We start from the raw sequence: 228,131 nt of genomic DNA, 5'->3' as shown, positions 1-228,131 counted from the left end.
TGCGCTGCGCCAACCGCCAGTGCGGGCAGCGAGATGGAACGACCTGCAGCGAGGCTTTCCATCAGCATGCGCCAGCCATGCCCTGCCTGTTCGACGCCGCCGATGATGGCGTCCATCGGCACGAACACGTCATGGCCTTCGGTGGGGCCGTTGGCGAAAGGCACGCCCATCGGATCGTGATGCTTGCCGATCATCACGCCGGGCAGGCCGCGCTGGATCAGCGCGCAGGTAATGCCACGGTCGACGGGTCCTCCGAGCAGGCCGTTCGGGTCCTTCAAACGGAAGGCCAAACCAATCAGCGTCGCCACGGGTGCCAGAGTGATATAGCGCTTGTTCCAGTTGAGGCGCAGACCGATCACTTCTTCGCCCTGCCAGTGTCCCCATTCCACGATGCCTTCCGATTGAGTGGCGGCGGCATCGGAGCCAGCTTCGGGGCCGGTCAGGGCGAAGCAGGGCACATCTCGGCCGTCGGCCAGGCGAGGCAGGTAACGCTGCTTCTGTTCCTCGGTGCCGTAATGCAGCAGCAGTTCGCCGGGCCCGAGCGAGTTGGGCACCATCACCGTGACGGCTGCGGCCACCGAACGCGTGGCGATGCGGGTGACCACGCGCGAGTGGCCGATCTCGGACATACCCAACCCGCCGAAGCTCTCGGGCAACACCATGCCGAAGAAGCGCTCGCGCTTGATGTAGTCCCACACCTCGGGTGGCAGGTCGCGGTCCTGCTCGATCTGCCAGTCGTCCAGCATCTCGCACAGCTTCGTCACCGGCCCGTCCATGAAGGCCTGCTCGCGTGGGCTTAGCGGCTTGCACTCGAAACGCAGCAACGCATCCCAGTCCGGCGTACCGGAGAAGATCTGCGCGTCCCACCACACGGTGCCGGCTTCCAGCGCGATGCGTTCGGTGTCGCCAAGTCGCGGCATCACCCTGCCCAGTTTCGGCAGCAGCGCGCGGGCGAAGAGCGCGCGACGCAGCGGCGCGAAACCGGTTACGAGTGCAACCAATGCGGTGACAAATAGCAGTCCATATATAAGGAGTGGCGAGGACACCCCTCGGACGGCCCACGTGGCGAAGAGAACCGCAGCGGCGCCCACCCAGGCCAGCCAGCCGCGGCCCATGAAAGCGAAGCCCAGTAGAACGATCAGCGCAACGAGCAAACCGATAAGCAACATGGTGGTCTCCCTCAGGACCAGGCCATGGTGACGGTGAATGCTTCAAGAAAGTGCAAAGAGCCGCCGGACACGAACCGTTTCTGCGCCCACCGTTGCCAAATCCCCGCCTTGCAGCAGGTAAGATGCGCGCACTGATCTGGCATCTTGCCGGCGTGGCGTCGCCGGTAACGCGCAGCGGGACAGCAAACGCTGCGCTGACCCAAGGGGTCTTATGAAGGACAAACAGGAGATCGTCTCCAACTGGCTGCCGCGCTATACCGGTACGTCTCTGGAGCAGTTCGGCCAGCACATCCTGCTGACCAATTTCGGCCACTACGTGGAGTTGTTCGCGGAATGGCACGGTGTGGAAGTGCAGGGGCGCGACAAACCTATGCCCAACGCCACCGCCGACGGCATCACCCTCATCAACTTCGGCATGGGCAGCCCCAACGCTGCCACGGTGATGGACCTGCTCAGCGCCATCAGCCCCAAGGCCGCGCTGTTCCTGGGCAAGTGCGGGGGCCTCAAGAAGAAGAACGCCATCGGCGACCTGGTGTTGCCTATTGCCGCCATCCGCGGCGAGGGCACCTCCAACGACTACCTGCTGCCCGAGGTGCCCGCGCTGCCGGCGTTCCAGCTGCAGCGCGGCGTGTCCACCATGATCCGCGACCTTGGCTACGACTACTGGACCGGCACGGTGTACACCACCAACCGCCGGGTCTGGGAACATGACGAGGCCTTCAAGGAATACCTGCGCCGTACCCGCTGCATGGCGGTGGATATGGAGACGGCCACCATCTTCGCGGCCGGTTTCGCTAACAAAATCCCCTGTGGCGCCCTGCTGCTGGTCTCCGACCAGCCCATGATCCCCGAGGGTGTTAAGACGGAATTAAGCGACCGTACCGTGACGGCGCAGTTTGTTGAGCGCCACATACGCATCGGTATAGAAGCCTTGAAACTGGTGCGGCGCAATGGTCGCAGCGTCAAGCACTTACGCTTCGAAGACGATGGCGGGGCGGATTGATTCTTCGACGAATCAGCGACCTGGCCATGGTTTGCCGGCCTTGGGCCGGGTCGCCTTCACCGTGATTTCACCCCCTTCACACGATGGTCATTGCAGCGCAGCAACGACTTTGGGCGCTAGGGAGCGGCCTGTTTCACCTCGGTAATTCGAAAGTATTTACGTTACCTGTCGTGACAAGGCAAATTCCTGCTGTATAGATTTTATTGACTATCTGTAAGTAAAGCGTGATAAATGCGCAGCGCTGTAGACCTCGGTCTACCCCTATTTTTGGGTGACTCGGGCGCGGGTTTGAGGCGGGGATTCTTTCAAACCCAGTCATAAATAAATAATCGGGAGGGTGTTCTCATGAAGTTCGGGGAAAATAAACTGTGCACGTCGGTCCGCCTGGCTCTGTCGCTGGGCATGCTCACTGCGAGCGCCTACGGCACTACAGCTTTCGCGCAGGACGCGCCGCAGTCCGCTACGCCGCCAGATCAGACCAAGAGCAAGACGCTCGAAACGGTCACCGTGACCGGTTCGCTGATTCGCCGCGTAGACGTCGAGACGGCCAGCCCGGTCGTCACGATTGATCGTGCGCAAATTCAGGCCACCGGCAAGCAGACGCTTGGCGACCTGGTCCAGCAGCTGCCGGCCATGACCGGCGGTAACGTCAACCCGCAGACCAACAACGGTGGCGGTACCGGTGGCTCGTCCATCAACCTGCGCGGTCTGGGTTCGCGTCGTACGTTGATCCTGATCGACGGCCAGCGCCTGCTCAGCAAAGATCCGAACGCCATTCCGGCTGATCTGATCGAGCGCATCGAAGTGCTGCCGACCGGTGCTTCGGCAACCTACGGTTCGGACGCCATCGGCGGCGTGGTGAACTTCATCACGCGCAAGAACTACCAGGGTGCGACCTTCACCGCCAACGTCGGCCAGTCCGACCATCAGGACGGTGACCAGAGCGGCTATACCTTCACTTTCGGACAGACGTCCGACAAGGGAAGCATCATGGCCGGCCTGAACTACAACAAGCAGGACGGCGTGCTGTCGGCCAACCGCGACTTCTCCAAGAACGCGCTGAGCCTTTCGGGTACCCAGGTTGCTGTTGGTGGTTCGTCGTCCACTCCGGTGGGCCGCATCCAGATTTCTCCGGCCCTCGCAGCATCGTCGGGTCTCAATTGCACGCGCATTTCGCTTAGCTCTGGTGGCAACAGCCAGGTTGTCAGCCCGGCCAACTACCATTGCTACGGCAACGCCGACAAGTACAACTACGCGGCGGTCAACCTGATCATGACCCCGCAGGAGCGTACGGGCGGGTTCATCAACGGTGAGTACCACCTTGCCGACCACGTGACGGCCTACGTCGATGCCGTCTACCAGAAGACCTCCGCCAACTTCCAGCTGGCTCCGGCGGTCTATGGTTCGACCTCGACCGGTGCGGTGATCGACCCGAACAACGCGTTCAACCCGTTCGGCAACGGCTACGGCACGGCTAACGGCCTTGCCTTCACCTCCCGTCTGACCTCCAACGGCGTCCGTATGGCGTCCGTGGGTCGCAGCGATGCCCAGATCAACACGGGCTTCAAGGGTGACTTCACCGTTTTCGACAAGAACTGGAACTGGGACGCCGGCTTCAACTACGGTCATCAGAGCGTCGTCACCACGACCAATGGCCTGGTTGACCAGAGCAAGCTCTACACCGGTGCCTCCACCAAGAACCCAGACGGTACGGCATCGTGCCCGGCTGGCGTCGACCCGGTGGCCTGCCAGTTCAATCCGTTCGACATCAATCAGCCGGGCAGTGTGGCGGCGATCAAGGCGGCCAACGTCGCGGCGCCTTCCAACAGCTTCCTGATCGAGAAGACCTGGCACGCTGGCCTCAGCGGTGAGGTGTTCAGCCTGCCCGCAGGTGCCGTGCAGCTGGCTGCTGGCCTCGAGTACCGTAAGGACTACCAGCACACGATCCCGGCCCCGCAGCTGGTCATCGACCCCAGCACCGGCAGCTGTATTCTGGGCAGCCAGTGTCTGAGTGCCGTCCAGGGTGGCTATAACACCAAGGACATCTACGCCGAAACGTTCATCCCGATCCTCTCGGGTGTGCCGTTCGCACAGTCGCTGAACCTGACCATCGGTGACCGTTACTCGCGCATCCAGACCTTCGGCAGCACGAACAACTTCAAGTTCGCGCTGGAGTGGAAGCCGATCGACGACCTGCTGCTGCGCGGAACGATGGAAGACGTGTTCCGTGCACCGAACCTGACCGAGCTGTACTTCTCGGGTTCGGACGCACCGCTGATCCACACCGATCCTTGCACGAACTACGCCGGTGCACCGGCCGGTTCGCCGCTGGCTATCGCCTGCGCCAATGTGCCCCCGACCGGCAACTTCCAGAACAACTATGTGGTCTCGCAGACCCAGGCTGGTGCGGTTGTCCAGGGTTCGCGCGTCGCTGGCTTCCAGGTCAAGCCGGAGCACGGCAAGTCGTATGACTTCGGCTTCGTGTACAGCCCCTCGTATGTGCCGGGTCTGTCCACCACCGTCGACCTGTGGCGTGTCAACCTCAACAACACCATCACCACGGTCGGTCTGCAGAGCTTGCTGAACCTGTGCGCCGCCGGTTCGACGGTGTACTGCCAGTACATCCAGCGCCAGCCCACGGGCCCGAACGCTGGTCAGTTGCTGCAGTCCACGGTTGAGCCGACCGGTAACCTGGGTGCTCTGAACACCTCCGGTCTCGACTTCTCGGCCAACTACAAGCTGCCGCAGTTCTCGTTCGGCCAGTTCAATGTCGGCATCAATGCGACCTACCTGAAGTACTACGATCAGGTAACCGCGCCGGGTGTTGCTGGCAGCGTCACGTACAAGAACGCTGGCCACTTCCTGCCGTACGGTTCGGCTCCTTCGGCCGCATGTCCGGATAACGTGGGCGTCTGCTTGTTCCCGCGCTGGCGTGGTCAGGGCTTCGTCGATTGGCAGGCTGGCGGCTGGAGTGCCCAGTGGCGCATGCGCTACATCGGTCGCTTCCAGAACGGCGGTGCGACGGGTTCGCCGCAGGATAGCTTCCCGAACGGTGAGTCGGGCACGATCCTCAAGTACGGTGCTACGGTCTACAACGATGCGTCGGTGGGCTACAACATCGCACCGATCAACACCCGCGTGGACTTCGGTATCAACAACCTGTTCGACAAGCAGCCGCCTATGCTGTACGCGAACAACACGCTCAACGCCAACACCGACCCGAGCGACTTCGACCTGATGGGCCGCTACTTCTGGGCTCGCGTGACGGTTAAGTTCTAAGTCGTAGATATAAGCGTTAACCTTGAGGGCCGCGTGATTTTCACGCGGCCCTTTTTTTGTGATGCCATGGCCTCCTACGACATTTCGCAAATAGCCGAAGCGATCAACGCCGGCCAACACCTTCGTGCCGAGCAGCTCAGCCGCGCCGCATTGGTCGAGTCTCCTCGCGACGAGAATCTCCTGCTGATGCTGGCCATGAGCCTGCATCTCCAGCAACGCCTGCAGGAAGCCGCACCGGTCTACGCCGAGCTGACCCAGTTGCGGCCGGATAGCAGCGTGAACTGGAACAACTACGCGACGATCCTGGCTGAGCTTGGTGCTCACCAGGAGGCCGTGGCTGCTTATTCGAAGGCCGTCGAACTGGATCCGCACAACACGCTGGCCAAGACCCAGCTTGGGCTATGGCTGATCCAGCTCCGTGACTATCTGGCGGCCCGCGATGTATTGCTGGACGTCGTGACGCTGCAACCGAACTCGGTGCAGGCGCGGATCGATGCCGCGCGTGCCTGCTGTCATTGCCAGGACGTCGAAGGCGCGGCGGAACTGCTCCGCTACTGGCGTCATTGGATGCCATTTGACAGCGACCAGCAGCAGTTGGAGTTGGCCCAGGTCCTGACCCTGAAGCAGGACATCCCCGGTGCTACCGAATTGCTGGAGGATCTACTCGCCCGCTGGCCGGGCCACCATGACGTGAGACTTCTCCTGGCCAGTCTCTACGAGCGTCTCAATCGCCTGGATGATGCCGAAGCCGTGCTGTCGCCGGTGCTTCGCGCAGGCCCGGAAACGTCGGACGTCCAGCGCAACGAAGCCAGCCACATCCTGGCTACCTTGGCCCTGCGCAGAAAGGATCTGCTGGCAGCGAAGGAATTGCTGGAGCGGATTGGTCCGGCGTCCGAGAGCAGCTATAGCCATTATTTCCAGCTGGCAAGCGTGTACGACAAGCTGGGCGAGGCCAGGGCGGCCATGGATACCTTGCGCGTGGCTCACCGACTGGAAGCCAGCGAGCGTCGCTTCGACTCGCCTGAATATTTCACGCCTGACGCTCCGGCCATGCCGGTGGACGCGCCACGTGTGTCGGCGGAACAGTATGCCCGCTGGCCACGATTGACTGCGCCCACCATGCACGACTCACCGGTGTTCGTGGTGGGGTTCCCGCGCTCGGGCACGACCTTGCTGGAGCAGATGCTGGATGCGCATCCCGGCCTGCAGTCGATGGATGAGAATCCTTTCTTCAATCGGCTTGCCGGCATCCTGGGAAACCACGACCGCCGCATCCTGGAAGATCTCAGTGTTCTGCAGCAGTACGATTGCGATGAACTGCGCAAGCGCTATCACGCGATGGTGAGCGAGCGCATCCAGCGCAATGGCGATGCACGGCTGGTCGACAAGAATCCATTGAACATGCAATGGCTGCCGATGATCCATCGGCTGTTTCCCGAGGCAAAAATCATCCTCGCCGTGCGTCATCCATGCGATGTGGTTCTGAGCTGCTACATGCAGAGCTTCCAGTCCGCTGGCCTGGCGGCGGCCTGCAGCACGCTCGAGCGGCTTTCGCGTGCGTATGTCGAGACGATGCATTGCTGGCTGGAAGAAGTGAGCATTCTGCAGCCCGCCGTCATGGTGTCGCGCTATGAGGATTTGGTGGGCGATTTTCCGCAGCAGGTGACAAGCATCGCGCAGTTCCTGGAACTGGAAGACGCGACGCCGATGCTGCAATTCGACCAGCACGCACGCAACAAGACCTTTATCGCCACGCCCAGTTACTCACAGGTGATCGAGCCAGTGAATCGCAAGGGCCTGGGGCGTTGGCAGAACTATCGCGACGAGTTCGAGCCGCTGCTGCCCATCCTGCAGCCGATGCTGCAGCACTGGGGATATTCCACCGACATCGAAGGCTGAAGGTTCCCGATTGCTTTCCGGTAACCCGCGCCTGGCACCGGCCATATCGGCCGTGTGCTCGCGCGATTGCCGCGGTCAGCGCTGGGGGATCTTCAATAGCTCGGGCAGGTAGGGCGCGTGGTCGCGCCAGCGGCCAGCGGAACGGGTGTAGACGGGCTGGCGTGCCTGCCAGGCGCTTGCGGTACTGATGCCGTCGCTCGTGGGCAACGGTTCGGAAACTGCAGGCGCCGACAGTCCCAGCCACGCGGATAACGCCGCGATGCATTCATCGGGCGTGGTCACCAATTCTTCGTAATGCACGGTGCAGATCGATGACGGGTAGCGTGCGCTGAAATGCGTCATCAACCGTCGGCAGCCCTGGATGACGGCGGCAATGTCGTGGAAGTCGTATGCATAATCGTGCGCGCGGTCGTGGAACGACTGCGACCACAGGGAGAGCGCGGTGTCTCGCGCGTCGCGCTGGCAGTGAATGATGCGTGCATGCGGCCACAACGTCATGATCAGGTCGATATGCAACAGGTTCAGCGGTTGCTTGTCGATGAACCATATGGCGTCCGCGTCGTCCTGTCTTAGCTGCGCCGCGTAAAGCGCAGCGGCATCTTCGAAAGCTGCCTGTTCATGCGCCGGCGTCAATGACAGGCGCTGCGCTATCGACTGCAGCCATCCGAGCTCACCGCGATTGCGTACATTCGCGTTTCGGGTGAGTAATTCCGCAAGCAAGGTCGTGCCCGAGCGCGGTACGCCAACGATGAAAACCGGCGTCCAGTCGGCGGCAGGCGACAGCTTCACGGAATGCGGTTTCGCAGTTAGGCGAGCCTCGATCGAGCGTTGCCAGAGTTTGCGCGACCACGTGCTGTGGGCGTGGGCGCGGTCATTGGCCTGACGCCAATACATGGCGGCCTGTGCGTGATCGCCCAGGTCATCATGCGCTTTACCGAGGGCAAACAGCGTCTGCGTATATGCGTTGTCGCTCAATCCAGCGCGCTGCAGTACGTCGCGGAACAGTGCGAAATCAGCGTGATTCGGATCGCGGTAACGCTGAAGGCCAGACAAGCCAATGGGAATATTCCACTCGATCGCCAGCGGCTCCTGCGCCAGCGCAATCTCATAATGCTCGCGTACGCGCTCGAACTGCCCGAGCTGGATGCCGAGCATGCCGGCGTAGGCATGCAGTCGAGGGTCTTGCGATCCGGCAGCGATGGCCGCCTCGCAGATTTGTGAGGCCTCTTTGGGGCGACTGAAGTCGTCGAGCAGCTCCACGGCCTGGATCACGGTATCCACGTCGTGCGGTCCATGATCGAACAAGCGAAGCATGGCTTCGGCGGCAGCGTTCATGCGGCCTTGCTCGCGCAAGAGACGTACCCACAAGAACGTGCCGGCGATATCAGCAGGATGACTATCCAGCCACTCACGCAGGTGCGACTCGGCTTGCGCCGGCTGCTGCATCTGCCAGTAGAGACCGGCCAATCCCAGGTGCAACTCAGACGCGTCGGGATGGCGTGTCGATGCTGCCTCGTAGACAGCGCGCGCGGTGTCGAGATCACCACGAAGTACCAAAGCCCGCCCGCATTCAAGGCACTCTTCCGGGGTCGCCTGCAACAGCGCATCGAGCAGCGTCTCTCTCGCTGGCAACCACGCGCCGCTTGCGCGACGCTGGGCATAGGCAGTCAGGAGATGTTGGGCGCGATCCGCGTCCGGCGAAGATGGACTCATGCCTGCCACGGCGGCAGATCGAGCGCCTTGCGCAACGGGTCGAGCAGGCTGCCGTAGCGTGCGGTGCGCGCGGTGTCACGCCGAAGCGGTTGACGTACCTGCGTGGCGCTGGGTGAACGCACCTCGCGGCGATTTTCATGGAACTGCAAGCAGCCCGCCTCGAATGGCAGGCCACAAAATTCCAGCAGGTCGCGGATACCTGCCTCAGGGTCGGCCAGCATCGCTTCGTAGCTGTGTTCGCGTACGTGCGAGGGATGACGCGCTGCGCCGCGCGTGGCACTGAGATCGAAGTCGCGCCAGAAGCTGGAAAGGTCGTCGAAGGTACGCGTGTAGCCGTTGCTGCTGTCGAGTTGCTGGCGATAGCACGAAAAACAGGTTTCCAGCGGATCGCGGCGGCACAAGACAATGCGCGCGCCTGGCAGCATGGCGCGTATGGCGTCGATATAGAGCCAGTTGTTGGGCAGCTTGTCGGTGAATAACGGTCGCTCGCGCCGCCAGCGCGCGGTGCGTTCGAGATAACGCAGGCCCAATCGCTCCCAGTCGGCCGGTTGCATCTCGCTTGACCACAGTGGAAACGGCTTGCCACGACGGCGTGATTCTTCACCCAGCACGAGCGGCAGGTCGGCCAGTTCACCGGCACCTTCGATGGACGAATGCGAGGCGAGGATCTGCTCCACCAGTGTTGAACCGGAGCGCGGCAGGCTGGCGATGAAGATCACCTCGTGGCCCAGCGACGCGGGTGCCGCTGTGTGCACCTGGTCGAAGGCGGTGTGGATGCCGACGACGCTGGTGGAAAACGCTTGGGCATTCCATGGCTGCAGGCGTTGCCCAATGGCATTGGCCTGCGCCAGCGCGTCGAGTGATTCGGCATAGCGACCGGCGTCGTCCAGTGCCTTGGCTATCGCAAAGCCAATGCTGATGCGATCGCGCTCGTTGGCGTCTGGACGCTGCAGCGCCGCGCGCATCTGCGCGAGATCGGCATCGCTGAAGCGCTGGTTCTTGAGATCGGCGAGCCCCCACCAGGCCATGCCTTCACAGGGGCGCTCCGCGATCAACCTACGGTATTCGGCCGCGGCCTCATCGACCATGCCGCGCGTACGCAGCAGATCAGCCAGCAATGCGCGGGCGCCGGTGTGGTTGGGCGCGAGCGATATGGCGCGTTTCAGGGCCTGAGTGGCCTCTTCGTTGCGCACGCACTTGGTCAGCATGATGCCCAGGTTGTACCAGGCCATGGGCAAGCCCGGCTGGAGTTCGCATGTCCTGTGCAGGGCTTCGATGGCGGCTTCGTATTGTCCCGCCGTGCCTAGCAGCGATCCCAGCGTGTTGTGATACAGCGCGTCCTGTGGGCGCTGCGCCAACGCGCGTTGCATGGTGCGAAGGGCTTCCGGATGCTGGCCGCGCAGGCTGTGGATGCCCGCCTTCATGCGCAGTACCTCCGGATGATCCGGGTAGGCAGAGAGCACGCGCGCCAGTTGCTGATCGGCTTCGTCCACGCGCCCGGCGTCGAGCGCCTGGCCGGCTACCATCACCTGCTGGGTGGCGGTCGGCCCCAGCCCCTGCAATCGCGGATTCATCAATGGCCCAGCTCCGGAGGTCGTTCCCTTCGCGCGTCTTCCTACAGATGCCGAAGACGCGTGCGGCTTGTGCAAACACGTCTATTATGCCCGCACATGCCACGGTGAAGCCGGAGGCATTCCGGGGAGGGGCAACGTGTCATTTGCGGTAGGTCGAAAATGAACAGTGGGATTCACGGGGGAGCCGTAGCCCTGCGCGAGATGGCGCTGAATGGACTGCGCCAAGGCGATGCAATGGTCGCCGAGCAGCATTTTGCGCGGCTGCTGGAGCAGGTGCCCGACGACGTGGAGGCGTTGCAGTTTGTGGCGAGTCGTCACCTGCTTCGCGGCGATGCGTTGCGCGCGGTGGCGATGTTGCAGGTGGCCTCGAAGGCCCAGTCCGGCAATCCCGATATCCTGCATCAACTGGGCGCGGCACAGTCGGTCGCCGGAGACCTTCAGGGCGCCACTCAAAGCTTGCGGCGCTGTCTGACGCTGGCGCCTCAGATGTTCGTGGCTCGCCTGCGCCTGGCCATCGCGCTGGAGCAGCTCGGTGAGACGCATCGCGCGTTGCTGGCCTATTTTGGTGCCGTCAACGCAGCGCAGGCGCAGGGGCGCTGGATGAGCGACGCCACTACGGCGCCGGGCCTGCAGGACGCAGTGAAGCACGCGATCCGATTCATCGACGCCGGTCGGCGCCAGACCTTCGATGCGGTGCTTGAGCCGCTGCGTCAGCGCTATGGCCGTTCCGAGCTGTCGCGGGTTGAGCAATGCCTGTCGATCTATCTGGGCGAGCAGCCGGCGAACCTGCCCGATCCGCGGCAGAAGCCGAAATTCCTCTACTTTCCGGGCGTTCCCAGCCAGCCGTATTACTCCACCAATCGCTTCCCCTGGCAGGCGGACCTGGAAGCGGCTACCGAGATCGTGCGCGAGGAGCTGCTGGCGGTGCTGGCCGAAAACCAGCCGCTACTGCCGTTCCTGGGTGAGCAGTCCGCGGAGGAGTTGAAGGGCCACCTGCAATCGTCCAGCAGCCAGCCCGCGGCCTGGGATGCCTACTTCTTCTATCGCCATGGCGAGCGCTTCGATGAGCATTGCGCGCGTTGCCCGCGCACCTCGGGGTTGCTCGATTCGATGCCGCTGGTGCGCATTCGCGACCACGCGCCGGAGACGTTGTTCTCGGTGCTTCGGCCGGGCACGCATATCCTTCCGCATCGTGGCGTCACCAACACGCGCCTGGTCACGCACCTGCCGTTGATCGTGCCGTCCGATTGCGCCATCAACGTCGGTGGCGAGATCTACGAATGGCAGGAAGGCCGCTGCGTGACGTTCGATGACACCTTCGAGCACGAAGCGTGGAACCGCAGCGATACGACGCGCGTGGTGATGATCCTCGACAGCTGGAATCCTGATCTCACCGACGTCGAGCGCGTCGCCGTGACCGACCTGGTCGAGGCGATCGGTGATTTCAACCAGGCCAGTGAAGTGCCGGTACCGACCGGCTGAGTTCTCGCAGAAGTGACTGGCGTTGCCACGCCGGCTCAGCCGGCCTTGGCGGTCTGCGCCTCGTAAACCACATGCAGCCTTGCGGTTGGTCTGGCGCGGTCGGCGAGGCACTGCGCGTGCAGGTCATCGTACGAAGCCAGGTGGGCGTGCAGCCAGCGCTGCATCTTGGGACCGAACAGGCTGTCCACCTTGTGGTCGGCTTCCTGTACCTGACCGTGGATGGCCGAAAGCTTCCACGGCTCGTAGTCGAGATTGGCGATCGGCTGCTGGCAGGCACTGTCCAGCGGCGCGTCCGGCGGCAGCTCCAGAAAAGCGCACAGTCGCGCCCATTCGGCTTCCGGCTGGCGGACGAGGTCTTCCAGAAACACGAAATGGTGGTTGGCGCGGCCGACATGCTGGCCATGGATTTCCACCGCGCGGTTCCAGCGGCGCGCCCAGTGCACGGTGCCGCCACCGAAGGCTTCTTCGTTCTCGAAGCGCAGGTAGACATCGATCAGCGAGGCCAGCACGTCGGCGCCACGCCGCACCACGTGGACGAAATGCGCGTCGGGTGCCAACGCCTCGATCTCCGGGATGTAGAGCAGGTGGTTGGGCGTCTTTTCCAGCCACATGCTGCGGCCGGCCGCCACGGCCGAGCGGTCCAGCAGGTTCAGGAAACGCCGGGACAGCGTGGCCATGTGCAGTGGAGCGAGTGTGAAGGGAACGAACCCCGCGAGCTGCTGGTGCAGGGCAGCGAAGGACTCGCGCATGTGGCGCCGCGTGAAGCCCAGGCGTTGCCGCCAACGGCGGCGTTTGGGCTGGGCGCGGGCATCGCCCCAGCGCCATTCCAGGTCGCCATGCACCTGCTCGAAGAAGGCAGTTTCCGGCAACGTGTAGATCCCGGGATGTCGTGCCAGCAGGGCTTGCACAATGGTTGTGCCAGAACGTGGGCATCCCACAACAAAGGTTCGCCGCATCGCGCTGTCTCCAGGAACAATGGCCGCGGACGTCACGACCAGTGGACGTGAACAACGCGTGATCTTGCGCGGCGTTGACCAAAAAGTACAGCTTCACGTAAGCAAGGAATTTCGGGTTCGTCACATTTGACAGACCCGTCCGCGGGCGGTGCGGACCGACGGCCCAGGGCGAACCTGTCATGCTTCAGCGATAAGGCCCCGTTTTCCAGGAATGTCTCATGCACGCCCTGATTTTCGACCACTTCGGCCCGGCTGATGTCCTGCACTGGTCCGAGCGCCCCGACCCGGTGCCGGGTCCTGGCCAGGTGTTGGTGCGGATGAAGAGCGTGGGCCTGAATTTCGCTGACGTATACCGCCGGAACGGCAACTATCACCTCAGCGGCTCGGCGCCGTGGATCCTGGGTTACGAGGGTGCCGGTGTGGTTGAGATCCCGGTAGCCGGGGACGGGATGTTCCCGATGGGAACCCGCGTCGGTTTTGCCGACATGCCCCACGCCAATGCCGAGCTGGTTGTAGTAGACCGCGATCGGCTGATTCCGCTGCCGGAAGACATCGACTTCGACACCGCTGCGGCCGTGCTGCTGCAGGGGCTGACGGCTCAGTACCTGGTCACTGACAGTTTCAGCGTCCGACCCGGCGACGTGGCCGTGGTACACGCCGCGGCCGGCGGGGTGGGGTTGCTGCTGGTGCAGATGCTCAAGGAGCTAGGTGCGGTCGTGCTCGGTATCGCCTCCAGCGAACCCAAGCGCGATGCCGTCATCGCCGCAGGCGCCGACGTGGCGGTGGGTTACGACGAGTGGGTATCGGCGACCAAGGCATTAACCGGCGGCCACGGCGCCAGCGTCGTGTACGACTCGGTGGGGCGCACGCTGGCCGACAGCCTGGCGGTCGCGCGCATCGGCGGTACGGTGGTGTTTTATGGCATGGCCGCCGGCGATCCTGCACCGGTCGATCCGCGCCTGCTGATGGATCGCTCGCTGACCCTCACGGGTGGCGACTTGTGGAACGTACTGACCGGCGCCGACGTACGCCGCGAGCGGGCGACGGCACTATTCGGGCAGATTCGTCAGGGCGCGCTGAAGCCACGCATTGCGGCACGCTACCCACTACGCGATGGCGCCAGGGCGCACGCTTTCCTGGAGAGCCGCGCGGCCACTGGCAAGGTGCTGCTGACTCTGTAGCAGCGCGCGCCATGCACGTCTGCAGGGTGCCTGCGTCATCGCTTGGCCGGATTTCCGTGCACCGAGTGCGCTACGACAACAGCAGGCAGTTTCAGAAACGGTCCGAATCCTCGGCCTCATCCACCGGCAGTACATGGTGAAACACGCCATAGTCGATGTGGCTCACGCCGAGCTCGTCGTCGTACACCAGATCGACATAGCGATGATTCCGGCGCCATTCCCGGTAGCTCCATTGCCGCCGCGCCAACATCGATTGCGAGGTGGTTTCGTCGATGCCCTCGATCGACAGCATCAGCGTTGCCTCGGTGGCGGCCAGTGCTTCCTGTGTCAGGTTGTGGAGCGGACTGCTTTCGTCGATCACGTGCATCAGGGTCCAGCTAAGCGTGAACACCGGATGGCGGTCGCGCAGCAGCTTCAGATCGTGGATGCGACGCAGACGAAACCCCTCGGGCGAGGATTCCCGCAGCAGCAGATGCAGCTTGGCTGAGGCCTCGGCGATCACATTCTGGCGAGCGTTCGCCGCGCGGATCATCAGCGTAGGCTGGCCGTGGATGCTCCGGATCACGGGATGGTCGGCAAAAATCATTTTGGCGCGCGGGCGCGAGAAGCGCGCGAACACCAGGCCGGTAACCAGCGCGATGCTCAGCATGCCGAAGAAGATCTCCACTGTCGCCACAACGTGCCCATACACCGTCTGCGGGTGCATGTCGCCGTAGCCCACCGTCGCCAGCGTTTCCACGCTGAAGAAGAACGCGCCGCCGAAGTTGGCGGGAAACTGATTGGCGATGGGGTGGTCGCCCAACTGGTAGAGACCGGCGAACAGCGTGTTGAGCAGCAGGAAGATAGTGGCGATAAGACCGAAGAACGACGGCCAGCGGATGGTCAGCGCGTAGTGGTAGATGTCGTCCCAGATGCGCCGCGTCAGGCCCTGGCTGACAAATGGACGGCCGCCGATGTCGATCGTGCGGGGACGGTTGAATACTTGCTGCAGCCATGGATGCATCGCGAGAAACCGTTCCTGGTTGAGTGCAGGCGCATTCTATATCTGGCGCCCGCGGGTCTACGCGGAACGGGTGGCCAGCACGTCGCGCCAGGTCAGGTGCAGGCGCAGGTCGAGCTCCTGCTGGTGGTAGTCCGGCTGCATGTATTCGCACAGCTGGTAGAACGCCTTGTTGTGCTCGAACTCTTTCAGGTGAGCCAGTTCATGCACCACGATCATCTGCAGGAATTCCGGCGCGGTGTCGCGAAACAGCGAGGCGATGCGGATCTCCTTTCGTGCCTTCAGTCGCCCGCCGTGCACGCGCGAGATGGCCGTGTGCAGGCCCAGCGCGCGCCCGATGACATCCAGCTTGCTGTCGTACCACACGCGATCGATGCCAGGTGCGTTGCGCAGGTGTTCCTGCCGCAGCGCGTTGGTGTACGCGTAGAGCGCCTTGTCGCTCTGAATCTCATGGCGACCCGGGTGGCGGCGCTGCAGATAATCACCCAGTTCGTCGCGCTCGATCAGCAGGTGCACCTTGTCCAGCAGCGCTGGCGGGTAGCCGCCGAGGTACTTCAGGGGTGTCATGCGGTGGGAGGTTCGTCGTCGAAGCCGGTATAGCCTTCCGGGAACACCGGCGTACCGTCGCCTTCGAGCGCAATGATCGCGGCCAGAGCCTTGGCCGCCGCCTCCTCGGCCAGCCCCTCGTCGCGAAAGCTGCGGTTCTCGCAGATGGCGTAATACACCGGGTAACCGTGGCGCTGGCGTGGCGTGACCACAATGCAGGCGCTGAAGCGCGAACCCTCGGCGACCGCCAAGGAACGGGCCGTGTAGTCGTCGAAAAGGCGTTCGGTCATGGTGGTGGTCCAGAGGGCAGGATTGCCTATGTTAGCTGGCTGGCTGTGCCACCATGCGCACCATGCCAGCCAGTACGCCCCGCCTTGTCCTCGACACCAATGTCGCGCTCGATCTCTTCGTGTTTCGGGATCCAGCGGCTGCCCGGCTGATTGAAGCACTGGAGGCTGGCGTGGCGCAGGCGGTGGTGGACGAGCCATGCCGCACCGAATGGCTGGGCGTCCTCGATTACCCGGCGCTGGCTCTGGCCGACGATGTGCGCCGTGATGCGCGCGTGGCCTTTGACCGCTGGACGTTGCTGCTGCCCCCATCAGAGCTGCCGCCACGCAGCGATGTGAAGCTGCCGCGTTGCGCCGATCCGGACGACCAGAAATTTCTTGAGCTGGCGCTGGCCTCCGGCGCGCGATGGCTGCTCAGCAAGGACAAGGCCGTGCTGCACCTGGCCCGACGCACCGCGCGCGAGGGTTGGTTCCAAATCCTGTGGCCGTCGGCGTGGGAACCGCCCGTATCGTGAGCGCCGGATTCACGCGGGATTGATCGCGCATTGGCGATGCTCGTTGTGGTGAATCATCACAGCGGAGTCCGGCGATGAAGGCAATGCAATGGGCCATGAGTGTGGTTGTGACGAGTGCGGTGGCCCTGGCCGGCTGCGGTACGGCGAGCAATCACGACACGGTGATCAGGGACGCGGTGGCCAATCGCGTGTTCCTTTATCAAACGCCCGGTAGCGGCAACGCCACGGTGCAGGTCGTGCGTGCCAACGGCTACTTCGGCGGCGGTTGCTCCAGCCAGATCGTGATCGACGACAAATTCGCCGCTCAGCTGGAAACCGGCGAGCAGGTCGCGTTCTATCTGCCTAGCGGAGCGCACGTGGTGTCGCTGACCAACTCCGGTGCTTGCCACAAGCTCGGCGACAACGCTCGCGTGGACACTACGCTTGCTCCGGGCGAGAGCGTGCTGGTGGAAGTGAACAAGTGGGGCTCGTCGCTGTCGCTGGCCAAGCGCTGAGCGGGCGCAAGCAATTTCCATGCGGCACCGCTTTCATCTGACGAAATGACCAGGTGATCGTCATGCTTGAACCTGTCCTTATCCATTGCCCGTATTGCGGCGAGCCCATCGAGATCCTGGTGGACGGCTCGGTGGACAGTCAGCGCTACATCGAGGATTGCCAGGTGTGTTGCCGTCCCATCCAGGTTGCAGTGGATGTCGAAGAGGACGGTGAGCTGCGTGTGGGCGTTGCCTCCGAAAACGAGGGCTGACTCGCTCAGGGCACATCCGCAGAGTCGATCACGTCCACGCCCAGCTGTTCGTAGCGGAAGCGCGTGGCGATATCGGTATCGGTATCGGGCGATACCGGGCGGGTAAGGTCCCACAGCACGTGCGTGCGATAGCCGAGATCCACGGCGTCCTGCGCCGTCCACAGCACGCAGACGTCACGCGCCAGGCCGCACAGGTAGACCTCGTCCACGCCTTGCGCCTGCAACCAGTCATGCAGTTCGGTGGCCGGTCGCTTGCCTTCAGGGCCGTGGTTTTCGCGAAAACCGCTATAGGAATCCACGCGCGGGTCGTCGCCCTTGCGGATCACCTTGTCCACGCCAGACCAGTCGATGTCTGGATGCAGCGCGGCGCCGGGCGTGTCCTGCACGCAATGTGGCGGCCACAACGTCTGGGCGTGGCCATACATGGGAACGCGGTCGAACGATTCGCGCCCTGGGTGCGAGCTGGCGAAGGACATATGCCCGGCGGGATGCCAGTCCTGCGTGGCTACCACGTGCTGGAAAACATGTCGCTTCAACAAATGGTCGATGCCGGGAACGATGGTGTCGCCTTCGTGGCAGGCCAGGGTGCCACCGGGCATGAAGTCCGGCTGCACATCAACCAGGATCAGGGCGGCGCGATTGCTGATGGAAAGGCTCATGGGCGCGTCGGAACTCGTAAGAGGCTACGTCCGAAAAGTCTAGTAGGCCTGAGCATGAGTGCGGTGTGACGGGTTCGACGAGTGCTTTGTACGCGATATTCGGGGTTCAGGGTAAGAGATTTCTTACGCAGGAATACGGTCGTCGTTCGGCTGCAGGCATAATGCGCGCAAACAACAACAACGGTGGGACAGGGGCATGCCTTACGACCAGTCATGGATGGGATACGGCCTGACCGGCGCATTCGAGGCAGGCGCCATCGCGGCCGTGACAGGCTTTCTGCTGTTCGGGCTGTTGCGCTGGATTGGGCGCAGCCAGGGTTGGGGCGTTGGCATGGAAATCAGCTGGGGCTACCTGGGAGGCATGCTGCTGGCGGGCGGCCAGGACCTGTGGAACCTGTTCTATTTCAACTACGGCCGGCTGCAGTCGCTGCAGCTGCTGCGTGTACGGCTGGCCGAAGTGCATGACGCGGACAACCTGGGCCAGCGCGTGCTGTTTGAGTTCATCGGCGTCGGCGTCGGCGTCTACCTGGGCTGGCTGGCGTTTGGGCGCCGCCAGTCCGCCTGATGATCCGGCGATGTACGCGTGGCCTGCGGTGCCGGCCGCTTGCAAGCACTCCCTAGCCTCTCCAAGTCGTACCCATGCCTACCCACCTTGAAACAGGGGCCGCCGGCGCTCCGCTGACCCTGCGCATCGTCCAGATCGTGTGCTTCACGTTTCTGGCCTATCTGGTGATTGGCATGCAGCTGGCGGTGCTGCCGCCGTTCGTGCACAACGATCTGGGTTTTGGCGCGGTGCTGGCGGGGCTGGTGATCAGCACGCAGTACGTTGCCACGCTGCTGAGCCGCGGTTTTGCCGGGCGTACTTCCGATACGTCCGGGCCCAAGCGAACGGCGCTGATCGGCATGCTGGCCTGTGGTGGCAGTGGAGTGCTGATGATCGTGGCCGCTGTGCTGCGTGCATGGCCCATGGCGTCGCTGGGCACGATGCTGATGGCGCGACTGGCACTGGGCATGGGCGAAAGTTGCGTGGCCACGGGCTGCATCATGTGGGGCATCGGCCGTGTCGGTAGCGAGCACACGGGCAAGGTCATTTCGTGGAACGGCATCGCGACCTATGGCGCATTGGCCGTGGGCGCGCCGCTCGGCGTACTGCTGGTATCGGCCGGCGGCTTCATCATGATTGGTCTCGCTGGCGTGCTGCTGATAGTGCTTGCGCTGCTGCTTGCGTGGCGCCGGCCGGCGGTACACGTCGAAATGGGTGAGCGCTTGCCGATGCGTCACGTGTTCGGTCGCGTGGCGCCATATGGCACGGGGCTGGCGCTGGGCTCGGTGGGTTTTGGCGTGATCGCCACCTTCATCACGCTGTATTACGCCAGCCAGGGTTGGGCCGGTGCTGCGCCCACGCTCAGCGTGTTTGGTGTGTGCTTCGTCGGTGTGCGTCTGGTGCTGGGCTGGACCATCTCGCATTTTGGTGGCTATCGCGTGGCCATGTGCTCGTTGCTGGTCGAGACGGTCGGCTTGGTGGTGCTGGCAACGGCCGGCCATGTCGGTGTGGCGATGCTGGGTGCGGCGCTCAGCGGCATCGGCTTCTCGCTGATCTTCCCTGCGTTGGGTGTGGTTGCGGTGGAGCGGGTGAGTGCGAGCAATCGCGGCGCGGCGCTGGCGGCGTATTCGGTGTTCATCGACGTGGCGCTGGGAGTTACCGGGCCACTGGGCGGCTGGATCGCCTCGGGTGGTCGGTACGGGCCGATGTTCGTGGTGGCCTCAGTGATGTCGCTGGCAGCGGCGTTGCTGACCGGGGCGTTGTATTTGAGCTATGGGAACAAGGTGCGGGGTTGACGCCCGCTCCTTCTCCCCAAAGGGGAGAGGGAGTTCTTCAGAGCACCGGATCAAACAGCCGCGCCACATGCATGGCCAGCCGTCGCAAGTAAGACGCCTTGAGGTATTCCGCCTCGCTCACTTCATGCGCATGCGAGAAATCCTCGCGCAGCATCGTCTCCACTTGCGCTGCGAATTCGCGTCCCACATTCAATGCGCCTATCTCGAAGTTGAGGCGAAATGATCGGTTGTCCAGATTCATGCTGCCCACCAACGCGGTGTCGTCGTCGATCAGCACTACTTTCTCGTGCAGGAAGCCCGGCTGATAGCGGAACACGCGAATGCCAGCACGTACGGCATCATGCGCGTAGAGCCCTGTAGCCAGGAACACCGTGCGGTGATCGGGCCGCGAAGGAATCAGCACGCGCACATCCACGCCGCGAAACACGGCCAGGCGCAGCGCCGACATCACCGCCTGATCGGGCACGAAGTAGGGCGTGGTGATCCACACGCGCCGACGCGCGGCATGGATCAGGGCCACGAACATCAGCGAGCAGGTTTCCTGCCGATCCGCCGGACCCGTAGCGGCAATCAGCGTGTGCGCACTCCCGTCACTGGAATGTGGCGGCAGCAGCGGCGGCAGCGCGCCGGTCACCCAATGCCAGTCTTCGGCAAAGCTGCGCTGCAGGTCGGCCACTGCGGGGCCGTCGATCTGCAGATGCGTGTCGCGCCATGGCGCCAGCGGAGGTTTCAGGCCGAGATACTCATCGCCCACATTAAGCCCGCCGACGAAACCGCGCACACCATCCACCACCACGATCTTGCGGTGGTTGCGAAAGTTGAGCTGGAACCGGTTGCTGCGTCGCTGCGTAGCGAACGGGTGGATGCTCACGCCTGCATTGCGCAGGGTTTCCACATACTGGTGGGGCAGGGCGTGGCTGCCAATGCCGTCGTACAACACGCAGACCTCGACGCCAGCGCGCACGCGATCAAGTAACACCTGTTGCAGTCGTCGCCCCAGCATGTCGTCGTGGATGATGAAGAACTGCACCAGCACGCAGTGCTGCGCTTCGCCGATGGCAGCAAGGATGGCGTTGAACGTCGCTTCACCGTTCACCAGCAGCCGCAACTGCTGCCCCGAGTGGAAGCGCGCGCGCAGCATGTTCGCGATCTCCGCATAACGCGCGCATGCCGAGAGCGGCAATGAGCCGGATTCGAGTGTGATATCGGCTATGGCCTGCATCTGCTCGCGACGCAGACGGTGCAGGTCGATATAGCCGTGGAACCGACTGCGCCCGAGGTACAGGTACGGCACCAGCGTGACATAGGGAAGCAACACCAGCCCCAGCGCCCAGGCAAAGGCGCCCTGCGGTGTGCGGGTGTTCATCACCGCATGCGTGGCTGCCACCACGCCGGCCATGTGCAGCAGGATGACGAATACGCCGATGCCGCTGCTCAGCATGCGCGATGCTCAGCGGCGAAAGAGGGTTGCGCGTAGCTTCGGAGCAACATGCGGTCCTCGTCGGTGGCGAATCAGGTCATGGCCTTGCGTACAGTGTCGAGCACGTCGTGTTCGCGCTTTTGCAATTCCTGCTGCAGGTAGTCCACGAACAGGCGGATGCGCGCGGGCAGGTAACAGCGGCTGGGATAGATCGCGTAGATGTGCGCCTCCGGCAGGATCACGTCGGCCAGCAGCGGCACCAGTCGTCCGGCGCGCACGTCGGCGGCAATGTCCCACGCCGCCTTGAAGGCCAAGCCGTGTCCGGCCACCGCCAGCTCACGCATGATGTCGCCGTTGTCGCAAGTGATGCTTGCATCGATACGCAGCGTACGCGGTCCTTCCGGTGTCTGCAGGATCCACGGCAGGATGCCGTGGCCCGGCCGGTGCAGCATCAGGCAGTCGTGTTGCTCCAGGTCCTCCACGCGGGTGGGCCGGCCGCGACGTTCCAGGTAGGACGGCGCGGCGCAGACCACGCGAAAGTTCGTGGCGAGCAAGCGCGATACCAGTCGCGAATCGGTCAGGGTGCCGCTGCGCACGGCCACGTCCACGTTGTGCTCGAACAGGTCGAGCATGGTGTCGGTGTTGGTCAGCCGCAGCGTGAGGTGCGGGTGCAGCGCGGCAAAGTCCGCCGCGATCGGGCCGATGTGCTGCCGGCCCATATCCACCGGCATGGACACGTGCAGCTGGCCGCGCACTTCCAACTGACGCAGGCTCACGGCGGAGTTGGCGTCGTCCACGTCGGCGATGATGGCCTGGGCGCGCTCGTAGTAGATGGTGCCTTCCTCGGTGAGCGTGAGGCGACGCGAGGTGCGCTGGAGCAGCCGCACCCCGAGCGTCTGCTCGAGGCGGTTGAGCCGCTTGCTGGCGGCAGCCGGCGACAGGCCAAGCTCACGCCCGGCGGCCGAGAGGCTGCCTTCGGTGACCGCGCGGACGAATAGCCGCATGTCCTCAAAATCGACCATCTTCAACTTTTTGGAATAGATGCCTCTCTAGTTTGCTCAATTCACGAGGGGTGCGGCAAGGCGCACAGTGGCGACCGCTTTTCCACGGAACGACCCGTATGAACTCGCTATCCCCCTCGGAAGGCCCGGAAAGCCTTCCTTCGGCCCACGCGGAGGCCGCCAGCGGCGCGTCCTCGCGACTGGCTCTGTTCGCGTTGTCCGTGGCGGCCTTTGCCATCGGCACCACCGAATTCGTGATCATGGGCTTGCTGCCGGAAGTGGCGAGCGACCTGCATGTGAGCATTCCCTCGGCCGGCCTGCTGGTGTCGGGCTACGCGCTGGGTGTGGCGGCCGGTGCGCCGCTGCTGGCGGCCTTTACGGCTCGCATGGAGCGCCGCAACGCGCTGCTGTTGCTCATGGGCCTGTTCATCCTTGGCAATGCGCTCTGTGCGGTGGCGCCAAACTACGGCGTGCTGATGGTGGCGCGCGTCGTGGCTGCGTTCTGCCATGGCTCGTTCTTCGGCATCGGCGCCGTGGTGGCCTCGCACATCGTGCCGCGCGGGCAGGCCGCGCGTGCCATCGCCCTGATGTTCACCGGCCTGACACTTGCCAACGTGCTGGGCGTGCCATTCGGTACGTTCCTGGGCCAGTGGGCTGGCTGGCGCTCCACCTTCGGCGCGGTGACGCTGCTCGGCGTGTTGGCGGCCATCGCCGTGTGGCGACTGGTGCCGGCCTTGCCAGGGTTGCCGTCGCCGCACATGGGGCGCGAGCTGAGGGTGCTGCGTCAGCCGCAGGTGTTGCTGGCGCTGGCGATGACCGTGCTGGGCTTCGGTGGTGTGTTCACCGTATTCACCTATATCGCGCCGATCCTGCAGCAGCAGTCGCACGTGAGCGTAGGCGCTACCGGTTGGGTGCTGGTGTTGTTCGGCGTGGGAACGACTATCGGCAACATGCTTGGCGGTCGTCTGGCTGACTGGCGCTTGATGCCATCGCTGGCCGCCGTGCTGGTCGTGCTGACGCTCGTCATGGTGGCGTTCGCGTGGACCATGCACAGCACCGTGGCCGCCATCGCTACCGTGTTCGTGTGGGGCGTGTTTGCCTTCGCCACCGTGCCACCGCTGCAGATGCGCGTGGTGCAGCAGGCCAGCGATGGCCCGCATCTGGCCTCCACGTTGAACATCGCCGCGTTCAACCTCGGCAACGCCATCGGCGCCTTCATTGGCGGCGCGATGATTGACCTGGGCCTGGGGTTGCCGTCCGTGAGCATCGCCGGCGCGGCGGTGACGCTGCTCGGCCTGCTGGTCACGCTGGTCAGCGCCATGCTGGAACGCCGACGCGGCACATCCCCAGCGGCCTGCGCTGTCGTCGCTTGAGCGCAGCCATCACCGCCAGACTCTTACCCGTACACGAAGGAATGTCATGACAACGCCATCCAAGGTAGCGCTGGTCGTCGGCGCGCAGGGAGTGATCGGACGCAACCTGGTCGATCACCTGTCCACGCTCGACGACTGGCAGGTAGTAGGCCTCTCCCGCCGCGGAGGAGCATCGACCGATCGCGTGCAACACATCGCAGTGGACCTGCTCGACGCGGAAGATGCACGCCAGAAATTGGCGTCACTCACGCACATCACGCATGTCTTCTACGTTGCCTATCAGGACCGTCCGAGCTGGGCCGAACTGGTGCCACCGAATCTGGCGATGCTGGTGAACGTAGTTGACGCGATCGAACCGATAGCATCTCGCCTGCAGCACATCAGCCTGATGCAGGGCTATAAGGTCTACGGCGGCCATCTGGGTCCGTTCAAGACACCCGCCCGCGAAACCGATGCGGCCTTCATGCCGCCAGAATTCATGCACGATCAGCAGCGCTTTCTGGAGCAGCGTCAGCAGGGCAAGGCGTGGAGCTGGTCAGCGATTCGTCCGGCGGTCGTTGGCGGCTTCGCACTGGGCAATCCGATGAATCTCGCGCTGGGCATCGCCGTATACGCTTCGATGAGTAAGGAGCTCGGACTGCCGCTGCGCTTTCCCGGTAAGCCGGGAGCCTACGACCGTCTGCTCGAAATGACCGATGCCGGCCTGCTGGCGCATGCCACCGTCTGGGCTGCTACCGAGCCTCACTGCGCCAACCAGGCCTTCAACATCACCAATGGCGATCTGTTCCGATGGAATGAGATGTGGCCGGCGATCGCCCGCTATTTCGAGCTGGAAGTAGCGCCGCCATTGCCGCTCGCGCTGGGTACGGTCATGGCGGACAAGGAGCCGTTATGGCGTGCGATGATCGAACGCCACGGCTTGGCAGAACATGCGTACGCCGATGTGTCGTCCTGGCGGTTCGCCGATTTCGTGTTTTCGTGGGACCACGACATGTTTGGCGATGGATCCAAGGCGCGTCGCTTCGGCTTCCACGAACATGTCGAAACGCAGGCGATGTTTACTCGACTGTTCGATGACTTTCGTCGGCGCAGAATCATCCCCTGAGCGCCATGTCCAAGGAAAAATCCATGAAAGCCGTTGCCTATCGCCGCAACCTGCCCATCACCGATCCGCAGAGTTTGCTCGACGTCGAGCTGCCCGCACCGGTGGCGCAAGGGCGCGACCTATTGGTGAAAGTCGAGGCGATCTCGGTCAACCCGGTGGACGCCAAGGTGCGCAAGCGCGTCGACCCGCAGGGTGCCGACAAAGTGCTGGGATGGGACGCTGCCGGCACCGTTGTGGCCGTCGGCGCCGACGTGACCTTGTTCAAGCCGGGCGATGCCGTCTACTACGCCGGTGCGATTGATCGTTCCGGCAGCAACGCCGAACTGCAGCTGGTGGATGAACGTATCGTGGGGCGCAAGCCGAGCACGCTGGATTTTGCCCAGGCCGCGGCCATGCCGTTGACCGCCGTCACCGCATGGGAGCTGTTGTTCGATCGACTAGGCGTGCCGCGTGGAAGCACCGCGCGTGGCGGCGTGGTGCTGGTGGTGGGCGGCGCCGGTGGTGTGGGCTCCATGGCCATCCAGCTCGCACGCCGCCTGACCAATTTCACCATCGTCGCCACCGCGTCACGCGACGATAGTCGCGCATGGGCCACCGACATGGGTGCGCATCATGTGGTCGATCACCGCAGCGATCTGGTCGCTGCCGTCAAGGCGGTTGCACCGCAGGGCGTCGACGTTGTGCTCAGCCTCACGCATACCGAGCAACATTTCCCTGCGCTGGTGGAGCTGCTCAAGCCGCAGGGAAAGCTTGGATTGATTGACGATCCCGCGACACCGCTGGACGTCAGTCTGATGAAGTCCAAGAGCATTTCGCTGCATTGGGAATTCATGTACACGCGCTCGCTGTACCACACCGAAGATATGCAGGCCCAGCATCGCTTGCTGGATGAAGTGGCCGATCTCGTCGATGCCGGTGTGTTTCGTTCGACGTTGCGCGAGAACCTTGGCGCGATCAACGCGGCGAACCTGCGCCGCGCGCATGCGCAACTGGAGAGCGCCAGCACCATTGGCAAGCTGGTACTAAGCGGCTTCCAGTGAGTTGGAGCGCCACGAATGCCGAGGCGTTCGTGGCGTTTGCTCAGGCGTTGAGGAGGCGGTCTGCCAGATTACGCGCCTGCTGGCGGATCTCCGGCATGGCCGTGGACTCCCACAGCGTGCCGCGCAACAGGGTGCCGATCGCGTAGAAATGCGGCCAGGTCTGCCCGTCGTGATGCAAGCGGCCTTCAGGCGTGGCGATACAACCCAGCCCCAGCGGGTCGGGCGTGACGTGGCCGTTGGTGGCCAGCTGGCGCATGAGACGGTGCTCCGTGCGGCGCACATCGGTATTGAGGCCCACCGTCTGAATCACCAGGTCGGCGTCCAGCGTTTCGATGGCGCTTCCGTGCGGCGAACGGACGTCCAAACGCAATTTGCCGTCAGCCACCTCCACTGCTTGCAGTCGACCACAGCGGCGATGCAGGCGGCCTGCGCTTTCCAGCTTTCGCAGCGACATCATTACCTGCGGCGGCATGCGATGACGCACGCGTTCCCAGGCCCAGCGCGCATGACGCAGGAAACGAGAGCGCTCCACTTCCGGCAGCAGTGCCCATAGCGAAGGTGTGTGCGGACGCAGGCTGTCGATCACCGTGCGCCAGTCGCTGCTCTGTGCGATTGTTTCGCGCAGCAGGCGGATCCAGGTGCGGATGTCCGGTGCTTCGCGCATCGACTCGATCAGCTCACTGCTGTCATCGGCGGGTGCCGAAGCGGTTTCCAGGTGCGGCTCGGGTAGCAGGCCATGGCGGGAAATCGCTTCGAACGTGGCATTCGGCCACTGGGCCGATAGTTCCAGCAGCACATCGACCGCGGTAAGCCCGAGGCCGATCAGCACGACCTTGCGCCGGCGCGCGTCAGGCTTCAATGCGGCGAGGAAACTCCACGGCTCGGTGACATACATGCCGCTGTCGAGCGCCGCCTCGCTGACACCGCTGAGCGGCAGCGGGGGAAGCGACCCGACCGCGAGCACGGCTGCGTCGACACGGGTGTTGTCTTCGCCCTGAATTATGGTGACGCCGTCGTTCTCCGGTACGACGGCATCCACTGCGAACGGGAGCACTCGCACGTCATGTCCCGCGTTGCGGGCATGTTCGAGTGCACGCGCAATTTCCGCTTCCAGATAGTCGCCGTACAGGCGACGAGGCAGAAAATCCGTGCCGGCGATGCTGTTGTCGCCACGCTGGGCAAAATCCAGAAACCCCTGTGGCTTCGCGGCAAACATGCTCATCGACGCGGCGCGTACATTCAGCAGGTGCTTGTCCGAACGCGTGCCGTAAGCGACGCCGCGCGGCGACGTGCTGCCACCGGTATACCAGTCCAGATGCAACGGCTGCGGCGGCTGGCGTTCCAGCAGCTCGCTTAGCAGCGCTGCCGCTGCAGCACCGCCGCCGATGATGGCGACCCGTCGATACATGCCACTCCCTTAAATGATTGCTTTGTACGGCTCAGGCGTACAGGCGGCCAGCAATGGCGCTGCGCTGCTGTCTTACGAGCCATTGGCCGGGTTCCCCGACTTCTTCGTATGTCAGGTACTGTGCCAGATTGCCACCGTATACGTGAAGCGTCAGCGCCGTTTCGTGCCGTGAAAGGTTGCGGCAGCGGTGTGCGTAGCGGTCATCGGCGTCAAACCAGCTGGCATCGCCAGGGCCCAGCCAGTCGCGGCCCATCCGGCGCAGGATCTTTCCCTGCGCGTCACGATCCCAAGATTCCACCTCAAGGGCGCCGTGCAACGCCATTTCCAGGCCCCACAGGCCTGCATGATCGTGGATGGGCATGGCGTAGTTGGCGGGCCATGCCATCACCAGCACGCTGAGGTCCGGCTTGCCGCGCTGCGCAACCAGCCAGCGTTCGAAACCCTTGTTTCGCGTGCGCAAATCGGCGAGATCGCCGTTCAGCGACAGCCTGTTCTGGTGCACCATCCGGCTCAGTTCCCTTGCCATGGAAGCAAGGTCCGGATGCTCACCCACACCGAAATCAAACGCGATATCACGCAGTGCCTTGAGGTGTTGCATGTGTTTGGCCATGCGATGTAACCCGACGGGAACCGGGCCGCAGTGGATCATGCGCGTCGTTAAAGTCCCGTAAGCCAGAGCAGTGAAAGAGACACGCTGGCGGTATGACTTTCGCGACATGCGCAGCAGGTGGCAAAAGCGCACGATTCTGTGTGAGAAGGCCTTGAAATGCGCGGCCGTCGCCTGCATGACGACGATGCACAATGGTCACCGGATTCCATCTGCCGGGAGGAGAAACGTCATGATCGCAATGAGCGTGCTCTTGATGCTGTTCGTAGGTGTATGGCTGGCAATCGCCTTCATCGGTGTGGTGTTCAAGCTGACCTTCGCGTTGATAGGCGGCTTGTTCCACATCATTGGTGCCGTGCTCGGTCTTCTGTTTGGTGGACTGGCGTTGCTGATCGTCGCGCCGATCGTGGCGGTGGCGTTGTTGCCGCTCTGTTTGCCGGTGATCCTGCTGGCGGTGGTGGTATGGGCGATCGTGCGTGCTTCGCGTCGATCCGCTGCGCCGGCTCCGGTTACGACGCGCTGATGACTTGTTTGCCGCGGAAGGGCCCGGTCTGACACTGGATGCAGGCCGGGCCTTCCCTCGCGGTTTGCATGAAGCAATGACGCGATGCGCTGCGGCTGCTCAGAGCTGATTGACGTTGAAGCTCACCGGCACGCGGGCCCAGGCGCGTACGGCTTGTCCGTTCACCATCGCCGGCTGGAATTTCCAGCCCTGCATCACCTGCTCGCTGGCACTGTGATCAAGCAAGGCATAACCACTGCTCTGTTCGACGGTGACTTGTTGCGGCACACCTTTTTCGTCCACCAGCACCCGGAGCAACACAGTGCCTTGCATACGCGTGCGCAGGGCTTGAGGTGGATATTTCAGCGGGACGGCGCGATAGGCCAGAGTCGCTTCCACTGGCCCAGCAACCGTAGCGGACGCAGGTTCATGGGTAGCGGCCGCCGGACTTGGCGCAACAGCCGGCAGCGCGTTGTTGTTTTCTTCGTTGATGTTGTCGATCGGCGGCGATAGCGGTTGCGGCTGCACGTATGGCTGCGGAACGGGCTTGGGCTGCACGATCGGCTTGAGCTCGATCGGCGGTGGTACCACGGCCTTTGGCGGTGGCGGAATGAAATGGACTTCTGTCTGGGTGAGACGTTGCACTTGCTCGGCCCATTGTGGGGCCATTGGACGCAGGGCGACCAGCAAGGCCACCAGGTTGAGGGCAATGGCCACGCTCAGCGCCGCGATGCGGGTACTGTCGGGATGGGCATGACGGGGTACGGCCAGGCTTGCGGACGACATAAGCGACCTCCTGACGTTTCGATGTTGGATGGGCACCCGTCACGCCGCGTGGGGACGCGGTGGGGATCGTGCGGATGCGAAACCAGCCTATGCCTGTCGAAAGCGCTTGCACAAGTAGCCGTATGGAAGGCTATTCTGTGCGAAGTACCCGCCTTGCCGGAAAACCGGCTTTTTCAGTGCGTCACCAGCATCGGCACGTCGCCGTGCATGAACAGGTGGCGGGTGGTGCCGCCCAGTACCATCTGGGCAAGACGCGAGCGGCTCCAGGCGCCCATCACGATCAGGTCCGCGCCATGGTTGCGCGCGGCATCCAGCACGGCGGGGCCAGCGGCGTGGCTGGGGCCGGCATTGAAGGGTTCGACTCGCGCGCGGACGCCGTGGCGCTGCAGCCAGTCGGTCAAACCGGGTGGCGGCAGCACCGGGAGCATTTCCGCATTCATCTCGCTTCCGTCGATGACCAGCACGTCATCGGCCTTCTGCAGCACCGGCACGGCGGCTGCCAGCGCGAGCGCCGATTCGCGGCTGCCGTTCCACGCGACCAGGACGCTTGTGCCGATGGTGGCGACGGGCGAAACGTCCGGCACCACCAGCACGGGCCGCCCGCTGGCGAACACGCTGCGGGAAACGGAGCCGAAGCCCACCGGCGCGTCGCTGTGCTGCTGGCTGCGTTCCATCACCAGCAGGTCGTAACCCGAGGCTGCCTGGCTGATGGTCTGAACGGTATCGCCCTGGGTTACCCGCCAAGCACCGGTGAGGGACTGGGCAGCCAGTATCTGTTGCCAGGCACCCTCAAGGGCTTGTGCCTCGGCCACTCGTCGTTGGGTTTCCTCCAGCTGAACCGGCACGGCTTCCGGCAGGCTGAATGCCGTAGCGGGCAAGTCCGCCACGTAGAGCGCATCCAGCCGCGCGCCCATACGTCGGGCCAGTGCGATGGCGGCGCGCGGCGCGGCTGCTCCAAAGTCCAGATGGTCCAGATGCAACAGCAGGTCGAAGGCTGACATCACACGATTCTCCCGAGTCCTGGTCCCTGCCCAGCTTAGAGCCTGACGACGATGCCCGTGTAGCCCGGGCGATTCATTGAGAGGGGCTGTCGATCGCTGGATAAAAAAAGCCCCGCACAGGGTGGCGGGGCGGCAAGGCCGGACGTCGGGGGAGAGAGAGGGGACATCCGGTTATGTCATTCTGCGAGCGCCAGGCTTGCTTTGGCGTACATCCAGGGTGAAGGGCGAATTCACGCCGTGGATGGCGCGTGCTTGCCAGAATGGTGCACCCGTCGCGTGGCGGGGCGGTCGGGCCTAACGGGAGAACAGGCATGATGATGTGGAGAAGCTTGGGCGTGACGCTGCTGGCTCTGGCCGGATGGATGGCCACGGCACCGGCGCATGCGGGCGACATCGAGTGCAAGATGAATTTCAACCTGTCCGGCTGGTCGGTGTTCTATCAGACCGCCGAAGGCAGCGGCACCGTCCGTTGCGGCAACGGCCAGACCATGAGCGTGAAGATCCGCGTGAAGGGGGGTGGCCTCACCTTCGGCAAGAACCAGATCGACAACGGCGTGGGCAAGTTCTCCGGTGTGACCAGCATCAGCGAGATCAAGGGTCACTACGCCGACGCCGGTGTGCATGCGGGCGCGGCGAAGTCCGCCGGGGCGCGGGTGATGACCAAGGGCAATGTTTCGTTGGCGCTCAGTGGCACCGGCAAGGGCTGGGACTTGGGTGTGGCCTTTGGCGCTTTCATCATCGAGTAAGAGCCTGGTTCTTATCTCTGCGCGGCCCCGAAAATGGTGGGCGAATCGTGCACGGGTTCTCGCGCGACCGTAGCGCTGTGGCCAGCTTGCTCGCCTCCCGCGGGGTTCCGAACCGCTGCCGCGGTCCGGGTTACTTTTCTCTGCCGGCCAGAGAAAAGTAACCAAAAGAGAGGCCGTTGGGAGCTGGCAGCACGACGTGGGATAGAAGCGTTGGCAGGTTGCCGTGATCGGAGAGGTTGCTGCCCCGGGCGAGACACTGCCGCTACGCCGCAACGCGTCGAAATGGTGAGGACTTAAAACGGGCGCGGCCGAAGGTCTATACGCCTGCCGCAGCCGGACGCGTGGATGACCGCAAAATCCATGCTTTAAGTCCTCAGCGTTGTGGCGCCTCGCGGTGTAGCGGCCATGTCTAACCATGGGCAGCAAGCCATCCGTCCCACAGAATTGTTCAGGCTCGTATCCAGCGGTTCGCTGTGAGCTCTGGAGGCTCTTTCTTTGGGTTACTTTTCTTTGAGCCAGCAAAGAAAAGTGACTCTGCCGCTGGCAGGCGGTCGAAACGCCCGCTGCGTAAGCGGCAGACTGGCGATCAAGCACGATCGTCGCCGTGCGGCCGATCGCCCCGCCACATCTTGGCGTGCACAGCACGGACCGTGAAAGCTATTAAGCAGGCTCCAGATGATGCCAGTGGCGTTTCATGCGACCCATGGCCTTGCATTCAAAGACGAGCCGGCTAATGTGGCAAGGTCCGTACGCATCAGTACGCATCGCTCGATGAGGAATGCCCCATGTCCGCCACCTCCGGCACGGCTCTCCCCCGCTATGCATTCGGCGACGAGCTCGCCAGCTGCGTCATCCACGGTATCGGCATTCTGCTCAGCATCGTAGGGCTGGCCACGTTGGTGGCGTTCTCTGCGCTTCACGGTGATGCGCGCGCGGTGGTGGCCAGTTCGGTATTCGGCGCCACGCTGATCCTCTGTTACACGGCTTCCACGCTTTACCACTCCATTCCAGGCATGCTCGCCAAGCGCGTGCTGCGCACGCTGGATCACATCGCGATTTTCCTGCTGATTGCCGGCACCTATACGCCGTTCACCCTGATCGCGCTGCCGGGCGCCTGGGGCTGGAGCCTGTTTGGCACGATATGGGCGCTGGCGCTGATGGGTAGCGCGCTGGAGCTGGGCTTGCTCAAGAAGTACCGCAAGCTCGCCGTGTTGCTGTACGTGGCGATGGGCTGGGTGGGCATGATCGCGTTCAAGCCGCTCTCGGAACATCTGCAGACGGGTGGCATGGTGCTGCTGATTGCCGGTGGCGTGACCTACACGTTGGGTGTGCCGTTCTATCTGTGGCGCAGGCTGCCTTATCACCATTCGGTGTGGCATTTCTTCGTGCTGGCTGGCAGCGTGCTGCACTATCTGGCCGTGTTGCTTTATGTGATTCCTGACGCGCCGGTGTGAATCCCGAACTCGAGGCTATGCGCCGTGATCTCGAGGATGCCGCCACGCATCTGGGGCGTCCGCACGATCTGCGTTTCAAGCCGATGTTCGGTGGGCTAATGGCCTACTTCGACGAGAAACCCTGCGCCTGGCTCTCGGCGCAAGGACTGGCCTTGAAGGTCGCTGCCACCGACCAGGACGCGCTGCTCGCGTATGAGGGCGCTGTGCGTTTTCGGCACAAGCCAAGTGTTCCGCCAAGCCGCGGCTACATCATCGTGCCGCCCCTGCTTTGTCGCGACACCGCACAGCTGGCCGAGTGGCTGGCACGCAGCGCGCAAGCGATATCGACGTCCAAAAAGAAAGGGCCGCGCCCGAAGACGCGGCCCTGAGATAGCCCGCGGGACATCACTGTCCCGCGGTTTCGATCACTTCTTCTTCTGCGACGGAATGAACTGCGTGCGCACTGCCTCTGCGAGCTGTTCCGGCGGCAGCAGGCCCTGGCCAATCACAAAGTCGTTGAAGGCCTGGCGGTTGAAGTTCTTGCCCAGCGCCAGCTCGGTGTTCAGGCGCGTCTGTTGCAGGCGCATATAGCCGTAGAAATACGCGGTGGCCTGGCCCGGGCTGTTGAACGTATAGCGGTCCAGCTCTTGTTGCGTCATCGCCTCGGACAGACCCACGTCGTCGTGCAGCACGTCGTGAGCACGCTCCTTGGTGATCAGGCCGAGATTGAGCATCGGGTCGAGGTAGGCGCGGGCGGCACGCTGCAGGCGGGCCTGCAAGGCAACGAACTGACCTGACGGCGGCTCATACGGCAGCATTTCCGATTCGGCATACAGTGCCCAGCCTTCCACGTTGACGCTGTTGAAGGCGAACAGGCTGCGAGCTAGCGACACGCCGCGTTCCACCATGGCCGCGAACTGCAGCTCATGGCCTGGGCGACCTTCGTGCGAGGTGAGCGTCCACGCGGCGGCCTTATAGGTGAAGTCGTCGTACGAGTCCGACTTGCCACCAGTCGGATTGCCCATGGTCAGCACGAAGGTGCCCTGTTCACCGTGGTTATTGATGAACGGCGGCGGGTCCATGTGCGGCGCAGGCACGGCCGCGGTTTCGGCCTCGGAGGCCAGTCGCATCTGCATCTTGCGCTGCGGCAACGTGATGATGTGTTCGCGACGGATGGTGTCCTCGATCTTGCCGATGATCTCGTGATACCACGGCACCACGTCGTCCTTGCCCAACTGCTGCTTCTTGAGGGCCTTGAGCACGTCGCGGTAGTCGGTGGCCTGGATGCCTTCTTCCTTGGCCACCACCGGCGCCATCATCTGCATCATCGAACGCAGCTCGACGAATTCCAGCTGCGCCTGCTTGATCAGCTCTTCTGGCGGAATGTCGATGCCGACCTGCTTGAGGTTGTAGGCATACAGCGGCTCGGGCAGGCGGAAGTCGTTGCGCTGGCGCGGCACGATGGTGGAACGGACCCAGCCGTCATAGTCCTTGAGCTGGCTGTCCAGGGCATCGAGTGCGGCTTTGCCGTCAGCATCGTCGAGCTTGTACTTGGCGAACAGCTGGCGGATGCCCTGCGCGTAACGCTGGGTGTTGGACAGCTTCTGCTCGACCTCGTTCTTGTACGGGCCGATCAGTTCCTTCTCGCTGGCGCGTGCCGCGGTCTGCGCCTTGGCCAGCTCGATGATCGGCGTGCAACCCGGCGCCTTGCCGACATAGCACTCCAGGCGCTTGACGGCGGACGGGCGGCGCTTGGCATCGACGTCGTCCTTCAGCAGGGCAAACTCGCCCTGGAAGATGGTCTGGCCCACGTCCACATACGGCAGCATGTACTTGTGGTTGAGATCGATGCCTTCGACCTGCTGGTCGACGGCCTTGATCATGATCTGCAGATCCTGGCGGACGTTCTCGTCCTTCTCGCTGGCCAGCATTTTCTCGAGCTTGGCCTTGGCATCCACCATGGCGGCGCGTGTGCGCGCGTCCACGTCAGGTTTGAGGTCGATCACTTTGTCGTCGTAGCCGGGCACGCCGATCTGCGATGCGAACTCGGGATTGAAACGGGCCAGCACGTCGAGCAGCACCTTGGCGTCGGTGTTGCTGCGCTCGATCCAGGTGGGCGTCTTGGTTTCGGCATGAGCCGACCCGGCGGCGACGAGCGAAACCGCCAGTGCAAGGGCAAGGCGTTTGGACATGGAGTTTTCCCCGATGAGTGGTCCGGCGAGCCTATCGGGCCGGGCGGGGCCGGCGCCATGTGCCGAAGGTCGCGGGGTTCACCCGATCAGCCAGGCAAAGCCGAACAGGCCGATCATCACGAAGGAAAGCACCAGCTTCACCAGCGTGCCGAACAGCAGCCCAAGCCAGGTGGCTGCGCCCACATGCGCCGAGCGCAGGACGCTGGTGCCTGAGGCCAGCTCCCCCAGCAGTGCGCCCACGAATGGCCCCAGCAGCAGGCCGGCAATGCCGAAGAACATGCCAACGACCGTGCCCAAGCCAGCGCCCCACATGGCCTGCCGGCTGGCGCCCAGGTGCTTGGCACCCAATGAGCCGGCAACGAAATCGACGATCACGCCCAGCGCGCCCAGCACGCCAATGAGCACCAGCCACCACAGGCCCACATGCCGGTACTGGTCCACCGCAGCGGCCAGCCATATGCCACCGAAGATCATCGGAATGCCGGGCAGGGCGGGCAGGATGTTGCCGGCCAGGCCCGCCACCATCAGCACGGTAGCGAGCACGTACAGCGCGATCTCCAGCATGAGTCTCTCCCAGGTGGTTCGTGGTTGCTGGTCGGCGTTTGCACGGCGCTTCGATGACGGATCGGCCACAATAGGCATCGACACGACACGACACGACACGGCGGGCGAGTGTACGCCGGCCGACAGAATCCGGATGAACCGTGAACGCTACGCGCGACACCTTGCTCAAGGCCGACGAACTCGGTTGCATCGAAATGACCGAACGCGACGGCGTAACCGTGATACGCCGCGATATCGCTGCCGCTCGCTGGTGGGCACGCTCTTTTGCGCGAAACGCCGCTGCGCGTGAGGCGCGTGCATTGGCCAAGCTCCATGGCATTGATGGCGTGCCGGCCCTGCTCGGCTGGAACGGTCGCGAACTGCTGCGCGGTTACATCGCCGGCGCACCGATGCAGCATGCGCAGCCGCGTGATCGTGCCTACTACCGGGACGCGCTGCGTCTGCTTGCGCGCCTGCATCGCCGCGGCATCGTGCACAACGATCTGGCCAAGGAACCGAACTGGTTGGTGCGCACCGATGGAAGTCCCGCGTTGGTGGATTTCCAGATCGCGTGGACGCGTGGTCGTCGCGGCGCGCTGTTTCGCCTGCTTGCGCGCGAGGACGTGCGTCATCTGCTCAAGCACAAGCGCACCTATTGTCCTGACGCACTGAGTGCGCGCCAACGCGCCATTCTCGACACGCCTGCGCCGCACGCGCGGCTGTGGCGTGCCACCGGCAAGCGCTTGTACAAGTTCATTGCGCGACGCATCTTCGGCTATTGGGACAACGAAGGGCGGGGGCGCATCCGCGACTGAGCAGCTCCTCTGTAGGAGCGCACCCAGTGCGCGACCGCGGAGCGACATCGTCATCGCTCTGTTGGCTTGTCGTGCACTGGGTGCGCTCCTACAAAGAGCGGTCAGGCACGGCCTCCGCGCCGAAACGTTCCAGCAGAAATTCGATCATGCTTCGTAGCTTCGCTGTGGGACGACGATCGGATGCGTAGAGCAGGTTCATCGGCGTTGCCGGCGGTGCCCAGCCCGGCAGCACGTGCACCAGCCGTCCCACGGCCAGGTCGTCCGCCAGCAACACTTCCGGCTGCAGCACGATGCCGGCGTCATGCAATGCGGCAATACGCAGTGCATCGCCATGGTCCACTGCGAGCCGGCCCTGTACAGGCACATCGCATTCATTGCCGTCGGGCCCAAGCAGCCTCCACTGGTCGCGGTGCCGCCAGTTCGACAGGCCGAGGCACACGTGAGCAGCGAGATCCTCCGGCCTTAGCGGCATGCCTCGGCGCGCCAGATACGCCGGCGAGGCGGCAAGCATCATGCGGTAAGGCAGCAATGGTCGCGCCACGAGTTGCGTATCGTTGATGGCACCGATGCGTATGGCTAGCTCGTAACCTTCATCAACGACATCGATCACGCGGTTGTCCAGCGTCAGTTCGACGCTCACCTCGGAATAGCGCTGCAGGTATTCGGTGATGGCCGGGGTAAGACGGCGGCTGCCGAAGCTCATGGGCGCCGTGATTCGCAACCGCCCACGTGGCGTCGCCTGCAGCTCCGATGCGCTGCGCTCGGCCAGTTCCACGTCGGCCAATACCTGCTTGCAGCGCTCGTAGTAGAGCCGGCCAACTTCGGTGAGCTGTTGTCGGCGCGTAGTGCGATGGAGCAGGCGCGCGCCGAGGCGTTGCTCGATCGAACGGATGTGCTTGCCCGCCATGGTCGGCGATACCCCGCTGGCCTCGGCCGCCGCAGCGAAGCTGCCGCTGTCCACCACGCGCACAAACATCGTCATGCTCGCCAGCATATCCATAATTAAAAACCCATAGGTTTCGAATGGGTCAAATCATTGCATGTTTATCGCTGGCGGGTGTCGGCTGGACACTGTGTGTTCGGGCGGCCCGTATCGGGTTGCCTTCCATGAGGCCATGACGATGCGGATCCTTCTTGTAGGTGCCAGCGGCACGGTTGGTCGGTCAGTGGCAGATGCACTGGCACCGCACCATGAGCTCATCCGTGCTGGCCGTCATTCCGGTGACGTGCGCGTCGATCTGACCGACGTGGCCAGCGTGGAGCGCATGTACGAGGCCGCCGGCGAACTTGATGCGGTCATCACGACCGCGGGCCATGTGCATTTCGGCGAGCTGTCCGAAACCACGCCCGCGCAGTTCAACATAGGGCTGCAGGACAAGCTCATGGGGCAGGTCAACGTGGTGCTGGCCGGCATCAGGCGCTTGCGTGATGGTGGTTCGTTCACGCTCACCAGCGGCATCACCGCGGCCGAGCCGATCCGCCTGGGTGCAAACGCCACAACGGTGAATGCTGCGATTGAAGGTTTCGTGCGCTCTGCCGCCACCGAGTTGCCGCGCGGCCTGCGCATCAATGCGGTAAGCGCCACGTTGCTTACCGAATCGCTGGAAGCCTTCGGCCCGTATTTCCCCGGTTTCGAGGCAGTGCCGGGTTCGCGCGTGGGACAGGTGTATCGCCGCAGTGTGGAAGGCGTGGGTACGGGGCGCGTGTACACCATCTGGCAGTAAACCCAGCGATCTCCTGTAGGAGCGCACCCAGTGCGCGACCAGCCGATGGAGCAGTGACGCGGCGGCGTTTGATCGTGCGATGACCGGACACGCGGATACATCTTCGCGCTGCGGTCGCGCACTGGGTGCTCTCCTACAAAGAGAGGATTCGTTACTTCTCGACGAATGCGCGCTCGATGACGTAGTCACCCGGCTCGCGCGTGCGCGGCGATACCTGGAAGCCACGGCCATCCAACAGACCGCAGGTGTCGTCGAGCATCGACGGACTGCCGCACAGCATGACGCGATCGATGGCAGGATCCAGCGGCGGCAACCCGATGGCCTCGCTCATCACGCCATCGACGATGGCGTCGGTGACGCGGCCACGATGGCGGAACGGCTCGCGCGTCACCGTGGGGTAATAGATGAGCTTCTCGCGCACCAGTTCGCCCAGGTATTCGTGCTGCGGCAACTCGTGTTCCAGGTAGTGCGCGTAAGCGAGGTCGTTGACGTTGCGCACGCCATGCGCGAGCACGATCTTCTCGTAGCGCTCATAGGTTTCCGGATCGCGCGCCAGGCTAAGGAAAGGCGCCAGGCCCGTACCCGTGCCCAGCAGATACAGATGCTTGCCGGGCTTGAGGTCGTTGAGCACCAGCGTGCCAGTGGGCTTGCGGCTGACGATCAGCGGATCGCCGGGTTTCAAGTGCTGCAGGCGGGAGGTCAGCGGCCCGTTGGGCACCTTGATGCTGAAAAACTCCAGGTGCTCTTCGTAGTTGGCGCTGGCGATCGAATACGCACGCATCAGCGGACGGCCGTCCACTTCCAGGCCGATCATCACGAACTGCCCGCTATCGAAGCGGAAGCCCGGATCGCGCGTGGTGCGGAAGCTGAAGAGACTGTCGTTCCAGTGGTGCACGTCGATCACGTGCTCCGTCGCCAATGCCACCATTGCCGGTTACCGTTCTAGGGAAAAGGGAGCTGCGGGCAGGGCGCCGGCCGCAAAGCCGATGCTGGACTCGTGTGGGGAAGGCGAAGGCCGCTGCGCCTGACGAGTGCTGCCGTAGGTGCAGCCGAGGCGCGCATTATGCCATTGCCGCGCCAAGCGATCATGGTGCCATGTATGCGGAAGCGATGCCCCGGAGCCAGGGCCAAAGTGATGCCGGACAAGGCCTGGCGCCGGGTGCCGCCCAAGTTGGCACACGAGACTTGCCGCGTGGCACAGGCCACTGCGGCATCGTGACGCGAGCTGCGCCGTAGGCTATGGCAATCCCGGGTTCCGGCCGCCTGGCCGTGCCCTCCGATGCCAGCAAGTACAATAGGCCGCATGCCCGCCCCAGCCTTAGCCACTACTGCGCCGCTCCAGAAGGACGATTGGCGCCTCACCGTCGCGCCCATGATGGATTGGACCGACCGTCATTGCCGGTATTTCCACCGGCTGCTGTCGCCGCATGCGCGCCTGTATACCGAGATGGTGACCAGCGCTGCGCTGGTCCGCGGCAAGCAGCTGCGTCTGCTGGAACACAGCCAGCAGGAACACCCCGTAGCACTGCAGCTGGGTGGCAGCGAGCCCCAAGAGCTGGCGGTGGCGGCGCGCTACGGCATGGACGCGGGCTATGACGAGATCAATCTCAACGTAGGCTGCCCTTCCGATCGCGTGCAATCGGGCCGCTTCGGCGCCTGCCTGATGCGCGAGCCGGCGTTGGTCGGCGATTGCGTGAAGGCCATGCGCGATGCGGTGGACGTACCGGTGACCGTGAAGTGCCGCATCGGTGTGGATGACCAGGATGACTACGCCGATCTGCAGCACTTCACTGAAACCATGCTCGGCGCTGGCGTCGAAATACTGGTGGTGCACGCGCGCAAAGCCTGGCTGCAGGGGCTCAGTCCCAAAGAGAATCGCGAGATCCCGCCACTCGACTACGAACGCGTGTACCGCCTCAAGCGCGAGTTCCCGCAGCTCATCGTGGTGATCAACGGAGGCATCACGACGGTGGGTGAGGTGCAGGCGCACCTCGCACAGGTCGATGGCGTGATGCTGGGTCGCGCGGCCTATCACGACCCGTATGTATTGGCACAGGTCGAAGCCGCGCTCTACGGTGAGCCCCTGCCCATGCGGGAGGACGTCCTGCTGCGCATGCGTCCCTACGTTGAGGCTGAGCTGGCGCGGGGGACTGCGCTCAAGCACATCAGCCGCCACCTGCTGGGTCTCTATCAGGGGGAACCGGGTGCGCGTGGCTTCCGCCGACGCTTGAGCGAGGGTTCGCACCTGCCCGGCGCGGGCTGGGCGCTGCTTGAGCAGGCCATGACCCAGCCGCGTGTCGCGGCGTGACGGCGTTAGCTCGTCCGGTCAATATTCAGCCCCGGTTTCATAGTCTGAACGACGATGCGTTCTGTTCCGCAGGCGGTAAGGGTTTGATTAACGAAATGAAAACAATCCTGCGTCCTCTGGTATGGCTGCTGACATTGTCGGTAGGCATGGCAGCACATGCGGCGCAGACCACCGAACCGGCCATGTCGCTGGAGCAGGCGGTAGCCCAGGTGCAGCAGGAGACTGGCGGCAAGGTGCTGTCGGCCAGTACCGTGCGGCGTGGGCGCAGTTCCTTCGAGCACCGGGTGAAGGTGCTTACGCCCACGGGACATGTGCGTGTGGTGACCGTGACCACGGAGGCCAGCAAGGGGCCGGCTTCCGCCGATTCGACCAAGAACCCGTCTTCGGACGGCGAGAGCAACAAGGAGAAACACTGATGCGCATCCTTTTGGTTGAGGACGAGGCGCCGCTGCGCGAAACGCTCGCCGCCCGCTTGAAGCGCGATGGTTTTGCCGTCGATGCGGCTCAGGACGGTGAGGAAGGCATGTACCTGGGTCGCGAAGTGCCGTTCGACCTGGCCATCATTGACCTTGGTTTGCCCAGGATGTCGGGCATGGACCTGATCAAGTCGCTGCGCGAAGCGGGTCAGCGGTACCCCATCCTGATCCTCACCGCCCGCGGCGGCTGGCAGGACAAGGTCGAAGGCCTCAAGCACGGCGCCGACGACTACCTGGTCAAGCCATTCCACGTGGAAGAACTGCTGGCGCGCATCAACGCGCTGGTGCGCCGTGCCAGTGGCTGGTCCAAGCCGGTATTGGCCTGCGGCCCGATCAAGCTGGACACCACCGCGCAGACAGTCGTGGTGGAAGGCAAGCCGGTGGACCTGACCAGCTACGAGTACAAAGTGCTCGAATACCTGATGCTGCACGCGGGTGAACTGGTCTCCAAGGCCGACCTCACCGAGCACATCTATCAGCAGGATTTCGATCGCGATTCCAATGTGCTGGAGGTCTTCATCGGCCGTCTGCGCAGGAAGCTCGACCCGGAAGGCAACCTCAAGCCCATCGAGACGGTACGTGGACGCGGATACCGCTTTGCCATCCCTCGCAGCGAAAGCGACGACGAATGATCCGCCTCCCCCGCGCCGCCCGTTCTCGCTGGCGGCGCGCGCGGCGCTGGCCACCGGCTTTGTGCTGGCGGCCTTCCTTGGCGTGGTCGGCCTTACCCTAACGCGCACTGCCTCAGACAGCGCGCTGAAGGGGCTGCAGGATCGTCTGCAAAATTTCGTGGTGGCTTATCTGGCCGGCACCGAAGTTGGGCGTTCCGGCAAGGTGCTGTTGCCTGATACTCCGCCCGACCCCAGCTTCTCGCGCCCGGGTTCCGGTCTTTATGCGGTCGCCATTGGCGACAACGGCTTCAAATGGGAGTCGCCTTCCGCCATCGGGCGCGATTTTGCTTTCCTGCATCCGTTACCGCCGGGCGAAGGTCAGTTTGTCGGCCCCGTCGATACGCGCATGGGCCGGCTTTACTACTACATCTATGGCGTGGCGCTGGACACGTCCGAGAAGAAATCGGTGCATCTCACCTTCATGGTGGCGCAGACCGAGGATCAGCTCGAAGGTCGCAATGCGGTGTTCCGGCGCAGCTTGATTTTCTGGCTGGCGTCGCTCGGTGTGATGCTGATCCTGCTGCAGATGTTGTTGCTGCGCTGGAGCCTCACGCCGCTGCGCAAGGTGGCCAATGAGATGTCACGCGTGGAGCGCGGCGATCGCGAGCATCTGGGCGACCAATACCCGGCTGAGCTCACGGGTCTCACCGAGCGCATCAACGCCTTCATCCACAGCGAGCGCGAACAGCGCGTGCGCACGCGCAATACGCTGGCCGATCTCGCGCACAGTCTGAAAACGCCGTTGGCCGTGGTTCGCTCCGGTTTGGAAACCATGAGTGGTGAATCGGGCCTGCGCGACCAAGTGCTGGATCAGGTACGCAAAATGGACGAGCTGGTGGCCTATCAGCTGGCGCGTGCGGCCACGTCGGGCCGGCAGACGTTTGCCACGACAGCCATTCCCATTGCCGGGCACGCCGAAGACCTGGTACAGAGTCTGGAAAAGGTCTATGCCGCCAAGAACGTGTTGTGCGAATTCGATATCGACGACAACGCGGCCTTTTACGGCGAACAGGGCGATTTGCTGGAACTGATGGGCAATCTGCTCGAGAACGCCTTCAAGTGGGCGCGCCATCGCGTGTTGCTGGTGGTGAAGATGCGTCCCGTCGCAGGTCGCCAACGTCCCGGGCTGTGGCTGAGCGTGGAAGACGATGGCCCCGGCATCGACGACGACAAGATCGAGAGCGTGCTGCAGCGTGGTGTACGCGGCGACGAGCGGGTGCAGGGCCACGGCATCGGCTTGTCGATCGTGCAGGACATCATTCGCGCATACGGTGGTGAGCTGACCGTCGATCGTTCGCCGGAATTCAACGGCGCGCGCTTCAGCGTGAAGTTCCCGCCGGGATAACAGCTCGGCGCTTGGTCGTTACATCGGTGCCGACGATGGCCCGTAATAAGCGTCAAGCAAGTCGGCTATCGTTGCGTCGGCGCGTCGCAGCACTGCAGGCTGCGACCAGTGCAGTTCGCTGACCACCGCGAAGAATTCGTCCGCGCTTTCTGCAGCATAGGGATCGATCAGCGTGTCGCGCTCGCGCGCCACGTCGTTGGAAAGATGATCGAACGCGCGTTGGAACGCCACGATCCAGTGGCGCCGAGGGATATGTGGCGGCAACGGCGGTACGCCGTCGGGCGGGCCGTCGAGCATGTCCAACTTGTGCGCGATTTCGTGCACGACCACGTTGAAGCCGTCCCACGGCTGCTCCAGATCGAGCTGCACATCAGCCAGCGACAGCACCAGCGGCCCGTGCTCCCAGGCTTCGCCGATGAGTACATCCTCGCTTTCGGTGATCACGCCACTTCGATCATCGTGATGGCTGCGGCGTACCTTGAACTCGCCTGGATACACCAGAATCTCGCGCCAGCCGCGCAGCGCGCGCGGACCCTGCTGCAGCACGGGCAGGCAGGCCTGCATGGCAATCAGGGTACGCAGATGTTCGGTCAACTCCGCGCCAGCAAGCGCGTGGAAACGCTTGCGCGCCAGGAACACCGCCACCAGTTGCCGTAATTCATTCTGGCGAACAGCATCCAGCCGCCTCGCCAACGGACAGGCAGCCAAGGCGTCACACCAAAGCGGAGCAGAGAGCGGAGGAGGGGTCAGATAGGCGCGAGCGCGCCGCCACCAGGAATCCGGCACGGGCCGATAGCTTTACTGGATAGAGCCGGGCAACAACGACTGCCAGCCAAGATTGGCGTGCCGGCTGCGGGCGCGAGCGGCTGGGGTGGTACCCGGACAGTTATCGCTGCTGGAAGAGCTGGCAGGGTTGGAAGGCGATGCGCCCTCACGCGACAAGCCCAGGGCATCGCCACCGCTGGTGCTGCTGCCGGCGCCGTCGTGGCTGCTCGCGCTGCTGTCCAGCCCATGCTGCATCGAGGTCATATCCTGGCCGTCCGCGTCCATGGCCGATGCAGCACCAATGCCGCCGACACACAGTACACAGCCAATCAAGATCTTCCCGACAGCCATGGCGGCTCAACCCCTTGATCCGCAATCCGAGATCCCGATGCTGGCAGAAATGGACGGTCGATACCAGTGCCCCGCAAGTGATGCGCAAGGCTGCGCGAGTCCCAAAAGTCATGGGACTCACCGGCCTGTGGGGCCGTCGCACGGCAGGCTAGAATCTCTGAATGCTTCGGCCCTTCCTCTCCTTGTCCGACATCTCGACCGGTGACCACAATCGTGGCCTGCCCGGTATGGGCGCGCGGTAATGCAGGCGCAGGAATTGCTCATGGCTCTGGCCGATGGCGGGACGGTTTCCGGCGCCCAACTCGCGGAGCATGCAGGGGTTACCCGGGCGGCCATCTGGAAGCAGGTGGAAGCCCTGCGCGCTCGTGGCGTGCCGGTGCAGTCCCGTGGCACGGCGGGATATCGGTTGCCATGGCCGCTGCAGCTGCTGACCCTGCCAGCGATCAGGGCAGCGCTTCCGGCTACGGTGCACAAACAGGTAGGCGAGCTGGAGCTGCATTGGGAGATCGACTCGACCTCCAGTGAGATCCAGCGCCGGGCGGCCACTCTGCCCGACCTCAGCGTGATCCTTGCCGAGATGCAAAGCGCGGGCAGGGGCCGGCGCGGCCGCAGCTGGCTGTCGCCGCCGGGTCTGAATATCTATCTGTCCTGCCTGAAGCGGTTCGACGCCGGCTTTGCCTCGCTGTCGGGGCTGTCGCTGGCGGTGGGCGTGATCGTGATGCGCACGCTGACGACGCTGGGCATCGGCGGTGCGGGCTTGAAGTGGCCCAACGATGTGCTCAGCGAAAGTGGCAAGTTGGCCGGGATCCTGGTTGAACTCGGCGGCGAGTACCAAGGCCCCTGCGCGGCCATCATCGGTGTGGGGCTCAACGTGCGACTTACGCCGGCCCTGCACGAGCAGGCCGGGCAGCCGGTGAGCGATCTCGCCTCGCTTGTCGGTGGCCAGGCGCCGGATCGCAACCAGGTGGCGGCAGCCCTGATCGTTGCGCTGGCTGAGGGCCTGAATCAGTTCGAGCGCGAAGGTTTCTCCGCGTTCGTCGACGAATATGCCCGTTACGACCTGCTGCGCGGCAAGGCGTTGCACGTACAGGGCGCGCTTGGCTTGATGGATGGCGTGGGCGCTGGTGTGGATGCACGAGGCGCGCTGCTGCTTGAGACCCGCGAAGGCCTGCGCTCCATCGACAGCGCCGATGTCACGGTGCGCCGCGCATGAGGCTGCTGCTGGACCTCGGTAATACGCGTCTGAAATGGGCGCTGCGCGATGGCGTCAGCTGGCACGCGCAGGGCGCGGTGGGCTGGAACGAAGATGTCGTGCTGGCTCTGCACGATGCCTGGCGCAGACTGCCCGTACCGCACGATGTGTTCGGCGCCTCCGTGGTCGATGGCGGACGCGAGACTCAGGTGGCTGCGGTGGTATCGGCCTGTTTCGCCCGCGATACCGAGTGGCTGCGTACGCCGGCTGAGGCCTGTGGCGTGCGCAATGCCTATCCTGAGCCGGCACGACTGGGCGTGGACCGCTTTCTCGCCATGGTGGCCGCGCGCGCCGAAGGGCTCGCGCCGTGCGTACTGGCTGGCGTAGGCACCGCGCTGACCCTCGACGCGTTGACCGCCGATGGCCAACACCTCGGCGGATTGATCGCGCCCGGGCCGCAACTGATGCAGCAGTCGCTGCTGGGTGCCACGACCCGCGTGCAGATGGAACGGCCAGGCAAGGTGCTTGAGGCGGCAGACAACACGCCTGACGCGGTGGCATCGGGCTGCTGGCAGGCCGCGGCGGCATTGATCGAACGCTTCCTGGCACACATGTCGCCCGCGCTGGGTGGCGCCCCCTTGCTGATACTTGGTGGCGGCGATGCCGAGGCGTTGCTGTCGCTGGTCGCGGTGCCGGCACGACTGAACCCGGACAGCGTGCTGCGCGGTTTGGCCGTGTGGTCGGACGCACACTCCCCTCTGGCGCCGGCTCTCTAAAATGCCGGCTCCTGTCGTTTGCATGACGGATCGATGATGTTCCTGCGCCTGCTTTTCGTACTGTTGATTGCACTCAATATCGCTGTGGGCGCATGGCTGCTGCTCGGACAGGACGATGTTCACGGGCGCAGCGCAAGCGATCCTGGCATTCCCGAATTGCGCTTGCTGAGCGAGCGTCCGGTGGTGCCCTCCACCAGCGCGCCCACCCCGGTGCCGTCCGCCTCCGTGGCTTCCGCACCAGCCGCTTCCGCGCCGCCGCCGGCCAGCGCTCCGGCCACGCCGCGCCAAACCACCTATACCTGTATGGCGCTGGGTCCGTTCGCCACGCCGATCGACCTGCGCAACGCACGTAGCGCGCTCAGCAGCCAGGCGGCGCGCATGCGTTCACGTCAGGAGCAGACCACGCAGAGCACCGGCTGGTGGGTCTATCTGCCCGGCGGCGGCACTCGTGACAGGGCGCTGGAACTGGGGCGTCGCCTCAGTGCTGCGAGCGTGGGCGATTACTTCATCGTGAGCGGCGGCGACCAGCCCAACACCATCTCGCTGGGCCTGTTCAAGGATCCGGCCAACGCGCGTCGCCGCCGCGACCAGGTGGCAGCGGCCGGTTTCCAGGCCCAAATGAGCGAGCGCACCGAAAGCGTGCCCGAGTACTGGCTGGACGTGGTGGTAGCTGACAATGGTCATTCCGATTGGCGCAGCCGCGTCCGCGGGGTGGGATCACACAGCACGGGCTGTTTTTGAGCTATCCGCTTTGGCGTCGGCATACGCTGGCCTGCTAGACTTCGGGTCCTTCGCCGGCATAGCTCAGTTGGTAGAGCAACTGATTTGTAATCAGTAGGTCGCGGGTTCGATTCCTGCTGCCGGCACCATAGAGGACATCCCGCATGCGCAACGTGCCTCTGGCCGTTCTTCTGATGCTGGCGGGGGCGAACGCGGCAATGGCAACGGACGCTCCGCTGGATGCCGGGCGGCTGGTGGAGCGCCAGCAGGCCGGACAGGCGCCGTTGCTGCTGGATGTGCGCCACGCCGACGAGTACCGCGACGGGCATATCGCGGGCGCGCTGAACATCCCGATGGAACAACTGGGTAGTCGCGCCAGCGCATTGGGTGTGCCGCGCGATCGCGAGATCGTGGTGTACTGCGTGTCGGGGCGCCGCGCTGCGCATGCGCAGGAGATACTGCAGTCGCTCGGCTACAGCCATGTACGTCTGCTCGATGGCAGCCTCAATGCGTGGCGGCAGCAGGATTTTCCGCTGGTGCAAGAGAGCGCCGGCGCTTCCAGTCATTCACTCTGACAGGTCTTCATGGTCAACAAGTCGCTATCCCTGATCGGCGTTCCCACCGACATCGGTGCGGGTCATCGCGGTGCCTCGATGGGCCCGGAGGCGCTGCGCGTGGCCAATCTCGCCGCCAGGCTGACACGGCGTGGACTGGACGTGCTCGACCGCGGCAACCTGCAAGGGCCGCTCAACCCGTGGTTGCCGCCGCAGGATGGCTATCGCCATCTGCCTGAAGTGATGGCGTGGAACGAGGCGGTGCACGCGGCCATCTATGCGGAGCTGAAGGACGGCCGCCTACCGGTGATGCTGGGTGGCGATCATTGCCTGGCGATCGGTTCCATCAGCGCCGTAGCACGTCACTGCCGCGAACAAGGAAAAAAGCTGCGCGTGCTGTGGCTGGACGCGCATGCCGACTTCAATACGGCCGAGGCCACGCCTTCGGGCAATATCCATGGCATGCCGGTGGCCTGCCTGTGCGGAAAGGGGCCCAAGGTGCTGGTCGAGCTGGGTGGGCACGTGCCCGCCACGACGCCGGACATGTACCGCCAGATCGGCATCCGCTCCGTGGACGAGGGTGAGAAGCGTCTAGTGCGCGAATCGCAGGTGAGCATCTTCGACATGCGCCACATCGACGAAGTCGGTATGAAGCGCACGATGGAAGAAGCGCTGGCCGATGTCGATGAGAACACGCACCTGCACGTCAGCTTCGACGTGGATTTCCTCGACCCGACCATCGCGCCGGGTGTGGGTACCACCGTGCGTGGCGGCCCGAACTATCGCGAAGCGCAGTTGTGCATGGAAATAATTGCCGACACCGGGCGCATCGGCTCGCTTGATATCGTCGAGCTCAACCCGGCTTTCGACAAAAAGAACCAGACCGCAAGGCTTGCCGTGGACCTGGTCGAATCGCTGTTCGGCAAGTCCACCCTGATCCGCTGAACGTCCTTACTACACAAACCTCAAAGAGCGCTCATGAAGACCCGCGTACTCACCGGCATCACCACTACTGGCACGCCGCACCTTGGCAACTACGTCGGTGCAATCCGCCCGGCAGTGGCTGCCAGCCAGCGCGATGACGTCGATGCGTTCTTCTTCATGGCCGACTACCACGCTCTGATCAAGAGCGACGACCCTGCGCGCATCGAGCGTTCGCGCCTGGAAATCGCCGCGACGTGGCTTGCCGCCGGTCTCGATCCGCAAAGAGTCACTTTTTATCGGCAATCGGATATTCCGGAGATTCCGGAACTGACCTGGTTCCTCACCTGCGTCACCGCCAAGGGCCTGCTCAACCGCGCGCATGCGTACAAGGCGGCGGTGGACAAGAACGCCGAGACCGGTGAGGACGCCGATGCTGGCATTACCGCGGGCCTGTACATGTACCCCGTGTTGATGGCGGCCGACATCCTCGCGTTCAACGCGAACAAGGTGCCAGTCGGCCGCGACCAGATCCAGCACATCGAAATGGCGCGCGACATCGCTCAGCGTTTCAACCACATCTATGGCCGCGAGTTTTTCGTGTTGCCCGAAGTCGTGATCGAAGAGCAGGTGGCGACATTGCCGGGCTTGGACGGACGCAAGATGTCCAAGAGCTACGACAACACCATTCCTTTGTTCGCGGGCGGACAGAAGCATCTACGCGAAACGATCATGCGCATCGTGACCGACTCGCGTCTGCCAGGCGAAGCGAAGGATCCGGACAGTTCTTCGCTGTTCACCATCTTCCGCGCGTTTGCCAGCGAGGCGGAGTCCATTGCGTTCCGGCAGGCACTGGTTGACGGCATTGGCTGGGGCGAGGCCAAGCAGGTGTTATTTGAACGTCTCGAAGTGGACGTGGCGCCGATGCGCGAAAGCTATGACGCACTGATGTCGCGGCCTGCGATGATCGAGGAGATTTTGCAGGATGGCGCCAAGAAGGCTCGCGCTCTTGCTGGGCCGAAGGTAGCGGAGCTGCGCGATGCGATCGGCCTGCGTTCGGGCGTGTCGATGGCGCCGCAGGCAAGTGCCGCCAAGGCCGCGCCCAAGGCGGACAAAATGCCGCGCTTCGCCAGTTTCCGCGATACCGATGGTAGCTTCCGTTTCCGCTTGTTCTCCGGCGATGGCGAAGAACTGCTGTTGTCGAAGTCGTTTGCAGACCCCAAGGCTGCCGGTGCCCTGCAGAAACGCATCAAGGAACTGGGCGCCGTGGCCGCCGTCGTGCAGGTGCAGTCGGGTGCGCTCGCCTTGGAGCTGGATGGCGAGCACGTGGCCGCCACGCCCGCTTACGAGGGCGAGCAGGCACGTGACGAAGCGCTGGCTCGTCTGCGTGGGGCACTGGATCAGCTCGCTGCACAGGAATGAATGCGGTGAGCATTAGCGTTAATGGAGTGATCTGATTCATGCGTTACCTCGCCATTCTGTTGCTGGCTCCCTGGCTGCTCATCCTTGGCTGGGCCTACTGGACCTATCCCAAGAGCCTGCCGCGTACGCGCCTGCGCCGCAGTTTCGACGTGGCGGCATTGCTGCTGTCGGCGTTTGCCGCGGTGCAGTGCGCCAACGCTGCGTTCGACACCGCCAGCGTGCCGGCCGTGGGCCAGTACGGCCCGGCTAGCGGCGCAATCTGGCAGCAAGTGCTGCCTGCGCTCTATGGCTATGGCGCCTGCGTGCTGGTGTTGGCGCTGGCGATGATCGTGCGCCACCTCGTGTGGCGTCCTCACGCGCACTAACCGACGGACGACTCCCATGCAGGACGTTGCACTGCAGAAATATCTCTTGCGCTTGTTTGAGCGCCACGACGTCGAGCTTGAGCCTGACGAGGAATGGCTGATGACCGACGGTGATTTCCCCGCCGTGCGAGCCAGCTGGTACGACGGTGCGGCCGGTGAGCCCGGACGTCTGGACGTCGATATCGTGCTGAGCGAAGACCGCCATATCGAGGAGAGCTTTGCGGGCAACGGCAGCGGTGAGGCTGGTTGCCTTGATGCGCTGGATGCGTTCGAGCGAAGCGTGTTCCATGTCCTGCTGGCGGCATGCTGGTACGTCACGGACGAGCGCCGCATGCAACTGCACAGCTGGGACCTCGGCGTGCGCACCTGGGACGTATTCGTCGGCCCTCTGTTGTCCAGTCGCGATGGCGTGATTGCGCTCGATGACCTCGTGCCGGCGCTGCGTTTGGCCATCCAGGGTGAGTCGCTCAGCCCGCAATTGCACTGGATACGACTGTTCTATCGTCGCGGCGACGATGGTCAGGTCAATGCCGAGGCCTTGCTCGACAACGCGCCATGGCCTGCGGGTGATCGCCTGCTCACCTCGGTGGCGTGGCCTGCTACGGACGCGGGCTACCGTGTGCATGGCTTCGTCGCGCTGGATATTCGCGACTATTGAGGTCGCCGCCAAACACCGTCGCGTCGGCGTGATACGCCACGCGACAGCGCAAGGCATGTCATGCGGGCAGTCCCCCTGCACATGAGGCAATGGTGCCTCATTCCCAGCGATTCAGATGCGGTCCGAATTTTTCGCGTTGCGGACGAACCACGCAGAAGCGATGGCCGCTTGGCGCCTGCATGACCCACCAGCGCTCGCGCACGAAAGCGACACGCGTGGCACCCAGTTTCTCCAGGCGCTCAACCTCGGCCTCGAGGTTGTCGGTTTCAATGTCCAGATGCACGCGACCCTCATGCTCCACGCGCTGCAAAAGGATGATCGGTTCGTCATCTTCCGTGGCCAGCTCGGCATAGCGGCCATCGCCATCCTGGTCGAGCGTGACGATGGATTTGCCGAGCGCGCGACTCCAGAAGGTGGCCGCCTCTCCAAGGTCCTTGGTCTGGCAGTCGATGACGACAGTGCATAGCCGACTGTGATGCATGATGCGCTCCTCGTGGTGCGGCAATGCTGTCCGTATAGCGGCGGAAGGGTCGAGACACCGTCAACGGGCAATCGCCAACCTCCCAAGCCGGGACATTGCGACCATGCGCCTCTACGGTGCGGGCGAAAACGCATGCTAGTTTGCCGCGACTTTTGGATAGTCGATGTCTGTGCAGGAGGCCGACATGACCGACACGTTCGATGATCTGCAAACCAGCTACGGTCGATGCCTGCGCCATGGCAGGTTCATTACCCGCTTCTATGAAATCTTCATGGACAGCCACCCGGATATCCCGGGCATGTTCCGCAACACGGACTTCAGCGCTCAGTACCTTGCGCTGCGTCGTGGCATCAGTGCGGCCATCGCGCACGCGGGTGGCAGCACGCTGTCGCGACGCATGATGACGGAGATGGCACAGGTACATAGTCGGCACGGTCGCGCGCCGGTTCCTCCTGCGCTTTATCCGTACTGGGCGGACAGCCTGCTGCGTGCTATTGCCGAGCATGATCCGGAATACGACTTCAAGCTTGAACAACGTTGGCGCGGCGCACTGGACCACACCACGGCGTATTTCATCGAGCGCTACTGAGCTCGTTTGGCTCAAAAAAAAGCCCCGGCATGACCGGGGCTTTTTTCGTCAGGCTAGTTGCCTCAGTTCGGCAAGCCCAGATCGTCCAGCATGGCCTTGAGGAAGCGTGCCGCTTCACCGCCGGTGGCGGCGCGATGATCGAAGGTCAGCGACAGCGGCATGCGGCGATGCACTTCGATACCACCGATCACGGCGACCACGTCATGGCTCAACTTGCCGGCGCCGATGATGGCGACGGTCGGCGGCACCACTACCGGCGTGGCATAGCGACCGGCGAACATGCCGAAGTTCGACAGGCTGATGGTGTAGCCGGACAGTTCCGAGGCCGGAATCGTGCGGTCTTCCACCTGCGTACGCAGGCGCTTGATCGCGGCGCGCACACCGGCGCCATCGAGCACGTCGGCGTTGCGCAGCGCCGGCACGAACAGGCCGTCCTCGGTGTCCACGGCGATGCCGATGTCCACGTGCGGATGCAGTGTGCGGGTGAGGTTCTTGCCGTCGAACCAGGCGTTAAGCGCCGGCACCGTCTTGCAGGCCACCACGATGGCGCGGATCAGTCGGGCGGTGATGTCCTGCTTGCCGATCCAGGCGTGCAGGTCGGCGTCGTCCACCAGGGTGGTCGGTACCACGTTGGCGTGGGCCTCGGCCATCACGCGCGCCATGTTGCGACGCACGCCCTTTAGCTGCTCCGGCTGGCCGCTGGCCTGCACGCTCGGCGGGGCCGTACGCACGGGCTTGCCGGCAAGCGAGGTGGGGCTGCGAGCCGGTTCTGGCTGCGGCAGTTCGGGGGCCAGATGACGGCCAGCGGAGGCGGGTACGGCGCGCGCCGGTGCGGCGCCCAGGGCGGCCGAGCCGTTGGCGGCAGCGGTCTTCACGTCCTGCATGGTGACCACGCCGTCGGCGCCGCTCGGGCGCACGCGGGTGAGGTCGACCTTGAGCTTCTTGGCCAGTGCGCGCACCGCGGGCACGGCCTTCACGCCGCCGATGCTGGCGGCCTGTTCGACGTGCACGTGACTGCCGCTGACCATGGCGCCGACCACGGTGCCTTCGTCTGCACGGTCGCTGGGGCCGTTGCTGTCGATCTCGCCACCCTCGTCGGAGGCGACGACCTTGTGCGCGTCAGCGGTGGCGCTGCCGGCGCCCTTCTTGGGGCCGTGGTGATGACCGGTGGACTCCGCCTCGGCGCGCTGCTTGGCGTTCGGATCGGGCTCGAACTCGGCCAGCGCCGAGCCGGTCTCGATAATGTCGCCGGCTGCCCCGTGCAGCTTGGTGACCTTGCCGGTGTACGGCGACGGCACGTCGACGACAGCCTTGGCGGTCTCCATCGAGCACAGCGGTGCGTCGAGCTTGATGTTGTCGCCTTCCTTCACGTGCCACTCGACGATGGTTGCGTCGGGGAGACCTTCGCCGAGGTCGGGCAGGTAGAACGTCTTGATGTCAGCCATGATGGTTCTCGCGAATTTTGTTTGGTCGTCATCCCGGCCAAAGCCGGGATCCAGTGTCTTGTTCGAGGCGCTGGGCTCCTGCTTTCGCAGGAACGACGAGCGCAGTTTGTGTCTTAGCTGGCCGCCAGCGTGCGCTTGGCGGCTTCCACCACGCGCTCGGTGCTCGGCATGTACTTCATTTCCAGGCGGAACAGCGGAATGTGCGTGTCAAAGCCGGTGACGCGCTCGACCGGCGCGAGCAGGTCGTACAGGCATTCTTCGGCGATGCGTGCGGCGATCTCGGCACCGAAACCAGCCGTCTTGGGCGCCTCGTGCACGATCACGCAACGGCCGGTCTTCTGCACCGACTCGGCGATGGTGTCGAAGTCCAGCGGAGTCAGCGTGGCCACGTCGATCACTTCGGCGCTGATGCCATCAGCAGCAAGCTCATCGGCCGCTTCCAGTGCTTCCTTCACCTGCGCGCCCCAGGTCACGATGGTGACGTCGGTGCCGTCGCGCAGCACGAAGCACACGTCCAGCGGCAGCGCCTCGCCGTCATCGGGCACTTCTTCCTTGTACTGGCGGTAGATGCGCTTGGGCTCGAAGAACATCACCGGATCCGGATCGCGGATGGCGGCGAGCAGCAGGCCATAGGCACGTGCCGGCGACGACGGCATTACTACGCGCAGGCCCGGGATATTGGTGAACAGATGCTCGTTCGCTTCGGAGTGATGCTCCGGCGCGCGGATGCCACCGCCCCACGGCGCACGCCACACGGCCGGCACGGTGATGCGGCCGCGGGTGCGGTTGCGCAGGCGGGCGGCGTGGCAGGCGATCTGCTCCATCATCGGATAGATGAAGCCTTCGAACTGCGCCTCGGCGACCGGCTTCATGCCCTGGGCAGCTAGGCCCACGGTGACGCCAGCGATGGTGGTTTCGTCAAGCGGCGTGTCGAGCACACGCAGCTCACCGAACTTCTCCTGCAGGCCCTGGGTGGCGCGGAACACGCCGCCGTTGACGCCTACGTCCTCACCGAGCACGACGACGCTGTCGTCATGTGCCATTTCATAGGCAAGCGCCTGGGTGACGGCTTCGATAAGAGTGATTTGTGCCATGGCTTAATGGGCCTTCTTGTCGAGCGAGAGGACGTAATCGCGCTGCTTGGCGAGGTCGGCGGGAACTTCGGCGAAGGTGTAGTCGAACATGGCGGTGACTGGCTGGGTCTTGGTCTCGAGGTAGGCATTCACCTCGTTGTCCATCCAGTCGTCGCACTCGACCTTCCAGGCCTCTTCCTTGGCGTCGTCCCACACGCCCTTGGCGACGAGCCAGTTGCGCAGGCGCTTCATCGGCTCCTTCGCCCAGGCGTCCTTCACTTCCTGCTCGCCACGGTAGCGGCGGGCGTCGTCGGCGGTGGTGTGGTCGCTGAGGCGATAGGTCACCAGCTCAAGCACGCTGCCGCCTTCGCCGTTGCGGGCACGGTCCAGGGCGTCGCCCATGGCCTTGCGCACGGCGATGATGTCGTTGCCGTCCACCTGGATGCAGTACAGGCCGGCGGCGATGCCCTTCTGCGCGAGCGTGGGCGCACCAGACTGGATCTTGCGCGGCACCGAGATGGCCCACTGGTTGTTCACGATCACCGCCACCATCGGCAGATTCTGCGCGCCGGCGATGTTGATGGCGCCGTAGAAGTCGCCCTTGGACGAGCCGCCGTCACCGATGGTGCACACGGCCACGCGCTTTTCGTTGCGGATCTTGAACGCCAGCGCGCTGCCTGCGGCGTGCAGGCACTGAGTGGCGATCGGCACCGACCAGGGAAAGTCGTGGCGTGCCGGTTCGTTCTGGTAATCGTTGCCGCGCTCGTCGCCGCCCCAGTACATGTACACCTCGCGCGGCTGCACGCCGCGGTAGAGCTGTGCGCCGTACTCGCGATAGCTGGGGGCGAACACATCTTCGGGCTTCATGGCGCTGCCAATGCCCACGTGCGCTGCTTCGTGACCGAGGCAGCTGGCATATGTGCCGAGCTTGCCGGTACGCTGCAGAGCGACCGACTTGGCGTCGAACACGCGGGTCGACAACATCAGCTTGTATAGCTCGACCATATGGTCGAGGTCCTTGGCGAATTCAGGCAGGTCATCTCTGACTTGCTTGCCTTCGGCATCGAGATACTGCAGGTATTCGATTTCAAACTTGGCGGCGATGGACACGACTCGCTCCCGGAGTGAGTAATGGTGGGGTATGGGGTGACGGGGCGGCGGCGGCCCATCCAGTGGGGCCAGGCGCGCACGTAATGCCCTGAGCAAGACCGCATTTGATAACAGGCGGCCATGTTGCGTCGCAAGGTACAGCGCAGCATGCGGGGTCGTACGGAACCTTCGTCAACACCGGTTAACATGCGCTTTTCCCGTGAGTTAGGAAGGTCATGACCGAGAACCAGCGCGACCTTGAGGCCGGTATCGAACTCGACCTGAATGGGCGACTGACCTATGGCGGCTACCTGAAGCTGGACACGCTGCTTTCCGCGCAACGCCCGCTCAGCGATCCACCGCACCACGACGAAATGCTGTTCATCGTGCAGCACCAGGTGGCCGAGCTGTGGATGAAGCTGATCATCCATGAGCTGAAAGCGGCCCTGGCGCATCTGCGCGATGACGACCTGGACCCCTGCCTGAAGATCCTGGCGCGCGTGAAGCATGTGCAGCGCCAGTTGTTCGAGCAGTGGGCGGTGCTGGAAACGCTGACGCCGTCCGAGTACCTGGAATTTCGTGGCGTGCTGGGTTCCTCGTCGGGGTTCCAGTCGCTGCAGTACCGGCAGATCGAATTTCTGCTGGGCAATAAGAACGCGCAGATGCTGCAGGTGTTCGCGTATGACCCGGCGGCGCAGGCTGAGTTGCGCGCGGTGCTTGAGGCGCCGAGCCTGTACGACGAGTTCCTGTGCTACCTGGCTCGTCGCGGCCACGCGGTGCCGCCGGAGCTGACCCAGCGCGACTGGTCGCAGCCGTATCAGCGGCATGAGGGGTTGCTGCCGGTGCTCAAGCGCATCTACGAGAACCGTGCAACGTATTGGCCGGAATACCACATGTGCGAGCAGCTGGTGGACATGGAGGGCAGTTTCCAGCTCTGGCGTTTCCGCCACATGAAAACCGTCGAGCGGATCATCGGACATCGTCGTGGTACGGGTGGTTCCTCCGGCGTGGCGTTCCTCAAGAAAGCGCTGGACCTGGAGTTCTTCCCGGAACTGCTGGACGTGCGCACCGAACTGGGTACGTGATCCGACTTGCCAGCTGGCCTGCATTTGACCGGGTGCAGGCAGCCGGTTACATCTTCCGGCCCATAACAACAAAGGTCCGCGCACAACGCGCCGGCCCGCTTCCAGGGGACTTTGCATGAGCAACACCGCCGTTACCGCGCCGTCGTCGGTGCCTGAATTTCCGCAAACGCTGGGACATCCGCGGCCGCTGTGGATGCTTTTCATGACGGAGTTCTGGGAGCGCTTCGCGTTCTACAGCGTGAGCTGGGCGTTGGCCTTGTACATCGTTGCCCATTTTTATCACGGCGATGCGTCCGGTGAAGCGTGGGCCAGCAAAATTTACGGAGGCTATACGGCGCTGATCTACGCCAGCAGCATTTTCGGTGGCTACGTGGCGGATAAGTTGATCGGCTATCAGCGGTCGATCCTGCTCGGTGCGCTGGTGATGGCGCTGGGACTGTTCGTGGTGATGCTGCCGAGCAAGGAGTTGTTTCTGTTTGGCCTATCGATGGTGGTCATCGGCAACGGCCTGTTCAAGCCGAATATTTCCTCGATGGTCGGCCAGCTCTACGGTCCGAAGGACGATCGCCGCGACCGCGGCTTCACCCTGTTCTACATGGGCATCAATGGCGGTGCCTTGCTGGCGCCCTTGTTGACCGGCTGGCTGGCCAGCTATTTCACCGATACGCCGATGCAGCAGAACTATCGGCTGGTGTTCGGCGCCGCCGGCGTTGGTATGGTGCTGAGCCTGTTCTGGTTCTGGTTCGGTCGTCGCGGCCTGCATGGTATTGGCCGACCGGCGCCGGAAGCGGCGAGCCGCCTGCGCGTGGTGTGGGTGCTGCTGGGCGTGATAGTGGCGGTGCCGCTGGTCTATCTGTTGTTGGCCTTCGTCGGCGCCAATGGCCTGCAATGGCTGCTGGGCCTGCTGTTCGTCGGCGTGGCGGCGATGCTGATCGTGGAGGCGGTGCGTCACGATCGCGTGCAGCTGCATCGGGTGATCGCGATGCTGATCATCTTCGCCTTCAACATTCTGTTCTGGATGTTCTATTTCCAGCTAGGCACGTCGTTCAACTTCCTTGCCGCCAACATGGTCGACCGAGAGATGTTCGGCGGCTGGATGTTCCCTGTGGGCTGGTTCCAGTCGGTCAGCCCGCTGGCGATTATCGTGCTGGCGCCGTTGGTAACGCAGGCCTGGTCCTTCCTGGCCCGGCGCAACAAGGAGCCTTCGATTCCACGCAAGTTCGGTCTTGGCCTGGTGTTCAACGGTCTGGGCTTCACCGCGTTGATGTTTGCGTTGTCCCGCCTGGTCGACGCCCATGGGCTGATCCCGTTCTGGCCGCTGACGCTTTGCTATGTGTTGCAGACCGTGGGCGAGCTCTGCCTGTCGCCGATCGGCCTGTCGATGGTGACCAAGCTGGCGCCGCCGCGACTGATCGGCGTGGCCATGGGCGGCTGGTTCCTTTCGCTGGCGGTGGGCGGCAACCTGTCGGGCCTGCTGGCCGGTCGCATCAGCGGAGAGAGCGGGATGACGGCCGCCTCCGCACTGAGCGGCTTCACTTTCAGCTTCTGGCTGCTGGCCGGCGCCGGCGTGCTGTTGCTGCTGATTTCGCCCCTGATCAACCGGCTGATGCACGGCGTGCGTTGAGCAGGCGAGATAGGCGAGGGTGGCTTTTGCTGCCGCTCTCGCTGCCTTGTGCGGGGCGTTGGTGGTAGCCACCAAGTTAGCTGTGGTGCTGGGTCTGGGCTGAATCGCAAAATGTTGCGGTGCATTTGACGGGTTGGCAGGCGGCCGGTTACACCTCCCGTCGTCAGTAACCCGGTCCGTACGTGACGTGCCGACCCGCAACCCCAGGAATGGCATGAGCGATACCACCACGACTTTTGTGCCGGCGGTGCCCGACTACCCGCAGACCCTCGGCCATCCGCGGCCGCTGTGGATGCTGTTCATGACCGAGTTCTGGGAGCGCTTCGCGTTCTACGGCATTCGCTGGGCGTTGACCCTGTACATCGTGGCGGAGTTCTTCAATGGCGAAGCCTCGGGCCAGGCCTTCGCCAGCCGCACTTATGGCGCATATCTGGCGCTGGTTTACGCCACTGCGGTATTCGGCGGTTACGTGGCAGACAAGATCATCGGCTACCAGCGTTCGATTCTGCTGGGCGCTTCGGTGATGGCGGTAGGGCTGTTCATGATCATGCTGCCCAACGAGCAGATCTTCCTGCTCGGCCTGGCCACGATCATCGTCGGCAATGGCCTGTTCAAGCCCAACATTTCCTCGATGGTCGGCCGGCTTTACGAGCAGGGCGACTCGCGGCGTGATCGGGGCTTCACCCTGTTCTACATGGGCATCAACGGCGGTGCGCTGATCGCGCCGCTGATCACCGGCTGGCTGGCCAGCGCCCTCACGGACACGCCCATGCAGCAGAACTACAAGCTCGTGTTCGGTGCGGCGGGCGTGGGCATGCTGATCAGCCTGGTGTGGTTTTGGATCGGTCGCCGCCAGCTCAAGGGCGTGGGCCGCCCAGCACCCGATCAGGCCAATCGCATGCGCGTGGTCTATGTGCTGCTGGGCATGCTCGTGGCCATCCCGGTCTTTTACCTGTTGATGGCGAAGGCCGGCGCCGTGGTGCTGCAGTGGCTGCTCACCGCGCTGTTCGTCGGCGTGGGGGCGATGCTCGTGATCGAGGCGGTGCGCAACGGTAAGGTGCAGATCCATCGCGTCATCGCCATGTTGATCATCTTCGCCTTCAACGTGCTGTTCTGGATGTTCTTCGAGCAGGCCGGCAGCTCGTTCAACTTTCTCGCGCAGAACATCGTCGACCGGGAGATGTTTGGCGGCTGGGATTTCCCCGTGGGCTGGTTCCAGTCGGTGAACCCTCTGGCCATCGTGGTGTTGGCGCCGCTGGTATCGGTGGCCTGGGGCTGGCTGGACAAGCGCCGCGCAGAGCCTTCGATTCCCCGCAAGTTCGGCCTGGGCCTGCTGGGCAATGCGCTGGGTTTCCTGGTGCTGATCTATGCGCTGGACAATCTGGCCGGCAGCAATGGCTTGATCCCGTTCTGGCCGCTGGCGCTGTGCTACGTGCTGCAAACCGCGGGCGAGTTGTGTCTGTCGCCGATCGGGCTGTCGATGGTGACCAAGCTGGCGCCGACGCGACTGGTGGGCTTGGCCATGGGTGGTTGGTTCCTTTCCACCGCGATCGGCAACAACCTGTCAGGGTTGTTTGCTGGTCACATCAGTGGCGAGACCGGCATGACCGTGGCCTCGGCACTCAGCGGCTTCACCTTCAGCTTCTGGCTGCTGACTGGCGCGGGCGCGCTGCTGTTCGTGATCGCGCCGCTGATCAATCGCCTGATGCACGGCGTGAAGTAAGGAATACCCCGCTACCGCCGTCATTCCCGCGAAAGCGGGAATCCAGCGACTTTCGATTCAGCGAAAGCCAAGGCACTGGATTCCCGCGTTCGCGGGAATGACGAGCAAAGGCTCGACGTTCACCTCACTTGGGCTCGACCGCCTGCAGCTTGTCGAGGATGCGCACCAGCCAGGTGCGCTCCTCGTGGTCGAGTTTTTCCAGCAGCTCGCGCTCATGCGTCCGCGCCATCGGCGCCACCACCTCGTGCACGGCCCAGCCGGCTTCACTCAGGCCGAGTACGGATCGACGCTTGTCGCCATCATGGATCGCACGGGTCACCCAGCCCGACTCCACCAGTTTCGCCAGTGCGCGGCTCACCGCCACTTTGTCCATCGCGGTGCGCTCCGCCACTTCGCGTGCCGATAGCCCGTCAAAGCGGGCCAGCACGGCCATCACGCGCCACTCCGTCATGCTCAGGTCAAAACGCCGCTGATAATCGTCGGCGATGGCCTGGCTCACCGTGTTGGAAAGGATGGAGAGCCTGTAGGGCAGGAAGTGTTCCAGCTCCAGCGGTGCGTGGTCGGGGTGATGTTCTTCAGGCACTGGTGCGACGCTCCTTGCAAATGGTTTCATATGTAACTATAACGTGGAGATTATGAGGATGGTCGCACGCTTGGCGTAGGGCCATTAAGCATCGATCCGTCAGGAGATTCCCATGAGCGCGCAGCCCAATCTTGGCATGCAGGTCACCACCTTCGAAAACCCCATGGGTATCGACGGCTTCGAGTTCGTTGAATTTGCCGCGCCAGCCGGTCGTGGCAACGAGCTGCACACCCTGTTCAAGCACATGGGTTTCGCCGCTGTGCTCAAGCACAAGTCGCGGCCCATCACGATCTATCGCCAGGGTGGCGTCAATTTCCTGGTGAATGAGGATCCGGATTCCTTCGCGGCCGACTTCGCCAAAGCCCATGGCCCCTGTGCTGCCGGTTTTGCGATCCGTTTCAAGAAGCCGTCTTCGGAAGTGCTCGCCACGGTGCTTGGCAACGGTGGCGAATCGGTCACCGACAAAGCGTCTACCAAGGCGGTGAACGCGCCGGTGGTGAAGGGTATCGGCGACTGCATGCTCTACCTGGTGGACCGCTACGGCAGCGCCGGCAGCATCTACGACGGCGACTACGAGCCGATCCCGGGCGCTGACCAGCACCCGACCGGTTTTGGTCTGACCTTCATCGACCATCTCACGCACAACCTCTACTTCGGCAACATGCAGAAGTGGTCGGACTACTACGAGCGCCTGTTCAATTTCCGCGAGATCCGCTACTTCGACATCAAGGGCGCCAAGACCGGCCTGGTATCCAAGGCCATGACCGCGCCGGACGGCATCGTGCGCATCCCGCTCAACGAATCGAGCGATCCGAAGTCCCAGATCAACGAATACCTCGATGCCTACCACGGCGAAGGCATTCAGCACATCGCCTGCTTCACCGACAACATCTACGACACGGTGGAAGCGATGCGGGCCAGGGGCGTGCAGTTCCTCGATACGCCCGATAGCTATTTCGACGTGATCGACCTGCGCATTCCGAACAACGGTGAGGACGTGCCACGCCTGGCCAAGAACAAGATCCTGATCGACGCCGACCCGGAGACCAAGCAGCGCAAACTGCTGCAGATCTTCACGCAGAACAACATCGGCCCGATCTTCTTCGAGATCATTCAGCGCAAGGGCAACGAAGGTTTCGGTGAAGGCAACTTCCAGGCGCTCTTCGAGTCGATCGAGCGCGACCAGATGAAGCGCGGCTTCCTGTAAGTCATAACGACATGGCCGCCTTTGAAAGGCGGCCATGATGCGGAAGGCTTAGCGCCAGGAACCACCGTTGTGCATATAGGCCACGAACACTGCGCCGTAGAGAATGATGGCGAGTACCCACAGGACGATGCCGACGAGAATCAGCACGCCCTGGATCACGAAGTAAGTGCGTAGCTTGGCGAGCGCTTCCTTCAGCGCCACGACGTCGCCGCTAAGCTGGGCACGTTCGACGGCGCCGGCCGATTGCATCACCAGCACGCCGATCCAGATCGGCAGCCAGGCGATGAGGATGCCGACGATGGTGATGGCGGCGAGGGCACCTTGGATAATGAATACGATGCCCACGAACTTCATCCATCCCTTGCCCGAGGCAAGCGGCTGGCTGAGGTCCTGGATAGAGTGATTCGCGGTGGCTTGCCCCAGTGAAGAGTACGAGTCGGACATGCAGTTTCCTTGTGATGTCGTTTCAGCGAAATGAACAACGCCTCTTCCTGTCACTGAGGCGACCAACAGTCGTACGGCAAGAGTAATAGGATCGCGTGGGTCGTGTTACGACCCCGCCTCTCGGGCAGATCGCGGAGCTTCCATGTCAGCCAGCAAGCAGCAGTACCAGTCCGGTTTCGCCAACGAATTCGCCACCGAGGCCTTGCCCGGCGCGTTGCCTGAAGGGCAGAACTCGCCGCAGAGCGCGCCGCTAGGCCTGTATGCCGAGCAGATTTCCGGCACGGCCTTTACCGCTCCGCGCCACAGTAATCGCCGTAGCTGGCTGTATCGCATTCGTCCTGCGGCCATGCATCACCCGTTCGAAGCCATGCCGGATGGCCCCTTCCACAATCGCTTCAACGAAGTGCCGGCCAACCCCAATCAGTTGCGTTGGAGCCCATTCCCGTTACCCAGCGAGCCGGCCGATTTCATCGATGGCCTGTTCACCGTGGCCGGCAACGGCAGTGCGGCGGATCAGACGGGCGTGGGCATTCATGTCTACGCGGCCAACCGCTCGATGAAGGGCCGCTTTTTCTACAACGCCGATGGCGAACTGCTGATCGTGCCGCAGCAAGGGCGCCTGAAACTGGCGACCGAAATGGGCGTAATCGAGTTGGAGCCGCTGGAAATCGCCGTGATTCCGCGTGGCGTACGTTTTCGTGTGGAACTGCTGGACGACACCGCGCGCGGCTACATTGCCGAGAATTTCGGCGCGATATTGCGACTGCCGGATCTCGGCCCCATCGGCAGCAATGGCCTCGCCAACCCGCGTGATTTCCTCACGCCGGTGGCAGCTTATGAAGACGTGGAAGGCAAGTTCGAACTCGTCACGAAGTTCCAGGGCAACCTGTGGCGCGCGGCCATCGATCATTCGCCGCTGGACGTGGTGGCCTGGCATGGCAACTACGCACCGTACAAATACGATCTGCGTCGCTTCAACACCATTGGCTCGATCAGTTTCGATCACCCTGATCCGAGCATTTTCCTGGTGCTGCACTCCGCCAGCGATACGGAAGGCGTGAGCAACATGGACTTCGTGATTTTCCCGCCGCGCTGGTTGGTGGCGCAGCACACGTTCCGTCCGCCGTGGTTTCATCGCAATATTGCCAGCGAATTCATGGGTCTGATCACCGGTGCCTATGACGCCAAGGCCGAAGGGTTTTCCCCGGGTGGCGCATCGCTGCACAACAGCATGAGCGGCCACGGTCCGGATGCTGCGACCTACGAAAAGGCGTCGACACGCGACTTGTCGCAGCCTGATGTCATCACCGGCACGATGGCTTTCATGTTCGAGACGCGCCGCGTGATCCATCCGACGAAACAGGCGCTGGAATCACCGGAGCTTCAGGGCAACTACTTCGAATGCTGGCAGGGTATCCACAAGCATTTCGCTGGAGGTTGAGGGCATGATGTTGCGTCGGCTCGGGTCGTTGCCGCTCTGCGTGATGCTTGTCGCGTGCCAGCCGCGCGATGAGGCTTCCACGCCGGCATCATCGAAGACCGCACCGACGCCAGCGGCGACAGCCGCGCCCGTCACCGAGGGCCGCGGCGTGAATCAGGCCAGCTATGCAGGTTTTGGCGATATGCGTTTCGGCATGGACGAAACGGCCTTTCGTCAGGCATGGGGTGGCGAGTTGATCGGCGGCGCGGTAGCGGGTTCGGACTGCGCCATGTTCGCGCCCAAGTGGGCCAAGACGCCGCCGGAATTGTCCTTCATGCTCGAACATGGCCGCTTCGTCCGCTACGACGTTCGCGGCGACAAGGAAACAGCGCCGGGTGGTGGCAAGGTGGGCATGGACAAGGCAGCGGTGCTTGCCTTGTATGGCAACGGCGGCATCGAATCGCCGGCAAAATACGAGCCGGGCGCGAGTCAGTTGCGCGTGGAAGGCAGGCAGGGCGGCGTGCTGATCTTCGACATTGGCGCCGACAGCAAAGTCACGGCGTGGCGCGTTGGCGTCCCGCCACACATCGATTACGTGGAAGGTTGCAGCTGACGGCTGCGTTTGGAGCGATAGCATGAAATTGGGTTCATTGAAGGAAGGCGGTCGCGACGGCACGCTGATCGTCGTCAATCGCGGGCTGACCCACGCGGTCAAGGCCACCGGCATCGCGCCGACGCTGCAGGCTGCACTCGACGACTGGTCGAATACCGCGCCGCGCCTCAACGCGCTGTATGAAGAACTGAACACCGGCTCCGCGAAGGACGCCTTCGCGCTTGACATGCCGGCGCTTGCATCGCCCTTGCCGCGTGCGTACGAATTCGTCGATGGCAGCGCCTACCTGCCGCACGTCGAGCGCGTGCGTCGTGCGCGCGGCGCCGAAGTGCCGGAATCTTTCTACACCGACCCGCTGATGTACCAGGCTACGAGTGCTGGCTTCCTTGGTCCGCGCGATCCCGTGGTCGTGCCAAGCGAGGACTACGGCATCGATCTGGAAGCTGAGGTGATAGTGATCACCGACGACGTGCCGATGGCGGTGACGCCGGCACAGGCGGCGGCTCACATTCAGCTCATCGGTATCGTCAACGACGTGTCGCTGCGTGGCCTGATTCCCGGCGAGCTCGCCAAGGGTTTCGGTTTCCTGCAGTCCAAGCCGCGCTCTGCGCTGTCGCCAGTGTTCGTGACGCCGGATGAGTTGGGCGATGCCTGGCAGGACGAAAAACTGCATCTGCCTATGCGTACCTGGCTCAACGACCAGTGGTTTGGCGAAGCCGAGTGCGGCGTCGACATGCAGTTCAATTTCGCGCAGCTCGTGGCGCACGCGGCGAAGACGCGTCCGCTCACGGCAGGCACCATTGTCGGCTCCGGCACCATCGCCAACGAAGACACCGGCAAGGGCGCCTCCTGCCTGGCCGAGCAGCGCACGGTGGAAACCCTGCGTGATGGCAAGCCAGCCACACCATTTCTGAGCTTTGGCGACAGTCTGCGTATCGACGTGACCGACACATCGGGTGCGTCGATCTTCGGTTCCATCGAACAGACCATCGCGCCGCTCAAGCGGTAAGTGGAAAGTGTGGAACACGTAGGGCGTCTTCGACGGACGCTGTGCGGGCTTGAGCAAATTGCCGCAGGGCTCTGATCAACGTCAGGCCTGCGGCTGGGCGGCGCGGTGATACTGCCGCGCATGCGCACGAACACTATCGTCCCGGAATTCGATCCTGCCCTGATAGCCCGGTACGACGTGCAGGGCCCTCGCTATACGAGCTACCCGACCGCCCCGCAATTCCACGGCGGCTTCGATGAAGCGGCTTTCCGCGCGGTAGCCAGGGCGTCCAACGAGGCCGCGTCGCTCCAGCCGTTGTCGCTCTATGTGCACGTGCCTTTCTGCTTCAGCCCATGCTTCTACTGTGGCTGCACCCGTGTCATTACACGCGATGTCGCACGGGCGGATCACTACCTTGATGGGTTGCTGCGCGAAATCGCGCTGACGAGCTCGCTGTTCGACCGCGACCGACCGGTACTGCAGCTTCATCTGGGCGGCGGCACACCCAACTTTCTCGATGCGCCACGCATGGCAAGGCTGGTGGCGGCGTTGGAAGCGAGCTTCTCCTATCGTCGCGACGGCGCGCGTGAATACGGCATCGAGATCGATCCGCGCTATGCCGATGGCCGCTATGTGCGTGACTTGGCGGCGCTTGGCTTTAATCGATTGTCGGTGGGCATCCAGGACTTCGATCCGGCGGTGCAAGAGGCCGTCAATCGCGTTCAGAGCGAGGCGCAAACGCGCGAAGTGATCGATGCCGCGCGCGATGCCAACTACGGGTCTATCAGCGTCGATCTCATCTATGGCCTTCCTCGCCAGACCTTGGCGGGCTTCGGACGCACGCTGGAACAGGTGATCGCGCTTGCGCCCGATCGCATCGCGGTCTACGGCTACGCGCACCTTCCGCATTTGTTCAAGGCTCAACACCAGATCGACGAATCCGAGTTGCCCGACGCAAGCACGCGTCTCTCACTTTTCGGTACGGCATTTCGCGTGCTATGCGAGGCGGGCTACGTCTACGTGGGCATGGATCATTTCGCGCGTGCTGATGACGAGCTGGTGCGGGCGCAACGCGCGGGTACGCTGCAGCGCAATTTCCAGGGCTATTCCACGCACGGCGATTGCGACATCGTCGGCCTCGGCGTGAGCTCAATCAGTCGCGTCGGTGACAGCTACAGTCAGAATGCGCGCGACCTTATCGGCTACGAGGCAGCGCTGGCGGCAGGAAAATTGCCGGTGACACGTGGCATCCGCCTGACCCACGATGATGTCGTGCGCCGCGCCGCCATCGGTGAACTCATGTGCTATGGCGAAATCGATACGGAGCGCTTCGGCGCCCGAAACGGCCTGCACTTCGAGAAAGCCTTTGCGTCTGAACTCGATCGCCTGATGCAGTGTGCCGAAGATGGTCTGGTGGTCCTGGAAGACAACCTCATCCGCGTTACGCCGCGTGGCCGCCTGCTGTTGCGTAACGTGGCCATGTGCTTTGACGCTTACCTCAATAAGCCTTCCGAGGCGCCCCGTTACTCACGCACGATCTGATATCCATCTCCTATGAACGCTATGTGCGATTGTCAGACCCTGTCCGGCGCGAGCCTTCCAGATGATGGTGATGCTGTGCGCTTCTGTAGCGCGTGCGCGTTCTCCGAAGCGTGCATGTCCGTTGGTTATGGCAAGCCAGAGCTTTCGCAACTGCATTGCCTCGTCGAGCACGTTGGTCCCGTGCGTGCTGGTGCGTATGCGTTCCGCATGGGTGATCCGTTCCGTGCGATCTATGCGGTGCGCTCGGGCATGGTAAAAACCTGCACTATCGATACCGAAGGTCGTGAGCAGGTGTTGGGCTTCCACTTGCCGGGTGAAGTGGTGGGGCTCAATGGTATCTACCCAGACCGCTTCCCTTGCGATGCCGTTGCACTGGAGGCATCGCAGTTCTGTCGATTCTCGTTCTCTGCGGTAAGTGCCCTGGCGACGCGCTTGCCCGCCTTGCAGAAGCACCTGTTCCGCCTGCTCAGCAAGGAGTTGGGCATGGCGTCGCAATTGGCAGCGGATCACTCGTCGGATGAACGCATCGCTGCGTTCCTGCTCGACCTTGGCCAACGATACGAAGCGCGAGGCTTCTCCGGCACGCATCTGCGTTTGAGCATGTCGCGCGGTGATATTGCCAACTACTTGCGGCTGGCCCCCGAGACGGTGAGCCGTGTGTTGACGCGACTGCGCAGCCAGGGCGCGATCGATATCGACGGGCGCTCCGTAATGCTACTGGACCGACGTGCGTTGCAGGCGACAGCCAGGGCCAGCGCGGCGCGGTGACGCACCTGGTCCCCGGAGTCGCTGGCACTGACTTTGATCAAAGGGTCATGGCAGGCACTTCCTAGGCTGGTGTGGCTACCACAGGGAGAGAGCCACATGTCACGCTTGTTATCCACCGTTCTGCTGGCTGCCGGCCTCATGCCGGGCATCCTCTCGGCGGCCGACGACCATAGTGCTTCGTTGAACGTCGCTGTTGGTGCTGGTGCGGCGGTTGCCGCGCAGGCATCACGCGATCTTGGCCCGCCGCAGGGCGAGCCGATTCACGCCGTGCTCGGTGTTCCACCGAATGTGCCGCCACCGATCCATCGCAACTATCCGGCCAAGGTCATCGTGGACCTGGAAGTGCTCGAGAAGGAAATGCCGATTTCCGAAGGTGTGACCTACACGTATTGGACGTTTGGCGGCACGGTGCCAGGCAGTTTCATCCGCGTTCGCCAAGGTGACACGGTCGAGTTCCATCTGAAGAACGCGCCCGACAACAAGATGCCGCACAACATCGACCTGCACGGCGTGACGGGGCCTGGCGGCGGCGCTGCATCCAGCTTCACTGCACCGGGTCACGAGTCGCAGTTCACCTTCAAAGCGCTCAATGCAGGGCTCTACGTTTATCACTGCGCCACGGCACCCGTTGGCATGCATGTCGCCAATGGCATGTATGGCCTGATCCTGGTTGAGCCGCCGGCAGGGTTGCCCAAGGTGGATCACGAGTACTACGTGATGCAGGGCGACTTCTACACCACGGGAAAATACCGCGAGAAGGGTCACCAGCCGTTCGACATGGACGCGGCCATCGCGGAGCACCCCACGTATGTGCTGTTCAACGGACGCGAAGGCTCACTCACCGGCGATCACGCGCTGGGTGCCAAGGTCGGTGAAACGGTTCGCCTGTTCGTGGGCAATGGTGGCCCGAATCTGGTGTCGAGCTTCCATGTCATCGGCGAGATCTTCGACAAGGTCTACTACGAAGGCGGCGCACACGCACAGGAGAACGTGCAGACAACGCTCATCCCCGCTGGCGGCGCCATGATGGCGGAGTTCCGTGTGGACGTGCCTGGCACCTACGTGCTCGTGGACCACTCCATCTTCCGTGCCTTCAACAAGGGCGCGCTCGGCATGCTGAAGGTTGAGGGGCCGGAGAACAAAGCCATCTACTCCGGAAAGGAGGTGGATTCGGTGTACCTGGGCGATCGTGCGGGCGACAATTTGCACGCCGTCGCGGTGGCGGCCACCGCCAATGCGGCGGGTACGCTCAGCAAGGATGATCAGATCAAGGCAGGCCAGCAGTTGTTCTCCGGCACCTGCTCGGTCTGCCATCAGGTCGATGGGGAAGGTATGCCTGGCGTTTTTCCACCTCTGGCCAAGTCGGACTACCTGGCGAAGATAGCCAAGGACGCCTTGATCTCGATTCCTTTGCACGGCCTCACCGGCGCGGTCACGGTCAATGGCAAGGACTACAACTCTGTCATGCCGCCCATGTCTCAACTGACGGACGACGAGGTCGCGAACATCCTCACGTATGTGCTCAACAGCTGGGGCAATCCAGGTGGCCGGGTGAGCAAAGACGAAGTGCGCAAAGTGCGTGCACAGCCGGCGCCGTCCGCTGATAGCCACTGACGGTCGTATCGTGCGCGGTCTTCTTGTACTCGCTGGGGTACTCGGTTGCGTATCGGCCATGGCTGCGGACTACGCGTCGCTTCCGGGTACCGATTTCAACAGCGTGCTGCCGGCAGACGGGAAGACCGCTCCCGCGCATATCGAGCCCTTTGCCATGCGCGTTGAACCAGTGACGAATGCCGAATATCTGGCATTCGTGGAGACGCATCCGGCGTGGCAAAAAGGCGGCGTGGCGTCCGCACTGGCAGATGAGGGCTATCTATCGCATTGGGACAGTGCCGAATCATTGGGTGACCACGCGCGCCCCGAACAACCCGTGACGCGAGTGAGTTGGTTTGCGGCGCGGGCTTTTTGCGAGAGCGAACATGCGCGTTTGCCCACGTGGTACGAGTGGGAATATGCCGCGGCGGCGGACGAACAACGCGCGGATGCCCGTGCGGACCCGCAATGGCGCGAGCAAGTTCTCGCGTGGTATGGCCGTCCATCCAGTACGCCGTTGTCGGATATCGGCGGAAGGGCTGACGTTCATGGCCTGCGCGATCTCAATGGTCTGGTCTGGGAATGGGTGGATGACTTCAACGCGCTACTGGTGAGCGTGGACGGCCGCGATCAGAACGGCGCGGACCGGATGAAGTTTTGCGGCGCCGGTGCGGTGACCATGCAACAGAAGGAGAACTACGCAACGTTGATGCGTGTTGCGATGCTTTCCGCGCTTACCGCCTCGGACACCACGCGAAGCCTCGGATTTCGCTGTGCCCGCTCACCTTGAGGAAGGATGATGAAACGACTGCTTCTGTGGATGTTGTTGCTCGTTGTTACGAGTCATGCGGCGGCTGACGAACCGTTGCCAGGCAGTTCGGTCTACCAGTTCAATGCGGCACTGACTGATCAGGCGGGGCATGACGGGCATTGGGCGGATCGCCGTGGCCGCGTCCAAATCGTGTCGATGTTCTACACGTCGTGCACGATGGTCTGCCCAATGATTGTCGACACCATGAAGCTCACCGCTCAAACGATCGATGCGCGCCAGCGTTCCAAGCTGAGTCTCTTATTGCTTAGCTTCGATCCGGCACGCGATACCGTGTCGGTGCTGCAAGACTATGCGCAGCATCGCAAGCTGCCGGCACCCCTCTGGACCCTCGCCAGGACGATAAGCCCAGGTGACACCCGGCAGATCGCGGCCTTGCTCGGCCTTCAATATCGTCAGCTTCCGGATGGTGATTTCAACCATTCCAGTGAACTGATTCTGTTGAATGCGGAGGGGCTCATCGTGGCCCGCACGGACGTGATCGGTCGTGTGGATCCCGAGTTCGTCAAGAAGGTGGAGAGAACGATTGGTGACGATTGAGTAGGGCTGTTTACACAACAAAGAAAGGCCACTCGATAGGGTGGACTTCTCTTTTTTTTGCGCGGCGTGTTGTCACAGCGTGCGACAAGGCTCGGCGCGATTGACGTTCGTCAGGCCACGCCTTGTTGTTCCTGTCGAGACTTTCGGTGTGTTCAAACGATTCTCAGACAGGGGCTTACATCGATGTCACGTACAAGGAAATACCTGCGGGGCAGTGCGCTGTGCGGAACGCTGCTCTGCTTTGCCGCTGCCCACGCGCAATCGAGCGACCAGGGCAATGCGCCTGTGCAGCTGGAATGGAACGCGCGTCTGCGTCATGAGCAAGTGGACGATGCCGCCTATTCGCCCCATGCCTATGCAGATACTTTGCGCCTGCGCTTGGGGCTGCGTGCACAGGTTGGTCATGGGTGGAGCTATTTCATCGAAAGTGCCGGTACGGCCAGCGCAGACGATCACTACAACAGCGGCGCGAATGGGCAGGTGGCCTATCCGGCCATCACTGATCCGAAGGGCGCCGAGCTCAATCAGGCGTGGCTGGTGTGGCAGGGTGATGCGCTGAGTGCGAAGGTCGGCCGCCAGGAGGTGGTGTTGAATAATCAGCGCTGGGTCGGCAATGTGGCGTGGCGCCAGTTTGAACAGACATTCGACGCAGTCGCACTGCAATGGAAGCCTGCGTCGCGCTGGTCGCTTCGCTATGACTGGTTGGAGCGGGTCAACCGCGTGGCGGGTCCCGATGCAGTTTCAACCTTGGCGCGCGCGAGGCGCATAAATACACATCTTCTCAATGCTGGCTGGAACGCGGGGCGACAGCAGATCACGGGTTATGCATATCTGCACAAGGATAAAGACGTCAGCACTGCGTCGACAGCCACCTATGGCGTGCGATGGGTGGGCAATGCCCTTGCCGGCCGCGGTTTCGGCTGGAGCGTGGAGGGCGCACACCAGTACGACTACGCCAACAATCCACAGAATGTCTCGCACAACTACTGGCTGGTCGAGCCATCCTGGACGCAATGGAACGTGACAGGAAAGCTGGGTTGGGAGTCTCTCGGTGGCAACGGCCATACGGCGTTGCAAACGCCGTTGGCAACCTTGCATGCGTTCAATGGCTGGGACGATCAGTTCACGGTAACACCCGCGAACGGATTGCAGGACCGCTACATCACTCTCAATGGCAACGTAGGCAGGTACAAGCTTGGCTGGGTGGTGAGCTATCACGATTACCGCTCGGATCGCGGCAGCCTGCACTACGGCAGCGAATGGGATGCCTCGCTCTCACTGCCGTTGTCGCATGGTCTCAACGCCATGTTGAAGGCAGCGGATTATCAGGCCGATCATTTCGGTCACGACGACACCAAGCTCTGGCTTCAGCTCGAATGGGTGGGCAAACGGGCGCTTTGAGGATGGCCTCTGGCGCTGCACGAGGGGAGCCTGCTGCTGTGCGCGGATATTTCGTCGCTTCAAACTGATCCGCGTCAGCTCCAGCGTTTCAAACCGCGCGCAGACTCGTCATTTCCTTCGGTGACGGCTGTTTTATGGATCGACCTTCTTCATTTGATCGCAACCAACTGCTTGCCTGCGGCCGCGGTGAATTGTTTGGCCCCGGCAATGCGCGCTTGCCGTTGCCGCCGATGCTCATGTTCGATCGCATCACACACATCGACGATCACGGTGGTGCCTACGACAAGGGTGTGTTGCGAGCGGAGCTGGACATCAGTCCCAGCTCCTGGTTCTTCGGTTGCCATTTCGAAGGTGATCCGGTGATGCCTGGTTGCCTTGGCCTGGATGCCATGTGGCAATTGAGTGGATTCTTTCTGCCGTGGCTCGGTGAGCCGGGTCGTGGGCGCGCGCTTGGCGTAGGGCAAGTGAAGTTCACTGGTCAGGTCGCGCCGAGCGCAAAGGTGGTGAGCTACGAAGTCGACATCAGGCGAGTGATGCGCGGCCGATTGGCCCTGGTGATTGCCGATGGCAAAACATTTGTCGACGGCCGAATGATCTACGTTGCCACCGATATGCGCGTGGGTCTGTTCCAGTCCACGGAGGGCTTCTGATGCGGCGTGTAGTGGTGACAGGCATGGGCATCGTGTCGTGTCTGGGCAATGCAATGGATACCGTGGCGCGGGCGTTACGCGAATTGCGCAGCGGCATTCAGCTCATGCCCGATTACATCGCGCAAGGGTTGCGCAGCCATGTTGCAGGCGCGCCACAGATCGACCTGGACGCTGAGATCGACCGTAAGCCGAAACGCTTCATGGGCGATGCTGCGGCTTATGCTTACGTGGCATTGCGATCTGCCATTGCGAACGCGGGCCTGACACCAGAACAGGTTTGCCATCCGCGCACGGGTTTGATTGCCGGGTCGGGTGGCGGGTCGGCTCGGTGGCAGATCGAAACAGCGGATCTCCTGCGCGAGAAAGGCGTACGCCGCGTGGGTGCGTTCATGGTTCCACGCACCATGTGTTCCACGGTTTCTGCATCGCTGGCGACGTGCTTCGGCATTCTTGGTCTGAGCTATTCCATTTCGGCGGCCTGCGCCACGTCAGGCCATTGCATTGGCGCAGCGGCAGACCTGATCCGACACGGCGCACAGGACGTGATGTTCGCGGGCGGTGGTGAGGAATTGCACTGGGGCATGACCGCGCAGTTCGACGCGATGGGCGCACTTTCCAGTGCCTGCAACGAAACCCTACAGGCCGCATCTCGCCCTTATGACGCCCATCGTGACGGCTTTGTCATCGGCGGTGGCGGCGGCATGTTGGTACTCGAGAGCTATGACCACGCGAAGGCACGCGGAGCAACCATGCTTGCCGAACTGGTCGGCTACGGAGTGACTTCGGATGGTGCGGATATGGTCGCGCCATCTGGCGAAGGGGCCGTGCGTTGCATGCGCATGGCATTGGCCGGCGCGGGTAGGTACGTGGACTATCTCAACACCCACGGTACCGCCACTCCGGTGGGCGATATCGTGGAGCTAGACGCGGTGCGTGAGGTGTTTGGCAGCGACATGCCGCCGCTGTCTTCCACCAAAGCGTTGAGCGGCCACTCGCTTGGTGCGGCGAGCGTGCACGAGGCGATCTACAGCCTGTTGATGCTCAACGGCGGTTTCATGGCCGGGTCAGCACATATCGACGAACTTGATCCACGCGCGGAAGGTTTTCCGATTCTCAGGGAAACGCAGGACGCCAAGTTGAGCGTGGTGATGTCCAACAGTTTCGGCTTTGGTGGCACCAATGCGAGCTTGATATTCGCCAAGGTGTAACTCGCGGTCGGTTGAGCGGATCTGCGCACAGCGGCATCGATGTAGCGCGGTGGTCGCAAGACCGCCGCGCTATCGTGCTTTGGGTCGGCGACATGGTTTACTTGTAGGCCCCATCCTACGAGGTGTCCCATGTCCCAAGTCACGTTGAAAGGCAATCCAGTCCAGGTTGATGGCCATTTCCCTGCCAAGGGTGAGGCTGCGCCTGCGTTCTCGCTGGTGGGCAAGGATCTGGCCGATGTCACGCTGGCCAACTTTGCAGGCAAGCGCAAGGTGCTGAACATTTTTCCGAGCGTCGATACGCCGACCTGCGCCATGTCCGTGCGTCACTTCAACCAGGACGCAAGCCAGCTCGACAACGCCGTGGTGCTTTGCATTTCTGCCGACCTGCCGTTCGCGCAGGCGCGTTTCTGCGGCGCGGAAGGTTTGAGCAACGTGGTGACGCTGTCGACGCTGCGCGGCCACGACTTCCTGAAGAACTATGGCGTGTCGATTGCGTCCGGTCCGTTGTCGGGCCTGGCAGCGCGTGCCGTGGTGGTGCTTGATGAGCAGAACAAGGTCGTGCACAGCGAAATGGTGGGCGAGATCGCAGACGAGCCCAACTACGACGCAGCGCTTGCCGCGCTGAGCTGAGTCGAGCTGACACCGAGCGAAAAAAAAGGCCGGAGACATTCCGGCCTTTTCTTTTGCACGTGAGATCGGCTCAAGCCCGTTGGCTGGGTCGCATTAGTTCTGCAGGGTCAGCGTGCCCTTCATCAGGGCGACGTGGCCGGGGAAGGTGCAGAAATACGCATAGGTTTCACCGGCCTTGAGCTTGGTCACGGGGAAGGTGACGCTGTCCGATTCGCCACCTCCGACCAACTTGGTATGCGCGATGACGCGCGTGTCGTCTGGCTTGACGTAGTTGTTGTCGGCGCCGGCTTTCATGCCGTCGGCGATGATGCTGGCTTCGTCGGACTCGTGGCCCAGCACCCAGTTGTGACCCATCGATGCCTTGGGCAGTTTGCCGGTGTGCTTGAGCGTCACCGTGAACTGCTTGCAGGTCTTTGGCACCTGGATGGTCTTCTGGTTGAACTGCATCGCATCACTACCCTCGATGGTGGCCGAGCAGTCGGCGGCCCACAGGGGAGCGGCGAACAGCCCGAGCAGGGCGAGGGCAAAGGTCTTGCGGATCATCAGTAAATCTCCATCGCGATTGTGAGCGATGGGGACGATGGCGGTAGGGTGTGTCCCCGGCGCTGATCTGGATCAGCTTCCTGGGGGACTTTGCAGCAACGCGACAGCACGCCGCATCCGCAAAAGAAAGCCGGGCTGGGCCCGGCTTTCTTCGTACCGCCTTGAGTTCGGCTTACTTAGCCGCCATCAGCGCGACAGTCATGTCGAGCATGCGGTTGGAGAAGCCCCACTCGTTGTCGTACCACGACAGCACCTTCACCAGCGTGCCTTCCATGACGCGCGTCTGGGTGGCGTCATAGGTGGAAGAGGCCGGATTATGGTTGAAGTCGATCGATACCAGCGGCTGAGTATTGACGGCCAGGATGCCCTTCAGAGCGCCGTTGGCAGCTTCGTTGATGACCTCGTCGATCTCTTCCTTGGTGGTCGGGCGCGCAGCGTCGAAGGTGAGGTCGACCACCGACACATTGATGGTCGGTATGCGCATGGCGAAACCGTCCAGCTTGCCGTTGAGCTCCGGCAACACCAGGCCCACTGCAGCTGCGGCGCCGGTCTTGGCCGGAATCTGGCTCATCGTGGCCGAACGGGCACGACGCAGGTCCGAGTGGTACACATCCGTCAGCACCTGATCGTTGGTGTAGGCATGGATGGTGGTCATCAGGCCGCGCTTGATGCCGATCTTGTCGTTCAGCACCTTGGCCAGCGGCGCGAGGCAGTTGGTCGTGCACGAGGCGTTGGAGATCACTTCCAGCTTGGAGGTGAGCTTGTCGTCGTTGACACCAAACACGAAGGTGCCGTCCACGTCCTTGTCGCCAGGGGCGGAGATGATCACCTTCTTGGCGCCGGCGGCGATGTGCGCGCTGGCTTTGGCCTTGGAGGTGAACAGGCCGGTGCACTCAAGCACCACGTCCACTCCCAGGGCGCGCCACGGCAGCTTGGACGGATCACGCTCGGCACAGACCTTGATTCGGTCGCCGTTGACGATCAAGTCGCTGCCGTCCACCGACACGGTGCCGGGGAACTTGCCGTGCGCGGTGTCGTACTGAGTCAGATGCGCATTGGTCTCGGCATTGCCAAGATCATTGATCGCAACGATTTGGATCTCGTTGGTGCGACCGGCTTCGTACAGCGCGCGCAGAATGTTGCGGCCGATGCGACCGTAACCGTTGATGGCGACCTTGATTGCCATGGGACAGCGTCCTCCAGAATGAGGTGGCGGAATTGGCGGCTGTGGGACCGCCGTAAAACCCTCATTTTAGCCTGAACCGGGGTGGCAGCTCACCCGGGGCTGTTCAGGAAGCCCGGGACGCGCTTGAATCGGGCTTTCGGGCCAGATCGGCCGACCACGGAGAGCGTCATGAACGAGGCAGAGCAGACCTTTGAGATCACCCTGGAACAGATCACGGACTACGAGTTCAAGATCCGTTTCGACGACACGGCCATCCCCGACCTGACTACCGACGAGACCTCGCCACTGGGCCATGACGCTGGCCCCAACCCGTCGCGCCTCGTGGCCACGGCGGTAGCCAACTGCCTGGCGGCGAGCCTGCTGTTTGCCTTGCGCAAGTATAAAAATGCCCCGGGCGCGCTAGGCGCCAAAGCCAAGGCGACCCTGACGCGCAACGAACACGGCCGCTGGCGAATCACCCACATCGGCGTGGATTTGCAGTTGGCCGACAAGGCCGAACTCGTCGAACACCTCGATCGCGTGCTCGCCCAGTTCGAGGATTTCTGCATCGTGACCCAGAGCGTGCGTCAGGGCATCAAGGTGGACGTCAGTGTTCGCGATGGTGAAGGGCTGGTGCTGCCCGTGCCCAACGCGGGCTGATGGAAGCTGGCGTCAAGCTGTCATTGTGCTGTGGCAGACTTCGGCGTCCCCTTTCTTGCAGAGCCATTGCCTCATGTCTCTACCGCGTCGATCTGTAGCCGCTGTACTTATCTGTCTGGCCCTTGCACCGGCGGTCCAGGCCTGGGGCCCGCTCGGCCACAGCGTTGTGGCCGATCTGGCGCAGCGGCACCTCACCCCGGCGGCCGAGGCCGAAGTCGAACGTCTGCTGGCACCGGAGCACACGAAGTCGCTGGCCGACATCGCCAGCTGGGCCGATGAGATCCGCAACGACCCCAAGCAGGACGTGCTGTGGAAGCAGACCCGCGCGCTGCACTATGTCGACTTCACGTCCGGCGACTGCAACTACACGCCTCCGCGTGATTGCAAGGATGGGCAGTGCGTTGTCGCCGGCATCGACCACTACGTGAACGTGCTGGGCGACAAGAGCCAGCCGGACGCGGCTCGTCTGGAAGCACTGAAGTTCGTGGTGCATTTCATCGGCGACGAACACCAGCCGCTGCATGGCGGTTCGCGCGACGACAAGGGCGGCAACGCCTATCAGGTGCAGTTCAATGACAAGGGCACCAACCTGCACAGCGTGTGGGACTCGGGCCTGCTCAAGACGCACGGCCTCGAGTGGAAGGCCTATGCTGATGAACTCGAAGCACGTGGCCCGGTGACGCTGCCCGCGCCGATCTCGCCGTTCGACAACGCGTATGCGCAATGGGCCGAGGAATCCTGCGCGATCTCGCGCGACATCTATCCTGACGGCCACAAGATCGACCAAGCCTATGTCGCCAAGGAACTGCCGGTGGCCGAGCTGCGCCTGCGTGAAGCGGGGCGTCGACTGGCTGAAGTGCTGAATCTGACGCTGTCGCGCTGAGCCCGCGTTGGGACCCGGTGCCACGCCCTTGGTTTCCTAGGGCGTGGCAATCGTCTTGTCCGCCTGGCTTGGCTGACCGATGTTTCGGTCCAGGAAGTCGAGCAGTTTGTCGTACATCGCCAGACGGTGCTCCGGTAGAAAGAAGCCGTGACCCTCGTGCGCCTCTGTCAGCGACTCGTAGTGCTTGCCTTGCTTGTCGAGCGCCGTGGTGAACGCCTCGAAGTTCGCGTAGGGAGCCCGCTCGTCCATGCCGCCATGGATCAGCAAGAGATCGGCCCTGAGACGATCGACGCCTGCGATAGGTGAGCGCTTGAGCAGATCGGCACGATCATCGCCCAACACGTCGTGCAGATAGTCCAGGCCGTGGTCCGTGCGTTGCGTGTCGCTCTTGTCGAGCTGGATCCGCAGATCGTAAACACCGGCGTAGCCAATCGCGCAGCGATAGAGCTCAGGTTCGCGGACGGCACCCTCCAGTGCGGCGTAGCCTCCGTAGCTGCCGCCGTAAATGCACACACGCGAGGCATCGGCATGCCCTTCGCGCACCGCCCAGCGGGTTGCGTCGGTGATGTCGTCCTGCATGGACAGCCCCCACTGGTGATAGCCCATCTGTTCGAATTGCGCGCCGTAACCGCCCGATCCGCGATAGTTGATCTGCAGTACCGCATAGCCGTGGCTGGCGAGCAGCTGAGTTTCCTCGTCGAAGGCCCAGACATCGGACAGGCCATGCGGCCCGCCATGGGGTAGTACCACCATGGGAAAGGGTCCCTTGCCAGCCGGTTCAGTGAGAAAGCCATGGAGGACGACGCCGTCGCGTGCGGTGACGTTGATCGGCTGCATGGGCCGCATGCGCTTGGGCGATAGCCAGCGACGCTGGCTGAAGAGATAGCGAGCCTGCTTCTTCTCAAGGTCAAACAGGTAGTAGTCGCCGGGGTTGCGATCGCTGCTCACATGGACGATGGCCAGGTGGCCGTCGCGAGTGAACGATGTCAGCCGGACCAATTGGCCGGGAAAACTGCCCGCCAGCGCGTCGATGATTTGCGCCTCGATACTGTGGGGGTCAAAGAAATGCATCGCCGGCACGCCGTCCTCGGTGATCACGCCGTAGAAATCCTTGCCGTCCGTCGTAGGAAGCAGGTTGCCCGGGTCGGCGAATTCGCCGCGATAGACAAGAGTGCGTGCACCACTGCGCAGGTCCATCAACTCGATGGAATCGGGCCCCTGCGGATGCGCCACTTGTACGTACAGCAGGCTGTTGTCACGGTTGAAGCCGATGGGCCAGATTGCCTCATGGGAGGTCTGCGCATCGTTGCGCAGCACCCACTCCCCACCGGCATCGCGTGTCCAAAGACGCGGGTGGGTGTAACCGCCGCCGGTCGCTGCGCGGGGTTCGCCGGTATGGTCCAGCGTCATCCATACGTCGGGCGCAGGCGCTCCGAGGATGCGCCGGCTCTCGCCGTTGACCACGTCCAGCCGTTCGATCGACGGCACACTGCCCGAGCGCTTGCCGGTGAACGGCCGGGTTTGCACTAGCAGGTAGCGGTCGTCGCCAGCAGGCGCGGACGGAAGCAGGCTCGCATAGGCAGCGCGGGCAATAGCGCCATGCTGCATATGGTTGCTGCTACCGCCAACGTCGCCACCCCAACCGAACAGGTACACATAATGGCTGCCATCGGCATCGATGGCCATCAGTTCGCCGGTATACGACGGCTGCTCGAGGCTTCCAAGGCGAATAGCCATTGCCAACACCAGCCGATGATCGTTCACCCACAGATACTGGAGGATCTCGTTGCGGCTGTCGGCGCGCACGCTCGATAACAGCTTGCCGCTCGCGGTGTCGATCATTACCACCATGTTTTCGTAGGGCATGCCGGGGCGAGGCGCCAGGGTGGCGATATAACGCCCGTCCGGCGACAACTGGACGTTGTGGAAATCGCTGGGCCGGATGAAGTCGCGTGTAGCAATGGCAGTCGAGTCTGTACCCATCGATGTGGACAGCGGCGATGCGCACAGCATGGCCAGCACGACGGCGGCAGCCGTACGCTTGAAACGTGTCATGTCGGAATTCCCCCTGTCCATGGATCCCCCGATCCACGCGGCGATATTAGCTAAATGTCGAGTCGATCCGTGCGCGTTCGCGTGCACATCAAGCCGTTCCCAGTCATGCCTTTTGATGCGTTGCGGCATTGACACTGGTGCTGCAAAAAGAGGGTTGGCAGGGCATCTGTACGACGATGGTCGCGGGTTGGATCGGTGCGCACGGTGCTTATTGCAAGCGAGTGGATACCACACCAGTGGTTTGATACCTTCGCAATCCGCGAGTAGACCAGTTCTCGTCCTCAACCCCAACGATGACGATAGAGCGCCATACCACTGCACCCGGTGGTCATCAGGCCACGTGCAGTCCACTTCGGCCTCGGGAAACAGCTTGAGAAAGCGCGCCGCAACCCACTAGCAGATCGATTCAGATCTGCTAGCGTTGAAGCATGACTACTGACAATTCGCTGCGACGCACAAAGATAGTTGCCACCCTCGGTCCCGCGACCGACGCACCTGGCATGCTCGAGAAAATCATCGTCGAAGGTGTGGACGTGGTTCGCCTGAACCTCTCGCACGGCCAACCCGACGATCACCGCGCACGAGCGGTTGCGGTGCGCGACATCGCCGCCAGGCTCGGACGTGAAGTCGGCGTGCTCGCAGACCTGCAAGGTCCCAAGATCCGCGTGGAGCGCTTTGCCCACGGTCCGGTGGAGCTGCGTGTGGGCGACAGCTTCGTGCTGGACTGCAGCCCGGGTGCTCCGATGGGTGACGCGACGCGCGTGGGCGTGAGCTATTACGAGTTGCCCAACGACGTGGTAGCCGGTGACGTGTTGCTGCTCGACGACGGGCTGATCGCGCTGGCCGTGGAATCCGTGATCGGCGCAGAAATCCACTGCCGCGTGCTTATCGGCGGTCGCCTGTCCGATCGCAAGGGCCTCAATCGCCAGGGCGGCGGTCTTTCCGTCGCTGCGCTGTCGGACAAGGACAGGGCGGACATCAAGCTGGCCGCCGAGATAGGCGCCGACTTCCTCGCCGTGTCTTTCGTTCGCTGTGCCAATGACATGAACGAAGCGCGTCGTCTGCTGGAAGAGGCGGGCGGCAAGGCCTCGCTGGTGGCGAAGATCGAGCGCGCCGATGCGATTCCGGTGCTCGGCGAAATCATCGACGCCTCCGACGTGGTGATGGTGGCGCGCGGCGACCTGGGCGTGGAGATCGGTGACGCCGAGTTGCCGGGCCTGCAGAAAAAGATCATTCGCGAGTCGGTACAGCGCAATCGCGCCGTGATCACCGCCACGCAGATGTTGCAATCGATGGTGCGCTCGCCAATTCCCACACGCGCCGAAGTGATGGACGTGGCCAACGCGGTGATCGATGGCACCGATGCCGTGATGTTGTCCGAAGAATCGGCGGCAGGCGCTCACCCCGACAAGGCTGTGGCGGCGCTGCGCCGCATCTGCCTCGGTGCCGAGCGTCAGTTCGAGCCGAAGGAAGATCCCACCACCATGAGCCATCATCTGGATCGCACGGACCAGGCCATCGCGCTGGCGGCGATGTTGCTGGCCAGCCAGCTTGGCGTGCGCGCCATCGTGGCGTTGACCGAGTCGGGAGCTACGGCGCAGTGGTTGTCGCGCTATCGCAGCGCCGTGCCGATCTATGCGTTGTCGCCGTTCGACGATGCGCGTCGTCGCATGTCGATCTTCCGCGACGTGCAGGCCGTGAAGTTCACCCATGTGTCGCAGACCCCCGCCGGTTCTGCGCGCGATGCCGTGCGCCAGCTCTTCGTCCAGGGCAAGCTGGCCGAGGGCGACCGCGTGGTGCTGACTCATGGCGATCACATCGGCCAGGGCGGCGGCACCAATACGCTCAAGCTGCTTTCGGTAGGCGCCGAGGGCGTGGTGGAGTGCCTGCGGGATCTGTAAGCGTCGCGTCGACGCTGGCCGTGTTTGCATGCAGCTAGAATCCGGTCAACGATCCCCACCCAGGCCCAGGAGGTTTTCCATGAACACGATGTCACGTTGCTGCGGCCAGGTTCTGCTGCTGGCGCTGGCCATGACAGGTGCGGCGCCGTTGCTGGCGCAGACCAACACACGCATGGTCGGGCCGGAACATATCCAGTCGTACTGGATCATGCTCAATACCAAGGTCGATGCCGACATTCCCAACAGCGGCCACAACATGGAGAAGCCCGGTTGCGTGGCGGTGAGCTACATGATCGGCTCGGACGGCGTGCCGCAGGGTGTGACCGTGCGCAAGGTCGTGCCGCAGAGCGACCTCGGTGTGGTGGGCAAGAGCGTGGTGAGCAATTTTCGCTATGGGCCGTCGTTGACCAACCGCACCAGCGAGCCGATGTCCACCTATTACATCGTGCCGTTCAACCTGCCGGCTGACGCGGCCCAGAAGCAGGCCATCATCAACGCCTGCAATCTGCCAGGTTACGACCAGGCCTGATGCTTCCTCGGGCCGTTCAGGGGCTCTGAGGACCCCGTACGGCCAGATGCCATATACTTCCGGGCTTTAAGCCTAGCCGCCCCCTTGTGGGCGGCATCCACCTTGTGCGGCCCACACCGCCTAGTACCCGGAGTTCTCATGAGCATCGAAGACCTCGAAAGCATCGCCCTGGCGATGGTCGCGCCCGGCAAGGGCATCATCGCCATCGACGAGTCGACCAACACCGTCAAGAAGCGTTTCGAGGCCGTCGGCATCGAGAACACCGAAGACAATCGCCGCGCCTACCGTGAGCTGCTGCTCACCGCGCCGAACCTCAGCGAGCACATCTCCGGCGCGATCCTGTACGACGAAACGATCCGCCAGTCGACCAAGGACGGCGTGCCATTCACCCAGGTGATGAAGAAGAACGGCATCATCCCGGGCATCAAGGTCGACAAGGGTCCGGTGCCGCTGGCCGGTTTCCCGGGCGACGTGGTTACCGAAGGCCTTGACGGCCTGCGTGAGCGTCTCGCCGAGTACGTGAAGCTGGGCGCCCAGTTCGCCAAGTGGCGCGCGGTGATCAACATCAGCGAAGACAATCCGTCCTCCACTGCCATCGAGGCGAACTGCCACGCGCTGGCCCGTTACGCCGCGCTGTGCCAGGAAGCCGGCCTTGTGCCGATGGTCGAGCCGGAAGTGATCATGGACGGCGACCACAGCATCGAAGTCAGCTACGAAGTGCACGAAGCCGTGCTGCGCAGCCTGTTCAACGCGCTGTACGAGCAGAACGTGATGCTGGAAGGCACCATCCTGAAGGTCAGCATGGTCATTCCGGGCAAGGAAGCGGACGAGCAGGCCGACTTCGAAGAAGTGGCCGAAGCCACCGTGCGCGTGCTCAAGACGACCGTGCCGGCCACGTTGCCGGGCATCGTGTTCCTGTCGGGTGGCCAGACCGACGAGCAGTCCACCGCGCACCTCAATGCGATGAACCGCATGGGTCCGCACCCGTGGCCGCTGAGCTTCTCCTACGGTCGCGCCATGCAGCAGGCCGCGCTGAAGCTGTGGTCCAAGGACATGAAGGCCAACTACGCCGACGCGCAGAAGACCGTCCTCGCCCGCGCCAAGGACAACGGCCAGGCGGCGCTGGGTCAGTGGAACGCCAAGTAAGCTGGCGCTTCCTCAGCGTTGCAAAAGAAAACGGGCGCCTCGCGGCGCCCGTTTTTGTTTCGCTGACCCTGCAGATCAGAAGCGGTATTCCGCGCTGACGGTGTACAGGTTGGTCGGCAAGTGGATGTTCTTGTCGCTATCGCTGGCCTGGTAGTAGTCGTAGTTCAGGCCCACGCTCCACTTCGGCGTGATGTTGTAGCCCACACCCGCACCAGCGTAATAGTTGGTGCTGTTGAAGCTGACCATCTGCGGGTTGAACTTGTCGTTGGTCAGGCCCTCGCCCTTGGCGAAGAAGGCACCGCCACGGACTTCTGCGTACCACTTCGGATTGAAGTTGTAGCGCAGGTCCAGACCGGCAGTTGCACCTTGCAGCTTGGACTTGCCGTTGGCGCCGGCGAAGTTCTGGGTATAGAGGCTACGGGCGTCGGCACGGCCGAGATACTGGTAACCCACTTCGGCACCCAGCGACAGTTCGGGGCTGAGCGCGAAACGGTAACCGCCCTTGATGCCGCCGGCGAAGTCGCCGTCGTCATAGGGACCCTTGCTCACCTGGCCGTAACCGGCATTGGCACTGACGTACCAACCCTGCTGGGCCGTGTTGCCCGCGTCCTGGGCAAAAGCGGCCGGAACGGCCACGACACCCGCAGTAGCGAGGGCGAGAGCAAAAAGCGTCTTTTTCATGGGGGTAATCCTCTTGATCTTATTGGGCCAGTTCGCGATGCCGGGGGTTCGGTCATTCGCGGCTGGGCACCTCGTGCCGACGATGCTGGTCGATAGGTGGGGCGACCGAGGATTGAATTCAACACCCATCAGTACAGAATTAAGACTTCATTAAGAAAACGGCCACTTTCGGGCCTGCCACAGCAAAACGGGCGCCCGAGGGCGCCCGTTTGCTTTCCTTGATACCCGTGGTCAGAAGCGATATTCGGCGGTGATCGAGGCCGTATCGGTGGACAGATCGACACCGCTCTTCTTGGCGTCGAAGTAGTCGTAGGACAGGCCAAGGCTGAAGTGCTGGTTGAAATCGTAGCCAGCGCCAGCGCCGCCGTACCAGCTCGTGTCGTTGAGGTGATGACGGTTGAGCGTGTCGTTGTCGTAACCGTGACCCTTCCAGCCATAGACGCCGGCGCGGCCGCTCACGTACAGGCCCTGCCACACGTTGATCTTGCCGTTGACACCGGCGGTCCAGCCGCGCAGGTCATTGCGCTCGCTGGTCTGGTTCACGGGCTGGCTGTTGAAGACGTTCTTCAGCGTGTAATTGCCCTGGTCGTTGTAGCCAGCCTCAACGCCCAGGCCCATGTCCTGGCCCACCTTCCAGCGGTAACCGCCGTTGAGGCTGTAGGTGGTCGGGTGGTCGTCATAGGGGCCGTTAGCGACGTGGCCTTCGCCCACGCTGCCATTGATGAACCAGTTGCCGCTGCCCACCGGTTGGTTGGGCTGGAAGTTGCCATTGGCTGCCGGCGCGAAATTGTCTTGAGCGAACGCCGGGACGGCGACCAGGCCAGTGGTGGCAATAGCAAAGGCAAGTAGCGTCTTTTTCATGGGGGCTCTCCGTTTGGTCTTTTTGGATCGATCCCTGAAAGAAGCCGCGGGCCGGGGGAAGGGCTTGTCGCAGTCGCGCCCTGTTCCTTGGGCACCGGGGGATTAGAGCCAGTCCGGGCTGAAGGGTTTCCATACCCCCTGAGGAAAAATTAAGGGCAAATTAAGGTCTTACCCGCTGGCGACGGCCGCCACCGATCGGCGACAATAGCCGTTTTTCGCCGTCGCCAGCCCCGGAGAACCCCTCGATGACAACCCGCCGCGAACTTGCCAATGCCGTGCGCGCCCTCGCCATGGACGCCGTGGAGCAGGCCAACTCCGGCCATCCGGGCATGCCCATGGGTATGGCAGACATCGCCGAGGTGCTGTGGAACGATTTCCTCAAGCACAACCCGACCCATCCGAAGTGGTTCAACCGTGACCGTTTCGTGCTCTCCAATGGCCACGGCTCGATGCTGCAGTACGCACTGCTGCACCTGACCGGCTATGACCTGCCGATGGAGCAGCTCAAGCGCTTCCGTCAGCTGCATTCCAAGACCGCCGGTCACCCGGAAGCGAGCGAAACGCCAGGCGTGGAAACCACCACTGGTCCGCTGGGCCAGGGCCTGGCTAATGCGGTGGGCTTCGCGCTGGCCGAGAAGGTGCTGGCCGCGCACTTCAACCGCCCGGGTCACGAGATCGTCAATCACCACACGTATGTGTTCCTCGGTGACGGCTGCCTGATGGAAGGCATCTCGCACGAAGTCGCCTCGCTGGCCGGTACCTGGAAGCTGGGCAAGCTGGTGGCGGTGTACGACGACAACGGCATCTCAATCGACGGCGAAGTGCACGGCTGGTTCACGGACAACACGCCGGAACGTTTCGAGGCCTATGGCTGGAACGTGATACGCGGCGTCGATGGCCATGATGCCGAAGCGATTAGCGCAGCGTTGAAAGCTGCAACAAGCCAGAGCGAAAAGCCCACTCTTATATGCGCCAAAACCATCATTGGTTTTGGCGCGCCGCACAAGCAGGGCAAGGAAGAGAGCCACGGCGCAGCGCTTGGCAAGGTCGAGGTCGCTGGTGCCCGTGACGCGCTTGACTGGCGTTATGGCCCGTTCGAGATCCCGGCCGACATCTATGCCGGTTGGGACCACAAGAAGGCCGGTATCGAACGGGAGCAGGTCTGGCACGACGCGCTGGCCAAGTACACCGCAGCGCACCCGGAGCTGGCGGCCGAATTCAATCGCCGCACCGCCGGCGAACTGCCTGCCGACTGGGCTGCCAAGTCGCAGGCCTTCGTCGACAAGATGCAGGCTGACGGCCCTGAAGTGGCATCTCGCAAGGCATCCCAGATGAGCATCGAGGCCTTCGCGCCGATGCTGCCGGAGCTGATCGGCGGTTCCGCCGACCTGGCCGGCTCCAACCTCACCAAGTGGAAGGGCAGCCTGGATGCCGCCAACGGCAACAGCGCCGACGGCAAGGGCAACTACGTCTACTACGGCGTGCGCGAGTTCGGCATGACCGCAATCGCCAACGGTCTGGCGCTGCATGGCGGTTTCATTCCGTATGACGCCACCTTCCTGGTGTTCTCCGATTACGCGCGCAATGCGGTGCGCATGAGCGCGCTGATTCCGGCGCATGCCATCCATGTGTATACGCATGACTCGATCGGTCTGGGCGAAGACGGTCCGACCCATCAGGCTGTGGAGCATCTGGCCTCGCTGCGCTACATCCCGAACAACCAGTTGTGGCGCCCCTGCGATGCGGTGGAATCGGCCGTGTCGTGGAAGGTCGCCATCGAGCGCAAGGGCAACCCGGCGTGCCTGGTGTTCTCGCGCCAGAACCTCAAGCACCAGCAGCGCACCGCGCAGCAGGTGGCTGACATTTCGCGCGGCGCTTATGTGCTGTCCGATCCGCAGGACACCAAGTTCAAGGCCATCCTGATTGCTACCGGCTCGGAAGTGGAGCTGGCGATGGAAGCGGCCCGCACGCTGGCACAGCAAAACGTGCCGGTGCGCGTCGTGTCGATGCCTTGCACTGAGGTGTTCGACGCGCAGCCGCTGGAATACCGCGAAGCGATCCTGCCGAACTGGTGTCGCGCACGCGTGGCCGTGGAAGCGGCGACAGTCGACTTCTGGCGCAAGTACGTCGGCCTCGACGGCGACGTGGTCGGCATGACCACCTTCGGCGCCTCGGCACCGGCACCGCAGCTGTTCGAGCACTTCGGTTTCACCGTCGCGCACGTCGTTGACGCAGTGAAGCGCGTGATTGGCTGAAGCTGTTTTATCCCTCTCCCTTCTGGGGAGAGGGCAGGGTGAGGGACGGGTGCTCGCCCAAACCTCCCATGAAAAACGCCGCGTTTGACGCGGCGTTTTTTTGTGCGTTCCAATCGACGGATGTGGTGTTTACGCAGCGAGTAGTTCGGCCAGATGCTCGGGATCGCGCGCCAACGCGTGTGCCCCGGCGCGCTCCAGTTCCTCGTGGCTACCGAACCCCCACAGCACACCTACGCCACGCACGCGATTGGCCACGGCGCCATCAATGTCGAAGTGGCGATCGCCGATCATCGCTGTCTCTTCGGGCAGGGCGCCGAAGTCCGCCAGCGCGGCAGCGATCATGCCCGCTTTTTCGCTATGCGGGCTGGACGGATCGGGGCCGTATAGACGGCTGAAGGCCTGGCCAAACGGCAGGTGCTCCATGATCGGCCGCGCATGGCGTTCGGGTTTGCTGGTAACTACAGCCAGCTCGTGACCGGCGGCTTGCAGCCGACCGATCATCGCCTCGATACCGGGATACACCGTGTGCTCGCGCCAGCCGATGGTATGGAAGCGTTGGTGATAGTGCTCCACCGCCTCTTCAATGCGGTCGTGATCGTGACCCAGCAGCGGCGCAAAGCTGTGCCGCAGCGGTGGGCCGATCCAATGCCGCATTTCTGCCGGGTGCGCCACACCAAGCTGCGTCAGCGCATGGCGGACGCAGCCCAGGATGCCGACTTCCGAATCGATCAGCGTGCCATCGAGGTCGAACAGACAGAGCATCAGCGGCCTGCACGTGCCTTGAGCGCGGCCACGGCCGGCAGTTCCTTGCCTTCGAGAAACTCAAGGAAGGCGCCGCCACCGGTGGAGATGTACGAAACAGCATCGGCGATGCCGTACTTGTCCACGGCCGCCAGGGTGTCGCCACCGCCAGCGATGGAGAATGCCGGCGAGGCCGCGATGGCACGGGCCAGCGTTTCGGTGCCGCGGCCGAAGGCGTCGAATTCGAACACGCCTACCGGGCCGTTCCACACGACGGTTCCGGCCTTGGCGATCATCTCGGCATAGCGGCGCGCGGTTTCGGGGCCGATGTCGAGAATCATCTCGCCATCCTTCACTTCATCCACTGGCTTCACCGTGGCAGGTGCGTGCGCGGAAAATTCCGGCGCCACCACCACGTCCACCGGAAGCGGCACATCGGCGTTGCGGCGCTTGGCTTCAGCGATGACCTTTTTTGCGGCCGGAATCAAGTCGGGTTCGTACAGCGAATTGCCGACCGAGTGGCCCATGGCGGCGATGAAGGTGTTGGCAATGCCGCCACCGACGATCAGCTGGTCGACCTTGCCGATGAGGTTTTCGAGCAGAGTGAGTTTGGTGGACACCTTGGAGCCGGCAACGATGGCCAGCAGCGGATGGGCGGGTTGCACCAGCGCCTTGCCCAGCGCATCCAGTTCGCCCGACAGCAGTGGGCCGGCGGCGGCGATCGGGGCGAACTTGATGACGCCATGGGTGGAGGCCTGCGCACGGTGCGCCGTGCCGAAAGCGTCCATCACGAAGATGTCGCACAGTGCGGCGTACTTCTTCGACAGGGCTTCGTCATCCTTGCCCTCGCCGACGTTCATGCGGCAATTCTCCAGCACCACGACCTCGCCATCGGCGACTTCGACGCCGCCGAGATAATCGGCGACCAGCCGCACCGGCTGACCCAGCTTGTCGCCCAGCCATTTGGCCACCGGCGCCAGCGAGGACTCCGCGTCAAACTGACCTTCCTTCGGACGACCCAGGTGCGACAGCACCATCACCTTGGCGCCGGCGTCGCGGGCGATCTTGATGGTGGGCAGGGCGGCATCCAGGCGCTGGGTGGAGGTGATGTGACCGTTCTCGATCGGCACGTTCAGGTCTTCGCGGATCAGCACGCGCTTGCCGCGCAGATCAAGATCGCTCATGCGGGTGACGGACACGGGGGGAACTCCCTTGCTTGGATTCATGGGTGGGCGCTTGAAGGCGCGAATCGCGTATTGTCCCGCCCACCCACCGGCGATGCAAACCGCATGACAGGTATCCTTGGTGGCTGATATTTCACGCGAGGACATGGCGATGGGCCAGGATCTGGTGTTGTACGGCTACTGGCGTTCCAGTGCGGCCTATCGGGTGCGCATCGCGCTGAACCTCAAGGGGCTAGCCTATGAGTCCCGGGCCGTGCACCTGGTAAATCATGGCGGCGAACAGCACGCACCGGACTTCCATGCTCTCAATCCGCAAGAGCTGGTGCCCTGTCTGATCGACCAAGGCCAGGTATTTACCCAATCCATGGCCATCATCGAATACCTGGACGAGACGCGGCCTGCGCCACCGTTACTGCCTGCCGACGCTGCAGGACGTGCCCGTGTGCGTGCACTGGCGCAGGTCGTGGGGTGCGACGTGCACCCGCTGGGCAACCTGCGCGTGCTGCAGCACCTCGTAAAGCAGTTCGGTGAGGATGATGCGGCGAAGGGCGTGTGGTCCCGGCACTGGATCAGCGAGGGACTCCGGGCGCTGGAAGCGATGCTTTCCAGCAACGTAGCCACCGGACGTTTCTGCCACGGCGATGCGCCCACCCTGGCCGATACCTGCCTGATTCCGCAGGTCTACAACGCGATGCGCTGGAAGCTGCTGATGGACGACTATCCGACCATTTGGCGCATCTACGAGGCATGCCAGACGATGGAAGCGTTTCAAAAGGCGGCGCCGGAAGCACAGCCCGACGCTCCCTCAACAAAGTAACGATGGCGAGCCTTTGGCATAACTTCTGGCGCTGGCAGCGTGGGCGCCAGGGCACGGGTTACGACAAGCTGTTGCTTGGCGGCACGCGCTGGCCGTTGCCGTGTGATTGTTACCTGCTGCGTTTCCCCGCCGGGGCGTCCGTGCCGCCGCACACCGACCGCGTGGCGCAGGGCAGACATTACCGGTTGAACATCATCCTGCGCCCAGCCCGACGGGGTGGCGAGTTCATCTGTGCTCGTCCCATTCACGCAAGCAGGCGCGTGAAGCTGTTCCGCCCTGATGTGGAGGAGCACAGCGTGACGGTCATCGAGGAAGGCAACCGCTGGGTACTGAGTATCGGCTGGGTGCGTGGCGCGCGGGGCGATACACGCCCCGCTGCTTGAGGTGGGTCAGAACCCGAGCCCGTACGGATCGTTGCCGGCCAGCTCGGTGCTTTCCGAGCCACCGCCTTCGGACAAGCGCACCTTCAACGACAGGCCATCGCGCGAGTCGGCCTTGTTGAGCGCTTCGTCCAGCTCGATGCGGCCTTCCTTGTACAGGCGGTACAGCGACTGGTCGAAGGTCTGCATGCCTTCCTGCAGACTGCGGTCCATGGCTTCCTTGACGTCATGAACCTGGCCGCGGCGGATCATGTCGCGGATCAGCGGCGTGTTGAGCAGCACTTCGGTGGCCGGCAAACGGCGGCCGTCCTTGCCCACCACCAGGCGCTGGCTGATCACCGCGCGAAGGTTGAGCGAGAGGTTCATCAGCACATTCTTGTGTGCCGATTCGGGGAAGAAGTTGAGGATGCGTTCCAGTGTCTGGTCGGCGTTGTTGGAGTGCAGCGTCGCCAGGCACAAGTGGCCGGTTTCGGAGAACGCGATGGCCGCTTCCATGGTGTCGGTGTCGCGGATCTCGCCGATCATGATCACGTCCGGCGCCTCGCGCATCGCATTGCGCAGGGCCTCGTGATAGCTGTGCGTGTCCAGGCCGACTTCGCGCTGGTTCACGATCGACTTCTTGTGGCGGTGCAGGTATTCGATCGGATCCTCGATGGTGAGGATGTGGCCCGAGGAGTTCTGGTTGCGATGGTCGATCATCGCCGCAAGCGTGGTCGACTTGCCCGAGCCGGTAGCGCCCACCACCAGGATCAGGCCGCGCGGCTCCATGATCAGCTCGCGGAAGATGCCCGGCAGCTGCAGCTGGTCGATGCTGGGAATCTCGCTCTTGATGGCGCGGATCACCATGCCCACTTCGCCGCGCTGCTTGAACACGTTGATGCGGAAACGGCCGGCTTCCTTCACCGCCAAGGCCATATTCAATTCCAGGTCGCGTTCGAACTGCGGTACCTGACCTTCGTCCATCAGCGAATACGCGATTTTCTTGACCATGCCGCTGGGCAGACCGGTATTGCCCAGCGGGTAAAGCTTGCCCTCGACTTTAATGTTCACAGGGGCGCCCGTCGTCAGGAACATATCCGACGCGCCCTTGTCAACCATAAGCTTGAGGAAATAACCGATGTCCACTCGAATCCCCTAATTTCGTGCGCATTGCTAAAGTGGATTATGCCCGCCCACAATACGCTGTGACACTCCGGGAGGACTGAGTGATGGTGCACATCTTTTTCCCGCTGTCTGGGCGCCCGAAGGGCGTCCGTACGGCGGTTTCGACCCTGACGCTGGCGGTGACGCTGGCGCTTTCCGGCTGCGCATCCACGCCGCCGCCGGACGGGATAATGAACCAGGCACAGGTGCAGCTGCAGGCTGCCCGCGATGCCGATGCGGCCGCTTACGCTCCGGTCGACCTGGGTTTTGCCCAGAACAAGTTCCAGCAGGCGCAAAACGCCATGGCCAGCCGCAAGTACGACGATGCGGCGACGCTGGCGGATGAGGCCCGTGCCGACGCCGAGCTCGCTCGCGCCAAGGCCCGTCTGGCGGCTGCACGTGCGCAGATCCAGAACAAGACCGGCGCCAACCAACAGCTGCGCGAGCAGATCGACCAATCGCTGACCCACGAGCAACAGCAGGACCAGAGACAGAATCCGGCCTTGCCGGCTCAGCAGGCACCGACCGACATGCCGGCCCCGCCGAGTTCCTCGCTTTCCGAACCCATTCCGCAGGGGCAGGGCTTTCAAACCCTTCCCCAGACCGTTCCCCAGTCGACTTCTGACCAGGGAGGTCACCCATGAAAACCTTGACCCTTCGTTTGCCGGCGCTTGTCCTGGCCCTGGCTGCCGTGGGCGTGGTCCATGCCGCCAAGGACGACATGGACGTGGCGCGACTGAACAACAGCCTCGACCAGCTCGCCCGCGACCCAGTACTGGGCAGCTATGCGCAAGCCGAACAGGCACGTGCCCATGATGCCGTGAATCAGGTGACCCAGGCACGTTCCCGAGACCGTGCGCACGCGCTGTATCTGGCTGAACGTCGCGTCGATCTGGCCCGCGCCACTGCCCAGTTGCAGGACGCGCAGCAGCAGATCAACAAGCTGGACCGCGAGCACGATCAGATCCAGTTGGATGGCAGCCGTCGAGAGGCCGAGCAGGCTCGCCGAGAGCTCGAACGCCAGCGCCTGCAGTACCAGATGGCCCAGGAAGAGGCTGCGCGTCAGCAGGCGGCGGGCGCTGAAGCTACCGCGCAGGCCCAGGCCGAAGCCGATCAGGCCAAGAAGCTGGCCGCGGCACAGGCCAAGGTCGCTAATGCCGCCAAGAAACAGGCCGACCTCGCTGCCCAGGCAGCCCGGGCGATGCGCGCACAGATGCAGCAGGGCGACAGTTCCAGCGACAGCACGCCCAAGAAGGACCAGGGCAAGTAGCACGCCTTTGAGCTACGAGGGCACGTTGAAGGCCGGCCGGATAACTCCGCCGGCCTTTGCTTTTCTCAGGCGCGCACCGTGCAAAGCGGGTCGCGGCGGCTATTCGTTCAAGATCTGGGAAAGTCGCGTTGGATTCGTGCAAAGGACTGTTTTGTCAGCTTTTTTTCCAAAAATTCAGTGGCGGTGTCGGCCAACGTATGACGCTTGCATGACCCTGTGACGGGGAGTAGGGTCAAGTTCCCAGGGGGCACTTATGCGTCCTGGGTCATTGACCTGAATCATGCACTCATCCTCCCCCTCCATCGCTCTCCATGGACCGGTCAAACGGCATGGATCGCGGATGTGTGCGTGTGGTTCATCGTCTGCGGGCACCCCTCCCAGGCGCCCGCCGTTCTCTCAAGAGGAGGTTGGATCATGTTCGAAAACCAGCAGCGTGATGATGTCGAAGCCTTGATGAAAGCCGACGCGGAGTTTCGTCGGCTCTACCAGCACCATCAGGAGCTCGACAGCAAGGTGCACGACGCCGAGATCGGTGTGCTTCCCATTGATGACATGACGTTATCGGGCATGAAAAAGGAGAAACTCCACGCTAAGGAGCGGCTCCAGCGCATGTGGGACAGTCGCGCGCACCGCATCAACTGAATCTGCGAGGTTTCGCATGAACGCGGCCCCGGCGCCTCCCGCAAGGGAACGGCTTCCGGGGCCGCGGCATATCTGGCACGAGGAAGGCGGTGCCGCGGCTCGGGTATCATCGGCGGCCTTGACGGTCGCGATGTAGCGGCCGTGTCCTACAGCCAGGAGTCCCCATGACGGTCCACCAGAGTGTCCTTGAACTGATCGGACGTACCCCGATGGTACGCGCGCAGCGCCTGGACGTCGGACCGTGTGACCTGTTCCTCAAGCTGGAGAGCGCCAACCCGGGCGGCTCCGTCAAGGACCGCATCGGCCTGTCGATGATCGAGGGCGCCGAGCGGGCCGGGAAAATCCGCCCGGGCGATACGCTGGTCGAAGGCACCGCCGGCAATACCGGCCTGGGGCTCGCGCTGGTGGCGCAGCAGAAAGGCTACCGCCTGATCCTGGTGGTGCCCGACAAGATGAGCCGCGAGAAGATCTTCAACCTCAAGGCCATGGGCGCCGAAGTGGTGCTCACCCGCTCCGATGTGGCCAAGGGCCACCCGGAGTACTACCAGGACATGGCTGAGCGCATCGCGCGCGAAACGCCGGGCGCGTACTTCATCAACCAGTTCGGCAACCCGGACAACCCGGCGGCGCACATCGCCACCACCGGCCCGGAGATCCTCGAGCAGCTCGACGGCAAGGTCGACGCCATCGTGGTGGGCTGCGGTTCGTCGGGCACGCTGAGCGGCCTGTCCAAGTTCTTTGCCGAGCATTCGCCGAACACCGAGTTCGTGCTGGCCGACCCGGTCGGCTCGATCCTGGCGCAGTACATCAACGAGGGCACGCTCTCGACCAAGTCGGCCAGCTGGATGGTGGAAGGCATCGGCGAGGATTTCCTGCCGTCCATCAGCGACTTCACCCGCGTGAAGAAGGCCTACGCGATTCCCGACAAGGAAAGCTTCGTGGTTGCGCGTGAGCTGCTGGCGAAGGAAGGCATTCTTGGTGGCTCGTCCACCGGCACGCTGCTGGCGGCGGCGCTGCGTTATTGCCGCGAACAGACCGTGCCCAAGCGCGTGGTGACGCTGGTGTGCGACACGGGCAACAAGTACCTGTCGAAGATGTACAACGACTACTGGATGCTCGACAACGGCTTCATCGAACGCGAGCAGCGCGGCGACTTGCGCGACCTTCTGTTGCGCCCCTTCGCCCAGCGCGACACCGTGGTGATCGGCCCGAACGAACTGCTGATGACGGCGTACACGCGCATGAAGCTGTATGACGTTTCGCAGCTGCCGGTCATGGACGGCAGCCGCCTGGTCGGCATCCTCGACGAATCGGACGTGCTGATGCACGTGCACGCGGATGAAGCCAGGTTCCGTGATGCCGTATCCACCGCCATGATCACCAATCTGCAGATGCTCGACGTGCGCGCGCCGATCGAATCGCTGCTGCCCGTGTTCGATCGCGGTCACGTGGCCATCGTGGTCGACGGCGAGCAGTTCCTGGGCCTGATCACGCGAATTGATCTGCTGAACTATCTACGTCGCAAGGTGCATTGAATCAGAGCGGGCATGGCTCCCAGGATGGGCCATCGCTTTGCCCGCCAATGGCCATGAAAGTTTGCTGAAATCGCGTGCGTACAAAGTCGCGGTTTGCGGCTGGTCGGGTCGCCCTGTTTCGAAGGAGTAACACCTGATGTGTGGAATCGTTGCCGCTGCCGCCCAGCGTGATGTGGCGCCGCTATTGATCGCCGGCCTCAAGGCACTGGAATACCGCGGTTACGATTCGGCTGGCCTGGCCGTGATCGACCGCGACGACATCCACCGTGTGCGCGCCAAGGGCAAGGTCCGGGAGATGGAGGCGCTGTACCTGGCTGAGCCATTCCCTGGCGGCACGGGCATCGCACACACGCGCTGGGCCACCCATGGCGTGCCGAACGAAGCCAATGCGCATCCGCACATGGCCGGTAGCGTGGCTTTGGTGCACAACGGCATCATCGAGAACTACGCCAGCCTGCGCGCCGACCTGCAGGCGCGTGGCCACGTGTTCACGTCGGAAACGGATACCGAAGTGATGGCCGCGCTCATCAATGAGCACGTGGAAGCCGGCCTGGATCTGCGCGCCGCCGTGCTGGCGACCGTGCGTGAACTGGAAGGCGCCTACGCCATTGCCGTCATCAGCAGCAAGGAACCTGGCCGTGTGATCGGTGCACGCCATGGCGCGCCGCTGCTGGTGGGTGTCGGCATCGGTGAGCATTTCCTGGGCTCCGATGCGCAGGCGCTGATCCAGGTGACCAACAAGATCATCTATCTCGACGAGGATGACGTCGCCGACATCACCCGCGAGAGCGTGGCCATTTATACGCTCGACGGACAGCGCGTCGAGCGCCCGGTCAACGAGAGCGAGCTCTCCGCCGACGCCGTGGAACGTGGCGAGTACCGCCATTACATGCAAAAGGAAATCTTCGAGCAGCCGACTGCGGTGGCCGCCACACTGGAAGCGCGCATCGGCCCCCACGGCGTGCTGCCGAACATCTTCGGCGTGGATGGTGACGAACTGCTCGCCAAAGTGCGTGGCTTGCACATCATCGCCTGTGGCACGAGCTATCACGCTGGCTTGGTGGCCAAGTATTGGCTCGAAGAATACGCACGCCTGCCGGTGAGCGTCGAAGTGGCCAGCGAGTATCGCTATCGCGAAGCGGTGGTGCCCGATGGCACGCTGTTCGTCGCCATCTCCCAGTCTGGCGAAACGGCGGACACGCTGGCGGCGATGCGCGAATCGCGCCGCCGTGGCTATCTCGGCACGCTCGCCATCTGCAACGTGCCCGAGTCTTCGGTCGTTCGAGAAGCCGACCTCAAGTTGATGACGCGCGCCGGCCCGGAAATTGGCGTGGCCTCCACCAAGGCATTCACAACCCAGCTTGCCGCATTGGCCCTGCTCACCCTGCATCTCGCGCATAAGCGCGGGTTGGACAAAGCGCGCTACGTGGACCTGTGCACACAGCTGCAGCATCTGCCGCGCGCCATCGAAGATGCACTCAAGCTGGAGCCGCAGATAGTGGAGTTGGCTGGCCATCTGATCCATCGCCAGCACGCGCTGTTTCTCGGCCGCGGAGCGCAGTACCCGGTGGCGCTGGAAGGCTCGCTCAAGCTCAAGGAAATCTCGTACATCCACGCCGAAGCGTATCCGGCAGGCGAACTCAAGCACGGCCCGCTGGCACTGGTGGATGAGGACATGCCAGTCATCGCCGTGGCCCCCAGCGGCCCGCTGCTCGACAAGCTGAAATCCAACTTGCAGGAAGTTCGCGCACGCGGCGGCGAGCTGCTGGTCTTCGCCGATGGTGAGGCCAGCCTCGAAGGCAACACGGCGCGAGGTGTCACGCTGCGCATCAACGGCGGCGGCGATTTCATCGCACCAGCGGTGTTCACCGTTCCGTTGCAACTGCTTGCCTATCACGTAGCCGTGCTGCGCGGCACCGACGTGGACCAGCCGCGCAATTTGGCCAAATCGGTGACGGTGGAATGATTTGGTTATTAAGTGCCGGGAGCTATCCCGGCACTTGCCGCCCTCGGTCTCGGTCCTAGTCCCCAAGGACACCTCGGGCTACTACACCCATTACCAGCGCTTCCTGCTCGGCGAGATCGTTACCCTGACGCAGGAGGGCTGGAACCATGTCCAGATCGCCAGCCTCTTTCAGCAAAGAGGCTATCTGACCGTGCGTGGTAAGCCGTTCCTGGCTAAGCACATCTGATCAATGGTCAAGAAGAGCCGGCTGATCAAGCTTCCCTAAGCATAAAAAGGCGCTCCGAGTAGTATCGGAGCGCCTTTTCGTCAAGCAAACAACACGTACTGATGCGGTGCAGAACGGAAGTGCTGACGAACGTTCTCCACCTTTCCGTAGCGGAAAAGTATGTGCAGTTGGGCCGCCCTGATCTGATCTCGATTCGTGAAGTATCTCCCCGAGAAGCCTTGGGGGATCTAGTGAAGGGTATCGCGACGGTTACGTCATGATTGTGTTCGATGCTCGCCCAGCATCCAACAGCTTCGGCGGCATCGTGCGTTTGCCGGCATCTGCTGATGGCAGGCAATTGGATTCTTTATTGTTTGGGCCAGTCGCCTTTTTGGGCAAACGCCGGGCTTGTTGGAATTTTTTGTTGCTCTGACGGCCCCGATCTACGATCCAGAACCGCGCAACGGCGCGGTCCCGGTTGGAGCTTCTTTTAGGCGGCACCAGAAGCCGCCCAATTGCGCGGCTTCTTTCGAGCTTGCAGTTGCACCTCAAGATCGGCCGTAGACGTCTTCGAAGCGGACTATATCGTCCTCGCCTAGATAGCTGCCGGACTGAACTTCGATGACTTCCAGTGGCACCTTGCCCGGGTTGCGCAGGCGATGCACGCTACCAAGTGGGATGTAAGTGCTTTGATTCTCGCCGAGTAGAAACACGTGGTCGTCGCAGGTGACCTCGGCCGTACCAGAGACTACGATCCAATGTTCCGCACGATGGTGGTGCTTTTGCAGGCTGAGCGCTGCTTCGGGCTTCACAACGATGCGCTTGACCTGGAAGCGCTCACCCGATTCGAGGGAGTCGTAGCTACCCCAGGGACGGCGAACCACGCGATGCAGCGAATGCTCTGTGCGACCGGCCGCTTTGAGCTCATCGACCACGCGTTTGACGTCTTGTGCGGCATCGCGGTGGGCGACCAGCGTGGCATCGGGTGTTGTGACCACGATCAAGTTATCCACGCCCACCGTAGCCAGCAGATGATGATCGTGTGGACGGAGTAGCGAGTTGTGCGTATTCACCGTAATGGTGTCGCCTTCGCGCAGATTGCCCTGGGCATCATGCATACCGGCAAGCCATAGCGCCGACCATGAGCCGATATCGCTCCAATCGCAGGTAACGGGGATGACTGCCGCGCGGTGCGTCTTTTCCATGACGGCATAGTCGATAGAATTGTCTGGGACCTTGGTAAAAGCGTCGGCGTCGATGCGGACGAAATCGAGATCGGTCCTGATCGATTCATGGGCAGCGCGCACGGCGGCGAGCATGGCTGGTGCGTGTTCAGCCAGCTCTTCGAGGTAGCGCGACGCCTTGAACAGGAACATGCCCGAGTTCCAGTCGTAGCCGCCATCAGCCAGATATGACTCGGCGGCGGCCAGGTCGGGCTTCTCGACGAATCGATCCACGCGGTAAGCACCGTCGCCAATAGACTCTGCGCGGCGGATGTAACCGAAGCCGGTTTCTGGGCGATCCGGACGGATGCCGAACGTCACCAGCCAACCCTCGCGGGCCGCCGAGAGGGCAAGCCGCACGCCCTCAGTGAAGCTCTTAGCATCGCCAATCAAATGGTCGGCCGGTAGCACCAGCAAGAACGCCTCCGGATTGCGCTCCATTGCCTGCAGCGCACCCAGTGCAATGGCTGGCGCAGTATTGCGTGCCACTGGCTCAAGCACGATGGTGGCGCCTTCGACTCCCGATTCGATCAATTGCTCAGCCGCAAGGAAGCGATGGTCCTCGCTGGCCACGACGATGGGCGAGGTTACGTCCGGCAGCATGCGTGTTCGCGCCACCGTCTGCTGAAACAGCGTGCCTTGGCCGGTCAGCGATAGGAACTGCTTGGGAAGGTTTTTGCGTGATACCGGCCAAAGCCGGGTACCGCTGCCGCCGCTGAGAATGATTGGAATCAACATGGCTTTCACGATTCCTTGGATGCGAGTTCGCGAATGACCTCTGAAAGGCCCTCGCTCCAATCAGGCAGTGTAAATGCGAATTGGCGCTGGAAGCTGCTATTGTCGAGCACAGAATAGGCCGGCCGTTTGGCTGGGGTGGGGAAGTCGGCCGTAGCGATAGCCTGTACCTCGGGTCTGCGAGGCAGCAGACCATGCCCTGACGCCTGATCGAAGATGGATGTAGCAAATCCATGCCATGTGGTCTGGCCGCTCGCAACGAGGTGATAAATGCCCTCCAGCTCGCCGCGGGTCGGAACCGACGCCGCCAGCCACTGCCTCAGCGCAGCCAACGTTCCCGCCACGATGAGATTAGTGGAGGTGGGAGCGCCATGCTGGTCGGCGACCACCCGTAACTGATCACGCTCGGCGCCAAGGCGGAGCATGGTGCGAAGAAAGTTCTGTCCATGCGATGCGTAAACCCACGCAGTACGGAAGATGATGTGTTGCGCGCCGCTGGAATGCAGCGCCATTTCGCCAGCTAGCTTGCTGCGACCATAGGCACCTAGTGGCGATGTGGGCGCGTCAGGTGCATAGGGGCACCGGGCTTCACCGTCGAAAACGTAGTCGGAGGAGTAGTGCACGACGAGTGCTCGGTTGCGCGCGGCCCACTCGCCCAGGGCTCGCACCGCCTCCCCGTTAACGAGCGTTGCGATGTCCTCTTCCTTCTCCGCCCGATCGACAGCCGTATAGGCGGCCGCGTTCACGATGACATTTGGTTGTATGCGTTCGAGGAGATTCAGCAGGCTGTCTAGTGATGTCATGTCACCCATCTCGCCGCAGCCACCGTCGATCAAGCTGCCATCGCGGCTCACGGGAACCAGCGTGCCGAGCTTAGCGAGACCACCATCGTGTAGAAAAGTGCGCCCAAGTTGCCCGTTGGCGCCGAGAAGGGCAACCTTCAACGAAAATACTCCGGTAGCCGGTCGACGCTGACTTCCTTCAGCAAAGGCGCCTTTTCGTCCTTCTCGGAAAGTAGCGGTTGGCTGATGGGCCAATCGATACCGATTTCCGGATCGTTCCAGCGGACGCCAGCGTCAGCGACACGGTCGTAGAGTGCGGTGCACTGATAGGCGAACGTAGCGAAATCCGATAGCACACAGAAGCCGTGCGCGAAGCCTTCGGGAATCCAGAAGTGGCGATGGTTGTCGGCAGTCAGCATGGCACCAGCCCATTGCCCGAAGGTGGGTGAGTCACGTCGAATGTCGACCGCAACATCGAAAACCTCACCTTCGAGCACGCTGACTAACTTGCCCTGAGGGTTGGGCCATTGATAGTGCAAACCTCGTAACACACCCTTCCCAGAGCGCGATACGTTTGACTGCACGAACTGCGCGGTGATGCCGGCTTCATGGTACTTCGCTTTGCTGTAGCTCTCGTAGAAGAAACCGCGGGCATCGCCGAACACCTGAGGCTCGATCACGATCGCGCCGGGTAGAGAGGTTTCGATCACTTTCATCCGACGTAGCCTTGCTCAGTCAGATTGCGTAGATACTGGCCATAGCCCGTCTTGGACAGTGGAGCCGCAAGGCGAAGCAGCTGTTCGCTGTCGATCCAGCCCTGAAGATAGGCGATTTCCTCTGGGCAGCAGATTTTCAGGCCCTGGCGGTGCTCAATGGTTTGAACATAGTTGCCGGCCTCGATCAGAGATTCGTGAGTGCCGGTATCCAGCCAAGCGTAACCCCGGCCGAGCTGCTCCAGATGCAACGAATCGTCACTGAGATAACATTTGTTGAGATCGGTGATCTCCAGTTCGCCGCGTGGAGACGGTTGTAGCTCCATGGCGTAGTCACAGGCGCGTCCATCGTAAAAATATAGGCCTGTCACTGCATAGTGCGACTTCGGTTTGTCCGGCTTCTCTTCGAGGCCAATGACTTTGCCTGTCTTGTCGAATTCGGCCACGCCGTAACGGTGTGGATCTCGGACCCAATAGCCGAACACTGTCGCTCCGCGCTCGCGTGCGCTGGCGCGCTTAAGGCGTTCGGTGAGCCCCACGCCATAGAAAATGTTGTCGCCGAGCACCAGGCAACTGGGATTAGGGCCAATGAACTCGCGCCCGATGATGAATGCCTGGGCCAGGCCGTCCGGTGACGGTTGTACCGCGTAGCTGATGTTGAGGCCCCATTGGGAGCCATCGCCAAGCAGACGTTGGAAGAGCGCCTGCTCATGTGGCGTGTTGATCATCAACACGTCGCGGATACCGGCCAACATCAGCGTTGCCAGCGGGTAATAGATCATCGGCTTGTCATAGACCGGAAGCAGCTGCTTGCTGACGGCTTGCGTGATCGGATAGAGCCGGGTACCGGACCCTCCAGCCAGGATAATGCCCTTGGCAGTACTCATGAACCTAGCCTCTCCATGCGATAGCTACCGTCCAGGACGCGATTCACCCATGGCTGGCTGCTTAAATACCAATCCACGGTCGTTTCGATACCGCTCTCAAAGGTCTGGGAAGGCCTCCAGCCCAGCTGGCTTTGCAGCTTGCTTGAATCGATCGCATAGCGACGGTCGTGACCTGGGCGATCCTTAACAAATGCGATCAGCGATTCGCGTTTTCGGCCATCGGCCATCGGCTGTCGCGCATCGAGTAAGGCGCAAATGGTTTTGACCACAGTGATGTTTTCGCGCTCGGCATTGCCGCCGATGTTGTAAGTCTCGCCTACGCGACCAGCTTCCAATACACGTTGAATAGCCAGGCAGTGGTCACCCACATAGAGCCAGTCACGGATGTTGAGGCCGTCGCCGTAGACCGGCAACGTTTCACCCGCCAAAGCCTTCTGTATGACCAGTGGGATAAGCTTTTCAGGGAATTGATACGGACCGTAGTTGTTTGAACAATTGGTCGTCAGTACGGGCAATCTATACGTGTGATGGAACGCGCGTACCAGGTGATCCGATGCCGCTTTTGACGCGGAGTAGGGCGAGTTCGGCGCATAAGGGGTCTGTTCGGTGAACTTACCTTCGGCGCCCAGCGATCCGTAGACTTCGTCGGTCGATACATGCAGGAAGCGGAAAGCGTCGCGCGACGTTTCTCCCAGGCCGCGCCAGTAGTCGCGGGCGCATTCGAGCAAGCCGAGAGTGCCCACTACGTTGGTTTCAACGAAGGCACTTGGTGCGTCAATGGATCGATCGACATGCGACTCAGCAGCGAAGTTCACGATGGCATCAGGCTTGTGTTGCTTCAGCAATGCGGCCACCAGAGCACGATCGCCGATATCCGCCTGTACGAAAACGTGCCTATCGCAGTCTTTGATTGAAGCTAATGTATCTAGATTGCCGGCATAGGTGAGTTTGTCGAGATTGATTACCGTCAATCCCTGGGCTATGGCCCGGAGCACAAAATTTGCACCGATAAAGCCGGCCCCGCCGGTAACGAGCAATGTCTTCATAGATCCTTTGTAGCCGCTAGATACAGTCCTAGCATTGTGTCATGCCCGGGGGGGCGGAAAAAACCCGCCAACCGCCATCAATGGCACCGCTTAGCGCGGATGTGGGGGGCTGCGTCAAGGCAAACCTGTACAGGGCCAAGCCACTGTGTACAGGTCATGATGGTTTCTTGGTTAAGATAGGCCCCTTTTGGTGACAACGGCCGACGGACCTCTTTCTGTCAGCCCCACAAGTGACGGATATGGCTGAAAAAAAAGATTCTGAACGACTGGGTCTTGGCACCCGTGCGATTCATGCCGGGCAGCATCCCGACCCCGCCACGGGCGCTATCATGACGCCAATTTACGCCACCTCAACCTATGTGCAGGCCAGTCCGGGAAAGCACAAAGGTTATGAGTACTCGCGTTCGCAAAACCCTACGCGTATGGCCTATGAGCGCTGTGTGGCGGATCTTGAAGGTGGGAAGGCTGGGTATGCCTTTGCATCAGGGTTGGCTGCAGCAAGTACGGTGCTTGACCTGCTCGACAGCGGCAGTCACGTCATCGCCATGGATGATTTGTATGGCGGTACTTATCGCCTCTTCGAGCGCGTGCGCCGACGCTCGGCGGGGCTGGACTTCACTTTTATCGATCTAAACGATCTAGCCGCGTTGAAAGCGGCTCTAAAGCCAAATACCCGCATGATTTGGGCTGAGACGCCCACAAACCCGATGCTCAAATTGGTGGACCTCGCCAAACTTGGCGCGTTCGCCAAGAAGCATGGGCTTATTCTGGTCGTGGACAACACTTTCTGCTCACCCATGCTGCAGCGGCCGCTGGAATATGGCGCGCATCTGGTTCTTCACTCGGCGACCAAGTACCTCAACGGTCATTCCGACATGGTGGGTGGCATCGTAGTGGCAGGCGACGACAACGAGCTCGTCGACAAAATGACATTCCTGCAGAACTCTGTGGGGGCCGTTGCGGGGCCGTTCGATTCGTTCCTCGCGATGCGTGGTCTGAAAACCTTGCATCTGCGCATGCATGCTCATTGCGAGAGCGCCTTGGCGTTGGCGAAGTGGCTTGAGAAGCATCCGGACATCGAGCGCACGATCTATCCGGGGTTGAAGAGTCATCCACAACATGCGCTGGCCAAAAGGCAGATGGACGGTTTCGGCGGCATTATAAGCGTGGAAGTAAAGGGCGGCCTGAAGAAGGCACGCCGCATGCTCGAGCGCTGCGAGCTTTTTGCGTTGGCCGAGTCGCTGGGCGGTGTTGAGAGCCTCATCGAGCATCCGGCGATCATGACGCACGCGTCGGTGCCTCCGGCCAACCGCAAGCGCCTTGGCATCAGCGACGGACTGGTACGCCTGTCCGTCGGCGTGGAAAACCTACCTGATCTGCGTAATGAGCTCGCCCGCGCCTTGACCTGAACAGAAGTACGCAACGGCGTGACATGCCGCCGACTAGGAGATGCAGTTTCAATGATCCAATCGAGCAATTCCGTTGGTGCCAGCCTGCTAGGTCCATTTTCAGGGCTGCTTCGGCATCGAACGCTTTCCCTGGAGCTCACAAAACGCGACATTCTTGGACGCTATCGTGGTGCCAGCTTTGGTCTCCTGTGGGCCCTCATAAGTCCATTCTTGATGCTGGGTGTTTACACCTTTGCGTTTGGCTTCGTCATGAAGAACAAGTGGCCGCAAGTCGAAGGTGGCAATGCTCACTTTTCTATCATTTTGTTCGTTGCGTTGATCATTCACGGTTTTTTTTCCGAGTGCCTCAACCGTTCGCCACATCTGGTTACTTCGCAGCCAAATTTCGTAAAGCGCGTGATCTTCCCACTGGAAATCCTGCCGTGGCCCATGTTGATGTCCGCGCTTTTCCATGCGCTGATGAATACGCTCGTATTCATCGTGTTGCGGTTGGCGCTGGAAGGGACGATGGCTTGGACCATTATATTTTTTCCAGTGGTTCTTCTGCCCCTGTCAGTGCTTATGCTAGGCATTTCCTGGCTGCTGGCCGCGCTTGGAGTCTACTTGCGTGACATTGGCCAGATAACCGGAGTGCTCGCGACCGCCATGTTGTTTATGTCGTCCGCAATGCTTCCTTTGTCATCGGTACCCGAGCGATACCGCATTTTGTTCGAACTAAACCCGCTGACGTTTATTATCGACCAGGCCCGTGAAGTTGCGTTATGGGGGCATTTCCCCGACTGGATCGGTTTGGGGTTCTATACTGCGGGCGCTCTTTTGGTAGCCTATGCGGGTTACGCGTGCTTTAGCGCGACGCGAAGGGGATTTGCCGATGTCCTCTGATTACGCAATTCGTGTTAGTGGATTGACGAAGTCCTTTCCCGTTTACGAAAAGCCCTACCATCGGTTGTTTCAAATGCTGGCCCCAGGGCCCAGGCAACGTTGGTTCCGTGAGTTTGAAGCGCTGAAGGGCATCGACTTTTCGGTCGCCCGTGGCGAGACGCTTGGCATCGTTGGTCGCAATGGATCAGGAAAGTCCACGCTCCTGCAGTTGATTTGCGGGACGTTGACGCCTTCCAGTGGATCGGTCGAAGTACACGGTCGAATTGCCGCCCTGCTTGAGCTCGGGGCAGGATTTAATCCCGAATTTACCGGGCGCGAAAATGTATTTCTCAACGGCGCTGTGCTGGGGCTCGAGCGCAAAGAGATTGAGTCACGCTTCGATGACATCGCTGCCTTTGCGGAGATCGGCCCGTTCCTCGATCAGCCTGTCAAGACCTATTCGAGCGGCATGTACGTGCGACTCGCATTCGCGGTCGCTATCAACGTCATGCCCGAGATTCTCATCGTCGACGAAGCGCTGTCGGTCGGTGACGAGGCATTCCAGCGCAAGTGCTTTGCCCGCATTCACAAGATTCGCGATAGCGGCGCGACGGTGCTCTTTGTGTCCCATTCCGCTGGTGTCGTGTCGGAGCTCTGTGATCGGGCGCTGTTGCTTGATCAGGGTGAAATGCTCGTTCAAGGCTCACCAAAGTTTGTGATATCTCGGTATCACAAGATGCTGTACGCCCCCGCTGATCGGCTTGAGACAATCCGCGAATCGATTCGCCATCATCGCGAAGAGGATCAGGAAGCCGAGGTGGACATACATATGTCCACGGCCGACCGCGAGGAAGCCAATATGGCCAAGGCGGATGTGACGAGCGATACAAGGGAGTCTCTTGATGCAGACGGGGAAGCCTATTTCGACGAAGGCCTCTTACCCAAGAGCACCTTCGAATATGACGCGATCGGTGTGACGATTCACGATCCGCATATAGAGACCCGCAAGCGTCGCCGAGTCAACGTACTTCGGACTGGCGAAACCTACGAGTACGTATATAGAGTCCATTTTCACGAAGCTGCTGCTGCTGTGCGTTTCGGCATGCTCATCAAGAATGTCACGGGTCTGGAACTCGGCGGCGGGCAGTCGGCGCTGCGTCAAAACTCCATGCCGTTGGTTGAGGCCGGCTCCACTGTGGAGGTTCGATTTGAGTTTCGATGCATGCTCGTGCCCGGAACCTATTTTCTCAATGCCGGTGTTCTGGGACAGGTAGGGGAAGGTGAGGTCTATCTGAATAGGCATATCGACGCAGCAATGTTTCGAGTCATGCCCGATCCGCAACGACTTGCAACGGGGATGGTCGATTTCGATATTCGGTCTGCGATTCGTATAGAGAAATCAGCGGAAGTAATGCAGTGACGGCGATTCAAAGAAAGCGCGAAGCCATTCTTATATTCGGCATGCACCGAAGTGGGACCTCAGCCACCACGCGTGTCGTGAATCTATTGGGCGCGGATCTCAATGCCGAGATCCTAGGTCCGAGCTTTGACAATACGAAGGGATTCTGGGAGAGCGCGCGCGCGGTGGACCTGCACGAACGGTTGTTCGAGAAGTTGTCGCGTACTTGGTACGACATGCTAAAGCTGCCCGAAGGCTGGACAGCGCATCCCGCGGCACGTGAGGCGGTGCGTGAAATCACGCAGCTCATCACGGCAGATTTTGCGGAGAGCACATTGTGGGCGATCAAGGATCCCCGGATGTGCCTGCTCGCGCCGCTTTGGATCGAAGCTTTGGCTGCACTTGATATCGAGGCCAAAGCGCTGTTCGTCGTACGCAACCCGCTTGAAGTGGCGGATTCACTGCGCACCAGAAATCAATGGTCGCGTGGACATGCGGCGTTGATGTGGGCCCAATATTTAGTGGAACCCATCATGGCGACGCGTGGCATCAGCCGCGCCATGATCACCTACGATGAGTTGCTCAACGATTGGCGAGTGACCATGGCACGGGTTGGGGAGGACTTGCACATCGATTGGCCTCGGCAGCTCGATGATGTTGCAGAGGAAATTGACCAATTTCTGGACACCGATGAGCGGCACCACAGCGCTGCAGTTAACGTGACCGAAGGCGAGGGAACGGGCCTGCCCGATCTGGTCGATCGCATCTATGAGGAATGCCTGCGCATTACCAGAGACAAAACGGGCTGGAACCAATTGAGCCTGCTCGCCAAAGAGTTTGGTATCGCAGTGAACTTATACGGGCCCGCCATGGAGGACATGGTGGGTCGTTATGTTGCCGCTGAACGGCGAGCGGGCGATGCCGAAAATAGAGCTGGTCAAGCCGAGCATAGCCTTGCAACTAGCGAATCCATGGCCTCAGCCATTCGCGAGCAGAACGGTGCGATCTGTTCCATCCAGCAGTTCCTAGAGCATGAGACTGGGCGGCCGACTAAGGTCGAGCAGCGTTTCGCAGCTCAAATTGATGCCATCGATCAGAGGCTGGCGCGGCTTCAGGAGGAATCTGGGCGACAAAACAGTCGGCTTCTTGGCGCAATGGCTGCGCATTTCAGTGCTGTTGAATCCCGCCAAATTGCAGTTGAGGTGGAGTTAAGGAGGCTCGATGCATCGCTCGGTGACATCAGCATGCGCACCGAGGTGCTCCCTATCTTATCCGCGCAGGTTGCCGAAGTGCAGTCACTGCTGCAGGCAGTCCAGCGAAGCCATGAGGAAGACAGCAATCACAAAATTGCCAGCATCGCCTCGCTGAACGACGAGGTCGCTCAACGCGATCAAACGATCAACAATATTTTTAACTCCAAGAGCTGGAAGATTACTGCGCCGCTACGGAGAGGCAGGGAAGTTCTGATGCACTTTTCAATTCGCGGCTACGCCGGCCGCGTTGCCAGACGTACTTATCGGGCATTACCGTTGTCGCCACAGAGCAGGTCGGCACTGAAGGATGTGATCTTTCGAGTACTGTCTCCTGTGCTGAAAGGCACTAGAAGCTACAGGGACTGGCGAGTGTTCCGCGCTCATCGAGGGCTACCCGAATATGGCGTTGCGCCAGAGGCCCCGACGAGTTCCGTACCACGGGATGGCGCGGATACCTTTCTGAAGGAGGTTTTTGGCAAGGCTGATGCGTCCGCCTATGTACCGATCTGCGGAGCACCCCTCCAATATGATCGGCTAGACACGCGCGTCATCGCTTTCTATCTGCCCCAGTTCCATCCAATTCCTGAGAACGATGAGTGGTGGGGGCGAGGCTTTACCGAGTGGACCAACGTATCGAAAGCCGTCCCTCAGTTCGTAGGCCACCATCAGCCGCGTCTGCCGGGCGAACTTGGCTTCTATGACCTGCGTCTGGTGGACGTCATGAAGCGTCAAGTGGAACTAGCGCAGCTCTATGGCGTGCAAGGGTTCTGCTTCCATTACTACTGGTTCGGCGGAAGGCGCCTGCTTGAGCGGCCGCTGGAACAATTCGTCGCGGCAAAGGATATCGATTTTCCGTTCTGTATCTGCTGGGCCAATGAGAATTGGACCCGGCGCTGGGATGGGCAGGACAGCGAAGTACTCATGGCGCAAAATCACTCGCCAGAGGACGATATCAACTTCATTCGCGACCTCGCGCCGTTTTTGCAGGATGCGCGATACATTCGAGTGGGCGGCAAACCGCTCGTCATCGTGTACCGTCCTTCCATCCTGCCGGATGCCGCAGCGACGTTGGAGCGCTGGCGCGAGTATTGCCGGGAAGTAGGTATCGGCGAACTGTTCATCTGCATGGTTCAGTTCGATGTTGAGGACCCGCGTGTCTTCGGTTTCGACGCTGCCATTGAGTTTCCGCCACACAAGCTGGCTAGCGGCCTCGAACCGATCAACGAGTCCTTGCAGATACTCAATCCCGACTACGCGGGCTATGTGATCGACTACAAGTCGGTGATGGATCGGGCTCGCGAGTATGTTGCGAACGGCTTTGACGTCATCCGTGGTGTTTTTCCGTCCTGGGATAACGAGGCGCGCAAGCCGGGCCGCGGTTATACATTTGCGCACGCCTCGCCGCGCCGCTACGGCGAGTGGCTACGTTTCGCCGTTGACTACGCACGCAAGCATCCCGTGCAGGGCGAACGCTTGGTATTTGTGAATGCGTGGAACGAATGGGCTGAGGGTGCATATCTGGAGCCTGATCGCAAATATGGATATGCGTACCTCCAGGAGACCCGCGACGCACTCACTTTGGGTGGAGCCGCGAAAGGTCGTAAGCACATCGTCGTTGTAACGCATGACGCACACCCCCACGGCGCCCAGTATCTGGCGCTCCATATGGTGCGCGAGCTTCATGAGGCTTTCGGATTTCATGTCGACGTGGTGATTCTGGGGGAGGGTATTCTTGAAGAGCGCTTCGCCCTCTATGGCAGAGTCCACAAGCTGATTGGTGTTGACCATCAAGGTAGTCAGGCAACGGCGCTCGCGCGACAGTTGGCTGAACATGCGCAACATGCGATTGCGAACACTACTGTTGCCGGGCTATTCGCGCAGACCTTGAGCCAAGCCGGCATGCAGGTCTTATCTCTAGTCCACGAATTACCTGGAATCATTAAAAGCTACGGCCTACAGCCGCATGTCACGGCGATGGTGAACAGCGCTCGAAAGATCATCTTCCCCGCGGAAAAGGTGCGGGAGGGGCTTCGTGCCTTTGGCGACGTGTCTGAGCACCAGGCGATGCTCAGGCCGCAGGGCTTGTTTACGCGTAGCCGTTACCGCGGGCGTACCAATCGCAGCGAACCGCGGGGTCGCCTCAGGGAGCGGCTGGGGCTGGCTAGCGATGACCTGGTGGTGTTGGCCATCGGTTATGCAGATCATCGCAAAGGCATAGACCTGTTTGCAGAGATGGGTTTGCGCATCCTCAAGGAGATCCCCAACGTTCACTTTGTCTGGGTGGGACACTTCGACACCTCGATCGAACCTTCGATCCGCGAGCGCATTGCCAAGAGTGGGCGCGAGAATCATTTCCACTTTCCCGGTCTTGATTTCGAGACCGACGACTATTACGCCGGGGCCGATGCCTATGCGCTCACTTCGCGCGAGGATCCGTTTCCGTCGGTCGTGCTTGAAGCGCTCTCGGTGGGCACGCCAGTGGTCGCGTTCGCCGGCACCGGTGGTGCCGAAGAGATTTTGCGCAAGGGTTGCGGTGTTCTCGTTGATCGGATCGACGCCAAAGCGTTCGCCGATTCATTGCGGAGCGTACTGACGCAACCTGAGCTCGCGGCATCGCTGGGGCAGGTCGGCAGGGAGCTGGTGCAGAAGGAGTATTCGTTCCGAACGTATATGTTCGATCTGCTCGACGCCCTCGGGCTGCCCCAACCCAAAATATCCGTGGTGGTGCCCAACTTCAACTATGCGCGCTACCTGCCCGAGCGGCTGGGTTCGATCGATGCTCAATCAGTGCCTATCTACGAGCTGCTTGTGCTGGATGATAGCTCCAGTGACAACAGTCTGGACGTGCTGGATATCTTGCGATCATCGTTACGCACCGACTTTACGGTGATCCAGAACGAACGTAATTCCGGGTCAGTGTTCAAGCAGTGGCAAAAGGGCGTCGAGCTAACCACGGGCGACTTCGTATGGATCGCAGAGGCTGACGATATGGCCGACGCCAGGTTTCTCGAGGCGACCATGCATCCCATGCTTATCGATCCTGAAGTCGTGATGGCCTATAGCCAGTCCCGACAGCTGGATGAGATTGGCAATATAACTGCGGACAACTATCGGGATTACTGCCGAGATCTTGACGAGAAGATTTGGAGTGAGTCGTACGTTGCACGCGGTATCGATGAGGTGCGCCGGGCGTTATCCATCAAGAACACCATTCCGAATGTCAGCGCCGTGATCTTTCGCAGAGAAGCGATTGCCCACGTCCTGAAAGAGTCTCTGGACGAGGTGCTTCAGTACAAGATCGCGGGTGACTGGGTGACGTATCTGGGCGTGCTCGAGAAAGGAAAAATCGCTTTCTGTGCCGAATCCCACAATGGGCACCGCAGGCACTCACGCAGCGTGACCCTTGGCTCCGATCAATGGCCTCATCTTCTGGAAATCCTGAAGGTTCAAAAGATGGCGAGGGAAAAGTATGCCCCTGATCCGCAGCAGGTCGCGCGTGCGTCGGCTTACGCGCAACATGTTTACGTACATTTGGGTCTCGCTACCGATGAGGCCCCAAGCGTTGACATGTTCGCCGCCGCCCAGCCTTGGCTGAGGACCTGACGTGGTGTCCAGTGCAGCGCTGGCGGAAAACAGCATGATTGCGCGGGTCGAGCGGCAAGCGACGTGCGTGGAGGCGCTGTCGCTGATTGAGGCGCGGAGGGTTGATGTGGTGGTTGCCAGAGGTGCGTGTTGAGAGCTCTCGTTATTGGTGGAAATGGATTCATCGGCTCAAGCCTCGTCCAGCGATTGAGGGAGGCCGGCGATGAAGTTCGCGTTATCGACGTCGGTGCGCCGCGAGATGATTTTGACTGGTCCGGGATTAACTACACACGGGCTGCGATCATGGATGCTGCTGCCCTTGCTGAGGCTTTGAGTGCGGTCGATGTGGTGTACCACTCTGCCAGTACGACCGTACCCAGTACTTCCAACCTTGATCCCATCAGTGATGTCGAGCAAAACCTGGTGGGCATGTTGCGCCTGCTCGAAGCGATGCGAGCGCAATCGGTGCCACGGATCGTGTTTCTTTCATCGGGTGGAACCGTGTATGGGAATCCGCGCACCATACCCGTCCGGGAGGAGCACCCGCTTGATCCCATCTGTTCATATGGGGTCGTCAAGGTCGCCATCGAAAAATATCTCCAGATGTACGAGGCCTTGTATGGCCTTCAGGCGGTTATCCTGAGACCTTCCAACCCCTATGGGCCCAGACAGGGTACCGCCGGCATTCAGGGGTTGATCGCTGCTTTCCTGGGAAGGACGCTTCGCGGTGAACAGCTGAAGATCTGGGGCGACGGTGACGTGGTCCGCGACTACATATTCATTGAAGACTTAGTTGAACTCACCGTACGTGCCGGGCACTGCGCTCCAACCGGTGTCTTCAACGTTGGCAGTGGCACCGGGCATTCGATCAATGACGTGGTCGGGGCGATACGCCGAGTTACGCACATGAATCCGGAGGTCGAGTATCTCGATGCACGTGCGTTTGACGTTCGACGCGTCGTTCTTGACGTTGACAAGGCCAGGAGCGCGTTCTCCTGGGCGCCAATTGTCGGTATCGACGCTGGGATCGCCAGGACGTGGACCTGGCTTCAGGAGCATTGACCCGCCCACAACATATTGGTTACCAGAGTAGTGACGATCGATCTTGCTGATCCACCAACGCTATTGTCTAGGCCGGAGCCAAATAACGTGAGCGAATTCAAGCAGTGGTCAAATGAGGGCTATTGCCATTGTTGCCGCCGACAAACTGTATTCGTGGCAACGCAGTCATGGCTGCGGGACAACTACCTTTGCTCGACCTGTCACTCGATCCCGAGGCAGAGGCACATTCAACTGATCCTGGACTCTTATTATCCGGGATGGGAGGCAAAGCGCATTCATGAGTCTTCGCCATCAACGAGTTTCATCGCACAATACGCGCGAAACTATACGAGCTCACAGTACTTCCATGACGTTTCGCCTGGAAAGATATTCAACGGAGTTCGGTGCGAAAACCTCGAAGCTCTGACTTTCGCTGACGGGAGCTTTGACATATTTGTAACGCAGGATGTCTTGGAGCACGTTTTCAGGCCTGACCTAGCCGTTACTGAGGTTCATCGCGTGTTGAAGCCTGGTGGAATTCATATCTTCACTGCGCCAAAGCACAAGGGGCTACTTGAGACGTGCCAACGCGCGGAAATGCTGGCTGCTGGAACGGTCAATCACCTTTTGTCGGAGATGTATCACGGCAACCCGGTCGGCGATGGGCGGGCACTGGTAACATGGGACTACGGATACGATTTTGAAGAGCTGCTCAGCGATTGGTCTGGCGTTTCAGTGATGACTTATCGAACACGAGATCGGTCCAAGGGGATCGACGCTCTCTTCAATGAGGTTTTTGTCATCCAGAAACCTATCGGCACTAAGAGCTTCGTTGCTTCCCTGCTGCAAAACCGATTTGTCCAGAAGTAAACCTTAAAGCGTGCCATGGAAAAATGGCGCGGAGTATGACGGGAATCGCTTAGCACGCGAATGGCTGTTTCGTCGCTCTCGTAGCGTTCCCTGGGGCACGCAGGCTCTAATTCGAGAGTCTTTCGCATACCGAATCAAGGAGGGGGCATGGGTGTTTTCAGAACGGTAGCGGAAAGTCTTGCCCGGTATCGCGATACGGAGATCGATCGCACCATTTCCGCTTCGGAGACCATGTTTAACCAGTGGTATTTCGAGGTCGGAACCAGTGCGATAGACAATATCGCGCTCGCTTGGTTGTCGAGCGGGATAGACCGGATCAACCGTGTGCTGGATCTTCCATGCGGCCACGGGCGAGTCTTGCGCCATCTGGTTGAACTCTTTCCTGAAGCGAAATTCGATGCCTGTGACCTGGATGAGGCAGGCTTGGCATTTTGCGCAGAAAGATATGGAGCCAGGTCCCTTCGTTCAAAGGAGGACTTGACCGCCATGGACTTCGACACGACCTACGATCTCATATGGGTCGGTTCATTGTTCACACATATTTCGCGTGAGTTGGCTTGCGCTTGGCTCGCTCATCTCGCCAGATTCCTGAGCCCGCAAGGCCTGCTTGTCGGTACAACGCATGGTCGCTGGTGCGAGTACGTGCATACCGTCAGTCCCTATATAGCGCCTGATAGCTGGGCGAAGGTGCTCGCGGGATACCGGCAGTCTGGTTACGGATATTGCGACTATCGCTCGGCCGAGAATCATGATTACCTGCACGGCTCCTATGGCATCTCCCTGGTGAAGCCGTCAGTGACCATTGCCGACATCGAACGCATTCCTGACGTCAGGTTGTTGCTCTATCGCGAACGTGCCTGGGCCGACCATCAGGACATCTTCGCGATCGGGAAGCCGTCTTTCGACGCGCGTTGGCCAGGCATGGCGCCGGCACCATAGACGGGTATGAATAGCGCGATCACTTAGCCCGCACAGGCCTGTTGCGCATCATCAAGTGTGGATTTGCCTGTCCAGGTAGTCCTCATACATCAAATTGGCTATACGTCTGGATTCAAGAAATGCGTCCTATTTTTTTCGAAGTATTTAATCGATGTGCGTTGTTATTTTTGGTCATGGCTGCCATTTTTTTGTCGGCTTGTCATGCTCCGGATGTGCCAACATACGCACCGAAGCAAAAACGTGCGGCAACCGCGGATCACAAAGAGGCTGTAGTAGCTCAATCGCGAGTAAATGCGACCGAATTGAAGGAGGCGTCGGCTCAAAGAGAGAAGGCGGCGGCCACCGAGGGTTGCAATATGGACAGCTTGAATGACGGCCCATTCGGGATGAGCACCACGCTTCATAAATCGGAGCCGTTCAAGATAGGTGGATGGCTGATTGACCCAGCTCTGAAAGTCGTCCCAGGGGATGCCTTTGTGGAATTCGAAAGCGAAGACGGAACTCATTTCTGGCGATCGCCGCTTAATCACTGGAGCCAGCGCATCGATGTAATGCAGGCATTCGGTAGCGTTCGCGCCTTCGCGCTCTCGGGCTTTAGTGAGTTGCTTGACGCTTCCGCGTTGCCTGACGGCAATTATCGCGTCTTCATTATTTACGGAAGTTCCGGTTCTCTTCGGAAGTGTGACAACGGGCGGACGTTGACAGTCAAGAACTGACCGCCATCCTGACGATATCCCACGCAGTAGCTGGATCGAAAATTCTGGCTAGGCATTCGAGTTGCACAGTCAAGAGCTTTTGCAGATGACCACAATCAATCAAAGAAAAGCGTCGTTGCGCGCCGCCGTATTCCTCTTTTCTCTAGGCATTGTTGCCACGATTTTCTCGCTGGCACGCAGCTGGCACCAACCTGTGCTCGACCAATACGGATTTCGGCAGACGCAAACTGCAATTTCGGCGTATTCCATCGCCACGGGCGGTCCCTGGCTCGGGTATGAAACACCGGTCTTGGGTGCGCCGTGGTCGGTGCCGTTCGAGCTACCCTTATATCAGTGGCTTGTAGCGGGAACTTCGGTATTGCTCCCAGTCACGATGGATCAGGCTGGTCGTCTCGTCAGTTTGATTTTCTTCCTGGGTATGCTCGTTCCACTTGCCAGCATTCTGCGGCACTTCGGAGGCGATCGGCGCCTGATATTGATAGTTAGCGGCATGTTGCTCCTATCACCCTTGTACCTATTCTGGTCGCGCGCCTTCATGATGGAGTCGATGGCGCTTTTTATGTCCGTCTGGTTCTTGAGTGCATTGTTGTCGTACCTGAGAAAGCCAAATGTTCGCGGCTTGGCTGCGATGTTTCTGGCAGCGGCGTTCGCCGCCACCATCAAGATCACAACGTTTGTCGGGTTCGCCGTTGCTGGCGGGGTGCTCGTTGTCTATGACATGTGGTGCATCCGAGCCGATTTCTCGTTCTTCAAGTGGGTTAAGCGATATGCCGGCCCAGCGTGCTGTGTCGCCTTTGCACTTTTCGTCCTTGTTCTGTGGTTGCGCTATTCAGATGATTTGAAGGCACAGACGCTCTTGGGTTCTGTTCTTACCTCAGACGCGCTCTCCACATGGAACTTTGGAACTCTCCGCCAGAGGTTGGGCGCCGAGCTATGGCGGGACGTAATCCTCAGCAGAGGGCCTCGTGAGGCACTAGGGGCGACTGGATTGGTCTGGCTATCCCTTGGGGCTGCATTGAGCCTCGGATACCGCACGTTGTTGCCATTCTTGGCACTAATCGTTTTGTATCTTCTGCCCTTCTTAGTGTTCACAAATCTGCATATCGTCCACCATTACTATCAGTATGCGAATAGCATCTTTCTAGTTGTGGCGGTGGCGTATGTAGTTTGGGTTTTGACTTCGAAGGCGCCCGCACTAATTGGCTCTATGTTGATTTTTCTTGTGTGCTTCAGCCAGCTTTGGGGCTTCCATCGTTACTTCTATCATGATCTCGCAAAAGACATGAGCGATATGCGAGCGTTGCAGCTTGCGCGCTTTGTTAGAGAACACACAGGCGATGATCAGATAATTTTGGGCTTTGGTCTTCAGTGGGCCTCCGATGTGCCCTACTACAGTCTGCGTAAAGCTATGCTGGTACCGGACTGGAATGTCGACGATCCCGCGCACCCCACGTCGGCAGTGAAAACGCTGACTACTATGCTTAATGATCCAAACAGATATACCGGCGGCGCACACATAGGTGCGGTGATCGAGTGCCCGAATGCTTTGGCTTCAAATGAGAACACACGTGCGGTCTATGAGCGCCTTTTGACTAGCTCGATACAGGGACGGAGTTCGCAGGTGGTTGCGGACTGCACGGTTTACTACTGAGTTGGCTACAAGCATTGCTGGCCGCTAAGCTTTAATACATGACCTCGACGTACCCCCGCTTTTGAGTAGCGCAGCGATTTGGAGTCCAATCCCGCAACCCAAGGAGATTGGATGTGAAGAAGCGCTTTTCCGAAGAACAGATCATCGGCTTCCTGCGCGAGGCGGAGGCTGGCATGGCGGTGAAGGATCTCTGCCGCAAGCACGGTTTCAGTGAAGCCTCGTACTACCTGTGGCGCAGCAAGTTCGGCGGGATGACGGTGCCCGATGCCAAGCGGCTGAAGGAACTGGAGACCGAGAACGCTCGATTGAAGAAGCTACTGGCCGAGTCGATGCTGGAAATCGAGGTGACCCGTGAGGTGCTTCGAAAAAAGTGGTAACCGCACCCGCCCGGCGGGCGATGGTGCGGCAGCTAATGGATCGAGGTTTAAGCGAGCGCCGCGCATTGGTTGTGATGCGCATGAGCGCCAGCGCGCTGCGCTATGTGCCACGCGCAGATCGCAACGATGCGCTGCGCGACCGGATCTTGGCGCTGGCACATCGGCACAAGCGCTACGGCGTCGGGATGATTTATCTGAAGCTCCGCCAGGAAGGGCAACTCGTGAACTACAAGCGCGTTGAGCGGCTGTATCAGGAGGCAAAACTTCAGGTGCGGCGGCGCAAGCGGAAGAAAGTGCCGGTGGGTGAACGGCAGCCCTTGTTCCGCCCAACAGCCCCTAACCAGGTCTGGTCAATGGACTTCGTGTTCGATCGCACCGCGGATGGCCGCGTCATCAAATGTTTGACCGTCGTCGACGATGCCACTCATGAGTCGGTCGTCATCGAGGTTGAGCGAGCCATTTCCGGCATGGGCGTGACGCGCGTGATGGATCGCTTAGCGCTCAGTCGTGGTTTGCCTAAGGTAATCCGTAGCGATAACGGTAAGGAGTTTTGTGGCAAGGCCATGGTCAGCTGGGCACACGAACGCGGCGTGCAGCTTCGTTTGATCGAACCGGGCAAGCCGAACCAGAACGCCTACATCGAATCATTCAACGGTCGCTTGCGCGATGAATGTCTCAACGAGCACTGGTTCCCAAGCCTGCTTCATGCGCGTACCGAGATCGAAACCTGGCGTCGGGAATACAACGAGGAACGACCCAAGAAGGCATTGGGCGGGCTCACGCCCGCCGACTATGCGAAGCAGTTAAAGTGTGACCCACCCCCGGAAAACTGGGCCATCGTAAAGTAGAGACTTCGCCACCATGGGCCCCCGTAGCCAACGAGGAGTCAGGCAGTGAAGAAGTCACGGTTTACCGAAGAGCAGATCGCCTACGCGCTCAAGCAGGCCGAGCTGGGGATGACGGTTGGCGAGATCTGCCGGAAGATGGGCGTGGCCGAGGCCACGTTCTATGTCTGGCGCAAGAAGTACGGCGGATTGGGGCCGTCAGAGCTGAAACGGCTACGCTTGCTGGAAGAGGAAAATCGCAAGCTCAAGCAGCTGGTCGCCGACCTGAGTCTGGACAAGGCAATGTTGCAGGAGGTGGTGACAAAAAAGCTCTGAGGCCTGCCCAGAAGCGCACCTGGATAGGCCGGTTGTGTGAGCGCTTCGGCGTCAGCGAACGATGCGCATTGCGGCTCATGTCGATGTCGCGTTCGAGCTTTTCCTACAAGGCCAAAGCGCGTGACTGCAGCGTCATCCGCATGCGAATGCGCGAGATCGCGTTGAACCGTGTCCACTACGGCTGTGAGCGGGTGTTTGTCATGCTGCGGCGTGAGGGATGGCGCGACAACCACAAACGGGTTCATCGCATTTACAAGGAAGAAGGCCTTTCCCTGCGGCATTGCCGGCCTCGTCGCAGCCGTAGTGCCCGTCGTCGGCAACCGATCAAGGTAGCTACAGCACCCAACGCGCTGTGGGGAATGGACTTCGTCAGTGATGCCCTGTTCGATGGGCGTCGTTTTCGATCGCTGACGGTGGTGGATCACTTCACCCACGAGTGCCTGGACATCGTGGTGGATCAGTCACTGCGTGGCGAGCACGTGGCGCAGGCGATGGTCAGGCTGGTGGCACAACGTGGCAAGCCTGCGGCGATTAAGGTGGACAACGGAAGCGAGTTCGCCGGGAAGGTGATGGATCGCTGGGCCTACGAGAATGGCGTGGAGCTGGACTTCTCCCGACGCGGTACGCCGACCGACAACGCGTTGGTAGAAAGCTTCAATGGACGGCTTCGGCAGGAGTGCTTGAACGAGCACTGGTTCTTGTCGCTGGAGGATGCACGGAGCAAAATCGCAGCATGGCGGCGCTTCTATAACGAGGATCGTCCCCACTCTGCACTGGCATGGAAAACACCTGCCGAATTCGCCCGAGAACACGGGTCCCAAGCGAATTCACAGGAGCCGTAACAGGTCGGATTCTCTACCGACTGTTGGCCTAGAAAACGGGGGTGGGTCAGGGGGTACGTCGGAAGCGCAGGGCAAGGGAGCTCGTCTCTTTGGTTCGAGGATCATGCTGACACTCGGCAATGCATCCTATGCGCTGTATCTGATACACACCATGTGTTTTGTAGGTGTAAGCGAATACCTTTGGTACACGCTCGGGTTACCGAAAACTATCGGCCCTGATGGTGCGGTCCTTGCGCTGTTGTTGACTTGTTGCCTCATTTCGATAGCAACGCATTACATTGTCGAGAAACCGATCACCAAACTGGTACGCCTGTTTTTGAAGATAGTTGGGTCCCACAGCGCCAGGCTAACGGCGCGCGCACAAATCTAACCGGGCGACGAAGGTTTTCTTGATTTTGGAGTGGCCAAAATGAGCATTGAAAGGCCCGCTCCGCGTTTCAGCTGAGCTATTTGAAAGTAAAGTGCCGATGCCCAAGGTAACTCGTAAAGATGGGAACAAGCACGCCAACGCCATGCGCCACGAGTTGATCGTGATAGTGAAACCCCACCGCGGGAAATATCCAGTAGGCGAGCAACAAGCTGACAGCCATCGTTTGAACAACTGCTGCCAGGTTTATCAGGATGAATCGGAAAGCCTGTACACGGATCGAGAGTGTTCCGACTTCAAAGACAAATAGCCGATTCAGGACAAACGCAATCAACATGCCTATGCAATAGGCAGCACCAATGGCCAGCGCATAGGGCATCCATGCGCTAAATAGAATGCGGGAACCGAAATTCGCGCCAGCAGCCAGTCCGCCCGCGATAATGAACTTGGCGAAGCGCTTGGAAATCACAAGTGCGCTACGGATGCGATCCGGGCCAGTTCCTGACCTACCTTGATGCTTTCCGAAATCGACCGGTCTTCTGGGTAGTAGTAGGAAGTGTCGGCCATATAGAGCCCGCTGATGGGTGTCTTCATCGGGGGTAGCATGCCGTTAAAGCCCGGTGGGCATACTGTTTGTGCAAACTCGTAGCGATGACAGTGGCTGGCCAGCACACTGGAGCGCTTGAAGGCAGGGTTGAGCTTCGCCAGATAGCCCAGCACTTCTTCGATCAGCTCCTCGTTGCTGTTGCCCCATTTTGGGTGCGTCTTTGGCATGTAGTAAGGCGCGTAGACGATCGACGTGCTGGTTCTGTTGAGGTTGGAGTACTCGATCACCCCCGGAATCTCGATTGAAGGATCGTTGATATTCATCCAGAAATTTTCAGTCAGCGGCTCACTCAATTTAAGGATGACGCAGGCAACCGGGATGTTCTTGATGGCATCAATGCGGTCCGAGAAGGCCTTCGGCAGGTCCGGGGCGATGCGGGGCACGTACTGAATCGGTGCAGTGGACAGAACGGCGTCCGTCGGAACTTCAGTGCCGCCGACCATGACGCCGGTAACGCGCCCATCGTGAGTGACGACGCGATCAATGCCTGCCTTCAGATGGATGCGGCCGCCATGATCGAGGATGAATTGCTCCATGGCACGCAAAACGGTGGCAGAGCCCCCCTCCAGATAGCCCATGGTTTCCTGCATCAGATTCTTGCGGGACAGGCCTACGCGTTTGATGCGTGTGCCAATCCAGGCAGCCGAAAGTTGTTCGGTATATTCAAAGAACTTCAGCTCGAACAGGCTCTTCCACAACACGTCGTAGGCGCGCTTTCCGACCCATTTGCGGATCCAGCCTGTGGCGCTCACTTTGTCCAGGGCCGTCCAATCCTGGATGCTCTTGGTATACATCACGTGCAGGGCATATCGCGCTTTGCTGATGATGCCCAAGCCATCGAAACCAAGCAGTGCAAATGGAGTTCCCCATTTGTATAGGCGTCCATTGAAGTAGAAGCCCATCTTCGTGTCGGTCCAGCGCAGCGTGTGCGCCAGCTTCAGTTCATCGAGAAGCTTGAACAGCGGGTAGTCGGTCTTGCAGATGAAGTGGTAGTAGCGCTCGATTTCCAGCCCATCGAAGTCGAATGTCGCAGACATGCCACCGATGCGGTCGTCACGCTCATAGATGTCGACCTCGTGGCCAAGTTTGAGTAGTTCCATGGCGGCCATAAGGCCCATAGGGCCGGCGCCGAGCACGGCAAAACGCTTGGAAGACATGACGTACTCCGACAATCAACGTTTGAGAACAATATGGCTATAGCGAGGATCGCAGTAGCTTTCGCGTACGGCTTCCTCGAAGGGCGTCTGTCGCACGCCAAAAGTGGCGAAAGTATCGACCCCGTGGAAGTCGTCTCCCGCCGTTAGGGCTTTCAGTTGCGCCGCGGTGAATGGGGGCTTCCCACTGAATATCGCGTAGATGCGCAGCAAGGTGTGAAAGACGCCATAAGGGATATGCAGAATCAGCGTGCGCAGATCTTTGGCGCGTTTGATGGTCTTAATGATGTCGATATAGTCGATGCGGGTGTCGCCTACGACGTCGTAGATCGTGCCATCGGGCTGCGTCTCGATGCAGCGGGCAATGCAACGGCAGAAGTCGCGCTCATATAAAGGCTGACGCATGTATCTGCCGTCGCCAGGAATCGGGAACACCGGCGTTTTTGCCATGAAGCGCGAGAGCCAGCCGAAGTGCTTCGGATCAAACCAGCCGAACATCAGGGTTGGGCGGAGCACGCAGTGACGTATTTCGCTGGCTACGACAAGAGCCTCCTGCTCCTTCTTGGTGTTGGTGTAGTCATCGTTGGCGACTGACACCACCACGGATGAGCTGACATGCACCAGGTAGGGTACCTGATGAGCCTTGATAGCTTCCAGTACGAGCTTCGTGGCATCCACGTTGTTGCGCACGAACTCGTCGTGGAATTTGCTGGTGATCTGGGCGTGCAGTTGCACTACGCATTGCGCGCCAGCAAATGCATCACGCCAGTTTCCGGAAACGGCCAGGTCAGCATCGATTGTGGCGACTTCCGGGTGCAACTGCCGCAAGATGTCCATGTTGTAGGCATGCTTGTCGATCGCTACCAGGTTCGTGTAACCCTGGCTTTTGAGCTCGACGATCAGGTTCTGGCCAACCAGGCCTGCTGCGCCGGTGATAACGATTCGAGCGTTTTTCTGGATAGGGTTCATTGCTTGCGGCACGCTCAGAGCTTCAGGCGCCGGAACACGAATTCCGGAATATGGCGAATGATGAACATGATGGCCCACCAGAATCGCGGCAGATATATCTCGCCCGCACCACTATCGATGGCGCTTTGGATACCGGCTGCGACAGCCGCGGGCTTTGCCCACAGTGCGCCCTTTTTGAACGAGGCCGTCATGGGCGTATCAACGAATCCTGGCTTGATGGTGAGTACATTGACGCCAAAAGGCCGCAGACGCTGGCGCAGTCCGCTAAGAAAGGTGCTGACCGCCGCCTTGGCGGCACCGTAGGTGTAATTACTCTGCCGGCCGCGATCGCCCGCGACAGAGGAAATCACCGCGATCGTGCCTGCACGACGGGCCTGCATGTAAGGCACGAAGGCGGCGATGAAGGCGATCGTCGAAGTGCCGTTGGTGGCGAATTCGCGCAACGTGGTTTCCACCGAAGCCTCGCAGGCATCCTGATCGGGCAGGGTTCCATGCGCCACCAGGAGTACGTCAATCTCGCCCAAAGCAGTCGTAGCCTGTTCTATCGCAGCGCCGTGTGCGGCAACCTCGTTCATATCAAGCACGCCGCAGGTGACTTCAATCGCACCGCGTACGCGCAGGTCGTCCGCGATGTCCTTGAGCTTGACGGCATTACGGCCCAGCAGGTGCAGGCGGGCACCACGTGATGCGTAAAGTCGAGCGGTCGCTTCGGCGATCGCTGAGGTTGCACCGACAATAAGAATTTTTTGCATGGTCAGCTCTCTACTCTTCGCCAGAAGCTGGACGAAAAGCACGGGTCGATGTAATTGCTGAAGGTTTCCCACAGGGGAAAATACTGTCGGAAGTGGACACCAGACATGCGCGCGTCCTTGGCGGGATAAACCGCACCACCTGCCTCGGCGACAACATCATCGAGCCGGTTCAGCAGATCCAGTGTATGCGCGCCGTGGAAAGGAAAATCGAGCGCAAGCGTGGCGCCTGGTCGCGGAAACGAAAGCATGCCCGGTGATACGCGTTCACCGAACTGCTTGAGCACGGCGAGGAACGAGCCGCCGCCCGCGGCCGAAATCATCCGAACCAGCTTGGCGATCGTGGCTTCGGCCAGGCTGGGCGGTACTACGCATTGATATTGCAGGAACCCACGAGGCCCATAAATGCGGTTCCACGCACCAATGCCATCTAGCGGGTAGAAGAACGGCTCGTAGTGCGCGACGGCGTGTACGACCTTGCCACGCTGGCGATGGAAATAGAGCTGATTGAAGGCGCGCAGGCTGAGCGGATTGATCAACGAGACGGGGGGCGTGATAGGCACGCTGAGGCGCCTTTTTGGCGGGGCGGGTCGCTCGCTCGCCTGAGCTGGCGCATGGTTGGCGCGGCTGAATATTCCGCGCCCGAGCGCAGGCCCCTTTGCGGCGCAATCGATCCAGGCAACGGTGTACTCATAATCCCGGTCGGACGCCGCCGATAGCGCAAAGAACTCGGACAGGTCGCGAAACCGGTGGTTCTCCGTGACCATCCAGGGGCTGGCGATTCGGCGCAGCTGAAAGGTGGCACATGTAATCAGGCCTGTGAGGCCTAGACCTCCGAGCGTCGCTGCAAACCACTCCGGGTTCTCGTCCGGAGCGCAGCGCATTCGACTGCCGTCGGTGCGAAGCAGATCGAACTCCCGCAGGTGGTGGCCGAAGGTTCCGGCACGATGGTGGTTCTTTCCATGCACATCGTTGGCGATGGCGCCGCCAACGGTGACGAATCGCGTTCCCGGTGTGACGGGAAGGAACCATCCCTGCGGCACGACCAGGTCGAGAATATCGGCAAACTGCGTGCCGGCCTCGCAGGACAGGATGCCCGTCGCTGGATCGAACGCGATGAAGCGATCAAGCCCACGGGTGTGAAGAAGGATGCCACCGTCATTGAGGCAACTGTCGCCGTAGCTCCGTCCGTTTCCAAAGGGAAGGCACGGCACATCGCTCGGTTGCAGCGGGTGATGTCTGTCGGTGACGGGTACGATCCGCGCTGTCGTGTGCGGATAGCGCCCCCAGGATTGTCCTGGCGCACTCATCAGATTGCCGACGCCACGACAATGGCGGCGATAAGCAGGACGATTCGACTCACCTTATCCATGATGGCGAATACCACGGGGTCGTCATGCATCACGCCGCGATGCGCAATAGCCCAAGTGCGGCTGATCCAATACAACAGCAGCGGGCAGAGCATCCACAGCCGATGAGGATGACGATAGAGCGACTCGCTGGCCGCACTATCCACATACAACGCCAGCACCAGTACTGCGAGATAGCCGCTCGAGCCGCCCAGCGACTGAATCAGCGGAATGTCGTCAACATCGTAGCCACGTCCGCTGGCCTTCACCTTGCCGCTGCGCTGTAGCGCCAATAGTTCGGTATACCGTTTGATCATCGCCAGACTGAGGAAGAGGAACATCGAGAATGCGAGCAGCCAAAACGATGGCTTGCTCTCGATCGCCGCGGTGCCGGCGAGAATTCGCGTCGTGTAAAGCGTTGCCAGCACGACGACATCGAGCATTATGATCCGCTTGAGACGGACCGAGTAGGCACTGGTAAGAACATAGTAGCCGCCTAGTACGGCCATGAACGCGGGAGAGATGAACCAAGCCAGTCCAAACCCTGCGATGAGCAGTGCCAAGGCGATTATAGGTCCGGCGATCAACGGCAGCGTTCCGGCCGCGAACGGACGATGTCGCTTGCGGTGGTGAAGGCGATCAGCGGGCAGATCGAGTAGATCGTTGGTCAAGTACACACTGGAGGCACACAATCCGAAACACAGGAAAGCGAGCAGTGACCACAACACGGCGTCAACGTCGAAGACGCGATGTGCTGCCAGTAGCGGCAAGAAGACCAGTATGTTCTTGATCCACTGGTGAACGCGAAGTGCCTTCATCCAGGTGCGTATTCCCGGGCGTTTCGTGACGAAGCGGCGTTCGACTGGACTGTGCTTCTCGGCGGCCCGTGACAGCATAGAGCCGCTTTCCACCACGATGGCGGCGCGGGCATGTTTCCACACCAGCAGGTCAATGGCGGCATTGCCGGCGTAGTCGAATCCACGTTCTCCGAAACGCGCTACAAGGGTCGCCCCCTTGTTGGCTCCGGCAAGATTCAGTTGGCCATCACTCGCAAGCACATCATCAAACACACCAACATGCGCTGCCACGCCTTCAGCCAAAGCACGGTCGGAGGCGGTGCACAGAACAATGGAGCGATGATTGCGTTGCTCGCGGAGCCAGGCGACGAGTGGTTCGTTATAGGGCAGGGAAGACAAATCCAGTGTGACGCGTCGTGCGATCTCCCACTTTAAATGCGCTTTGCCGCGCAATAGCCATCCAATCATGGCGAAAATCATCAGCGGCCGACTGGCGATCAGAGCTAGCGCCGACTCGATGAGTAGGTCGGAGCGAATGAGCGTTCCATCCAGGTCTACGCAAAGTGGCAGGTCGGTGCGGTCCATCGCGGGTTCCGGGTTGAAAAGTTGTGCCATGTCGTTTCCCCCTGGAGTGCCGTGGACTCTACGGCGTCGCGTTAACAAGATTCTGCAGTCCAAAAACACGAGATCTCACCATGCAGCACCAATGCCGCCCGTTGATTTTGGCATCCCCAGATGGTCGCTGAATGGTTGGCGCAAGTGTAAGTCTTAGATAATACAGTACGCGGCGAATTCACGCCCTGCCACCGTGGTGCTCGTCTAGCCCTGAGCTGCTTCCAACTCCGGAAGAAACTTGAATAGATAACCTGACGTCGTTCCGGATTTTCGTAGTCGTTTATAAAGTAGAGGTACAGGGGTTGATTTGGCGGCGTTCAAAGTGCGGGCAATCTGGATATGGGTCCTGCGCTTGATTCATTGCCGGCGTGGCTTTGACCAATACTCCATGAACTCGGCTCGTTCCTTGTCGGAAAAGAAGAACTGCATATAGCGTGTCGCGTACAGCACCTCCAGGATCGGGCGCGGCACGATGTAGCTTGCCATCAAGTCATCGTAGGCTGCGCTGTAGCTTTTTCCTTCGGCTGTATTGACCCTGCTTAGCTTGAACTTGGGCATCTCGAGAAAAGCCCCCATCGCGGCTTCGATTCCTGACAGGTTTTCGAGCCGATAAAGGAACAGATCCACCGTTGAGTTGCCAATGCGGATGTAACCCTTTTCGTGGTCGAACTTGTGCGCATAGATGTCCAGCCCGCAGTAGAACTGGTGATCAAACCAGTCAGCGACCACACCGCAATCAGGCAGGAAACTTTTTTCCAGATGAGCGCGTGCCCGATCCAAATCGACGTGGCCGGATGCATCCATGGGCACCGTACTGAGGTATTGGAATACGCCCGATAGGGCCCGTGACACGATTTCCCGCCCTGCCGAGATTACCCGCAATGGCCGTGAGCGCTGGTGCGCAACGATCTTCGGGTAGGTTAGGGAGCATGTCGGGTAGTGCAAGGCAAGATCTGTTGGCCAGTGTAAATGCAAAACCCCGCCTTCGTAGTTGCCGTTTAGTGCGGCCGCGATGGCATGCGATCCGACCTTGCCGGGCTGAAAGATGTGAAGGGATGTGTTGAACAGCCATTCAGTATCGGCGTTGGCAAAGAGGTCTTCGTAGAAGCCCATGTAGCAGTAATGCAATTGCGCGGCGGCACCATTCTCCAGATTGAGCCGCGGATAGCGCTTGCGATAAAAGTCAGTATCGAGGCCTACGCAACGATCCAGATCTATCAAGCGCTGTTCGGCATAGCCATTGAATACGAAATGCCAGCGCGCAGCCCCCTCGTTCTCAAAATGCAGATCCGGGTTGGCGCGCATATATTCGTGCCAATGGAAGTCACGCAGAATGGCTTCGGCATAAGGATTCTGCAGCAAGGTTCCGTATATTTGCGGTTGTGAAGTACGATCAAATCTTCGCGCAAGCTGCGAGGCGCGCATCCGCCAGCACGCTTGCATGATGGTGTCTTGGCAGTAATTGCGCATGCGCCGGGCAACGTGAAATCGGAACTTGCTGGTTATAGCCATTTCCGCCCCCTTTTTTGAATTTACGCCCTAGCGCCCTCAGATTGATCGGTGAGTATCCTGTTCGAGGACTTTGGAACGACACAGCAGCCCCGCGCCGTGTCGCCCATGTTGCCTCTTAGCCTAGCGCGGTTTCCAGCTCGGGCAGGATTTTGAACAAGTCGCCCACCAGTCCGAGGTCCGCAATCTCGAAAATCGGCGCCTCGCCGTCCTTGTTGATCGCCACGATCGTGCCAGCGTCCTTGATGCCAGTCAGATGCTGGATAGCGCCGGATATGCCAATGGCCATGTACAGCTCGGGGGCGATGATCTTGCCGGTTTGGCCGACCTGCAGGTCGCTCGGCACGTAGCCTGCGTCGACGGCAGCGCGCGAGGCACCAACGGCGGCGCCGATCTTGTCGGCGAACTTGTAGATGATCTCGAAGTTTTCCTTCGAGCCAACGCCACGGCCGCCGGAGACGACCTTGCTGGCGCTCTGTAGATCCGGGCGGTCGCTCTTGCCCGACTGCAATTCAACGAAGCGGGTGTGCGAGGGCAGGGCAGCGTCGACGCTGATGGCCTCGACCGGCGCACTGTTAGCACCGCTGTTGGCGGCAGGCCACGAGGCGGTGCGGATAGTGGCTACCACGACGGAGCCCGCATCGGCTTCGACAGTGATGATGGCGTTGCCCGCATAGATCGGGCGCTTGAAGGTATGGCTGCCTTCCACGCTCATGACATCGCTGACCTGGCCCACGCCCAGCAATGCAGCGACGCGCGGCAGCACGTCCTTGCCGAAAGTGGTGGAGGGCGCGAACACGTGGCTGTAGCCGGCAGCGGCCTTGGTGATCTGCGGGGCCAGCACGGCCGCCAGCGGATGCGCGTTCTCGGCACGGGCGATGGTCAGCACGCGGCTGACGCCTTCGATATTGGCGGCTTCAGCGGCAATGGCGTCGGCGTTGTCGGCGAGCACCAGCACGTCAATGGCTTCGGGCTTCACGGCGGCAGCTGCGCTCACGGCGCGTGCGGTGGAAGGGTTGAGTTTGCCGCCCAGGTGTTCGGCAATGACGAGAATTTTGCTCATAACTTGTCTCCCGTAGGCTGCTTAAAGCAGACCCTTCTGCTTCAGCGCCGAGACCAGTTCGGCCGCGTCCTTCACCATCACGCCCTTGCTGCGCTTGGCCGGCGCGGCGTAGTGCGTGGTCTTGAGATGGGCGTTGTTCTCGACACCCAATGAGCCGAGCTCGATGGTGTCGATGGGCTTGGATTTCGCCTTCATGATGTCCGGCAGCTTGATGAAGCGCGGTTCGTTGAGGCGCAGATCCGTGGTGATCACGGCGGGCAGCTCGGCTTCAATGACTTCCAGGCCAGCGTCGACCTCGCGGGTCACCGTGACCTTGCCATCCGCGATCTCGACCTTGCTGGCGAAGGTTGCCTGCGGACGATCCCACAGCGCGGCCAGCATCTGGCCGGTCTGGTTGGCGTCGTCGTCGATGGCCTGCTTGCCGAGGATGACCAAGCCTGGCTGTTCCTTCTCGATCAGCTTCTGGAGCACGCGCGCCGCAGTGAGCGGCTGCACGGCATCGGCGGTCACCACGTGGATGGCGCGGTTCGCGCCCATTGCAAGGCCGTTTCGCAGATGCGCGGTGAGATCGGCCGGACCGATGCCGACCACCACGACTTCTTCGGCCACGCCCTTCTCGCGAAGGCGCAGCGCTTCTTCCAGCGCGATGTCGTCGAACGGATTGGCGGAGAGCTTCACACCATCGGTCACCACGCCGGTGCCATCGGGTTTCACCTGGATGCGGACGTTGTAATCCACAACGCGCTTGTAGCCGACCAGAATCTTCATCAGCATCTTCCTGTAATAGGTGACCATCCATTGACGGCCAGGCCCCATATCTTACTCGCAGTAAAACGATCGTATGAAGTGAAGCAAGCGCGCGGCTCCTAAAGAGCCGCGCTGCCACTTTATTGCAACACTCTTCGCAGAGTGTCGAGCGCAGCATCGAACGAAAAGTATTTGCGCACATTTTCCAGGCTGGAGTCGGAAAGATCGTTCCAGAGCTCCCTGTTCTCGTAAGCTCGCAGGACGGCATCCGCGAAATGCGCAGCGTCGTCGGCCAGCAATATGTCCTGGCCATCAGTCAACATCATGCCCTCAGCCGCGATGGTTGTAGCCACAACCGGCAGGCCATGGCTCATTGCCATGTTGACTTTGCCCTTGACGCCGGCTCCATACCGAAGCGGCGCGAGCGCCACACGGCACCCCTGCATCCAGGGAGTAAGCTCGGGTACGCGCCCATGAATGCTGACATTTTCACCGGCATAACGCTTTCGGGCACCCTCGGGCATATCTCCGATCAGATGGAGGACGATGTCGGGCCGCGCAGCGTGGATACGTGGAAATATCTCCCCGACCAGCCAATCGACCGCATCCTCGTTGGGTGGATGGCCGAAGCCGCCGACGAACACTAGGTCACGCCGTTCATCGAAATCGGTTTGTCGGCCATATATTTCATGGATATTTGAGAGCAACTCAATGCGCGAACCTGGGGCCTGAGCGGCCAAAATCGCCTGTTCTACGGGGCTGACCACAAAGGTCGCATCACTTGCCTTGATAAGCGCCAGCTCGCGACGACGAGAAAGCTCCGCCCGGCGGGCTAGCTGCGCACTGCCAGTATGTTTGGCTGCACGCTGCTCGCGAAGGAAGTGCAAGTCGACAGTGTCAAACAGAAGTTTTGCGTTGGGCGCAAGTCGGCGCGCCAATGCGAGGTGCGGATCTGCTACGTAATGCCTGCAAAACATGATGGCATCCAGCGCGGGGCCTTCCTTTTTGAGCCAGGTGGCCAATGGCGGGACCCAGGGCTTGCAAAGCGTATGTATGCCTAATCTACCTAGACGGTCGATCTCCTCCGAACTCGCGCGCTGATTATTCGGCATGAAGCTCACGTTCCAGCCGAGGTCGCACATGAGCCGCATGATATTGATCATCCGCAGTGACCCGGAATCGCGCGTAGGGTCAGGAGTCAGCGCATCGACTATCAGGATGGATCGCCCATTTGCGTAATGAAGCGCTTGATCGATCGAGGTGTTTGGCTGAGGGTGCCCCTGCAAAACAGACTGCCATTTGTCGACGAACTTGATGCGGTTGATTACCTGGTGCCGCTTCATTCCGGATTGCAGATCCGTTCCAGCGCTGATCCCTTCGTAATGGACTACGGTGCTGGTGGGGTCGTAGTAGACCTGTAGCCCGAGTTTCCGAACCTCAAAGGCGAGATCGGTATCTTCGTAATAGGCTGGCTCGAAACGCGTGTCGAAGCCGCCGACGCGCAGGAATACGTCGCGACGTATCATCAGCGACGCACCACTGACATAGTCAACCGCGCGGCGGTAGCGCCATGCCGGTGCGTCGCGGCGCTCAAAGCGGCCCGCATTCCAGCCGCTACCGTCAGAAAACACGAGGCCACCCGCCTCCTGGAGCCGCCCATCGGGATAGACCAGACGGCTACCCGCGATTCCGCAATCGCTTCTTTCGGCGAAGCAGGCGAGGAGGCCATCCATCCAGTTGGGCAGGGCCTGCGTGTCGTTGTTGAGAAAGTGCAGATATTCACCGCGCGCCACCGACGCACCGGCGTTGCAGCTTGCTACAAAACCGAGATTGGTTTCGTTCCGTATTAGGCGCAGGCCTTCGACGTCGGTGAGCACCGTGGCACTGTCATCCGGCGAGGCATCGTCTACCACGATAACTTCGAATGAAGCAGCAGGCGCGTATCGCTGCAATGAGCGCAGACAAGCCACCGTATAGATCAACTTGCCGTGTATCGGGATGATTACCGAGACAAGTGGATTCTCGCAGGTGGGTAGTGAGAATGGCTCGAAAGGTGCATTCAGCGGATAGAGTGGCAGTGAGTTGTCGAGGGCGGGGCGACGCTCGAACTCCTGCCGGGCTCGGGCTAGTGTTCCGCGCCAGCCGCGCAGCGCTACGCTGCCACGGAAACGTTGCAGCGCATAATTGAGGCGTTTGAGGCGCCAGGTTAGTCGGGCAGACAGCGCGGAGTCCTCGAGTCACAGATTCTGATAATTCGGCCCCGACCCACCCTCTGGCGTCACCCAGTTGATGATCTGGTACGGGTCCTTGATATCGCAGGTCTTGCAGTGCACGCAATTGGCGGCGTTGATCTGCAGGCGTTTGCCGCTGCCGTTTTCGGCGGTGGCGTCGTCCACGATCTCATAGACGCCGGCGGGACAGAAGCGGGTGCACGGGTTGCCGAATTCGACAGCGCACTGAGTCACGCACACATTCGTGTCGGACACATGCAGGTGGATAGGCTGGTCTTCGTCGTGTTCGGTGGCGGCGAAGTACACCCCAGCCAGACGGTCGCGCGGCGGCAGTTCGCGTTGTACGTAGTCGCGCTTGGGTTCTTCCTGCTGGCCGAGCTTGTGCAGCGAGGACCAGTCGGGCTTGTTCTTGAACGTCCAGGGCGAGGCGCCAAGGGTCACGGTTTCCCAGGCCGCGTTCAACATGCCGAACCACAAACCCTTCTTGAACGCGGGCTTGATGTTGCGCACCTTCTTCAGCTCAGCCATCACGTCAGAAGCGCGCAGCTTCGCGTCGAAGCCAGCCGGGTTCAGATCGTTCGCAGCCAGATGTTCGGCGGCGAGCATGCCGCTCTTGATGGCCTGATGGGTGCCCTTGATCTTGGGCACGTTGAGCAGGCCGGCGGTGTCGCCGATCAGCAGGGCGCCTGGCATTTCCAACTTGGGCAGCGACTGGTAGCCACCGGTGACGATCGCGCGTGCACCGGCTGAAAGGATGGTGCCGCCCTCGAGCACCGACTGTACCGTCGGATGGTTCTTCCACTGCTGGAAGGCTTCCCACGGCTGGTAGTTCGGGTCGGTGTAGTCCAGGCCGCTGACGTAGCCCAGCGAGATACGGTCCTTGTCCAGGTGATAAAGGAAGCTGCCGCCGTAGGTGTGGCTGTCCGCCGGCCAGCCGAAGCTGTGGACGATCTTGCCCGGCTGTGCGCGGCCAGCGGGCAACTGCCACAGTTCCTTGATGCCGATGGAGTAGCCCTGCGGGTCGCTGTCCTTGTCCAGCGCGAAGCGTTTGATCAGCTGTTTGGTGAGGCTGCCGCGCGCACCTTCGGCCAGCACGGTGACCTTGGCCTTGATGTCGATGCCCTGGGTGTAGCCCGCCTTTTGCGAACCGTCCTTGGCCACGCCCATGTCGCCGATGCGTACACCGGCCACTGATCCGTCGTCATTGAAGACATTGTCGGCGGCGGCAAAGCCCGGGAATACATCCACGCCCAGCGCCTCGGCCTGTGGCGCCAGCCAGGCGCACATCGCGCCCAGCGACACGATGAAGTTGCCGTGGTTGTTCATGCCCGGCGGCACCGGCAGCTTGTGTTCGCCCGTCTTGGTAAGCAGCCAGAACTCGTCCTCGGTGGCCGGCACGCAGATAGGCGGCGGATTGTCGCGCCAGCCCGGCAGCAGGGCGTCCAGCGGCTGCGGTTCGATCACCGCGCCAGAAAGGATCTGTGCACCGATGGTCGATGCCTTCTCGATCACGCAAACGCTTACCTCCGGCTTGATCTGTTTCAGGCGGATGGCAAACGAGAGCCCGGACGGGCCTGCGCCAACGACGACGACGTCGTATTCCATGGTTTCGCGGTCGCTCATGGCGGACTCCAGCTGATCTAGTGCGGCACGACACCGTTCCCTCACGTATGGAACGGGCAAACTGGCATTGTCCGGGTTCAGACCGTGCCGGGCAACGGAGGATGGTCAGATCCTTGCAAACCTTTCATGTGCAGTAGCGATAATCCCCCTCAGTGAGACCCAGGGAAGACGTCATGAATCTGCAGCCCCCGATCAGCGGCCTCGATCAGCGCCGGGCCACCATGTGTCAGCTGTTGCACTGGCTGGCAGTGGATCGTGTGCAGCCTCAGGGGCTGGCCGAGACCTATCTGGAGGCGATTGAGCGCCTCAATCCCCAGATCAATGCCTACGTCAGCGTGAGTTCGGCGATGCTGCAGGAGCAGGCGCTGGCAGCCCAGCATCGCCGTCGTGACGGGGTGATAGGCCGGCTCGACGGTATCCCGGTGGCGCTGAAGGACAACTTTGACGTGGCCGGTTGGCCCACCACGGCCGGCCTGGCCGGACGCCGACAGCCAGCTGCTGACGATGCCCACGTCGTGGCCCGACTGCGTGCTTCTGGTGCCGTGCTCATCGGCAAAACCAATATGGATGAGGGTGCGCTGGGTGCGGTCACGGACAACCCACACCACGGCCCCACCCACAACCCGCACCGTCACGGCTACACCGCGGGCGGATCGTCTGGTGGCGCGGCCGCGGCAGTGGCCGCGGGCCTGGCGGTGGTGGCGGTGGGATCGGACAGCCTGGGCTCCATTCGCATTCCTGCCAGCTATTGCGGTGTGTATGCGCTCAAGCCCACCCATGGCGAGATTTCAGCGCGCGGCATGGTGGCGGCGGCACGACGGCTGGATACGGTAGGCCTGCTCGCGCGCAGCGCGGACGATCTCACCGTGCTGCTGCAGGTACTGGCCGGATATGACGCCGATGACTCGCGCTCGCGTCGTCGCCGCGTGGCGCTATCGCCGCCGGACTGGGAGCCTGGCCGCCTGCGCGCGGGCTTCCTGCCCAACCTGGCTGCGCTGGGCGTGCGGCCGGAGGTGATCGAAGTCTTCGAGGCTGCGCTGGCGAAATGGCCACGCGAACTTGGCGAGCGTCGCACGGTGGACTTTTCCGACTGGGATTTCGCGCGCACCCGTCGCGCCGGCCTGCTGCTGATGGAGGCGGAGATGCTGGGCACCTTCGCTGCCGACCTGGCCGAGACCGACCAGCGTGTATCCGAACATTTCCGCCGCCTGCTTGGTTACGCCGCCGGCAAGAGCGCGGCCGACTATGCCGTTGCCGACCGCGTGCTGGATGCCGCCACGCTGAAGATGCGCCGTCTGTTCGCACAGATTGATGTGCTGGTGCTGCCTACCACGCCACAGGGTGCGTTCCCGCTGGATGGCCCGGTGCCCGATTCGCAGGCGGATCTGACCAGTTTCGCCAGCTTGGCCGGGTGTCCCGCGGTGAGCATTCCGATGGGCTATCTGCCCGATGGCATGCCGATCGGCCTGCAACTTGTCGGTGCGCGCGGTTCGGACCTGCGTCTGCTGGAACTGGCGTCGGTGTGCGCCTCCACGCTGGATGTCGAGCCGTCATTTCCTGCCATTGCATGATTCGTCGACGTCATGCGTGATCGATGGAAGTGATGCGGTGAGCCTGTTTGATGGTGTAACGCCAGCCGGCTGGCAGCACTTGCCGCTGCCCGGAGGCGAACTTTCGTTGTGGAATCACTGGCTCGGCGTCGCCGAGGCCGATGCGCTGCTTGCCGAACTGCAGGCGACCATCTCGTGGGAGACCCATCGCATCCGTATCTATGGGCGAGAGGTAGATTCGCCGCGCCTCAGTTGCTGGATCGGCGATGCCGACGCCACCTATGTCTATTCGCGCACACGCTTCGAGCCGCGGCCCTGGACACCCGTGCTTTCTGCGCTGCGCACACGGGTGGAGCAGGCCTGCGCCACGCGCTTCAACAGCGTGCTCGCCAACCTCTATCGCGACGGACACGACTCGATGGGTTGGCATAGTGACAACGAGCCCGAGCTGGGTGGGCAGCCCGTCATCGCTTCGCTAAGTCTTGGGGCCACGCGCCGGTTTCGCTTGCGGCCGCGACGAGGTGATGCCAAACGTGACATGCATGTCATCGAGCTGGGCCATGGCAGTGTGTTGCGCATGGCGGGCGATACGCAGCGCCTTTATGTGCATGACTTGCCGAAGACGACCGCGGCGGTGGGTCCGCGGCTCAATCTCACGTTTCGATGGGTGGATTCGGCGCGGCGCTGAGTGGTTGCGTCATCCGTCACGTTCTTGATCGTCGTCCCAGCGAAAGCTGGGACCCAGCGCCTTTGAGTCCTGCCTGATCGATCCGAAGAAAGCCATGGCACTGGGTCCCAGCATGACCAGCCCTTCGGCTGTTGAGGGCCGGTGGGCCAACGGTGAGGAATATCGCGGAAGAGGAATATCGGGAGGCGGGGAATTCAGTTGTTGCGTCCGCCATGCGGCTCGAGTGGCTGTTGCATGGTCCACGCCACCAATTGCGTGGCCAGCGCATCGGTGGCTTGTCCAAAGGCCGCGACCACCTGCGGCACGGCGGTGCCAGCCACGCGCTGAGTAATGTCGAAGCGGTGCGTGGCCACGATGCGAAGACCGGCGTTCTGCACCAGCCGTGCATCGAAGCGGATCACCACCACGGGTTGCCCGCCCTGGTATTCGGACTGAAAGGAGCGCAGGTCGCCAGCTAGCGCGTAGTCCGCCTGCAGGCTGTTGTCGTCGCTGCTGAGGGCGCCGATACGCCCGTCATCACGGAAAGCGTCAAGCAGTCGGTTGCGCAGCAAGGTTGTCGCGGTGTCGCTCCAGCGCGCGCCCTTGTACATACTGATTACGTCGCCCTGCGGCTGCACCGCGATGCGTGAGCTGTCGATCATGCGCTCGGCTTGCGGGGTATCAACGCGCAGCGACCATGCGACCGACTGCGCCTGGGCATGCGGCAGCGGCGCGGCGGGCAGGCGATATATATCCGGCGATTCCGCCTTGGGCAGCACAGAGCACGCGGTGAGCAGTGCGATAGCCGTCCAGGCGGAAAAATGGGCGATCAGCCTCATGGTACGAACTCCTTGCTGCGGTCGCGGCCAAGCAGGAAGCCGGCCGGGTTGTCGTCGAGGCGGCGCGAAATGCCGCGCAGCGAGCCTGCTGCATCACGCAACTCGCGCACCGCTGGGCCCAGTTCGCTGAAGCCCTGCATGCCGCCGTTGATGGCGGCCCGATTGTCATTGAGCAGTCGATCGATACTGGCGGTGGAGCGTTCGAGCGAGGCCATGGCGTTTCTCGCACTGTCCAGCGTGGCGCGCGCCTGGTTGTCGACAAGACCGTTCGCGTTGCGTATCAGTTGATCGGTCTGGGCGAGCGTGTCGTTGGCCTGCTTGCTGGCAAGTGCCAGCTGCTGAAGCATTTGGCGTATGTCGTCGCGTTGATCGGCGATGGCGCCCGTGGCCTTGTCCAGATGATCGAGCGTGCGTCCGATGCGATCCATGTTCTCGGGCGACAACAAAGCGCTGGCGCGAGCGACCACATCGTTGATGTTGACCATCAGGTCTTCGCCGTTGGCGAGGATGCGGCTGAGCGGCGACGGATCGGCCACGATCACGGGCAGGTTGCCGTTCTTGCCTTCCAGCGGCGCACTCTGCGGCGAGCCGCCGCTGAGCTGGATCACCGCAAGGCCGGTCACGCCGGTCATCGCCAGCTTGGCATGCGTGTCCTGGCGCACCGGGGTATCGCCGCCCAGACGAATCCATGCGAGCACCTTGCGTGGGTCCTGGGGATCGAGCTTGAGCTGGGTGACGTCGCCCACCTTGATGCCGTTGTATTGCACGGCGCTGCCTTTGGAGAGGCCGGTTACCGCCTCGTTGAAGACGATTTGATAGTCCGCAAACTGTTTGTCGGAACTGGACTTGGCCAGCCACAGCGCGAACAGCAGGGCAGCTGTCACCACGATCACAGTGAACAGGCCAATCAGTACATGATGGGCACGCGTTTCCATCTCATTTCACCTCGGGCGATGGCTCGCTGGCGTGCGCTTCTTCCGCAGCGCGACCACGCGGGCCGTGAAAATAAGCCTGCACCCATGGGTCGCTGTTCTCTGCGACCACATTGAGCGGGCCGACCACCAAAACTTTCTTCTGCGACAGCACGGCAACGCGGTCGCAGATCGTATAGAGCGTGTCCAGATCGTGGGTTACCAGGAACACGGTGAGTCCCAGCGCGTCGCGCAGGGTCAGGATCAGCTGGTCGAACGCAGCGGCGCTGATCGGATCGAGCCCGGCCGTCGGCTCGTCGAGAAACAGGATCTCCGGATCGAGCGACAGGGCGCGTGCCAGCGCCGCTCGCTTGACCATGCCGCCGGAAAGCTCCGACGGGTACTTTGTCTCGGTACCGGCTGGCAATCCGGCCAGCGCAAGCTTCACGCCCGCCAATTGCTGCGCATCCGGCCGTGCCAGGCCGGCGTGCTCGATGAGCGGCATGGCGACGTTCTCCACGATATTGAGCGAGGAGAACAGCGCGCCGTTCTGGAACAGCACGCCGAAGCGGCGCTCCACCAGCGATCGCTGCTCGGGCGAGAGGCTCAGCAGATCCTTGCCGAACACATGTACTTGACCGGAGGTGGGTCGCCGCAGCCCCACGATGCTGCGCAACAACACCGATTTGCCGGTGCCCGAGCCGCCGACCACGCCGAGGATCTCACCACGGTGCACGTCCAGGTCCAGGTGTTCGTGCACGGTCTGCGTGCCGAAGCGATTGACCAGGTTGCGCACCTGGATCACGTCTTCTTGCGGCTGTGGTTTCGGTACGGCGCTCACCAGCCCATCTCCATGTAGAACAACGCGGCCACTGCGTCGAGCAGGATCACCACGAAGATCGATTGCACCACGCTGGACGTCGTGTGTTCGCCCACCGACTCAGCGCTGCCGGTGACCTTGAAGCCTTCGAGGCAACCGATCACGGCGATGACGAACGCGAAGATGGGCGCCTTCGCGATGCCGACCAGGAAGTTCCGCACGCCGATGTCCGATTTGACCAGGTTGATGAACATCACGGGCGAGATGTCCAGCACCAGCGCACACACCAGGCCGCCGCCGATAAGGCCGGAGATCATCGCCAGAAAGGTGAGCATGGGCAGTGAGGCCAGCATGGCCAACACGCGCGGAAGCACGAGCAACTCCATCGGGTCGAGACCGAGCGTGCGGATAGCGTCGATCTCTTCGTTCGCCTTCATCGAGCCGATCTGGGCGGTAAAGGCGCTGGCGGTGCGGCCAGCCATCAGGATGGCGGTAAGCAACACGCCGAATTCGCGCAGGAACGAGAACGCCACCAGATCCACCGTATAGATGGTGGCGCCGAAGTCGGCCAGCACCGTAGAGCCGAGGAACGCCACCACGGCGCCCACCATGAAGGTGAGCAGCGCCACGATGGGCACGGCATCCAGCCCGGTTTCCTCGACGTGTGCCACCAGCGAAGTGACGCGCCAACGACGCGGGTGCAACACGGAGCGCGCGAAGGTCTCCAGGGTGAGCCCGACGAAACCCAGTAGCTGGATCTGCTGGCGCCACACGTTTTCCATCGCCGCGCCGATGCGCGCGAGCAGCTCAGTGACGGTGTTGCCGCGGTGGTGAAGCTTCGGCTCGCGGTAACCATCCATCGCCACGCCGATGGTTTGCAGCAGCGCGCGCTGGGCGGCCGGCAGGCTGGGGTCCGCGTGGGTCAGGTCACCCAGGCGAGCCGCGCCCAGCAACCTGGCCAGAAGCGACGCGCCGGCGGTGTCCAGCGCACCCAGGCCGCTCAGGTCGATGGTCGTGCCTTGGTCCAGCGGCGCCTTGAGGGCGGCGACGGTGCGCTCCAGCGATGCGTAGTGGGCCAGCGTCCAGTCACCCGCTACACGAAGGCGGGGCGGCATCACGGTGGCATCGAGTTGTGCGCTTCCTGTCGCCATCGATGTGCTCATGAGGGCGATCTTAGTGGACTGTCGCGTACGTCAGGTGACGGAAGGATGGTCCCGGTCAGCGCTCGTGGACCTGAAGCGTTTCCCATGCTTCGTGGCCTGCGACGCTGCCCGCCTCCGCGTTTTCCGTTAGATTTGACCGAATGAGCGCCCGCGTTCCCGGGCATCCGAAGCCAAAGGCCAATGAAACAACGTATGTCCCTCATGTCCCATCTGGCCGCACTCGAGGCCGAGAGCATCCATATCTTTCGCGAGACGGCCGCCGCTTTCGAGCGCCCGGTGATGCTCTATTCCATCGGCAAGGACTCCTCGGTCCTGCTGCATCTGCTGCGCAAGGCGTTCTATCCCGCCCGGCCACCGATGCCGCTGTTGCACGTGGACACCACCTGGAAATTCCGCGAAATGATTGGCTTCCGCGATCAGGTCGCAGCGGCCGGCGACGTCGAGGTGCTGGTGCACATCAATGAGGAAGGTGTGCGCCAGGGCATCTCGCCACTCACTCACGGCTCGGCCGTCCACACCGACGTCATGAAGACCGCAGCACTGAAGCAGGCGCTGGACAAGTACGGCTTCGACGCCGCCATTGGCGGTGCACGCCGTGACGAGGAGAAGTCGCGTGCCAAGGAGCGAGTGTTCTCTTTCCGTAACGCCCAGCATCGCTGGGACCCCAAGCACCAGCGCCCGGAGTTGTGGCACACCTACAACACACAGATCCACAAGGGCGAAAGTGTGCGGGTGTTCCCGCTGTCCAACTGGACCGAGATGGATGTGTGGCACTACATCCGCCGCGAGAACATCCCGGTGGTGCCGCTCTATTTCGCCAAGGCCAGGCCGGTAGTGGAGCGTGATGGCGCGCTGATCATGGTCGATGACGAACGCTTCACCCTGCGTGAGGGGGAGGCCGTGGAAATGCGCGAGGTGCGCTTCCGTACGCTGGGCTGCTATCCGCTGACCGGCGCGGTCGCTTCCGGCGCCGACACGCTGGACAAGATCATCGAGGAGATGGCGTCCTCGCGTAGCTCGGAGCGTCAAGGTCGCGTGATCGATCATGACGCCAGCGCGTCGATGGAGCGCAAGAAGCAGGAGGGTTACTTCTGATGGCGACGCTGGAGATCAACCCCGCCACCACGCAGGACGCCACCCGCCTGCTTCGTTTCATCACCTGTGGCAGCGTCGATGACGGCAAGAGCACCCTGCTTGGCCGCCTGCTCTATGACACCGGCATGGTGCCTGATGACCAGCTCGCCACGCTGGCCCGCGACAGCCGAAAGCTGCATGCCGAAGCCCCCGACACGCTGGACTTCTCCCTGCTTACCGATGGCCTCGATGCGGAGCGCCAGCAGGGCATCACCATTGACGTCGCGTATCGCTATTTCCACACGCCACGGCGCAGCTTCATCGTCGCCGATTGCCCGGGGCACGAGCAGTACACCCGCAACATGGCCACGGGCGCGTCCAACGCCGAGCTGGCCGTGGTGCTGGTGGATGCGCGCAAGGGACTTCTTCCGCAGACGCGGCGCCACACTTATATCTGCGCGCTGATGGGTATTCGCCAGGTGGTGCTGGCGGTCAACAAAATGGATCTGGTCGACTGCCGCGAGGACATCTACGCAGCCATCGCCCATGAGTACCGCGAGCTGGCGGCGCAGCTTGGTATTTCAACCGTGCACTGCCTGCCGGTAGTGGCGCCGGGCGGTGACAATGTGGGCCGCCCGTCCTCGCGAATGGCCTGGTACCAGGGGCCGTGCCTGCTGGAGCTGCTGGAGGCGGCCGATACCGCGGCCACCCAAGCCGAAGACTTCCGCATGCCGGTGCAATGGGTCAACCGTCCGGACGCATCGTTTCGTGGCTACGCCGGCACCGTATGCGGCGGCAGCATCTCGGTGGGCAGCGAAATCGTGGTGCAGCCGGCCATGCGCCGAGCCCGCATCGAGCGCATCGTCACGGCCGATGGCGACCTTCCGCGGGCTGCGGCAGGGCAGGCGGTCACACTGACGTTCGATCGTGAAATCGACGTGAGTCGTGGCGACGTGATCGCCGATGCGGCACGCCCCGCTCCGGTGGCGGACCAGTTCGCCGCGCATGTGTTGTGGATGGGTGACGAGCCGCTGCTGCCCAATCGCGCCTACTGGCTGAAGATCGGCTCGCACACCGTCAATGCGCGGATCACCTCGATCAAGCACAAGGTCGACGTCAATACACAGGCCGAGCTGGCCGCGCGCCGGCTGGAGCTCAACGAGGTCGGGTACTGCAATATCGATCTGGATCACGCCATCGCGTTCGAGTCCTATGCCAACAACCGCACGCTGGGTGGCTTCATCCTCATCGATCGCCAGACCAATGCCACGGTCGGCTGCGGCGTGCTGGACTTCGCCCTGCGTCGCGCCGCAAACGTTCACTGGCAGCACACCGACCTGGACAAGCACGCCCGCAGCGTGAGCAAGGGGCAGCAGTCGCGTTGCCTTTGGTTTACTGGCCTGTCGGGTGCGGGCAAGTCCACGGTGGCCAACCTAGTCGAGCGACGCCTTCATGCGCTCGGTTATCACACCTATATGCTGGATGGTGACAACCTGCGCCACGGCCTCAACAAAGACCTTGGCTTCACGCCCGAGGCGCGCGTGGAAAACGTGCGCCGCGTGGCCGAGGTGGCGCACCTGATGGCCGATGCGGGCCTGATCGTGCTGGTTTGCGTCATCTCGCCGTTCCAGAGTGAGCGCCGGTTCGCACGCGGTCTTTTCGACGAGGGTGAATTCCTCGAGGTGTTCGTCGACACCACGCTGGCGGAATGTGAGCGGCGCGATCCGAAGGGGCTTTATCGCAAGGCGCGTGCCGGCGAGATTCTCAACTTCACCGGCATCGACTCGCCCTACGAGGCGCCCGAACAGGCCGAGCTGCATCTGCTCACCGCGGGGCTGCGTCCCGAGCAACTGGCCGAGCAGGTGGTGGAGCAAATGCTCGCCGGCATGGGGCCGCATCAGTCGCACTGAGCGCGATCAGGTCGTCATCCAGGCCATCGCCGGATGACGACCGAAACGCAACGTTTGGTGCGCGACAATGCAAACAACGCGTGCTGCGCCGCACGACGCGCGGGTCGATACGCCAACGCACGGTGCAATGCGCTCGCTCGGCTTGGAATGTATCCATGCCCCCGGCGATAATGTTCCTTTCCCCAGAGCACCACTGCGATGACCGAGAAGACCGTACTCAACGACACCCACCGCGCGCTCGGTGCACGCATGGTCGATTTCGGTGGTTGGGACATGCCGATCAACTACGGCTCGCAGATCGAGGAACACCACGTAGTGCGCCGTGACGCCGGCATGTTCGACGTCTCGCACATGACTGTGGTCGACCTGCATGGCCCGCGCACCCGCGAGTTCCTCCGCCACCTGCTGGCCAACAGCGTCGACAAGCTCAAGGTGCAGGGCAAGGCGCTGTACTCGTGCATGCTCGACGAGCAGGGCGGCGTGATCGACGATTTGATCGTCTACTTCCTGGGCGAGGAGTTCTTCCGCCTGGTGGTGAATGCCGCCACCCGCGCCAAGGATCTCGCCTGGATCGAAACCCAGGCCAAGGCGTTCGGCGTGCAGGTAAAGGAGCGCCCGGAATTCGCCATGATCGCCGTGCAGGGCCCGAATGCTCGCACCAAGGTGATTGGGCTGCTGGCCGAAATCGACCACGAGCGCATCGGCAAGTTGGGCAAGTTCGCTGCCGCTGCCGCGCAGGGCCCGCATGGCATGCCGCTGTTCGTGGCGCGCACGGGTTACACCGGCGAGGATGGTTTCGAGATCATCGTGCCGCAGGAACACGCCGTTGCCCTGTGGCAGGCGCTGGTCTCCGCGGGTGTGGCGCCGGCGGGTCTTGGCGCCCGCGACACGCTGCGACTGGAAGCAGGCATGAACCTCTACGGTCAGGACATGGACGAAACCGTGTCGCCATGGGAGGCCAATCTTGGCTGGACCATCACACTCGACGAAGGCCGCGACTTCATCGGTCGCAAGGCGCTGGAAGCCCAGAAGGCTACTGGTGTGAAGCGCGTGATGGTTGGCCTGGTGCTGGACGACAAGGGCGTGCTGCGTCACGGCCAGCCGGTGCTCACCGCCAACGGTGCGGGCGAGATTCTCTCCGGCAGCTTTGCACCCACGCTCAATAAGGCGGTGGCCTTTGCACGCATTCCGGCTGGCGAGCCGGGCGATGTGCGGGTGGACATCCGCGGTCGCGAGGTGCCCGTTCGCGTGGTGAAGTACCCGTTCGTACGCGACGGAAAGCCCTGCGAAGGCATCTGACGTTTCTTAGAAAGCGTGGCCGCGTGCGGCCCGTGTTGCCAACCAGGTGAAGCGGCTAGAATTGGCGTTCCACCCATTACCCGACATCAACGACTGGATCCGATCATGAGCGAGATTCCCGGCGATCTGAAATTCCTCAAGTCCCACGAATGGGCTCGCGTCGAAGACGACGGCCTGGTGCGCGTGGGTATTTCCGACCATGCCCAAGGCCAGCTGGGCGACCTGGTGTACGTGGAACTGCCGGAGATCGGCGCCAGCGTGCAGGCCGGTCATGGCGTGGCGGTGGTCGAGTCGGTCAAGGCCGCCTCGGACATCTACAGCCCTGTGTCAGGCGAGATCGTGGCGGTCAACGAGGCCCTCAACGACAAGCCGGAAACCATCAACGAAGACGCCTTCGGCAACGGCTGGATCTTCCTGGTTCGCGCCAGCGACCGCGGCGAACTGGACGAGCTGCTCGACGCTGACGCCTACGCCGAACTGGTCGAAAGCGAAGACCACTAAGCCCTGCGTCAAACGCTTCACCCGACGCCGGCCGCCTCACGCGGCCGGCGTCTTTTTGAGTGCCGATGATCGATACATCGCCCTCGTCATCGACACGTCGGCAGTCAAATGCGGGCGACAAATTCGCCCCTGCAGATATCGACGTCCATGCCGATAGATGTCCATGACGCAGTCGAGGGAGGGTTGCAGCCAACCCGCGGTTTGGCTGTTCGAGGTCCTTCCATGCCGGGTAAGGCAGGGGATGGCGGCGTTTTGGCCGGCAGGTCCGAAAGATAATTTCAGTCGCCTTCCGTTCATCCAGGGAGGTGGATTCCGGGTGCGTCGGGCATGCGCAGAATGTGCTTGCAAGTGCCTGAAATAGTTACGTGGATGTAATGGCGCGATTTGTCTCAAAGGCCATGTTTTATGCGGTTTTATGCAAGTTTTGATTATCAGAAGGTATTTTTGATTGGCGGTATGGACGTCTGATTGAAAATGCATCGAGACCCCTTCGGGCCTTGTCCCGCGGGGGTTTGAACCCTCCTTTGGGCAGATGAAACGGATTGATTTCATGACTAAAATCAATTGACAGTTGAAATCTTCAGGAATAGCTTTCGCATCGGAACACGGAGAACGGGTGCCATGGCAACATCGAAATTCATCAAGCCTTATGTCGAGCATGGAGAAAAGGCCGGCGCAGTACGCAAGATCACGGTCTCGATCCCGCTGCACATTTTGAGGCCTCTGTCTGACGAACGCACCCGTCGTCAGGTGAACAATCTTCGGCACGCCACCAATAGCGATCTGCTTGTGGAGGCGTTCCTACATGCTTTTACTGGGCAACCACTGCCAACTGATGAGGAGCTGAGACGAACTATGGCCACTGCCAAGAAAGCCACTGCAAAGAAGCCGGCCGCCAAGAAGGCGGTCAAGAAGGCCGCCGTGAAGCGTGCGGTCAAGAAGGCCGTCGTGAAGCGTGCGGTCAAGAAGGCCGCCGTGAAGCGTGCGGTCAAGAAGGCCGTCGTGAAGGCCGCCGTGAAGCGCGCGGTCAAGAAGGCCGTCGCCAAGAAGGTTGCCAAGAAGGCCGTCGCGAAGAAGGCTGTCAAGAAAGCCGTTGCTAAGCGGGTCGTAAGGAAGGCTGCCGCCGCCAAAGTCGTGAAGGCGACCAAGGCTGCAAAGGCCCCCAAGGCCCCCAAGGCCAAGAAGTAAGCTTTACTCTTAAGCGTTGCTTTTAATAAGTTGCTTTTAATAACAAGCAAGAACGACTTCTCTCCCCGCGGTGCCCAGCGCGGGGGGAGTCCTTCGAAAGAGCGATTCGTCCCGGCCCATGCCGGGACGCTTCGTTTCTGGGGTACGAAAAATTCCTAGCCAGTCTCCGCGACGCGCCGATGAGTCTGCGCGGCTTTCGCCGGCGATGACGACGTCCATCCAGGTGTGGCGAAGCTACGCGCGATTTGCTGTAGTGCTGCATTACGGTTACCTTTCTTACATCCGCGCCGCGGCGAGCCTGGGGAGGCTTCCGCTCCTGGATTCACAGGGGGAAAAAGCGCGGGTATCTGATGCCACTCGGTGAGAGATCATGGATACCCGATACACAAGTCATGCGCGCTACCGTGCGCGCGGGGTCGTGAGACCCGCAGCCATTGCCATTGTTGCTGTCGTCGCTGTGCTCGCGGCCGCTTCATGGTTCCTCATTATCAAGCCTCACCAGGACATGCTTGAGGCTGACGCCGGCGGACATCCGTCGACGCCAGTAAAGGCTGGCCCTGAGGCACCGCCACCGCCGGCCAACGTGGCGGCGATGAGCATCAACCAGCTGTTGTCCGAGGCTCGCAAGGCCGTCAACGAGCAGCGCTTGCTGGCGCCCGCGGGCAACAACGCGTTCGAGTTCTATCTCAAGGTGCTGGAGAAGCAGCCGGGCAACCAGGTGGCGGCCGACGCGCTGCGCGAAACCTTCCCCGTGGGTGCGAGCGTTGCCGAACAGTCGATCAACCAGCGCGACTTCAATGACGCGCAGAGTCAGATCGACCTGCTGGCCAAGGCCGACCCGGCGAACTACACGCTGACCATCCTGCGCTCCAAGCTCGATGCCCAGCGCAAACTGCAGGATCGTGAGCAGCAGCTGGCGTCGGACAAGGAGAAACAGTCGCAGCTGGCCTCGCAGAAGGCTGTGTCGGACAAGGCAGAAGCCGACCGTTTGGCGACCGAGGCGCAGCAGAAGGCATTGGCCGATCAGCAGCAGAAGGCCGCTCAGGCGCGCCTGGCGCAGCAGCAGGCTGAGACCGCGCGTCAGCAATCGACAACATCGGGAGGCGGGTCAGCCGCCAGTGCGAGCGGGACCGGTGCCACGCATGGCGCCGTGCTGGTGCGCAACGTCAACCCGCGTTATCCGACCACGGCGGTGCGTGCCAACCAGGAAGGCTGGGTGGAAGTGACCTTCACCGTCACGCCCGAGGGCAATGTCGATGATGTGAAGGTGGTCGATGCAGAGCCGCGCCATGTGTTCGACCGCGCTGCCGTCGAAGCGGTGAGTCGCTGGAAGTATCAGCCGGCTACCCAGGATGGTTCGCCGGTGGCATCTCAGGACAAGCGTCGGATCGTGTTCAAGCTCAACTGATGGACGACGTGCCGCGCGGCCGCGCGGCACGTGCAAAGCAAAGAGGCGCTGCATGTCTCCATGCAGCGCCTCTTTGGTTTTGAAGCCTCGCGTTGCGAGTGATCAGCGCTTGGTTCCGTGGCTGTTGATAGCCGTCTTGGCCTTGTTGCGTGTCTTGCCTTTGACGGTAGTCGCGCTCTTGGCGGGTGGCGCATCGCTCTCGATGCCAGCCCAGTCCACGTGTGGCAGCCCGAGCAGGCTGTCGAGCACCATGGGCATCAGTCCCGCCGGCACGGGGCCGGCAGAGTTCCACATCGTCACCACGCCCATGTGGTACTTCGGAAGGAAGCCGATCATGGTGCGGTAACCCTCGACGGCGCCGGCGTGGAAGATCAGGGTCTCGCCGCCATACTCGAACACTCGCCAACCCAACGCGTAAGAAGCGTCGGCGACACGCGCACGCCGCCATGGCGTGGAACGCAGCTCGACCGGTGTGGACACTTCGGGTGTGTGCAGCATGGCCAGCAGTTGCGCCGGCAACACATCGGGCCGGCCACCCATCTGCGCGATGAGCCACTGCTCCATGTCGCGCAGGCTGGCGTTGACGCCCGCGGCGGGAGCTACGCGGTAGTAGGCTTCCTTGGGTTCGAACGGGATCCAGCCGCTGCCGCTGGCGCGATGCGGGCGTGCCCAACTCTTGCTCTCCTCCAGGCCTTCACGTCCGTAGCTGGCGGTCTTCATGCCCAGCGGGAAGAAGATGCGCTTGTCGACCTGGTGGCTGAAGAAATCGCCGGTCTGCGCATAGATCACATCGCCGATCAGGCTGAAGGCGATGTTCTGGTAGCCGTAGCACTGGCCCACGTCGCAGGTGAGGCTCACTTCGTCGAGCTTGCGCGCCAGTTCCTCGTAGGGAATGTTTTCCTCGAGCATGTTGTCGTAGGTGTTCTTCGGCAGCCCAAGACGTTGGCCGAGGATGTCGCGCACTGTGGCTTGCTCCGCGGCGCTGTCGCTCTTGAGCCTGAAGAACGGCAGCACGGAGACAAGTTTGGTGTCCCAGGTCAGCTTGCCGTCGTTCACCAGCACGCCGGTCAGCGCCGTGGCAAAAGCTTTGGAGAGCGACGCCAGGCGGAACACGGTTTCCGGCGTGATCGGCTCGCGCGTGCTGGCATTGGCGTAGCCGATGGTGTCCTCGAACACGACCTTGTCGTCCAGAACCACCGCCGTGGCCAGACCCGCCACCTCGTTGCGCTGATCCAGTCGATCCAGCCATTGCTGGTAGGAGGTCAGTGTTTCCTTGACGCGATCAGACGGCAGCGGTTGGGCCGGTGTGCTGGCGGCGGGGCCGGCGGGCGGAGTGGCGGCGAAGGCGGCAAGCGGTGCGCCGGACAGTCCCAGCGCTACGGCGATCACCAGAGAAATCGTGCGAAACGTCATACTGCTTGGATGCGTTGGCGGCGCCTGGTCGGCACCGATGGAACAGAGTCAGCTCCGGGCGGAGCCGGGCCAGGTGGTTGCGAGCCGGATCCTTCCATGACACCACGCGAGATTAGCGCAGGCCGTCCTGAAAGTCCCCTTGTCCTGCAGGGCACTATGACAGCGCGGGACCGTCCAAAGTTTCGTTCAGGATCAAGGCGCTGGCACGCTCGGCAATCATGATGACGGGCGCGTTGGTGTTGCCGGTGGGAAGGCTCGGCATCACCGATGCGTCCACCACGCGCAGGCCTTCCACGCCGCGTACACGCAGTTCACTGTCCAGAGGCGCGCCTGCGTCGTTACCCATGCGGCAAGTTCCCACGGGGTGATAGATCGTTTCGGCTTTGCGGCGGATGAAATCCGTGTATTCCGCATCGGTGCTCAATGCGCGCTCGGGAAAGACCGGCGCCCCGCGATACGCGGCAAACGCCGTCTGCGAGAGGATCTCGCGCGAAAGCCGCGCGCCTTCGATCATGCGCTGCAGGTCATGCCCCTCGGCATCGGCGAGATAGTTGGCATGGATGGCGATGGATTGTGCCGGGTCGGCCGAGCGCAGTTTCAGATGCCCGCGACTGTGTGGATGCAGGTAGCACGCGTGCACCGTATAGCCATACCCCGGCAAGCGATGGCGGCCGTGATCGTCCAGCAGCGCAGGCACGAAGTGGAACTGCAAGTCGCAACGCTCGTCCGTGGCCAGCCGGCTGCGCACGAAGCCGCCTGCCTCGGCGACGTTGGAGCTGCCGGGTCCATCGCGGTGACGCAGGAAACGCCGGCCTGCGGCGAGCTCGTTGAGATGGTCATAGGTGACCTTCTGCGTGCTGCCGTCGAGCGTGCAGATGTCCAGATGATCCTGCAGGTTGGCACCTACTTCGGGCAGGTCGGCGTGCACCAAGATGCCGTGTTCGCGCAGATGATCGGCGGGACCGACGCCCGAGAGCATCAGCAATTGCGGTGTATTGATCGCGCCGCCGGCAAGGATCACTTCGCCGGCTTCCAGCGTGGCATCGCTGCCCTGCAATTGCACGCCCACGGCGCGACCGTTGCGGATGACCACACGCGCGACGGCGGCCCTGGTGCGCACCTCCAGGTTAGCCCGCTGTCGCGCGGGTTGCAGGTAGGCCACGGCGGTGGAGCAGCGCGCGCCCTGGCGCTGGGTTACCTGGTACAGGCCGAAACCGTCGTGGTGCGCTCCGTTGAAATCATCGTTGAGCGGATGACCTGCACTCGCCGCCGCCTCGACGAAAACCGCCGACAGCTCGTTGTGATATCGCAGGTCACTCACACTCAACGGACCACCCACGCCGTGCAGCGCGCTGGCGCCACGGCTGTTGTCCTCACTGCGAATAAACCAGGGCAGCACCTGCGCCCATGACCAGCGCGCATCGCCGGTGGCGCGCGCCCAACTGTCGTAGTCGCCGGGCACGCCGCGCACGTAGCACATGGCATTGATCGAACTGGAGCCGCCCAGAGTTTTGCCGCGTGGCCACCATAAGGTTCGGTTGAGCAGTTGAGGCTCCGGCTCGGTGCGGTAGTTCCAGTTGAGATGGCGGATGTTGGCCAGCCGCGCAATACCCGCTGGCATGTGGATCAGCGGATTCCAGTCGCTGGGCCCGGCCTCGAGTAACAGCACGCGCCTGTTGGGTTGCGCGCTGAGTCGGTTGGCGAGGACGCAGCCGGCCGAACCGGCGCCAACAATGATGGTGTCGTAGCTCACTCGCGTTCGCCCCTGTCCATGACCGTCATGACCGTCATGCTAGTCTGTTCGAAGCCCATGCTGGAAATACCAGTGAACGTCTCCCGACCCGTCACAGCGAACGCAGGCCTCGCCTCGATCCTGTCGGCAGCGGCTTTCTTCTTCGTGATGATGGCCTATTACATCATTCGACCTGTGCGCGACCAGCTCGGTGGTGCTACCGGATCGACTGCTTTACCGCTTATCTATTCCGCCGTGCTTATTGGCGTGTTGCTGGCAACGCTGGCGTTCAGTGCACTTGTATCGCGGTATTCACGCAAGCGCCTATTGAGCTGGAGCTACAGCTTTTTTGCGCTGTGTCTGTTGGCATTCGTACCGCTGTTCGCTGCCCAGGATCGTATCGGTGCCCGCAATCTGGGCATTGCTTTCTATGTTTGGGTCAGCGTGTTCAACCTGTTCGTGGTGTCGCTGTTCTGGAGCGTCATGGCGGACATCTTTGACAGCGAGAGGGCACGTCGTCTATTCCCGATGATTGCCCTTGGCGGAGCGTTCGGCACCATCGTCGGGTCGCAGATGACCAAGGACCTCGTCGGGATGATTGGCATCCCATCACTGTTGGTACTTTCGGCTACGGCGTTGCTGATCGCGCTGGGGCTTCTGCTGTTTCTTTCCGCGCGGGCTGATAACACCGGGGCGGGCGCGCGACCTGAAGAAGTCATTGGTGGTTCGGTATGGGCCGGTGTCAAGGAACTGTGGACGCGCCCTTTTCTGCGCTACATGGCAGTTCTGATGATCCTGGGGGACGGGATCGGCACGCTGGCCTACGCGTTGATGGCGGACTACACCAAGCTGCATTACCCCGATGCAGTGGCGCGGGTGCGGTTTTTTAGCGATATGGACAAGTACACCAACATCCTTGTCGCAGCGCTGCAATTGACAGCAACGCGCTGGCTGCTGATACGACGTGGCTCGACCTGGGCGTTGGTGATCCCCGCACTGGTGAATCTGGTCTTGCTGTTGGCTGTGACCATGTTCGGAGTGGGGCCGTTCGGACTCGGTGCGAGCGTCCCGCTGTTGGCGGTGATGATGATTAGCTCTCGCGGCTTCGCCTATGGCATGACCAAACCTGCGGTGGACGCGCTGTACACCCGCGTGCCACGCGAGACGCGCTACAAAGGCAAGAATTTTGTGGAGACGGCCATCTGGCGTTTCGGCGACGTACTAGTCACCAGCGGCGTCAGCTTGCTGGGCAAGCTGGGTGTGGTTGCTAGCGGCATGGCGGCAATCGGTGCCGGCATTTCCGTGGTGGCCACCTGGGTGGCGGCGCATGCCGGCCGCTCGCCGGACCTGCTGCCGGAGCAGCAGGCCGTGACGGCGGACACAGCTCGCACAAAGGCGGCCGAGGCCTGAATCAGCTGGTGATGTACCGCTGCAGCTGTTCGATCTGCTCGGCCTGGGCGTCGATCACTTCCTTGACCAGGTCACCGATCGAGATGACGCCGACCACGCGCTCGTCAGTGACCACCGGCAAGTGGCGGATGCGGCTGTCGGTGCACAGGCGCATGCAGTCGAACACATCGGTGTCCGGTCCTACGGTGAGTGGTGGGCTACTCATGATTTCCGAGACCGCGGTCTGCGCCGAAGAGCGGCCCTGCAGGATCACCTTGCGAGCGTAGTCACGCTCGGAAACGATGCCTACGAGTCGTTCGCCGCGCATCACCAGCAGCGCGCCAACGCGGCGCTCTGCCATGTGCTTGATCGCTTCGAGTACGGGCGCGTCCGGTGCGATGCTGAAGATGTCGGTGCCCTTGCTTTCCAGCAAATGCTTGACCTGGCGCATGCTTTGACCTCCCACGCGGCCGCGGATGAGCCGCAGGCGACCAGTTTAGCGCCGCGGCGGCGGCGTGATGTTGGGGGGATGTGAAGCAGACAACGAGGATGAGCGTGTCCTGCCTACCAGCGCCCATCTCCGGGCCGCGCGTGCGGGAGCCGCTCTTCTTCGATGAAGTAAAGCGGTCGCTGCTTGCTCTCGGCATAACTGCGGCCGAGGTACTCACCGATGACACCCAGCGCCAGCAATTGCACGCCGCCCAGAAACAGGATCGCCACCATCAGCGACGGATAGCCATGCACCGGATCGCCGAACAGTGCCGCCTTGCCGAACACCCACAGCCCGTACAGGAACGCCAGCAGCGACGACAGGATGCCAATCCAGGTGGCCAGCCGCAGCGGTGCGGTGGAGAACGAGGTGATGCCTTCGATGGCCAGGTTCAGCAGGCGCCAGTAGTTCCACTTGGTGCGGCCGGCCTGGCGTGGTTCGCGCAGGTAGTACACGGCGGTTTGCCGGTAGCCGATCCAGGCGAACAGACCTTTCATGAAACGCTGGCGCTCTCGCAGCTGGCGTAGCGCGTCCAGTGCGCGTCGCGACAGCAGTCGAAAGTCACCGGTATCGCGTGGCACGGTGGTGTCCGACAGGCGCTCCATGCCGCGGTAGAACATGGCGGCGGTGAGACGCTTGAAGACGGTCTCGCCGGCGCGCGCGGTACGCGTGGCGTAGACCACATCGAAGCCTGCGCGCCATTGCTCCACCAGGGAGGGAATCAGTTCGGGCGGGTCCTGCAGGTCGGCGTCGATCACCACGGCCGCATCGGCGTCGACATGGTCGAGCCCGGCCGTCAAGGCAGCCTCCTTGCCGAAATTGCGCGAAAGCTTCAGGGCACCGATACGCGGGTCACGCGCGGCCAGGTCTTCAATGAGCCGCCAGGTGTCGTCGCTGCTGCCGTCGTCGATGTACAGCACGCCGCAGTCCAGCGGCAGCTCGTCGAGCACGCGACGGAGCCTGGCGTGAAACGTTTCCAGCACGGCCGCTTCGTTATACGCGGGCACGACGACGGTTAGGCGTGACATGAGCGGCGCGGATAATCCCCTGGAAGTAGCCGCATGCTAGTGCACCCGCCCACCAACGGGCGAGCATCACCTTCGACGCGTCTCTCGCGGCGGCCGGTTGCTCTGCAGATAGCCAGGGCCGCCCAATTGGGCCATCTGTTGCTGGATCCAGTTGGCACGGCCCTGCACATAGGCCGTGGGGCGATCGGCATGGAAACGCCGAGGGCTGGGCAGCACCGCCGCCAGCCGCGCCGCCTGCGCCGGGCCAAGCCGCGACGGCGGCCCATGGAAGAACGCATCACTGGCGGCGCCCACGCCGTAGATGCCATCGCCCAGCTCGGCGATGTTCATGTACACCTCAAGGATGCGCTGCTTGGGCCAGGTCAGTTCGATCAGCACGGTGAAGTACGCTTCCAGCCCCTTGCGCACAAAGCTGCGCCCGTTCCACAGGAACAGGTTCTTGGCGGTCTGCTGGCTGATCGTGCTGGCGCCACGCAGACGCCGGCCTTCGTCGGCAGCGTCCACGGCGTCCTGGATGGAGTCGAAGTCGAAGCCGTGATGAAAGGGAAACTTCTGGTCCTCGCCCGCCACCATCGCCATTGGCACATAAGGCGACACCTGGTTCCACGGCACCCAGCGGTGCTGCAGCCGGAAACCTTTCTCGCCACGCAGTAGCGCGCCGGTCTGGCGCTCCATCATCACCGCCGAGGTCCAGGGCGGCACGAAACGCAGCATCAGCACGAGTAGCCAGCTCAGGGCCAGCCACGACACCAATAGCAGGGCAAACAGGCGGAGCAGGCGGGCGAACAGCGGGCGTCGAGAGGTCATGGCGGCGCGTAGACGGAGTTGGCGGCAGTATAAGAGCCTGCCCACCCGCCGCGCCGGCGGTCGTTGAGCCCCGGCCAGGGCGCCCCCACTTAGGGGAATTGCTCTTGAGAGGTCTCGCGCTGTGGAAACCGTGCTTGTCGAAGATGTGTTGCACCGATTCATGCTTGAACGCGCCGGCGTGCGAGGCGTGCTGGTCCGCCTGGGGCCGGCCTGGCGCGAAGTTTCGGGCCGCTCGGCGTACCCGGGGTTGTTGCGTTCGGTGCTGGGCCAGACCCTGGCCGCCAGCGCACTGTTGACCGGCAACATCAAGCTGGAAGGTTCGCTTTCGGTGGAATTGAAGAGCGGCGGGCCGCTGCGCCTGCTGTTTGGCGAATGCACCGACCAGGGCCGCCTGCGTGGCCTGGCGCGCTGGACCGACCCGCTGCCCGAAACGTTGGATCTGGCTGCGCTACCCAATGCCATCATGGCCATCACCATCGGTCACGCCGAGCGAGGCCAGCGTTACCAGGGCCTGGTCGATCTGCAGCATCCAGATGTGGCGTCCGCGCTGGAGAACTACTTCAGCCAGTCCGAGCAGCTGCCGGCGCGCATCGTGCTGGCGGCGGACGGCGAGCATGCGGTAGGCCTGATGCTGCAGAAAATGCCTGACGAGGGCGGCTTCGATGCGGCACAGGACGAGGATGCATGGACGCGCATCCAGCACCTCACCGCGACGCTTGGCCAGCAGGAGCTGCTTTCCACTTCACCTGAGCAGCTGCTCTATCGCCTGTATCACGAAGAGTCGGTACGGCTGTTTGAGCCTCGTCCGCTGGCGTTCGGCTGCAGTTGCACGCGCGAACGCGTGGAATCCGTGTTGCGCTCGCTTGGGCGTGACGAAGTGGAGGCCGCGCTGGAAGCTCGCGAAGGTGAAATCGAGGTGATCTGCGAGTTCTGTGCGCAACGCTACACATTCGACCGCGTCGACGCCGAGCATCTGCTCAGTGCCAGCCCGGGTGCGAGCGCGCCGACCACGGCGCAGTAAGCCATCGCATGCGGCCCGCTTAGTGCGGGCCGCATCGTTTCAGGGCAGCGCGAAGTTGTGCTCGCGCTGCAGCCATACCTCGGCCATCTTCGGCGTCGCAAACAGGAAGCCCTGGCCGTAGCGGCAGCCGATGCGCAGCAGGGCCTGACGCTGCTCCTCGTCTTCGATACCTTCGGCAATTACCTGCATTTGCAGCGAGTTGGCCAGCGCCTGGATCGCTCGCACCACCGCAGTGCCGTGCCCACCTTCCCGCGGCAGCTCCACGATGAAGGAGCGGTCAATTTTCAGTGTCTCGATCGGGTACTGATGCAGGTAACTCAATGACGAGTAGCCCGTGCCGAAATCGTCCAGCGCGATGCTCACACCGTGCGAGCGCAGGTTGTCGAGCATGCGCTTGACCTGCATGGCGTTCTCCAGCAGCGCGCGTTCCGTCACCTCGATGCGCAGGCAGCGTGGTGGCAGGTGATGGGCCTGGAGCAGGTCGAGCAGACGGCGGTCCAGGTCGGTGGAGCGGAAGTGCCGGCCCGAGACATTGATGCTGACGAAGCCCTCATTGCCTGCCAGTGCCTCGGCCTGCGCGCAGACCTGGTCGAAGATCTGCCAGTCGATGCTTTCCGAGCAGCCGCTTTCCTCCGCCACTGCCAGGAAATCCGCTGGCGTGAGCAGGCCGCGGTCGGGATGGCGCCAGCGCAACAGCGCCTCGTAACCCACGGTGCGACCGCTCTGCAACGCCACGATGGGTTGGTAGAACGGCACAAATTCGTTGCGACTCAGCGCGCGGCGCAGATCGCCTTCCATCTCCAGCAATGACAGCGCCTCGCGGCGCAGGCGATCGTCGAATACGGCGGCACGATGGCGGCCCTCATCTTTCGCGCGATACATCGCCGCATCGGCGTCCCGCAGCAACTCTTCCGGCCGCTGGTAATGCGGGCTAGGCAAGGCGATGCCGATGGAGGCCGAGGTGAAGATCTCCTTGGCGCCGAGACGGAAGGGAGTCTGCAGTTCGTCGATGATCCGTTCGGCAATCAGCAGCGCCATCTTCGGATCAGTGATGCCTTCGGCCAGCACAGCGAACTCGTCACCGCCCAGGCGCGCCACCACGTCACGCGTCTTGAGGCACGCACGGATGCGGCCGCCCACCTGGAACAGGAGATCATCACCGACAAGATGGCCCACCGAATCGTTGATGACCTTGAAACGGTCAAGGTCGATGAACAGCACGGCGAACAGTTCCTGCGTGTCGCTGTGATAGCGCTGCAGCGCCTGCTCCAGACGCTGCAGCAGCAGCGTGCGATTGGGCAGGCCGGTGAGCGAGTCGTGCAGGGTTTCGTACTTGAGGCGACGCTCCACGCGCTCACGCTCGGCGATCTGCTCGCGCAGGTCACGGTTGGCCAACGCCAATGCACGGGTACGCTCGGTGACACGGCGCTCCAGGCTTGCATAAGCCTGCTTCAAAGATTCGGTGGTGTGCTTGCGTTGCAGGGCGTTGGCCACGTGGTAGCCGACGAAGGTCAACAGCTCCTGATCGCGCACGTCGTAGGTGTGCTCGGGCGAATAGCTCTGCACCGCCAGCACGCCCATGGCGCGATCACCCCAGATCAGCGGCACGCCAAGCCAGCACACCGAGCGCGAACCACGATGCGTGATCTCACCTTCGCGCGTCAGACGATCCAGCTCATCCGGGTCGGCCAGCAACGGTTTGCCATGGCGCAACACGTACTCCGTGACGCCACGACCGTGCGCGCGTGGCAGCCGCACGGTGTCGAACTCGTCAACGGAGTAGGGGAAGCTGAGGGTCTTCTGTTCTTCGTCCAGCAGCGCGATGTAGAAATTGCGTGCATACAACAGGCCGCCGATCACGCGATGCACCGCGGCGTAGAAGTTATCCAGGCTTTCGGAGGCGTTGGCCAGCTCGGCGATGCGAAACAGTGCCGCTTGTAGCCGCTCGCCGCGCTGGCGCTGCAGCACCTGCTGGCGCAGCACACGATTGGCCTCGCGCAGCGCGGCGGTGCGGCTGGACACGCGCCGTTCCAGTTCCTCATGCGCCTCGCGTCGCTCCAGCGCGGTCTGTACGTGCTTGGCCACGTAACTGAGCAGTTCGCGGTCGTGCTGGGTGTAGTGAGTGTCCTCGCGATAGCTCTGCATCACGATGCCGCCCACGACGCGGCCTTCGCGCAACAGGGGCACGCCGAGCCAGTGCTCACACACCGGACCCAGCAGCACGAAGCGCCCCTTGAACTGCTCTGTCAGCTCAGCCACCGAGCCCATGATGGCCTGGCCGCACTGCAGCAGGTTCCAGGTAAGGCTGTGGCGCATCTCCTGCAGCGGCACCGCCGCGTCGGGCGAGGGCGGATCCTTGTCCATGGTGTCGACGTAGTACGGAAAGCGCACCGCATCGGTCGCCGGGTCGTACAGCGCGATATAGAAATTTTCCGCGTACATCAGGCTGCCGAGAATGGCGTGCAGCGAGTGCATCATCTCGGTCATGTTGTGTTCGGCGCCGGCCTGGTCGGCGATGGCGTAGAGCGCGCGCTGCAACCGTTCGGCCAGCGCCAGCCGTGAGATCGCCTCGTACAGCCGCGAGGTTTCGGCCAGTTGCCGAAGTCGTGACGCCGCGAGGCGGCCCAGCCACGCCAGATGATCCTTCAGCGATTCAGAGGCGGCGTCGGTCGGCAAGTCCAGAATGAGCGAGCGAAGCCCCTGCGGATCCTCGGCCAGCTCCAGCTGCAGGTAGTTCTCACGGACCTGCTCCGGGTCGCCCAGCAGACGCCAGTGGAGGCGCCCACGAACTCCCAGCTCGACAAGCATTGCCTCGCAGATCTCCAGCACGCTGGCAGCATCTGCCGCGCGGAACAGACGCTCCACGGTGGCATGCATGGCGGCAACGTTGCCGTCTGCTGGCCACGGTGTTGGCGTTTTGCTGGAGGGGACCGAAGTCATCAGTCGCAGGCGGATCCGTGCGTTGTCGACAGAGGCGACTATATATCGCCTCCATTCAGCTTTGTCGCCGGCCGATTGATTTGAGGGAACCGATGGCCCCCTGTGCATGTCAAAAAAACGTGATTTCGCGAATCCGGACGCGCATCACAAAGGCAGAATCTGGGTGTTAGCAAAAAGTAAAATGTGATATCTTTAAGCCAAGATCGTCTCTGGGAGGGGGCGACTTCCTACCCGTCCACCGGTATCGCGGGAGTTTTCGCGTAGATGCGTCGTTTACTGTTGTCATTGCCATTGCTGTTCATGCCGTTTGTTGCGGCAGGGCAGTCTGCGGCCAATGACCCGTACGATGCAGCGGGTAATCGCTTGCTTGCACAGACGCAGGATCAGGTCGGCACCGGTTCATCGGTGGCGCTGTGGCGCGGTGCAAATGGCCGATGGCTGGCACTGCAGGCCAACAGCGATACGCTGACTGCCGCGCAGCGCGCCGATGCGCCCTTGCAGTTCCGCGCGCTGGACGCTGCCACGGTGCAGTCCACCGACTTCCAGTACGGGCTTGGCCCGAATCTGCAGGCGCATGTCGGCGTCAGCGAACATAACTGGGCGAACAACCAGGCGCCGCGGGTGATCGGCAGTGAAGTGGGCGCCACGTACAGTGCAGGGCGCTACAGCCTGGGGCTGAGTGTGGGTGCCGACAACGTGCCGGGCAACGTGAATCTGCCGCGTCTTTTGCCTGGCGTCCTGCCGGGTGTGAATGGCCTGTCCGGTTTCGACGGCAGCACGCAGGTCAACGCGCGGGGTCGGTTGGCACTGGATGGCAAGAGCGGCATTGATCTCGGTGCCAGCGTGGGCCGGGTGCGCTTGTTGCCGGGCAATCTGCTTGGCGTCAATACGCTCGATCAGAAGGCTGTGAGCTTTGGCGTGGACCGTGGCCCGCTCAGTGGCAGTATCGTCGGTCGCACCATGCAGCCCGAGGCCGGCGTTCCTGGCTACAACCCGGATCGCCGCTGGAGCAGCATCGATCTGGGCGTCACCTGGCGCCTGCCGTGGCAGGGCCAGTTGAGCATCGGCGCGCAGAACCTCTGGTCGTCCGGCAACAGCGTGAATACACCGACCGGCCCCGAACCGGACCAGTCCCGCACGCCGTATGTGCAGTACCACCAGGATCTCTGATTCGCGCAGCCCTTCCGGGGGCGCAGACAGCAAAACGCCGGGTCAATCCCGGCGTTTTTCGTTGGTGCCGGCAGATCTTCAGTCCTGCCGGCGAATGCGCAGATCACCGCTGAACGTTTCAATGCTCATTTTGCCGTTACCCGCGCCCGCCGTGGCTTGCAGTTCGCTACCCGGCCCGTGCTCCACTTTCTTCACGGTGCCGAAATCGCTGCGCAGGTCACCGCTGAAAGTGTTGGCGTGAATCGTGGCGGAGAGATTGGCGGGAAGCTGCACCTGCACGTCGCCGCTCATGCTGTCGACATCGAAGTTGCCGTTGGGTGCAAGGCCGCCGGCCAGCTGAACGTCGCCGGAGACGGTGCTGAGGCTGAGCTTGCGCCACGGTCCGCCGCTCACATGGATGCGTCCGGACACGGTCTGCAGTTCGGCGTCGCCGCCCACGTTGGGGGCGAGGATGTCGCCGCTCACCGTTTGCAGCGATACCTTGTCGGCACTGCCGGCCAGCTCGATGCTGCCGCTGACGCTTTCCACATCGATAGTCGGCGCGCGCGCGTTCACGCGCGCCTTGCCGCTGACGGTGTTCGCCTTGATCTTGCCGCCCTCGATGCCATCGATGCTGAGCGGTGCGCTCACCACATCGACATCCAGCGAGGCACCCTTGGGTACGCGAATGTCCAGCGTGGTGGAGCCCATCGAGTTTTCGTTGTTCCAGTTGAACCAGCCGGACTTGCCCTGCGATTCCACCTTGATCGTCATGTCGCTGTTGCTGCCCTCGATGGCCAACGGCTTGGCGCCATCGCCGAGGTGGCCGCCGACCTGTACCTGATTGCGATCCCAGGCGGTGATCGTGACCGCGCCCTTCACGTTGCTGATGTTGACGCGCACGTTGGGAGCGGCATCGTGACTGAGATTGATGGGCGTATCGGCCAGTGCCTGGCCGATCGACAGGCTGAGCAGGAGTGGAATGATGCGTGCGGTTTTCATGATGAAGGCTCCGCTGGACTCAACCAGCCTGGTGTTCCATCTGTCGCAATTGCGACTGTTGCTTTTGCGTGCGATATAGCAGTCGTTGCAGTGCTGGTGAGTCGGGGGACTGTTCCATGGCCTGGCGCAGTTCCATGTTGGCGGCGTCGAGTTCCACGGCGGCACCGGCCAGGCGCGGATCGGAGGGACGCCAGCGGCCGGCATCCGGTGCGACTACCACCGTGGCCGTGGCGACCGGGCGCTCGCGCAGGTGCACCGCGAGGCTGCCGGCGAACAGCGAGAGGCCGGCGAAACTCGCCGCGATCAGCCACTCACGATGGCCACGCGAATGACGCCGCACGACTGGGGTGGTTTCTTCGCTGGCGGCATCGAGCGCAGTGTCGAGCTCGGGCCACAGGTCGCGGCGTGGTGAGATCGGTTCGCGCAGGGCGCGGGTCTGGCGTAGCCATTCAAATTCGTTCATGAGCGTTCTCCCAATACTTTCCGCAGTAGCCCGCGCGCGCGATGCAACTGCGCTTTGGACGAGCCCACTGCCATACCAAGCTCGGCACCGATTTCTTCGTGCCGCCAGCCTTCGATGTCGTGCAATACAAATACCGCGCGCGCCCTGGGGGGCAGCTTGCCAATGGCGCGTTCCAGTTCTTCGCGTTCGGCGGCGCAGAAGGGCGTTTCGCCGCGATCCGGGATGTTGTCCTCGTCCATCATGCTGACTGGATCGGCACCGCGCGCCCTGATGTCCATCAGCGCGACGTTCACCGCCAGCCGGTACAGCCAGGTACCGAACGCGCTTTCGCCGCGGAATCCGGCGAGTTTCTGCCAGGCGCGCACGAATGCGTCCTGCGTGAGGTCTTCGGCACGGGCGTGGTCGTAGCCGGCGAGGCGATAAACCGCACCGTAGACGCGATCTATATGCAGCCGATACAGCCGATGAAACGCTTGCCGATCACCCGCGGCCGCGGCGCGCACGTCGTCCGTGTCGGTCGGATCCGCGGCGGGCGCAGGTGGCATCGAGTTTCCGGTGGCGGGGCAGGCGGCATTCATCTTGCCAGCTTGGATGCGCCCGCGCGTGGCAAGGTTTAGAAAAGGGTGTTGCAAGACGCTTCACCGACCGCTCGCTGCGGTCGGTGAAGCGCAGTGGATCAGGAAGCGATGGCGGCGTGCTGTGCTACCGCGGCATCGTCCAGCGCCTTGGCAACGCGTTGTTGCTCGGCGTGCAGCTGCTGGGGCAGGCGCGCACCGAAGCTCTGCAGGTACTCGCCGATGGCGGCCAGCTCGGTGGTCCAGCTGGCGTGGTCGACATCCAGCAACGCATCGATCGTGGCGCGATGGAGGCCGAGATCATCAAGCTTCAACTCACCTTCGGCGGGCAGCGTGCCGATCGGCGTCTCGTTGCCGCGGGCGCGGCCTTCGACGCGGTCGATCATCCATTCCAGTACGCGCAGGTTGTCGCCAAAGCCCGGCCACAGGAAGCTGCCGTCATCGCCCTTGCGGAACCAGTTGACGTGGAAGATCTTCGGCAGCTTCGCGTTGGTCTGGTCGAACGACAGCCAGTGACGGAAGTAGTCGCCGTAGTGGTAACCGGTGAACGGTTTCATCGCCATGGAGTCGCGGCGCATCACGCCCACGGCGCCGGTGGCGGCGGCGGTGGTTTCCGAACCCATCGCGGCGCCAATCAGCACGCCGTGCGTCCAGTTCCGCGCCTCGAATACCAGCGGCACCAGCGAAGGGCGGCGACCGCCGAACACGATGGCGCTGATCGGCACGCCCTGCGCGTCCTCAGCATGCGGCGACCAGGTCGGGCACTGCTTTGCGCTGACGGTGAAGCGCGAGTTCGGATGGGCAGCCGGGCCATTGGCCGGGTCGTAAGGGCGGCCCTGCCAGTCGGTGACAGGTGTGCCCGGCAGACCTTCCCACCAGGGTTGGTTGTCGGCGGTGACGGCGACGTTGGTGAAGATGGTGTCACGCGCGATGCTGGCAAGTGCGTTCGGGTTGGTCGATGTGCTGGTACCGGGTGCCACGCCGAAGAAGCCGGCTTCCGGGTTGATGGCGTATAGACGTCCATCCGCCCCTGGGCGCATCCAGCAAATATCGTCGCCCACGGTCCACACCTTCCAGCCGTCGCGCTGATAGCCCTTCGGTGGAATCAGCATGGCCAGGTTGGTCTTGCCGCAGGCGGAGGGGAACGCAGCAGCGACGTAGTGCGTTTCGCCCTTCGGGTTTTCGATGCCGACGATCAGCATGTGCTCGGCCAGCCAGCCTTCGGACTTGGCCTGCCAGCTTGCGATGCGCAGCGCATGGCACTTCTTGCCCAGCAGCGCGTTGCCGCCGTAGCCGGAGCCGTACGACTTGATGGTCAGCTCCTCGGGGAAATGCATGATGAAGCGGCGTTCCGGGTCCAGCTCGCCGGTGGAGTGCAGGCCCTTCACGAAGGTGCCCTCGCGCTCGATGCGCGCCTGTGCGGCGGCGCCCATGCGAGTCATGGTGCGCATGTTCGCCACCACATATGGGCTGTCGGTGATCTCGATGCCGCAGCGGGCCAGCGGCGAGTCGATCGGGCCCATGCAATAAGGGATCACGTACATGGTGCGGCCTTCCATGCAGCCATCGAACAGCGCGTCCATCTTGGCGTGCGCCTCGGCCGGGGCCATCCAATGGTTGTTCGGGCCGGCGTCTTCCTGGTCGTCGGTGCAGACGAAGGTGAGGTGTTCGACGCGGGCCACGTCAGAGGAGTTCGAGCGGTGCAGGTAGCAGCCCGGATGGGTCTGCTGGTTGAGCTCGATCAGGTCGCCGGTCTGCAGCATCTGCTGCACCAGCTGCTGGTATTCGGCATCCGTGCCATCGCACCAGTGGATCTGCGCAGGGCGGGTCAGGACCGCCACTTCGTCAACCCAGCGCTGCAGCGCTTCCAGCTTGCTCGACATCACGTTCCTCACTCTGGTCTTAGTGCAAAAAAGAACAGAAACGGTAGTTTGCGTGTAGTGGCATTGCAAGGCGGAGTGCAGCATTGCGCCTACATGATGGTAGGTAAACCGTAGGTCTGGCCTAGGGTTAGCACCGATTTCGCCGACACCCCGGCTCAGCTCTCAATGGTCAAAAAAACGACAGCGCCGATAGTCGGCGCTGTTCGATAGGGTCAGCTTGGCAAGGCCGGTGTGCAGGAATGCTCAGGCCGGCGTGAGTGTCCTGATCATGTGCTCGACATAGGCGTCGAACTCGTCGTGGCTGATGCGCGGCAAGCCCAGCGTGAAGTTGAGCTGCAGGAAGCCCACATAAGCAGCGTAGGTGAGGCGCGCGCGATTGAGCGCCTCTTCTGCCGGCAGGCCGGCTTCGCGGTAGATGTTGGTGAGGAATTCCAGACGCCGTTGCGAGACGCGGGCCATCACTGGCACTACCTGCGGATGGTCCAGCGCCTTGAGCAAGGCGGCGTAGACGCGGTGTGGGGCAAGCTCGTGCGCCACGCGGCGGAACAGTTCCGGCAAACGGGCGCGCGGATCGGGCATGGATTCGATCTGCGCGATGACCTCGCGCTCACCGTACTGCTCCCACCGTTCCAGGGCCGCCTGCAGCAGCGCTTCGCGGGTACGGAAATGCCAGTAGAAACTGCCCTTGGTGACGCCGAGCTGGCGTGCCAGAGCCTCCACGGCCAGGGCGCCGACGCCTTGCTCGGCGATCAGCCTGAGGGCGGCGTCTTCCCAATCCTCGGCGGAAAGGCGGGTGCGTTCGGGTTTGGCGCTTGCATTCATACCCGTATGGTAGCCCCAGTCGGCGGGTTTGTAATTGGCGCGGTGGCAAGTCGTTGAATCGGCGGGCTGGATGCGGCAGCGCATATTGACGTGGCCGTTTGCCGCGATCCATACTCACGCGTATGGTATCCACATCCCCGATTGAAAAGACCATCGCCCGCGTTACAGCCGCCGATGGTTTGGAGCTTGCGGTCGAGGTGCGTCATCCGTCAGGCGCCCCGACACTGCTGTTTGCCCACGGCTTCGGCCAGACCCGCGGCGCCTGGCGCGGCACGGCTGCGGCGCTGGCGGCACAGGGCTATCGCTGCGTCACGTTCGACAGCCGAGGTCATGGCGAAAGCGATCGCGTGCCCGGCGGCGATTACCACATGGAACAGTTCGTCGGTGATCTGCGCCTGCTGGCTCACGCCGAGCTGCGCAAGCCGATCCTGGTGGGTGCTTCGATGGGCGGGCTGCTGGCGCTGGTGATTGCCGGCGAGATCGACCCGGAGGCGTTCCGTGCCCTGGTGTTGGTGGACATCACGCCACGCTGGGAGACCCGCGGTGTCGAACGCATCCTGGCCTTCATGCAGGCGCATCCGGATGGCTTTGCCAGCTACGAGGAAGCGGGCGAGGAGATTGCCGCCTATCTGCCCCACCGCGCGGAGCGCAAGACCGAAGACCAGCTGCGTCCGCTACTGCGCGAAGGCGATGATGGCCGCTTGCGCTGGCACTGGGATCCCGCGCTGCTCGGTGGTGTGGTCACCGAGAGCGAACGCTACCAGCCGCGCCTGATGGCCGCCGCCGCCAAGGTGCAAGTGCCGGTGCTGCTGCTCTCGGGCGGCCGCAGCGACGTGGTGTCGCGCGATACCGTCAACGAATTCCTGCAACTGGTGCCGCATGCCGAACATGTGGAATTGCCGCGTGCCACACACATGGTGGCCGGCGACGCCAACGACGCATTCACCCGCGAAATCGCACGATTCGTAGACAAGATTTCCAGTGCCGACCGCAGCGATGCGGTCGCCGTATGAACGTAAGACCAGTCGTCATCCGTAACGAGGTGTTCTGATGTCCGTGATCCTGACTCTGCTGGCGGCGCTCATTGCCACCGGCGCCTGTGCCTACCATCGCAGCAGCCTGCGTACCTGGGTGATCGCTACGGTGATCACCACCGTCGTGGTCGGCCTGATCGTGGGCGCGCCCGTGACGATGTTCATTCTGCTGGTGATCGAACTGGCCATTGCCGTGCCGTTGCTGATGGACGGTTTCCGCCGCAAGCAGATCACCGCGCCGCTGCTGAAGATGTTCGCCAAGGTGACGCCCAAGCTCTCCGAGACCGAGCAGACCGCGCTGGAAGCGGGCACGGTGGGTTTCGAGGGCGAGTTGTTCTCCGGCAAGCCGGACTGGCATGAGCTGCTCAAGCAGCCCAAGCCCGAGCTGAGCGTGGAAGAGCAAGCCTTCATGGACGGCCCGGTGGAAGAGCTCTGCGGCATGATCGATGACTGGCAGATCACCCACGAGCTGGCTGATCTGCCGCCGGACGTCTGGGCTTTCATCAAGAAGCACAAGTTCTTCGGCATGATCATCCCGAAGCAGTACGGCGGCTTGGGTTTCTCGGCTCTGGCGCATTCGGCGGTGCTGCAGAAGCTGGCGACGATGTCGGCCACCGTGGCCTCGACCGTCGCGGTGCCCAACTCGCTCGGTCCGGCTGAGCTGCTGCTGCACTACGGCAGCGACGAGCAGAAGAATCATTACCTGCCGCGCCTTGCTATCGGCGACGAAATTCCGTGTTTCGCGCTCACCGGTCCGTATGCCGGTTCTGACGCCACCTCGATCACCGACTTCGGCATCGTCTGCAAGCAGATGGTCGATGGCGTCGAGACGCTGGGCATGAAGCTCACCTTCGACAAGCGCTACATCACGCTGGCGCCGATCGCGACGGTGGTGGGTTTGGCCTTCCGTTTGTATGACCCCGAAAAGTTGCTGGGCGACAAGGAAGACCTCGGCATCACGCTGGCGCTGCTGCCGCGTTCGACACCGGGCCTGGAGATCGGCCGTCGCCACTTCCCGTTGAACGTGCCGTTCCAGAACGGCCCGCTGCATGGCAAGGACGTGTTTGTGCCGCTGTCGGTGCTGATCGGTGGCCCGCACATGGCCGGCCATGGCTGGCGCATGCTGGTGGAATGCCTGTCGGTGGGTCGCGCGATTTCGCTGCCATCCAATGCAACCGGTGGTGTGCGCGCCGCGGTGGCTGCTACTGGCGCTTACGCGCGCATGCGCAAGCAGTTCGGTCTCTCCGTCGCCCGCTTCGAGGGCGTGGAAGAAGCGCTCGCCCGCATCGGCGGTCTGACCTACGCCACGGCTGCGCTGTCGCGTGCCACGGCAGCGGCGGTGGATCGCGGCGAGAAGCCGGCGGTGCCGTCGGCGATCGCCAAATACCACGCAACCGAATGGGGGCGCGTGATCGCTGGTGACGCGATGGATGTGCATGGTGGCAAGGCCGTGCAGTTGGGTCCGAAGAATTACGCCGGCCGTTCGTGGCAGGGTGTGCCGATCGCCATCACGGTGGAAGGCGCGAACATCATGACGCGCAGCCTGATGATTTTCGGCCAGGGTGCCATCCGCTGCCATCCTTACGTGCTGAAGGAAATGCAGGCGCTGTCGATCGCCGACTACGGCGACCGCCTGCGCACGTTCGATCGCGCGCTGTTTGGCCATATCGGCTTCGGCATTTCCAACGCCGTTCGCAGCTTCACGTTTGGCCTGACCGGTTCGCGCTTTGGCGAGACCGCAGGTGATGCGTATACGCGCCGCTACTACCGCAAGCTCAACCGCTATTCCGCCGCGCTGGCGTTGTGCGCCGACACCTTCATGGGTGTGCTGGGCGGCAAGCTGAAGTTCAAGGAGAAGCTGTCGGCGCGACTGGGCGATGTGCTGAGCTATCTGTACATTGCCAGCGCGATGCTCAAGCGCTACGAAGACACCGGTCGTCCGGAAGCGGATCGTCCGCTGCTGGCCTGGGCATTCCACGAGTGTGTGTGGCGCATGCAGATGGCGCTGGATGGTGCGATCCGCAACTTCCCGGTGCGTCCGGTGTCGTGGTTGCTGCGAGCGCTGGTGTTCCCGCTGGGCCGTCGCGAGGTGCCGCCGTCCGACCGCCTGGGTCGTCGTGTGGCTGCGTTGATCACGGCACCGGGTGAAGCGCGCGATCGCCTTACCGAGTGGGTGTATCTCACGCCGACGGCCAACAACACCGTCGGCCGCATGAACGCGCTGCTGCCCGACGTGATCGCCGCTGAGCCGGTGGAGCGCAAGTTCGGCAAGGCGCAAAAAGCCGGCCAGTTCAAGTCGCACGATTACAACGGCCAGCTCGTCGAGGCGATGCAGTCTGGCGTGATCACCCCAGCCGAATACGAGTTGCTCAAGCGCGTGCGCGAGGGCGTGTTCGAGTTCATCTCGGTGGACGATTTCGATCCGTCCGAACTGCGCGCAGCGGTGACCCGCGCAGATCGCAACAAGAAGCTGGCCGACGCGGCCTGAGTTCCATCGTCATGCGGCAAGGGCGGAGCGAATGCTCCGCCCACACGGGAGGTTTGCCATGAGTCAGGCGCTATCGCTCTACCGTCGACTGGTTTCCTTGCCGGGTGGGCGTTGGCTGTACGGGCGTCTGATCTGCTTCAAAGCGCCTTATTTCGCCACGATCAGGCCGACGTTCGTCACGCTGGAGCCAGGGCGTTGTGCGGTGGATATCCGGGATCGGCGCCGCGTGCACAACCATATCGGCACCGTGCATGCGATCGCGTTGTGCAACATGGCCGAACTCACTGCCGGCATGATGACTGACGTGACGATTCCTTCCAGCATGCGCTGGATCCCCAAAGGCATGACGGTGGAATACCTGGCAAAGGCCAAAGGCACCATGCACGCCGTGGCCGCGCCAGTGGGCGATGCCGTGGAAGCATCGAGCGGCTACGCGTGGCCGGTGGCGGTCAGCGTGCGCAACGACAGTGGCGAAGAAGTCTTCCGCGCCCGCATTGACATGTGGGTGTCGCCACGCAGCCGAAGCTGAGTGGCCTGCGGCTACGGTGACGTAGCCATCTCGCAGCGATTCTTGCCGCGACCCTTGGCCTTGTAGAGCGCGCGGTCGGCGGCCTGAATCAACTCCTCATCGCTGTCCTCGTCGCCACGCCACATGGCAATGCCGATGCTGGCGCTCACGTGCGCATCGAACGATCCGTGGCGGCCATCGAGACCATAGGGACGTGCCAGCGCGACGCATATCTGGTTGCAGCGATCGAGCAGCGCTGCCTCGCTGCCGATGTCTTCCACGATCAATGCAAACTCGTCCCCGCCCAGGCGTGCCACCGTGTCGTTGGCACGCACCTGTTCGCCCAGCCGCACGGCAATCGCCTGCAGCAGCGCATCGCCCGCCGGGTGACCGTGGTTGTCGTTCACTGCCTTGAAGCCGTCGATGTCCAGCAGCGCCAGCGCAAAGCCCGGTCCGTGACGCGGCACACGCAGGATGGCAGTAAGCAGGCGGTCGTGGAACAGCGTGCGGTTGGGCAGGCCGGTGAGCATGTCGTGCGTGGCCTGGTGACGGATCCGCGCCTCGATACGCTTGCGTTCCCCGATCTCGGCGCTGAGCTGGTCATTGCGTTCGGAGAGCGAGGCGAGGGCAGCCTTCAGTTGCGCGCGTGCGAGGTACAGCTCGAGGAAGACGCGCACCTTGGATTGCAGGATCACGTCGTTGATGGGCTTGGCGATGTAGTCGACAGCACCGAAGCGATAGCCGCGCAGACGGTTGATGTCATCGGCGTAGGCGGCGGTGACAAAGATGATCGGCGTCTCGCGCAACTGCTCGGCTTCGCCAAGCAAGGCCGCCACTTCGAATCCGTCCATCTCCGGCATGTTCACGTCGAGCAGGATCAAGGCGAATTCGTGATCCAGGCATAGCGCAAGCGCTGCATTGCCGCTGCCGGCCTCGTATAGCTGCGCGCCGCTGCCGGCCAGCAGGTGGCGCATGGCCACGAGGTTGGCCGGGGTGTCGTCGACGACAAGGATCTTGGGAGCGGACATAGTCATGAAAGGCAAAGTTTATTGAGCAGCGGTGCAATGGCAGTGAGCGCAAGGCAATGATCGGCCCCGGCGAGTTCGAGGGCGGCCGCTGGCATGGTGGCGGCCTCGGCATCGGATGGGTCCTGCACAATCGCCAGGCCGCCGTTCTGGCGAATGCGCTCCAGCCCTTCGGCGCCGTCGCGGTTGGCGCCGGTGAGCACGACGCCGATCAGTGCGTCGCGATATGCCTCGGCAGCCGAGTCGAACAGGACATCAATAGAGGGCCGGGCGAAACTCACTCGCTCGTCGACCGACAGCGAGAAACGTCGGCTGGTTTCCACGAGCAGGTGATAACCACTCGGTGCCACATGGATAACGCCACTCTGCAGCGGCGCCCGTTCGCGTGCTTCCATGACCGGAAGCGTGGCGTGATGGGCAAGCAATTCGCATAACAGGTCGACCGTAGGCGAGCCGGTGTGACAGCAAACAACGATCGACTGTGACAAGGCGGGATCGAGACCGGCAAGCAGAACTTCCAGCGCGGTCAATCCGCCGGCCGAACAACCAATGACGATGGCCTCTGGCGCGTCCATGTCAGTCCTGCGTGGCGGTGCGCGATCCCAGTCGATAGATGCGCCGGGCACCATCGATGGGCATGAAGTCAGCGGCCGATGGCGCGAAGTCAAGGCTCTCTCGCGTCCCCAGGCACAGGAAACCGCCACGGACGAGGCTGTCGCGAAAGAGCGCCAGCGTGCGGTCCTGCAGCGGATCGGAAAAATAGATCAGCACGTTGCGGCAAAGCACCAGGTGGGCTTCGCAGAACACTTCGTCGGTGACGAGATTGTGGTTGGCGAAGATCACGTTACGACGCAGCCGCTGGTCAAGCTTGATCAGTTCGTAGCGCGCGCTGTAGTAGTCAGCCAGCGTCTGGCTGCCGCCAGCGGCAAGGTAGTTGCGCGACCACAGCTGCGCGTCCTTCGCGGGGTAGATGCCTTCCTGTGCGTGGCTGATAGCGCTTTCGCTAAAGTCGGTGGCGTAGATCTGCGTGCGGTCGTACAGGCCGGCTTCTTCGAGCAGGATGGCCAGCGAGTACACCTCTTGCCCATGCGCGCAGCCGGCCTGCCAAATGTTGATCTGGGGATAGGAAGCGAGCAACGGAAACACTTTTTCGCGCAGCGTGCGGAACACGTCCGGATCACGGAACATCTCCGACACCGGTACCGACAAGCCTTCCAGCACCACCGGCAAAAAATCCGGATCGTGCAGCAGGCGACCGGTCAGCGCACTTACCGTGCCCGACTGCTGTGCGTGCGCCAGCTGCAACACGCGACGCTTCAGCGAGGCCGGTGCGTACTGGCTGAAGTCATAGCCGTGGCGCAGCTTGAGCGCGCGCACGAACAGCTCGACCTCGATGTCCTCAAGGGCGGTGTCCATCGCCGGCGCGTGGCTGGCCGGTTCGCTCATCGATGCAGCCACACGCGCATCATCGATGACAGCTTGTCGATGTCGATGGGCTTGGACAGGTAATCGTTGGCCCCGGCCTCAAGGCACTTCTCGCGATCGCCGCGCATCGCCTTCGCGGTAAGCGCGATGATCGGCAGCTTGGCCAGGCGCGGTTGCGCGCGAACCTCGCGAATGGTGTCGTAGCCATCCATCACCGGCATCATCACATCCATCAGCACCAGCTCGACGTCGTCATGGTCCGACAGCGCCTTGAGTGCCTTCTGGCCGTCCTGTGCCATCGCCACCTGCATACCCCAGCCGCGCAGTACCTTTGACAGCGCAAACAGGTTGCGCATGTCATCGTCGACAAGCAGCACCTTGCGATCGCGCAACTCGCCACCGGCCGGTACGGCTGGCGACGATGGCGCAACGCCTGGCGTATGTTTGCGACCACCTTGGATGCTATGCAGAAACAGGCTCACTTCGTCCATCAGACGCTCCGGTGAGCGGGCGCCCTTGATCACGATGCTGTCGGTGTATTGGCGCAGCTTGAGGCTTTCTTCGCGGCTCAGTTCGCGGCCCGAATAGACCACCACCGGCGGAATGCGCCCCGCGGAGGACAGCTGCTCCAGGAACTCCATGCCGGACATGCCGGGCAGGCCGAGATCGAGCACGATGCAGTCATACGAAGCGTCGGCCATGCGCTGCAAAGCGTCTTCGGCGCTGCCGACTTCGTCGATGGTCACGTCGTCATGGCGCAGCAGCGTACGCAGCGCAGCGCGAGAATCGGCATCGTCATCCACTACCAGCAGGTGGCGCATGTGGCCTTCGGCGAAATGCAGCAGGCGGTCGAATGCGCCGCTGATGGCTTCGCGACTGACCGGCTTGGTGAGGAAGCCGACAGCACCCAGCTCAAGACCGCGGTTGGCTTCGTCGACGGCCGAAATGAAATGCACCGGCACATGACGCGTCACCGCACTTTCCTTGAGGCGCGCGATCACGGTCCAGCCGTCCATGCCAGGCAGCATCACGTCAAGCAGAATGCCGGTGGGGCGATAACGCAGGGCGAGTTGCAGTCCCGATTCGCCATCCACCGCAGCCAGCACGCGATAACCCTTGCGGTGAACCATGTCGGCAAGGATGCGTGCAAAGACCGGATCGTCTTCGATGATGAGGATCACGGTATCGGCAGGCGAGATGCTGCCGCGATCGTCATCAATGGTTTCTGGCAACAGTCCCGCAGAAGACACGAGGCGCGCAGTGGCGGGTTGGACTGCAGCAGCGGACGACGGACTCACCTCGCCGCCCTCGGGGCCATGCTGCGGAAGCAGGATGGTGAACGTGCTGCCGTGGCCCACGTCGCTATGCACGACGATATCGCCGTCCAGCAGCTCCACAATGCGCTTGGAAATGGCCAGGCCCAGTCCGGTGCCGCCATATTGCCGGCTCGTGCTGGCGTCCACCTGTTCGAAGGCGTTGAAGATCTTCAGCGCCTTCTCCTGCGGAATACCGATGCCGGTGTCGCTGACGGCGATGGCGATGACGTCCTTGCCACGCAGGGCCTCTGGGAGCGCAATGGCCGCGGAGGGGCGACCGATGTGCACGTTCACCGAGCCCTGATGAGTAAACTTGAATGCATTGCCGATCAGGTTGTTGGCGACCTGCTCAAGCTTGGAGGCATCCGTCCGAACGGCGAGAGGCAGTTCGGGATCGATATCGATCTGGAAGCCCAGCTGCTTGTCCTGCGCGACGTGGCCGAATGTGCGCTTGAGCACCCGTTCCAGGTCCGCCAGCTGAAAATCGTCCAGCACCAGCTCCATCTTGCCGGCCTCCACCTTGGACAGGTCGAGGATGTCGTTGATCAATCGCAGCAGGTTGGAGCCCGAGTCGTGGATGATGCGCGCCGACTCGATCTGGTCGGCATCGAGGTTGCCCTCGCGATTGTCGGCAAGGCTTCGCGACAGGATCAGCAGGCTGTTAAGCGGGGTGCGCAGCTCGTGCGACATGTTGGCGAGAAATTCCGACTTGTACTGGCTCGCGCGCGCCAGTTCCTCGGCTTTCTCCTGCGTTTCGCGCTGCAGGGTTTCCAGCACGCGCTTCTGCTGGTTGAGCGTATCGGTCTTCTGGCGAAGCTCTTCGTTGGACGCCTGCAGCTCTTCGGTCTGTACGCGCAATTCTTCCTCCGAGGCGAGCAGCCGCTGCGATTGTTCCTGCAGCTCGAAGGTTCTGGCGTTGAGTGCTTCGTTGGTGGCCTGCAGGTCCTGTTGCTGGCGCCGCAAGGCATCTTCCGAGACGCGCAGTTCGTCGGCCTGCTCGCTGGTGCGCTTGAGCAGGCTTTCGGTGCGGATCGCGCGGCTCAGGTTTTCCAGCGACAGCGAGGCGATGGGCAGCAGCTCGCTGAGCAAGCGCTCCTGCGATTCGGTGAGATGGTGGAAACTGGCGAGTTCCAGCACGCCGAGCAGCTTGTCGCGCAACAGCAACGGCAGCACGATGATGTTGCTCGGCGCAGCTTCGCCGGTGCCGGAGTGAATGCGCACGTAGTCGTCGGGTACGTCCCGCAGGGTGATCGGCTTGCGTTCCACCGCACATTGGCCCACCAGGCCTTCGCCCAGGGCGTAGTGCGTGCTGAGATGACGGCGTTGCTGGTAGCCATAGCTGCCTTCCAGCAGCAGGCTGCGATCGCTTTCATCGTAGAGATAAAGCACGCCGACGCCACCCTTCAACAGCGGCACCAGCGAGCCGGTGAGACGCTCGGCAAATTCGTGCTCGTCATTCACCGCCTGCAGCTCACCAGCAATTTGCGACACATGGGTCTTCACCCAGGTCTGCGCGCTGGTTTCGATCGCCATCTGCTTGAACACCTGTAGTGCGCGAGCGATTTCACCGATCTCGTCGCGGCGTTCGAGCTGGCGGATTTCCACCGTGTGATCGTGCGCGGCCAGGCGTGTCATCAGGTCAGTCATGCGCCGGATCGGGCGGGTGATCAGGCGGAACGTCATCACGATGACCGATATGCCCAGCAGAAGGCTGAGCAGCACGGCGATCCAGGTGACGATCTGTACTTCCAGAACGTCCCGGTTTTGGGCTGCTTCGCGCTGGTCGAGCAGCGCAGTCTCGGTATCGTCCATCTGCTTGATCAGGCCAAGCAGATCGCTGACGCGTACCGCTCGCTGATTCAGATAGGCAGCGTAGATGTGCTCGCGCTCAAGAGCGGCCGCCGCGGGGTCTGTGGTCGTGATGTCCTTCACGACGTCAATCCCCTTGCTGGCTATCTCCTGTTGCCATTTCGCGCCCAGCGCCTGCAACTGATCGATGCGCGCCTGCTGCAAGGGATTGTCCGTGGTCAGCTGGCGTAGCTGGCCAATGTCTTTATTGAGGTCGTGGTTGGCTTGATGGAAAGTGGCCAGATCCGAAGACTGCAGCGTAAGCAGGTAGCCTCGCGCGGCAAGCTGGCTTGCCTGCAACGAGCGCACGGTGTCAGCCAGCTTCAGCTTGACTTCGTAGGTATGGCGCGTCCAATGCCAGCTTGAGTTCTGGCGGGAAATCGTTTGCAGCGTTACCACGCCGGAGATCATGAACAGCAGGAGCAGGGCGCCGATCGCGATCAGGATTTTCCGCTGCATCGGCTGATGCGCGAGCCAGGAATATCTGCTTTGAGTGGTTGCCATGCGTCAGTCGTCAGTCGTGATGGCCTTGGCATCCTGCCGGGCCGTAGCGGGCCCGGCCAGATTATCCGCAGTTACCCGACGGGGGTAGCTACATCACTCACGCCGGACTCAGCCCGGCGGCGCCAGGCCGCCTTCACGATGGAGTTGCGACGCAGCGCGATGATGAGCAGCAACGCCGAGCAGCACGAGCAAAGGATCAGTGCCACCACCGAGGCTTCCGCGCCAAACACGCCGCCGCTGAGCCAATCCGGGCCGGTGCGGTTGGAGATCAGCCAGCCATGCGCCTCGGCGCCCGAAACGGGGATGCCAAATACTGTGCCCTGCGTCACGTTCCACGCCGCATGCAGGCCAATGCAGGGCCACAGCGAGCGGGTCACGTGAAAGAGCAGGGCGAGCAGCACACCCGCTTCGATGGCGATGGCCAGCGAACTCCACAGCGTGGCGCCGGGATTGAAGATGTGCGCGGCTCCGAAGAACAGCGCGGAGATCGCCAAGGCCCACCAGGTGCCCAGGCCTTCCTCGACGATGCGGAACAGTACGCCGCGGGTCATGATCTCCTCGGCGACGCCAGCACCCACGCCCACGACCAGCACCGCGGGCAGCCAGTTCACATCAGGGTTGGTGCCGGTGACGTGGTAACTACCGGCCAGCCACAGCACGAGCACGACGGCACTGAACAGCACGACGCCGAGCAGCAGGCCGGCGATACCGAGCGTGGCCAGATCGCGCAGCGCGAACTCGCGCATGGTTCGTCGCTCGACGGCTTTCACCAGCATGATGTAGCTGATTACCGCCGGCACCAGCGATATCGCCAGGATGCCCAGCGCTCGTATCGCCGGGGCCACGCCTTTGCCCATGATGCCGAGGCCGACCACGGTCATGGACGTGAGCTTGTACAACACGAACATCAGCGCAATGAAGAACACGATGCGCGCGATGGGGGAGAACACCATCCAGCGCTGCCATGGCGTGGCGGAGGTGGGCGTGGTGAAGGCGATCTGTCCAGCTTGCATGCAATTCCCCCGGTTGGAGGCTGGAGCGTAGCAGTGCAGCGGGCGGGTCTTACAGTGGCGACGGGGCTGGTCGCGCACCTGGTGCGCGACCGAATCCTCAGAGACCGACGGAAGTAGCGTGCTCGCGCGTGGCGGAGAACCGCACCTGCGGCCAGCGCTCCTGCGCCAGCTGCAGATTCACACGCGACGGCGCGAGATACACCAGCTCGCCGGCGGCATCGATGCCGAGGTTGTTGGCGTTCTTCTCGCGGAATTCCTCAAGCTTCTTCGGATCGTCGCAATGGATCCAGCGTGCGGTGACGACACCCACCGTCTCGAAGCTTGAGTCCACGCTGTATTCGTCCTTCAGGCGATAGGCCACCACGTCGAACTGCAGCACGCCGACCGCGCCGAGAATGAGGTCGTTGCTCATCAGCGGGCGGAAGAACTGAGTGGCGCCTTCCTCCGACAACTGCGCCAGGCCCTTTTGTAGCGCCTTCATCTTCAGCGGATCGCGCAGGCGCGCACGGCGGAACAGTTCGGGCGCGAAGTTGGGGATGCCGGTGAAGCTCACCATGTCTCCTTCGGAGAAGGTGTCGCCGATGCCGATGGTGCCGTGGTTGTGAAGGCCAATGACGTCGCCGGGATAGGCGCTTTCCACGATTTCGCGGTCGCTGGCCATGAAGGTGAGTGCATTGGCGATGCGCACGTCCTTGCCGGTGCGCGTCTGCACCATCTTCATGCCGGCGGTATAGGTGCCCGAGCACACACGCATGAACGCGATGCGGTCGCGGTGCGCCGGGTCCATGTTCGCCTGGATCTTGAACACGAAGCCGGTGAGCTGTTCTTCCTCCGGTTTCACGTTGCGCGTGAGCGTGGCGCGCGAACGCGGCGACGGCGCATGCTCGACGAAGAAATCCAGCAACAGCTGCACGCCGAAGTTGTTTACGGCCGAGCCGAAGAACACCGGCGTGAGTTTGCCGGCGAGGTAAAGATCGAGGTCGAACGGATGCGAAGCGCCCTGCACCAGTTCCAGTTCGTCGCGCAGCTCGGCCAGCGCCTCGGCACCGATCATCTCGGCCAGGCCAGGGGCATTGAGTCCCTTGAAGATGGTCGAGTCCTGGCGCGTGAAGTTCTTGCCCTGTTCGAACACGTGCACTTCGTCGAGCAACAGGTGATACACGCCCTTGAGGCGCTTGCCCATGCCAATCGGCCAGGTAACTGGCGCACAGGCGATGCCCAGCACGGACTCCACCTCGTCCAGCAGGTCGATCGGCGAGCGGCCTTCGCGGTCGAGCTTGTTGATGAAAGTCATGATCGGCGTGTCGCGCAGGCGGCACACCTCCATCAGCTTGATGGTGCGTTCTTCCACGCCCTTGGCGCAGTCGATCACCATCAGCGCGGAGTCCACCGCCGTGAGCACGCGGTAGGTGTCTTCGGAGAAGTCCGCGTGGCCTGGCGTATCGAGCAGGTTGACGATGCGGCCTTCGTACGGGAACTGCATCACCGACGAGGTCACCGAGATGCCACGCTCTTTTTCCAGCGCCATCCAGTCGGAAGTGGCATGGCGCGCGGCCTTGCGGCCCTTCACCGAGCCGGCCATCTGGATCGCGCCGCCGAACAGCAGCAGCTTTTCGGTCAGCGTGGTCTTGCCCGCGTCAGGGTGGCTGACGATGGCGAAGGTGCGGCGGCGGCGGGTTTCGGCGAGATGCGTGGACATGGGGGCGGTTTCGGGATTGCGAACCGCCTATTGTAGCTTGGATCTCCCGGCTGGCCGGCGGCCCCCTTCCAGCGGGACCGCGCGGCTGGCGAGCCAGCGCAAGGACGATCCCGTGAGCAGCACGGCGGCGCTGGTCACCCATAACCAATACCCGGCCAGATAGGTGCTGACGGTCTGCATGCCTCCGCGGGGCTCGGGCATGGGCGTGCCCTGGGTCGCCGCCCATCCGATCAACGCCAGTGCTGCCAGGCTTGCCAGCGGCGGCAGTATCACGTGCCCCCGCCAAAGCAATACGACGCCAGCGATCATCGCCGGGTTGGCCAGCCACGTGCATTGGCCGCTGATCAGGCCGCCCCAGCCCACGGTGAGCAGGGCGATCGAATCGGTGGGCAGTGGCCGGGCATTGAGCTGTACCGCCGGCAGCATCAGGCAGGCCAGAAACAACAACGCAGTCATCATGGCAACGGAAAGCTGGAAGCGCAGGCTTGCCAACCAACGCGCAACCGTCATGCCGGCACCGTCAACAGATCCTCGTAGAACGCGCCGTAGGGCTCGGTTGGATGGGCAATCTGGATCTCCAGGATCCACAGGCCACTCGACGGCTTGTCGCCCAGTTCGCCCAGGTCGCCAGCCTTGTGTACCGAATGAGGGAAGTCGCAGACGCGATGACCCTTGATCTCGTGATTGAGGCGCCAGCCCATGGCCCGCGCCTGCTCTTCGGCAAAGGCGTAGAGCGCCTCGCCACTGAGTCCGCGCTGGCGCCAGGCATCGGCGGTAAGGCGAAACAGCTCGCGCGCAGCGTCTGCGCAGGCATGCAGCTCAGGCGCATCACCTGTCACGAACGTATCGCCCACATCGCCTTCGTGGCCGGCAAATACCAGCCCCAGGTCCACGAAGTAGATGTCGTTGACGCCCAGCCGCACGCTGTCGTCGGAGCGCTCCCGATAGGTCCTGGTGGTGTTTGGCCCGATGCGGATGATCACCGGATGCCACAGGCGCTCCATGCCCAGTTCGCGGAAGACCTCGGCTGCGGCGGCTTTCGCCTCGTCCTCGCTGATGCCGGGCTTCATGCGTTCGCGAATGCCTTGCAGCGCGGCCCAGCTACGTTCGCGCGCGTGCTGCATCAGTTCTGGATCGAAGCGGCCGCCGACCGCTTCCTGCGGAATGGGGTTCATGGATCTGTCCGTTGTCCCGATGGGAAAGCAAAGCATGGCACAGCGCGATTTAGGGTGCAGGCGCCGTCGGCTTCAGGAGAGGGCAACCAGCACCAGGCCGATCAGAGCGGGAAGCGCCTGGATCCACAGCACCTTGCGGGACGCGGTAAGGCCGCCGAAAACGCCGGCGATCAGTACGCAACCGAGGAAGAACAGCTTGATGTCGGTGCCGTTGGGCCCCAGCCACAGACCCCAGAACAACCCGGCGGCAAGGAAACCGTTGTAGAGCCCCTGATTGGCGGCCAGCACCTTCGACTGCGTGGCGAATTCCTGGGTCAAGCCGAAGGCGCGACGACCGGCAGGTCGATCCCACAGGAACATTTCCAGGATCAGGAACCAAAGGTGCAGGAGTGCAACCAGGGCGACGACGATCTGCGCGGCGATGGACATGGGTACCAAGGGGGTGTGGATGTCGGCATGCAGTGTTGCAGCCCCCGCGCGGTGTCGCAAACCCACGGCGAGAAGCTGTTTGGTGGCTAGCACTTTCAGCTGATGGATGGAGGGTGTGCCCGGGCGTAGGGTCCAAGAGCTGGGTTGGAAGGGAAGCATGCTCGGGTGACAGCGAGGTCCACCGGGGGCAATGGGCAATGCCTGGCCACACTCAATCTCCGGGGAGTTGCAACCATGAAGAAGTTACTGAGCCTGGCTTTGCTGGCCCTGCTTTGTCCTGTGTGCGCGGCAGCGCAGAGCGCTTTCGACGGCACATGGAAGATCGACATGAGCAAGGTGCAGATGCCCAAGAAGCCCGATGTGCTTGTGCTTGAGAACGGCATGTATGACTGCAAGACCTGCGTGCCACCTGTCAGCATCAAGGCAGACGGGCAGGACCAATCGGTCACGGGGCACCCCTACTTCGATTCGATGGCCATCCAGGTGGTGGATGCCCATACCGTCAAGGAGACGGACAAGAAGGGCGGCAAGGTCGTCGCCACATCCACCACCACGATAGCGCCGGATGGCAAAACGGGCCATTTCGAATTCTCGGACAGCAGCAACTCGAACGGCGCGCCCGTTACCGGTAATGGTGAGCTGAAGAAAGTAGCCGCGGGGCCAGCCGGATCGCACGCCATGTCCGGCTCATGGGTGACCGTCAACATGGCCAGCATGTCCGACAACGCCACCATGCTCACCTACAAGGAGGAGGGCGGCAAGCTCAGCATGACGTCGCCGACAGGGCAGTCCTATGAAGCGAAAACGGACGGTACCGAAGCGCCCTACAAGGGTGATCCCGGTGTTACCACGGTGGCCGTCAAGCAGACCGGCAAGATGTCCATGGTGGAAACCGACAAGCGTGATGGCAAGGTGATCAGCGTGATCAAGTCGACCGTGGCCGCTGATGGCAAGACGATGAACGTGGTCTACGAAGACAAGCTTCATGATCGCAGCATGTCCTTCGTAGCGATGAAGCAGTAGCGCGCGAACAGCGCCCGGATCGCGGCATGGTCCGGGCGTTTTCTCTCTGTGCGTTCGCAAGGCATCGGACATTAGTGACGAATGAAACGAAATCTGGGCGCCTAGACGTTTAGACGTCTATTGACATGCGTTTCCGCTGTCTATAGATTCTGCCTTACTCATCGAGACCGGCGGAGGGACAGGCCCTTTGAAGCCGGGGCAACCTGCGGAACAGTTCCGCAACGGTGCCAATTCCTGCGGTAGCGCCATAAGGCGCAAGCCGCGAGATGAGGGCAGATAAGCACCGCCGCGCCTTTGGCCGGTCGTGCATTGCTCTCATCTCCGGTCCGCAGGTCGATGCCGACCGGAGAAGAGCCAAGATGTCCAGCCAGCCGCAACCCGTTCCTCCCGCCGTGTCCGCCTCTGCTGCGGTCGCTGGCGCCATGCGGCCAGATCTCACCACCCAGCGCTGCACGCGCCGCCTCACGCTCACCCCCAAGTACGGCAGCGCGCCCTGCGAGGTCGATGTGCGCTACCTGTGGTGCGGTGCGCCCGATGCGCCCACCGTCATCGTGCAGGGCGGCATCTCGGCCACCCGCGATGTGGTGGCACTCGACGGCGAGGCGGCCCCGGGCTGGTGGCAGGCGCAGATCGGCACCGGGCTACCGCTCGATCTGGACCGTTACCGCGTGCTCTCCATCGACTGGCTGACCCCGGCTGACCTGTCCGGCGTCCAGGCGGTGTCCAGCGAAGACCAGGCTGACGCGCTGGCCGCGCTGGTCGAGGCGCTGGGCATCGGCCGCGTGCATGCCTTCATCGGTTCGTCCTACGGCGCCATGGCTGCGCTGGCCTTCGCTGCCCGGCATCCCTATGCGCTGGGCCGGCTGGTGTTGCTGGCGGGCGCACACCGCCCGCATCCGTTGGCGACGGCGCAGCGCTCGGTGCAGCGCGGCATCGTGCGCCTTGGCCTGGACTGCGGCCAGCCCGAACAGGCGCTGGCACTGGCACGCCAGTTGGCCATGACCACCTATCGCGGCAGCGAGGAATTTGCCCGCCGCTTCAATGCCGCGCCGGAATTCCGCGATGGCCGCTTCCATTTCCCGGTCGAGGATTATCTCGAACACGCCGGTCGCCGTTTCGTCGAGCGCTTCGATGTGGAGCGTTTCCTCGCGCTGTCCGAATCGATTGATCTGCACGATGTGACGCCGGAACAGGTCGCCGCGCCCGCCACGCTGATCGGCTTTCCGTCTGACCGCCTGGTGCCGCTGGCCGACCTGTGCGAGCTGCAGCGCCGCCTGCATGGTCCGGCCACGCTGGAAGTGGTCGAGTCGCCCTACGGCCATGACGCCTTCCTCAAGGAAACCGACCGCCTCGCGCCGCTGTTGCGTGAAGCGCTGGCCGGTTGTTGACCCGATATCCATCCATTGCCCCGGTCATTGTTCCTGGGCAGAGCAAGACGCACGGAGATTCACCATGAGCGAGACCGCCGCCCCCTGTACCAGCACCCGCGCCGTGCGCGCCGGCATTGAATCGGACACGCAGCACGGCGCCGTGGTGCCGCCGCTGCACCTGTCGACCAACTACGCGTTCGATGGCCTGGGCGGCAAGCGCGCCTACGACTACTCGCGCAGCGGCAATCCCACGCGGGACTTGCTGGGCGATGCGCTGGCAGAGCTTGAGCAGGGTGCTGGCGCGGTGGTGACCGCCAGCGGCATGGCCGCAGTGGCGCTGGCACTGGAGCTGGTGCCAGCCGGCGCGTTGGTGCTCGCTGCGCACGATTGTTACGGCGGCACCTGGCGCCTGTTCGATGCGTGGGCGAAGAAAGGCCGCTTCCAGGTGCGTTTCGTCGATCTCACCAACAGTCACGTCCTCGCCGAAGGTCTCGCCGAGAAGCCGGCGCTGGTGTGGGTGGAGACGCCATCCAATCCACTGCTACGCATCACCGATATTCGCCACGTGGCACAGGCGGCGCACGCCGTGGGTGCGCTGGTGGTGGTGGACAACACGTTCCTTTCGCCCGCGTTGCAGCAGCCGCTGACGCTGGGCGCGGACGTGGTAGTGCACTCGACCACCAAGTACATCAACGGTCATAGCGACGTGGTGGGTGGTGCGGTGGTGGCGCGTGATCCGGCCATCGCCGAGCAACTCAAGTGGTGGGGCAATTGCAACGGCCTCACGGGCGCGCCGTTCGACAGCTTCCTCACGCTGCGCGGCTTGCGCACCTTGAGCGTGCGTCTGCGCCAGCACCAGGAGAGCGCGGTGCGCATCGCCGAACGTCTGGACGGCCATACGGCTGTACGCAAGGTCTACTATCCGGGGCTGGAGAGCCATGTCGGTCACGCGCTGGCCGCACGCCAGCAACTTGGCTTCGGCGCCATGCTGAGCTTCGAACTCGAAGGCGATGTGTCGAACATCGAAGCGTTCGTCGATGGCCTGCGTTATTTCTCCCTGGCGGAGTCGCTGGGCGGTGTGGAGAGCCTGATCGCGCACCCGGCCTCCATGACTCATGCATCGATGGCGCCTGAAGCGCGCCGTGCTGCCGGCATTGCCGACAGCCTGCTGCGCCTGTCCGTGGGCATCGAGGATGGCGATGACTTGCTGCGCGATCTCGATGCCGCACTTGCTCGCGCCGAAAGCGCCGGCGACGGCAAACGTCGGGTGAGCGCATGAACGCCGTGCTCGCGGCGGAGCCGGCAAGCGCATCGAAACCGCGGGCGTCATCGCGCATCGCCACGGTGCTATTGGGCACGGGCGTGGTTGGGGGCGCCTTCCTCAAGCTGCTCAACACGCCGGCCGCCGCTTCCATCCGCCTCGTGGGCGCAGCCAATTCGCGGCGGCAACAAACCCATGTCGAACAGTTGGCCGATCGCGCATTGCGCGAGAGGCTCAAGAGTCATGGCGATCCGCGCGATGATGCGGCACTGCTCGGTGCGCTCGATGCGAGCGACGCGACGGTGAAGGTGATCGTCGATGCGACCGCCTGTGGCACGCTCGCCGCACGTCACGCTGATTGGCTGGCGCGCGGCTATCACGTGGTGACTGCCAACAAGTCGCTGGCCGGTGGCGATCTGCCGGGCTGGCGCACGCTGCAGGCCGCCTTGGCACAAGGCGGCCGCTATGGCGACTCGGCCACAGTGGGCGCGGGCCTGCCAGTGATTTCCACGCTGCGCCGCCTGTGTCATTGCGGCGACGCACTGCTCACGCTCGAAGGCGTGTTCTCCGGCTCGCTGTCCTACCTGTTCAACCAGTACGACGGAAGCCAGCCGTTCTCCGCGTTGCTGCTTCGCGCCCGAGAACTTGGTTACACCGAGCCCGATCCGCGCAACGATCTTTCCGGCGAAGACGTGGCCCGCAAGCTGTTGATCCTGGCTCGCTGCGCCGGCTTCGCGCTGCGCCCGGATGAAGTGGAAGTGGAAAGCCTGGTGCCGGAAAGTCTGCGGGGAGTGAGCGTGGAAACGTTCCTGTCGCGCCTGGAGGAGTTGGACGAACCGCTGGCCACCCGTCATGCGGAAGCGAAGGCACGCGGTGGCGCGTTGCGTTTTCTCGCGCGCCTCAACCAACGTGGTCGCGCGCGCGTCGGCCTGGTCGAAGTGCCGGCCAATCATCCGGCCACGCGGCTGTACGGCACCGATAACCAGTTCGCTCTCAGCACCACCCGCTACAACACCCAGCCGCTGGTGATCCAGGGGCCGGGCGCTGGGCCCGAGGTGACGGCGCAGGCGTTGCTGGGGGATGTGCTCGCGTTGTCACTGAGCTGAGCACGCGGCGAAGACGGCAACAAAAAACGCGCGGCTCGTCACCGCGCGTTTTTCTATGAGCCTTGTCCAACCCGTTCAGTCGTGCCGCGTGGGATTGGCCAGTGCCTCTTCCACCGACGGCGTGCGCCAGCCGGACTTCACGCCCCACACATAAAACACCAGGCCCATCACGGCGACCACCACTAGATCCCAGCCGTAGGGCAGGTAGTCCTTGCCGCCGAACTGGGCGCTGCCAGCCCACGAGATCGCGGCGATAACGGGGAGGTAGACCACCAGCCACCACGCGCCCTTCATCTGGCGTGCGAAGTCGTGCCAGCCGGCTTTGGCCTGGTAGTACAAGTACACCGGCAGCGCCACCACCATCAGCAGGATGATTTCGCCGGTCAGCGGCCACCTGGCCCAGTACAGCAGCTCGGTGGCCATGATGAAGGCGACGCCGGCGAGCAGCGGCAGGCCGGTGATGCGCAACGGGCGATGCATTTCAGGTGCGGTGCGGCGCAGCGTCATCGCGCTCACCGGGCCGGTGAGGTACGAAATGATCGTGGCTACCGAGATCACCGCCGCCAGCGTGCCCCAGCCGCGGAATTTGAACAGAAACAAGAACGACACGGCTAGGTTGAACCACATCGCCGGACGCGGCACGCCCCACTTTGAATGCACGCGACCCAGGATCTTCGGCAACGTACCGTTGCGCTCCATGCCGTAGATCATGCGGGCAGTGGTGGCGGTATAGGTCATGCCGGTGCCGCTGGGGCTGATGAAAGCATCCACGTAGAGCAGCATGGCCAGCCAGTGCAGGTTGACGATGATGGCCAGCTCCGCGAACGGTGAGCGGAAATCGATGCCGTGCCAGCCGGCCTTGGCGAGCATCTCCGGCGGCACCGCGCCGATGTAGGCCACCTGCAGAATGATGTAGACCACCGTGGCCAGCAGGATCGAGCCGATCACCGCGAACGGAATGCTCTTGCCGGGGTTGTGCGCTTCGCCGGCGAGGTTCACCGGGCTTTGGAAGCCGTTGAAGCTGAAGACGATGCCGGCGGTCGCCACGGCCGTGAGCACGGCGGCGAAATCCATGGCATGCGCATCGCCATGAATGCCCACCGAGAAGTTCTCGGTGTGGAAGCCGCTGGCGATCAGCGCCAGGCCGGTGGCGGCCGGCACCACCAGCTTGAACACGGTGATGGCGGTGTTGGAGCGCGCAAACAGCTTCACGCTCCAGAAGTTGAGCAGGAAGTAGATGATCACCAGCACGGCGGCGATGCCGAGGCCGATCTCGCTCAGCTCGCCATGGCCGTCGGGCATGTGGATGTATAGGTCATGCGCCCACTGCCACGGCCACGAGGCCATGTACTGCACGGAGGCCTCGGCCTCCACCGGAATCACCGACACAATGGCGATCCAGTTGGCCCAGGCGCCGATGAAGCCGACCAACGAACCGTGCGAGTAGTGGCTGTAGCGCACCATGCCGCCCGACTCCGGGAACATGGCGCCCAGCTCGGCGTAGGTCAGTGCGATTGTCATGATGATGGCCGCGCCGAGCACCCAGGCCCAGACGGCGCCGGGGCCTGCCAGGCCGGCGGCCTTCCATGCGCCAAACAGCCAGCCGGAGCCGATGATCGAGCCCAGGCCGGTAAGCATCAGGGCAAACGGGCCGACATCGCGGCGGATGGGGGATTGAGACATGCGGGTCCCTAGGTCTGTAGATCGCGGGCCGCCACCCGGGCGACATAAGGGGCGGATGATGACAGACCCGTCAGTCCGCTGTCAGCCCGCCCTGAGTCATGGCCCATGGCGCGGCGCAGCAGGCAGGTGGTTGAATCGGTTGTGGAAAGTGCGAGGTGCTGAGCTTCCTCCCCCCTTCGGGGAGAGGATTGAGGTGAGGGGCGGGTGCTCGCGGGAAGGTTGCTACAGAGCAGGCACGGAAGCAGGGGTATCGCAAGACTGGCCCCTCATCCCGTCCTTCTCCCCGGAGGGGAGAAGGAGCAAGGCCGGCATCAGCACTCGATCACATTCACCGCCAAACCACCGCGCGACGTTTCCTTGTACTTGTCCTTCATGTCGCGCCCGGTTTCGCGCATGGTGGCGATCACCTTGTCCAGCGATACGCGATGCTTGCCGTCGCTCCTGAGTGCCATGCGACTGGCGTTGATGGCTTTCACTGAACCCATCGCGTTGCGCTCGATGCACGGAATCTGCACCAGGCCGCCGATCGGGTCGCAGGTGAGACCGAGGTTGTGTTCCATGCCGATTTCGGCGGCGTTCTCCACCTGCAGCACGTTGCCGCCCAGCGCGGCGGTGAGACCACCTGCGGCCATCGAGCAGGCCACGCCCACCTCGCCCTGGCAGCCCACTTCGGCGCCCGAGATCGAGGCGTTTTCCTTGTAGAGGATGCCAATGGCAGCGGCAGTAAGCATGAAATCGATGATGCCGTTCTCGTCCGATTTCGGGCAGAAGCGGTCGTAGTAGTGCAGCACGGCCGGCACGATGCCGGCGGCGCCGTTGGTCGGCGCCGTGACTACGCGTCCGCCAGCAGCGTTCTCTTCATTCACTGCAAGAGCGTAGAGATTCACCCAGTCGAGAATGGTCAACGGATCCTTGAGCGCGGCTTCCGGCTCGTTGCGCAACTCGGCGGCCATCCCCGGTGCGCGGCGCGTGACCTTGAGGCCGCCGGGCAGTACGCCGGGCGAGCGCAGGCCGCGGTTGACGCAATCCTGCATGGCTTTCCAGATGATCAGCAGGCCGGCGCGCGTTTCCTCTGCGCTGCGCCACACCTTTTCGTTTTCCATCATCAGCTGGGCGATGGTGAGGTTGTGCTTCTCACACAGGGCGAGCATCTGGTCGCCGGTGGAAAATGGATAGGGCTGCTCAGTGGTGTCGGCCACGATGCGGTCTTCGGCTGCCTCGTCGTGGTTCACCACGAAACCGCCGCCCACGGAGTAATAGTCGCGCGTGGCCAGCTCGTGGCCTTCCGCGTCATACGCGGAGAAGCGCATGCCGTTGGTGTGGAACGGCAGCTTCTGGCGCTTGTTGAAGACGAGGTCGCGCTTTTCGTCGAACTCGATTTCATGCTTGCCCAACACGCTCAGGCAATGCGTTTTGCGGATGCGCGAAAGCGTCTCGGGAATGTGGTCGGGGTCGACCGTATCGGGGTGTGCGCCTTCGAAGCCCAGCAGCACCGCCTTGTCGGTGCCGTGGCCGCGGCCCGTCAAGGCGAGCGAGCCGTACAGTTCGGCGCGCACGCGTGCCACGCGATCCAGCACGCCTTTTTCTTCCAGCCAGCGCTCGGCAAAACGCGCGGCGGCGCGCATGGGACCAACGGTGTGCGAGGAGGACGGACCGATGCCGATCTTGAACAGGTCAAATACGCTGACAGCCATGAGTGTCGCAAAGTGGGCGGGGGAGCCGCCTATTCTACGCGGGCTGCGACGCGGCGCTTGCCGCGCCGCAGCGTTGCATTCAGTGCGTGGGCGTATGGCCCGGCTTCGTCAGAACCTGTATTTCACATTCAACATGTAGCTGCGCGGTGCCGAGTAGAAACCCTGCGCCCAGTACAGGCTGGCGATGACCTTGCGGTTGGTGGCGTTGTCGAGGTTGAGCGTGGTGCTCCAGTGCTGGCCGAAGTCGTAGCCGGCCATCAAGCCCAGTACGGCGTACGAACCCTGGCTCGTGAAGATCTCGCTGCCATCGAGTGCCACGGCCTGCTGGTCGCGATAGATGCGATCCTGCCAGCGCAACGTGGCGCCGAGCCTGAGGCCGTTGATGACCGGCACGCGATAGCTGGTGGACAGGCGGAAGGTGCGACGCGGCACATAGGTGCGCACGTTGTTGCCATCCGGATCGACGATACCCAGCTGGGTGTAGCCGCCGCTCATCTGCCAGTTGTCGGTGAGCTGTCCGCTCACGTCGAACTCGTAGCCTTTGGCGGTGGCGTCGATGCCGCGGTAGTAGTCCTGATTGGTGGCGAGGTTGTGGCCGGCGTATTCCGCCAGGCCGTCTTGTCGCGAGCGAAACAGCGCGAACGACGCATTGAGGCGGCCGTCATACCACTCGCCCTTGATGCCGGCTTCCAGGTTGGCGCCGGTGACCGGATCGAGCACCTTGTTGTTGATGTCCGTCTGCGTCTGCGGGTTGAACAGCTTCGCGTAACTGGCATACAGCGAGTAGTGCACCGAGAAGTCGTATACGAGACCCACGAATGGCGTCGTGTTTGTCTTGTCGTAGTTGCTCGGCACGCCGTAATTCACACCGTTCTGCTCGATATGCACAAGGCTGGCGCCGGTGATCAGCGTGAGCGGATCGGCCAGGCTCCAGCGCGCAGTGGCGTAGAGACTCTGGCGCTTGATGTGGAAGTCGCCGCTGCCGTAATAGGCATTGAACGGAGGTATCGGATAGTCACCGGTCCACTCGGTGAGCGGCGGCAGCGGTGTGCCGATGCCTTCGCCGTAGCCGGAAAGTTGGTGCACGTCGTCCTTGGCCCAGTTCGCACCCAACACCAGCTCGTGACGGCGGCCAGCGAGATTGAACGGGCCGGTGGCGTACAGATCGGCCACGTACTGCTTCTCGGTGCTGTTATAGGTGGAGGGATAGGAGAACAGGCCCAGTCCCGTCTGCGCATCGGGCGTGCCGTATACGTAGAACAGGTTGCTGTCCTCGGCGATGCGCCGGTAGTTGAGCGCGGCCTTCAGGCGCCACTCGTTGCCCAGTTCCTGGGTGAGTTCGAGGAAGGTGCGCGTATCGGCGATGTTCCAGTACGACCAGTCGGCCGATGTGCTGGTGGAGCGGTCGTAGTCCGTCGGTGTGCCATCGGTGTTGTACAGCGGCAGCGCGCCCCACATGCCGCCGTGCGATTTGTTCTTCTGATAGGTGATGCCGGCCGTGAGCAGCGTGCTGCTGCCGAGGTCGGCGTCGACGATGCCGGAGAGCACCTGCTTGCGCAGGTTGTAGCGATCCAGATAACTGTCGATGTCCTGGTCGGCGGCCACCAGTCGTCCACGCACACTGCGCGAATCATTCAGCGGTCCAGACAGATCGACGTCCAGACGGCGATTGTCCCAACTTCCCACGGTTACGCCCACGTTGCCTTGAAAATCCGCAGTGGGTTGCTTGCGCACGAAGTTGACGGTGGCCGACGGGTTGCCGGTGAACGAGAGCAGACCGTTGGCGCCGCGCAATACCTCCACGCGCTCGTAGATGGCGGTATCGATGTCGCCTTCCTGCTGGCCATTGGCGAAAGGCAGGCCCACGCCATTGACCAGGAAATTGGTGATGTCGAATCCGCGCGCGCTGTAGTAAGTGCGGTCGGTTTCCACGCGCTCGACGTTGACGCCGGTGGTGTTGTCCAGCACGGCATTGATGTTGTTGAGACCGAAGTCATCCATCTGCGCGCGCGTCACCACACTTATCGACTGCGGCGTCTCGCGCAGCGACAGCGGCAGGCGGGTGGCGCCGGAGGCGGCGCGGGTGGTGTAGGAATCGTCATCGCCCGTCACGGTAGCGGTGGTCTGCACGCCTTCGAGGTTCTTCACCTTGGTGGTGTCGGCCGAATCAGGCACATCCTCGGCATGGAGCATGGGTGCCGGGCAGACGAGAGATAGCGCGATCGCGAGGCTGCGGGACAGAGGTCGGCGCAGCCGCGGAAACGAGGCGTGAAAGGGCATCGGGAGGGCCTGGTGTGTTTTTGGAGGAGTGACGCCGCACGGCGATGCGCGCAGGGGGCGGTAGCGGCGGCTGGCCCACATGCAAATGATAGTTATTATCATTTAACTTTGCCAGCCTGCCCGGATGCCACGGGCGGCTGGGCGTTCAAAGGTCGCGGGTTGGCGAGCGGTGGGTTATCTTCCGCCGGCTATGCCTATGCGACTCGTGCTCTACCAGCGTGACTACTGCCACCTGTGCGACCAGGCGTTGGCCGTGATGGCCGAGGCGCGTGCGCCGGATTTCGACAGCGTGTGGGTCGATGACGACGAGGCGTTGGAAGTGCTTTATGGCGTGCGTGTGCCTGTGCTACGCGACAGCCATGATGGGCGCGAACTCGATTGGCCGTTCGATGCGGCGGCTGTGCGCCAGTTTCTTGCGAAGGCTCTGTAGGAGCACACCCCGTACGCGACCGCGGAGCTTCGGCGTACCGCTCCGCGGGCTGGTCGCGCACCGGGTGCGCTCCTACAGGTGAGGCTGGCGCTTATTTGGCGGCAAGCACCAGATGCGCATTGATCTTCACATCTGCGCCGATCACCGAGGTATCGGCGTATTCGCCGCCGCCTACGCCGAAATCGAGGCGCTTCACCGAGCCGGTCACGTCGAGCGTCGCGCCCGTGCCCTGCGGCTTGAACGTCACATTGAGGCTCACCGGCTTGGTCACGCCGCGCAGCGTGAGGTTGCCGTCGGCCACGACCTGCGCGCCGTTCTGGCGGAAGGCGGTGGTGACGAAATGCGCCTTGGGAAACTTCGCCACGTTGAAGAAATCGGCGCCGGGCAGTGCGCCGTCGCGGTCGTTGTCGCCGGTCCTGACGCTGGCGAGGTCGACGTCCACATCGAACTTCGAAGCGGCGAGTTTGGTCGCGTCATAACTGATTGCGGCCGTCCATTTGCCGAACGTGCCGTCGAACGATTGGCCCTGGAAGCTGCTGGTAAAGCCGAGCTTGCTGCCGGCTGGTTGCACCGTGTAGTCCGCAGCGCTGGCAAGACCGGGCAACGCAAGCGAGAGCAGCAGCGGTGCGATGAGCTTGAGATGTTTCATCAACGTTCTCCTTGGGAGGGGGCGTCATTGCGCAGGCGACGGAAGGGGAGCATGCGCAGCAAGGTGTTGTCGCGATCGATCAGGTGATGCTTCAGCGCGCCGCCCACGTGGAACACCAGCACCAGCACGAGGAACCAGAACAGGTACTCGTGAACGCCATGCGAGAAGCGCCGCATATCGGGATTCGCAGCGCTCAGCGCAGGCAGGTTGAATATCTTGAAATACTGCAGCGGCTTGCCGGCAACCGAGTTGAACCACCAGCCGCTCAGTGGAAGCGCAAGAATCAGTAGGTAAAGGAAAGCATGGACGACATGCGCTGCCAGTTGCTGCCAGCGCGGCGCGGAATCTTCGGCCGGCCGGCGGTCGCCCACGCGCCACAGCATGCGCAGCAGGAACAGCGCTAGCACCGTGAGACCAATCGACTTGTGCAATGCCAACCAGCTGATCTGCTGCATGGGCGAGCTGGCCAGATCCATCATCAGGCCGAAGATGCCGTTTCCGAGGATCAGCAGCGCCGTGATCCAGTGAAAAAATTTAGCGACCGAGCCCCATCGACGATCGTTGCTGCGCAAGCTCATTGTTGCTCCTTGTTGGATTTGTTCTGGTCTTCCTGGATGGCTTCCAGTTCAAGCCACACGCTGACGCCGTGGCCAATCGAGTTGGCGTTGGAAGTCATGCCGAAATCGTCGCGGTTGAGCATGACATTGGCGGAGAAGCCCGCCGTGGTGTGCATGCCGTAAATGGTGGCGCCGATGCGGTTGACGGTGAAGGCGAGCTCCACGGGTTTCGTCACACCGCGCAAGGTGAGGTTGCCATGCAGTACGCCATGCGTCTCGTCCTTGCGCTCCACCGAAGTGCTGACGAAGTGTGCGTAGTGCGCCTTCTCCGCATCGAGGAACGCTGGCTTGAGCACGGCTGCATTCCAGTCGGCATCGCCCATGTCCAGGCTGGCCAGGTCGATGTCCAACTCGGTGGCGGATTGGCTCCAGTCGTTCGGATCAAACCGCAGCCAGCCCTGCGCGATGTGCAGGCGACCAAACGGGCGCGAGAAGCCGTTGTGGTCGATGCTGAAGAGGATCTGGCTGTGCGTCGTGTCGTAGCGATAGGTGGTTGGTGCTGCCAGCGCTGCGCTCATGGTCAGCCATGCACAGGCCATGGCGAACAGGAGTCGTCTGGAGAGGCGTGAGTTGCGCATAGGGTCAAAGTCTGGACGATTCGCCCGGGGCACGCCAGCGGCGTCCTGGGAACGGATTGTTTCTGTCATGACGTCTTCACGGACTGTATATGCTCTCAGGCGGGCCAACGGTTGCCATGACACGCTCGTTCTGACATCACGGCTCTGGCATGATCCAACGACTCTCGGGGGAGATCATGCTGTCGTCATTGCTGCTAAGCGCCTTCCTGTTCGCAAGCTCGCCCACGTCCGCGCTGGCTGCTGCGCCCGTCGCGCCACCGCCGGCCGGCATGGCGCTGCCCACGCCACAGTTCCGTCGCTACGGTACGGCCGAAGGCTTGCCGAGCAGCAGCGTGTATACCGTGGTGCAGGCGCCCGATGGTGTCATGTGGTTCGGCACCAAGAGCGGCATCGCTCGCTATGACGGCGTGAGCTTCAAGGTATTTCGTCATGTGGTGGGCGATTCGCAGTCGCTCTCCAACAACGGTATTTCCTCCCTGATGTTCGATCGCGGTGGTCGCCTGTGGGCGGCCGGGCTGGAGGCCGGGCTCAATCGCTACGACGAGCGTTCCGGCACGTTTCGTCACTGGGGACACGACCCGAACGATCCTTCGAGTCTCGCCAGCGACAAGGCGTGGTCGATCGCGCAGACCGGCGACGGTTCGGTCTGGGTCGGGACTGCCGTTGGCCTCGACCGCATGCGCATGGATGGCCGTGGCTTCGATCATGTGGTGGTGACCGGCGTCGACCCGGCTGCGCTGGGTACGGTTGGCGCGCTGTTCGTGGATGCGCGAGGCCAGTTGTGGGTGGGTAGCGACAACGGCATTTTTCGGCGCGATGACACCGGTGAGTTCCACCCCATCCGCCCCGAAGCGTCGGGCCAGGCGCTGGATGCGTGGCGTATCGAGGGTGATGGCGACGAGGTGCGCATTGCTTCGTCGCGTGGTCTGTTCGTGGTGAGCGGCAATGATGTCGCGCGGCAGGTCGGGCGTGGCGAGCTGCCGGAGACAAACGTGCTCAGCAGCATGCGCGACCGCGCCGGGCGGCTGTGGATTGGCACCCAGCGTGGTCTGTTCCTTCAGAACGGCAAGGACGCGCCGGTCCAGGCGGTGACCAACCAGCCGGTACTGCACGGCAACCTGCCGGGCACCTGGGTGTGGCAGATCCAGCAGGACAACGAAGGCGGCCTATGGATCGCGCTGTTCGATGGCGGCGTGGGTTATCTCGCCCCCGGCTGGAACAGCGTGAGCCGCTTCACCCACATTCCCGACGATGACAACAGCCTGCGCGACTCGGTGGCCTATTCGGTGGCCCGAGGTAGCGAAAGCACGATCTGGGTGGGCGAGCGCAATGGTCGCGTGGACCGGTTGAATCCTGTCACTGGCAAAGTCGAGCACGTACTGTCTGGCTTGCGCGGCGATGTGCTGGGCATGACCGAGGATGCGCAATCGCGCCTGTGGATCACCGTGCAGGGCGCGCTGTTCCGCTATGCCAACGGCAAGCTCGACCAGGTGCCCGCGGGCAGTCAGGGCATGAAGCATCCGCTGGAAGTGGAGCTTGGCCCGGACGGCAAGCTGTACGCGCGCACGTTCGGCGAGGGCCTGTTCCGCGTTGACCAGGACACGCTGGAGGTCACGCCGGTGTCGGTCCTCCCAACGCAAGAGAAAGCCCGTTGGGGCAGCCAGATCACGCTCAGGCAAGGTGTGTTTTTTTACGCCAGCGACGGCGGCCTGATGCGCCTTGATCGCAAGCACGACCATTTCGAGCCGGTGCCGGGCGTGGACAACGGCGAAGCGGTGGACGCCTTCGATTTCACCGACGACGGCATGTGGCTGGCGCGGCCGGACGGCCTGGAGCTTTATCACTACGAAGGCGATGGCCTGGTGCTGGATCGCAAGATCGATGCGACCCGCGGATGGCCGTCCATCAACGTGGTCGACCTCGCCGTCGACAAGCACCAGCGCGTGTGGGTTTTCGGTCGCGATGGCCTGTGGCGCTTTGATCCCGCCAGCGGCCGCTTCCGCGAATTGGGCTTGCAAGATGGTTTGAGCAACGGCGAATTCCTGCGCGGCTTCGGTCGTGCAGCCGACGGAACCATCTATGCGCCCACGCTTGGTGGCGTGATGGGCTTCAATCCCAATCGCGTGGACGAGCGCGTCTCGCCGCCGGCGGTGGCGATCACGCACATCATCGTTCGCCGCAACGGCGTGCTGCAGGGTCTATCTGTATCGTCGTCGGGCGAGCTGTTCCTCGGCTGGCAGGACAGCGGACTCAATATCGAAACGCGCGTGTTTTCGTATGTCGATCCGGCCGCCAACCGTTATCGCTTCCGCCTGCAGGGACTGGATGCCGCCTGGGTGGATACCGGCAGCCGCGGCGAACGCGATTTCGCCGGTCTGGGACGCGGTGATTACACGCTGGATGTGATGGCTGCCGGCGCGGATGGTGCCTGGGCGCATCTGGAGCAGCCGCTGAAGATACATGTGCAGGCACCGCCGTGGCTGCGCTGGTGGGCCTGGTGCGGCTACGTGCTGCTTGCCGTGCTGTTGTTGTGGTTGGCGCTGCAGGCGTGGCGACGCCGTCTTGCACAACGGCACCAGATCCAGCTGGCTGAGCAACGCAGTCGCCTGGCCGAGCAGGCGAGTGCAGCGAAGACTCAATTCCTCGCCACGCTCAGCCACGAAATACGCACGCCGATGACCGGCGTGATGGGCATGGCAGAGCTATTGCTCAGCACGCCACTGAGCCACACCCAGCGCGATTACGCCGAAGCCATGCAGCGTTCTGGCGGCATGTTGTTGAAGCTGCTCAACGACGCGCTGGATCTGGCGCGCATCGAGGCCGGCAAGCTAGAACTGGAGAGCGCGCCGTTCGATCCGCGGACATTGGTCGAAGACGTAGCGCATCTTGAGTTGGGCCAGGCGCGCGCCAAGGGTTTGCGCTTCGAACTGGACATTGCCAAAGACCTGCCGCATCGCATGATCGGCGATGCGGTACGCATCAAGCAGGTGTTGTTGAACCTCGCCAACAATGCGCTGAAATTCACCGAGCGCGGCAGCGTCACGCTGCGCGTGCGGCGCACGGAGGACGGCTTGCGCCTGAGCATCATCGACACCGGCCCCGGTATTCCCGAGGCCAGCCAGGCGCGACTGTTCCAGCGTTTCGAACAGGTCACCGGACCGCAGCGTCGCGCCGGCAGTGGCCTGGGCCTGGCCATCTGCCGTGAGCTGGTGGCGATGATGGGCGGCAGCATTGAACTGGAATCCAAGGTGGCCTTCGGCAGCACCTTCCATGTGCGACTGCCTTTGCCGGTGGCACAGGAGCCCGCTGCTGCAACGACCATGCGCCCCGAAGGCGCGATCACCCGTCAACTGCATGTACTGCTGGTGGAAGACGACACCATCGTGGCAGCAGTGATTCGTGGTCTGCTGGAGCGCGCGGGGCACGAGGTGCGCTACGTCGCCAATGGCCTCGCCGCGCTGGCGGAACTCACGCAGTCGACTTGCGATGTGATCCTGCTGGATCTCGATCTGCCCGGCATCGATGGGTTTCAGATCGCGCGGCTGATTCGCCAGCGGGAAGAGGCCGGTCATCGCATACCTATCGTGGCGATCACCGCGCGCTCGGGTGGCGACGAGGAAACGCGTGCGCGTGACGCGGGCATGGATGGTTTCTTGCGCAAACCACTTACCGGCGAGCAACTGCTGGATGCGCTCAATGAGCAGTTGGCGACATCTACCGAATCCGCCCTGTAGGAGCGCACACTCTGCGCGACCGCGGAGTTACGCCGTTACCGTTCCATAGGCTTGTCACTCGGGCCATTCTTGGCCCTAGCCCTTCGGGCAAAACCGGCAATCGTGTCGGTTTGTCGCGCACAGGGTGCGCTCCTGCAAAAAAACGTGAGAGGCGGCGCGCGTCTCACATGTCGAACTTGTTCACCTCGAACCCGCGCCGCTTGTACTCGCCCCAGCGCGTACGAGAGCCCTCGCGCTCGGCCGGGTCGGCAGCGACCACTTCCAGCACTCGGTCGTAACGGCCAGGTGCGCAGTCTTCGCGCAAGTTGATCTGCAAGGGCCGGTCCGCTGTGTCGATGCCGGGCGGCACGATCAGCACGGCCGTGTTCACGTCGTCGTCGTCACCCGCAAGCTGGTGCGAAATGAAGCCGTCCTCATCGAACTCCCACAGCAGCTCGTCGATGGCTTCGGCCTGGGCGAAATCCCGCGCCAGAATCAGCAAAGGCTGCTGCGCGGCGAACGCGCGCTTGGTCAGCTCGCATACCAGCAGCAGCGGTTGTTCGCGAAAGCGCGGCTTGTCGATCAGATAGAAATCGGCACGAGGCATGGCATGAAGTCTTTGGTGTCCGCCATTCCGACGCGAGCCGGAATGGCGGAGTGGTGGATTATGCGGCGCGATCGATCAGCCACTGCACTAGCAGCGGTACCGGGCGACCGGTGGCCAGACCCTTGCGGCCTTCGTCCCACGCGGTGCCCGCGATGTCCAGGTGCGCCCAGCGCTGGCCTTCGGTGAAGCGCGACAGGAAGCAGCCCGCAGTGATCGCACCGGCGTTCTTGCCGCCGATGTTGGCGACATCAGCGAAGCCCGATTCGAGCTGCACCTGGTAGTCGTCCCACAGCGGCAGGCGCCATGCACGGTCGAGCGTTTGCTCGCCGGCGGCGATCAGTTCGGCAGCGAGATCATCATGCTTGCTCATCAGGCCGCTGGCATGCTTGCCCAGCGCGATAACGCAGGCACCGGTCAGCGTGGCGGCGTCGATCAGCACCTTCGGCTGGAACGTCTGCGCCGTGTACGTGAGCGCGTCACACAGAATCAGGCGACCTTCGGCATCGGTGTTGAGCACTTCGATGGTAAGGCCCGACAAACTGGTGAGCACGTCGCTCGGACGGTAGCTGTCACCGTCAGGCATGTTCTCCACCGCCGGCACCACGCACACCAGGTTCACCGGCAGGCCGAGTTTCACCGTTGCCACGAAGCCACCGAGCACGCCCGCGGCGCCGCCCATGTCGAACTTCATTTCTTCCATGCCCGGGCCGGGCTTGAGGCTGATGCCGCCGGTGTCGAAGGTGATGCCCTTGCCGACGAAAGCGTAGGGCTTGTCGCCCTCGGCGCCGCCCTTGTATTCGAGCACGATGAGCTTGGGCTTGTTGGACGAACCGCGGCCCACGGCCAGCAGCGAACCGAAGCCCAGCTCGCCCATCTTCTCGTGGTCAAGCACGGTGCAGCTCACCTTGTCGTGCTTCGCCGCGAACTGCTCGGCCTGGCTGGCGATGTAGGCGGGGGTGCAGATGTTCGGTGGCAGGTTGGCCAGCTCGCGGGCGAAACGCACGCCATCGGCAATAGATGCGGCCTGACTCAGGCCTGCCTGTGCTTCGTCGCCGGCGGCAAACGCGATGGCGGTCAGTTCCGGCTGCGCGGCCTTTTCGCGCGGCTTGAAGGTGGCCGTGTAGCGGTAGGCGACATGGTCGGCGGCCAGCGCCGCGATGCGCACGCGCCAGGCGGCGTCATGGCCAGGTACGTCCACTTCGGTGAGGTAGGACATGGCGCCGTCGATCGGCAGTCGGCCCAGTGCGCGCACGGCCTCCATGTTCACCTTCTGATAGCGTGCACCGTCGAAGGTCTTCTGCGTTCCCAGTCCCACCACCAGCACGCGCTTGGCCACCATGCCTACGGGCGCGTACAGCAAGGTTGTGCTGCCGGCCTTGCCGGTGATGTCGCCGCTCTCCACCTGGCGCTTGATCGCGCCGTGCGCGGTGGTATCCACGCGAGCGGCGGCGCTGGTGAGCACACCGTTCTCATAGACGCCGACCACCACGCAGGGGGTCTCGACGGTTTCGGGAGCGGCGGAGCCGAGGCTGAACTGGAGAGTCATCAAGATGTCCTGCAGAAAGGTCCGGAAAGGCCCGGACAGGCTAGACTTGGGGTTTGCCGACCCCCGTGGGGCGGCGCCAAGCCTTTCATCTTATCGCATGTCCAGGACCTGTCCCCATGACCGGGGTGAGAACCCGTACACTTCACTGTTGTTTCTCGTCCAGCGCGCGACCTTGCCGTGCGGACTCCTGCGTGCGTGAGGACCGGTTCTGAGCATCCTCGATCGTTATTTCCTGCGTGAGCTGGCACAGACCGTCGCTGCCACCGCCATCGTGCTGCTGGCCATCATGGCCGGCACCTCGTTTGCGCACGTACTGCAGCAGGTGGCCAACGGCAGTTTCCCCGCCAGCGTGATGTTCCAGGTGCTGGGCCTGAACATGCTCGACGGCCTCGCCACGTTGTTGCCGCTGGCGGCCTTCCTGGGCGTGCTCAATGGACTCGGCCGCATGTACCGCGAGAGCGAGATGCACGTACTGGCCTCGTCCGGTATGGGCGCGTCGGGCCTGCTGCGACCGATGGGGATTCTCGCGCTGATCGTGGCTCTCCTGGTGGGCACGGTGTCGCTGTGGCTGGGGCCGTGGGCTGCGCGCACGTCGGACCAGCTGGTGGCGGCGGCCAACCGGTCGGTGATCGCCGCCGGTCTGGATGCGGGCCGCTTCACCGAGCTTCCGGGCAAGGGCGGCATCATCTTCGTGGATGAACTGAGCCGCGATGGCAGCACGCTGGGCAACACCTTCATCGCCACCGAACGTATCGGCAAGGACAAGGTGCCGCACATCAAGCTGGTGACCGGCAAGCACGGCCAGCTGTATCAGGAAACCGACGGCAATGGCCGCTTCCTGGCGCTGTGGAACGGCTTTCAGTACGACATTCCGCTGGGCGCCGACAACTGGCGCAAGATGAAGTACGAGCGCAACGACGCGTCGCTGTCCAACGTGCAGTCGGATGAAGACGCAGAGGATCCCGCGCACTCGCTGACGACCTGGGCGCTGTTGCGTACCGACACCCCCGATACGCGCGCGGAGTTCGCCTGGCGCACCATTGCGCCGGCGATGACCCTGGTGTTGTTGGCGCTGGCGTTGCCGTTGTCGCGGCAGAGCCCGCGTGAACCGCGCTTCGGCCGCCTGTTCCTGGCCGTGCTCAGCTTCTATTTCTATTACCTGCTGCTCGCAATCTGCCGTGGTCAGATCATCAAGGGCCGCTGGCACCATTCGGCTCCGATGTGGGCGATAACCCTGCTTGTGTTCGGCCTTGCCGTCTGGATGTTCCGCAACCAGTACGCCGAGCGTAAGCCGCGAAAGGCGGGTGCCTGATGGCCGCGCTGCGCATTCGGCGCGTTGATTGGCTGGTCGGCACCACGGTGCTGGGCTCGATGCTGATGGTATGGCTGGTGATCACTGGCCTCGATGCGGTGTTCCAGTTCCTGCGCCAGCTCGGCAACGTGGGCAAGAACGGTTTCACGGTGACCAACGCCGTGGTTTACGTGCTGGTGACGTTTCCGCGTCGCCTCTACGAGATGTTTGGCAATGCGGCGTTGATCGGCGGCTTGCTCGGCCTGGGCGGCCTTGCCGCGACCAATGAGATTACCGCGCTGCGCGCCTGCGGCCTTTCCAAGTTGCGCATCGCAGCTTCGGCGGTGGGCGTGGTGGCCATCCTGGTGGTGGGCGTGGTGATCCTGGGCGAAACCGCGGCGCCCTGGGGTGACCAGCAAGCGCAGGCCATGCAGCTGCGCATGAAGTCCAACAGTGTGGGCCTGGGCGGCAGCTCGGGCCTATGGGCTCGCGATGGCGAGCGCATCATCAACGCCAAGGGTTGGACGGCCAAACACACGGGCACGCATAGCACCGTGCAGTTGCATGACGTGCGTGTGTTCACGCTCACCCAGGATGGCCAGGTCACCCGCTTCGACTGGGCGCAGACGGCCGAGCACGACGGGCGTCAATGGGTGATGAGCCAGGTGCGCAGCACCTCGCTCGATGATCAGGGCACGCACACCAGCACGGCGGCCAGCCAGCGCTGGGACTCCAAGCTCAACCCGCAGGTGCTGGAGCAGTCGGTCATCCAGCCCCAATACCTGCCGATGCGCGACTTGCGGCGCAACATCAATTACCTCGAGCAGAACGGTCAGAACCCCGGCGTCTATGCATCGGCGTTCTGGGGGCGCGCGCTGTATCCGCTCAACGTGCTGGTGCTGGTGCTGTGCGCCATGCCGTTCTCGTTTGGCACGCTGCGTTCGGGCGGCCTGGGCAAGCGCATGTTCATCGGCATGCTGCTGGCAATCGGCTGGTACTTCCTGCAGAAGGCGATGGTGAATTTCGGTACCGTCTACGGCGTACCGCCGCTGCTGGCGAACTTGTTGCCTGCGGTGATCCTCGCGGGAATCGCCTGGTTCTATTTCCGCAAGAACGGGTAGCACATGTCTTTTCCCTCTCCCTATGGACAGAGGGAAGGGTGAGGGGCGGGTGCTCCCGGTAGAACTTCTACAGAGCGGGCTTTGAACAAGCACCATCGCAAGCACCCGCCCCTCACCTCAATTCTCTCCCCATAGGGGAGAGGAAGCGGGCTGTGCATCCGCCGCGAACTTTCCATCCTCCGCCAACCGCGCAAATAGCCCGCCCTGGCGTATCAGTTCATCGAACGTACCCTGTTCAACCAACTGTCCCTGATCCAGCACGAGGATCAGGTCGGCATGACGCACCGTCGACAGGCGATGCGCGATCACGAAGGTAGTGCGCCCTACAGTGAGTCGATCCAGCGCACGCTGGATGCGTACCTCGGTGGCGTTGTCGAGCGCACTGGTGGCTTCGTCCAGTATCAATATCGGCGCGTCCTTGAGCATCGCGCGCGCAATGGCCAGGCGCTGGCGCTCTCCACCTGAGAGCGAGCGCCCTCGTTCCGCCACCATGGTTTGCAGGCCTTCGGGTTTGCGCGCAATGAAACCCGCCGCTTCGGCCGCTGCCACCGCCTTCTCGATCTCGCTCAGATCTGCATCCGGCTTGCCTACGCGCAGATTGTCGAGGATCGAGCGATAGAACATGCCCGGATCCTGAAACACGACGCCGATGTTTTGGCGCAGCGATTGAAGCGTGACATCGCGCACGTAATGCCCATCGACGGTGACGCGGCCTTCGCTGGGATCATAGGCGCGATAAAGCAGGCTCAACGCGGTGCTTTTGCCGGCGCCGGTGGGCCCAACCAGTGCGATGGTGCTGCCAGGTGCAGCGCGAAAACTAAGATCGTGCAGCGCCGGCTGCACTGGGTCGTAGCCGAAGCTGACGTGCTCGAACACTACATCGCCGCGCGCATGCGGAAGCACGAATGCATCTGGGTGATCCTCGATCTCTGGACGGCGGTCGAGCACGCCAAAGAAATCGCGCAGCGATTGCGTCTGGAAAAACATGCTTGAGATGAACGTGGCGAACTGCTCCAGTCGCCCGATCAACAGCATCGAGAAGCCCACGAAACTGACGATGCCGCCCACGCTGATCTCGCCGCGCGAATGCAGCGCGGCGCCCAGTGCGAAGATCGCCACAATGGTTAGCGTACTGGCGGCACGGTTGAGCACGGACAGAATCGCCCAACCCTTGAGAACCGGATACTGCGCATCGAGCACGCGCGCCATCATGTCGCGCAACGCATGTGATTCGGCCGCCAGTCGCGTGAAGCTCTGCACCACCGTGACATTGCCGAACACGTCGCCGGCGCGGGTGGCGATCTCGTTATGCAGTTCCTCCACTTCGCCTTGCGCCTTGTGCGTACGTTGCACGGCGACGGCGTTGAACACCGAGAAGCACACCAGTAGCGCGATCATGAGCAGCGCCAGCTTCCAGTTGATCCACAGCGCCACCGGCACCATCACGATGATCGACAGTAGCGTGGCCAGGTGTTCGCGAAAGAAGCTCAGCCACAGGCCAAACAGGTTGCTCACGCCGTTGTTCATGATGCGGCCGAGCCGACCGGTGTGATATTCGCCGTGGAAGGCTTGAGGTAGCGCAGCGGCATGTTCGAAGAACAGTGCGATGGCGGCCAGCCGGCGTCGGTGCGCCAGGCGATCGGCATGCAACGACACCCACACATTGGCGATGACACCAGCAAAACCCACCACCGCCCACATGGCGATGAAGCGCGGCGCGTGGCCGTCGGTCGTGGCAGACAGTGCATCGACTACCTTGCCGAACAGCACCGGTTCCAGGAAGAACACCCCGGCCAGCGCCAGATTGGCCAGCGCCAGCATGATCGCCAATCTGCGCTCGGGCGCCAGCAGGCCGATGACACGCAGGTAGAGGCGCAGGAAAGACATGGCTATGGCTTCCTTCCGAACAGGTGTCCACCCGAGACGCATGGTCCCGTGAGTTGAAGGCTAGCCCAATCGCTCTGGTTCCGTCTCCACGCGCCTCCGGGTCGCGGCGCGGTTGGCAGGTCGCTGTTGTTACGAGACGCGTTTTCTGAGGAAGCCGAGCTTGGCATTCAACGCCTCGCCGAGCACCTCCTCGAAAGCCTTCATCGCGATCTGGCAATCCTGTTCGCTCTGTCCTGTCTTCCTGGCCATCTTTGTCATGACCCGAGCGTGGTCGTGCTTGATGCCCTTGAACTTGCAGGCCAGGGCATCGCCACAGATCGCCTCGAAAGCCTTCAAGGTTGCCTCGCACCGCTCTGGCGATTGCCCGGTCTTTGCGGCCACTTCCCTGATGACGTCCTTCTTGTTCACTGCCGTGGCTCCTTTCAGCCTGTTGGTGCTGCGCTCGAGCGTAGGTCCATACGGTCACGCGCCCCCTGATCTGGAGTCGCTTGCCTGGCGGCCGGCAAATGTTCAAGCTGTTCGTCTGTCATCCCGAATGAGCGACGACCGTGGAACTGATCGACCTGCGCAGCGATACCGTGACCCGTCCCACCCCGGCCATGCGAGCGGCCATGCTAAACGCCGAGGTGGGTGACGATGTCTACGGTGAGGATCCGACCGTCAATGCGCTGCAGCAGCGCGTGGCGGACGAATTGGGCTTCGAATCGGCACTGTTTGTACCAACCGGAACGCAGTCGAACCTGCTTGCTCTGATGGCCCATTGCGAGCGCGGCGACGAGTATCTGGTCGGTGCCGACGCGCACACCTACAAGTTCGAGGGTGGCGGTGCAGCCGTGCTGGGTTCGATCCAGCCACAGCCGATTCCGCATGATGTGGACGGCACCCTGCCGCTGGACAAGGTCGCCGCCGCAATCAAGCCGGTCGATCCGCATTTTGCACGCACGCGTCTGTTGGCGCTGGAGAACACTTGGCACGGTCGCGTACTGCCGCTGGACTACCTGCGCGCGGCGCACGATTTTGCGCGTGAGCGCGGACTTGGCCTGCATCTGGATGGCGCGCGCCTGTTCAACGCGGCCGTTGCCAGCAGCGTGGCAGCGCGGGAGATCGCGCAGCATTTCGACAGCGTGTCGGTGTGTTTCTCCAAAGGTCTCGGCGCGCCGGTAGGTTCAGTGCTGGTCGGTTCGGCCGTGCTGATCGACAAGGCGCGTCGCTGGCGCAAGGTGGCGGGCGGTGGCTGGCGTCAGGCCGGCATGCTGGCCGCTGCCGCGCAGTACGCACTGGATCATCACGTGACGCGCCTCGCCGACGATCATGCCCGCGCGGCGAGGTTGGCCGCTGACCTGCGCGACATTCCCGGCATCAACCTGCTGGGGCAGTTCACCAACATGGTGTTCATTGATGTACCGGCCGAGCGGCTGCGGGAATTGGACGTCCATTTGCGCGAGGCCGGCGTGCGCATCAGCATCGGTTATCTGCCAACGCTGCGGTTGGTGACGCACTTGGATGTGGACGACGAAGGCGTCGCGCGGACAGTGGCGGCGTTCCGCAGCTTCTTCGCGCGCGGTTGAGCCCTTTCCGTTGTTGTTTCGCAGGAGCGCACTCCGTGTGCTCCTGCGACGCCAAGGCGCTTCTTATTTGGTGGCGCGATCGAACTTGCGGATGAAGTCGCGAACCTGCGGATACACCGTTTCGCGCCAGCGCCGGCCACTGAAGATGCCGTAATGGCCAGCACCCTCCACCATGCGGTGCGCGCGGCGATCGACAGGAATACCCGTGCACAGGTCATGGGCGGCTTTGGTCTGGCCCAGGCCGGCGATGTCGTCCAGTTCGCCTTCGATGGTGAACAGGGCGGTGGTGGAAATGGCGCTGGGCTTCACGCGTTCGCCGGCCACGTCCCACAGGCCGCGCGGCAGCAGGAACTGCTGGAACACGGTGGCTATGGTGTCGAGGTAATACTCGGCTGGCATGTCGAGCACGGCGTTGTACTCGTCGTAGAACCTGCGGTGCGCCTCGGCGTCATCCTCGTCGCCGCGCATCAGATTCTCGTAGAAGTCCCAGTGCGAGTTGAGGTGGCGGCCCGGGTTCATGGCGATGAATCCCGCGTGCTGCAGGAAACCGGGGTAGACCTCGCGGCCGCTACCCGGATAGTTCGCTGGCACGGTGTGGATGACGTTGCCCTTGAACCAGCTCAGCGGACGGTTGGTAGCCAGGTTGTTGACGCCGGTCGGGTTGCTCCGCGGCTCGATCGGGCCACCCATCATGGTCATGCTCAGCGGCGTCTCCTCACCGCGCGCCGCCATCAGCGACACAGCGGCCAGCACCGGCACGGTCGGCTGGCATACGGAGATCACATGCAGGCGATGTGCGCCGATGTGGCGGATGAACTCCTGGATATAGGCCACGTAGTCGTCGAGGTGGAACGGACCATCGCTGGCCGGCACCATGCGCGCATCGACCCAGTCGGTGATGAACACCTTGTGGTCGTGCAGCAGGGTGCGCACGGTATCGCGCAGCAAGGTGGCGTGATGTCCGGACAGCGGGGCTACCACCAGCACCACCGGGTCATTCTTCAGCTTGTCGATGATGTCCGGGTCGTCGCTGAAGCGCTTGAAGCGCTTGAGCTGGCAGAACGGCTTGTCCAGCACCACCCGCTCGATCACCGCAATTTCCTGCCCGTGCGCATTGACCTGGGGCAGGTCGAAGGAGGGTTTCTCGTATTCCTTGCCCAGGCGGTGCAGCAGCTCGAATCCAGCAGCCATGCGCGGAGCGCCCGGCACATGCGACAGCGGACTGGTGAGGTCGCTGAACATCTTGGCGCTGGCATCGGCGTAATGGCTCAGTGGGCCAAGGAAGGCACGCTGCCACTCATGAATCTGATAGAGCATGGGGTGGAACCGGAAGCGTCTGAAGGGCGACATCTTACCCGGTTTGCGGTGGGCGTGTTGCGCCGCCGCATCGTCTCGTGCTTGTTGAATCAGTTGCTTACGTTCCGCCGGCAGAGCAGCAGCACTTCATCGACGCCGTCGGTGGGCCCCAGCCCGGAGCGCCAGTTCAACGCCTTCTGCAGGCGCAACCCCAGCGGCATGAACACGCGGTTGTACCACCACAGGGCGCGCTCACGCTGGTGCGTGAGATACCACTGGCCCCATGCCAGCATGCGCGGGGAAGAAGGCTGCATGCCGTAGACCGCGCTGCGCTCGATGATCCAGCCGTGGGCGGTCAGGCGATCTTCGATCTGTCCGGGTTCGTAGCGGCGGTAGTGACCGACGAAATCATCGAAGGGAGTCCACGCGTTCGGGTGCAGTGGCACGGACAACAGCAGACGCGCTTCGGGCGCGGCCACGCGACTGATCTCTCGCAGCGCCTTGTCGTCGTCCACCACGTGTTCAAGGATGTCCAGCGCGCAGACCAGATCAAAGCTTGCGTCGGGACAGGGCAAGTCGGTGACGGAGCCGCGCATGGCGCTGGCGCCGTGCGCATGCAGCATGGAAAGGGCGGCGGCGCTGAGATCGACGAAATAGGTGCCGTCCAGGGGAAGGCGTGGCCGCAGGCCTGGCGCGACTTCCAAACGGCGCGGTAGAGCCATCGCCAGGTCGCGAACCATGGGCCAGGTATTGAATCGACTCGGATCGACCAGCCGGGAACCGCCCCACAGAGACTCGTAAAAGTCCCGGTTGATGCGGTTGATGTCGGCGGCGGTGCGCTGGGGAAGGGCGAGGCTCGGCATGCGCGAAGTGTGACGCGCAAACGTCTTATGTGAACGTGAAGCTCAGCCTATCTTGCGCAATTCAGTGCGCGCGATCACATCCTGCACAGTTCGCTGGCGCGGATCGAACGCCGCCATGCCGAACCAGATCGCCCAGCCAATGGCGACACCCCATAGCGCGCCACGTGTCCCCAGCCAAGGCGCCAGCTCAAGCAGCAGGAGCGGCAGTGATGCCACTACCAGTCGAAGCAGTGCCTGGCGCAAGTTGAGCGGGCCGCCATCGCTGGCGGTAATGCGAATGCGCCAGGGACGCATGCCCAGCGTCTGTCCGCCGCGCAGCCACGACGCCACGAAATACGCAGACACCACCAGCGCCTGCAACGGCTGATACCACCAGGAGATCTGCGCGTGGCCATCGGTGCTGATCAACGTGCCGCCAGTGACGCGCTGGCACACGTAGCCCACCACCATCACGATGGCGACCACGGCGAGCAGGTCGTAGACCAACGCGATCAATCGACGCCACAGTGGGCAGGTCACATCGTTCGAAGCGGTGATGGAAGTCATCAAAAGGGCAACCGATAAAAGGAGTGCTTGCACACGATGCGGCCGGCGGCGAGCATCACGTCCATGCAGCAAGAACAACCAAGTATCGCCGAAGCAGACCGCCACAGCATCGATGCCTTCATCGAGCGTGTCTGGTCTGAGGATGGCCTGGCCGATCGCACGCTCGAAGCGTACCGGCAAGATCTGGAAGCGCTGGCGCGATGGTTGGGCACACAAGGGCTGAACCTGCGCAGCGCAAGGCGCCAGCATCTGTCCGCTTATCACGGCAGCCAGCCGGTGGCCGTGCGCTCGCTGGCGCGGCGGCAATCGGCGTTCCGCCGGTATTACGCCTTCCTGGCGCGCATCGAACCCGGGTTCGACGATCCGACTTTGCTGATCGAACGCCCCAAGATGCCGCGCAGCCTGCCCAAGGCGCTGGCCGAACGCGAGATCGAAGGCCTGCTGGATGCACCGGACGTTGCCACCACGTTGGGGTTGCGCGATCGCGCCATGCTGGAGCTGATGTACGCCTCCGGCCTGCGCGTATCCGAGCTGGTGGAACTGCCACTGGCCTCGCTCAATCTCCGTCAGGGCGTGGTGCGTGTCACCGGCAAAGGCGGCAAGGATCGCCTGGTGCCCATCGGTGAAGTCGCGGCGGAGCGCATCGAGGCCTACCTGGCGACGGCGCGTCCCGTGCTGGCCAAAGGACGCCAGCCTGTGGCGCTGTTTCTCAGCAATCGCGGCCAGGGCATGACGCGGCAGATGTTCTGGACGCTGGTCAAGCGCCATGCAAGCACGGTGGGGATCACCGCCAAGCGCATTTCGCCGCATGTGCTGAGGCACTCCTTCGCCACGCACCTGCTCAATCACGGGGCTGATCTGCGTGCCTTGCAGATGCTGTTGGGGCATAGCTCGCTCAGCACCACGCAGATTTACACGCTGGTGGCGAAGGAAGGCCTGAAGCGGCTGCACGCGCAGCATCACCCGCGTGGATAGCGCCCGGCCGGTATGCCAAGAGGCCGGCGGAACCGTTCAGTCTGCTGTGCGAGAATGGCCCTTCCCCAGCGTTTCCGCCCGCGGAAACGGATACCCATGAGGTCTGCGATGTTCAAGAAATGGTTGCTGGCGCTGTGTGTCAGCGGCTTCGCACTCAACGCCTACGCCGCCCCGGATAATGCGGCGGCGGGTCCCGAGAGTGTCGTGCGCAAGGCCGTGCTGTCGTTCGCGCCCGGGGTGAATATCGACTCGGTCAAGCTCGCGCCGATGCCGGGCTTCTACCAGGTGATTGCTTCGGGACAGCTGGTCTATGTCAGTGCCGACGGCAAGTACATGATCGACGGCGACGTACTCGACGTGGCCGGCAAGAAAAACATCACCAAAGACGGCTGGGCGCAATTCCGCAAAGCCGAGCTGGCCAAGGTGCCCCAGGCGGACCGCATTGTGTTCGCCCCGGCCAGCCCGCGCTATCGCGTTACGGTGTTCACCGACGTCAACTGCGCCTACTGCCGCCAGCTGCACGAGCACATTGCAGATTTCAACAAGGCCGGCATCGCGGTGGAATACGTTGCCTGGCCGCGCGAAGGCGTGGTCAACGAAGCGGGCCGCACTACGCAGACCTACAACGAGATGGTGGCGGTGTGGTGCGCTGCCGACCGCAAGGCGGCCTTCACTGCCGCCAAACACGGCAAGGCGCCCAAAGCGACCAATTGCCCGAATCCGGTGAAAGACGAGTTCGAGCTGGGCGTGAAGCTGGGCGTCTCGGGCACGCCGACCATCATTGCCGAGGACGGCACCACGCTAGGCGGCTATGTGACGCCGGAGCAGTTGCTGCAACGGTTGAGCAAGGGCGGCGCGGCGGGCGGCTGATAAAGGCAGCGCTCTGTGCAAGACAGGGCGTACACAGCCTCAGACCTCGTGATGCAGGCTCTCTGCCTGCACGGCATGGCTGCCACGTGGCACCAGTTCCACCAGATACATGGCTGACATCACGAGCGCGCCGCCGGCCAGCATGCGCCAGGTCAGTGCATCTTGGCCAAAGGTGACGGCGAACCCCGCGGCGAAGACCGGCTCCATTGTCATCACGATGGCCGCTCGCGTAGGCGACAAATGTGCCTGCGCCCAGGTCTGCACCAGCATCGCGCCGGCACCTGCGGCTATCGCCATGTAGATCACCGCCAGCCAGGCGCCACCATCAGGCGGAAGCGTGGGACCGGTGGGTAGGGTGGCGAGCAGGCAGACAACGGCTATCACCAGCATCTGCACCGTGGAAAGCGCGAACGCGCTGCCCGGTCGTGACCATGTGCCCAAGCCCACGATATGGAGGCCATACAGCGCCGCCGACGCCAACGTGAGCCACACGCCGTAGCCGATGCTCAAACCGTGAAGCGCCAGCAGCCCAAGACCGCCGACGGAAAGCAGCACCGCAATCCAGGTGACGGACGGCAAGCGCTGGCGCAGCAGCACGGTGCCGAGCAGTGGTGTGAACACGACGTACATGCCGGTGGCAAAGCCGCTGATGCTGGCGGAGGTATGTTCCAGTCCGGAAGTCTGCAGTAGCTGGGCCACGCCATAGATGGCGCCCAGCGCCACGCCCTGCATCCACTCGCGGCGACTCAGGCGCAGCAGGGGGCGATGGAACAAAGCGGTCATCGCCAACGCGGCGATGACGAAGCGCACCGCCAGAAAATCGGCCACGGCCATGCGTTCCACCAGATCCTTGATGAGGAAGAAGGTGGAGCCCCAGATGGCGGTAACGCAGATCAGTCCGAAGGTGGCGAGCCCGGCAATACGCTTGTCCGATTCGCTCATGCACCACCGCTCCCGCTGGAGAATTTGCGCCGTGCCAATCGCAACAGCTGGCCGGGAATCTGCACGAGGAAATGCGTCCAGATACCCAGCCATACCAGCGCCGACACCCACGGTTTGCGTGCGTCCGGGTCGAACTTGCGGAACCAGCGCCACATGCCACGATGCTTGTGCCGACTGACGAATACAGGGCGATGCCGGCTCGAACTGCCCTTGCCGTGCAGCACGCGCACATCGCCGGCCAGCATCACGTGGTAGCCGGCGTCGCGCACGCGGCGGCACAGGTCCAGGTCTTCGCAGTGCAGGAAGTACTCCTCGTCGAACCCGGCGAGGTAAGAGAACACGCGGCGCGGCAGCAACATCAACGCACCGGACACCGCCTCCGCCTCCACCAGCTCGTGCGGTATCGGCCCTTCGATATTGACGCCTTCGCCAGAACGCTTGAGCAGCGTGTTCAACGAGCGACGCAGCAAGGGGTCGCGGCGATAAGAGGCAGGATCGGGCACGCCCAGTTCGTCGCAAACCACTGCGCCGATCACGCCGGCACGCGGATGCGTGGCGAGCACGTCGATCAGGTGCTGCAGTGCTGCGGTATCGATCAGGCAATCGGGGTTGAGTACCAGCACCGACTTGCCATGCGCCTTCGCCACACCACGATTCACGGCGGGACCGAAACCCAGGTTGGCGTGGTTGTAGACCACATGCAGCCGCCCATCGTTTTCGTGCGCACGCGCTATCGCCTGCGGGATGCCGTCGGCCGAGGCGTTGTCGACCAGGATCATTTCCAGTGGCAGGTCGCAAGCCAGCACGCGGCGCACGCAGTCACGCAGCGTCGGGCCGCTGTCGGCAGCTACCACGATCACGCTGACGGGCAGTACGGAGGACAGGGAAGGGGAGGCTTCGGTATTCACTGCACAAGTATGCGCGAGGCGGCGCGTATTCTGAACGTGAAAAAGCTGTGGTTTGAATGTGGTGGTGCGGGTGCTAATGCCGACGTCTTCGTCCCAGCACCTCGTGCAGTGGCGCAGGTACGCCACCGGGCCCTCGCGCGAGCCAGGGCTGTTCACCGTCCCAGCCGCTCAATTGCCAGCCGGCTAGGCGATGCAGGCGATTGCCCTGTCGATCCCAAAGGATCTCGCCGCGCCCTCCGGGCAGGGTCGCCGCAAACCAGCGACCGCCAGGCCCGAAGCAGCAACGTGGACTGGCCCGTTCGATGACCCGGTCTTCGGCGAAGACGTAGCGCCCACGCCCGGTGCCATTTGACTCGTAGCGCACGAGATCGCCGTCCGGGTCCAGGAACTCGCCGTTGACTTCGTGCCATGCCACGAGCGACAGCTCAATGATGTGCGCCGGCGGACCTATCGGGGCCAACGCCAGCTCGTCCCACGCTGGTGACGTGGCAGCTTGTGGCGCGCGCTTCACGCGATGGTCCAGCAGCGATTCCATCAGCACGACCAGCGAGAAGCCCACCAGCGCGCCCAGAAGGGCGGCGCCCCAGGCGAGCAAGTCGCCACCGAGCGCACGCTGTACCGCGAACAGCAGGCCGGGCAAGCCCCAACGCAAACCTCTTCGGCACAACTCGGCAGAGTGCACGACGCGGCGATCGAACATCACCGCGCCCAGAGCCAGCAGTAGCAAGAGCGGCAACCCGCTCCACCATGGCAGCAACGCCAGCAGGCAGGTCCATGCTGCCGCCGGCAGCATGCGCATGAGCCAACGCGCAATGGCAGCAGCCACGCTAGACCCTAGCGCGGCCGCGCGACATCAGCCGCACCACACCCGTGCGTTGCGGAACATGCGCATCCACGGCGAATCTTCGCCCCACTTCTCCGGATGCCAGCTCATCTGCACGGCGCGGAACACGCGTTCCGGGTGCGGCATCATGATCATGATGCGACCGTCGGCAGCAGTGAAGCCGGTGAGTCCGCCCGGCGAACCATTCGGGTTCAGCGGGTAGTCCTCGGTGGGCTTGCCGCGGTTGTCGATGTAGCGAAGCGCACCGCCCGACTTGGACGGGCTGCAGCTGTACGGGAAGCTCACGCGACCTTCGCCATGCGCCACGGCCACCGGAATGCGCGAGCCGGTCATGCCCTTGAAGAAGATGCTCGGCGAATCGAGCACTTCCAGCGTGGCCACGCGCGCCTCGTACTGTTCCGAGGCATTGCGCAGGAACTTCGGCCAATGCTGTGCGCCGGGGATGATGTCCTTGAGCTGGCTCATCATCTGGCAGCCGTTGCAGACGCCGAGGGCGAAGCGCGTGTTGTCGGCGAAGAACGCGCTGAATTCCGCGCGCAGGTATTCGTTGTAGAGAATGGACGTGGCCCAGCCACGACCTGCGCCGAGCACGTCACCGTACGAGAAGCCGCCACAGGCAGCCAGGCCGCGGAAGTCGGCCAGCTTGATGCGCCCGCTGGCGAGATCGGACATGTGGACATCCACCGCTTCGAAACCGGCACGCGTGAACGCAGCGGACATTTCCACCTGTCCGTTGACGCCCTGCTCACGCAACACCGCCACGCGCGGCTTCGCGCCCCTGGCGATGTATGGCGCAGCGATGTCCTCGGCCGGTTCGAAGGTGAGCTTCGGAGTGATGCCCGGATCGGCATCGTCCAGACGCCATTCGTTCTCGGCGTCGGCGGTAAGCGGGTTGTCGCGTAGACGCTGCATGGCGTGGCTGGTTTCGTTCCAGGCCTCGAACAGCGTGCGCCAATTCCACTTGAACAGCGTGTCGCCGTTCTGGAACAGCTTGATACCCAGCTTTTCCTTTGGACGGCCGATGCGATAGGCCATGCCGGTAAGCTCGTGCTTCACCAGCAACGCCTCGAAAGCCTCGCGGTTGGCTGAGGCCACTTGCACCACCGCACCCAGCTCTTCGTTGAACAGGGCGCGCAGCGTCGCTTCCGCCCAGCCATCGAGCTGGATCTCCAGGCCGCAATGACCGGCAAAGGCCATTTCCAGCAGCGTCACGATGACGCCGCCGTCGGAACGGTCGTGATAGGCGAGCAGCAAGCCGCCGGCGTTGGCTTCCTGTATCAGGTTGAATAACGACTTCAGGCGCTTGGCGTCATCCAGATCCGGCGGCACGCCACCACCACGGTTGAACACCTGGGTCAGCGCGGAACCGCCGAGTCGGTCGCGGCAGGCACCGAGGTCGAGCAGCCACAGTTCGGAGTCGCCGCGATCCAGCCGCAATTGCGGAGTAAGCGTGCGGCGCACGTCGGTGACGCGGGCGAAGCCGGTGATCACCAGCGACACCGGCGATATGGTGCGCTGCTGCGTGTCGCCGTCTTTCCACACGGTCTGCATGGACAGCGAGTCCTTGCCGACCGGAATGGAGATGTCCAGTTCCGGGCACAGTTCCATGCCCACGGCCTTCACGGCGTCGAACAGCGCAGCGTCTTCGCCGGCGTAGTTCACCGCAGCCATCCAGTTCGCCGAGAGGCGCACTTCGCCCAGCGAGGCGATGGGTGCGGCAGCGAGGTTGGTGATGGCTTCACCCACGGCGAGGCGGGCGGCATCGGCGCTGTTGAGCAGTGCCACCGGTGAGCGCTCGGCCATCGCCATCGCTTCGCCGGTATAGCCGTCGAAATCGGTAATGGTGACCGCGGCGTCAGCCACCGGTACCTGCCACGGGCCGACCATCGGATCGCGCGCGTTCAAGCCGCCCACGGTGCGGTCGCCGATAGTGATGAGGAAGCTTTTGCTGCCCACGGTAGGCAGGCGCAGCACGCGCAACAGAGCCTCGTCCATGCTGATGCCGGAAAGATCCGGCACCAGGTCCACGCGTGGCTTCACATGCGTGGCATCGCGATGCATGCGCGGCGCCTTGCCGAACAGCACATCCATCGGCAGGTCGATCACGTTGGTGTCGGTGCGCGGGTCGTGCACGGTCAGGTGACGCTCCGCAGTTGCTTCGCCGACCACTGCGTACGGGCAACGCTCACGCGCGCAGTACGCCTCGAACTCGGCCAGTTCTTCAGCACCGATCGCGAGCACGTAGCGCTCCTGCGATTCGTTGCTCCAGATCTGCATCGGCGATAGCGACGGGTCATCGCAGGGCACGCGGGAAAGATCGATGTGGCCGCCGACGCCAGCGTCGTTTAGCAGTTCCGGGATCGCGTTGGACAAGCCGCCCGCGCCCACGTCGTGGACACTGACGATGGGATTCTTGTCGCCGCGCGCCCAGCAGCGGTCGATCACTTCCTGGCAGCGACGCTCCATTTCGGCGTTGTCGCGCTGCACGGAAGCGAAATCCAGTTCCTGGCTGGACGTACCGGAGGCCACCGACGAGGCGGCACCGCCGCCCAAGCCGATCAACATGGCCGGGCCGCCCAGCACGATCACCTTGTTGCCCGGCTGCACGTCACGCTTCTGCACGTGGTCAGCGCGAATGTTGGCGAGGCCGCCGGCGATCATGATCGGCTTGTCGTAGCCGCGGCGCACGCCGGCTTCGCCGGTCTCGTGCTCGTAAGTGCGGAGATAGCCGCCCAGGCACGGACGGCCAAATTCGTTGTTGAACGCGGCGGCACCCAGCGGGCCGTCGCGCATGATCTCGAACGCGGTAGCCATGTGCGGCGGCAGCGGACGCTCCACTTCCCACGGACGCGGCTTGCCCGGAATGCGCAGGTCCGACACCGAGAAACCAGTGAGGCCGGCCTTGGGCTTGGCGCCACGACCGACGGCACCCTCGTCGCGGATCTCGCCACCGGCGCCGGTGGCCGCACCCGGCCACGGTGCAATCGCCGTCGGATGGTTGTGCGTTTCCACCTTGATCGCGTACTCGACGCGCTCCGGGTGCTTGCGCCACACGCCGTCGGCATCGGGGAAGAAGCGGTTGCCCTCATAGCCTTCGACCACGGCCGCGTTGTCCTTGTAGGCGGACAACGTATGCGCGGGCGAATGCTGGTGCGTGTTCTTGATCATGCCGAACAGGCTCTTTTCCTGAGCCACGCCATCCAGCGTCCAGCTGGCATTGAACACCTTGTGGCGACAGTGCTCGGAGTTGGCCTGCGCGAACATGAAGAGTTCGGCGTCGGAAGGATCGCGACCCAACTCAGCGTAACGCTCGGCGAGGTACTCGATCTCGTCGTCGGCCAGCGCCAGGCCCAGTTCCTTGTTGGCCTTGTTCAGTGCAGCCGTGGCGTCGCCGCCCAGCGCCACGTGAATCAGCGGACCCGGCTGTCCGGCCAGGAACAGGCCTTGTGCCTGCTCCAGGCCGGTGAGCACCGACTGGGTCATGGCGTCATGCAGCACCGCCATCACGGCCTCGTACGGCGGCTGGTCCGCCGCTGGCAAGCCAGCGACGTGCCAGGCGACGCCGCGCTCCACGCGACGCACGTCGAAACCGGCGCCGTGAAGGATGTCGGTAGCCTTGCTCGACCAGGGCGAAATGGTGCCCAGGCGCGGCACCACCCACAGCGAGGCGGCTTCGGGCGCAGCATCCTTCGCCTCCAGCACCTCGAGCAGGCGGCGGCGCTGCTCACCCTCCGGCACGACGTCGGCGTCGATGAAATAAACGAACCAAGAAGCTTGGACGCGCGTGCCACGGTGAATGGCTTCGAGGCGCGCGTTCAGGCGTTCGAGACGAAAAGGCGAGAGGGCGCTCTGCCCGTCGAGTGAGATCATCGGGGAACGGGGGCTATGCGAAAACGCGGATTGTACCCTAAGAAGGGAGAGTTTCCGCGGCGCAGCAAGCGGCCTGGGGTGGTGTGTGGTGGTGCTAAGGAAGGGGTGTCTGCAGGTTAAGTGGTTGTTTCTTGGTGATATCAGTGACGCACTTTGTGCCGCCGAAAGGGGCGTTCTGGATTTCCGAGTACGCAGAGGCTAGGTCCAAGAGCTTGTCGCGGATGGGGCACACGCGGATCCGAGGCAAGGCTGGCCCCTCACCCCAACCCTCTCCCCAGAGGGGAGAGGGAGCGAAGTGGGCTCCGCTTTAAGTGCTCAGTGCCACGACGCGTTGCGGTGTAGCCGCTGTCTGTGAGATAGCAACGCCGCGCGCCAGTGATGCAGCACCCTTCAGGCTTGTATCCATCGAAATGCTGCCAGCCCTTCAGGCCATTTTCTTTGGGTTACTTTTCTTTTGGGCCAACAAAAGAAAAGTGACTCGAGCGCCGGCAGGCGATCGAAACGCCCGCCGCGCAGGCGGCACGCTGGCGATAGCGCCTAAAAGCAAAGGCACTGACTCCCAACTGGGACGACAATAAAGGGACTCAGTGGACCTTCTTTGGCCGCGGCTGCATGGCAATGCGCACCAGATAAACCACGATGGCGATGTTCGCCAGCAAGGCACCGAGTTTCAGCCAGGTGAAGTGGTACAGCGTCTCGTAAAACTCCAGCGGGATGAGCGAACCGGTAGCAACTACCGTGAACCATTCCGCCCAGTGTTTCCGCAGCCACAGCCCGGTGCCCTCGGTAGCGAAGATCGCCGCATAGGCCAGGGCCACCAGCCCGATCGCCACGAACTTGCTTGGCCCCATCTCCTGGAGCAGGGCCACCAGCCGCCAGCGCAGGCCATGGCTGTCGGCCAGCGACAGATGTTCCAGCCAGTGCACCAGCTTCTCAAAGTTCTGTTCGTGTTCGAGATGAAAGGCCGCCGCGGCTACCAGCAGCAGGCCCACAGTCTTGATCGCCTTATAGATGGCGATGATGCGCAGGCCGAGACTGTGCTGGGCCTCGACTTCTGAGGTGGGCTGGGTGAGATGGTGTTCGGTCATGGTGCAACGTGGGGCGCGGACCTGCATGGCCGCAGCGCGATCATGATTGCAAAGGCCCGGAATGCCCAGCGCCATGCGTCATGGTGGTAACAAGAAGGCCATGCCCCAACGGAGCATGGCCTTTCGGGAACCCACGACGATGTCAGCAGCAGCGGCCGCCGGTGCCCTTGTAGCGCGCCTCCTGGCGCTCGCGGAAAAACTCCTTGTAGCTGGGCACCGAGCGTTCCGGATGATGCTCGCGCAGGTGCTTTACATAGACGTCATAGTCGGGAATGCCGCAGCAGAGTCGGGCGGTTTGCACCGCTCGACTCCATATGGTCTGCAGGTTCGATTTCATATCGCAGCCCTCAGTGGGTGGGCACGCTGCCCAGCGCCACGTACGGTTCCTCGTGCGCGGTCGGGTGGTTGACGCCCCAGGCCTTGACGATCGCATTGATGGCGAAGCCGACCATGGTCAACACCAACAAGAAGAAGATGCCGGTCATCGTGGCATCCACATAATTGTTGGTGATGATGCGCTGCATTTCCTCGGCGGTCTTGGCGGGGGCCAGCAGCTTGCCGTCTGCCGCAGCCTGAGCATATTTCTGGGCAGCGGCGGTGAAGCTGATCGGGCCGCTGAGCTTCTCCCAGCCGGCCGTCAGCGTGCAGACCACCAGCCAGATCGCCGGAATGCCCGGCACCCAGACGTAACGCTCACGCTTGAGTTTCACCGTAACTACCGTGGCCAGCATCAGCGCAACGGCGGCGAGCATCTGGTTGGCGATGCCGAACAACGGCCACAGCGTATTGATGCCACCCAGTGGATCGACCGCGCCCTGGTACAGGAAGTAACCCCACAGACCCACGCAGATGGCGGTGGCGAGCAGGTTGCCGGTCCACGATTCGGTGTGCTGCAGCGGCTTGTGGATGAGGCCGGCGATCTCCTGGATCATGAAGCGGCCCACGCGTGTGCCTGCGTCCACCGTGGTCAGGATGAACAGCGCTTCGAACAGGATGGCGTAGTGGTACCAGAACGCCATCATGCCTTCGCCCGGGATGATGCCGTGCAGCAGCTGGGCCATGCCCACCGCCAGCGTGGGTGCACCGCCAGCGCGGCTCAGGATGCTCGACTCGCCGATGTTCTTTGCGGTGTTGAGCAGCTCGTCCGGCGTCACCACGAAGCCCCACTGGCTGATGGTGGTGGCGGCCTGCTGAGCGGTGGTGCCGATCAGTGCGGCCGGCGAGTTCATCGAGAAGTACACACCCGGATGCAGCGAGGCGGCGGCCACCAGCGCCATGATGGCGACGAAGGCCTCCATCAGCATGCCGCCGTAGCCGATCATGCGGGCCTCACCCTCGCTGGCGATCAACTTGGGTGTGGTGCCCGAAGCGATGATCGAATGCCAGCCAGACACCGCGCCGCAGGCGATGGTGATGAACAGGAACGGGAACAGGTTGCCCTGGAATACCGGGCCGGTACCGTCGACGAACTTGGTGAGGGCCGGCATCTGCAGCGTCGGCGCGGCGAGGAAGATCGCCAGTGCCAGCAGCAGCACGGTGCCAATCTTGAGGAAGGTGGAAAGGTAATCGCGCGGTGCCAGCAACAACCACACCGGCAGTACCGAAGCACAGAAGCCGTAGGCGATCAGCAGCCAGGCCAGCGACTTGGCATCGAAGTCGAACGCTGTGGCCCACGTCGGCGAAGCCGCCACATAGGCGCCGCTCCAGATCGAGAGCAGCAGCAGGATCAGGCCGATGATCGACACTTCAAGAATCTTGCCAGGGCGAAACCAGCGCAGATAGCTGCCCATCAGCAGTGCGATCGGAATGGTGCAGGCCACGGTAAAGGTGCCCCACGGGCTGTGCGTGAGCGCCTTGACCACCACCAGTGCCAGCACCGCCAGCACGATCATCATCAGCACTAGCACGCCGAACATGGCGACCACGCCGGCCACCGGCCCCAGTTCGTCACGCAGCATGTTGCCCAGCGAACGACCGTCGCGGCGTACCGAGAGGCCCAGGATCATGAAGTCCTGCACGGCACCGGCGAACACCACGCCGAACAGGATCCAAAGTGTGCCCGGCAGATAACCCATCTGTGCGGCGAGCACCGGACCCACCAATGGGCCTGCGCCTGCGATGGCCGCGAAGTGGTGTCCGAACACCACCCACTTGTCAGTCGGCACATAGTCCAGGCCGTCATTGCGGAGCACAGCTGGCGTGGCGCGGCTAGGGTCCATCTGCAGCACGCGGTTGTTGATGAACTTGCTGTAGAAGCGGTAGCCGATCACGAAGACGGAAATAGCGGCGGCGACCAGCCAGATGGCGTTGATGGGTTCACCGCGGCGCAGGGCGACAACGCCCAGACACCAGGCGCCCACGATGGCGATGGCAACCCACAGGATCTTGCCTGCAGGGCTCGATTTGACGGCGATGGTTGACATGCGCTTTGGCTCCTGGACAGTCCCCAGCAAGGGTCGTCCGGGTGGCCCCGAGGGTCAATGCCATTATGCGCTGGCAAACATTAGCCATTGGTCGAATACCAGCATGGTGGCGCTACACGCGATAGCCATGCCTGGCGCGTACACTGAAGCAGGGTGGCGGCGGCGCTTTCGTGGTCGCCAAGCTGATGACCAGGCGAGGTTTTTCATGATCCGCGAGATTCTGAAGATGGGCGACCCGAGGCTGCTGCGGGTGGCGCCGCCCGTGCCCGATGCGATGTTCGGCAGCCCGGAACTGGACGAGCTGATCGCCGACATGTTCGACACCATGCACGATGCCGGTGGCGTGGGTCTGGCCGCACCGCAGATCGGCGTGGACCTGCAGCTGGTGATCTTCGGCTTCGATCAATCCGAACGCTATCCCGATGCGCCGGCCGTGCCGCGCACCATCCTGATCAATCCGGTGATCACGCCGCTCTCGCACGACATGGAAGAGGGGTGGGAAGGTTGCCTGTCAGTGCCTGGTCTGCGCGGCGCGGTGAGTCGCTACACCTTGATCCGTTATCAGGGGTTGGATCCGAAAGGCGGGCAGATCGACCGCAATGCCGAGGGCTTCCACGCCCGCGTGGTGCAGCATGAATGCGACCACCTGATCGGGCGGTTGTATCCCTCGCGCATCACGGACTTCACCAAGTTCGGTTACACCGAAGTGCTGTTTCCGGGGATGGATCCCGGGGCGGACGAGTGACTGCCTCCTCTCCTCCTCGGGGAGAGGACTGAGGTGAGCCGCCTGAAGGTGGTAAAAGGCGGGGGCTCGCGAGATCGTTAAAAAAACCGGTTCTGAACCGGCGTTTTCGCAAGATTGTCCCCTCACCCCAACCCTCTCCCCGGCGGGGCGAGGGAGTAAAGACCGCCAGGTCTTACCCTGATCCTCTCCTGACAAGGAGAGGGATCAAAAACCGTTGCGTATCCTCGCGAATGCGGCAAACCTACGCGCTGGCCCGCCACCTGGCAGCGGCCTTCGTATCCACGTCGCCTGCGGGCGGCCACCAGGGGAACCATCCATATGACGAGCATGAACTCGTGAGCGGCAACCATCCCAGCGCCGAGATGCGCAAAGAGCTGACCATTCGCGGTCTTATCCTCGGCGTGGTGATCACGGTGGTGTTCACCGCGGCCAACGTCTTCTTCGGCCTGAAGGCCGGCCTCACCTTTGCCACCTCGATCCCTGCGGCGGTGATCTCGATGGCGATGCTGCGCGCGTTCAAGGACTCGACCATCCAGGAAAACAACATCGTGCAGACCATCGCCTCGGCGGCGGGCACGCTGTCGTCGATCATCTTCGTGCTGCCCGGCATGATCATGATCGGATGGTGGGCGGACTTTCCGTTCTGGACATCGTTTGCGGTGTGCGCGCTAGGCGGCATCCTGGGCGTGATGTATTCCATTCCGCTGCGCCGCGCGCTGGTGACCAACTCCGACCTGCCTTATCCGGAAGGCCTGGCCTGCGCCGAAGTGCTGAAGGTGGGCAGCGGCGACGAGGAAAACGCCGGCGGCGTCGAGGAAGGCAAGGCCGGTTTGATGGCAGTGCTGTGGGGTTCGATCGTGTCGGCGGTGTTCGCCGTGGTGGTGGCCACGCAAGTGTTCGCCAGCGACGTGGTGCAGTACTTCCGCGTGGGCAACAAGGGCGCGGTCAGCGGTTTTGATTTCAATCTTTCCTTTGCGCTGTTCGCCATCGGCCACCTGGTGGGCCTGTCGGTCGGTATCGCGATGCTGATCGGCGCGGTGATCGGCTGGGGCTGGGGCGTGCCGCACTATTCACTGCTGGGCGACATGACGGCGTCGGTAGCAGATCTCGCCCAGGGGACCTGGAGCCATAAGGTGCGCTTCGTTGGCGCGGGCGCCATCGGCGTGTCGGCGATCTGGACGCTGGCCAAGCTGGTCAAGCCGGTTATCAGCGGCCTGGCGAGCGCCATGGCCGCTTCGCGTGTACGCAAGGCCGGCAAGGCTGACACGCTGCCGCGTACCGAGCGCGATATTCCGATCGGCATCGTGGGCCTGATCACGCTGGCTTGCTTCGTGCCGATTGGTTGGCTGCTCGGTTACTTCGGCACGATCAGCGGCCTGGGCGATCACGTGGCGGTGCTGGCCATCGGCGGCGTGGCGTTCGTGGTGCTGATGGGTTTCTTCGTTTCCACCGTGTGCGGCTACATGGCCGGCCTGATTGGCTCGTCCAACAGTCCGCTCTCGGGCGTGGGCATCCTGGTGGTGATCGCCGCGGCGCTGCTGCTGGTGGCGTTCGTGAAGCCGCATGTCGGTCCGGAAGAAGGCAAAGCGCTGGTAGCGTTTGCGCTGTTCATCACCTCGGTGGTGTTCACCGTGGCGGCGATTGCCAACAACAACCTGCAGGATCTGAAGACCGGCCAGTTGGTCGACGCTACGCCGTGGCGCCAGCAGGTGGCGCTGGTGGTTGGCGTGGTGGCGGGCGCGGCGGTGATTCCGCCGGTGCTGGACATGCTCAACAAGGCCTATGGTTTCGTCGGTGTCGCCGGTGCTGGTGCGCATGCGCTGCCGGCGCCGCAGGCTGGCCTGATCTCGGCGCTGGCGCAGGGCGTGATCACCAACAACATCGACTGGAGCCTGATCATCACCGGCATCTGGATCGGTGTGGCGATCATCGCGGTGGACGAAATTCTTGCGCGCACCACCAAGCACATGCGCATCCCTCCGCTGGCCGTGGGCCTGGGCATCTACCTGCCGACCGTCAGCACGCTGATGGTGGTGGTCGGCTCGCTGGTCGGCTGGTTCTTCGATCGTCGCGCGGACCGTTCGGCCAGGCCCGAAACCACCAAACAGCTGGGTGTCCTGCTGGCTTCTGGCCTGATCGTGGGCGAGAGCGTGATCGGTGTGGTGATCGCCTTCATCGTGGGCCTGTCCGGCAAGGGAGCACCGCTGGCGCTGGTGGGCGAAAGTTTCGCAGGCGCCGCACAGTGGATCGGCGGCATCGCCTTCGTCGCCATCGTGTTTGTGCTGTATCGCTGGATCGCCCGCATGGCCAATGGCCTGAACGGCAAGCCGTGATCGCTAAGAGTTGCGGCTGCCTGAAGCGGCCGCAACCTAATGTCATGTCCTCATGCCACGATCGAACAGGACCGCGCTGCTACCGGCTATCCTAGGCGGTCGCAGCGAACGTCTTGCGCGCTGGTCGAAGTGGAGGCGGTAAACGCGTGGTGGAGCAGACTGGGGCTGACGCCTCGATTCCCGGTGAGGTGATGGCTCGCCCTGGCCTGATGGCCCGGTTGCGCCGTCTTGCCGGTCCACTGCTATCCGTGGCCATGCTTTGCCTGGCGCTGTGGGCGCTACACCGCCTCGCCAGCGAGGTGAGCTACCGCGAGGTGGCGCGCTACGTCCACGGACTGGAGAACTACCGCGTTGCGCTTGCCGTGCTGCTCACCGCGGGCAGCTACGGTGTGATGATCCTCTACGACTGGTTTGGGCTGGCCAACATCGGCAAGCGACTGCCCGGTCCCCAGGTCAGCCTGATCTCGTTCATCAGTTATGCCTTCAGCAATGCGCTGGGCATGGCATTGCTGATTTCCGGTTCGATCCGCTATCGCTTCTATATCCAGGCGGGCCTCTCCACCGCCGAAGTGGCTCGCGTGGTGGTGTATTGCACGTTGAGCTTCTGGCTGGGGTTATGTGCGCTTACCGGCGTGACCTTGTTGCTGGTGCCCGTGCCGCCCTCGCTGCCGTTGGCCGGCTGGCGATTGCCGATCGCTTGCGTGATTACCCTCATCCCGCTGCTGTGGTTGTTCGGCAACCAGCTGCTGCGGCGGCCATTGCGCATCTGGCGCTGGCGGCTGAGCTTGCCATCCACGCGCATTGCCGCGCGCCAGATTCTCGTCGGCGCAGTGGACTGGGGGCTGGCGGCCTATGTGCTGTATCTGCTGATGCCCAATTCGGTAGATACGGGCTTTGGGCATTTCCTGGCGATCTTCGTGCTCGCGCAGATCGCAGGCCTGATCAGCCATGTGCCCGGTGGCCTGGGCGTGTTCGAAGCGATCATGCTGGCGGGCTACGGCGCTGCCGGTAACCAGGGACTGGAAGCGCCGATCCTTGGCGCGCTCGCCGCGTATCGACTTATCTACTACTTCCTGCCGCTGTTCGCGGCCACCGTAGTGGTGCTGTGGCGCGAAGCACGCGGACTGCGCCAGAAAACGCTGCTGGCGCCATGGTTCACCGGGCTGCTGCCGCCGTTCTTCGCGGGCCTCACGCTGGTGTCGGGTGCGGTGCTGCTGTTCTCCGGCGCTACATCGGCGTTGCCGACACGCATGGCGATCCTGCGCGACGTGTTGCCGTTGGCCGTGCTGGAAGTCTCGCATTTCCTCTCCAGCGTGGTCGGCATGATGTTGCTGATCCTCGCGCGTGGTCTGCAGCGTCGGCTGGACGCGGCCTACGTGCTCACGCTGATCTTGCTGGTGCTGGGCGCCGTGCTGTCGCTGCTCAAGGGCATCGACTACGAAGAAGCCACGCTGCTGTCGTTGCTGGCGTTGGCGTTGGCGCCCGCACATCAACTGTTTTACCGGCGCGCGTCGCTGTTCAGTGCGAGCTTCTCGTGGGGATGGATCATCGCCATCCTCGCGGTGCTCGGTTGTGCCGGCTGGCTGGTCGGCTTCAGCTATAAGCACGTCGAATACAGCAACAACCTGTGGTGGGAATTCAGCTTCTATCACGGCGGCGCGCCGCGCGCGCTGCGTGCGCTGGTCGGCGCGACGATGGCCGGGCTGTTGTTCGCGCTGGCCAACCTGATCCGTCCGGCGCGGCCCCATCTACAACTGCCCAATGAGGCCGAATTGCAGCAGGCGCTGCCGCTGATCAAGCACTACAACTCCGCGCAGGCACATCTCGCGCTGATGGGTGACAAGACGCTGCTGTTCGACTCCGAGAGCAAGGCCTTCATCATGTACGACGTGGAAGGCCGCAGCTGGGTGGCGATGGGCGACCCCGTGGGCGAGGACGATCACGCGCGCCGCGAACTTGTGTGGACCTTTCGCGACCAGTGCGAGCGCGCCGGTGGCTGGCCGCTGTTCTATCAGGTGCGTCCGGAAGATCTCGACCTTTATCTGGAAGTGGGCATGAACCTGCTCAAGATCGGCGAGGAGGCGCGCGTGCCACTGGCCAGCTTCAACCTCGACGGCAAGTCGAAAAAAGTGCTGCGCAACACCATCAACAAGCTCACCCGCGAAGGCATGCGCATGGAGATCGTGCCAGCCGACGCAGTGGAGCTGCTGCTGCCACGCCTCAAGCGGATCTCCGATGCGTGGATGCGCGACAAGGGTGTGCGCGAGAAGGGTTTCTCGCTGGGCGCTTTCGATGCGCGCTACCTGCAGCGCACGCCCATGGCGCTGGTCTGGCAGGGCGAGGAACTGGTGGCATTCGCTAACCTGTTCCTCACCGACAACAAGGAAGAGGCCTCGCTGGACCTGATGCGCCACCTGCCCGACGGTACGGCCGGCATCATGGACTTTCTGTTTGTCGAGCTCATGCAGTGGGCGAAGCAAGAAGGCTTTCGCTGGTTCAACCTGGGCATGGCGCCGTTCTCCGGTTTGCAAAACCGTCGCAGCGCGCCGCTGTGGAGTCGCCTGGGCGCGTTGCTCTTCGGTCGCGGCGAGCGCTTCTACAACTTCCGTGGCCTGCACAAGTACAAGGACAAATTCGATCCCGTGTGGGAACCTCGTTATCTCGCGGTGCCTAACGGCATCGCTTTGCCGCTGGTGTTCGCCAACGTGGCGAGCCTTATTTCGGGTGGATTGTCTGGCATGGTGCGCCGTTGAAACGAATCTGGAAGTGGTTGGTGCTGGTCATCCTTATCGCAGCTGTGGCGGGCCTGTGGGCCTGGCAGCCATGGCATCACGCCAGCCTGGACGAATCGGTCGTGATGGTGCCTGCCAAGCCTGGGGTCACGCCGTTGGCGGGGAGCGAGGATGTGGTCGCCGTTTTCTATTCCGGTGACGGCGGCTGGCGGGATCTGGACCAGTCGCTGGGTGGGATCATGGCCTCGCACGGCATCCCGGTCATTGGCATCAGCCTGCTCAAGTACTACTGGCGCGAGCGTTCTGCCGCCGACTCGGCGGCCGACCTTGATGCCCTGATCGCGCGCATTACGGCGCAGGGTGACAAGAAACGCATCTGGCTGATCGGTTTCTCGTTCGGCGCCGATGTGTTGCCTTCCATCGTCGGTCAGCTCAGTCCGGAAGGACGTGCACGCATTGCGCAGATCGTGATGCTGTCGCCCAGCAAAGACGTGAACTTCGAGATCGAAATGGAAGGCTATATGCATGAGGGTTGGTGGAAGACCCACACGCAGGACTTCTTCCAGCGGATCAACCCGGTCCATCACTACGATGCGATGTCTCCGCTGCTGGCATTGAACGGGCGTCCAACGGTGGTGTGCTACTACGGCCTGGACGACAAGAGCGACACCATCTGCGCCGAACCCAATCTACCTGCGTGGATCACCGTCTACGCGAAGAAGGGCGACCACCACTTCGACTACAACTACGAAGGTTTGGCGCAACAGATGATCCACGATCTGCCGGCTGCCACCCACTGATCCGCGAGGCGTCGCATTGATGAAAGCGATGCCCGGTAGCACGGCCGAAAGTCACCGCAGCAGCGGCATCGATTTGTTGCGCGGGTTTTCCATCCTGCTGGTGGTGCTGCACCACATCGGCTTGCGAATACCGTTGAAGAAAGGCCTGCTGGCCCACTATCTGCCGGCGAGCCTGCTTGGTGCGCTGAACTACAACGGCTACGAGGCGGTGTTCATTTTCTTCGTGATCTCTGGCTTCCTCATCGCGGGCAACGCGCTTCGACGCCATGGTGAGTTGGCGAACATCGATCTGCGCGCTTTCTATGCGCGGCGTTTCTCGCGCATTGCACCGGGTCTGTTGCTGCTGGTTGCGGTGCTTAGCTTGTTGCACTTGCTCGGCGTGCAGGACTATGTGATCGAGCGCGAAGGGCAGTCGCTGCCGCGCGCCATTATCGCTGCGCTCGGCTTTCACCTGAACTGGTACGAAGGCATGACCGGCTATCTGCCCGGCAACTGGGACGTGTTGTGGTCGCTTTCCATCGAGGAAGTGTTCTACCTCGGCTTTCCCATCGTGTGCCTGCTTACTCGGCGGATATGGGTTCTCATACCGATGCTGATCGTGCTGGCGTTGTCGCTGCCGTTCGCACGCGCAGCGCTGGAGGCTAACGAGATCTGGCAGGAGAAAGCCTATCTGCCCGGCATGGCTGCCATCGCCACTGGTGTGCTCGGTGCCGTGCTAGCGGCCCGCTGGCGGACGGCATCGCGCCAGACTGCACTGCTGCTGGGATGGCTGGGCGCATTGGGGCTCGCACTGGTGATGCTGCAAGGCTCGTGGCTGTGGCACCTGCTGCGCAACGGCTACATGCTTGTACTGACGGGCTCTTCGCTTTGCTTGGTGCTGGCTTGCCAGTTGCGTGGCGAAGGGCGGCCGATTCGCGGACTCGGATGGCTGCGTTCGTGGGGCCGACTGAGTTACGAGATCTACCTCACCCACATGTTCGTCGTGTTCGCGGTGGTGCGCGCGTACAAGGCGGCCGGCGGCGATGTTTCGTTCGGCTTCCTCTGGTACCTGCCGGCGCTGCCGCTATGTTGGTTGCTGGGTCGCTCGGTTGAGCGCTACCTGTCCACGCCTGCCGAGCACTGGCTGCGCGAGCGGATGCTCACTCCACCCATGGCGTCACCTGCAGAGGCTCTTTTGTAGGAGCGCACCCAGTGCGCGACGAGCCCCGCAGTACTGCCGGCTTGCACGGCGCAAGCTGCCTGTAGGACGAGGGCCACGGATGGGCCGAGTGACAAGCCTATCCCCCAAGGGGACCCTGCGTAGCGGTGATGGCGTGGCTCCGCGGTCGCGCACAGGGTGCGCTCGTACAGATGCGGAGTTGGGTCGGTTCAGCGAAAACGGTTGATCGTGTCGCGCAGCTCGATTGCTGCGGTACGTGCCGCTTGCGCGAAATCCTCGCCAGTGCCGGCGTAGAGAATGGCGCGTGAGGAACTGATCATCAGGCCGGTGCCGTCGGCGCTGCGACCATGCTTCAGTACCGCTTCCACGTCACCGCCCTGCGCGCCAATGCCAGGCACCAACAACGGCATGTCGCCGACGACCGCACGCACCTTGCCCAGCTCTTCGGGCCAGGTGGCGCCAGTGACCAGCGCGCAATTTCCGTTGCTGTTCCAATCTCGCGCGATGGTTTCGGCCACGCGCAGATACAGCGGCTCACCGCCGCAGTCCAGCGCCTGAAAATCCGCGCCGCCGGGGTTGGAGGTGCGGCAGAGCAGGATCACGCCCTTGTCGGCGCGATCGAGGAACGGCTGGATGGAGTCGCGGCCGAGATAGGGGTTGAGCGTCACCGCGTCGGCGGCGAAACGTTCGAACGCCTCGTTGACGTAGTGCTGTGCCGTGCTGCCGATGTCGCCGCGCTTGGCATCGAGGATCACCGGCACGCCGGGATGCTTGGCGTGGATATGCGCGATCAGCCGCTCCAGTGCGTCTTCGGCGCGCAGCGCGGCGAAGTGGGCGATCTGCGGCTTGTATGTGCAGACGACATCGGCCGTGGCATCGACGATGTCGCGGCAGAATTCGAATACCGCATCCGGGCGACCGCGCAGGTGTGCGGGAAATTTTGCCGGTTCCGGATCAAGACCGACGCACACAAGGGAGTTGTTGCGGGTCCATGCGTTTTGCAGTGTCTGCATGAAGTGCATCGAAGTCTCCTCGTCGTCGCTTTCTGTTCTCTCTCCCCCAAGGGGAGAGGGAAGGGTGAGGGGCCAGTCTTGCGATATCGCTTGATCGTAGTGAGGTTCTATTGAGGGTCGGAGCCAGCCCGACCCCTCACCCCAACCCTCTCCCCGTTGGGGAGAGGGAGCAAGTGCGGGCCTTAAGCCAGCTTCTTGTACTTCACGCGATGCGGCCTTGCCGCTTCGTCGCCGAGACGACGCTTCTTGTCCGCTTCGTACTCGTTGTAATTGCCGGGGAAGAACTCGACGTGCGAGTCGCCTTCGAACGCGATGATGTGCGTGGCGATGCGATCGAGGAACCAGCGGTCATGCGAGATCACCATCGCGCAGCCCGGAAATTCCAGCATCGCGTCTTCCAGCGCGCGCAGCGTTTCGACGTCCAGATCGTTCGACGGTTCGTCGAGCAGCAGCACGTTGCCGCCCTGCATCAACGTCTTGGCCAGGTGCAGGCGACCGCGCTCACCACCGGACAGGCTGCCCACCAGCTTTTGCTGGTCGGTGCCCTTGAAGTTGAAGCGACCGATGTACGCACGTGACTGCAGCTCGTAGCGACCGATGGTGATGATGTCGGCGCCGTCGGAAACTTCCTGCCACACGTTCTTGTTTGGATCGAGGCTGTCGCGCGACTGGTCGACGTAGGCCAGCTGCACCGTATGGCCGAGCTTCACTTCGCCCTGGTCAGCCGTTTCCTGGCCGGTGATCAGCTTGAACAGCGTGGATTTACCCGCGCCGTTCGGGCCGATCACGCCCACGATGGCGCCCGGCGGAATCTTCATCGACAAGTCGTCGATCAGCAGGCGGTCACCGAACGACTTCGACACGTTCTTGAACTCGATCACTTCCTGGCCCAGACGCTCGCCCGGCGGAATGTAGAGTTCGTTGGTTTCGTTGCGCCTCTGGTACTCGACCGAGTTCAGTTCCTCGAAGCGATTGATACGCGCCTTACCCTTGGACTGACGGCCCTTGGCCGCCGAACGCACCCACTCCAGCTCGCGTGCGAGGGCCTTCTGGCGACCCTTTTCGGCGGCTTCTTCGCGGGCCAGGCGTTCGCTCTTCTGTTCCAGCCAATCGGTGTAGTTGCCCTTCCACGGAATGCCGCGGCCGCGATCGAGTTCGAGAATCCACTCAGCGGCATGCTCAAGGAAGTAGCGATCATGGGTCACCGCTACCACGGTGCCCGGGTAGTCCTGCAGGAACTGCTCCAGCCAGTCCACCGATTCGGCGTCCAGATGGTTGGTCGGTTCATCGAGTAGCAGCATGTCGGGCTTGGACAGCAGCAGGCGGCACAGCGCCACGCGGCGCTTCTCACCACCGGACAGCGGGCCGATCTTGGCGTCCCACGGCGGCAGGCGCAGCGCGTCGGCGGCCACTTCGAGCTGACGCTCCAGCGCGTGGGCGTCGTTCACCGCCAGGAGGTTCTCCAACTCCTGCTGTTCCTTGGCCAGCTTGTCAAAGTCAGCGCCTTCCTCGCCGTAGGCGGCATAGACCTCGTCCAGACGCTTCTGCGCATCGAGGATCACCGACACGCCTTCCTCGACCGCTTCGCGCACGGTCTTCTCAGCATCGAGCTGCGGCTCCTGGGCCAGGTAGCCGACCTTGATACCCGGCTGCGGGCGGGCTTCGCCCTGGAAGTCTTTGTCCACGCCGGCCATGATCTTCAGCACCGTCGACTTACCCGAGCCGTTCAGACCCAGCAGGCCGATCTTGGCGCCGGGGAAGAAGCTCAGCGAGATGTCCTTGATGATCTGGCGCTTCGGGGGAACGATCTTGCTGACCCCGTTCATGGTGTAGATGTACTGCATGGAGCCTCCGGCGGCGTGCACGACGCCGGCCAACAAGGCAGGCGGTGCGATCTTCTAGTGGGTTTAACCACCCATTATAGCGGCTAGTGGGGGCGTCCCGGTGACGGCGTCCCGAACGGCCTGTGCCCTTTCTGGCGCCCGCCTTGTGTGCAACCGCTAAGTCTGGACAGCACCACCCCGTACGCTTTTCGCGTGGGGCGAGCCTTCCAACAAAGGGCCGGGGAACCTCGGCACTGACTAGCGCTCACTGTCCAGCGAGGCCATGCCGTGGGTGTTGTACCGCTCGCCGGCGGCGGCGCCAGGTGGGAAGGCGTGCTCAAGAGTGGCGAGATCGTCGCCGGACAACGTCACGTCCATCGCGCCCAGCGCCTCGTTCAGGCGTTCGCGGGTGCGAGCACCGACCAGCAACACGATGTCCTCGCCGCGCGCTAGCACCCAGGCGATGGCCACCTGCGCCACGCTGACGTCGCGCGTCTCGGCAAGCTGGCGCAGCGTATCGACCAGACTCAGGTTGTGCGCCAGGTTGTCACCCTGGAAGCGCGGGCTGTGCGTGCGGAAGTCGCGGGCGTCGGTGCCCCGATCCTTGGACCAGTGGCCGCTGATCAATCCGCGCGACAGCACGCCATAAGCGGTGATGCCGATGCCCAGCTCGCGGCAGATGGGCAGGATGGCCTGCTCGATGCCGCGGGAAATCAGCGAGTACTCGATCTGCAGGTCCGCCACCGGCAGCACGGCGTTGGCGCGACGGATGGTATCCGCGCTCACCTCGGATAAACCCAGGTGCCGCACGTAGCCCGCTTTCACCAGGTCGGCAATGGCGCCAACGGTGTCCTCGATGGGCACATTGGGATCGAGGCGGGCAGGGCGGTAGATGTCGATGTAGTCGGTACGCAGGCGCTGCAGCGTATAGGCCAGCGCCGTTTTGACGGCCGCGGGGCGGGCGTCGTAGCCCAGCCAGTCGCCACCGGGTCCGCGCTGGGCGCCGAACTTCACGCTGAGTTGGTAGCTGTCGCGCGGACGACCGACCAGCGCTTCGCCGATCAGCATTTCGTTGTGGCCCATGCCGTAGAAGTCGCCGGTATCGAGCAGGGTGACACCGGCATCGAGCGCGGCGTGGACGGTGGCGATGGCTTCACCACGATCGGCAGCGCCATACATGCCCGACATGCCCATGCAGCCGAGGCCGAGGGCGGAAACCTTGGGGCCGTGCTGGCCGAGAGAACGGTACTTCATGAAAGGGAGCTCCTCGGGGTGGAAGCTCGCTATGTTGCATGCGTGCAGAAGGGTTGCCATGTGCCGCCTTTCCTTTTCCCTCTCTCCTTTGGGGAGGGGGTAGGGTGAGGGGCCAATCTTGCGAAGAGGCTGGATCAAAACGGGCTCTTTTGAAGCCTTCCCGCGAGCACCCACCCCTCACCTCAATCCTCTCCCCGGAAGGGAGAGGAAGCTTTGCTTCGCTGTGGTTTGGCTGCATCAAACAACGTCCCCGCCGTGCGCGTGTGCAGCGATGCAGCGTCATAGCCTTCCGGCAGCAACCCTGCGATCTCCAGCATCACTGCGCCATGCAGCGCGGCCCAGATCTGGTGGCCGAGGATGGCTGCATCTGCTTCCACCGCGCCCTCGGCGATCAACACGTCGACATGCGCGGCGACCGTGCGCCACATGCGTTCGTGTGCCGCCCGGTAAGCGGGATCGTCGCGCCGCGTTTCTGGGTATTCGAACATCAACCGATAGGTCGCCGTATTTTCCCGCGCAAACGCGATATAGGCATCGCGCACCGCGCGGCTGCGCACTCGCCCGTCACCCGGTGAGTCGAGCGCACCTTCCAGCGCCTCGGAGAAGCGATGGAAGCCACGCGTGCGCACGGCGGTGATGATCTCTTCCTTGTTGGCGAAGTACCGATACGGCGTCATGGTGCCGCAACCGATGTCGGCGGCGATGCGGCGCATGGTGACGGCGCCGGGACCTTCCTCCACATAGACCCGCGCCGCTGCCTGGCAGATGCGCTCACGGAAGGCTTCGGTCTCGGCGTCGCTCAGGGCCTTGGGCACAGTCAGTGGTCCTGTAAGTCGAGTGTCTTGCGGAAGAAAGCCAGCGCATCCGCATTGACCTGCGCATGCACCTTGGCGCGGTCCACGCCCGACGGATCGCTGCACATGGCCGGAATCTCCTTTGCCAATGCGGGCGAGCAGGGCGGCAGGAAGACCCAGTGATCGGCCTTCGGGATTTCCTTCACGCTTGCCAGCGTCGGGACCAGCGGCTCGATGTGCTTGGCGTTGGCCTCGGGCGGTAGTACGTGGTCGTTCTCGCCGTAGTACAGGTACACGGGAATATGCACGTTGTCGAAGCCGTGCTCGTCGAAGATCAGGCTGAGTGGCGCCATCGCGAAGGCCGCCTTCACGCGCGGATCCGCGGTGTCGCCGTAGCGGCCCAACTGGCCTTGCATTTCGTCGAGCACCTGCTCAAGCGTCTTGCCCTGTTTCGCCGCGTTGGCGCGGAACTCGGGCGCGTTGCCGCAAACATCCTTGTCG

At 62.7% G+C, this 228,131-nt stretch carries 203 protein-coding genes, 1 tRNA gene and 1 riboswitch (2 of these 205 running past the window's edge); of the genes, 105 read left to right on the top strand and 99 right to left on the bottom strand.

All coding sequences use genetic code 11. The annotated features are described in order from the left end of the window. A protein-coding gene (locus tag AC3CBN_RS01770) for an acyl-CoA dehydrogenase (protein ID WP_488635115.1) crosses the window boundary here: on the bottom strand, positions 1–1,169 show its 5' portion. Its footprint begins 1,249 nt before the window's first position; 1,169 of the gene's 2,418 nt are visible here — the first part of the coding sequence; it begins with the start codon at positions 1,167–1,169; the stop codon falls past the left edge of the window. Positions 1,170–1,380: 211 nt separating this feature from the next. On the opposite strand from AC3CBN_RS01770, the gene AC3CBN_RS01765 reads away from it, so the two are divergent. The 3 genes from AC3CBN_RS01765 (at position 1,381) to AC3CBN_RS01755 (ending at position 7,350) form a co-directional block, all read left to right on the top strand. Next, the gene (locus tag AC3CBN_RS01765) at positions 1,381–2,172 is read left to right on the top strand and encodes an AMP nucleosidase (protein WP_488635114.1); all 792 of its coding nucleotides are present in this window, start codon (positions 1,381–1,383) and stop codon (positions 2,170–2,172) included. 345 nt (positions 2,173–2,517) lie between these two features. Further along, positions 2,518–5,451, top strand: a complete 2,934-nt coding sequence (locus AC3CBN_RS01760) for a TonB-dependent receptor domain-containing protein (RefSeq protein WP_488635113.1) — start codon at positions 2,518–2,520, stop codon at positions 5,449–5,451. 66 nt (positions 5,452–5,517) lie between these two features. Next, on the top strand, positions 5,518–7,350 hold the full coding sequence (locus tag AC3CBN_RS01755) for a tetratricopeptide repeat-containing sulfotransferase family protein (protein ID WP_488635112.1): 1,833 nt from the start codon (positions 5,518–5,520) through the stop codon (positions 7,348–7,350). A gap of 75 nt (positions 7,351–7,425) precedes the next feature. On the opposite strand, the gene AC3CBN_RS01750 is transcribed toward AC3CBN_RS01755, so the two are convergent. After that, entirely contained in the window at positions 7,426–9,063 is a 1,638-nt protein-coding gene (locus AC3CBN_RS01750) for a tetratricopeptide repeat-containing sulfotransferase family protein (RefSeq protein ID WP_488635111.1), read from the bottom strand. Next, on the bottom strand, positions 9,060–10,637 hold the full coding sequence (locus AC3CBN_RS01745) for a tetratricopeptide repeat-containing sulfotransferase family protein (RefSeq protein ID WP_488635110.1): 1,578 nt from the start codon (positions 10,635–10,637) through the stop codon (positions 9,060–9,062). Before AC3CBN_RS01745 ends, AC3CBN_RS01750 begins: the two co-directional genes overlap by 4 nt. Positions 10,638–10,796: 159 nt before the next feature. Here AC3CBN_RS01745 and AC3CBN_RS01740 point away from each other — a divergent pair, with 159 nt between their 5' ends. Further along, positions 10,797–12,119 carry an aspartyl/asparaginyl beta-hydroxylase domain-containing protein gene (locus AC3CBN_RS01740; RefSeq protein ID WP_488635109.1) on the top strand — a complete coding sequence of 441 codons (1,323 nt, stop codon included), beginning with the start codon at positions 10,797–10,799 and terminating at the stop codon, positions 12,117–12,119. Between the two features lie 35 nt (positions 12,120–12,154). Here AC3CBN_RS01740 and AC3CBN_RS01735 read toward each other — a convergent pair whose 3' ends face one another. After that, complete coding sequence (locus AC3CBN_RS01735) at positions 12,155–13,027, bottom strand: sulfotransferase family protein (protein WP_488635108.1); 873 nt, start codon at positions 13,025–13,027, stop codon at positions 12,155–12,157. 266 nt (positions 13,028–13,293) lie between these two features. Here AC3CBN_RS01735 and AC3CBN_RS01730 point away from each other — a divergent pair, with 266 nt between their 5' ends. Continuing rightward, positions 13,294–14,256, top strand: a complete 963-nt coding sequence (locus AC3CBN_RS01730; RefSeq protein WP_488635107.1) for a quinone oxidoreductase family protein — start codon at positions 13,294–13,296, stop codon at positions 14,254–14,256. A 91-nt stretch (positions 14,257–14,347) separates the two neighbouring features. On the opposite strand, the gene AC3CBN_RS01725 is transcribed toward AC3CBN_RS01730, so the two are convergent. Genes AC3CBN_RS01725 through AC3CBN_RS01715 form a run of 3 tightly spaced genes read right to left on the bottom strand, consistent with a single transcriptional unit; the run spans position 14,348 to position 16,092 of the window. Next, the gene (locus AC3CBN_RS01725) at positions 14,348–15,259 is read right to left on the bottom strand and encodes an ion channel (protein ID WP_488635106.1); all 912 of its coding nucleotides are present in this window, start codon (positions 15,257–15,259) and stop codon (positions 14,348–14,350) included. A 57-nt stretch (positions 15,260–15,316) separates the two neighbouring features. Beyond that, entirely contained in the window at positions 15,317–15,823 is a 507-nt protein-coding gene (locus AC3CBN_RS01720; protein ID WP_488635105.1) for a M48 metallopeptidase family protein, read from the bottom strand. Further along, the gene (locus AC3CBN_RS01715; protein WP_488635104.1) at positions 15,820–16,092 is read right to left on the bottom strand and encodes a hypothetical protein; all 273 of its coding nucleotides are present in this window, start codon (positions 16,090–16,092) and stop codon (positions 15,820–15,822) included. Before AC3CBN_RS01715 ends, AC3CBN_RS01720 begins: the two co-directional genes overlap by 4 nt. Positions 16,093–16,145: 53 nt before the next feature. On the opposite strand from AC3CBN_RS01715, the gene AC3CBN_RS01710 reads away from it, so the two are divergent. The 3 genes from AC3CBN_RS01710 to AC3CBN_RS01700 all read left to right on the top strand — a co-directional run bounded on the left by AC3CBN_RS01710 (position 16,146) and on the right by AC3CBN_RS01700 (position 17,349). Beyond that, positions 16,146–16,604 carry a PIN domain-containing protein gene (locus AC3CBN_RS01710; RefSeq protein WP_488635103.1) on the top strand — a complete coding sequence of 153 codons (459 nt, stop codon included), beginning with the start codon at positions 16,146–16,148 and terminating at the stop codon, positions 16,602–16,604. Positions 16,605–16,678: 74 nt separating this feature from the next. After that, entirely contained in the window at positions 16,679–17,098 is a 420-nt protein-coding gene (locus AC3CBN_RS01705) for a hypothetical protein (protein ID WP_488635102.1), read from the top strand. Between the two features lie 62 nt (positions 17,099–17,160). Next, positions 17,161–17,349 (top strand): CPXCG motif-containing cysteine-rich protein, encoded by a 189-nt coding sequence (locus AC3CBN_RS01700; protein ID WP_488635101.1) that lies wholly within the window; start codon positions 17,161–17,163, stop codon positions 17,347–17,349. A gap of 5 nt (positions 17,350–17,354) precedes the next feature. On the opposite strand, the gene pncA is transcribed toward AC3CBN_RS01700, so the two are convergent. Beyond that, on the bottom strand, positions 17,355–18,008 hold the full coding sequence (gene pncA / locus AC3CBN_RS01695) for a bifunctional nicotinamidase/pyrazinamidase (RefSeq protein WP_488635100.1): 654 nt from the start codon (positions 18,006–18,008) through the stop codon (positions 17,355–17,357). A gap of 196 nt (positions 18,009–18,204) precedes the next feature. On the opposite strand from pncA, the gene AC3CBN_RS01690 reads away from it, so the two are divergent. Together AC3CBN_RS01690 and AC3CBN_RS01685 are read left to right on the top strand one after the other, a co-directional pair. Continuing rightward, positions 18,205–18,573: a hypothetical protein gene (locus AC3CBN_RS01690; protein WP_488635099.1), complete on the top strand. Its 369-nt coding sequence runs from the start codon at positions 18,205–18,207 to the stop codon at positions 18,571–18,573. Between the two features lie 74 nt (positions 18,574–18,647). Continuing rightward, positions 18,648–19,847, top strand: coding sequence for an MFS transporter (locus AC3CBN_RS01685; RefSeq protein WP_488635098.1), 1,200 nt, complete (start codon positions 18,648–18,650; stop codon positions 19,845–19,847). A gap of 37 nt (positions 19,848–19,884) precedes the next feature. Here the strand turns inward: AC3CBN_RS01685 and cls are convergent, their stop codons facing one another. Together cls and AC3CBN_RS01675 are read right to left on the bottom strand one after the other, a co-directional pair. Continuing rightward, a complete protein-coding gene (gene cls / locus AC3CBN_RS01680; RefSeq protein WP_488635097.1) occupies positions 19,885–21,288 on the bottom strand; it encodes a cardiolipin synthase in 1,404 nt (467 codons plus the stop codon). A 71-nt stretch (positions 21,289–21,359) separates the two neighbouring features. Then, positions 21,360–22,271, bottom strand: coding sequence for a LysR family transcriptional regulator (locus AC3CBN_RS01675; protein WP_488635096.1), 912 nt, complete (start codon positions 22,269–22,271; stop codon positions 21,360–21,362). 116 nt (positions 22,272–22,387) lie between these two features. On the opposite strand from AC3CBN_RS01675, the gene AC3CBN_RS01670 reads away from it, so the two are divergent. Genes AC3CBN_RS01670 through AC3CBN_RS01660 form a run of 3 tightly spaced genes read left to right on the top strand, consistent with a single transcriptional unit; the run spans position 22,388 to position 25,786 of the window. After that, positions 22,388–23,641 (top strand): MFS transporter, encoded by a 1,254-nt coding sequence (locus AC3CBN_RS01670; protein ID WP_488635095.1) that lies wholly within the window; start codon positions 22,388–22,390, stop codon positions 23,639–23,641. Between the two features lie 46 nt (positions 23,642–23,687). Next, entirely contained in the window at positions 23,688–24,746 is a 1,059-nt protein-coding gene (locus tag AC3CBN_RS01665) for an SDR family oxidoreductase (RefSeq protein ID WP_488635094.1), read from the top strand. Positions 24,747–24,769: 23 nt separating this feature from the next. Beyond that, on the top strand, positions 24,770–25,786 hold the full coding sequence (locus AC3CBN_RS01660) for a zinc-binding alcohol dehydrogenase family protein (protein ID WP_488635093.1): 1,017 nt from the start codon (positions 24,770–24,772) through the stop codon (positions 25,784–25,786). Positions 25,787–25,826: 40 nt separating this feature from the next. Here AC3CBN_RS01660 and AC3CBN_RS01655 read toward each other — a convergent pair whose 3' ends face one another. Next, entirely contained in the window at positions 25,827–27,194 is a 1,368-nt protein-coding gene (locus AC3CBN_RS01655; RefSeq protein WP_488635092.1) for an FAD/NAD(P)-binding protein, read from the bottom strand. Positions 27,195–27,225: 31 nt separating this feature from the next. Continuing rightward, entirely contained in the window at positions 27,226–27,981 is a 756-nt protein-coding gene (locus tag AC3CBN_RS01650; protein ID WP_488635091.1) for a cysteine dioxygenase, read from the bottom strand. A 52-nt stretch (positions 27,982–28,033) separates the two neighbouring features. Here AC3CBN_RS01650 and AC3CBN_RS01645 point away from each other — a divergent pair, with 52 nt between their 5' ends. Continuing rightward, complete coding sequence (locus tag AC3CBN_RS01645; RefSeq protein ID WP_488635090.1) at positions 28,034–28,324, top strand: hypothetical protein; 291 nt, start codon at positions 28,034–28,036, stop codon at positions 28,322–28,324. 99 nt (positions 28,325–28,423) lie between these two features. On the opposite strand, the gene AC3CBN_RS01640 is transcribed toward AC3CBN_RS01645, so the two are convergent. Together AC3CBN_RS01640 and AC3CBN_RS01635 are read right to left on the bottom strand one after the other, a co-directional pair. After that, positions 28,424–29,089, bottom strand: a complete 666-nt coding sequence (locus AC3CBN_RS01640) for an energy transducer TonB (protein ID WP_488635089.1) — start codon at positions 29,087–29,089, stop codon at positions 28,424–28,426. 173 nt (positions 29,090–29,262) lie between these two features. Then, complete coding sequence (locus AC3CBN_RS01635; protein ID WP_488635088.1) at positions 29,263–30,090, bottom strand: universal stress protein; 828 nt, start codon at positions 30,088–30,090, stop codon at positions 29,263–29,265. Positions 30,091–30,407: 317 nt separating this feature from the next. On the opposite strand from AC3CBN_RS01635, the gene AC3CBN_RS01630 reads away from it, so the two are divergent. From AC3CBN_RS01630 to AC3CBN_RS01620, 3 genes are all read left to right on the top strand, one after another. After that, entirely contained in the window at positions 30,408–30,836 is a 429-nt protein-coding gene (locus AC3CBN_RS01630) for a hypothetical protein (protein WP_488636642.1), read from the top strand. A 785-nt stretch (positions 30,837–31,621) separates the two neighbouring features. Next, a complete protein-coding gene (gene trhA / locus AC3CBN_RS01625; protein ID WP_488635087.1) occupies positions 31,622–32,290 on the top strand; it encodes a PAQR family membrane homeostasis protein TrhA in 669 nt (222 codons plus the stop codon). A 17-nt stretch (positions 32,291–32,307) separates the two neighbouring features. Then, positions 32,308–32,658 carry a TfoX/Sxy family protein gene (locus tag AC3CBN_RS01620; RefSeq protein WP_488635086.1) on the top strand — a complete coding sequence of 117 codons (351 nt, stop codon included), beginning with the start codon at positions 32,308–32,310 and terminating at the stop codon, positions 32,656–32,658. A 36-nt stretch (positions 32,659–32,694) separates the two neighbouring features. Here AC3CBN_RS01620 and AC3CBN_RS01615 read toward each other — a convergent pair whose 3' ends face one another. Beyond that, on the bottom strand, positions 32,695–34,461 hold the full coding sequence (locus AC3CBN_RS01615) for a DUF885 domain-containing protein (RefSeq protein ID WP_488635085.1): 1,767 nt from the start codon (positions 34,459–34,461) through the stop codon (positions 32,695–32,697). 78 nt (positions 34,462–34,539) lie between these two features. Continuing rightward, positions 34,540–35,022, bottom strand: coding sequence for a DUF456 domain-containing protein (locus AC3CBN_RS01610; protein WP_488636641.1), 483 nt, complete (start codon positions 35,020–35,022; stop codon positions 34,540–34,542). A 197-nt stretch (positions 35,023–35,219) separates the two neighbouring features. On the opposite strand from AC3CBN_RS01610, the gene AC3CBN_RS01605 reads away from it, so the two are divergent. Further along, positions 35,220–35,819, top strand: coding sequence for an RIO1 family regulatory kinase/ATPase domain-containing protein (locus AC3CBN_RS01605; RefSeq protein WP_488636640.1), 600 nt, complete (start codon positions 35,220–35,222; stop codon positions 35,817–35,819). 88 nt (positions 35,820–35,907) lie between these two features. On the opposite strand, the gene AC3CBN_RS01600 is transcribed toward AC3CBN_RS01605, so the two are convergent. Next, positions 35,908–36,801, bottom strand: a complete 894-nt coding sequence (locus AC3CBN_RS01600) for a LysR family transcriptional regulator (protein ID WP_488635084.1) — start codon at positions 36,799–36,801, stop codon at positions 35,908–35,910. Between the two features lie 139 nt (positions 36,802–36,940). Between AC3CBN_RS01600 and AC3CBN_RS01595 the strand changes: the two genes are divergently transcribed. Then, positions 36,941–37,543, top strand: coding sequence for a short chain dehydrogenase (locus tag AC3CBN_RS01595; protein ID WP_488635083.1), 603 nt, complete (start codon positions 36,941–36,943; stop codon positions 37,541–37,543). Positions 37,544–37,694: 151 nt separating this feature from the next. Here AC3CBN_RS01595 and AC3CBN_RS01590 read toward each other — a convergent pair whose 3' ends face one another. Beyond that, a complete protein-coding gene (locus tag AC3CBN_RS01590) occupies positions 37,695–38,471 on the bottom strand; it encodes a ferredoxin--NADP reductase (protein WP_488635082.1) in 777 nt (258 codons plus the stop codon). Between the two features lie 375 nt (positions 38,472–38,846). On the opposite strand from AC3CBN_RS01590, the gene dusA reads away from it, so the two are divergent. The 4 genes from dusA (at position 38,847) to AC3CBN_RS01570 (ending at position 42,343) form a co-directional block, all read left to right on the top strand. Then, entirely contained in the window at positions 38,847–39,851 is a 1,005-nt protein-coding gene (gene dusA, locus AC3CBN_RS01585; protein WP_488635081.1) for a tRNA dihydrouridine(20/20a) synthase DusA, read from the top strand. 95 nt (positions 39,852–39,946) lie between these two features. Then, positions 39,947–40,267, top strand: coding sequence for a PepSY domain-containing protein (locus AC3CBN_RS01580; RefSeq protein WP_488635080.1), 321 nt, complete (start codon positions 39,947–39,949; stop codon positions 40,265–40,267). Beyond that, positions 40,267–40,959, top strand: coding sequence for a response regulator transcription factor (locus AC3CBN_RS01575; protein WP_488635079.1), 693 nt, complete (start codon positions 40,267–40,269; stop codon positions 40,957–40,959). Before AC3CBN_RS01580 ends, AC3CBN_RS01575 begins: the two co-directional genes overlap by 1 nt. After that, positions 40,925–42,343: an ATP-binding protein gene (locus AC3CBN_RS01570; RefSeq protein ID WP_488635078.1), complete on the top strand. Its 1,419-nt coding sequence runs from the start codon at positions 40,925–40,927 to the stop codon at positions 42,341–42,343. The genes AC3CBN_RS01575 and AC3CBN_RS01570 overlap by 35 nt, the downstream gene beginning before the upstream one ends. 18 nt (positions 42,344–42,361) lie before the next feature. Here AC3CBN_RS01570 and AC3CBN_RS01565 read toward each other — a convergent pair whose 3' ends face one another. Both AC3CBN_RS01565 and AC3CBN_RS01560 read right to left on the bottom strand, forming a co-directional pair. Continuing rightward, entirely contained in the window at positions 42,362–43,129 is a 768-nt protein-coding gene (locus AC3CBN_RS01565) for a M90 family metallopeptidase (RefSeq protein ID WP_488635077.1), read from the bottom strand. 12 nt (positions 43,130–43,141) lie between these two features. Then, positions 43,142–43,459 carry a hypothetical protein gene (locus AC3CBN_RS01560; protein WP_488635076.1) on the bottom strand — a complete coding sequence of 106 codons (318 nt, stop codon included), beginning with the start codon at positions 43,457–43,459 and terminating at the stop codon, positions 43,142–43,144. Positions 43,460–43,700: 241 nt separating this feature from the next. On the opposite strand from AC3CBN_RS01560, the gene AC3CBN_RS01555 reads away from it, so the two are divergent. The 9 genes from AC3CBN_RS01555 (at position 43,701) to AC3CBN_RS01515 (ending at position 50,067) form a co-directional block, all read left to right on the top strand. Beyond that, positions 43,701–44,672: a biotin--[acetyl-CoA-carboxylase] ligase gene (locus AC3CBN_RS01555; RefSeq protein WP_488635075.1), complete on the top strand. Its 972-nt coding sequence runs from the start codon at positions 43,701–43,703 to the stop codon at positions 44,670–44,672. Next, the gene (locus AC3CBN_RS01550; protein ID WP_488635074.1) at positions 44,669–45,427 is read left to right on the top strand and encodes a type III pantothenate kinase; all 759 of its coding nucleotides are present in this window, start codon (positions 44,669–44,671) and stop codon (positions 45,425–45,427) included. Before AC3CBN_RS01555 ends, AC3CBN_RS01550 begins: the two co-directional genes overlap by 4 nt. Before the next feature lie 36 nt (positions 45,428–45,463). Beyond that, a complete protein-coding gene (locus tag AC3CBN_RS01545) occupies positions 45,464–46,168 on the top strand; it encodes an SPOR domain-containing protein (RefSeq protein ID WP_488636639.1) in 705 nt (234 codons plus the stop codon). Positions 46,169–46,220: 52 nt separating this feature from the next. After that, positions 46,221–46,296, top strand: a tRNA-Thr gene (locus AC3CBN_RS01540). A gap of 15 nt (positions 46,297–46,311) precedes the next feature. After that, entirely contained in the window at positions 46,312–46,722 is a 411-nt protein-coding gene (locus AC3CBN_RS01535) for a rhodanese-like domain-containing protein (RefSeq protein ID WP_488635073.1), read from the top strand. Between the two features lie 9 nt (positions 46,723–46,731). Beyond that, a complete protein-coding gene (rocF, locus tag AC3CBN_RS01530; RefSeq protein ID WP_488635072.1) occupies positions 46,732–47,646 on the top strand; it encodes an arginase in 915 nt (304 codons plus the stop codon). A 33-nt stretch (positions 47,647–47,679) separates the two neighbouring features. After that, on the top strand, positions 47,680–49,044 hold the full coding sequence (locus tag AC3CBN_RS01525) for a tryptophan--tRNA ligase (protein ID WP_488635071.1): 1,365 nt from the start codon (positions 47,680–47,682) through the stop codon (positions 49,042–49,044). Positions 49,045–49,082: 38 nt separating this feature from the next. Beyond that, positions 49,083–49,409: a hypothetical protein gene (locus AC3CBN_RS01520; protein ID WP_488635070.1), complete on the top strand. Its 327-nt coding sequence runs from the start codon at positions 49,083–49,085 to the stop codon at positions 49,407–49,409. Between the two features lie 16 nt (positions 49,410–49,425). Beyond that, the gene (locus AC3CBN_RS01515; protein ID WP_488635069.1) at positions 49,426–50,067 is read left to right on the top strand and encodes a DUF6348 family protein; all 642 of its coding nucleotides are present in this window, start codon (positions 49,426–49,428) and stop codon (positions 50,065–50,067) included. 97 nt (positions 50,068–50,164) lie between these two features. Here AC3CBN_RS01515 and AC3CBN_RS01510 read toward each other — a convergent pair whose 3' ends face one another. After that, the gene (locus AC3CBN_RS01510) at positions 50,165–50,548 is read right to left on the bottom strand and encodes a VOC family protein (RefSeq protein ID WP_488635068.1); all 384 of its coding nucleotides are present in this window, start codon (positions 50,546–50,548) and stop codon (positions 50,165–50,167) included. Between the two features lie 184 nt (positions 50,549–50,732). Between AC3CBN_RS01510 and AC3CBN_RS01505 the strand changes: the two genes are divergently transcribed. Next, the gene (locus AC3CBN_RS01505; protein ID WP_488635067.1) at positions 50,733–51,137 is read left to right on the top strand and encodes a globin; all 405 of its coding nucleotides are present in this window, start codon (positions 50,733–50,735) and stop codon (positions 51,135–51,137) included. A gap of 62 nt (positions 51,138–51,199) precedes the next feature. On the opposite strand, the gene AC3CBN_RS01500 is transcribed toward AC3CBN_RS01505, so the two are convergent. From AC3CBN_RS01500 to pdhA, 3 genes are all read right to left on the bottom strand, one after another. Further along, the gene (locus AC3CBN_RS01500) at positions 51,200–52,582 is read right to left on the bottom strand and encodes a dihydrolipoamide acetyltransferase family protein (RefSeq protein WP_488635066.1); all 1,383 of its coding nucleotides are present in this window, start codon (positions 52,580–52,582) and stop codon (positions 51,200–51,202) included. 113 nt (positions 52,583–52,695) lie between these two features. Continuing rightward, positions 52,696–53,676 (bottom strand): alpha-ketoacid dehydrogenase subunit beta, encoded by a 981-nt coding sequence (locus AC3CBN_RS01495; RefSeq protein ID WP_488635065.1) that lies wholly within the window; start codon positions 53,674–53,676, stop codon positions 52,696–52,698. Between the two features lie 3 nt (positions 53,677–53,679). Continuing rightward, positions 53,680–54,765, bottom strand: a complete 1,086-nt coding sequence (gene pdhA / locus AC3CBN_RS01490; protein WP_488635064.1) for a pyruvate dehydrogenase (acetyl-transferring) E1 component subunit alpha — start codon at positions 54,763–54,765, stop codon at positions 53,680–53,682. A 215-nt stretch (positions 54,766–54,980) separates the two neighbouring features. Between pdhA and AC3CBN_RS01485 the strand changes: the two genes are divergently transcribed. The 3 genes from AC3CBN_RS01485 to AC3CBN_RS01475 all read left to right on the top strand — a co-directional run bounded on the left by AC3CBN_RS01485 (position 54,981) and on the right by AC3CBN_RS01475 (position 59,176). Next, positions 54,981–55,829 (top strand): tryptophan 2,3-dioxygenase, encoded by an 849-nt coding sequence (locus AC3CBN_RS01485; protein WP_488635063.1) that lies wholly within the window; start codon positions 54,981–54,983, stop codon positions 55,827–55,829. Positions 55,830–55,944: 115 nt separating this feature from the next. Continuing rightward, a complete protein-coding gene (locus AC3CBN_RS01480; protein WP_488635062.1) occupies positions 55,945–57,453 on the top strand; it encodes a peptide MFS transporter in 1,509 nt (502 codons plus the stop codon). Between the two features lie 214 nt (positions 57,454–57,667). After that, positions 57,668–59,176, top strand: a complete 1,509-nt coding sequence (locus AC3CBN_RS01475) for a peptide MFS transporter (protein ID WP_488635061.1) — start codon at positions 57,668–57,670, stop codon at positions 59,174–59,176. Between the two features lie 124 nt (positions 59,177–59,300). Here AC3CBN_RS01475 and AC3CBN_RS01470 read toward each other — a convergent pair whose 3' ends face one another. Further along, positions 59,301–59,789 carry a MarR family winged helix-turn-helix transcriptional regulator gene (locus AC3CBN_RS01470; protein ID WP_488635060.1) on the bottom strand — a complete coding sequence of 163 codons (489 nt, stop codon included), beginning with the start codon at positions 59,787–59,789 and terminating at the stop codon, positions 59,301–59,303. 82 nt (positions 59,790–59,871) lie between these two features. Here AC3CBN_RS01470 and hppD point away from each other — a divergent pair, with 82 nt between their 5' ends. Next, positions 59,872–60,966, top strand: a complete 1,095-nt coding sequence (gene hppD, locus AC3CBN_RS01465; protein WP_488635059.1) for a 4-hydroxyphenylpyruvate dioxygenase — start codon at positions 59,872–59,874, stop codon at positions 60,964–60,966. 48 nt (positions 60,967–61,014) lie between these two features. Here hppD and AC3CBN_RS01460 read toward each other — a convergent pair whose 3' ends face one another. Continuing rightward, on the bottom strand, positions 61,015–61,410 hold the full coding sequence (locus AC3CBN_RS01460; RefSeq protein ID WP_488635058.1) for a DUF5362 domain-containing protein: 396 nt from the start codon (positions 61,408–61,410) through the stop codon (positions 61,015–61,017). A 142-nt stretch (positions 61,411–61,552) separates the two neighbouring features. Here AC3CBN_RS01460 and hmgA point away from each other — a divergent pair, with 142 nt between their 5' ends. The 12 genes from hmgA (at position 61,553) to tpx (ending at position 73,592) form a co-directional block, all read left to right on the top strand. Further along, the gene (hmgA, locus tag AC3CBN_RS01455) at positions 61,553–62,851 is read left to right on the top strand and encodes a homogentisate 1,2-dioxygenase (RefSeq protein ID WP_488635057.1); all 1,299 of its coding nucleotides are present in this window, start codon (positions 61,553–61,555) and stop codon (positions 62,849–62,851) included. Positions 62,852–62,855: 4 nt separating this feature from the next. Further along, complete coding sequence (locus AC3CBN_RS01450) at positions 62,856–63,443, top strand: lectin (RefSeq protein ID WP_488635056.1); 588 nt, start codon at positions 62,856–62,858, stop codon at positions 63,441–63,443. A 22-nt stretch (positions 63,444–63,465) separates the two neighbouring features. Then, entirely contained in the window at positions 63,466–64,452 is a 987-nt protein-coding gene (locus AC3CBN_RS01445; RefSeq protein ID WP_488635055.1) for a fumarylacetoacetate hydrolase family protein, read from the top strand. Positions 64,453–64,572: 120 nt separating this feature from the next. Further along, positions 64,573–65,973 carry an oxygen-independent coproporphyrinogen III oxidase gene (hemN, locus tag AC3CBN_RS01440; protein ID WP_488635054.1) on the top strand — a complete coding sequence of 467 codons (1,401 nt, stop codon included), beginning with the start codon at positions 64,573–64,575 and terminating at the stop codon, positions 65,971–65,973. Between the two features lie 114 nt (positions 65,974–66,087). Beyond that, complete coding sequence (locus AC3CBN_RS01435; RefSeq protein WP_488635053.1) at positions 66,088–66,741, top strand: helix-turn-helix domain-containing protein; 654 nt, start codon at positions 66,088–66,090, stop codon at positions 66,739–66,741. A gap of 96 nt (positions 66,742–66,837) precedes the next feature. Next, positions 66,838–68,355, top strand: a complete 1,518-nt coding sequence (nirK, locus tag AC3CBN_RS01430) for a copper-containing nitrite reductase (protein WP_488635052.1) — start codon at positions 66,838–66,840, stop codon at positions 68,353–68,355. After that, positions 68,321–69,124: a formylglycine-generating enzyme family protein gene (locus AC3CBN_RS01425; RefSeq protein WP_488635051.1), complete on the top strand. Its 804-nt coding sequence runs from the start codon at positions 68,321–68,323 to the stop codon at positions 69,122–69,124. Before nirK ends, AC3CBN_RS01425 begins: the two co-directional genes overlap by 35 nt. 6 nt (positions 69,125–69,130) lie before the next feature. Beyond that, positions 69,131–69,703, top strand: a complete 573-nt coding sequence (locus tag AC3CBN_RS01420; protein WP_488635050.1) for an SCO family protein — start codon at positions 69,131–69,133, stop codon at positions 69,701–69,703. 183 nt (positions 69,704–69,886) lie between these two features. Further along, positions 69,887–71,104: an alginate export family protein gene (locus AC3CBN_RS01415; protein ID WP_488635049.1), complete on the top strand. Its 1,218-nt coding sequence runs from the start codon at positions 69,887–69,889 to the stop codon at positions 71,102–71,104. Positions 71,105–71,238: 134 nt separating this feature from the next. Continuing rightward, on the top strand, positions 71,239–71,754 hold the full coding sequence (gene fabA, locus AC3CBN_RS01410) for a 3-hydroxyacyl-[acyl-carrier-protein] dehydratase FabA (protein ID WP_488635048.1): 516 nt from the start codon (positions 71,239–71,241) through the stop codon (positions 71,752–71,754). After that, complete coding sequence (locus tag AC3CBN_RS01405; protein WP_488635047.1) at positions 71,754–72,962, top strand: beta-ketoacyl synthase N-terminal-like domain-containing protein; 1,209 nt, start codon at positions 71,754–71,756, stop codon at positions 72,960–72,962. Before fabA ends, AC3CBN_RS01405 begins: the two co-directional genes overlap by 1 nt. Before the next feature lie 129 nt (positions 72,963–73,091). Beyond that, the gene (gene tpx, locus AC3CBN_RS01400) at positions 73,092–73,592 is read left to right on the top strand and encodes a thiol peroxidase (protein WP_488635046.1); all 501 of its coding nucleotides are present in this window, start codon (positions 73,092–73,094) and stop codon (positions 73,590–73,592) included. Between the two features lie 93 nt (positions 73,593–73,685). On the opposite strand, the gene azu is transcribed toward tpx, so the two are convergent. Together azu and gap are read right to left on the bottom strand one after the other, a co-directional pair. Further along, positions 73,686–74,135 (bottom strand): azurin, encoded by a 450-nt coding sequence (azu, locus tag AC3CBN_RS01395; RefSeq protein WP_488635045.1) that lies wholly within the window; start codon positions 74,133–74,135, stop codon positions 73,686–73,688. A gap of 172 nt (positions 74,136–74,307) precedes the next feature. Beyond that, positions 74,308–75,321: a type I glyceraldehyde-3-phosphate dehydrogenase gene (gene gap, locus AC3CBN_RS01390; RefSeq protein WP_488635044.1), complete on the bottom strand. Its 1,014-nt coding sequence runs from the start codon at positions 75,319–75,321 to the stop codon at positions 74,308–74,310. A gap of 168 nt (positions 75,322–75,489) precedes the next feature. Between gap and AC3CBN_RS01385 the strand changes: the two genes are divergently transcribed. Both AC3CBN_RS01385 and AC3CBN_RS01380 read left to right on the top strand, forming a co-directional pair. Beyond that, positions 75,490–75,960, top strand: a complete 471-nt coding sequence (locus tag AC3CBN_RS01385) for an OsmC family protein (RefSeq protein ID WP_488635043.1) — start codon at positions 75,490–75,492, stop codon at positions 75,958–75,960. A gap of 73 nt (positions 75,961–76,033) precedes the next feature. After that, the gene (locus AC3CBN_RS01380) at positions 76,034–76,843 is read left to right on the top strand and encodes a S1/P1 nuclease (RefSeq protein WP_488635042.1); all 810 of its coding nucleotides are present in this window, start codon (positions 76,034–76,036) and stop codon (positions 76,841–76,843) included. Between the two features lie 36 nt (positions 76,844–76,879). Here AC3CBN_RS01380 and AC3CBN_RS01375 read toward each other — a convergent pair whose 3' ends face one another. Continuing rightward, positions 76,880–78,898: an alpha/beta hydrolase family protein gene (locus AC3CBN_RS01375; RefSeq protein ID WP_488635041.1), complete on the bottom strand. Its 2,019-nt coding sequence runs from the start codon at positions 78,896–78,898 to the stop codon at positions 76,880–76,882. A gap of 428 nt (positions 78,899–79,326) precedes the next feature. Here AC3CBN_RS01375 and pyk point away from each other — a divergent pair, with 428 nt between their 5' ends. From pyk to AC3CBN_RS01360, 3 genes are all read left to right on the top strand, one after another. Beyond that, on the top strand, positions 79,327–80,799 hold the full coding sequence (gene pyk / locus AC3CBN_RS01370) for a pyruvate kinase (RefSeq protein WP_488635040.1): 1,473 nt from the start codon (positions 79,327–79,329) through the stop codon (positions 80,797–80,799). A gap of 79 nt (positions 80,800–80,878) precedes the next feature. Next, positions 80,879–81,328: an energy transducer TonB gene (locus AC3CBN_RS01365; RefSeq protein ID WP_488635039.1), complete on the top strand. Its 450-nt coding sequence runs from the start codon at positions 80,879–80,881 to the stop codon at positions 81,326–81,328. 138 nt (positions 81,329–81,466) lie between these two features. Further along, positions 81,467–82,474 (top strand): class I fructose-bisphosphate aldolase, encoded by a 1,008-nt coding sequence (locus tag AC3CBN_RS01360; RefSeq protein WP_488635038.1) that lies wholly within the window; start codon positions 81,467–81,469, stop codon positions 82,472–82,474. 75 nt (positions 82,475–82,549) lie between these two features. On the opposite strand, the gene AC3CBN_RS01355 is transcribed toward AC3CBN_RS01360, so the two are convergent. Next, positions 82,550–83,155 (bottom strand): outer membrane protein, encoded by a 606-nt coding sequence (locus tag AC3CBN_RS01355; RefSeq protein WP_488635037.1) that lies wholly within the window; start codon positions 83,153–83,155, stop codon positions 82,550–82,552. Positions 83,156–83,386: 231 nt separating this feature from the next. Further along, positions 83,387–84,016, bottom strand: coding sequence for an outer membrane beta-barrel protein (locus tag AC3CBN_RS01350; RefSeq protein WP_488635036.1), 630 nt, complete (start codon positions 84,014–84,016; stop codon positions 83,387–83,389). Positions 84,017–84,261: 245 nt separating this feature from the next. Between AC3CBN_RS01350 and tkt the strand changes: the two genes are divergently transcribed. After that, a complete protein-coding gene (gene tkt, locus AC3CBN_RS01345; RefSeq protein ID WP_488635035.1) occupies positions 84,262–86,271 on the top strand; it encodes a transketolase in 2,010 nt (669 codons plus the stop codon). Between the two features lie 129 nt (positions 86,272–86,400). Here the strand turns inward: tkt and AC3CBN_RS01340 are convergent, their stop codons facing one another. Both AC3CBN_RS01340 and AC3CBN_RS01335 read right to left on the bottom strand, forming a co-directional pair. Beyond that, positions 86,401–87,033, bottom strand: a complete 633-nt coding sequence (locus tag AC3CBN_RS01340; protein WP_488635034.1) for an HAD hydrolase-like protein — start codon at positions 87,031–87,033, stop codon at positions 86,401–86,403. After that, positions 87,033–88,211, bottom strand: coding sequence for a phosphoglycerate kinase (locus tag AC3CBN_RS01335; protein WP_488635033.1), 1,179 nt, complete (start codon positions 88,209–88,211; stop codon positions 87,033–87,035). The genes AC3CBN_RS01340 and AC3CBN_RS01335 overlap by 1 nt, the downstream gene beginning before the upstream one ends. 136 nt (positions 88,212–88,347) lie before the next feature. On the opposite strand from AC3CBN_RS01335, the gene maiA reads away from it, so the two are divergent. Beyond that, on the top strand, positions 88,348–89,013 hold the full coding sequence (maiA, locus tag AC3CBN_RS01330) for a maleylacetoacetate isomerase (RefSeq protein WP_488636638.1): 666 nt from the start codon (positions 88,348–88,350) through the stop codon (positions 89,011–89,013). Between the two features lie 2 nt (positions 89,014–89,015). Further along, positions 89,016–89,396: a hypothetical protein gene (locus AC3CBN_RS01325; protein ID WP_488635032.1), complete on the top strand. Its 381-nt coding sequence runs from the start codon at positions 89,016–89,018 to the stop codon at positions 89,394–89,396. Positions 89,397–89,402: 6 nt separating this feature from the next. On the opposite strand, the gene AC3CBN_RS01320 is transcribed toward AC3CBN_RS01325, so the two are convergent. Continuing rightward, positions 89,403–90,491 (bottom strand): PilT/PilU family type 4a pilus ATPase, encoded by a 1,089-nt coding sequence (locus tag AC3CBN_RS01320; protein WP_488636637.1) that lies wholly within the window; start codon positions 90,489–90,491, stop codon positions 89,403–89,405. Between the two features lie 110 nt (positions 90,492–90,601). On the opposite strand from AC3CBN_RS01320, the gene AC3CBN_RS01315 reads away from it, so the two are divergent. From AC3CBN_RS01315 to AC3CBN_RS01285, 7 genes are all read left to right on the top strand, one after another. Beyond that, positions 90,602–91,180, top strand: coding sequence for a DUF4398 domain-containing protein (locus tag AC3CBN_RS01315; RefSeq protein ID WP_488635031.1), 579 nt, complete (start codon positions 90,602–90,604; stop codon positions 91,178–91,180). Further along, positions 91,177–91,806 carry a hypothetical protein gene (locus AC3CBN_RS01310; protein WP_488635030.1) on the top strand — a complete coding sequence of 210 codons (630 nt, stop codon included), beginning with the start codon at positions 91,177–91,179 and terminating at the stop codon, positions 91,804–91,806. The genes AC3CBN_RS01315 and AC3CBN_RS01310 overlap by 4 nt, the downstream gene beginning before the upstream one ends. A 414-nt stretch (positions 91,807–92,220) precedes the next feature. Next, on the top strand, positions 92,221–92,448 hold the full coding sequence (locus AC3CBN_RS01305; protein WP_114824176.1) for an HP1242/YdcH family protein: 228 nt from the start codon (positions 92,221–92,223) through the stop codon (positions 92,446–92,448). 164 nt (positions 92,449–92,612) lie between these two features. Continuing rightward, a complete protein-coding gene (locus AC3CBN_RS01300) occupies positions 92,613–93,983 on the top strand; it encodes a pyridoxal-phosphate dependent enzyme (RefSeq protein ID WP_488635029.1) in 1,371 nt (456 codons plus the stop codon). Between the two features lie 136 nt (positions 93,984–94,119). Further along, positions 94,120–95,949 (top strand): glutamine--fructose-6-phosphate transaminase (isomerizing), encoded by a 1,830-nt coding sequence (gene glmS / locus AC3CBN_RS01295; protein ID WP_488635028.1) that lies wholly within the window; start codon positions 94,120–94,122, stop codon positions 95,947–95,949. Between the two features lie 34 nt (positions 95,950–95,983). Next, positions 95,984–96,175 (top strand): hypothetical protein, encoded by a 192-nt coding sequence (locus tag AC3CBN_RS01290; RefSeq protein WP_488635027.1) that lies wholly within the window; start codon positions 95,984–95,986, stop codon positions 96,173–96,175. 256 nt (positions 96,176–96,431) lie between these two features. After that, positions 96,432–96,587 (top strand): hypothetical protein, encoded by a 156-nt coding sequence (locus AC3CBN_RS01285; RefSeq protein ID WP_488635026.1) that lies wholly within the window; start codon positions 96,432–96,434, stop codon positions 96,585–96,587. 115 nt (positions 96,588–96,702) lie between these two features. Here the strand turns inward: AC3CBN_RS01285 and AC3CBN_RS01280 are convergent, their stop codons facing one another. The 5 genes from AC3CBN_RS01280 to rfbB are packed head-to-tail and all read right to left on the bottom strand — an operon-like array spanning position 96,703 to position 101,540. Further along, positions 96,703–98,115: a mannose-1-phosphate guanylyltransferase/mannose-6-phosphate isomerase gene (locus AC3CBN_RS01280; RefSeq protein ID WP_488635025.1), complete on the bottom strand. Its 1,413-nt coding sequence runs from the start codon at positions 98,113–98,115 to the stop codon at positions 96,703–96,705. 5 nt (positions 98,116–98,120) lie between these two features. Continuing rightward, the gene (gene rfbD / locus AC3CBN_RS01275; protein WP_488635024.1) at positions 98,121–99,056 is read right to left on the bottom strand and encodes a dTDP-4-dehydrorhamnose reductase; all 936 of its coding nucleotides are present in this window, start codon (positions 99,054–99,056) and stop codon (positions 98,121–98,123) included. Then, entirely contained in the window at positions 99,053–99,610 is a 558-nt protein-coding gene (gene rfbC, locus AC3CBN_RS01270) for a dTDP-4-dehydrorhamnose 3,5-epimerase (RefSeq protein ID WP_488635023.1), read from the bottom strand. Before rfbC ends, rfbD begins: the two co-directional genes overlap by 4 nt. Further along, positions 99,607–100,494, bottom strand: coding sequence for a glucose-1-phosphate thymidylyltransferase RfbA (gene rfbA, locus AC3CBN_RS01265; RefSeq protein WP_488635022.1), 888 nt, complete (start codon positions 100,492–100,494; stop codon positions 99,607–99,609). Before rfbA ends, rfbC begins: the two co-directional genes overlap by 4 nt. Then, complete coding sequence (gene rfbB / locus AC3CBN_RS01260; protein ID WP_488635021.1) at positions 100,491–101,540, bottom strand: dTDP-glucose 4,6-dehydratase; 1,050 nt, start codon at positions 101,538–101,540, stop codon at positions 100,491–100,493. Before rfbB ends, rfbA begins: the two co-directional genes overlap by 4 nt. A 239-nt stretch (positions 101,541–101,779) precedes the next feature. Here rfbB and AC3CBN_RS01255 point away from each other — a divergent pair, with 239 nt between their 5' ends. From AC3CBN_RS01255 to AC3CBN_RS01205, 11 genes are all read left to right on the top strand, one after another. After that, on the top strand, positions 101,780–102,949 hold the full coding sequence (locus tag AC3CBN_RS01255; protein ID WP_488635020.1) for a trans-sulfuration enzyme family protein: 1,170 nt from the start codon (positions 101,780–101,782) through the stop codon (positions 102,947–102,949). A gap of 51 nt (positions 102,950–103,000) precedes the next feature. Further along, complete coding sequence (locus AC3CBN_RS01250) at positions 103,001–103,831, top strand: ABC transporter permease (protein WP_488635019.1); 831 nt, start codon at positions 103,001–103,003, stop codon at positions 103,829–103,831. Further along, entirely contained in the window at positions 103,821–105,230 is a 1,410-nt protein-coding gene (locus AC3CBN_RS01245) for an ABC transporter ATP-binding protein (protein ID WP_488635018.1), read from the top strand. The genes AC3CBN_RS01250 and AC3CBN_RS01245 overlap by 11 nt, the downstream gene beginning before the upstream one ends. Further along, on the top strand, positions 105,227–110,065 hold the full coding sequence (locus AC3CBN_RS01240; RefSeq protein WP_488635017.1) for a glycoside hydrolase family 99-like domain-containing protein: 4,839 nt from the start codon (positions 105,227–105,229) through the stop codon (positions 110,063–110,065). The genes AC3CBN_RS01245 and AC3CBN_RS01240 overlap by 4 nt, the downstream gene beginning before the upstream one ends. A 126-nt stretch (positions 110,066–110,191) precedes the next feature. Further along, entirely contained in the window at positions 110,192–111,106 is a 915-nt protein-coding gene (locus AC3CBN_RS01235) for an NAD-dependent epimerase/dehydratase family protein (RefSeq protein ID WP_488635016.1), read from the top strand. Positions 111,107–111,193: 87 nt separating this feature from the next. After that, positions 111,194–111,955 carry a class I SAM-dependent methyltransferase gene (locus AC3CBN_RS01230; protein ID WP_488635015.1) on the top strand — a complete coding sequence of 254 codons (762 nt, stop codon included), beginning with the start codon at positions 111,194–111,196 and terminating at the stop codon, positions 111,953–111,955. Between the two features lie 147 nt (positions 111,956–112,102). Then, positions 112,103–112,894, top strand: a complete 792-nt coding sequence (locus tag AC3CBN_RS01225) for a class I SAM-dependent methyltransferase (protein ID WP_488635014.1) — start codon at positions 112,103–112,105, stop codon at positions 112,892–112,894. A 119-nt stretch (positions 112,895–113,013) separates the two neighbouring features. Next, positions 113,014–113,610 (top strand): hypothetical protein, encoded by a 597-nt coding sequence (locus AC3CBN_RS01220; RefSeq protein ID WP_488635013.1) that lies wholly within the window; start codon positions 113,014–113,016, stop codon positions 113,608–113,610. Between the two features lie 85 nt (positions 113,611–113,695). Beyond that, positions 113,696–115,261: a hypothetical protein gene (locus AC3CBN_RS01215; RefSeq protein WP_488635012.1), complete on the top strand. Its 1,566-nt coding sequence runs from the start codon at positions 113,696–113,698 to the stop codon at positions 115,259–115,261. Positions 115,262–115,374: 113 nt separating this feature from the next. Next, a protein-coding gene (locus tag AC3CBN_RS01210) for an IS3 family transposase (RefSeq protein ID WP_488635011.1) occupies positions 115,375–116,486 on the top strand; the annotation gives its coding sequence in 2 pieces (ribosomal slippage) (positions 115,375–115,633 and positions 115,633–116,486; 1,113 coding nt in all). Positions 116,487–116,531: 45 nt separating this feature from the next. Further along, positions 116,532–117,640 (top strand): IS3 family transposase gene (locus AC3CBN_RS01205; protein ID WP_488633476.1). Its coding sequence is split into 2 segments (ribosomal slippage): positions 116,532–116,784 and positions 116,784–117,640, totalling 1,110 coding nucleotides; the frame shifts between segments, so codons are not numbered across the junction. Between the two features lie 446 nt (positions 117,641–118,086). On the opposite strand, the gene AC3CBN_RS01200 is transcribed toward AC3CBN_RS01205, so the two are convergent. The 11 genes from AC3CBN_RS01200 to AC3CBN_RS01150 all read right to left on the bottom strand — a co-directional run bounded on the left by AC3CBN_RS01200 (position 118,087) and on the right by AC3CBN_RS01150 (position 131,420). Next, a complete protein-coding gene (locus AC3CBN_RS01200; protein WP_488635010.1) occupies positions 118,087–118,476 on the bottom strand; it encodes a GtrA family protein in 390 nt (129 codons plus the stop codon). Continuing rightward, on the bottom strand, positions 118,473–119,771 hold the full coding sequence (locus tag AC3CBN_RS01195) for an NAD(P)/FAD-dependent oxidoreductase (protein WP_488635009.1): 1,299 nt from the start codon (positions 119,769–119,771) through the stop codon (positions 118,473–118,475). The genes AC3CBN_RS01200 and AC3CBN_RS01195 overlap by 4 nt, the downstream gene beginning before the upstream one ends. A 15-nt stretch (positions 119,772–119,786) precedes the next feature. Then, positions 119,787–120,737, bottom strand: a complete 951-nt coding sequence (locus AC3CBN_RS01190) for an NAD-dependent epimerase/dehydratase family protein (protein WP_488635008.1) — start codon at positions 120,735–120,737, stop codon at positions 119,787–119,789. 14 nt (positions 120,738–120,751) lie between these two features. Further along, on the bottom strand, positions 120,752–121,489 hold the full coding sequence (locus tag AC3CBN_RS01185; RefSeq protein ID WP_488636636.1) for an SDR family oxidoreductase: 738 nt from the start codon (positions 121,487–121,489) through the stop codon (positions 120,752–120,754). Positions 121,490–121,491: 2 nt separating this feature from the next. Further along, the gene (locus AC3CBN_RS01180; protein ID WP_488635007.1) at positions 121,492–122,796 is read right to left on the bottom strand and encodes an FAD-binding oxidoreductase; all 1,305 of its coding nucleotides are present in this window, start codon (positions 122,794–122,796) and stop codon (positions 121,492–121,494) included. Then, on the bottom strand, positions 122,796–124,247 hold the full coding sequence (locus AC3CBN_RS01175) for a UbiA family prenyltransferase (RefSeq protein WP_488635006.1): 1,452 nt from the start codon (positions 124,245–124,247) through the stop codon (positions 122,796–122,798). The genes AC3CBN_RS01180 and AC3CBN_RS01175 overlap by 1 nt, the downstream gene beginning before the upstream one ends. A gap of 357 nt (positions 124,248–124,604) precedes the next feature. Beyond that, a complete protein-coding gene (locus AC3CBN_RS01170) occupies positions 124,605–125,759 on the bottom strand; it encodes a hypothetical protein (RefSeq protein WP_488635005.1) in 1,155 nt (384 codons plus the stop codon). Positions 125,760–125,874: 115 nt separating this feature from the next. Beyond that, on the bottom strand, positions 125,875–126,819 hold the full coding sequence (locus tag AC3CBN_RS01165; protein WP_488635004.1) for an electron transfer flavoprotein subunit alpha/FixB family protein: 945 nt from the start codon (positions 126,817–126,819) through the stop codon (positions 125,875–125,877). Between the two features lie 21 nt (positions 126,820–126,840). Further along, a complete protein-coding gene (locus AC3CBN_RS01160; protein WP_488635003.1) occupies positions 126,841–127,587 on the bottom strand; it encodes an electron transfer flavoprotein subunit beta/FixA family protein in 747 nt (248 codons plus the stop codon). Between the two features lie 119 nt (positions 127,588–127,706). Further along, complete coding sequence (locus AC3CBN_RS01155) at positions 127,707–129,548, bottom strand: glycosyltransferase (RefSeq protein ID WP_488635002.1); 1,842 nt, start codon at positions 129,546–129,548, stop codon at positions 127,707–127,709. Between the two features lie 255 nt (positions 129,549–129,803). Beyond that, complete coding sequence (locus tag AC3CBN_RS01150; RefSeq protein ID WP_488635001.1) at positions 129,804–131,420, bottom strand: electron transfer flavoprotein-ubiquinone oxidoreductase; 1,617 nt, start codon at positions 131,418–131,420, stop codon at positions 129,804–129,806. Positions 131,421–131,593: 173 nt separating this feature from the next. Here AC3CBN_RS01150 and AC3CBN_RS01145 point away from each other — a divergent pair, with 173 nt between their 5' ends. Then, positions 131,594–132,991, top strand: a complete 1,398-nt coding sequence (locus AC3CBN_RS01145; RefSeq protein ID WP_488635000.1) for an amidase — start codon at positions 131,594–131,596, stop codon at positions 132,989–132,991. Positions 132,992–133,028: 37 nt separating this feature from the next. Next, complete coding sequence (locus AC3CBN_RS01140; protein WP_488634999.1) at positions 133,029–133,658, top strand: alpha-ketoglutarate-dependent dioxygenase AlkB family protein; 630 nt, start codon at positions 133,029–133,031, stop codon at positions 133,656–133,658. Positions 133,659–133,852: 194 nt separating this feature from the next. Here the strand turns inward: AC3CBN_RS01140 and AC3CBN_RS01135 are convergent, their stop codons facing one another. Genes AC3CBN_RS01135 through AC3CBN_RS01120 form a run of 4 tightly spaced genes read right to left on the bottom strand, consistent with a single transcriptional unit; the run spans position 133,853 to position 137,370 of the window. Beyond that, entirely contained in the window at positions 133,853–134,476 is a 624-nt protein-coding gene (locus AC3CBN_RS01135) for an ABC-type transport auxiliary lipoprotein family protein (RefSeq protein ID WP_488634998.1), read from the bottom strand. Beyond that, a complete protein-coding gene (locus tag AC3CBN_RS01130) occupies positions 134,473–135,411 on the bottom strand; it encodes an MlaD family protein (RefSeq protein WP_488634997.1) in 939 nt (312 codons plus the stop codon). Before AC3CBN_RS01130 ends, AC3CBN_RS01135 begins: the two co-directional genes overlap by 4 nt. Position 135,412: 1 nt before the next feature. Beyond that, positions 135,413–136,228, bottom strand: coding sequence for an ABC transporter ATP-binding protein (locus AC3CBN_RS01125; RefSeq protein ID WP_488634996.1), 816 nt, complete (start codon positions 136,226–136,228; stop codon positions 135,413–135,415). After that, positions 136,225–137,370: an ABC transporter permease gene (locus AC3CBN_RS01120; RefSeq protein ID WP_488634995.1), complete on the bottom strand. Its 1,146-nt coding sequence runs from the start codon at positions 137,368–137,370 to the stop codon at positions 136,225–136,227. Before AC3CBN_RS01120 ends, AC3CBN_RS01125 begins: the two co-directional genes overlap by 4 nt. Positions 137,371–137,571: 201 nt before the next feature. On the opposite strand from AC3CBN_RS01120, the gene cysD reads away from it, so the two are divergent. The 6 genes from cysD (at position 137,572) to AC3CBN_RS01090 (ending at position 144,750) form a co-directional block, all read left to right on the top strand. After that, a complete protein-coding gene (gene cysD, locus AC3CBN_RS01115; RefSeq protein WP_488636635.1) occupies positions 137,572–138,465 on the top strand; it encodes a sulfate adenylyltransferase subunit CysD in 894 nt (297 codons plus the stop codon). Beyond that, on the top strand, positions 138,465–140,354 hold the full coding sequence (cysC, locus tag AC3CBN_RS01110; protein ID WP_488634994.1) for an adenylyl-sulfate kinase: 1,890 nt from the start codon (positions 138,465–138,467) through the stop codon (positions 140,352–140,354). The genes cysD and cysC overlap by 1 nt, the downstream gene beginning before the upstream one ends. A gap of 198 nt (positions 140,355–140,552) precedes the next feature. Continuing rightward, complete coding sequence (gene gcvT / locus AC3CBN_RS01105; RefSeq protein WP_488634993.1) at positions 140,553–141,653, top strand: glycine cleavage system aminomethyltransferase GcvT; 1,101 nt, start codon at positions 140,553–140,555, stop codon at positions 141,651–141,653. Positions 141,654–141,758: 105 nt separating this feature from the next. Further along, the gene (gcvH, locus tag AC3CBN_RS01100) at positions 141,759–142,154 is read left to right on the top strand and encodes a glycine cleavage system protein GcvH (RefSeq protein ID WP_488634992.1); all 396 of its coding nucleotides are present in this window, start codon (positions 141,759–141,761) and stop codon (positions 142,152–142,154) included. Positions 142,155–142,775: 621 nt separating this feature from the next. Then, complete coding sequence (metJ, locus tag AC3CBN_RS01095) at positions 142,776–143,342, top strand: met regulon transcriptional regulator MetJ (RefSeq protein WP_488634991.1); 567 nt, start codon at positions 142,776–142,778, stop codon at positions 143,340–143,342. A 370-nt stretch (positions 143,343–143,712) separates the two neighbouring features. Next, a complete protein-coding gene (locus AC3CBN_RS01090) occupies positions 143,713–144,750 on the top strand; it encodes an energy transducer TonB (RefSeq protein ID WP_488634990.1) in 1,038 nt (345 codons plus the stop codon). Between the two features lie 102 nt (positions 144,751–144,852). Here AC3CBN_RS01090 and AC3CBN_RS01085 read toward each other — a convergent pair whose 3' ends face one another. Further along, positions 144,853–146,163, bottom strand: coding sequence for a serine hydrolase domain-containing protein (locus AC3CBN_RS01085; protein WP_488634989.1), 1,311 nt, complete (start codon positions 146,161–146,163; stop codon positions 144,853–144,855). Positions 146,164–146,317: 154 nt separating this feature from the next. Beyond that, positions 146,318–147,916 (bottom strand): GMC family oxidoreductase, encoded by a 1,599-nt coding sequence (locus AC3CBN_RS01080; protein WP_488634988.1) that lies wholly within the window; start codon positions 147,914–147,916, stop codon positions 146,318–146,320. A gap of 18 nt (positions 147,917–147,934) precedes the next feature. Between AC3CBN_RS01080 and AC3CBN_RS01075 the strand changes: the two genes are divergently transcribed. Further along, positions 147,935–149,305, top strand: coding sequence for an NTP/NDP exchange transporter (locus tag AC3CBN_RS01075; protein ID WP_488634987.1), 1,371 nt, complete (start codon positions 147,935–147,937; stop codon positions 149,303–149,305). A 1-nt stretch (position 149,306) separates the two neighbouring features. Here AC3CBN_RS01075 and AC3CBN_RS01070 read toward each other — a convergent pair whose 3' ends face one another. The 3 genes from AC3CBN_RS01070 to mtgA all read right to left on the bottom strand — a co-directional run bounded on the left by AC3CBN_RS01070 (position 149,307) and on the right by mtgA (position 151,609). Next, complete coding sequence (locus AC3CBN_RS01070; protein ID WP_488634986.1) at positions 149,307–149,735, bottom strand: CBS domain-containing protein; 429 nt, start codon at positions 149,733–149,735, stop codon at positions 149,307–149,309. A 113-nt stretch (positions 149,736–149,848) separates the two neighbouring features. Then, complete coding sequence (locus tag AC3CBN_RS01065) at positions 149,849–150,802, bottom strand: glycosyltransferase family 2 protein (RefSeq protein WP_488634985.1); 954 nt, start codon at positions 150,800–150,802, stop codon at positions 149,849–149,851. Positions 150,803–150,868: 66 nt separating this feature from the next. Beyond that, entirely contained in the window at positions 150,869–151,609 is a 741-nt protein-coding gene (mtgA, locus tag AC3CBN_RS01060) for a monofunctional biosynthetic peptidoglycan transglycosylase (RefSeq protein ID WP_488634984.1), read from the bottom strand. A 160-nt stretch (positions 151,610–151,769) separates the two neighbouring features. On the opposite strand from mtgA, the gene hslO reads away from it, so the two are divergent. Further along, positions 151,770–152,630: an Hsp33 family molecular chaperone HslO gene (hslO, locus tag AC3CBN_RS01055; protein ID WP_488634983.1), complete on the top strand. Its 861-nt coding sequence runs from the start codon at positions 151,770–151,772 to the stop codon at positions 152,628–152,630. A 39-nt stretch (positions 152,631–152,669) separates the two neighbouring features. Here the strand turns inward: hslO and AC3CBN_RS01050 are convergent, their stop codons facing one another. Then, a complete protein-coding gene (locus tag AC3CBN_RS01050; RefSeq protein ID WP_488634982.1) occupies positions 152,670–155,570 on the bottom strand; it encodes a bifunctional diguanylate cyclase/phosphodiesterase in 2,901 nt (966 codons plus the stop codon). Positions 155,571–155,834: 264 nt separating this feature from the next. Between AC3CBN_RS01050 and AC3CBN_RS01045 the strand changes: the two genes are divergently transcribed. Next, positions 155,835–156,740 carry a hypothetical protein gene (locus tag AC3CBN_RS01045; protein ID WP_488634981.1) on the top strand — a complete coding sequence of 302 codons (906 nt, stop codon included), beginning with the start codon at positions 155,835–155,837 and terminating at the stop codon, positions 156,738–156,740. Positions 156,741–156,818: 78 nt separating this feature from the next. Here AC3CBN_RS01045 and AC3CBN_RS01040 read toward each other — a convergent pair whose 3' ends face one another. The 5 genes from AC3CBN_RS01040 to AC3CBN_RS01020 form a co-directional block, all read right to left on the bottom strand. Beyond that, positions 156,819–157,721 (bottom strand): DUF4097 family beta strand repeat-containing protein, encoded by a 903-nt coding sequence (locus AC3CBN_RS01040; RefSeq protein WP_488634980.1) that lies wholly within the window; start codon positions 157,719–157,721, stop codon positions 156,819–156,821. Between the two features lie 19 nt (positions 157,722–157,740). Next, positions 157,741–158,184: a hypothetical protein gene (locus AC3CBN_RS01035; RefSeq protein WP_488634979.1), complete on the bottom strand. Its 444-nt coding sequence runs from the start codon at positions 158,182–158,184 to the stop codon at positions 157,741–157,743. Next, positions 158,181–158,729 carry an RNA polymerase sigma factor gene (locus tag AC3CBN_RS01030; RefSeq protein WP_488634978.1) on the bottom strand — a complete coding sequence of 183 codons (549 nt, stop codon included), beginning with the start codon at positions 158,727–158,729 and terminating at the stop codon, positions 158,181–158,183. The genes AC3CBN_RS01035 and AC3CBN_RS01030 overlap by 4 nt, the downstream gene beginning before the upstream one ends. A gap of 131 nt (positions 158,730–158,860) precedes the next feature. Continuing rightward, positions 158,861–160,642 (bottom strand): phosphoenolpyruvate carboxykinase (GTP), encoded by a 1,782-nt coding sequence (locus AC3CBN_RS01025; RefSeq protein ID WP_488634977.1) that lies wholly within the window; start codon positions 160,640–160,642, stop codon positions 158,861–158,863. Between the two features lie 243 nt (positions 160,643–160,885). Then, positions 160,886–161,464, bottom strand: coding sequence for a TetR/AcrR family transcriptional regulator (locus AC3CBN_RS01020; protein ID WP_488634976.1), 579 nt, complete (start codon positions 161,462–161,464; stop codon positions 160,886–160,888). A gap of 122 nt (positions 161,465–161,586) precedes the next feature. On the opposite strand from AC3CBN_RS01020, the gene AC3CBN_RS01015 reads away from it, so the two are divergent. Genes AC3CBN_RS01015 through AC3CBN_RS01005 form a run of 3 tightly spaced genes read left to right on the top strand, consistent with a single transcriptional unit; the run spans position 161,587 to position 165,515 of the window. Then, positions 161,587–162,477: an alpha/beta fold hydrolase gene (locus tag AC3CBN_RS01015; RefSeq protein ID WP_488634975.1), complete on the top strand. Its 891-nt coding sequence runs from the start codon at positions 161,587–161,589 to the stop codon at positions 162,475–162,477. Positions 162,478–162,514: 37 nt separating this feature from the next. Further along, entirely contained in the window at positions 162,515–164,986 is a 2,472-nt protein-coding gene (locus AC3CBN_RS01010) for an acyl-CoA dehydrogenase (protein WP_488634974.1), read from the top strand. Positions 164,987–165,044: 58 nt separating this feature from the next. Further along, positions 165,045–165,515 carry a hotdog fold domain-containing protein gene (locus AC3CBN_RS01005; protein ID WP_488634973.1) on the top strand — a complete coding sequence of 157 codons (471 nt, stop codon included), beginning with the start codon at positions 165,045–165,047 and terminating at the stop codon, positions 165,513–165,515. A gap of 11 nt (positions 165,516–165,526) precedes the next feature. Here the strand turns inward: AC3CBN_RS01005 and AC3CBN_RS01000 are convergent, their stop codons facing one another. From AC3CBN_RS01000 to AC3CBN_RS00960, 9 genes are all read right to left on the bottom strand, one after another. Further along, on the bottom strand, positions 165,527–166,528 hold the full coding sequence (locus tag AC3CBN_RS01000) for a diguanylate cyclase domain-containing protein (protein WP_488634972.1): 1,002 nt from the start codon (positions 166,526–166,528) through the stop codon (positions 165,527–165,529). Beyond that, entirely contained in the window at positions 166,525–167,094 is a 570-nt protein-coding gene (locus tag AC3CBN_RS00995; protein ID WP_488634971.1) for a chemotaxis protein CheB, read from the bottom strand. The genes AC3CBN_RS01000 and AC3CBN_RS00995 overlap by 4 nt, the downstream gene beginning before the upstream one ends. A gap of 1 nt (position 167,095) precedes the next feature. Next, entirely contained in the window at positions 167,096–167,965 is an 870-nt protein-coding gene (locus AC3CBN_RS00990) for a CheR family methyltransferase (RefSeq protein WP_488634970.1), read from the bottom strand. Beyond that, a complete protein-coding gene (locus tag AC3CBN_RS00985; RefSeq protein WP_488634969.1) occupies positions 167,962–171,612 on the bottom strand; it encodes a response regulator in 3,651 nt (1,216 codons plus the stop codon). Before AC3CBN_RS00985 ends, AC3CBN_RS00990 begins: the two co-directional genes overlap by 4 nt. 71 nt (positions 171,613–171,683) lie before the next feature. After that, positions 171,684–172,625, bottom strand: a complete 942-nt coding sequence (locus AC3CBN_RS00980) for a CPBP family intramembrane glutamic endopeptidase (protein ID WP_488634968.1) — start codon at positions 172,623–172,625, stop codon at positions 171,684–171,686. Positions 172,626–172,722: 97 nt separating this feature from the next. Beyond that, positions 172,723–174,324, bottom strand: a complete 1,602-nt coding sequence (locus AC3CBN_RS00975) for a peptide chain release factor 3 (RefSeq protein WP_488634967.1) — start codon at positions 174,322–174,324, stop codon at positions 172,723–172,725. 27 nt (positions 174,325–174,351) lie between these two features. Continuing rightward, positions 174,352–174,834: a hypothetical protein gene (locus tag AC3CBN_RS00970; RefSeq protein WP_488634966.1), complete on the bottom strand. Its 483-nt coding sequence runs from the start codon at positions 174,832–174,834 to the stop codon at positions 174,352–174,354. Then, complete coding sequence (locus AC3CBN_RS00965; RefSeq protein ID WP_488634965.1) at positions 174,831–175,499, bottom strand: M24 family metallopeptidase; 669 nt, start codon at positions 175,497–175,499, stop codon at positions 174,831–174,833. Before AC3CBN_RS00965 ends, AC3CBN_RS00970 begins: the two co-directional genes overlap by 4 nt. Before the next feature lie 72 nt (positions 175,500–175,571). Continuing rightward, complete coding sequence (locus AC3CBN_RS00960; protein ID WP_488634964.1) at positions 175,572–175,928, bottom strand: DUF1304 domain-containing protein; 357 nt, start codon at positions 175,926–175,928, stop codon at positions 175,572–175,574. Between the two features lie 234 nt (positions 175,929–176,162). Here AC3CBN_RS00960 and AC3CBN_RS00955 point away from each other — a divergent pair, with 234 nt between their 5' ends. From AC3CBN_RS00955 to AC3CBN_RS00940, 4 genes are all read left to right on the top strand, one after another. Next, a complete protein-coding gene (locus AC3CBN_RS00955; RefSeq protein WP_488634963.1) occupies positions 176,163–176,951 on the top strand; it encodes a hypothetical protein in 789 nt (262 codons plus the stop codon). A gap of 155 nt (positions 176,952–177,106) precedes the next feature. After that, a riboswitch (SAM riboswitch) is annotated at positions 177,107–177,224 on the top strand. Between the two features lie 86 nt (positions 177,225–177,310). Next, positions 177,311–178,339: a homoserine O-succinyltransferase MetX gene (metX, locus tag AC3CBN_RS00950; protein WP_488634962.1), complete on the top strand. Its 1,029-nt coding sequence runs from the start codon at positions 177,311–177,313 to the stop codon at positions 178,337–178,339. Between the two features lie 64 nt (positions 178,340–178,403). Further along, positions 178,404–179,600 (top strand): cystathionine gamma-synthase, encoded by a 1,197-nt coding sequence (gene metB, locus AC3CBN_RS00945; protein ID WP_488634961.1) that lies wholly within the window; start codon positions 178,404–178,406, stop codon positions 179,598–179,600. Next, entirely contained in the window at positions 179,597–180,688 is a 1,092-nt protein-coding gene (locus tag AC3CBN_RS00940; RefSeq protein ID WP_488634960.1) for a homoserine dehydrogenase family protein, read from the top strand. The genes metB and AC3CBN_RS00940 overlap by 4 nt, the downstream gene beginning before the upstream one ends. A gap of 75 nt (positions 180,689–180,763) precedes the next feature. Here AC3CBN_RS00940 and AC3CBN_RS00935 read toward each other — a convergent pair whose 3' ends face one another. From AC3CBN_RS00935 to AC3CBN_RS00925, 3 genes are all read right to left on the bottom strand, one after another. After that, positions 180,764–182,371, bottom strand: a complete 1,608-nt coding sequence (locus AC3CBN_RS00935) for an APC family permease (protein ID WP_488634959.1) — start codon at positions 182,369–182,371, stop codon at positions 180,764–180,766. 311 nt (positions 182,372–182,682) lie between these two features. Continuing rightward, positions 182,683–184,065 (bottom strand): L-serine ammonia-lyase, encoded by a 1,383-nt coding sequence (locus tag AC3CBN_RS00930; RefSeq protein WP_488634958.1) that lies wholly within the window; start codon positions 184,063–184,065, stop codon positions 182,683–182,685. 108 nt (positions 184,066–184,173) lie between these two features. Continuing rightward, positions 184,174–186,258 (bottom strand): TonB-dependent siderophore receptor, encoded by a 2,085-nt coding sequence (locus tag AC3CBN_RS00925; protein ID WP_488634957.1) that lies wholly within the window; start codon positions 186,256–186,258, stop codon positions 184,174–184,176. 283 nt (positions 186,259–186,541) lie between these two features. Between AC3CBN_RS00925 and AC3CBN_RS00920 the strand changes: the two genes are divergently transcribed. Beyond that, complete coding sequence (locus AC3CBN_RS00920) at positions 186,542–186,775, top strand: glutaredoxin family protein (RefSeq protein ID WP_488634956.1); 234 nt, start codon at positions 186,542–186,544, stop codon at positions 186,773–186,775. A gap of 91 nt (positions 186,776–186,866) precedes the next feature. Here AC3CBN_RS00920 and AC3CBN_RS00915 read toward each other — a convergent pair whose 3' ends face one another. From AC3CBN_RS00915 to AC3CBN_RS00905, 3 genes are read right to left on the bottom strand one after another with little or no spacing between them, the layout of a single operon-like run. Then, positions 186,867–187,424: a YceI family protein gene (locus AC3CBN_RS00915; RefSeq protein ID WP_488634955.1), complete on the bottom strand. Its 558-nt coding sequence runs from the start codon at positions 187,422–187,424 to the stop codon at positions 186,867–186,869. Continuing rightward, a complete protein-coding gene (locus tag AC3CBN_RS00910; protein WP_488634954.1) occupies positions 187,424–188,002 on the bottom strand; it encodes a cytochrome b in 579 nt (192 codons plus the stop codon). Before AC3CBN_RS00910 ends, AC3CBN_RS00915 begins: the two co-directional genes overlap by 1 nt. After that, positions 187,999–188,619 carry a YceI family protein gene (locus AC3CBN_RS00905; RefSeq protein ID WP_488634953.1) on the bottom strand — a complete coding sequence of 207 codons (621 nt, stop codon included), beginning with the start codon at positions 188,617–188,619 and terminating at the stop codon, positions 187,999–188,001. The genes AC3CBN_RS00910 and AC3CBN_RS00905 overlap by 4 nt, the downstream gene beginning before the upstream one ends. Positions 188,620–188,795: 176 nt before the next feature. Between AC3CBN_RS00905 and AC3CBN_RS00900 the strand changes: the two genes are divergently transcribed. Further along, positions 188,796–192,353: a hybrid sensor histidine kinase/response regulator gene (locus tag AC3CBN_RS00900; RefSeq protein ID WP_488636634.1), complete on the top strand. Its 3,558-nt coding sequence runs from the start codon at positions 188,796–188,798 to the stop codon at positions 192,351–192,353. Positions 192,354–192,516: 163 nt separating this feature from the next. Here AC3CBN_RS00900 and AC3CBN_RS00895 read toward each other — a convergent pair whose 3' ends face one another. Beyond that, entirely contained in the window at positions 192,517–192,939 is a 423-nt protein-coding gene (locus AC3CBN_RS00895) for a DNA polymerase III subunit chi (RefSeq protein WP_488634952.1), read from the bottom strand. Positions 192,940–192,997: 58 nt separating this feature from the next. Beyond that, on the bottom strand, positions 192,998–194,485 hold the full coding sequence (locus tag AC3CBN_RS00890) for a leucyl aminopeptidase (protein WP_488634951.1): 1,488 nt from the start codon (positions 194,483–194,485) through the stop codon (positions 192,998–193,000). Positions 194,486–194,699: 214 nt separating this feature from the next. Here AC3CBN_RS00890 and lptF point away from each other — a divergent pair, with 214 nt between their 5' ends. Both lptF and lptG read left to right on the top strand, forming a co-directional pair. Continuing rightward, positions 194,700–195,797, top strand: a complete 1,098-nt coding sequence (gene lptF / locus AC3CBN_RS00885) for an LPS export ABC transporter permease LptF (RefSeq protein WP_488636633.1) — start codon at positions 194,700–194,702, stop codon at positions 195,795–195,797. After that, the gene (lptG, locus tag AC3CBN_RS00880) at positions 195,797–196,897 is read left to right on the top strand and encodes an LPS export ABC transporter permease LptG (RefSeq protein WP_488634950.1); all 1,101 of its coding nucleotides are present in this window, start codon (positions 195,797–195,799) and stop codon (positions 196,895–196,897) included. The genes lptF and lptG overlap by 1 nt, the downstream gene beginning before the upstream one ends. Positions 196,898–197,014: 117 nt before the next feature. On the opposite strand, the gene AC3CBN_RS00875 is transcribed toward lptG, so the two are convergent. Continuing rightward, positions 197,015–198,784: a glucan ABC transporter ATP-binding protein/ permease gene (locus AC3CBN_RS00875; RefSeq protein ID WP_488634949.1), complete on the bottom strand. Its 1,770-nt coding sequence runs from the start codon at positions 198,782–198,784 to the stop codon at positions 197,015–197,017. A 129-nt stretch (positions 198,785–198,913) separates the two neighbouring features. Beyond that, positions 198,914–199,192, bottom strand: a complete 279-nt coding sequence (locus tag AC3CBN_RS00870) for a hypothetical protein (RefSeq protein WP_488634948.1) — start codon at positions 199,190–199,192, stop codon at positions 198,914–198,916. A gap of 140 nt (positions 199,193–199,332) precedes the next feature. Between AC3CBN_RS00870 and ltaE the strand changes: the two genes are divergently transcribed. Next, a complete protein-coding gene (gene ltaE / locus AC3CBN_RS00865) occupies positions 199,333–200,352 on the top strand; it encodes a low-specificity L-threonine aldolase (protein ID WP_488634947.1) in 1,020 nt (339 codons plus the stop codon). 63 nt (positions 200,353–200,415) lie between these two features. Here ltaE and AC3CBN_RS00860 read toward each other — a convergent pair whose 3' ends face one another. The 3 genes from AC3CBN_RS00860 to AC3CBN_RS00850 all read right to left on the bottom strand — a co-directional run bounded on the left by AC3CBN_RS00860 (position 200,416) and on the right by AC3CBN_RS00850 (position 203,057). Continuing rightward, entirely contained in the window at positions 200,416–201,669 is a 1,254-nt protein-coding gene (locus AC3CBN_RS00860; RefSeq protein ID WP_488634946.1) for a polyhydroxyalkanoate depolymerase, read from the bottom strand. A gap of 89 nt (positions 201,670–201,758) precedes the next feature. Further along, positions 201,759–202,511, bottom strand: coding sequence for a class I SAM-dependent methyltransferase (locus AC3CBN_RS00855; protein ID WP_488634945.1), 753 nt, complete (start codon positions 202,509–202,511; stop codon positions 201,759–201,761). A 42-nt stretch (positions 202,512–202,553) separates the two neighbouring features. Beyond that, positions 202,554–203,057 (bottom strand): RDD family protein, encoded by a 504-nt coding sequence (locus tag AC3CBN_RS00850; protein ID WP_488634944.1) that lies wholly within the window; start codon positions 203,055–203,057, stop codon positions 202,554–202,556. Between the two features lie 63 nt (positions 203,058–203,120). Between AC3CBN_RS00850 and xerD the strand changes: the two genes are divergently transcribed. Both xerD and AC3CBN_RS00840 read left to right on the top strand, forming a co-directional pair. Beyond that, positions 203,121–204,032, top strand: coding sequence for a site-specific tyrosine recombinase XerD (gene xerD / locus AC3CBN_RS00845; protein WP_488634943.1), 912 nt, complete (start codon positions 203,121–203,123; stop codon positions 204,030–204,032). Positions 204,033–204,140: 108 nt separating this feature from the next. Further along, on the top strand, positions 204,141–204,902 hold the full coding sequence (locus AC3CBN_RS00840) for a DsbC family protein (RefSeq protein ID WP_488634942.1): 762 nt from the start codon (positions 204,141–204,143) through the stop codon (positions 204,900–204,902). A gap of 39 nt (positions 204,903–204,941) precedes the next feature. Here AC3CBN_RS00840 and AC3CBN_RS00835 read toward each other — a convergent pair whose 3' ends face one another. The 7 genes from AC3CBN_RS00835 to AC3CBN_RS00805 all read right to left on the bottom strand — a co-directional run bounded on the left by AC3CBN_RS00835 (position 204,942) and on the right by AC3CBN_RS00805 (position 214,977). Continuing rightward, positions 204,942–205,844, bottom strand: coding sequence for a DMT family transporter (locus AC3CBN_RS00835; RefSeq protein WP_488634941.1), 903 nt, complete (start codon positions 205,842–205,844; stop codon positions 204,942–204,944). Next, positions 205,841–206,752 (bottom strand): glycosyltransferase family 2 protein, encoded by a 912-nt coding sequence (locus AC3CBN_RS00830; protein WP_488634940.1) that lies wholly within the window; start codon positions 206,750–206,752, stop codon positions 205,841–205,843. The genes AC3CBN_RS00835 and AC3CBN_RS00830 overlap by 4 nt, the downstream gene beginning before the upstream one ends. 73 nt (positions 206,753–206,825) lie before the next feature. Continuing rightward, positions 206,826–207,578, bottom strand: coding sequence for a hypothetical protein (locus tag AC3CBN_RS00825; RefSeq protein WP_488634939.1), 753 nt, complete (start codon positions 207,576–207,578; stop codon positions 206,826–206,828). 27 nt (positions 207,579–207,605) lie between these two features. Then, complete coding sequence (purL, locus tag AC3CBN_RS00820; RefSeq protein WP_488634938.1) at positions 207,606–211,466, bottom strand: phosphoribosylformylglycinamidine synthase; 3,861 nt, start codon at positions 211,464–211,466, stop codon at positions 207,606–207,608. A 584-nt stretch (positions 211,467–212,050) separates the two neighbouring features. Continuing rightward, entirely contained in the window at positions 212,051–212,554 is a 504-nt protein-coding gene (locus tag AC3CBN_RS00815) for a DUF2127 domain-containing protein (RefSeq protein WP_488634937.1), read from the bottom strand. A 142-nt stretch (positions 212,555–212,696) separates the two neighbouring features. Next, the gene (locus AC3CBN_RS00810) at positions 212,697–212,891 is read right to left on the bottom strand and encodes a YbdD/YjiX family protein (RefSeq protein ID WP_488634936.1); all 195 of its coding nucleotides are present in this window, start codon (positions 212,889–212,891) and stop codon (positions 212,697–212,699) included. A gap of 10 nt (positions 212,892–212,901) precedes the next feature. After that, on the bottom strand, positions 212,902–214,977 hold the full coding sequence (locus AC3CBN_RS00805) for a carbon starvation CstA family protein (RefSeq protein ID WP_488634935.1): 2,076 nt from the start codon (positions 214,975–214,977) through the stop codon (positions 212,902–212,904). 205 nt (positions 214,978–215,182) lie between these two features. Between AC3CBN_RS00805 and def the strand changes: the two genes are divergently transcribed. The 5 genes from def to AC3CBN_RS00780 all read left to right on the top strand — a co-directional run bounded on the left by def (position 215,183) and on the right by AC3CBN_RS00780 (position 222,767). After that, positions 215,183–215,722: a peptide deformylase gene (gene def, locus AC3CBN_RS00800; RefSeq protein WP_488634934.1), complete on the top strand. Its 540-nt coding sequence runs from the start codon at positions 215,183–215,185 to the stop codon at positions 215,720–215,722. Positions 215,723–216,084: 362 nt separating this feature from the next. After that, positions 216,085–218,055, top strand: a complete 1,971-nt coding sequence (locus tag AC3CBN_RS00795; protein ID WP_488636632.1) for an OPT family oligopeptide transporter — start codon at positions 216,085–216,087, stop codon at positions 218,053–218,055. 146 nt (positions 218,056–218,201) lie between these two features. Then, positions 218,202–220,808 (top strand): bifunctional lysylphosphatidylglycerol flippase/synthetase MprF, encoded by a 2,607-nt coding sequence (gene mprF, locus AC3CBN_RS00790; protein WP_488634933.1) that lies wholly within the window; start codon positions 218,202–218,204, stop codon positions 220,806–220,808. Then, positions 220,805–221,587 (top strand): AcvB/VirJ family lysyl-phosphatidylglycerol hydrolase, encoded by a 783-nt coding sequence (locus tag AC3CBN_RS00785; protein ID WP_488634932.1) that lies wholly within the window; start codon positions 220,805–220,807, stop codon positions 221,585–221,587. The genes mprF and AC3CBN_RS00785 overlap by 4 nt, the downstream gene beginning before the upstream one ends. Before the next feature lie 19 nt (positions 221,588–221,606). Beyond that, positions 221,607–222,767: an acyltransferase family protein gene (locus AC3CBN_RS00780; protein WP_488634931.1), complete on the top strand. Its 1,161-nt coding sequence runs from the start codon at positions 221,607–221,609 to the stop codon at positions 222,765–222,767. Positions 222,768–222,955: 188 nt separating this feature from the next. Here the strand turns inward: AC3CBN_RS00780 and pyrF are convergent, their stop codons facing one another. The 5 genes from pyrF to AC3CBN_RS00755 form a co-directional block, all read right to left on the bottom strand. After that, the gene (pyrF, locus tag AC3CBN_RS00775) at positions 222,956–223,768 is read right to left on the bottom strand and encodes an orotidine-5'-phosphate decarboxylase (protein ID WP_488634930.1); all 813 of its coding nucleotides are present in this window, start codon (positions 223,766–223,768) and stop codon (positions 222,956–222,958) included. A 173-nt stretch (positions 223,769–223,941) separates the two neighbouring features. Then, positions 223,942–225,603: an energy-dependent translational throttle protein EttA gene (ettA, locus tag AC3CBN_RS00770; protein ID WP_488634929.1), complete on the bottom strand. Its 1,662-nt coding sequence runs from the start codon at positions 225,601–225,603 to the stop codon at positions 223,942–223,944. A 237-nt stretch (positions 225,604–225,840) separates the two neighbouring features. Further along, positions 225,841–226,836 (bottom strand): aldo/keto reductase, encoded by a 996-nt coding sequence (locus AC3CBN_RS00765; RefSeq protein WP_488634928.1) that lies wholly within the window; start codon positions 226,834–226,836, stop codon positions 225,841–225,843. A 182-nt stretch (positions 226,837–227,018) separates the two neighbouring features. Next, positions 227,019–227,651, bottom strand: coding sequence for a TetR/AcrR family transcriptional regulator (locus AC3CBN_RS00760; protein ID WP_488634927.1), 633 nt, complete (start codon positions 227,649–227,651; stop codon positions 227,019–227,021). A 2-nt stretch (positions 227,652–227,653) separates the two neighbouring features. Next, on the bottom strand, positions 227,654–228,131 hold the 3' portion of the coding sequence (locus AC3CBN_RS00755) for an alpha/beta hydrolase family protein (protein WP_488634926.1). 626 nt of this gene lie beyond the right edge of the window; the window shows 478 of its 1,104 coding nt (coding positions 627–1,104); its start codon lies beyond the right edge, outside the window; it ends in the stop codon at positions 227,654–227,656.

This window comes from Dyella sp. OK584 (genome assembly GCF_057787755.1).
Note: the sequence above shows the minus strand (reverse complement) of the source record. Positions and strands in the feature narration are given on the sequence as shown.

What these genes read in the sequence shown, in the direction of transcription:
- AC3CBN_RS01765 (WP_488635114.1), top strand. Translation starts at nt 1,381, where the DNA reads ATGAAGGACAAACAGGAGATCGTCTCCAACTGGCTGCCGCGCTATACC.
- AC3CBN_RS01760 (WP_488635113.1), top strand. Translation starts at nt 2,518, where the DNA reads ATGAAGTTCGGGGAAAATAAACTGTGCACGTCGGTCCGCCTGGCTCTG.
- AC3CBN_RS01755 (WP_488635112.1), top strand. Translation starts at nt 5,518, where the DNA reads ATGGCCTCCTACGACATTTCGCAAATAGCCGAAGCGATCAACGCCGGC.
- AC3CBN_RS01750 (WP_488635111.1), bottom strand. Translation starts at nt 9,063, where the DNA reads ATGAGTCCATCTTCGCCGGACGCGGATCGCGCCCAACATCTCCTGACT.
- AC3CBN_RS01745 (WP_488635110.1), bottom strand. Translation starts at nt 10,637, where the DNA reads ATGAATCCGCGATTGCAGGGGCTGGGGCCGACCGCCACCCAGCAGGTG.
- AC3CBN_RS01740 (WP_488635109.1), top strand. Translation starts at nt 10,797, where the DNA reads ATGAACAGTGGGATTCACGGGGGAGCCGTAGCCCTGCGCGAGATGGCG.
- AC3CBN_RS01730 (WP_488635107.1), top strand. Translation starts at nt 13,294, where the DNA reads ATGCACGCCCTGATTTTCGACCACTTCGGCCCGGCTGATGTCCTGCAC.
- AC3CBN_RS01725 (WP_488635106.1), bottom strand. Translation starts at nt 15,259, where the DNA reads ATGCATCCATGGCTGCAGCAAGTATTCAACCGTCCCCGCACGATCGAC.
- AC3CBN_RS01720 (WP_488635105.1), bottom strand. Translation starts at nt 15,823, where the DNA reads ATGACACCCCTGAAGTACCTCGGCGGCTACCCGCCAGCGCTGCTGGAC.
- AC3CBN_RS01715 (WP_488635104.1), bottom strand. Translation starts at nt 16,092, where the DNA reads ATGACCGAACGCCTTTTCGACGACTACACGGCCCGTTCCTTGGCGGTC.
- AC3CBN_RS01710 (WP_488635103.1), top strand. Translation starts at nt 16,146, where the DNA reads ATGCGCACCATGCCAGCCAGTACGCCCCGCCTTGTCCTCGACACCAAT.
- AC3CBN_RS01705 (WP_488635102.1), top strand. Translation starts at nt 16,679, where the DNA reads ATGAAGGCAATGCAATGGGCCATGAGTGTGGTTGTGACGAGTGCGGTG.
- AC3CBN_RS01700 (WP_488635101.1), top strand. Translation starts at nt 17,161, where the DNA reads ATGCTTGAACCTGTCCTTATCCATTGCCCGTATTGCGGCGAGCCCATC.
- pncA (WP_488635100.1), bottom strand. Translation starts at nt 18,008, where the DNA reads ATGAGCCTTTCCATCAGCAATCGCGCCGCCCTGATCCTGGTTGATGTG.
- AC3CBN_RS01690 (WP_488635099.1), top strand. Translation starts at nt 18,205, where the DNA reads ATGCCTTACGACCAGTCATGGATGGGATACGGCCTGACCGGCGCATTC.
- AC3CBN_RS01685 (WP_488635098.1), top strand. Translation starts at nt 18,648, where the DNA reads ATGCCTACCCACCTTGAAACAGGGGCCGCCGGCGCTCCGCTGACCCTG.
- cls (WP_488635097.1), bottom strand. Translation starts at nt 21,288, where the DNA reads ATGCTGAGCAGCGGCATCGGCGTATTCGTCATCCTGCTGCACATGGCC.
- AC3CBN_RS01675 (WP_488635096.1), bottom strand. Translation starts at nt 22,271, where the DNA reads ATGCGGCTATTCGTCCGCGCGGTCACCGAAGGCAGCCTCTCGGCCGCC.
- AC3CBN_RS01670 (WP_488635095.1), top strand. Translation starts at nt 22,388, where the DNA reads ATGAACTCGCTATCCCCCTCGGAAGGCCCGGAAAGCCTTCCTTCGGCC.
- AC3CBN_RS01665 (WP_488635094.1), top strand. Translation starts at nt 23,688, where the DNA reads ATGACAACGCCATCCAAGGTAGCGCTGGTCGTCGGCGCGCAGGGAGTG.
- AC3CBN_RS01660 (WP_488635093.1), top strand. Translation starts at nt 24,770, where the DNA reads ATGAAAGCCGTTGCCTATCGCCGCAACCTGCCCATCACCGATCCGCAG.
- AC3CBN_RS01655 (WP_488635092.1), bottom strand. Translation starts at nt 27,194, where the DNA reads ATGTATCGACGGGTCGCCATCATCGGCGGCGGTGCTGCAGCGGCAGCG.
- AC3CBN_RS01650 (WP_488635091.1), bottom strand. Translation starts at nt 27,981, where the DNA reads ATGCAGGCGACGGCCGCGCATTTCAAGGCCTTCTCACACAGAATCGTG.
- AC3CBN_RS01645 (WP_488635090.1), top strand. Translation starts at nt 28,034, where the DNA reads ATGATCGCAATGAGCGTGCTCTTGATGCTGTTCGTAGGTGTATGGCTG.
- AC3CBN_RS01640 (WP_488635089.1), bottom strand. Translation starts at nt 29,089, where the DNA reads ATGTCGTCCGCAAGCCTGGCCGTACCCCGTCATGCCCATCCCGACAGT.
- AC3CBN_RS01635 (WP_488635088.1), bottom strand. Translation starts at nt 30,090, where the DNA reads ATGTCAGCCTTCGACCTGCTGTTGCATCTGGACCATCTGGACTTTGGA.
- AC3CBN_RS01630 (WP_488636642.1), top strand. Translation starts at nt 30,408, where the DNA reads ATGTGGAGAAGCTTGGGCGTGACGCTGCTGGCTCTGGCCGGATGGATG.
- trhA (WP_488635087.1), top strand. Translation starts at nt 31,622, where the DNA reads ATGTCCGCCACCTCCGGCACGGCTCTCCCCCGCTATGCATTCGGCGAC.
- AC3CBN_RS01620 (WP_488635086.1), top strand. Translation starts at nt 32,308, where the DNA reads ATGCGCCGTGATCTCGAGGATGCCGCCACGCATCTGGGGCGTCCGCAC.
- AC3CBN_RS01615 (WP_488635085.1), bottom strand. Translation starts at nt 34,461, where the DNA reads ATGTCCAAACGCCTTGCCCTTGCACTGGCGGTTTCGCTCGTCGCCGCC.
- AC3CBN_RS01605 (WP_488636640.1), top strand. Translation starts at nt 35,220, where the DNA reads ATGACCGAACGCGACGGCGTAACCGTGATACGCCGCGATATCGCTGCC.
- AC3CBN_RS01600 (WP_488635084.1), bottom strand. Translation starts at nt 36,801, where the DNA reads ATGACGATGTTTGTGCGCGTGGTGGACAGCGGCAGCTTCGCTGCGGCG.
- AC3CBN_RS01595 (WP_488635083.1), top strand. Translation starts at nt 36,941, where the DNA reads ATGCGGATCCTTCTTGTAGGTGCCAGCGGCACGGTTGGTCGGTCAGTG.
- AC3CBN_RS01590 (WP_488635082.1), bottom strand. Translation starts at nt 38,471, where the DNA reads ATGGTGGCATTGGCGACGGAGCACGTGATCGACGTGCACCACTGGAAC.
- dusA (WP_488635081.1), top strand. Translation starts at nt 38,847, where the DNA reads ATGCCCGCCCCAGCCTTAGCCACTACTGCGCCGCTCCAGAAGGACGAT.
- AC3CBN_RS01580 (WP_488635080.1), top strand. Translation starts at nt 39,947, where the DNA reads ATGAAAACAATCCTGCGTCCTCTGGTATGGCTGCTGACATTGTCGGTA.
- AC3CBN_RS01575 (WP_488635079.1), top strand. Translation starts at nt 40,267, where the DNA reads ATGCGCATCCTTTTGGTTGAGGACGAGGCGCCGCTGCGCGAAACGCTC.
- AC3CBN_RS01560 (WP_488635076.1), bottom strand. Translation starts at nt 43,459, where the DNA reads ATGGCTGTCGGGAAGATCTTGATTGGCTGTGTACTGTGTGTCGGCGGC.
- AC3CBN_RS01555 (WP_488635075.1), top strand. Translation starts at nt 43,701, where the DNA reads ATGCAGGCGCAGGAATTGCTCATGGCTCTGGCCGATGGCGGGACGGTT.
- AC3CBN_RS01550 (WP_488635074.1), top strand. Translation starts at nt 44,669, where the DNA reads ATGAGGCTGCTGCTGGACCTCGGTAATACGCGTCTGAAATGGGCGCTG.
- AC3CBN_RS01545 (WP_488636639.1), top strand. Translation starts at nt 45,464, where the DNA reads ATGTTCCTGCGCCTGCTTTTCGTACTGTTGATTGCACTCAATATCGCT.
- AC3CBN_RS01535 (WP_488635073.1), top strand. Translation starts at nt 46,312, where the DNA reads ATGCGCAACGTGCCTCTGGCCGTTCTTCTGATGCTGGCGGGGGCGAAC.
- rocF (WP_488635072.1), top strand. Translation starts at nt 46,732, where the DNA reads ATGGTCAACAAGTCGCTATCCCTGATCGGCGTTCCCACCGACATCGGT.
- AC3CBN_RS01525 (WP_488635071.1), top strand. Translation starts at nt 47,680, where the DNA reads ATGAAGACCCGCGTACTCACCGGCATCACCACTACTGGCACGCCGCAC.
- AC3CBN_RS01520 (WP_488635070.1), top strand. Translation starts at nt 49,083, where the DNA reads ATGCGTTACCTCGCCATTCTGTTGCTGGCTCCCTGGCTGCTCATCCTT.
- AC3CBN_RS01515 (WP_488635069.1), top strand. Translation starts at nt 49,426, where the DNA reads ATGCAGGACGTTGCACTGCAGAAATATCTCTTGCGCTTGTTTGAGCGC.
- AC3CBN_RS01510 (WP_488635068.1), bottom strand. Translation starts at nt 50,548, where the DNA reads ATGCATCACAGTCGGCTATGCACTGTCGTCATCGACTGCCAGACCAAG.
- AC3CBN_RS01505 (WP_488635067.1), top strand. Translation starts at nt 50,733, where the DNA reads ATGACCGACACGTTCGATGATCTGCAAACCAGCTACGGTCGATGCCTG.
- AC3CBN_RS01500 (WP_488635066.1), bottom strand. Translation starts at nt 52,582, where the DNA reads ATGGCTGACATCAAGACGTTCTACCTGCCCGACCTCGGCGAAGGTCTC.
- AC3CBN_RS01495 (WP_488635065.1), bottom strand. Translation starts at nt 53,676, where the DNA reads ATGGCACAAATCACTCTTATCGAAGCCGTCACCCAGGCGCTTGCCTAT.
- AC3CBN_RS01485 (WP_488635063.1), top strand. Translation starts at nt 54,981, where the DNA reads ATGACCGAGAACCAGCGCGACCTTGAGGCCGGTATCGAACTCGACCTG.
- AC3CBN_RS01480 (WP_488635062.1), top strand. Translation starts at nt 55,945, where the DNA reads ATGAGCAACACCGCCGTTACCGCGCCGTCGTCGGTGCCTGAATTTCCG.
- AC3CBN_RS01475 (WP_488635061.1), top strand. Translation starts at nt 57,668, where the DNA reads ATGAGCGATACCACCACGACTTTTGTGCCGGCGGTGCCCGACTACCCG.
- AC3CBN_RS01470 (WP_488635060.1), bottom strand. Translation starts at nt 59,789, where the DNA reads ATGAAACCATTTGCAAGGAGCGTCGCACCAGTGCCTGAAGAACATCAC.
- hppD (WP_488635059.1), top strand. Translation starts at nt 59,872, where the DNA reads ATGAGCGCGCAGCCCAATCTTGGCATGCAGGTCACCACCTTCGAAAAC.
- AC3CBN_RS01460 (WP_488635058.1), bottom strand. Translation starts at nt 61,410, where the DNA reads ATGTCCGACTCGTACTCTTCACTGGGGCAAGCCACCGCGAATCACTCT.
- hmgA (WP_488635057.1), top strand. Translation starts at nt 61,553, where the DNA reads ATGTCAGCCAGCAAGCAGCAGTACCAGTCCGGTTTCGCCAACGAATTC.
- AC3CBN_RS01450 (WP_488635056.1), top strand. Translation starts at nt 62,856, where the DNA reads ATGATGTTGCGTCGGCTCGGGTCGTTGCCGCTCTGCGTGATGCTTGTC.
- AC3CBN_RS01445 (WP_488635055.1), top strand. Translation starts at nt 63,466, where the DNA reads ATGAAATTGGGTTCATTGAAGGAAGGCGGTCGCGACGGCACGCTGATC.
- hemN (WP_488635054.1), top strand. Translation starts at nt 64,573, where the DNA reads ATGCGCACGAACACTATCGTCCCGGAATTCGATCCTGCCCTGATAGCC.
- AC3CBN_RS01435 (WP_488635053.1), top strand. Translation starts at nt 66,088, where the DNA reads ATGTCCGTTGGTTATGGCAAGCCAGAGCTTTCGCAACTGCATTGCCTC.
- nirK (WP_488635052.1), top strand. Translation starts at nt 66,838, where the DNA reads ATGTCACGCTTGTTATCCACCGTTCTGCTGGCTGCCGGCCTCATGCCG.
- AC3CBN_RS01420 (WP_488635050.1), top strand. Translation starts at nt 69,131, where the DNA reads ATGATGAAACGACTGCTTCTGTGGATGTTGTTGCTCGTTGTTACGAGT.
- AC3CBN_RS01415 (WP_488635049.1), top strand. Translation starts at nt 69,887, where the DNA reads ATGTCACGTACAAGGAAATACCTGCGGGGCAGTGCGCTGTGCGGAACG.
- fabA (WP_488635048.1), top strand. Translation starts at nt 71,239, where the DNA reads ATGGATCGACCTTCTTCATTTGATCGCAACCAACTGCTTGCCTGCGGC.
- AC3CBN_RS01405 (WP_488635047.1), top strand. Translation starts at nt 71,754, where the DNA reads ATGCGGCGTGTAGTGGTGACAGGCATGGGCATCGTGTCGTGTCTGGGC.
- tpx (WP_488635046.1), top strand. Translation starts at nt 73,092, where the DNA reads ATGTCCCAAGTCACGTTGAAAGGCAATCCAGTCCAGGTTGATGGCCAT.
- azu (WP_488635045.1), bottom strand. Translation starts at nt 74,135, where the DNA reads ATGATCCGCAAGACCTTTGCCCTCGCCCTGCTCGGGCTGTTCGCCGCT.
- gap (WP_488635044.1), bottom strand. Translation starts at nt 75,321, where the DNA reads ATGGCAATCAAGGTCGCCATCAACGGTTACGGTCGCATCGGCCGCAAC.
- AC3CBN_RS01385 (WP_488635043.1), top strand. Translation starts at nt 75,490, where the DNA reads ATGAACGAGGCAGAGCAGACCTTTGAGATCACCCTGGAACAGATCACG.
- AC3CBN_RS01380 (WP_488635042.1), top strand. Translation starts at nt 76,034, where the DNA reads ATGTCTCTACCGCGTCGATCTGTAGCCGCTGTACTTATCTGTCTGGCC.
- AC3CBN_RS01375 (WP_488635041.1), bottom strand. Translation starts at nt 78,898, where the DNA reads ATGACACGTTTCAAGCGTACGGCTGCCGCCGTCGTGCTGGCCATGCTG.
- pyk (WP_488635040.1), top strand. Translation starts at nt 79,327, where the DNA reads ATGACTACTGACAATTCGCTGCGACGCACAAAGATAGTTGCCACCCTC.
- AC3CBN_RS01365 (WP_488635039.1), top strand. Translation starts at nt 80,879, where the DNA reads ATGAACACGATGTCACGTTGCTGCGGCCAGGTTCTGCTGCTGGCGCTG.
- AC3CBN_RS01360 (WP_488635038.1), top strand. Translation starts at nt 81,467, where the DNA reads ATGAGCATCGAAGACCTCGAAAGCATCGCCCTGGCGATGGTCGCGCCC.
- AC3CBN_RS01355 (WP_488635037.1), bottom strand. Translation starts at nt 83,155, where the DNA reads ATGAAAAAGACGCTTTTTGCTCTCGCCCTCGCTACTGCGGGTGTCGTG.
- AC3CBN_RS01350 (WP_488635036.1), bottom strand. Translation starts at nt 84,016, where the DNA reads ATGAAAAAGACGCTACTTGCCTTTGCTATTGCCACCACTGGCCTGGTC.
- tkt (WP_488635035.1), top strand. Translation starts at nt 84,262, where the DNA reads ATGACAACCCGCCGCGAACTTGCCAATGCCGTGCGCGCCCTCGCCATG.
- AC3CBN_RS01340 (WP_488635034.1), bottom strand. Translation starts at nt 87,033, where the DNA reads ATGCTCTGTCTGTTCGACCTCGATGGCACGCTGATCGATTCGGAAGTC.
- maiA (WP_488636638.1), top strand. Translation starts at nt 88,348, where the DNA reads ATGGGCCAGGATCTGGTGTTGTACGGCTACTGGCGTTCCAGTGCGGCC.
- AC3CBN_RS01325 (WP_488635032.1), top strand. Translation starts at nt 89,016, where the DNA reads ATGGCGAGCCTTTGGCATAACTTCTGGCGCTGGCAGCGTGGGCGCCAG.
- AC3CBN_RS01320 (WP_488636637.1), bottom strand. Translation starts at nt 90,491, where the DNA reads ATGGTTGACAAGGGCGCGTCGGATATGTTCCTGACGACGGGCGCCCCT.
- AC3CBN_RS01315 (WP_488635031.1), top strand. Translation starts at nt 90,602, where the DNA reads ATGGTGCACATCTTTTTCCCGCTGTCTGGGCGCCCGAAGGGCGTCCGT.
- AC3CBN_RS01310 (WP_488635030.1), top strand. Translation starts at nt 91,177, where the DNA reads ATGAAAACCTTGACCCTTCGTTTGCCGGCGCTTGTCCTGGCCCTGGCT.
- AC3CBN_RS01305 (WP_114824176.1), top strand. Translation starts at nt 92,221, where the DNA reads ATGTTCGAAAACCAGCAGCGTGATGATGTCGAAGCCTTGATGAAAGCC.
- AC3CBN_RS01300 (WP_488635029.1), top strand. Translation starts at nt 92,613, where the DNA reads ATGACGGTCCACCAGAGTGTCCTTGAACTGATCGGACGTACCCCGATG.
- glmS (WP_488635028.1), top strand. Translation starts at nt 94,120, where the DNA reads ATGTGTGGAATCGTTGCCGCTGCCGCCCAGCGTGATGTGGCGCCGCTA.
- AC3CBN_RS01285 (WP_488635026.1), top strand. Translation starts at nt 96,432, where the DNA reads ATGATTGTGTTCGATGCTCGCCCAGCATCCAACAGCTTCGGCGGCATC.
- AC3CBN_RS01280 (WP_488635025.1), bottom strand. Translation starts at nt 98,115, where the DNA reads ATGTTGATTCCAATCATTCTCAGCGGCGGCAGCGGTACCCGGCTTTGG.
- rfbC (WP_488635023.1), bottom strand. Translation starts at nt 99,610, where the DNA reads ATGAAAGTGATCGAAACCTCTCTACCCGGCGCGATCGTGATCGAGCCT.
- rfbA (WP_488635022.1), bottom strand. Translation starts at nt 100,494, where the DNA reads ATGAGTACTGCCAAGGGCATTATCCTGGCTGGAGGGTCCGGTACCCGG.
- rfbB (WP_488635021.1), bottom strand. Translation starts at nt 101,540, where the DNA reads ATGAAGACATTGCTCGTTACCGGCGGGGCCGGCTTTATCGGTGCAAAT.
- AC3CBN_RS01255 (WP_488635020.1), top strand. Translation starts at nt 101,780, where the DNA reads ATGGCTGAAAAAAAAGATTCTGAACGACTGGGTCTTGGCACCCGTGCG.
- AC3CBN_RS01250 (WP_488635019.1), top strand. Translation starts at nt 103,001, where the DNA reads ATGATCCAATCGAGCAATTCCGTTGGTGCCAGCCTGCTAGGTCCATTT.
- AC3CBN_RS01245 (WP_488635018.1), top strand. Translation starts at nt 103,821, where the DNA reads ATGTCCTCTGATTACGCAATTCGTGTTAGTGGATTGACGAAGTCCTTT.
- AC3CBN_RS01225 (WP_488635014.1), top strand. Translation starts at nt 112,103, where the DNA reads ATGGGTGTTTTCAGAACGGTAGCGGAAAGTCTTGCCCGGTATCGCGAT.
- AC3CBN_RS01220 (WP_488635013.1), top strand. Translation starts at nt 113,014, where the DNA reads ATGCGTCCTATTTTTTTCGAAGTATTTAATCGATGTGCGTTGTTATTT.
- AC3CBN_RS01215 (WP_488635012.1), top strand. Translation starts at nt 113,696, where the DNA reads ATGACCACAATCAATCAAAGAAAAGCGTCGTTGCGCGCCGCCGTATTC.
- AC3CBN_RS01195 (WP_488635009.1), bottom strand. Translation starts at nt 119,771, where the DNA reads ATGTCTTCCAAGCGTTTTGCCGTGCTCGGCGCCGGCCCTATGGGCCTT.
- AC3CBN_RS01190 (WP_488635008.1), bottom strand. Translation starts at nt 120,737, where the DNA reads ATGAACCCTATCCAGAAAAACGCTCGAATCGTTATCACCGGCGCAGCA.
- AC3CBN_RS01185 (WP_488636636.1), bottom strand. Translation starts at nt 121,489, where the DNA reads ATGCAAAAAATTCTTATTGTCGGTGCAACCTCAGCGATCGCCGAAGCG.
- AC3CBN_RS01180 (WP_488635007.1), bottom strand. Translation starts at nt 122,796, where the DNA reads ATGAGTGCGCCAGGACAATCCTGGGGGCGCTATCCGCACACGACAGCG.
- AC3CBN_RS01175 (WP_488635006.1), bottom strand. Translation starts at nt 124,247, where the DNA reads ATGGCACAACTTTTCAACCCGGAACCCGCGATGGACCGCACCGACCTG.
- AC3CBN_RS01170 (WP_488635005.1), bottom strand. Translation starts at nt 125,759, where the DNA reads ATGGCTATAACCAGCAAGTTCCGATTTCACGTTGCCCGGCGCATGCGC.
- AC3CBN_RS01165 (WP_488635004.1), bottom strand. Translation starts at nt 126,819, where the DNA reads ATGAGCAAAATTCTCGTCATTGCCGAACACCTGGGCGGCAAACTCAAC.
- AC3CBN_RS01160 (WP_488635003.1), bottom strand. Translation starts at nt 127,587, where the DNA reads ATGAAGATTCTGGTCGGCTACAAGCGCGTTGTGGATTACAACGTCCGC.
- AC3CBN_RS01150 (WP_488635001.1), bottom strand. Translation starts at nt 131,420, where the DNA reads ATGAGCGACCGCGAAACCATGGAATACGACGTCGTCGTCGTTGGCGCA.
- AC3CBN_RS01145 (WP_488635000.1), top strand. Translation starts at nt 131,594, where the DNA reads ATGAATCTGCAGCCCCCGATCAGCGGCCTCGATCAGCGCCGGGCCACC.
- AC3CBN_RS01135 (WP_488634998.1), bottom strand. Translation starts at nt 134,476, where the DNA reads ATGAGGCTGATCGCCCATTTTTCCGCCTGGACGGCTATCGCACTGCTC.
- AC3CBN_RS01130 (WP_488634997.1), bottom strand. Translation starts at nt 135,411, where the DNA reads ATGGAAACGCGTGCCCATCATGTACTGATTGGCCTGTTCACTGTGATC.
- AC3CBN_RS01120 (WP_488634995.1), bottom strand. Translation starts at nt 137,370, where the DNA reads ATGAGCACATCGATGGCGACAGGAAGCGCACAACTCGATGCCACCGTG.
- cysD (WP_488636635.1), top strand. Translation starts at nt 137,572, where the DNA reads ATGTCCCATCTGGCCGCACTCGAGGCCGAGAGCATCCATATCTTTCGC.
- cysC (WP_488634994.1), top strand. Translation starts at nt 138,465, where the DNA reads ATGGCGACGCTGGAGATCAACCCCGCCACCACGCAGGACGCCACCCGC.
- gcvT (WP_488634993.1), top strand. Translation starts at nt 140,553, where the DNA reads ATGACCGAGAAGACCGTACTCAACGACACCCACCGCGCGCTCGGTGCA.
- gcvH (WP_488634992.1), top strand. Translation starts at nt 141,759, where the DNA reads ATGAGCGAGATTCCCGGCGATCTGAAATTCCTCAAGTCCCACGAATGG.
- metJ (WP_488634991.1), top strand. Translation starts at nt 142,776, where the DNA reads ATGGCAACATCGAAATTCATCAAGCCTTATGTCGAGCATGGAGAAAAG.
- AC3CBN_RS01090 (WP_488634990.1), top strand. Translation starts at nt 143,713, where the DNA reads ATGGATACCCGATACACAAGTCATGCGCGCTACCGTGCGCGCGGGGTC.
- AC3CBN_RS01085 (WP_488634989.1), bottom strand. Translation starts at nt 146,163, where the DNA reads ATGACGTTTCGCACGATTTCTCTGGTGATCGCCGTAGCGCTGGGACTG.
- AC3CBN_RS01075 (WP_488634987.1), top strand. Translation starts at nt 147,935, where the DNA reads ATGACCGTCATGACCGTCATGCTAGTCTGTTCGAAGCCCATGCTGGAA.
- AC3CBN_RS01070 (WP_488634986.1), bottom strand. Translation starts at nt 149,735, where the DNA reads ATGCGCCAGGTCAAGCATTTGCTGGAAAGCAAGGGCACCGACATCTTC.
- AC3CBN_RS01065 (WP_488634985.1), bottom strand. Translation starts at nt 150,802, where the DNA reads ATGTCACGCCTAACCGTCGTCGTGCCCGCGTATAACGAAGCGGCCGTG.
- mtgA (WP_488634984.1), bottom strand. Translation starts at nt 151,609, where the DNA reads ATGACCTCTCGACGCCCGCTGTTCGCCCGCCTGCTCCGCCTGTTTGCC.
- hslO (WP_488634983.1), top strand. Translation starts at nt 151,770, where the DNA reads ATGCTTGAACGCGCCGGCGTGCGAGGCGTGCTGGTCCGCCTGGGGCCG.
- AC3CBN_RS01050 (WP_488634982.1), bottom strand. Translation starts at nt 155,570, where the DNA reads ATGACTTCGGTCCCCTCCAGCAAAACGCCAACACCGTGGCCAGCAGAC.
- AC3CBN_RS01045 (WP_488634981.1), top strand. Translation starts at nt 155,835, where the DNA reads ATGCGTCGTTTACTGTTGTCATTGCCATTGCTGTTCATGCCGTTTGTT.
- AC3CBN_RS01040 (WP_488634980.1), bottom strand. Translation starts at nt 157,721, where the DNA reads ATGAAAACCGCACGCATCATTCCACTCCTGCTCAGCCTGTCGATCGGC.
- AC3CBN_RS01035 (WP_488634979.1), bottom strand. Translation starts at nt 158,184, where the DNA reads ATGAACGAATTTGAATGGCTACGCCAGACCCGCGCCCTGCGCGAACCG.
- AC3CBN_RS01030 (WP_488634978.1), bottom strand. Translation starts at nt 158,729, where the DNA reads ATGCCACCTGCGCCCGCCGCGGATCCGACCGACACGGACGACGTGCGC.
- AC3CBN_RS01025 (WP_488634977.1), bottom strand. Translation starts at nt 160,642, where the DNA reads ATGTCGAGCAAGCTGGAAGCGCTGCAGCGCTGGGTTGACGAAGTGGCG.
- AC3CBN_RS01020 (WP_488634976.1), bottom strand. Translation starts at nt 161,464, where the DNA reads ATGAATGCAAGCGCCAAACCCGAACGCACCCGCCTTTCCGCCGAGGAT.
- AC3CBN_RS01015 (WP_488634975.1), top strand. Translation starts at nt 161,587, where the DNA reads ATGGTATCCACATCCCCGATTGAAAAGACCATCGCCCGCGTTACAGCC.
- AC3CBN_RS01010 (WP_488634974.1), top strand. Translation starts at nt 162,515, where the DNA reads ATGTCCGTGATCCTGACTCTGCTGGCGGCGCTCATTGCCACCGGCGCC.
- AC3CBN_RS01005 (WP_488634973.1), top strand. Translation starts at nt 165,045, where the DNA reads ATGAGTCAGGCGCTATCGCTCTACCGTCGACTGGTTTCCTTGCCGGGT.
- AC3CBN_RS01000 (WP_488634972.1), bottom strand. Translation starts at nt 166,528, where the DNA reads ATGACTATGTCCGCTCCCAAGATCCTTGTCGTCGACGACACCCCGGCC.
- AC3CBN_RS00995 (WP_488634971.1), bottom strand. Translation starts at nt 167,094, where the DNA reads ATGGACGCGCCAGAGGCCATCGTCATTGGTTGTTCGGCCGGCGGATTG.
- AC3CBN_RS00990 (WP_488634970.1), bottom strand. Translation starts at nt 167,965, where the DNA reads ATGAGCGAACCGGCCAGCCACGCGCCGGCGATGGACACCGCCCTTGAG.
- AC3CBN_RS00985 (WP_488634969.1), bottom strand. Translation starts at nt 171,612, where the DNA reads ATGGCAACCACTCAAAGCAGATATTCCTGGCTCGCGCATCAGCCGATG.
- AC3CBN_RS00980 (WP_488634968.1), bottom strand. Translation starts at nt 172,625, where the DNA reads ATGCAAGCTGGACAGATCGCCTTCACCACGCCCACCTCCGCCACGCCA.
- AC3CBN_RS00975 (WP_488634967.1), bottom strand. Translation starts at nt 174,324, where the DNA reads ATGTCCACGCATCTCGCCGAAACCCGCCGCCGCCGCACCTTCGCCATC.
- AC3CBN_RS00970 (WP_488634966.1), bottom strand. Translation starts at nt 174,834, where the DNA reads ATGACGGTTGCGCGTTGGTTGGCAAGCCTGCGCTTCCAGCTTTCCGTT.
- AC3CBN_RS00965 (WP_488634965.1), bottom strand. Translation starts at nt 175,499, where the DNA reads ATGAACCCCATTCCGCAGGAAGCGGTCGGCGGCCGCTTCGATCCAGAA.
- AC3CBN_RS00960 (WP_488634964.1), bottom strand. Translation starts at nt 175,928, where the DNA reads ATGTCCATCGCCGCGCAGATCGTCGTCGCCCTGGTTGCACTCCTGCAC.
- AC3CBN_RS00955 (WP_488634963.1), top strand. Translation starts at nt 176,163, where the DNA reads ATGAAGAAGTTACTGAGCCTGGCTTTGCTGGCCCTGCTTTGTCCTGTG.
- metX (WP_488634962.1), top strand. Translation starts at nt 177,311, where the DNA reads ATGTCCAGCCAGCCGCAACCCGTTCCTCCCGCCGTGTCCGCCTCTGCT.
- metB (WP_488634961.1), top strand. Translation starts at nt 178,404, where the DNA reads ATGAGCGAGACCGCCGCCCCCTGTACCAGCACCCGCGCCGTGCGCGCC.
- AC3CBN_RS00940 (WP_488634960.1), top strand. Translation starts at nt 179,597, where the DNA reads ATGAACGCCGTGCTCGCGGCGGAGCCGGCAAGCGCATCGAAACCGCGG.
- AC3CBN_RS00935 (WP_488634959.1), bottom strand. Translation starts at nt 182,371, where the DNA reads ATGTCTCAATCCCCCATCCGCCGCGATGTCGGCCCGTTTGCCCTGATG.
- AC3CBN_RS00930 (WP_488634958.1), bottom strand. Translation starts at nt 184,065, where the DNA reads ATGGCTGTCAGCGTATTTGACCTGTTCAAGATCGGCATCGGTCCGTCC.
- AC3CBN_RS00925 (WP_488634957.1), bottom strand. Translation starts at nt 186,258, where the DNA reads ATGCTCCATGCCGAGGATGTGCCTGATTCGGCCGACACCACCAAGGTG.
- AC3CBN_RS00920 (WP_488634956.1), top strand. Translation starts at nt 186,542, where the DNA reads ATGCGACTCGTGCTCTACCAGCGTGACTACTGCCACCTGTGCGACCAG.
- AC3CBN_RS00915 (WP_488634955.1), bottom strand. Translation starts at nt 187,424, where the DNA reads ATGAAACATCTCAAGCTCATCGCACCGCTGCTGCTCTCGCTTGCGTTG.
- AC3CBN_RS00910 (WP_488634954.1), bottom strand. Translation starts at nt 188,002, where the DNA reads ATGAGCTTGCGCAGCAACGATCGTCGATGGGGCTCGGTCGCTAAATTT.
- AC3CBN_RS00905 (WP_488634953.1), bottom strand. Translation starts at nt 188,619, where the DNA reads ATGCGCAACTCACGCCTCTCCAGACGACTCCTGTTCGCCATGGCCTGT.
- AC3CBN_RS00900 (WP_488636634.1), top strand. Translation starts at nt 188,796, where the DNA reads ATGCTGTCGTCATTGCTGCTAAGCGCCTTCCTGTTCGCAAGCTCGCCC.
- AC3CBN_RS00895 (WP_488634952.1), bottom strand. Translation starts at nt 192,939, where the DNA reads ATGCCTCGTGCCGATTTCTATCTGATCGACAAGCCGCGCTTTCGCGAA.
- AC3CBN_RS00890 (WP_488634951.1), bottom strand. Translation starts at nt 194,485, where the DNA reads ATGACTCTCCAGTTCAGCCTCGGCTCCGCCGCTCCCGAAACCGTCGAG.
- lptG (WP_488634950.1), top strand. Translation starts at nt 195,797, where the DNA reads ATGGCCGCGCTGCGCATTCGGCGCGTTGATTGGCTGGTCGGCACCACG.
- AC3CBN_RS00875 (WP_488634949.1), bottom strand. Translation starts at nt 198,784, where the DNA reads ATGTCTTTCCTGCGCCTCTACCTGCGTGTCATCGGCCTGCTGGCGCCC.
- AC3CBN_RS00860 (WP_488634946.1), bottom strand. Translation starts at nt 201,669, where the DNA reads ATGCTCTATCAGATTCATGAGTGGCAGCGTGCCTTCCTTGGCCCACTG.
- AC3CBN_RS00855 (WP_488634945.1), bottom strand. Translation starts at nt 202,511, where the DNA reads ATGCCGAGCCTCGCCCTTCCCCAGCGCACCGCCGCCGACATCAACCGC.
- AC3CBN_RS00850 (WP_488634944.1), bottom strand. Translation starts at nt 203,057, where the DNA reads ATGACTTCCATCACCGCTTCGAACGATGTGACCTGCCCACTGTGGCGT.
- xerD (WP_488634943.1), top strand. Translation starts at nt 203,121, where the DNA reads ATGCAGCAAGAACAACCAAGTATCGCCGAAGCAGACCGCCACAGCATC.
- AC3CBN_RS00840 (WP_488634942.1), top strand. Translation starts at nt 204,141, where the DNA reads ATGTTCAAGAAATGGTTGCTGGCGCTGTGTGTCAGCGGCTTCGCACTC.
- AC3CBN_RS00835 (WP_488634941.1), bottom strand. Translation starts at nt 205,844, where the DNA reads ATGAGCGAATCGGACAAGCGTATTGCCGGGCTCGCCACCTTCGGACTG.
- purL (WP_488634938.1), bottom strand. Translation starts at nt 211,466, where the DNA reads ATGATCTCACTCGACGGGCAGAGCGCCCTCTCGCCTTTTCGTCTCGAA.
- AC3CBN_RS00815 (WP_488634937.1), bottom strand. Translation starts at nt 212,554, where the DNA reads ATGACCGAACACCATCTCACCCAGCCCACCTCAGAAGTCGAGGCCCAG.
- AC3CBN_RS00810 (WP_488634936.1), bottom strand. Translation starts at nt 212,891, where the DNA reads ATGAAATCGAACCTGCAGACCATATGGAGTCGAGCGGTGCAAACCGCC.
- AC3CBN_RS00805 (WP_488634935.1), bottom strand. Translation starts at nt 214,977, where the DNA reads ATGTCAACCATCGCCGTCAAATCGAGCCCTGCAGGCAAGATCCTGTGG.
- def (WP_488634934.1), top strand. Translation starts at nt 215,183, where the DNA reads ATGATCCGCGAGATTCTGAAGATGGGCGACCCGAGGCTGCTGCGGGTG.
- AC3CBN_RS00795 (WP_488636632.1), top strand. Translation starts at nt 216,085, where the DNA reads ATGCGCAAAGAGCTGACCATTCGCGGTCTTATCCTCGGCGTGGTGATC.
- AC3CBN_RS00780 (WP_488634931.1), top strand. Translation starts at nt 221,607, where the DNA reads ATGAAAGCGATGCCCGGTAGCACGGCCGAAAGTCACCGCAGCAGCGGC.
- pyrF (WP_488634930.1), bottom strand. Translation starts at nt 223,768, where the DNA reads ATGCACTTCATGCAGACACTGCAAAACGCATGGACCCGCAACAACTCC.
- ettA (WP_488634929.1), bottom strand. Translation starts at nt 225,603, where the DNA reads ATGCAGTACATCTACACCATGAACGGGGTCAGCAAGATCGTTCCCCCG.
- AC3CBN_RS00765 (WP_488634928.1), bottom strand. Translation starts at nt 226,836, where the DNA reads ATGAAGTACCGTTCTCTCGGCCAGCACGGCCCCAAGGTTTCCGCCCTC.